Origin of the sequence: Streptomyces sp. G45 (assembly GCF_049542095.1) — a bacterium.
Classification (GTDB): domain Bacteria; phylum Actinomycetota; class Actinomycetes; order Streptomycetales; family Streptomycetaceae; genus Streptomyces.
Genome location: NZ_JBMUZU010000001.1, coordinates 8,638,473 through 8,869,158, shown reverse-complemented (window position 1 = coordinate 8,869,158; position 230,686 = coordinate 8,638,473). Strand labels below are relative to the sequence as shown.

The window sequence follows — 230,686 nt, the reverse complement described above, 5'->3', positions numbered from 1 at the left end:
CGGGGTATGTGCCGTTCGAGTTCTCGGTGGTTCCACGGGCGTGAGGGGCGCGGTCGGGCCTCGGGCGGGCCGCCGGGCGCGGATGAGCGGTCCGGGCCTGCCCCTGGCCGGACCGCTCACCCGTCTACTCCTTAGGAGGCTCGGACCGCCGGGTGGTAGTTGATGCGTTCACGGACGACGGGGAAGCCCGCCTTGGCGAACTGCGCGGCCATGGGGACGTTGCCCTGGTCGGTGGCCCCCGTGATGAACTCCGCGCCCCGCTCGACCAGGAAGTGGGCGCACTCCACGAGGAGGTCGTAGGCGTAGCCGTGCCCGCGCTGCTCCGGGACGACTCCGATGAAGCCGACGATCGGGCCGGAGTGGTTGCGGGCCGGGATGTGGATGCCGACCAGCTCGCCCTCCGGGGTGTGCGCGGTCTGCCACCACTCCCGTGGGGAGGGGCACCAGTGGAAGAAGTCGAGTTCCTCCTGGGCGGCCTGGTCGAGGCCGCCCTCCTCGATGGCCTTGAGCGCGTGGGCGTCCAGGGTGGCGGAGTGGATGCGGCGCAGCGCGTCGAAGAACACCGCGTCGTCGGGTTCGGCGGTGAAGCGCAGGCGCCCGGGCCGCTCGGGCAGGCCCCGCTCCGGGGTCCAGCGGTACAGGAAGCGCTCCACCAGGAGTGCGTACCCGGCGGCTCGCGCGGCGGCGAAGCGCGCCTCGGCGGCCGCGCGCAGGGCGGGGTCCTCCCGCCAGCCGCCGGGCAGGTTGATCTCCAGTTCGACCTGCTGGGGGGCAGAGCGCAAGAGCGCGGCCCCGGCCTCCTCCTCGCCCTCGGCCACGTCGAACCAGTTGATGTTGATGGGCTCCGCGTCGTCGGGACCGCCCCACCAGGCGCCGCGTGCGACGACCTCGCCGTCGCGCAGGGCGACGCGCTTCCAGTCGGGGCGGAACCGGGTGCGCCGGTGAGCCTCACGGGCACCCAGGGGGTCGGGCAGTGCGTCGAACAGCTGGGCGTCGCTCGCGGAGAGCGCGCGGATGACCAGATCGGTCATGGATTCCTCCGGGATACAGGCTGCTTGGAGCGCTCCCGGTCAGAACTGACGAACCACGCCGGGACACCGGATGAGGGAGCGCTGGAAAGGTGTGAACCGCACGGCACTCGCCTCCTTCCATTCGTCTCAGGGCGTGAGGCCACACAGTACGTGATCTTCCATGGCCTCGTCCATGGATTTCCGCGCTCCTTCGCGGAGTGGATCTCCGCGCCCCTTCCCGGAGGGGTGCGTGCCGTCCCGCTCCCGCACCCTCCCCGGCGATTCCCCGCAGCCTCTTGCGCTGCGCTCCCCCCGCTCCCTACTGTTTGACCTCAAACGACACCCGGGGTGAGCCCGCGAACAGGCCCCGCAGGAAGGCTGGACAGGGTGAGCGAAGACAGCCCGGCACACGGTGAGCGAACCCGGCAGGCCGTCGCGGCGCTGCGCACGCGGAACATCGACGTGGTGCGGGTCGTCTACCCCGACCTGCTCGGCGCCGACCGCGCCCGCGACGTCCTCCTGGACCACCTCGCCACCACCGCCGAGCACGGACTGGCGTTCTGCCGCGCCGTCTACCACACCAGCCCGCAGGGCGACACCATTCCCATGCCGGGGGGCCTGGCGGCCGGGATGCCGGACATCTCGGTCCGGCCCGACCTGGACACCGTGCGCGCGCTGCCCTGGGAACCCGGCGTCGCCTGGTGCCTGGGCGACGCGCTGGACCCGGCGACGGGCAACCCGGCCGTCGAGTCCCGCGCGACCTGCTGCGCGCCGTCCTCGACTGGAGCGGCGGCGAGGTTCGCCCGCTGGTCGGCCCCGAGCTGGAGTACTACCTGTGCGAGCGCGACGAGGGCTCGGTCACCGGCTGGTCGCCGTACGGGCGGGGCCCCGGCAATGTGTACAGCGCCGGGCTGCGGGGCGACCCCGATGGTCATCTGCTGCGCACGATACGGCACTTGAGGGAGCTTCAGGTCGGCGCGACCGCCGGGAACCGCGAGTTCGACAGCGGCCAGTTCGAGGTCAACCTCGACTACTCGGAGGCCCTCGACGCCGCCGACCGGGCGTTCCTCTTCAAGTCGGCCATCAAGGAGATCGCGCGTACGGAGGGGCGTCTCGCCACCTTCATGGCCAGGCCCTTCAACGCGGAGGGCGGCTCCGGCTTCCATCTGCACCTGTCGATGGTGGACGCCGACGGCCGCAACGTCTTCGCCGACCCGGGCGGCCCGCACGGACTGTCCGCCGCCGCGCGGCACGCGATCGCCGGAGTCCTCGCCCACGCGCCCGCGCTCACCGCCCTGCTGAACCCGACCGTCAACTCCTACAAGCGCTTCGGCCCCCACACCCTCGCCCCCTGGCTGATCGACTGGGGCCTCGACAACCGCAGCGCGATGCTGCGGGTACCTCCCGAGCGCGGCCCCGGCACACGCCTGGAGCTGCGCCTGGGCGACGCCACGGCCAACCCCTACCTCGCCGTCGCGGGCACCCTCGCCGCGGTGGGCCTCGGCCTGCGGCAGAAGCGGGAGCCGCCCGAGCCGCTGGACGGCTACGGCTACCAGGAGGGCACCGCGGCCAGGCTGCCGGGCACGCTCGTCCAGGCGCTCGACGCGCTGGAGGCCGACACCGACCTCACCGAGGTGCTGGGCGCGCCCTTCGTGCGCTCCTTCCTCGCGTACAAGCGCAACGAGGTCCAGCGGTTCCAGGAGTACGTCACCGACTGGGAGTTCAAGGAGTACGCCTACCTCCTGTGACCGCGGTCGGCCGCCGCCGGACGGGGGCCCGCCGCTCAGGTCGAGGCGGGCAGCAGCACGGAGGAGTCCGGCTCCAGCTGGGTGGCGAAGCCGCCGACTTCGGTCAGCCGGTCCAGGTCGACGACACCGACCCGGTTGGTGCCCAGCTGGGACACGTACGCCAGCGGCTTGTCCGGGTGAAGGGACACGGCGGCGGGGGTGCCGTCGAGCTGGAGGGAGCGCAGCGGGCGCAGGTCGGTGCTCCACAGCGTGAGGGTCTTGTGGGCGATGTCCGTCACCAGCAGCCGCTCGTCGTCGAGGGTGTAGACGCGCAGGGGGTCTCCGCCCGTGGTCCGGCTGTCGCGTACCTTCAGGGTGCGCGCGTCGACGGCGACGAGCGCGGAGCTCTTGCGGGCCCCCACGAACAGGGTCCGCTCGTCCCGGCTCAGGCAGCTACTCTCGGGGAGTTGACCGGGGGTCACCAGGAGCGGCGGGACGGCGGCGTCGTGCGGGCGCACCAGACTGACCGTGTGCGACAACAGGCCGGTGACATAGGCGCGTTCGCCGTCGCGGCTGAGCGTGAACAGATGGGTCTTCACCCCGTGTGCGGGGACCGCGCGCGTCGGTGCCTCGTCGGTGGCCGGACGGTCGAAGCCGAGCAGGACCGCCTTCTCCTCGCTCAGCGCGTACAGGCGGTCCTCGCGGTCGATGCCCATGCCGTGGACGCGGTTGAAGGGCCGGGTGTCGATGGTCCGGGCCAGGGACCGCTCGGCGAGGTCGATGACGAAGACGGCGGCGCCGCCCTCGCCCACGGAGGACGACATCCGCACCCCGTAGTGCCCGACGTAGGCGAAGCGCCTGCGCGAGTCGACGACCATCTCGTGCGGATAGTCGGGCAGCGCCACGCTCCGCAGCCGCCGCCCCGACCCCACGTCGTAGAAGCTCACCGCGTGGCTGCTCTTCTCCACCACCGCCAGGACGTCGCCGTCCGCCGCCCGGGAGGCGCCCCAGGCCGACGTGGACAGCCCGCTCGCCAACGTCCCGGCACCCGCCGCCTTGATCACCGTACGCCGCGTCACCACGAACCCTCACCCCGATCTGCCCGAAGCCCGACACCGACACCGACACTGCGACTGCGACTGCGACTGCGACTGCGACTGCGACTGCGACCATCACGGTCGCTGTCGCTGTCACTGTCACGGGCGAGGGATCACGCCCTCGCCCGCACGCCCGAGCCTGATGGACGACGGGCCGCGGCGTCCAGATCGCCCGGCTGCTCGGGCGAAGTCCGGGTAGCAGCGGCCAGCAGAGGAAGCACCAGGACGGGAGCCATCGGGAGGTACGCGTGAGTGGGCTTGCGGCGCCGTTGTGGGACATGCAGCACGGGCAGGGGCCACGGCAGCTCGTGGAGCTGGGTCTCGCGCTGCTGCTTTCGAGCCTCATCGGCTGGGAGCGGGCGGCGCAGCAGAAGAGCGCGGGCCTGCGCACCCACACCCTGGTCGGCGTCGCCAGCGCCCTGATGATGGAGGTCTCCCAGCACGGCTTCTCCGGCGTCCTCGGCGTGGACGGCGTCTCCTTCGACCCGTCCCGGGTGGCGGCGCAGATCGTCTCGGGCATCGGCTTCATCGGCGGCGGCCTGATCTTCGTGCGCCGGGACGCGGTACGGGGACTGACCACCGCCGCGACCGTCTGGCTGACCTGCGCCGTCGGCATGGCCTGCGGCGGCGGTCTGCCCGTGCTCGCGCTCGCCGCCACCGCTCTGCACTTCCTGGTGGTGCGGGGCTATCCGCGGCTGCTGCCGCGTCTGGTGCCCGGCGGCGCGGCGAGCGCCTTCGAGGTGCGCCTGACCTACCGGACGGGGGCGGCGCTGCTGCCGCGGCTGATGCGGATCTGCACGCGGCGCGGCTTCCGCATCCTGCGGGTCGACGTCGAACGGCTGCCCGGCGGCAGCGACCGCGTCGCGCGGGTGGCGCTGGAGGTCGAGGGCACGGGTGATCCCGCGCGGCTGGCCGCCGAGCTGTTCGAGGACGACGGGGTGGCGCACGTCGACATCACCGGCGCGGCCGACGACGAGTAGCCGCTGTCAGGGGGTGGGCGACGGCTCGGCGGGCGCCGTCACCGCGGCCAGGCGGCGGTAGCGGGCGATGGCCCGGCGCAGCTCGTCCCGCTCCGCCTCGGGCAGGTCGCCGCCCTGGGCGAACGCGAGGACGTGCTCCGAGACGGCACGCAGCTTGACGTTGGCCCGCTGGGACACGTCCCGCAGCACGCGCCAGCACTCCTCGGGCGGGAGCTGCCCGAGCACCGCCAGGGCCCCGATGGCCTGGTCGATCACGGCGTGCGAGGTCACGGCCTGCTGGAGCTGCTCGTTCTGCGCACGCAGCCGCTGGGCCTCGGCCAGCAGGAGGTTCACTCGTGAGGCGGCGGCATGGTCGGGCGTGAGGTCCACAGGAGTCCGTTCCACGGGCGGTGCGGCCCGCTGGCAGGCGTCGGGGCCACCGAGGCCGACGGCTTTCCGCACCGCGGGGCAGCGTCCCGGCACACGGCTACCACCCGGCCCCTGGCGGGGCCGCGCGAAATGGGCCGCTCCTCCACTCTGTCCACGAGTCCGGTCCCGGCACAACCCCAACCCCGGGCAGATCACCGCACGTCCCGGCAGTTCACGCCACGGGTCGCGGTCCGGCTCAGCCCTCGACGCCGGTCGATGTGTGGGCCGCTCCGACCGGCTTGGACTCCGGTGAGCCGCGCTGGCGCAGATAGACCGAGAAGATGGCCATCGACCCCACGGCGAGCAGCTCGGACTGCCAGTTCTGCAGGGTGCGGTCCCAGAAGTCGGCGGCCGTCAGGTAGGCGGACCAGCTGATCGGCGCCTGGAGTTCCCGCAGGTGCTCCTCGTTGTAGGCGGCCGCGCCGGTCACGGACTGGGCCAGCCAGGACAGCAGGAACAGCGTGCACATCACCATGCCGAGGGACCGGGAGTACCAGGCCTGGCGCAGGCCGCCTACGGCCGCCCAGCGCGGCGACCGGGACGTCGCGTACCGGCCGACCTTCTGCTCCTTGTCGGTGCCCGGACCCGCCTTGTCCAGCTCCTTGGACTCGGGCGATCCGTGCTGGAGCAGCCAGACGGTGCCGAAGATGTACAGGAAGAACTGGAGGTACTCCGACTGCCAGTTCTCGGTGACGTCCACCGCGAAGTCGGAGGTCAGCAGGTAGCCGCCGAAGCTCACCGGGTGCAGGTCCTCGGCGACGAGGCGGTTGTTCAGCTCGGCGCGCCCGGCGACGGCCTGGCCCGCCAGGGTCAGCAGGAAGCCGGTCCCGAAGGCCAGCGTCAGACCGTTGTCGCGCAGGAACCGAAGGAACCGCGGGAAACCCGGGACACGCGGAAGACCCGGGAAACGGGGAACCGGCTCACCGCTGCGTCAGCCCCAGCACCATGCAGTAGGCGAGCCCGCCGAGCACCACCACCAGATACAGCGTGAACAGCGTCCGCATGCGTCAACCACCCTTGATCAGACAGCGGTACGGTTTGTCGGCGCGCGGCACGCAGCCCGCGGCCGTGATCTTCCAGCCGCCGGGGAAGGACGACAGGAAGAGCGTGTCGCGCTCGGTGACGACCCGCGCCTGGCCGCCGTACACGTCGACGTGCCGCACGCCACCCGCCGGGGGCAGGCCCGCGTCCGGCAGTGCGCGCACGCACGGTTGCCCGGCGCTCTCCTCCAGCTCCTCGACGGTGCCGGGGGCCAGCGCCGCGCAGGCGCGCCCGGCGTCCGCGGCGCGCAGGCTCCCCGCGAACCGGGCCGCCGCCGCACCGGCGGCGTCCTCGCGCTCGGCGAGCGTGCCGCAGCCCGTCAGCGCGCCGAGCAGCACCCCCGTGAGGACCATCGCGCCGCCGCCACGCACCTGATCGCTCCCCTCCGCTGGTCCACCGGTTCCTCGGCCTCCGCGCGGGGCCCGTGGGGTGCGGGCGGGCGCGGGGCACTGTGACGATGCCGTACGGGGCCGGGGTGGGCGGGCGCCGGGCGCGGCCGACACGCGGGGTACGCCCGATCGGAGCGCGGCCGTTCGGCCGTTCCCTGATTCGTCCCGGCGGCTACGGGCACACGGTGACGGTGATCGGGACGCGGACCCGTGGGGCCGTACGCGCCGCTCCGGTGGTGGCGGCCTCCCTTCCGACGGAGGCTGGCACCCCACGGACACGGCCCCGCGGACACACGCCCCGCGCGACCCACCACACGACCGACCACGCGATCGACCTCGGGAGGACCAGCATGACGCACCACGACGGCCACCGGACCACGCCTGAGCGGCCCGCCGAGACCGCCGCCGATGAGGTCTTCGAGGAGGCCGAGGACGCCGCGACGCGCCGTCCCGGCGACGAGCGGGACCCCGACAAGGACGGCGAGGCCGGGGACGCGCTCACCCCCAACGCCGAAGCCCAGCGCGACGCCCACCGGCACGACCAGGGCAAGCACGGCCAGGGCAAGGGGGCGTAGCGCCGTGGCCCGCGCAGCGCTCTTCGACGTCGACGGGACGCTCGCCGACACCAACCACCTGCACGTGGTCACCTGGTGGGAGGCGTTCCGGCAGGCGGGCGAGCGGGTCGCCACGCACGACATCCACCGGGCCGTCGGGCTCGGCTCGACGGACCTGATCGCCCATCTGCTCGGCCCCGGCCGCGACCGTGACCGCGACGAGGAGCTGAGTTCCGCGCACAGCACCCTGTACGGCACGTACTTCGACCGGCTCGCCCCGCTGGAGGGCGCCCGTGACCTGCTGTACGCGCTCGCGGAGCGCGGGTGGCGCATCGTCCTCGCGACCTCGGCGGGCGGCGGTGAGCTGTCGGCGCTGCGCCGGGCCATCGACGCCGACGAGGTGATCGCCGGTGTCGCGAGCGCGGACGACGTCTCCTCGGGCAAACCGGCTCCCGACCCCGTGCACCAGGCCCTGGACATCGCGGGCTGCGCGCCCGAGGAGGCGGTGTTCGTGGGGGACACGGTGTGGGACATGCGCGCGGCCCGCCGGGCGGGCGTGCGCGGCATCGCGCTGCTGTGCGGCGGCATCCCCCGCCGTGACCTGGAGGAGGCCGGGGCCGCGGCCGTGTACGCCACGCCCGCCGACCTCCTCAAGCACGTGGACAGCGGCGTGCTGACCGGCTCGCGGTGACGCGCCGCGCCGCGCTGGCTACGGGCGGTCGCCGGGGTCGCCGCGGGTCCGCCGGTGGCTGGTGTCGCACCAGGGGTAGCGGCGGCTGCGGCGGCAGGTGCACACGGCGACCTGGAAGCGGTCCGAGGTCACGGTGCTGCCGTCGTCGAGGGTGACCTCGACGGGGCCCTCCACCATCAGGGGGCCGCAGCGGCGGGCCGTGAGGCGGGTGACGCGGGCACCGCTGCGGGGCTCTTCGACCGGTTCAGCCGGTCCGGCGGGTTCGGCCGGTTCGCGGCGGGGCTCCTCAACCGGTTCAGTCGCTTCGTACGGCACGGACGACCACCAGCCCTTCGCAGGTCGCGCTGTCGGAGAGCAGCTTTCTGTCGCGCAGCCACTGCTGGCGCGCGGTCAGCACGGGCCCGAAGGGCACCGAGCTGCGCCGCACGACCTCGGCGTGCAGCCCGTGCTGCCTGAGCAGCCCGAGCGTGCGGCTGGGGCTGCTCAGGACCGAGTGCACCAGGAGCAGCCTGCCGCCCGGGCGCAGCAGTGCCGGGGCGGTGCGGCAGATCCGGTCCAGGACGCACCGCCCGTCGTACCCGGCGTCCCAGGCCCGGGCCGCCCCGCGCCGCGGCGGGTGCGGGGCCAGGGCGGGCACGTACGGCGGGTTGGCGAGGATGAGGTCGAAGGAGTGCCGCGCGACGGGCGCGAACAGGTCGCCGTGCAGCACCCGCAGCGGTGCCCGCCTGCGCCAGGCGTTGAGGCGGGCGACGAACACCGCGAGCCGCGAGATGTCCACGGCGGTCACCCGCGCGCCGCGGGCGGCCGCGGTCAGGGCGAGCGCGCCGGTGCCGGTGCCGACGTCCAGCACTTCTGTGCCCGGTGGCAGAGGCTCGTGGCGCAGGACCTCGGCGAGCAGGCGCGTGTCGTGCTGCGGGGCGTAGACGCCCGGCAGGGTCACCAGCGACGCGCTCATGCCGCACCCCCGGCGCGTGTCGCCGTACGCCCCTCCGTACGGGCCGCCCGCTCGCGCAGTGTGGAGCGGCCCGTGCGCCACGCCGTGAGCAGTTCGTCGGCGAAGCGGTCCTCCAGCCAGACCGTGGCGTGCACGCCGAAGGCGACGTCGGCGTCCAGCTCCGGCTCCTCCTCCAGGAGGCCGTCGACGACCTCGTGCCGTACGACCTGCTCGTGCACGGCGTCGGCCTCGACGTGCTCGTCGTAGAAGAACACGGCCCGCTGGCCCGCGCCGACGCGCCGCAGTGCCTGGGCGAGGCGCCGGGAGCCGGGCGACGACGTGGTCTCGACAGCGGCGAAGTGACCCACGAGCGCGCCCCGCAGCGAGCGGTGCAGGCCGAACAGGGACATCAGGTTGACCAGCGCAAGGGCCGTCGCGGACGCGGCGTCGAGGTAGCGGCCGTAGGCGGGGTCGAGGCCGAGGTCCGCCATGAGGTCGGCGAACAGGCGGGCGTGCACGCGGTCGGCGCGGCCGCCGCCGTACTCGTCGAACTCCACGGCGGCCATCGCGGCCTTGGCCCGGCCGCGCAGGCGGGGCAGCACCCAGGCGTGCGGGTCGGCCTCCTTCAGGTGGTAGACCGAGCGGTGCACGGCGTACTCGCGCAGCTGCCACAGCTCGCCCTGGTCGCGCAGGAAGTGCGTGACGCCACCGCCGTCGGCGGGCTCCACAAGCAGTTCGTCCAGCGCGTCGCGGGCGCCCTGGCGGCGGGTGGCGCGGGCCCGCAGCTCGCCCAGCAGCAGCCTTTCCAGCTCCCCGCGTGCGCGCAGCAGCCCCGGGTCCCACTCGCGGGCGGCCGGAACGTCGGCGAAGCCGCGGTAGTGCAGCTCGTAGCAGGCGTACAGGGCGAGGTTCAGGTCGTCGCCGAGGGGGTCGGCGGCGGCGATCCGCGCCGGGTCGGGCAGGGGGTGCGCGGCGTCGCGGAGGTAGCCGAGCACGGCAGTGGAGACCGGGCCCCTGGGGGACGGGAGTGCCGGTTCCCGCTGTGTGGGGCCTGCGGGGGCGGTGATGAGGGTGTTCATGGCCGCCGAGTACCCGGCCGCCCCCTCGCCATGTGTGGGCCGCGCCGGGGGCATGGCGTCGCCGTCGGCGCGTCCGGTGCGTGAGGTGTGCGTTTCGGGGGACCCGGGAGGCATGAGCGACACCTCACCCCTCGGCAGCTCGTACTGGATCGAGTCGGCGCCCGGCACGCCGTACCCGCCGCTCGAACGGGACGTGACCGTCGACGTGACCGTGATCGGCGGCGGCATCGCGGGCCTGAGCACGGCCTGGGAGGTGTCCCGGGCGGGGCTCGGCGTGGCGGTCCTGGAGGCGGACCGCGTCGCCGGGGGCGTCACGGGGCACACGACGGCGAAGCTGTCGGCGCTGCACACCTTGGTGTACGACCGGCTGCGGCGCACCCGCGGCGCCGAGGCCACCCGCTGGTACGCGCGGTCGCAGTCCGCGGCGGTGGAGCACGCCTTCGAGGTGTCCGACCTGACGGGCGCCGACTGCGAGCAGGAGCGGGCGGACGCCTACACCTACGCGTGTGACGGCCGCCTGGCGCGGACGCTGCGGGCGGAGGCCGCCGCGGCGCGGGAGGCGGGGCTGCCCGCGTCGTTCGTCACCGAGACGGGCCTGCCGTTCGCGGTTGCCGGGGCGGTGCGGGTGACCGGGCAGGCCCAGTTCCACCCGCGCAAGTACCTGCTGGCGCTGGCCGCCGACCTGCGCTCCCGGGGCGCCCTGATCCACGAGCGCACCACCGTGACCGGGTTGAAGGAGGGCACGCCGTGCCGGGTGACCACCCGCAGCGGCGCGCGGGTGACCGCCCGTGACGTGGTCGTCGCCACGCACTACCCCGTGTTCGACCGGGCGCTGCTGTTCACGCGGCTCGCGCCGCGCCGGGAGTTCGTCGTGGCCGCGCCGATCCCCGAGGACCGCGATCCGCACGGCATGTACATCACCCCGGAGGCGAACACCCGGTCCGTGCGCACCGCTCCGTACGAGGACGGGCAGCGCCTGCTGATCGTCACCGGTGCGAAGTTCACTCCCGGCACCGGCGACACGTCACGGCACTTCGACGACCTGCTGGCGTGGACCGCCGAGCACTTCCCCGGCACCCTGCCCCGCTACGGCTGGGCCACCCAGGACACCTTCGCCAGCGACACCGTCCCGCTGGTGGGCCCGCTGCACCCGGCGGCCCGGCACACCTATGTGGCGACGGGCTTCGGCGGCTGGGGCATGAGCGGCGGCATCATGGCGGGCTCGCTGCTGGCCGCGCTGATCACGGGGCGCGCGGTGCCGCCGTGGAAGGACCTGTACGACCCCCGCCGGGTCCGGTCGGTGCTGCGCTCCGCCCCCACTCTCGTACGCAACCAGGCCGACGTCGCCCGCCACTTCGTCGGCGACCGGCTGCGGTCCCCGCAGGTCGACTCCGTGGACCAGCTCGCCCCGGACAGCGGGGCGGTGGTGCGCGTGAACGGTCGGCGCACGGCCGTGTACCGGGACGCCGACGGTGCGCTGCACGCGGTGTCGGCACGCTGTACGCACCTGGGGTGCCTGGTCGCGTTCAACGCTGCCGAGCGCGCCTGGGAGTGCCCGTGCCACGGCTCGCGGTTCGCCACGGACGGGCGGGTCGTGCAGGGCCCCGCCACTCGCCCGCTCGACCAGCGCGAGATGTGACCGTCCCCCGTGCGGCAGGGGCCGCCCGTGCTCGGACGGGTCCGCTCAGCCGCCCGTCGCGCCGTCGGCGCGCTCTCGCAGGAAGTCCGCGTGCCCGTTGTGGCGGGCGTACTCCTGGATCAGGAGCACATGGACCCAGCGCAGGCTCAGGAGCGTGCCGCGCGGACCCATGAACGTCTCGTCGAGGTCGTGGCCGCGCGCCGCGGCGTCGCACGCGGCGACCTCGGCCCGGTAGCGGGCGAAGTCCCGCTCCGCGTACTCCGCCCGCACGCCGTCGATGCCCTCGTCGCCGTCGCCCGGCCCGCTGAAGACGTCCCCGACGGCCTCGCCCGCGACGTTCCGCCGGAACCAGCGGCGCTCCACCTCCGCCATGTGCCGGACCAGGCCCAGCAGCGTGAGGTGCGATGGTGCCACCGTCGTCCGCGCCAGGTCGGCCGGTGCGAGACCGGCGCAGTGGGGTGGCCTCAGGGGGCGGCGGTCGGCCACGCGATGTCGTCGACCGCGAGCCAGGGCGCGGCCGCGGCGGCCGCGGGGGTCACCCCGGCGAAGGCCATGACGTCCCGGTGCAGGTGGGACTGGTCGGCGTAGCCGCTCTCCGCCGCCACGCGGACGGCGGTGTGACCAGCGGCGAGGCGGTGGACGGCGTGGTCGAAGCGGACCAGCCGGGCGGCGCGCTTGGGCGTGAGGCCGAGCTGGCCGCGGAACCGGGACCACAGCCGCTTACGGCTCCAGCCGACCTCGGCGGCCAGCGCCTCGACCCGCACCTGGCCCCGGCCGCGCACCATCCGCCGCCAGGCGTGGGCGACTTCGGGGGCGACCGTCCGGCGCTCCTGACGCCTTCGGGCCAGCGCGGCTTCCGCGATCGCGAACCGCTCCTCCCACGACCCGGCGGCACGCAGTCGCTCCCGGACGCGCGGGGCGTCGCGGCCCCAGAGGTCGTCGAGGGCGACCACCTCCCCGCCCGGGTCCGGCAGGGCGCCCAGCATCGCGTGGGCGACCACTGGTGACAGCCGTATCTGGAGGCATTCGATGCCCCGCCCACGCGCCCGGACGCGGCCGGGGGCGAGGCCGAGGGCGACGCTGCCGCGCCGCTGTCGGCCGCTGGCGTCCTCGATGAGCAGGCCGCCGCCCCGCCCGTCGCCCAGGTCGACGGCCACGGTGACCGCCGGGTACGGCACCACCTGGAGGTCGACGAGGTCCGTGGACCGGTCGCGGAATCCCGCCATGCCGACACCGGGCAGTCTGCCCGGCCCCGCTGGCGTGGCGATCTCCCACCTGGTCGCGGCGTCGCTGACCCCCTCGACTCCCCTGGTGTCGCGCATGGTTCCAGGCTACGGGTCGGCGGCGGCGCGGCCTCGCGACATTTTTCCAAGACCGGTGCCGGGGCGGGCGGTGACACTCACGGCGAGCCCTCGCGCAGGGCTCAGCGAACCGCGCTCAGGGGGCGGCAGCGCCCGCCCCGGAGAGGACAGCCCGTGACCCGCCACGCCGTCGACCCGTCCATGCCCAGCACCGATCCGGCCAAGCCCACCGCCACCCCGGCCAAGCCCACCGCCACCCCGGCCAAGCCCGCCACCGTCCCGGCCGCGTCCGCCCTCGACCCGTTCACGCCCGCCGTCGAACTCGCCGCGGCCGTACGCCGCAAGGAGGTGAGCCCGGTCGAGGTCGCCGACGCCTTCCTGGAGCGGATCGAGTCGCTCGACCCCCGGCTCAACGCGTTCTGCCACCGGGCCGACCACGACGTCCGCAAGGCCGCGGCCGCGGCGGCCGACGCGGTCGTACGGGCCGCCTCACCCGACGAACTCCCGCCGTTCCACGGCGTTCCGCTGCCGGTCAAGGACCTGGTCGACGTGGCCGGATGGCCCACGACGCACGGCTCCGCGGGCGCCAGCCGGGTACCGGCCGCCGCGTCGGAGCCGGTGGTGCGGCGGCTCCTGGACGCCGGGTTCGTGCTGCTCGGGAAGACCACCACGTCCGAGTTCGGCAGCGTGTCCTTCGCCGAGAGCGAGGCCCTCGGCGTCACCCGCAACCCGTGGGACCCGGACCGCACTCCGGGCGGGTCGTCCAGCGGCGCGGGCGCCGCCGTCGCCTCCGGGATGGCTCCCCTGGCCCACGGCGCCGACGGCGGCGGCTCGATCCGCGTCCCGGCGTCGTGCACCGGCCTCGTCGGGCTCAAGCCCACCCGCGGTCTGGTCACCAACGCGACCGTCGACAGCGAGGGCCTGGCCACCCACGGCGCCCTCACCCACACGGTGGCCGACGCCGCGGCCGTCCTCGACGTGCTCGCCCGCCACGACCCCGCCGCCTGGTGGTCGCCCCCGAACCGGCGCCGGTCGTTCGCCGACGCGGCGTTCCAGGCCCCGCCGAGCGGCCTGCGGATCGGCGTGCTGGTCACCCCTCCCGTCGACGGGCTGCACGTCGACCCGGCGTGCCTGGCCGCGGTCGACACGACCCTGCGGGCCCTGGAGTCGGCAGGTCACCACGTCCTCGACACCGCCCTGCCGCTGCCGCCGACCGACGAGCTGGTCAAGGCGTTCACCAGCATCCTCAACCTCGCGGGCGTCGGCGTCGCCCTCGCGGACCCCGACGGCATCGAGCCCCACAACCGGGCCCTGCGCACCGCCGCCCGCGCCACCGACTCCTGGACCTACGCCGAGGGCGTGCGGCGGACCCAGCACCTGTCGCGGCGCGTCGTCGAGGCCTTCCGCGAGAGCTTCGACCTCCTCGTCACCCCCACCATGGCGTGCCTGCCGCCCCCGGTCGGGTTCTGGCGCGCGGAGCCGGGCGACGACCCCCTGACGCCCGTCCTGAAGAGCTATCCGCTGGCGGTCTTCACGTCCCTGTTCAACGTGACCGGCCAACCGGCCGTCTCGCTCCCCGTCCACCACGACCCCGCCACCGGCCTGCCCGTCGGCGTCCAGCTCGTCGCCGCCCCCTGGCGCGAGGACCTCCTCCTCCAGGTCTCCCGCACCCTCGAACTCGCCCTCCCCTGGGCCGACCGCCGCCCACCGGTCAGCTGACGGCCGACCGGGCGGTGACGCCTGGGCACTCGCTCCTGGGACGCCGGGCGCGTCCCCAGCGGCCAGGGGACCGGCCCCACCTGGTCCCGCCTGGTCCCACCTGGTCCCGCCCGGCGCCACACCAGCACCGGACGCCCACACATGAGGTCCAAAAGCACTTGCCGAGCGGGCCGTGGCTCCTGTTACCCTGCCGGTGGCTTTGACCGTTTGACTTGAGGAGTCCCAGACGTGGTGGGTGACGACGACATCTCCGGGTGAGATCCGGATGTGACGGCCACCGGACGGCGCTGTGAGAGCGCTGCCGCAGTGGCCCCGCTGTCGTACCCCTTTTCTCCCACGCTGCCAGGGCAGAGGTCTGCCTGCCCGCGATTCTCCGAGGTCATCTCCATGTCCGATGCCGCCATCGTCTGCTCGAACCTGTCCTTCGCCTGGCCGGACGACACGCCGGTCTTCGACGGCCTGTCCTTCACCGTGCCCGTCGGCCGCACCGGCCTGGTCGCGCCCAACGGCTCCGGCAAGAGCACCCTGCTCAAGCTCGTCGCCGGTCACCTCACGCCCGCCGCCGGATCGGTGGTGGTCAGCGGCACGCTCGGCTATCTGCCGCAGAGCCTCCCCCTGACCAGCGAGCTCACGGTCGCCGAGGTGCTGGGCGTCGCCGAGGTGATCCGCGCCCTTGACGCCGTCGAGTCCGGGGACGTCAGCGAGGAGCACTTCGCCACCATCGGCGACGACTGGGACATCGAGGAGCGCACCCGCGCCCAGCTCGACCGCCTGGGCCTCGGCGGGCTCGCCCTGGACCGGCGGCTCGGCACGCTCAGCGGCGGCCAGGTCGTCTCCCTCGGCCTCGCCGCCCAGCTGCTCAAGCGCCCCGACGTCCTCCTGCTCGACGAGCCGACCAACAACCTCGACCTCGACGCCCGGCACCACCTCTACGACGTCCTTGCGGACTTCACCGGCTGTCTGCTGCTCGTCAGCCACGACCGCGCCCTGCTCGACCGCATGGACCGCATCGCCGAACTCGGCAGCGGCGAACTGCGCCTCTACGGAGGCGACTTCACGGCGTACGAGGAGGCGGTGCGCGCCGAGCAGGAGGTCGCCGAGAAGAACGTCCGCAACGCCGAGCAGGAACTCAAGCGGGAGAAGCGGGAGATGCAGCAGGCCCGCGAACGCGCCGAGCGGCGCGCCAGCAACGCCGCCCGCAACCTGAAGAGCGCCGGTCTGCCCGGATCTTCGCCGGGAACATGAAGCGCGGCGCCCAGGAGTCCGCGGGCCGGGCCGGGCAGATGCACGCGGCGCGGGTCAACGAGGCCAAGGCCCGGCTCGACGAGGCCGGGCGCGCCCTGCGCGACGAGCAGCGCATCACCCTGGACCTGCCCGACACGCGGGTCCCCGCCGGGCGCACCCTCTTCCTCGGCGAGGGGATGCGGGTCCGCCTCGGCGGCCGTGACGTGTTCGCCGACGGCGGCGTCGACCTGTCCGTGCGCGGCCCCGAGCGCATCGCCCTGACCGGGCCCAACGGCGCGGGCAAGACCACCCTGCTGCGCCTGGTCACCGGTGAACTCGCCCCGGACGCCGGGGAGATCAGGCGCGGCGATGGCCGGATCGCCTACCTCTCGCAGCGCCTGGACCTGCTGGACCCGGAGCGCACGGTGGCGGAGAACTTCGCCGCGTTCGCCCCCGAGCGGCCCGAGGCGGAGCGGATGAACCTGCTCGCCCGCTTCCTGTTCCGCGGCGCGCGAGCGCACCTGCCGGTCGCGGTGCTCTCCGGCGGCGAGCGGCTGCGCGCCACCCTGGCCTGCGTCCTGTGCGCCGAACCCGCCCCGCAGCTGCTCCTGCTGGACGAGCCGACCAACAACCTCGACCTGGTCAGCGCGGGCCAGTTGGAGAGCGCCCTCGACTCCTACCAGGGCGCCTTCATGGTGATCAGCCACGACGAGCGGTTCCTCACCGAGATCGGCGTGAACCGGTGGCTGCGCCTGGCCGACGGCGCGCTCAAGGAGACCGGCGCACCCGGGAAGTGACCCGAACGCGCCGTGCGGCGGCGCCCGGACCAGCACCGCGCCCAGCCGCCCCGGGGTCGGACCGGGCGGTCACAGCGGCCGGAGCCGGGTGCGCAGCAGGCAGAACTCGTTGCCCTCGGGGTCGGCCAGGACGTGCCAGGTCTCGGTGCCGGTCTGGCCGACGTCGGCGGGCCTGGCGCCCAGAGCGAGCAGCCGCTCCAGCTCGGCGTCCTGGTCGCGGTCGGTGGGGCTCACGTCGAGGTGCAGGGGGAGCTTCCCCGGGCGCGGGTCGCCGCTGGGGCTGAGGACGAGCGTGGGCCGCGGGCCGCCGGAACCGGCGTCCGGCGGCCCGATCTCGATGCTCCCGTCGCCCTCGCGGCCGAGTTCGACATAGCCGAGGACATCGCTCCAGAACGCGGCGAGCCGCTCGGGGTCGGCACAGTCCAGGACCAGCTCACTGATGCGGCACGCCATGCGCGTGAGTATACGAAGGCACCCAGGAGCCGATCACCGGTCGCGCACCGGAGGGCACCAGGACAGGGGCCGGTCAGGTCAGGCGTCGTCCCCCTCCGTGGCGCGGCGGTGAATCCCCGGGCCCGGCGGGCCTCGCGTCGGCCCGCGTAGCGCTCCCCGCGGTTGCGGCTCCGGTCCTCCCGCTGCCGCTCCTCCTTGCAGCCGCGCACGCTACAGCCCGAGCAGCAGGTGTGCCCGAAGAGCAGCGCTCCGGGGTGCTCCCAGCGGCAGCGGGTGCCGGTCTCCTCGCGCGTGGGGCGCGGCGGCAGGTCGCAGGGGCCGTCGCGGTGGTCATGCACCGGTCGCGGGCGGTGCTCCCGGTGGCGTACCCACAGGGGTTTGGTCTTGTCCGTACGGGACATCGTGTTCCTTCTGGAACCGCCGCCCGGGCTCCCGGACCCTCCGGGCGGGCGGCTGGGTTCGCCGCTTCACGGCGGACACCTCTCTCACGTCCCTCTCGTCCCTCTCGCCGCCGCGCACGCCCGCTTGCGTACGCGCGTACGTCGAACGTGGCAGCCTAGGCCAGCCCGCCCGTGCGTGACCAGTGGTTTCCTGCCCACTGGTTCCCGACTCGCTGGTTCCCGACCCACTGGTTCCCGACCCGCGTCACGGCCGCCAGAACCGGGCGAGGGCGCCCTGTCTGAAGGCGTCCGGGGAGACGCTGATGTCCCCGGAGAAGGGGTGGTCGAGCACGAGGACGAGGAGCAGGCTGAAGCTGACGAGCGCGGCGACCGAGCCGACGAACAGCAGCCGTACCTGTCTGCTCTTGTTGCCGTACAGGAAGGTGAGCGGGATGAACACCACCGCTCCCCCGTACACCAGGACCTTGAACACCGCTGGCAGCGTCTGCCGGGCCTGGGTGATCCGGGCGCGGCGCTCGGCGACCACCCTGTTGATGTCCCGGACGACCTCGCGGTAGAAGGTCTTCTCCCGTTCCGTCGTCGGCTCGAACGAGCGCAGAGCGGCGAACATCCGCTCCACGGCCCGCTCCGTGACCGCGTACCGGGGACGCCCCTCCCGCATCAGGGGCCACTGGACCTCCGCGACGGCGCGGACGTACGCGCCGACGGCCGCCTCCAGGTGCGCGCGCGGGGCGGGCGGGAACGCCCGGGCGTCGCGGACCATCTGCGCCAGGTACGTCGACTCGTTGGCCACCACCGTCTCGGCCTCGTCCGCCTCGGTCCACAGCGTCACGACGACGAAGGCCAGGATGATCCCGTAGATGGCGGCGAACATGCTCAGTCCCGTGCCGACCATGTCGTTGTGCTCGCCCTCGGCGAGCGCGGGGCGCCACCGGTAGGCCAGCACGCTGCCCGCCACGGCGAGCGTGACCATGCCGCCCACGATGACCACGGCGAGGGCCCACGTGGGCAGGTTGTTCAACAGCCAGATCTCCACAGGGATTTGTCCTGCTCAACCACCGCCGCCCGCATCCCCGCCGCGCCGCCAACCTCACCTCAACGGGTGACACCGCGCCCGCGCGGGCGTGCCGTCCCGTGCCGGGCGGCCGGGCCCCGGTGGCCGGGCTAGCCTCCCCTCATGTTCCTGGAACCGCTCACCCCCGCCGAGGACGGCGCGCTGCCCGGCCCCCTGCTCACCGAACTCACCGCCCTGTACGCCTCGAACCACGCGTTCTTCGCGCTCAGCGGCGACTTCCCCGACCCGTACGACATCCGCGCCGAGCAGGTCGCCAGGGCGCTGGCCGACGAACTGGCCGTGCCCGGCGCGCAGGTGCTGCTCGCCCGCTCCGAAGGGCGCCTGGTCGCCGTCGCCGTGACGCTCGACCAGCACCCCGTGCGGGCCGACGACCCCGACCCGTGGATCGGGCTGCTCCTCGTCGACGCGCGGGTCCAGCGCGCCGGGTGGGGGCGCCGGGCGGCACGCGCCGTCGAGGAGCGGTTCCGGGCCGCGGGGCGCACCGGCGTGCGCCTCGCCGTCCTGGCGAACAACCCGAAGGGGGCGGCCTTCTGGGCCGCGCTCGGCTACGAGGTCATCGACCGGCGTGACGACCTCGGCGCGGGCCGCCCCTGCACCGTGCTGCGCAAGCCCCTGTAGGTTGCGGCGGGCGCGGGCGCCTCAGCGCAGCACGGCCGCGAGCAGGTCGCCGCCCAGCGCCGTCACGGCGGGCACCTTGAGGGTGTGGCGCACATAGCGGCCCTGCCGCCGCGCGCTGAGCAGGCCCGCGCGGCGCAGCACGGCGAGGTGCCGGGAGACCTCCGGGAGCGTGAGTTCCCAGGCGTGGGCGAGTTCGCCGGTGGTGTGCGGGCCGCGGGCCAGGGTGCGCAGCAGCCGCAGCCGTACGGGGTGGGCGAGTGCCTCCAGGCGCAGGGTGACCGTGTCCAGCGGTACCGGCTCCTCCTGGCCCGGTTCGGCCACGGGGTACTGCACCACCGGTGGCCAGCCGGGCGCGTAGACCGCGACCAGGTGCGGGCGGCCGTAGACGCTGGGCAGGAAGGTGACTCCGGTGTCGTGCGCGGTGGTCGCGCTGTCCTGCAGCTTGTCCACGACGATGCGGTCGCCGTCCGGCGCCAGGGTCACGGCGCCGGAGACCGACGCGAGTGCCGCCCCGATGCCCTGGCGCCGCAGCAGGTCGTTCTTCAGGCGCAGGTCGGTGGCGAGTTCCACGGCGATGCCCGCCCAGGCGGCGTCGAAGAACGCCTCCGCGCACTGTTCGAGGGTGTCGCGCACCCGTGCCCGCGCCGCGACCGGGTCGGCGAGCAGCCGTTGCGCGAAGGACTCCTGGAGCGCGCCGCGGGCCTGGGCCCGGTCCAGGGCCCGCTCGCGCGCCGTCGCGTCGGCCAGCGGCGACGGCGCGGCGAAGTGGAGCCGGTTGCTGCCGCACGTGGTGATGAGCGCGGCGGTCACATAGCTCTCGTCGTCGATCCGGTCCACGTCGTCCAGCTCCTCGGCGAGCGTGGGCCGCGGCCGGGAGGGGACCAGGAAGTCGGCGCGCGAGGAGCGCCAGAGGAACTCCGCCTCCCGCAGCCGCTCGGTCAGCTCCGGCGCGAGCCCGGCCCGGATGTCCGCGGCCCAGTCGGCGAACCGCGGGTGGTGGCCGGGTTCGGCCAGCACGTGCAGCATCGCGGTCAGTTCGGCCAGCGGGGACGCGGCGAACCGCACGCGCTCGGACGGCGGGCCGCCGATGTCGATCCTCAACGTCATCCCCTCATCATCACGGGCCGGACGCCGGGCGCCGCCGTCGGTTGACGGTCTCCGTCAACCGACGAGGCCCACCGGGGCGCCGTCCGCACCGTTGACGCCATGACCACCACCGCCAAGATCAAGCCCCGGGCCCTCGTCACCGCCTCCGGAGGCCCCCGCTACGCCGTCGCCCTGGTCGTGGACGCGCTCGGCACCGGCCTGCTGCGGCCCTTCCTGCTGCTGTACGGGGTGGCGGTGCTCGGGCTGTCCGCGCCGGTGACCGGCGCCGCCATGACGGCCGGTGTCGTCGCGGGTCTGGTGTGCGTGCCCGCGGTGGGCCGCTGGCTGGACCGGGGCGCGCGCAGCTCGGTCGTGGCGGCGTCGATGCTGGTACGGGTGGGGGGCGTGGCGCTGCTGCTCGCGGCACCGGCGGGGAACGTGGGCCTGTTCGGGGCGGCGGCGCTGTTCCTCGGCGTCGGCAACCAGGCGTGGCCCGCGGCGCTGGTGGCCACGGTCGCCCACGGCCGGGAGCGGGATGCCGCGCTGGCGGCGGGGCGGGCGCTGCGCAACGGCGCCCTGGGCGTGGGCGCGCTCATCGCGACCGTGTGCCTCGCGGGCGGGCCCGCCGCGCTGCGGGCGCTGGCGGCCGTCACCGGGCTCGCCTACCTCGCCGCGGCGTACCTGGCCGGGTCGGTCCGCCTGCGCTCCGACCCGGCCGCGGCCCCGGCCGAGGACACGGACGGCTCCCCCGCCCCGCGGATGCGCGCGCTGCTCGCCGCCAACGTGGTGTACGTGTTCTGCCTGAACGTTCCCGAGATCGCGCTGCCGCTGATCCTGGTGACGCAGTTGGACGCGTCGCCGGTGTGGTCGGCGGCCATCTTCGTCGCCAACACGGTGCTGGTGGTCACCCTTCAGGTCCCGCTGACCGTCCTGCTGTCCCGGTTCCCCCGGCGGACCGTGCTGGCCGTCGCCGGTGTGGTGCTCAGCGTCTCCTACGTTGGCTTCCTCGCGGCCACCTCGCTGGGGCACGGCTGGGGCGCTCCGGCCGTGGCCGCGGTGTCCGTGCTCTGCACGCTCGGCGAGATCATCTACGCGGGCAGTGCCACCGCACTGGTCACCCACCTCGCCCCGGCCCGCGTCCTGGGCCGCGCCCTCGCCCGCTTCCAGGTCTCCACGGGCTTCGGCCTCGCCGTCTCCCCCGCGGCCATCACCGCGCTCGCCGCGCACGGCCCGGCGGCCCTGTGGGGCAGCCTCACCGCCGCCACCCTGCTGTCCGCGACCGCGGTGGCCCGCTGATCGCGACGGGGTGCCGCGCACGACGTCGGCGACCCGGCGCACAGGCCCTCGCACTCTAGCCGAACGCCCGAGAAGAACGAGCTGGTACCCCAGGTGATCCCGGGTGCGGACGCCCCCCGAAAATTCTTTCGTCTCCCGAGAACCGCCGCTGTGCAAGATCGCGTGTTACGGGCGACCACATCCACACATTCAAGGGACAGGCAATTCGGGTGGCAGGTATATCGAGGGCGGGGGCGGCGGCGATCGCCGTCGTGGTGTCCGGGGCGCTGCTGACGGGGGCGGCGGCGGCCGACACCGGGGCACCGCCGGACCGCGCCGCGGGCGCGGGGCAGGGCACGGGCGCCAAGGGCGGTCGGCAGCAGGCCGGGAAGACGGCGACCGTCACGTTGATCACCGGTGACCGGGTGGTCGTGACGGCGAAGAGCGGGCAGGTCGTCCGGCTGATCCGCGGCGAGGGCCGCGAGCGGATGACGATCTCGGTGCGGCGCGAGGGCGGCCATGTGTTCGTCGTGCCGCGCGACGCCGAGGAGCTGATCGCGGCGGGCCGCCTGGACCGGCGGCTCTTCGACGTGACGCAGCTCGTCAGGGACGAGTACGACGACGCGCACCGCGCGTCGCTGCCGCTGATCGTCGCCTACCGGCCCGGCCGGGCCAACGGCCTCAGGGCGGCCGACGCGCTCCGGGGCCGCGCGAGCGACCGCCGCGCCCTGCCCGCCGTCGGCGGCGAGGCGTTCCGCACGCCCAAGTCCGACACGGCGGGCCTCTGGTCGGCGCTCACCGGCGGCACCGGCGGCCGCGTGAACGCCCGCGCCACCGCCGCTCCGGCCATCGCGCACGTGTGGCTGGACGCCAAGGTCCGCGCCACCCTCGACAAGAGCGTGCCGCAGATCGGCGCCCCCGCGATGTGGAACGCCGGCTACACCGGCAAGGGCGTCAAGGTCGCCGTCCTGGACACCGGCGTCGACCAGACGCACCCGGACCTCAAGGGCGTCGAGGTCACCGAGAAGAACTTCACGACGGCGCCCGACGCCAAGGACCGCATGGGCCACGGCACCCATGTCGCCTCGATCCTCGCGGGTTCCGGCGCCAAGTCCGGAGGCAAGTACAAGGGCGTGGCGCCCGATGTGCGGATCCTGGACGGCAAGGTCATCTCCGAGGTGGAGGGCACCGGCACCGACTCCAGCATCGCCGCCGGGATGCAGTGGGCCGTCGACAGCGGCGCCAAGGTCGTCAACATGAGCCTGGGCAGCCTGGACACGCCGGGCACGGAACCCCTGGAGGAGGCCATCGGCCGCCTGTCGGGCAAGGCCCTGTTCGTCGTGGCGGCGGGCAACGACGGCCCGGGGCCGCGCACGCTGAACTCGCCCGGCAGTGCCCCCGACGCCCTCACCGTCGGCTCGGTCGACAAGAAGGACCGCATCGCGGAGACGTCCAGCCGGGGCCCGACGGCCGACGGGGCCGCCAAGCCGGACCTCACCGCGCCCGGCGACGGCATCACCGCCGCCCGCTCCACGCAGATCCCCGGCGGCCCCGAAGGCAACGGCTACACCACCCTGGCGGGCACCTCGATGGCCACCCCGCACGTGGCCGGGGCCGCCGCCATGCTCCTGCAGCAGCACCCCACGTGGACGGGCCCGCAGCTCAAGGGGGTGCTGACCGGTTCCGCCAAGCCCAACCCCCAGCTGAACGCCTACGAGCAGGGGGCGGGCCGCGTGGACCTGACGCGCGCCGTCACCGCGTCGGTGGTCTCCCAGCCCGGCACGCTCGACTTCGGCACGCGGAACTGGCCGCACACCGACGACAAGCCGGTCGGCAAGACCCTCACGTACCGCAACCACGGCACCAAGGCCGTCACCCTGAAGCTGTCCACGACGGCCGTGGGCCCGGAGGGCCGCCCGGGCCCGGCGGGCATGTTCACCGTCAAGGACGCCAAGCTCACCGTCCCGGCGGGCGGCTCCGCGAAGACCACCGTCACCGTCGACACCAAGCTCGGCACCGCCGACGGCCTCTACGGCGGTACGGTCCTCGCCGCCGGTGACGGCCAGTCGGTCCGCACCGGCCTGGTCGTCGAGCGGGAGATCGAGTCGTACGACGTCACGTTCAAGCACCTCGGCGTCGACGGGCGGAGCGCGTCCACCTACACCACGACGCTCACCGACCGCGCCACCCAGGAGAAGATCACCGTCCCGTACGGCGACGGCCTGGTCACCGTGCGGGTGCCGAAGGGCACGTACGCGGTGGAGTCCACCGTCTACGAACCGACGGCGGACTTCGCGGTGTTCGTCCAGCCGAAGCTGAAGGTGGCGGCGGAGCAGTCGCTCACGCTGGACGCCCGCAAGGCCAAGCCGATGGCCGTCACCGCACCGGACCGGGCGGCGCGCCTGGTCGAGGCGAACATCAGCTACGACGACCCGAACGCCCAGATCGCGGGCACCTGGAGCCTCGGCGCCGGGACCGTCGTCCGCACCGCCGGGCTCGGTTCGGCGTCCCCGACGCTGAAGGCCCAGTACAGCGGCCTGTGGCGGCCCTCGGGCGCGGCGGGCAAGAAGGTCGACTACCGGCTCGGCTTCTTCCGCACCGGCAGCTGGTTCACCGGCCTGAAGCACGCCACCACCAAGGCGGAGGTCGCCGAGGTGAAGCTCGGCCTCGGCGCGTCCGCCGCCCGCCGCAAGGGCACGCTGTCCGCCACGCCGACCGGCGCCAACGACTACGGCCCGAACGCCTCCCCCGTGACCACCGTGAGCCTCCCGGCCTCCCACACGACGTACGTCAACACCGCGGACGTGCGCTGGAACTGGTCCATGGCGCAGCTCGACGACGCGGGCGAGCCGCGGATCAACTACGCCACCGACCTGGTCACGTACAAGGCGGGCAAGCGCTACACACTGAACTTCAACACCGGCGTGGTCGGCCCCGACCTGAAGGCGGACGACACCCAGGGCGCGCGCCGCGCGGGCAACTCCATGGACGCCTATGTGCGGCTGTTCAACGACGGCGCGGGCCACGCGGGCGACTCCGCGGGGACCAAGGGCTTCACGCGGCTCGAGTCGGGCGGGCGCACCATCGCCGAGGGCGGACCGGGCGCGCTGTACGGCGACCTGCCGTCCGCGTCGGCGCCGTACCGCCTGACGATGGAGGCGAGCCGTCCGGCCAAGGACACCACGACCAGCACCAAGGTGAACGTGTCCTGGACCTTCACGTCGGCCAGGACGCCTGACCAGCCGCCCACGCAGCTGCCGCTGTCCACCGTCCGCCTCGCGCCGAAGCTGGCGCTGAACGGCACGGCCCGCGCGGGCGCCACCCTGTCGGTGCCGCTGAAGGTGGCGGGCGCCGCCGCGGGCCGCGGCAAGGTCGCCTCGCTGACCGTGAAGGTCTCCTACGACGGCGGCGGCACCTGGAAGTCGGTCCCGGTCACGACCGGCGCCGACGGCGGGCGCGAGGCGAGCGTGCGCCACCCGGCCTCGGCCAAGGCCGCCTCGTTCCAGGTGCGCCTGAAGGACACGTCCGGCAACACCATGACCGAGACGATCACCAACGCCTACCGGCTCGTTCCGTAACACCCGGCGCGGGCGGTCGCGCCCGCAGCGCGACCTGAAGATCAACACAACCGAAGATCCGCACAACCGTTCCCGCTCGGCAGAGGTCTTGGGGATGCGCCACGTCCGCGTGGGGAGGTGTCTCCTCCCCACGCGGACGTGCGTTTCCATCGCATTCCTACTGAGTTCCTACTGAGTCCCACAAGGGGGGAACGGACGTGCGCAGCCACATCCGTCACGCCGTCGTGGTCGCCGCGGCGGCCACGACGTGCACGGCTCTCGCCGGGGGCCTGCTGGTCTCCACCAGCGCCCAGGCAGCCACCAGGGGCCCCGCGCCCACCCGGTACGCCGATGACTTCAACGGCGACGGGTACCACGACCTCGCGATCGGCGCCCCGGACGGCGCGGTGAGCGTCACCGGCCCGGACGGCGCCCCGGCGCAGGCCTACAACGCGGGCTACGTCACCGTGTCGTACGGCTCGAAGAACGGCGCCCAGAAGACCGGCCTGAAGGCGCTCACCCGGAACAGCCCGGGCGTGCCCGGCGACGCGACGCAGGGCCAGCGGTTCGGCCGGACCCTCGCGAACGGCGACTTCAACGCCGACGGCTACGCGGACCTCGCGGTCGCCTCGCGCGGCGCGGGCCGCGACGACGTCACCCTGCTGTGGGGCGGCGCCAGCGGCCTCAAGGGCGGTGTCGCGCTGACCGGCGTCGAGCCGGGGCAGGGCTTCGGCAGCGTCCTGAAGGCCGGTGACTTCACCGGGGACGGCAAGGCCGACCTGGTCGTCGGCTCCTCCACGGCGCTGCGCCTGTTCCGGGGCCCGTTCAAGGCGGACGGCTCGCCCGCCTCCGTCAAGGCGGTGGACGTGGGTGCCGGGTTCGTCTACACCGACGCCCAGAAGCGCCTGGCGGTGGGCCGGATCAACAAGGGCGCCATCGACGACCTCGTGGTGCTCGGCGACGAGCGCAAGCGGGGCCGGGTGCTGCTCGGCGGCGCCTCCGGCCTGCGCAAGACCGAGGCCACCGTCCGCGGCGGCAACAGCGCCGTGATCGCCGACTTCGACAAGGACGGCTACGGCGACATCGCGGTGGGCGACTCCGCGCACCAGATCGACACCGAGCGCTACGCGGGCCGGGTCATGGTCACCTACGGCGGCTCCCAGGGCGTGGACGAGAACCGCGCCACCAAGGTGTTCACCGAGGACAGCAAGGGCGTCCCCGGCGGCGTGGAGGCGGGCGACAGCTTCGGCGTCGACGTGGCCGCGGGCGACCTCGACCGGGACGGCTACACCGACCTGATCACCGGCGCGCCCGGCGAGCGGCACGCCACCTGCGAGCACTGCTACATCAGCGGGGGCGGCCTGTACGTCCTCAAGGGCGCGAAGAAGGGCGTGACCGGCACCGGCGCCGCGTTCTACCCGTACAACGCGCCCGGTCTGCCCCGCCCGGCGGGCACCTACCGCATCCCCCAGGTCCTCAAGGTCACGGACCTGAACGGGGACAGGCAGCCCGAGATCGCCATCCCGGTCCGCACGGGCGAGCCGCGGGTGTGGTCGGTCGGCACCAAGAACGGCAAGGTCGCCGGGACCGCGCCCACCCGCGTGGTGGAGCCCCCGGTCGACCCGGGGATCAACCCGACCACCTTCGAGTTCGGCGTGCTCGCCCGCTGACCGGTCCCGCGCACGGTCAGGCCACGCCCCCGGGGCCGTGCCACCGCTGCGGCGGTGGCACGGCCCCGGGCTCGTCAGCGCGGGCGCTCCCCGGCGGCAGGCGGGCGGTGCAGGCGCCACACGACGTCGGTGCCGCTGGCCGCGGGGGCCGGGGGCGGCGGGGCCTGCTCGCGCCGGACCTCGGTGAAGCCGAGGCGGCGCGGGACGGCGCCGCTGGAGGTGTTGGCGAGGTCGTGCCGGATCTCCACGTACGCCACTCCCGGCAGCGCGAGCATCTCGGCGGCCACGGCGGCCGTCGCACGCGTGGCGATGCCCCGTCCCAGGGCGGCGGGGTGCAGCCAGTACCCCAGCCGCCACCCCTGGGGGTCGGCCGCACGGTGGCTCTGGCACATGCCGACGGGTGTGCCGTCCGGATCGGTGACGGCGTAGTTGTACGCCTCGCCGCTCGCCCACCGCGCCTCGGCCCTGGCGAGGAACTCGCGGGTGTGCTGCTCGCTGTGCCGCTCCACCCACGCCATCCAGGGGCGCAGATGCTCCAGGGACTCCTCGATCAGCGTGAACGCCTCAGCGAGGTCGCGCTGTCCCCGCCAGCGCCGCAGCACGAAGTCCCCGCACTCGATGATCCCACTCGGCCGCTCCACCATGCCCCCCATGATTGTTTCGCCGTACGGGAGACGGCAATGGGGTCCGACGGAAGGCCGCACCCTGACTGGCCGTCAGGGACGCGGCGGGTCCGCGCTGTCGGGGCCCGCGGCGTGGGCGCGGCGGTAGACGCGGGGGGTGGTGCCGGTGAGCGCGCGGAAGTGGTGGCGCAGCGCGGCGGGCGAGGCGAACCCCGTCGCGCCCGCGACGCCCTCGACGGGCAGGTCCGTCTCCCGCAGCAGCCGCATCGCCTCGCGCAGGCGGGCCCGCAGCACGTACTGGAGGGGGCTGAGCCCGGTGTGGGCGCGGAAGCGGCGCGTGACGCCGCTGGTGCTCGTGCGCGCGTGGGCGGCGATCTCGGGGAGCGTGAGCGGCAGGTGGAGGCGCTCCTCGATCCACCGCAGGGTGGGTTCGAGCCCCGTGCTCTCGGCGACCTCCCGGTCGATGACCTCCTGGACGCTGTCCGCGTCCGCGTGCAGCGGCGAGATCAGCTCCCGCGAGGTCTCCCCGGCGACGCGGCGGCCGTGGTCGCGGGCCAGCAGCCGCAGGCAGACGTCCATGCCCCCGAAGACCCCGGCCGCCGTGCTGAACGGACCGTCCTCGACGACCGTGCCGACCGGGTCGACGTCGATACGGGGGTACAGCGCGGCCAGTTCCTCCATGTGCCGCCAGCCCGTCGTGGCCCGCCGCCCGTCGAGCAGCCCGGCCGCGGCGAGCGTGAACGTGCCGGTGCCGACGGCGGCGACGCGGCCGCCCCGGGCCGCCGTCGCACGCAGCGCGGCGGCGACGCCCTCGGGGGGCCGCCCGGCGCGGGGGCCGTCGTGCCCGGGGACCAGGACGACGTCGGCGTCGGCCAGGCCTTCCAGGCCGTGCGGCGGGCGGACCGCGAGCACCGCCCCCGGGCCGCCCGTCGCCCGGAACCCGGGGGCCGCGCACAGCCTGACCTCGTAGTCCACTCCGGGGTGCTCGCGGCAGGCGGTGCCGAAGACGAGGCCGGGCGTGGTGAGGTGATGACCCGGGGCTCCGTCGAGGGCGAGGACGGCGATCACTGACATGCCGGGAATCCAACCATCCGCGCGGGCCGACCCGCGGACCGACTCATGGGCCGTCTGCTCGGCCGTCTGCTACCCCGTCTGCTCGGCCGTCCAGTCGGCTGACTACTTGGCCGACTTATGGGCCGCCTTATGGGCCGACTCGTGGATCGTCTTGTGGATCCAGTCCTTGAAGGCGGGCACATTGGAGTAGAGCCCCGGCCCGGTGCCGCAGCCCTCGCGGAGGCTGCCCGGCCCGGACGTGGCGCCGATCAGCTCCCAGCGGCCGTTCTTCGCGCGCTGGAGCTGCGGGCCGCCGGAGTCGCCGTTGCACGCCATGGCCTTCGGCTTGGGGCTGACGGTGCACAGGCGCGTCTTGCCCGCCCAGCCGGGGGCGCACTCGCTCGCCGCGCCCCGGCGCGTGTCCAGCTGCTGGAGGCGGTCGGGGAACTTCGCGTCCTCCAGTGTCGGCGCCTCGACGACCGTGCCGTAGCCGAGGATGCGGGTGGGCGTGCCGACCGGCCCCGCCTTGGCGGCGATGCGGATGGGCTTCTGGGAGACGGGGCGGTCCAGGCGTATCAGCGCGAGGTCGTTCTTGTTGTGCGTCGTGCCCGTCATGTCCTGCACATAGCCGGGGGCGGTGACGATCCTGTCGATGTTCCGGACGGAGCCGCCGGTGGTGCGGTGGTCGCTCCCGACGCGGATCTTGCCGGTCAGCGTGGCCAGCTCGGGGTTGACGCAGTGCGCGGCCGTGAGGACCCACTGGGGGTCGATGAGCGTCGCGCCGCACTGGGCGCCGTACTCCTTGATCGGCACGGTCGCCATGAACGGGTAGTGCTGGGTGGCGTCCTCGCCGTTGACGATGGCGCTCGCGCTGCCGGTCATCACCGTGGCGCCGAGGAGGGCGGTCGCGCCGAGCGCCGCGGCGCCCCGGCCGAGCAGTCGGCGCGGACCGCGCCGGGAGCGACCACGGGAACGACCGGAGGAGGAGGCTTCGGAGCCGGAAGAGATATCCGTAACGCTCATCAATGGACCTTTCACGAAGAAGAACCGTTTAACACGTGAGTGAGGCGTCTACCCGCCTTGTCCCATCGCTCTGTGATCATCCTTCGGGGGGCGCCCTCGCGAACAGGGGCCGCGATGTCACCTTGGGCTAAATTCTGGACATGTCAGTGATCGCCGTCCTCGCCCTCGACGGAGCCCCGGGGCATCAGCTCACCGCTCCCGGCCTCGCCTTCGCCACGGCGGCCCGGCACCACCACCCGGTCGCGTACAAGGTGCGGGTCTGCGCGGGGCCGGGGTTCCGGAGCACGGGCGGGCCCGCGCCCTTCGGCCTCGACACCGCCTGGGGGCTGGAAGGGCTCGACGACGCGGACACGGTGCTGCTGCCGGGGCACGAGGGCTTCCGGGCCGCGCCGCCGCCCGAGGTCGTGGCGGCGCTGCGGGGCGCGGTGGCGCGCGGGGCCCGCGTCGGCGCCGTCGGGACCGGCACGTTCACGCTCGCGGCCACCGGCCTCCTCGACGGGCGCCGGGCGGCCACCAGTCGGCGGCACACGCGGGAGCTGGCGCGGCTGCACCCCCGCGTCGACGTGGACCCCGAGGGGTCCGCCGTGGCCGACGGCCCCTTCCACAGCGCGGCCGGGGTGCTCGGCGGTGTCGACCTGTGCCTGCACCTGATCACCCTGGACCACGGGGAGCCGGTGGCCATCGAGACGGAACGGCAGCTCTTCCTGCACCTGCACCCGGAGCCGGGGGACGCCGCGGCGCCGCCCGGGGCCCGCCCGGCGGCAGTCCAGGGCGCCGCCGAGGCCGCGTACAACGCCGTCATCCCGCCCGGCAGCAGCCTCGAACCGGTGACGCGGTGGATGGAGGCCAACCTCCACCACCCGCTGACGCTCGACGACATCGCGGGCCGGGCGGGGCTGGGCGTCCGCAGCCTCACCCGCCGCTTCCGCGCCGAGACGGGCCTCACCCCGCTCCAGTACCTCCTCCGTACGCGCGTCCAGCGCGCCCAGCGGCTCCTGGAGCGCACCGACGACCCGGTGGAGCGCATTGCCGCCCGCAGCGGCCTCGGCACCCCCGCCAACCTGCGCCACCAGTTCCAGCGCTCCACCGGCACCACCCCCACCACCTACCGCACGGCGTTCCGCGCGCTGGTCTCCGACCTCACCTGGCCGGAACGCCCCGAGGAGCCGTGACGCGACACGACACCCACCGCGCGCCCGGGGCGTACCACGGCCGCGCGGGCGCCGCAGCGGCGTTCGCGACGATCGCGTGCGCGTCCTGTCACCCCCGCACCGGTGCGGATCCGTACGTCTCCCCTCCGGCTCACACGCGGTACCGGCGGCGCACGGTGGCCCCATCGGATTCCGGACGCGGCGACCAGCGACTCGCCGAGGACCAAGCGGCACCCGGCACACCGCTGGCCCACGCGGTGCGCTCCGACGCCACGGACCGTCCCGGCACCTGATGGGGCCAGCCAACCCCGGACCCATCGGCCGAGTTGGGCACCGGCTTCGCCGATGACGGCTCCGGATAGGCTGGCGCGTATGGACGTGACGGGGTGTCTTGGGTGCGATCTTCTGGCCGGGCGGCGGGAGTTGCCCGGGGGTGTCCTGCACGAGACCACCGCGTGGGTGGTGAATCACGTCGTCGGCCCCATGAATCTCGGCACCTTGATCGTCGGTCCGCGCGAACACGTCGTGGCCATCGCGGAACTCGACGACACGGCGGTGGCGGAACTCGGCCCCCTGCTGCGCGATACCGCCCGTGTCGTGGAGACGCTGTGCCGACCCGAGCAGACCTACGTGTGCGTGTGGTCGCACGGCCGTGACACACGCAAGCACCTGCACATCGCTGTCCAGCCGGTGACCGCCGAGGTGCGGGCCCGCTACGGCGGGCTGCGCTCGGAGCAGCTCCAGGCCAGGATGCTGGCCGACGGTGAGGAGCCGGACAGCACGGAAGTCGAGCACTTCTGCGCGCGGGCTCGCGAGCTGTTCCGGGTGATGACCGACGGCAGTGCCGACGACCGCAGCTGAGCACCCGGCCCGCCGCGGCTGCTGCCGCTCCCCTGCTCCCCCTGCGCGGCGCCGAGTGGCCGCGGCGGCGGTGCCGCGTCGCGCAGGCGCGCGGGCCGCTCGGCGAAGCCCCAGAGACCTTTCGCCGCAGGGGCGCGCGCCTCGGGCCTCGGCGCCGCGGGCGGCGCGGCGCCCGACGTGCTCGCTCAACTCTCGCCACGGCAGCGGCAGTTCGCCAGTCTCCTGGCACGCGGCCCGACCAACCGGGAGATCGGTGAGCGGCTCTCCCCGTCGCCCCGCACGGGCAGCCCAGAGCGGCACCGCGGCTTCCCCGAGCTGGGCAACACCGCCCGCGCCCAGCATCGCGACCTGATCGAGGACGCCCTCACGTCGTGATCGGCCCGAGGCGGGGCGACCGCAGACACTCAGCCAATTCCGGGGTCCGCCCTCCATGACGCGGGCGCGCGGGGGCACGCTGGAGTCCGGGCCCGCCGTGCTCCCCCGTCGCGGCGGGCCCGTCCACGTCCGGGCCGTGCGCCCCCGTGGAGTCCGGACGGTGCTCAGAGGGCCTTGCGGTACCAGCGCTCCGCGTACACGTCGTCGTTGTGCCGCGCCGACCGTTCGTAGCCGCTGCGCTCGTACAGCGACCACGCCTCCGCCAGGTCGCTGCGCGTGTCGAGCAGCATGACGCGGGCGCCGAGCGCGCGGGCCGCGTCCTCGGCGGCGGCGAGGAGGACCGGACCGCCGCCGGTGCCGCGCGCTTCCTTGCGTACGAAGAGCCGCTTCAGCTCGGCGGCGAGCGGCCCCGGCGCCGCGCCACCGCCGCCCCCGCCCTCCCCTTCGAAGAGCCGTACCCCGGCCATGCCCGCGGGCTCCCCCGCGTACCGGCCGAGCAGCAGCGCTCCCGACGGGGGCGCGAGCGTGGCGTGGTCGTTCGCCGCGACGACCTCGCGCTCCAGCTCGTCGGGGGGCGTGTCCCGGCCCTCGTGCAACTGGAACCAGCGGTCGCTCACCTCCGTGTAGTACGCGCGCCACAGATCAAGCGCGAGGGGCGAGTCGGCGGGCTCGGGGGCAATGGTCCAGGCACGGGTCATGGCGGTCATTCTCAGCCGACGCGGGCCGGGTACGGCAAGTCAATTGCCGCCCTGCCGCCCGCTGCCTGGTGCCGGTGCGGGGTGTCGCGGCACCGGGGTGGCGGGTTCGCCGCACAGGCTGGCGGTTCCGTGCGTATCGGGTCCGCCGGATGCGCCCTAGGTTCGCGGCATGACAGCGATCACCTACCGCGCGGACGACGGCTGCCTCCTGCACGCCACCGTCGTGGGGGCGGGCCCGCCCCTGGTCCTGCTGCACGCAGGGGGACCCGACCACCGGAGCATGCTCCCCCTGGCGGAGCGGCTCGCGGACCGGCACACGGTCGTGCTGCCCGATCTGCGCGGCTACGGCCGCTCGGTGTGCACGGACCCGGCGCGCTACTCCTGGGCCCGCTACACCGACGACGTCGTCGCGCTCATGGACCGCCTGGGGCTCGCCGACGCGGCGCTGGGCGGCGCGGGCCTCGGGTCGACGGTCGCGCTCCGCACGGCGGCGGCGCATCCGGGGCGGGTGCGGGCCGCCGTGCTGATCGGCGTCGAGGACATCGAGGACGACGCGGCGAAGGAGGCGGAGATCCGCTTCCTCGACGCGTTCGCCGCCCGCGTCGCCGCCGACGGGATCGAGGCGGGCTGGGCGCCGATCCTCGCCGCGTTCCCGCCCGTCGTCGGGGCGATGGTGCGGGACGCGATCCCCCGGTCGGACCCGGCCAGTATCGTGGCCGCCGCCGCGATCGCCCACGACCGTTCCTTCCGGAGCGTCGGCGACCTCGCCTCGATCACGGCACCCGCCCTGGTGTTCCCCGGCACCGACCCGCGCCATCCGACCGCGCTCGCCCACCAGGCCGCCGAGAACCTCCCGAACGGGCGGCTGGCCACGACCGCCATCGACGGCACCCTGCACACCGCCGAGGACCTGGCCCGCGCCGTGGCCCCCGCGATCCGCGCGTTCCTGTGACGGCCGTCGCCCCGCACGCCGCGCCGGGCGCTTCCGCCCGCCGCCGCGTCAGCTCACCAGGCCCGGCGCGAAGTAGTCACGCAGCCGCGCGATCCTGCCGTCGCGGACGCGGAAGATCCGCACCAGCGAGACCGTCACATCGTCCTCGCCCCGCCCCTCCCCGTCGAAGACCGTGTCGATCTCCGCGATGAACACGTCGGGGACCGCGGTGGTGTGCAGCACGTACGCGGACTTCGCCAGGTTCGGCGCGCGGCCGTCGCCGGGCTGTCGCGCGTAGTGCGCCGCCATGGCGGCGCGGATCGCCTCGCGCCCCTCCAGCCTGCGGGGGAAGGCGGCGTCGGCCGGGACGAGGGGCGCCTCGAAGACCCCGTCCTCGGTGAAGGCCTCGGCCAGCGCGTCGGCGTCGCGGGACACGGCACCCGCGTACACGTAACTCTCGAAGATCTCCCGCGGCGTTCGGGACACGGCGGCCTCCCAGGCTCGGAGTCGGGGTACCAGCACACCACGGCACCGCCGCGCGCGAAGGCGGTGGCGGCCCGCACCCGGGTGGTGCGAGCCGCGTGCGCCCGGCGCTCAGGAGCGGCAGTACTCGGCGTCGAGGATCTTCATCATGGGTGACGCGTCCCAGTCGCCGTTGAAGTTGTACGCGAGCTGGTGGCGGCCGTCGGCGGTGGACACGGCCAGGGAGAGCGTCCCGGCCATCCCTCCGGCGTGGCCCCAGAGCGTCGTGCCGCAGCTCGTCTTGAGGCGTGCGATGCCGAGCCCGTAGGCCTTGTACGACTCGCCGGGCGTGTCCACGGTGGTCGTCATCTCCTTCAGCTGCTTCGGCTTCAGGAGCTTGCCGCGCAGCAGGGCCCGGTAGAACCGGGTGAGGTCGCCCGCGGTGGAGATGATGTCGCCGTCGGCCCAGCCCTGCGAGCCGTTCAGCTCGGTGACGTCGTCGACGCGGTCCGGCCGCGCCGGGAAGAGCTTGGAGTAGGCGCGGCTGCTGGGCTGGGGCAGGTGGATGCTGTTGCCGGGGTTGGAGGTGTTCTTCAGGCCCAGGGGTCTGATGATGCGCGCGCGGACCTCGTCCTCGTATGTGCCCTCGCCGAGCTTCTCGATGATCAGCGCCGCCAGGATGTAGTTGGTGTTGGAGTACGCGTGCCGGGCGCCGGGGGTGAAGTCGGGCCGGTGGGACAGCGCCACCTTGATCTGCTTCTCGGGCGGCAGGGTGTCGTAGCGGTGTCTGAGGAACCCGTCGCCCTCCAGGTAGGTGCGGCGGTACTCGGGGTCGTCCAGGTAGTCGAACAGGCCGCTGGTGTGGTTGAGGAGCTGCCGGACCTTGATCTTCCGGCCGTCGTTGCCGTTGCCCCGGACGACGCCGGGCAGATGGCGCTCCACGGTGTCGTCGAGGTCGAGCCGTCCCTCCGCCTCCATCTGGAGCAGGACGGTCGCCACGAACGTCTTGGTGATGCTGGCGACGCGGAACTTGTCGTCCTTGCCTCGGGGCGTGCCCTTCGTCAGGTCGCCCACGCCGGAGGCGGCCCTCCAGGCGCCGTCGGCGTCCCGTGCGTGCGCCGTGACGCCGGGGACGCCCGCCCGGACGGCGGCGTCCATCGCGCGCTGCGTGGCCCGGTGCCCGGACCGCTCCGACGGCGCCCCGGACACCGCCTGGGCGGGCGCCACGAACGCGGTGGCCGCCACCGCGGCCGCCGCGATCCCCACCACGCCGGTCTTCGTCCCGTTCCGTAGTGCCATGCCGTACTCCTCACGCTCGTCTGCGCTGATCCACCTGTGTACCGAGACCGCCGACAGTGCGCGGGGGTTGAGCGGGTCCTGCGGGGCCGGGGCGAGGTGGTGTGACGGCACCGGCGGAGGGGGGTGCCGCAACAGGGTGCTGTCCCCGGCGCTATCGCCGGGTGCACAGGAAGCACCCCTGCCAGTGCGGCAGCGCGCTCAGCACCCGGTGCCGCACGCAGGAGGCCACCGCGCCTTCGTCGGCCGACGGGAAGCGCCCGGCGGGCGGGGTGTGCGCGGACGGCTCGAAGGACTCGACCATGGCCCGGAACCGGTCCAGGTAGCCGTCGGCGAACGGCGCCTCGTAGCCCAGCTCGGCCCGGCGGTGGCCCGCCCTCGCCAGCGCGGTGGCGCGCAGCACGAAGTCCTTGGCCCGCGCCCGCTCCGGGGGCGTGGCGCCCCAGTCGACGTCCTCCAGGTCGAAGCCGACGAAGCCCCGGCCCAGCACGTCCTGGTTCTGCCAGGTCAGGAGCGCCGCGAAGCGGAAGTCCCACTCGTGGTCGGCGAGTTCGGAGACCGCGAGGGCCAGGGCGTCGACGAACACGTCCGTCGCGCCGTTGGACAGGTCGAGGCTCAGCCCGCCGCCGCCGAACACGTTCCCCACCCCGCCAGCGTACGCGGCCGCGAGCGGCCGACCGCGCCCGTGCGGGAATACACGGCGCTCCACGGGACTTGCCCACAGGCATGGCCACCACCGCGTTCGACCCGCATGCCCTGCTCGCCGAGTCCCGTCTCGGCGTCCTCGCCACCCTCAAGGCCGACGGGCGCCCCCACCTCTCCCCCGTCACGCCCTTCTACGACCGCGACGCCGGTCTGCTGTACGTCTCCACCCGGGAGGGCCTGGTGAAGACGGCCAACCTGCGCCGCGATCCGCGGGCCGCCCTCGAAGTCACCCGGCCCGACGGCTGGGCCTGGGCCACCGCCGAGGGCACCGTCTCCCTGCGCGGTCCCGGCACCGACCCGCACGGCCCGGAGGTGGACGCGCTCGTGGACTACTACCGCGCCGCCGCCGGGGAGCACCCGGACTGGGACGAGTACCGCTCGGTGATGGTCTCCGACCGCCGGGTGCTGCTGACCCTGACCGTCGAGAAGGTGTACGGAGCCAAGATCCGCTGACCGGCCGCCGGGTGACCGGGGAGAGGAGGACCGTGAACGGGACCGTCGATCTGGCCAGTCTGGCCAAGAGGTTCTGGGCCTGGCGGGAGGAGACCCAGCCCGACTCCGGGGACGACCTGCCGAGGGTGGAGCGGCCCCCGGGGTGGGTGGCCGACTGGTCACCGGCCGCCGTCGCCGAACGGGGCCGCGTCCTCGGCGAGTTCGAGCGGGAGCTGGCGCGGCTCCCGGACGGCGTGGACGCCCGGCTGCTCGGCTCGGCCGTGGCGCGGGCCCGCTGGGAGCTGGACCAGCAGCGCGGCTGGCAGCGCAACCCGTGCTTCTACGTCGACCAGACGCTGGGCCCGCTGTACTGCGTGCTGCTCGACCAGCGGCCGTTCACCGGGGAGCGCGCCGACGCGGTGCTGCGGCATCTGCGCCGGGTGCCCGAGACGCTGCGCCACGCGCGGCAGCACCTCACGGGGCACGCGGAGCGGCCGTTCGCCCGCTCGGCCGTGCGCAAACTCGACCGCGTACCGGAGCGGTTGACGGCGAGCATGCGGGCGCTGGCGCCGCTGCTGCCCGCCCCGGAGGCGGGCGCGCTGCCCGAGGCCACCGAGACGGCCGTGCGGGCGCTCGTCGGCTACCGGGAGTGGCTGGCCGAGGCCGACGGCGGCTTCGCGGACCGCGTGACCACCGGCGACGGCCTGGACGTGCTGCTGCACCGGGTGGCGCTGCTCCCCCACCGGCCGGAGCGCATCCGGGAGCTGGCCCGGCAGGAGTGGGACCGGGCCACGGTCCTGGAGCGGGTGCTGCGGGCCCGCCACCGCGACCTGCCGCCCGCCGCGCTGCCCCGGACGGCGGCCGAGCAGATCGCCCGCCAGGAGGCCGCCGAGCGGGAGATGCGCGCCTTCCTCGCCGAGCGCGGCCTCTTCGACGCCCCCGAGGACCTGCGGCCCTACCGGTTCGTGCCGATGCCCGCCCAGCTGGCGCCGCTGACCTGGCTCGGCGTGTGCGACGACCTCACCTCGATCACCCGGCCCCGCGCGCAGGCCGTGCGGTACGTCCCCGAGCCGGGACCCGGTCTGCCGTACTTCCCGTACGCGGACGCGCTCGACCCGCGGCTCGGCATCTGCCACGAGGGGGTGCACGCCCAGCAGCTCGCCCTGGCGTGGGAGCACCCCAACCCCGTACGGCGGAGGTTCTACGACTCCACGCCCAACGAGGGCGTCGCCTTCCACCAGGAGGAGCTGCTGCTGTCGGCGGGCCTGTTCGACGACGCCCCGCACAGCGCGCTGATGATCGCCGGGTTCCTGCGGCTGCGGGCGCGGCGCGCGGAGGTCGACGTGGGCCTCGCGGCGGGCGAGCTGACCATCGAGGAGGCCGCGGACCGGCTGGATGCGGTCCTCGGCGACCGGGCGACGGCCTGGGAGGAGGCGGTGTTCTTCGCCGGGAACCCGGGCCAGGCGCTGAGCTACCAGGTGGGCAAGGCCCAGATCAACGAGCTGCTCGCGCAGCTGCCCGGCGATCTGGACCTGGCCGCCTTCCACCGCCGTCTGTGGCAGGAGGGCAATGTGCCGCTCGCGCTCCAGCGGTGGGAGCTGCTCGGTCTGCGCGACCACCTCGACCGGGCGGACACGCTCGCCGGTCACTCCACCACGACGTCGTAGGCCCGCATCCAGCGGTCCACCTCGATCAGCGGAAGCAGCAGGTGCAGCGTGTCGGCGACGGCCATCATCGGCCCGCTGCGCCCGCCGAGGCGCCGTACCGCGTCCGCGTCGAGCAGCGGGGCCAGCGGCGAGGCGGGGTCGGCGAGGAGCGCGTCCAGCTCGCCGCGGACCCGCTCGCCGTGGGCGGGTGAGAACGTCGCCGGGTAGGCGCTCTTGCGCCGCTGGAGGATGCCCTCGGGCAGCAGGTCGGCGACGGCGGCGCGCAGCACGCTCTTCTCGCGGCCGTCGCCGGTCTTCATCTTCCAGGGCACGTTCCAGACGTACTCGAGGAGCCGGTGGTCGCAGAACGGCACCCGCACCTCAAGGCCCACGGCCATGCTCATGCGGTCCTTGCGGTCCAGGAGGTAGCAGAGCGGGCCCTGGAGGCTCAGGTGGAGCACCTCGCGCATGCGTGCCTCAAGGCCCGACTCGCCGTCCAGGCGGGGCACGCGGGCCAGGAGCGTGGTGTAGCGGTCGTGCTCGTCGTCCTCGGGCCTTACCCGGGCGCGCACGTCGGGGGCGAGGCAGTCGGTGAGCCGGGGGCCGTTGCCCAGCCAGGGGAAGGTGTCGGCGCGGACGGTCGCCGGGTCGAAGAACCAGGGGTAGCCGCCGAACACCTCGTCCGCGGCCTCCCCGGACAGGGCCACGGTGAAGCGCTCCCGGATCCGCGCGAACAGCAGGTACATGGAGGTGTCGAACTGGCCGAGCGTGGGCAGGTCGCGCGCGGCGAGCGCGTCCGGCACGGCGTCCGCGAGGCGGGCCGGGTCCAGGAGGACCTCGGTGTGGTCGGTGCCCAGGTGCGCGGCGGCGGCGTGCGCGAACGGCGCGTCGCGCTCCGGGCGCAGCGGGGTGGACCGGAAGTCCGCCGCGGCGTCCTGGAAGTCCATCGAGTACGTGGCCAGGTCGGGCCGTTCGGCGGCGGCGAGCGCGGTGACCGCGCTGGAGTCGAGTCCGCCGGACAGCAGGGTGCAGGTGGGCACGTCGGCGACGAGTTGCTCGGAGACGATGCCGGTGAGCAGGTCGCGGACGTGGCTCGCGGTGGTGGCCTCGTCGTCGGTGTGCTCGCGGCTGACGAGCCGCCAGTACGGGGTGGAGTGCGTGCCGGAGCGGTCGACGCGGACCAGGTGTCCGGGCGGGACCTGGTACAGGTCGGTCAGGGCGGTCTCGCCCGGCATCAGCAGCCGGGGGTTGAACAGGACGGGGAGCGACTCCAGGCGGGTGCGGGCCCGGAACTCCGGGTGGGCGAGGAGCGCCTTCGGCTCGGAGGCGAACAGGACGCCGTCGGGGCGCGGGTGGTAGTAGAGGGGCTTCACGCCGAGCCGGTCGCGGACCAGGAGCAGTTCTTCGCGCTCGGCGTCCCAGATGCCGAAGGCGTACATGCCGACGAGGTGGTCGACGAAGCCCGCGCCCCACTCCAGGTAGGCGCGCAGCACCACCTCGGTGTCGGACGCGGTGGTGAAGCGGTGCCCTCGGGAGCGCAACTGGGCGCGCAGGGCACGGTAGTTGTAGACCTCGCCGCTGTAGGTGAGGACGACGGGCGGCCCGCCCGGGGTGCGTTCGGCCCGCATGGGCTGCCGTCCGCCCTCCAGGTCGACGACGGAGAGCCTGCGGTGGCCGAGCGCCGCGTGCGGGGCGGTCCAGACGTCACCGGCGTCGGGGCCGCGCCTGCTGAGCGTCGCCGTCATGGCCTCGATGGTGGGCCGCTCCGTCCTCAGGTTCCGGGCGAAGCCGACCCAGCCCGCGATTCCGCACATGGCAGTCCTTTCAGGAACACGTCGAGATCGACCTCGGTGGCGCCCAGGACACCGCCCGTGCGCCACTGCAGGGCCGTGCGCGGCGGCCGCTCGCGGTCGTGGAAGTACGTGGCGCGCAGCCCGTCCCGCTCCAGGGCGAGGACGGGGTTGGCGACCAGGAAGTCCCGCACGGCCGGGGTGTCCCGGCGGACGCACAGCCACAGCCGTTTGCCCGTGAAGTGGTTGGCGGGCGGCGCGATGTGCGGGTGGAGCTTGCGTTTGAACTGGACGATGCCCTTGCTGAGGAAGGGCTCGGCGCCGGACAGGTCGACGCGGGCGAGGCCCGCGCGCTGGGCCCACTCCAGGATCGCCACGTAGAGGGCGACGTAGGTGCCGGAGCGGTAGCGGTCCTCGGAGCCGTCGAGGACGCCCGCGAGCCGCAGGACGAGCGTGTCGGGCTCCAGGCGGCAGAGCATGCCCGCGACGCGCTCGCCGTGCTCGCGCAGGAAGAACAGCACGCCGTGCCGGAACAGGCTGTGCCAGGCGGCCGCGCGGGGCACGGAGCGGGTGGCGGCGCCGTGCCTGCGGCTCATGGTGGGCCGGTGCATCCGGTCGTAGAAGTAGGTGAAGTCGGCGTGTGCGGTGGCCACTTCGAGGTCGCGGTCCAGGGCCCGCTGTTCGCGCTGGTACTGCTGGCGGGCCTTGCGGGACAGGCGGGAGGTGACCGGTGCGGTGTCCAGGGGCACGACCAGGCCGACGCGGAAGGGCGCCACGACGGTGGGCTGTGCCGCGGGCGGGCGGAACGTCCGGCCCGCGGGGCAGCCCACGGCGAGCAGGTCCGCCTCGGGCACTCCGCGCGCGGCGAGGTCCGCCCAGGTGGTGCGGCGGCTCTCGCGGCGCGCGGTGGGGCCGCGCCGCTCCTCCAGGAAGGGCAGCACGTGGTCGAGTCCGGCGCCGATCCCGGCGTAGGCGAGGGTGAGCGCACCGGCGTCGGCACCCTCGGGGTGGGAGACCGTGACCTCGGGGCGCAGGGCGGCGCAGGTGTCGACGGCGTGGTGCAGGCGCACGAGCCGGGGGTCGGTGCTGTTGTGCCAGCGGTAGCGCCACTCCTCGGCCCGGCGGCGGGCGGGCCCGCCGCCGGTGTGGTCGCCGGTCCGGCTCGGGCGCCGGTCCTCGGTCGCCGTCATGCACTCGCCGCTGCGGTGAGGAGCTTGGCCAGCTCCGGTGCGGTGCGCACCGGTTCGGTGTGCTCGACGGGCAGCGGGGGGATGGTGTCGTCGGTGTAGTAGCCGGAGGCGTGCAGGACGACGTCGGTGCCCGGGGGGATCAGGCCGCGCTCGCGGCCGACCAGGATGCCGGTGAGCGCCTTGACCAGGGACCACTCGCGGATCCGCGCGGGGTCCTCGACGATGGTGAGGCCCGCGCGGGCGGCGAGGTCGCGGACCCGGTCGAAGCGGTCGAGGCACTCGCGCCGCGACACCACGATCCCGCCGCCGCCGTGCTGGTGGATCAGCGGGTCCATCTCGCGTGAGGTGACGGGGTTCTTGGTGTAGAACGTCGGGTCGATGACCTCGGCGGGGTCGTCGGTGACGGCGGGGAACGCCGCGTCGTCGCCGGACTGCCGCCAGGGGCCGGTCTCGCCGTCGCGGGTGTAGTGCGGCACGGCGCGGCCGAGGGCGCTGACCACCATGTCGGGCGTGGCGAGCTGCTGCACGAGGAAGAAGCCGGGGTGGCGGGCGGGTGCGGGCAGGTCCGGGTAGTGGCCGTCGGTGAGTATCCGGTGGCCGAGGTGGTAGCCGAGCAGTCCGTAGGCGCTGGAGACGGCGTGCGCGTGCCAGCGGGGCGCGGAGTCCTCGGTGAGGGGCAGGAGTTCGGCCTCGGCGTAGGCGCGCACGGAGTCCGCGACGCGGTAGTTGTCGAGGTCGAGGGTGTACCAGCAGCGGAATCCGGTGCCCGCGAGGGCGTCATCGGCGTAGTGGTCGACGACGTCCTTGGCGAGGTCCTTCACTCCGGCGGGCGTGTCGACGTCGGCCAGGGCCAGCGGGTTGGCGGCGCGCAGGGCGGGGTCGTCGGAGAGGGGGCCGCCACGCAGCTTGGCGGTGGACGCGGCGGGCGCGACCATGACGACGCGCAGTTCGTCGGGGGTCGCGAAGCCGGTGGCGTAGGCGCGGGCGACGGCGTCGCGCAGGGCGCTGCCCTTGTTGCCGGAGGTCGGCGTGAGGAAGATGACGCGCTCGCCGGTGCGGCGGATGTGCGCCACCGCGCGCGCCACCATGGTCAGGGACGCGAACGCCTTGGTGGTGCGGGTGCCGGGGCTGCGCATCAGGTCGAGCAGGTACAGCTCCTCGTCGAGCCGGGACAGGACGAGGTCGGTGACGTCGGTGAAGCGGGTGTACGCCGCGTCGGGCTCCGGCGGGGCCAGCGGCACCGGGGGCGGGGCGGCGGGGTCGCGCAGTTCGGTGAGGCGGCGGGCGGCGGCCAGCACACCGGCGTGGTAGTGGGTGAGCGCGTTGCGGACGGTGCCGAGGTGTTCCGGGTGGGCGTCGGACATGGGACTTACCCTTCTGTTCGGTGCCGCGCCCGCAGCGCGGGCAGGACGTCGGTGGCGATCCGTTCGAGGACGGCGGGGTCGGCCTGGTGCGGCGGGGCGGTGCGCGGGAACGGCACGACGAGGTCGGTGACGCCGAGTTCGGCGTAGCGCCCGGCGAGTTCGGCGAACGCGTCGGCGGACGTCAGCGCGGAGTGCGTGCGGTCGCCGTGGTAGACGAGCCGGTCGACCTCCGCCGGGTCGCGGCCCTCGCGCGCGCACGCCTCGTCGAACCGTTCCAGCTGCTCGCGCACGATGGCGGTGTCCACTACGGCGGCGCGCAGGCCCGGCTTCGGGGAGGTGCCGTTGGTGATCCAGATGTCGGCGTGGCGTGCGGCGGTGCGCATGACGCGGGGCCCGGTGGCGGCGACCGCGAGCGGCAGGCGGGGCCGCTGGCGGCAGCCGGGGATCATCCGGGCGGCTTCGGCGCGGTAGTGCCGCCCGGTGAAGTCCGTGACGTCCTGGCGCAGCAGACGGTCCGTCAGTTCGGTGAACTCGGCGAACCTGGCCGTCCGGGTGCGGGCGTCCAGCGGGGGCTCGCCGAGCACCCGGGCGTCGGGGCCGTCGACGCCCGCCCCGATGCCGAGGATCATGCGCCCTTCGGAGATGTCGTCCAGGGCGACGGCCTCTTTGGCGAGCGTGACGGGGTGCCGGTAGTTGGGCGTGCACACCAGGGTGCCGAGGCGCACGCGGCTGGTGACGGCGGCCGCCGCGGTGAGCGTGGGCAGGGCCGCGTACCAGGTCTGGTCGAGCAGGTCGCGCCACCCGATGTGGTCGTGCGTCCAGGCGTGGTCGAAGCCCATGGCGTCGACGGCCCGCCAGTGCGCGGCGGACTCGCTCCAGGACTGCGCGGGCAGGATCAGCACTCCGACGCGCATGGGCGCCTCCCCGTGGTGACGTGAGCGGTGACGTGGGCCCGGGTGCGGGCCGCGGCCGTGCGGTGGCCGGATCCTCCGGCGGCCCCGGGTCTTCGGGCGGCGGTGCTCATGTGTCGCGCTCCGGTGCGATCAGGGCGTCGACCTCCGCCGGGTCGAGCCCTTCGATCTCCGCGAGGATGGCGTCCTCGACGGCCCGGGCGAGCGCGCGCACCGTCGCCTCCCGGAACACCAGGCTGACCGGCAGGCGCACACCGAACTCGGTGAAGACGCGGGTGACGACGCGGGCCGCGAGCAGCGAGTTGCCGCCCAGCTCCATGAAGTCGTCGTCGACGCCGACCCGTTTGACGTCCAGGACGTCGGCGAACACGTCGCACAGGATGCGTTCCTGGTCGTTGTCGGGCGCGGTGTACGGCGTCTGGGGGCGCAGGTCGTCCGGAGCGGGCAGGGCGGTCCGGTCGACCTTGCCGTTCTGGTTGAGGGGCAGTTTCTCCAGGGCCTGGAGCGTGGCGGGGACCATGTGCTCGGGCAGCCGCTCGCTGAGGTAGGCGCGCAGCGCGGCGGGGCTCTCCGTGGCGACCGCGTAGCCGTCGAGGCGCCAGGCGCCCTCGGGGGTGCGGCGCGCGAGCACCGCGGCCTCGCGCACCCGGGGGTGTCCGGCGAGGGCCGCCTCGACCTCGGCGGGCTCGACGCGGAAGCCGCGCACCTTGACCTGGTCGTCGACGCGCCCGACGAACGCCAGGCCCCGCGGGGTGCGCTGGGCGCGGTCGCCGGTGCGGTACATGCGCGCGCCGGGCGCGGCGGCGAACGGGTCGGGCACGAACCGCTCGGCGGTCAGGCCGGGCTGACCGACGTAGCCGCGGGCGACGCCGCGCCCGCCGATGTACACCTCGCCCTCGTCGACGGGGCGCAGCCGGTCGTCGAGGAGGTGGACGGTGACGTCGGTGATGGGGGCGCCGAGGGCGGGGTCGGCGGGCCAGTCGGAGGCGGGGCCGGGCAGGGGGTTGGCGGTGGCCTGGTGGGTCTCCGAGGGCCCGTACTGGTTCTCCAGGGTGGCGCCGGTCTCGGCGAGGAAGCGGCGCACCTCCTCGGTGACCCGCAGGGGTTCGCCCGCCGCGATGATCTCGCGCAGGGCGAGCCGGGGCCGGTCGGGCGCGCTCAGGTGGGCGCCCGCGAGCTGGCGCAGGAAGCTCGGCGAGAGGTAGAGCCGCTCGACCTGCTCGCGGGCGAGCAGGTCGAGCAGCAGGAAGGGGTCCTTGCGCCGCTCCTCGGTCACCGTGACGAGGCTGCCGCCCGCGAGCAGCGCGCCGAAGACCTCCTGGAGGGACATGTCGAAGCCGAGGGAGCAGAACTGGGCGCAGACGCGGGGGTTGGGGACGCGCAGGGCCCAGTCCGCGACGTTGGCGAGCGTCCGGGCGGGCAGGCCGATGCCTTTGGGCCGCCCGGTGGAGCCGGAGGTGAAGATCACGCACAGCAGCCGGTCCGGCGACGCGTGCCGCTCGGGCGGGGTGGCGGACTCGGCGTCGGTCCCGGGTCCGGGCGGGCCGGAGAGGTCGGGCAGCAGCGAGGGCGCGCCGAAGCCTTCCGGTCCGAGGACGAGGCGCGCCCCGGACACGGCGACCAGGCGGGCGAGCCGGTCGTGCGGATAGGTTCCGTCGAGCGGCAGGTAGACACCACCGGCCTTCATGATCGCCAGGAGTCCGGTGATCGCCTCCACGCCGCGCGGCAGGCAGCAGCCGACGACGTCCTCCGCGCCGATTCCGCGGGCGCGCAGCTGGTGGGCGAGGCGGTTGGCGCGGGCGTCCAGGGCGCGGTAGGTGGTGCGGTGGCCGTCGTCGCCGACGACGGCCACGGCGTCGGGGGTGAGTTCCACCTGCCGGTGGAACCGGTCAACGACGTCCATCGGGGGCCTCCTGGGCGGTGGGGGTGGCGGAGGGGGTCGCCTGGGGGGCCGTCGCGGGGGCGGCGGTGGCGGCGGTCGTGGTGGTCGCCTCGCGGGCCGCCCGCACCTCGTCCGCGAGCGCCCGCGCGGTCTGCGAGCGGAACAGCGTGCGCAGCGACAGCGAGACGCCGAACGCGCGGTTGACGCGCAGCACGACCTGCGGGATGAGCAGCGAGTGGCCGCCCAGGTCGAAGAAGTTGTCGTGGAGGCGGATGCCGGTGCGCCCCAGGACCTCCTCCCACATGGCGATGATCCGGCGGTCCGTCTCGTCCCGGGGCGGCGCGGGCTCGTGCCGCTCGTCGCGGGGCTCCGGCAGGGCCTTGCGGTCGACCTTGCCGGTCGCGGTGGACGGCAGCCGCTCCAGGACGACGCAGGCGTGCGGCACCATGTGGTGCGGCAGCCGGGCGCGCAGGAAGTCCAGGAGCGCGTCGGCGGTGGGCAGTTCCTCGCCCGCCGGGGGCGCGGCGTACGCGGTGAGGCGGGCCCCGGCGTCCGTGGTGCGGGCGGTGACGGCGGCCCGGGCCACGGCCGGGTGGTCGCGCAGCACGCCCTCGATCTCGCCCGGCTCCACGCGGTAGCCGTGGATCTTCAGCTGGAAGTCGGCGCGCCCCAGGAACTCCAGGGTCCCGTCGGGCCGCCACCGCCCCCGGTCGCCCGTGCGGTACATGCGCCCGCCCGGGGTGTCCGTGAACGGGTCGGGCAGGAACGCGGCGGCCGTCAGGTCCGGGCGGCCCAGGTAGCCGCGCGCGAGCTGGCCGCCGCCGACGTACAGGTCCCCGGGCACGTTGACCGGCACCCTGCGCAGCCGCTCGTCGAGTACGTGGATCTTGCCGCCGGACACGGGTGAGCCGATGGACGGCGTGGTGGGCCAGTCGTCGGGCGGGGCCTGGAGGCGCAGCGCCGTGACGACGTTGACCTCGGTGGAGCCCCACTGGTTGTCGAGGACGAGTCCGTCGCCGAGGTCCGCGCACATCGCCCGCAGGTGCTCGCCGACGGTCAGCCGGTCGCCGGTCGTCACGATCTGGCGGACGCTCGCCACGCTCGCGGGGTGGCGCCGGGCGTGCCGGGCCAGTTCCTCCAGGACGGCGCCGGGCAGCAGCACGGTGTCCACCTGGTGGCGCCGGATCAGTTCGGCGAGGGCGGTGACGTCGAAGCGGTCGGTCTCCTCGGCGAGGACCACGCAGCCGCCGGACCACCAGGCGGACAGGAGTTCGTAGCCGCACACGTCGGACGTGACGGGGAAGTACTGGAGCACCACGCCGTCGAGGCGGTAGCGGCGGCTGGTCCACTCCATCAGGCGGGCGGTGGGTCCGTGCTCCATCACCACCGCTTTGGGGCGCCCGGTGGAGCCGGAGGTGAACACGGCGTACAGGGCGTTGCCGGGACCGGCGGCGAGCGGCGGGTCCGTGTCCAGGGCGCCGGGCGCGCCGGAGAGTTCCTTGACGGTCACCGCCGGGACCGGCCAGTCGGCGGTCGCGTCGGGCTCGGTGACGACGCAGGCGGCACCGGAGCTGTCGGCGAGCAGGGCCAGGCGCTCGCGCGGGTGCTGCGGGTCGAGCGCGACGTACGCGGCGCCCGACTTGGCGATGCCGAGCAGGGTCACCGGCAGGTCGGCGGTGCGCTCCAGGCAGAGTCCGACGCGGGACTCGGCGCGCACGCCCCGGGCCCGCAGGCCCGCGGCGACGCGGTTGGCGCGCGCGTTCAGCTCCGCGTACGACAGTCGTTCGGCGCCGCTGATCAGGGCGGGGGCGTCGGGGTGGCGGCGTACGCGGTCCTCGAACCGGGCGACGACGGTGGGGCGGTCCGCGAAGGATACGACGGGGGTCGTGCCGTTCATGCGCGCTCCTTCGGCGTGAAGGTCGCCGGGATGGCCGCCGGGCCGCGCAGCAGGGGGCCGAAGCTCCACACGACCTCCTCCAGGGGGATGTCGGACCGTATGTCCCCCAGTTCCTCGAACAGTGTCCGCAGGGCGATCTCCGCCTCGGCCCGGCCGAGGTGCGCCCCCAGGCAGAAGTGGGTGCCGTGCCCGAAGGCGAGGTGGCCGCCGCGGGGCCGGTCCATGTCGAAGACGTCGGGGTCGGCGAAGCGCGCCGGGTCGCGGTTGGCGGCGGCGAACGACAGCAGGACCGTGCCGCCCTTGGGCACGGGCACGTCGCCGACGGCCATGTCCTCCAGGGCGTAGCGGTTGTTGGCGACCTGGATGACCGAGTCGTACCGCAGCAGTTCCTCCACGACGTCCGGCCAGCGCTCCGGGTCCGCCGTCGCCCGCGCCAGCTGCTCGGGGTGCTGGAGCATCCGCACGATGCCCGCGGACACCAGCGGGACCGTGGTGATGTGCCCGGCTCCCAGGACGGCGGTGACCATGCCGCGCAGCTCGGACTCGTCGCGCAGCTCCCCGGTGTCGAGGGCGCGGAGCAGCGCGGTGGTCACGTCGTTGCCGGGGTGGGCGCGCTTGTGGTCGATGATGCCGGTGACGTACTCCTCCACGAACGCGGCGGCCTCCGGGTCCGGTTCGCGGGCCGCGGCCGCCCACCAGAAGCGGTGCAGGAACTCCGCCGGGTCCGCGCGCTCCTCGGGGGGCACGCCGAGGATGTCGTGGATCACGGCCACGGGGACGACCAGTCCGTACTCGGCCATCAGATCGGCCCGGCCGCGCCCGGCGAACGCGGCGATCGCCTCCCGGCAGGCGCGGGCGATCCCGGGGCGCAGGGCGTCGACGGCGCTGAGGCTGAACGCGGGGTTGACGACCCGGCGCAGCCGCCCGTGGTCCGGCGGGTCGGTGTCCAGGACGCTGCGGTCGGCGGGGGCGAGGGGGTCGGCGCCCGCGGCGTTGCGCGGGTCGGCGCTGAGCCGGGAGTCGAGCAGTCCCGCGCGCACCAGGTCGTAGGAGGTGACGAAGCAGGTGGAGTCCGCGTCGGTGTCGCCGCCCATGGGGCAGGCGGGGGCGTTCTCCCGCAGCCAGCGGTAGTTCGGATAGGGATCCGGGTCAGCGGGATAGCCCTTCATGGCGGGACACCCTCCTCGTCGGTTCGGGTTCTGTGCGCGGCCTTGACGTTCTCTGCTGCCCTTCGCGTGCGTGTCGCCCTTCGCGTCGCCCTTCGCGACGGCGTCTTCCGGCGACCGGTGCGGAGGAGCGACGTGGAGTGACGAGGAGCGACGAGGAGGGGGAACAGGGAGGTGGAGCGAGGTGCGTAGCGAACTCGCCGCGACCGGGGGCCGAATGTGCCGCGCCCGGCCCGGCGTGGGTCCTGCGTGATAAGGGGGGCGAGCCGTACCAGCGGGTGGTGATGTGGGGCTTCCGACTCCGAAACCTCGCCGCGGAAGTCGGTGTTGATCACGGGACCACGAAAGCTTGGACCAGTCCGTGAAAGGCTGTCAAGCGTGGCGCTTTCCCTGAGGGCGCCGTCTTCGTCGGGCCGGGGGCGACAGGGTGAACTTGGTCTCATCCAAGGGCGACAGCAAGGTGCGCTCTCGCACGAAGAGGTCCGGTCTGCCATGACTTGAACACTTAATCTGGAGGGTTAACCTCCGTTTACTGGTGTCCTGTTGACAGTGTTGCTGGCAACTGCACAGAATGGCCGAGCTGTCACGCCAACTGTAAGCAAGTAGTCCTTCTCAGCAAGCGATCCTCGTGGAAACCGGCGCAAACACGCCGGATGTATCGACAACTTGATGATTCTTGCCCGGACTTCTCACCGTCACCGGCCCGAACCGAGCGACGTGCCGGTTTTTTGATCCCATGACAGTGATGCCATGAAAGTGATCTCACGACAGTGATCCGATGACAGGCGCTCATGGCCCCGATGATCTGCCGGGGCACCCTAAACAGTGCTTTCCCTAGGGGTTCGTGACCATCTTCCTGGGAGTTTTCTACGTTGCGAGGAAAACACCGCCCGGGCGGCCTCTTCCCTGACGCGCCGCGCGCAGAGGAGGGGACGTGAAGGGCGACCGAGAGGAGCTGCTGCGCCGCCGCCTGGCCGGGCGGGCGCGCAGGACCGGCTCCCTGGCCAAGGCCCGCCGCGCCGAGCGCCCCGAACTCTCCTTCGGGCAGCGCCGCATCTGGTTCATCGACCGCCTCCAGCCCGGCAGCGCCGCCTACACGATCCCGCTGGCCCACCGTCTGCGCGGCGAGGTGCACCACGCCACCCTGGACGCCGCCCTCGCCGCCGTCGTCCGCCGCCACGAGGCGCTGCGCACCCGCTACCCCGCCGACAAGGGCGAGCCCTACCAGCTCGTCGAGGACACCTGTCCCCCGCTCGCCTTCGAGGACCTGAGCGCGGCGGACGACCCCGAGGCGCGGGCCCGCGCGATCCTCGACGAGGAGACGCACGGCGCCTTCGACCTCGCCGGGGGCTCCCCGCTGCGGGCCCGGCTGCTGCGCCTCGCGCCGGACGACCACGTCCTGCTCGTGACCGTGCACCACATCGCCTTCGACGGCTGGTCCCTCGGCGTCTTCCTGCGGGAGCTGTCCGAGTGCTACGCCGCGCTGCGCGCGGGCCGCGCCCCCGACCTGCCGGAACCCCCGCTCCAGTACGCCGACTTCGCCGCCTGGCAGCACGCCCACCTCACCGCCGAGCGGCTGCGGGGCCACCTGGAGCACTGGCGCGCCGAGTTGGACGGCGCCCCGCACGTGCTGGAGCTGCCCGGCGACCACCCGCGCCCCGAGGTGCCCTCGCACCGCGCCGGCGCGGTGGCCTTCGAGGTGCCCGCCGCCACGGCGGACCGGCTGCGGGACCTCGCCCGCGCCCACAGCGCCAGCCTGTTCGTGGTGGTGCTCGCCGCCTACCAGGCCGTGCTCGGCCGCCACGCGGCGATGGACGACCTGCTCGTCGGGGTGCCCGTGGCCGGGCGCGACCGCCGTGAGCTGGAGAACGTGATCGGCTTCTTCGCGCACACCCTGCCGCTGCGGGCCCGCCTGGACGACGACCCGCCGTTCGTGGACCTCGTCGCCCGCGTCCGCGAGACCGTCCTTGAGGGGATGAACCACCAGGAGCTGCCCTTCGACCAGCTGGTCGAGCACGTGGCGCCGACCAGGGAACTCGGCCGCTCCCCGCTGGTGCAGGTGCTGTTCAACCTGCTGACCGGCGAGACGGGCACGGAGCCCGGCGCGCTGCGCCTGACGGGCCTGGAGGTCGAGGGGTTCGCGGGCGAGGCCGCCAGCACCCGCTTCGACCTGGAGTGTCACGTCCAGGACCACGGGGCGGGGCTCACGGGCCGGGTCGTCTACGCCGTGGACCTCTTCGACCGTACGACGATGGAGTGGTTCACCGAGCACCTGCTGAATTTCGTCACGGCGGTGGCGGACGACCCCACGGCGCGTGTGTCAGACATATCCCTCGTCACGGACGAGGAACTGGAACTGATGGCGCGGTGGAACGCGGCGAGCGACGTGATGTGAGCGCGTTTCGAGCGGCCCGGGAAAACGGGCCGCGGCACGGGCAGGACAAAAGGTCCGAGGAGGCAGGCTGGAAAAGCGGGCGGCCCACGCCGTCACGGCGTGACGCTCCCCCACCGCATTCGCCTCGGCCTCTCGCATTCCCTTCGACCGCGCCCACGGGTGCCCGCCGTCAACGGGACCGGGCACATCCGGCGCACAAGATTGCCCGCTCCGCACTCCGCGTCGGTACGGCTTCCGCGTACGCACCCCGCCCGATCTTCGGAAGTCCGGCCCCCGGCCGTGCCACGCGTGGCGCCCCAAGCGACCACTGAGCGACTGCCAAACACCCCCTGAGCGACATCGTCTGAGAAATTCCCGCAGCGGATTCCCGAAAGAACACTCCTTTCCCCACAGCGGACCACAGCGAACCTCAGCGGACCCAGCGGACCCCAGCGAAAAGGGAGGACGGCCCATGCGTCACCGTGTCGTGGTGAACCACGAAGAGCAGTACTCGATCTGGCCCGTGGACCAGGAATTGCCGCCCGGCTGGACCGACACCGGATTCACGGGCCCGCGGGAGGACTGCCTCGCCCACATCAGCGAGGTGTGGACCGACATCACCCCGCTCAGCGTGCGCCAGTCCCTCGGCGGCTGAACCACCGCCCCACCCCCGCAGCCCCCCTCGCCGTGCACACGAACCTGGAGGACGCATGACCGCCGAACGCCCCCGGCTCACTCCGGGACAGGCCGCGCTGCTCGCCCAGCGCCTCAAGGGCGGGCGACGCGCCACCAGTGCCGGACCCGAACTCGCCCCCCGGCCCCCGGGCGCCCCCGCCGAGCCGTCGTTCGCCCAGATGCGCCTGTGGTTCCTGGACCAGCTCCAGCCCGGCGCCATCGCCTACGTCATGCCCGACGCCACCTACCGGCTGCGCGGCCCCGTCGACGCCGACGCGCTGCGCACGGCCCTGCGCGCCGTCACCGCCCGGCACGCGGCGCTGCGCAGCCGCTTCGAGAACGGCGACGCCGGGCCCCGCCTGGTGTTCGACGACCCCGAGGAGACCCGGCTCGACGTGGTGGACGTCTCCACCGAGCCCGACCCGCACGCCGCCGTGCGGGCCTTCGTGCGCCAGGCCGCCCGCACCCCCATCGACCTGGACACCGGCCCCCTGCTGCGCACCACCCTGCTGCGGCTCGCCCCCGACGACCACGTCCTTCAGGTGACGGTGCACCACAGCGTCTTCGACGGCCTGTCCATCGGCGTCTTCGAGGCCGACCTGAGCACCGCCTACCGCGCCGTGCTCACCGGCACCGCCCCCGACTGGCCCGAGCTGACCGTGGACTACGCGGACTTCGCGGCGTGGCAGCGCGAGGCCCTGTCCGCCGAGGCCACCGCCGACGACGTCGCCTACTGGCGCGAGCGGCTCGCCGGGGCGCCGCCCGTGCTCGAACTGCCCACCGACCGGCCCCGGCCGCCCGTGCCGTCCTACCGGGGCGGCACCGCCTCCTTCACCGTGCCCGCGCCCGTCGTGGACGCGCTGCGCGAGATCTCCCGCAGCCGCCGCGCCACTCTGTTCATGACGACGCTCGCCGCCTACCAGGAGGTCCTCGGCCGCTACGCCCGCACCGACGACGTCGTGGTGGGCTGCCCCACCGCCGGGCGCGAGCGGCCCGAACTCCAGGACCTGATCGGCTTCTTCGTCAACTCCCTGCCGCTGCGCCCCCGCCTGGACCCGGGGCGGTCCTTCGAGGACCTCGTCGAGGCCGTGCGGGACACCACCCTGGACGCCTTCACCCACCAGGAGCTGCCCTTCGACCGGATCGTCGAGGAGCTGGCGCCGCCCCGCGAGACCGGCCGCAACCCCATCACGCAGACCTGGTTCGACCTGTTCACGCCGCGGGTGCGCCTGGAGCTGGAGGGGACGGTCGCCGAGAAGTTCCCCGCGCACTGGTACACCACCCGCTTCGACCTGGAGCTGCACCTGGTCGAGCACGCCGACGGCAGCCTGCGCGGCCATCTGGTGTACGCGGTCGACCTGTTCGACCGGGCCACGGCCGAGCGCCTGGCCGAGCACTACGTCACCCTGCTCACCGCCGTCGCGCAGGACCCGAGGCGCCCGCTGGGCGAGCTGACCATGGCGCCGCCCGCCGAGCTGGACCGCCTCCTGCACGGCTGGAACGACACCGCCACGCCCGAGCGGGACCCCGACGACGCCACGGTCATCGGCGCGTTCGAGCAGCAGGTCACCCGGACCCCCGACGCGACGGCCCTGGTCTTCGGCGACGAGCGCCTCACCTACTGGGAGCTGAACTCCCGCGCCAACCAGATCGCCTGGCAGCTCAAGGACACCGGCGTCGGCCCCGAAACCGTGGTCGGCCTGCTGCTGCCGCGCGGCCCGGAACTCGTCGCCGCGCTCCTCGGCGTCCTGAAGGCGGGCGGCGCCTATCTGCCCCTGGACCCCCAGCACCCGCAGGACCGCGTCGCCTTCATGCTCGACGACGCCGGGGCCCGGCAGGTCATCGCCGCCCCCGGGCTCGTGGACCGCCTCCCCGCGGGCGTCGCCGCCATCGAGCCGCCCGCCCCCGACGGGCGCCCCCGCACCGACCCGCCGCGCGCCACCACCGCCGACCACCTGATCTACATCATCTACACCTCGGGGTCCACGGGCCGCCCCAAGGGCGTGGCGATGACGCACCGTCCGCTGCTGAATCTGCTGCGCTGGCAGCTCGGCCGGGCCCGCACGGCGGGCCCCACACTGCAGTTCTCCGCCATCAACTTCGACATCTCGTTCCAGGAGATGTTCTCCACCTGGCTGGACGGCGGCGCCATCGTCCTGGTCACCGAGGACCAGCGGCGCGACCCCGACCAGCTGCTCGACACCATGATCGGCGCGGGTGCCCGGCGGCTGTTCTGCCCGCCGATGGTCCTGGAGCAGATCGCGCAGGCCGCGAGCGTCCGCCCGGCGCTGCCGCCGCTGCTCGACATCCACACGGCGGGCGAGCAGCTGCACCTCACGCGGGAGATCACCGACCTCGTCGAGCGGCTGCCCGGCGCCCGCGTCGACAACCAGTACGGGCCCACGGAGGCCCACGTCATCACCGCGCACCTGCTGGAGGGCGACCCGCTGGACTGGCCGGTGGACCCGCCGGTGGGCAGCCCCATCGACAACACCCGCGTGTACCTGCTCGACGAGCGGATGCGCCCGGTGCCGGTCGGCATCCCCGGCGAGGTGTACGTCGGCGGCGCCTGCCTCGCCCGGGGCTACCTCAACCGGCCGGACCTGACCGCCGACCGGTTCCTGCCGGACCCCTTCGCGACCGAGCCGGGCGCGCGCCTGTACCGCACCGGCGACCTCGCCCGCCGCCTCGACGACGGCACGCTGCAGTTCCTGGGCCGCGCCGACGACCAGGTCAAGATCCGCGGCTACCGCATCGAGCCCGGCGAGATCGCCGCCCTGCTCGGCGAGCACCCCGACGTCACCGACGCCGCCGTCGTGCCCATCGAACTCGTCCGCGGCGACCTGCGGCTCGCCGCCTACGTCGTCCCGGCGGCGGGCACCGCGCCGGACACCGCGGCGCTGCGCGCCTACCTGGAGGGTCTGCTTCCCGACTACATGGTGCCCAGCTATGTGCTGACGCTGCCCAAGCTGCCCCTGACCGGCCCCGGCAAGCTCGACCGCAAGGCGCTGCCGCTGCCGGACCGGGAGTCCGGTGTCTCGGACGACTACGCGGCGCCCCGTGACGAGCGGGAGGCCGCCATGGCGCGGATCTGGGCGGAGGCGACCGGCCTGGAACGCGTCGGCGTCCACGACGACTTCTTCGACCTCGGCGGCCACTCGCTGCTCGCCACCCGCGTCACCGCGCGCGTCAGCAAGGTCTTCGGCGTCGACCTGCCGCTGCGCGCGATCTTCAGCCACCGCACGGTGGCGCGGCTCACCGCCGCGCTCGGCGGCGCGGTGCCCTTCGCCCGCACCGCCCCCACCCGCCGCCCCGACGGCGAGGAGCCCCAGCTGTCCTTCGCGCAGCGGCGACTGTGGTTCCTGGACCGGCTCCAGCCGGGCCTGATCGCGTACGTCATGCCGGACACCACCTACCGCATCCGGGGCCCCCTGGACGTACCCGCCCTCGAAGCGGCGCTGCGGGCGGTCCTGGACCGGCACGCGGTGCTGCGCAGCCACTACGAGCAGGGCGCCGACGGCACGCCCCGGATCGCGTACACCGACAGCGCGGACATCGCCGTGGAGCACCGCGATCTGAGCGGCGAGCCCGATCCGCTGCGCGCCGCCCTGGAGTCCACCGAGCGCAGCGGGCAGACGCCGTTCGACCTGGCCCGGGGCCCGCTGGTGCGCCCCACCGTGCTGCGGCTCGGCGAGGACGACCACGTCCTTCAGGTGACCGTGCACCACTCGGTGTTCGACGGCGTGTCCATCCCGGTCTTCGAGGAGGAGTTGACCCTCGCCTACCGGGCCCGCACCGTGCCCGGGGCGCCGCAGCCCGCGCCGCTGCCGGTGGACTACGCCGACTTCGCGGCCTGGCAGCGGCGGGCCCTGACCGACGAGGTCGCGGGCGCGCACGCGGCGTACTGGCGCGCGAAGCTCGGCGGCGCCCCGCCGACCCTGGAGCTGCCCACCGACCGGCCGCGCCCGCTCCAGCCGTCGTTCCGGGCGGACATCATCCGCTTCGACCTGCCCGCGGACGTGGTGCGCGCCCTGCGCGAGCTGGCCGGGGCCCGCGAGGCCACGCTGTTCATGGCCACGGCGGCCGCCTACCAGGCGCTGCTGGGGCGCTGGGCGGGCACCGACGACGTGGTGATCGGCTGCCCGGCCGCCGGGCGCGACCGGCCCGAACTCGAAGGCCTGATCGGCCTGTTCGTCAACTCGCTGCCGCTGCGCACCGACCTGTCCGGCGCGCCCGCCTTCGGCGAGCTGCTCGACCGGGTCCGCGAGACCACCCTGGACGCGTTCGCCCACCAGGAGCTGCCCTTCGAGCGGCTCGTGGAGGAGCTGGCCCCGCCGCGCGACATGGGGCGCAACCCGATCGTGCAGGCGTGGTTCGACCTGTTCACACCGCACTGCCGCCTGGTCGTGGAGGGCGCCGAGGCCGAGCGGATCGTGCCGGAGGGCGGCACCACCCGCTTCGACGTCGAGCTGCGCCTGGCCGAGCAGGAGGACGGCGGCCTCGCGGGCGAACTGGTCTACGCGACCGACCTGTTCGAGCGCGCCACCATGGACGTGTTCGTCGAGCACTACGCGGCCCTGCTCGCCCGCGTCGCGAAGGACCCCGGCCGCCCCGTGGACGAGCTGGTCGACGTCGCGCCCGGCGAACGGGCCCGCCTGCTGACCGGCTTCAACGACAGCGCGCTCACCGGCGTCGACCCCGAGGCCACCGTGATCGGCCGGTTCGAGGAGCAGGCCCGCGCCACCCCCGACGCCACCGCGCTCGTCGCGGGCGCCACGCGGTGGACCTACCGCGAGGCCGACGAGCGGGCCGAGCGGATGGCCGCCGCGCTCACCGGCCGCGGCATCGGCGTGGAGACCCGGGTGGCGGTGTGCCTGCCGCGCACGGCGGAGCTGCCGCTGACGCTGCTGGCCATCGCCAAGGCGGGCGCCGTCGCCGTCGGCCTGGACCCCGACCACCCGGCGGAGCGGCTGCGGCTGCTCGCCGCCGACTCCGGGGCCGCGCTGGTCGTCACCGCGGGCCCGGACGCCGCCGACGGCGACTGGCCCGTGCCGGTCGCGACGGTGGCCGACCTCGACGCGCCGACCAACGCGCCGCCGGGCGGGCGGCACCGCGCGGGCCCCCGCAACGCGCTGTACGTCGTCTACACCTCCGGCTCGACGGGCCGCCCCAAGGGCGTGGTGATGGACCACGGCCCCACGGCCCGCCTGATGCACTGGGCGGCGCAGCGCTACGCCCCCGCCCCCGTCGCCCTCCAGTACTTCCCGGTGACGTCCGACGTGTGCGCCTACGAGATGTGGTCGACCTGGTGGACGGGCGGCACGCTGGTCCTCGCCGACGAGCGCGACCGGTACGACACCGACCGGCTGGCCGCGCTCGTGGAGACCCACCGGATCACCACGGTGCTGCTGCCCGGCGCCGTCCTCGGCGAGCTTGCCGCGCGCCACCCGGAGCGCCTGGGCTCGCTCACCGAGGTGATCACCACCGGCGACCGCCTGGTGATCACGGACGCGATCCGCGCCCTGGGCGTCCGCGTGGACAACCAGTGGGGCTCCACCGAGGTCAACGTCGTCACCGCGGGCAGGCTGAGCCCACCGGCGGCGCACTGGCCGACCCTGCCCGGCATCGGCGCGCCCGTCTCCGAGGCGCGGATCTACGTCCTCGACGAGCGGCTGCGCCCCATGCCCACGCGGGTGCCGGGAGACCTGTACGTCGCCGGGCCGCCGCTGGCGCGCGGCTATCTGGGGCGCCCGGACCTGACCGCGGCGTCGTTCCTGCCCGACCCGTTCGCGGGCGAGCCGGGGGCCCGCATGTACCGGACGGGCGACCGGGGCCGGTGGCGCACCGACGGCACCCTGGAGTTCCTGGGCCGCGCCGACTTCCAGCTGAAGGTGCACGGCTACCGCGTGGAGCCCGGCGAGATCGAGACCGTCCTGGAGGCGCACCCGGCGGTGTCCCGCGCCGCCGTCACGGCGCTCGCCGACGGCACCGGCGGCGGCGACGGTGTCCGGCTGGTGGCCCATCTGGAGACGCCGGGCCTCGACACGGACGCGCTCCTGGACTGGCTCGGCGACCGGCTGCCCGCGCACATGACGCCGCGGGACTTCGTCACGCTGCCGGTGCTGCCCACCACCGCCACCGGCAAGATCGACCGGGGCGCGCTGCCCGCGCCCGAGCGGAGTTCGGCGGACGGCTCGCCGCGCCACGCCGTCGACGCGCGGATCGCCGAGGTGTGGGCGGAGGTTCTCGGCCACCGGGACTTCGGTGTCCGGGACGACTTCTTCGCCCTGGGCGGCCACTCGCTGCTGTGCGTGGAGGTGCTGCACCGCGTCGCCCGGGACTTGGGCGTGGAGCTGCCGCTGCGCGTGATGTTCACGCACCGCACCGTGGCGCGGCTCGCCGACGCGGTCGCGGCGGCACGGGAGGCGGAGGCGCGGGAGGCGGCGACACGGGAGGCGACGGCCAAGACGCCCGCCGTGGCTTCCGCCGGGAGCGGCGAGGGTCCGCGCAGGCCGTCGTTCGCGCAGCGGCGGCTGTGGTTCCTCGAACGCCTCCAGCCGGGCCTGCCCGCCTACTTGGTGCCGTTCGCGCACCGGCTGCGCGGGCCGCTGGACGCCGACGCGCTGGGCCGGGCCTTCACCGGCGTCCAGGACCGGCACGAGGTGCTGCGCTGCCGCTTCGACGAGCGCGACGGCGAGCCCGTCCTGCTGCCGGGGCCCGCCGTGCCCCTCACGGTGGTCGACCTGGGCGGCGCCGCCGATCCGCTGCGGGCCGCCGAGGAGCACGTCGCGCGCGACGCGGTCGCCCCGTTCGACCTGGCGGGCGGGGCGCTGGTGCGCGGCACGCTGCTGCGGCTCGCCGACGACGACCACGTCCTCGCCGTCGTCGTCCACCACGCCGTGTTCGACGGCCTGTCCCGGCAGCTCTTCGGCCGTGAGCTGGCGGCCGCCTACGAGGGCCAGGAGGTCGCCGAACCTCCGTTGCGCTACGCCGACTTCGCCGCCTGGCAGCACGACGCGCTCACCGCCGACGCCGCCGCCGAGCACCTCGCGCACTGGCGCGAGGCGCTGGCCGGTGCGCCCGCGGCGCTTGAGCTGCCCACCGCCCGGCCGCGCCCGCCCGTGCCGTCGTACCGGGGCGCGGTGGTCTCCTTCGACGTGGACCGGGAGACGGCCAAGGGCCTGCGCGAACTCGCCAGGTCCCGGGGGGCCACGCCGTTCATGACGGCCCTTGCCGCCTTCCAGGTGCTGCTCGCACGGACGGCGGGCGTCGACGACGTGGTGGTGGGCAGCCCCGTGTCCGGCCGCCACCGGCCGGGCCTCGACCGGCTCATCGGGTTCTTCGTGAACCTGCTGCCGCTGCGCGCCGACCTGTCGGACGATCCGCGCTTCGACCAGCTCCTGGACCGGGTCCGCGAGGACACCCTCGCGGCGTTCGTCCACCAGGACCTGCCGTTCGAGCAGCTCGTGGAGGAGCTGGCGCCGCCCCGCGACCTCGGGCGCAACCCGGTCGTCCAGGTGTGCTTCCAGCTCTTCGACGCGGACGCCCTGGACGCGTTCACGCCCGCGGGCCTGGAGGTGTCGCCGTTCGACAGCGCGGGCGCGGTCACCCGCTTCGACCTGGAGATGCACCTGACGGCGCGCTCGGACGGCACGCTCGCCGGTGAACTCGTCTACGCCACCGACCTGTTCGACGAGGCCGTGGCGCGGCGCGTCACCGAGCACTACGCGACGCTGCTCGCCGCGGTCGTCCGCACCCCCGAGGCGCCGGTCCGCTCCCTGACGATGACCGGCCCCGCCGAGCTCGACCTGGTCGCGCGCCCCCAGGAACGGCACGCCGCGGGCGCGGGCGCCGCCGTGACCGTCGCGGAGGCGTTCGCCCGGCAGGCCCGCGAGACCCCCGACGCGCCCGCCCTCGCCCACGGCGCCGAGCGGTGGACGTACGCGCGGCTCGACGCCCGCGCGAACCGCGTCGCCGCCGCGCTCGCCGCCCACGGCCCCGAAGCGGTGGTGGCGGTCCTGCTGCCCCGCGGCGCCGACCTCGTCACGGCGCTCCTCGGCACCCTCAAGGCGGGCGCGGCCTATCTGCCGGTCGACCCGCACCTGCCGCCGGAGCGGATCGCCTTCCTCCTCGCGGACTCCGGGGCGGCGACGGTCCTGACCGTGCCCGAACTGGCGCACCTGGTGCCGAAGGAGCACTCCACGACGCTGCTCGGAGCCGTCGAGGCCGCCGAGGACCGCGCCGCCCCGGCGCCGCCGCACCCGAGGAGCGGGGCCCGCGCGGCGTACGTCGTCTACACCTCCGGCTCCACGGGGCAGCCCAAGGGCGTCGCGGTCCCGCACGCCGCGCTGCTCAGCCTCGTGCGCTGGCACGTCGCCACCTACGCGCTGCGGCCGGGTGACGTGGTCAGCCAGGTGGCGAGCCCGTCCTTCGACGCGGCGGGCTGGGAGATCTGGCCGACGCTGCTGTCCGGGGCCTGCCTGGACGTGCCGGACGACGACACGGTCGCCTCCCCTCAGGCGCTCGCGGAGCACTTCGCGGCGGCGGGCACCACGCTCGCCTTCGCGCCGACGCCGCTCGCGGAGGCCCTGCTCGACCTGCCGCTCGCGGACACCACCGCGCTGCGGGCCCTGCTGACCGGCGGCGACGTGCTGCGCCCGCGGGCGGCCGCCGGTGCGGGCCTGCCCGTGGTCAACCACTACGGGCCCACGGAGAACGCGGTGGTGGCGACGGCCACCGGTGAGCTGACCGCCCCCTGGGAGCTGCCGCCCATCGGGGCACCGCTCCCGCACGTCACGGCGTACGTCCTGGACGAGGCGCTGCGCCCGGTGGGCTTCGGCGTGCCCGGTGAGCTGTATCTGGGCGGTGCGGGCGTGGCGCGCGGCTATGTGGGCCAACCGGCCCTGACCGCGAGCCGGTTCGTGCCGGACCCGTTCGGCGGGGAGCCGGGCGCCCGCCTGTACCGGACGGGTGACCTGGCGCTGTGGCTGGAGGAGGGCGGGCTGCGCTTCCTCGGCCGCGCGGACGACCAGCTCGCGATCCGCGGCTACCGCGTGGAGCCCGGCGAGGTCGAGGCCGCGCTGCTCACCCACCCGGGCGTCGCGGCGGCGGCCGTGACGGCGGCGGACTCGCCGGGCGGCCCGCAGCTCGTGGGGTACGTCGTGCCGCGCGGGGCGGAGCCCGCCCCCGCCGAGCTGCGCGCGCACCTCGCGGCCACGCTGCCGCGGCACATGGTCCCGGCGGCGTTCGTGTTCCTCGCCCGGCTGCCGCTCACCGCGAGCGACAAGGTCGACCGGCGGGCCCTGCCCGCGCCCGAGTGGTCGGGAACGGAGGCGGTGGCGCCGCGCACGGCGACCGAGGAGGCCGTCGCCGAGATCTGGGACGAGGTCCTGGGCCTCGCGGAAGGCGCGGGCGTGGGTGTCCACGACGACTTCTTCGACCGGGGCGGGCACTCCCTGCTCGCCACCCGGGTGGTCACGCGCGTCGACGAGGCGTTCGCCGTGCGGCTGCCGCTGCGGGCGCTGTTCGAGCACCGCACGGTCGCCGAGCTGGCGGGCGTGATCGAGGCGGCCGTGCGCGCCGAGGTCGACGCCATGGCGGAGGAGGAGGTCGCCGAGGAACTGCGGTGAGCACCGCTCGGCCACACGCCCGCTGTCGGGAACTGGGGAATGATGGAGACGAATCTGGCGGCCGCGCCGCCGCGCTACACAGTGCCGTACTCACGTGTCGGAAGCCGACTGGACGAGAGCGACGTCGCGGCCGTGCGCGAGGTGATGCTCTCCGGCGCCACGCTGTCCGCGGGCGAGGTCAGGGAGCGCTTCGAGGAGCGGTTCGCCGCGCACGTCGGGGTGCGCCACGCGCTGTCGGTGACCAGCGGCACGGTCGCCCTGGAGCTGGCCATCCACCTGCTCGACCTGGAGCCGGGCGACGAGGTGATCACCACCCCGCAGACCTACCAGGCCACGATCCAGCCGCTGCTCGACCGGGACGTGCGGGTGCGGTTCGCCGACGTCGACCCGGCCACGGCGAACATCGACCCTCAGCGGGTCGCCGCGCTCGTCACGCCGCGCACCAAGGCGATCCTGCTGGTGCACTACGGCGGTCTGCCCGCCGACATGGACGCGGTCATGCGGGTGGCCCGCGAGCACGGCCTGACCGTGGTGGAGGACGCCGCGCACGCCCTCGGCAGCTCCCTGAACGGCCGCAGGCCCGGCGCGCTCGGGCACATCGGCTGCTTCAGCTTCCACTCCAGCAAGAACATCACCACCCTCGGCGAGGGCGGGATGGTCACCACGGACCGCGACGACTGGGCGGAGCGGCTGCGGCGGGTGCGCGGCAACCAGGCCGACATGGTCCTCACGCCCCGTGAGGGCGGCATCGCCGGGTCGAGCGAGCCGCCGTTCGGCGCGCTGTATCCGGGCGAGGCGTACACGCACGACTGCCTGCGGGTGCGACGCGCGGGCACCAACGCGGCGCTCAGCGAGGCCGCCGCGGCGATGGGCCTGGTGCAGCTGGGCAGGCTGCCCGAGCTGGTGGCGCGGCGGCGGGCGGTGGCCGCGCGGCTGACGGCGGAGCTGGCCGCGTACGACACCGTGCGCGTGCAGTCCGTGCCGCCGGGAGTCGAGCACGCCTACCACCTGTTCACCTTCTCCGTGGACTCCCGGCGCGTGGACCGCGACGAGCTGGTGCGCGTCCTGGCCGCCGAGGGCGTGGAGACGTACCTGCGCTACTTCCCGCTGCACCTGCTGCCGGAGTGGCGGGCGCGGGGAAGCGCCCTCGGCGACTGCCCGCGCGCCGAGAAGGCCTGGTTCCACGAGCACATGAACCTGCCCTGCCACCCCGAACTCACCGACGGCCAGGTGGAGTTCCTCGCGGCCGCCGTGAGCCGCGCCCTCGCCAAGGCCACCCGCGCGTGACCCGCGCCCGGACACCGCGCGGGCCCGCCGGGCCCCGCTGACCTGGAGCCGACCAGCAGCCGACCAGCAGCCGACGACCAGCCGACGACCAGCGACGAAGGGACATCGCATGACCGCTTCCGTGAGCACGCGGCCCACCCACTACGACATCGTCGTCATCGGCGGCGGCCCGGTCGGCCTCGCCGCGGCCTGCGCCGGGGCCCGCCGGGGCCACTCGGTGCTGGTCCTGGAGCAGTACGAGATCCTGCACGAGCACGGCAGTTCGGGCGGCGCCGAGCGGCAGTGGCGGCTGCAGTACGCCCAGGAGGACCTGGCGAGGCTCACCGTGGAGGCCCTGCCGCTGTGGGCGGAGCTGGAGCAGGCGGGCGGCCGCCGCCTGGTGCACCGCACCGGCAGCCTCTGGTTCGGCGACACCGCGACCTCCACCAACGAGGGGCAGGTCAACGCCGCCGTCGCCGTCCTGGACCGGCTCGGCCTGCCGTACGAGTGGCTGGCCGCCAAGGACATCGAGGAGCGCTACCGGTTCGCCCGGCTGCCCGGGCACTACGAGGGCTTCTTCCAGCCCGACGGCGGCATGGTGGACGTGCGGGCCACGCTGTGGCTGCTGTACGAGCAGGCCCGCGCCGCCGGTGCGCGGGTCCGCGACCGCGAGCCGGTGCGCGCCATCGAGCCGGACGACAACGGCGTCACCGTGCGCACCGAGCACGGCCACTACCGCGCCGACCACGTGATCGTCGCCGCCGGTGCGTTCTCCGCGCCGCTGCTGCGCCCCCTGGGCATCGACTTCGACGTCGAGCTGTACGAGATGGCCACGGCGTACTTCCGGTGCGTGGACCCGGACTTCGACTACCCGACGTGGTTCGCCTTCCAGCGGCCCACCGAGGAGGACACCAACCTGTTCTACGGGTTCGGGCGGCTGCCGTGGGCGACGGGCGACCTGGTGCGGGTGGCGCCGGACTTCGAGGTCGACGTGTTCGACGACGCGTACGGCGCGAGCCGGACGCCCGCGCCCCGCCATGTGAAGCGCACCGCCGACTGGGTCGCCGAGCACATGCCCGCGCTCGACCCGAACCCGCTGCACCCGGGCACCTGTCTGATCGCCCTGCCGAAGGACCACGAGCGGCAGTTCTACTTCGGCCACGCCCCCGACTCCGTCCCCGGCGCCCGCCGCCTGGTCGTGCACGGCGCGGGCTGGGGCTTCAAGTACATACCGCTGCTCGGCCGGGCCTGCGTGGAGCTGGCGCTCGACGGGCGGACCGGCTACGACCTGTCCCGCTTCGCGTTCTGACCCCGGCACCCGCCGGTTCACCCGCTCCTGCTGCCCCTCCGTTCCACTGGCCCCCTGTTGACCCCTTGTTGACCCTTGCTGAAAGGACCCACGGACATGTTGCGAGTCATCAACGGCGAGACCGTCCGGTCGCTGTACTCGGGCGCCGACGCGCTGCCCGCCATGAAGCGCGCGCTGACCTCGTTCAGCGACGGCTCGGCCTACCAGCACCCGCGGATCACGGTGGAGCCGCCCGGCGAGGGCGGCATGGTGCTGCTGATGCCCGCCGCGTCCGAGGACACCCTCGGCCTGAAGCTGCTCAGCATGTTCCCGCGGGCGGCCGAGAAGGGCCTCGCCAACGTGCAGGGCCTGGTCATCCTGGTGGACGCCGTGCACGGCGAGCCGCTCGCCCTGATCGACGGCATCTCCGTCACCGAGATCCGCACCGCCGCCGTCTCCGCCCTGGCCACCCAGAGCCTGGCCCGCCCCGACGCGACGACGCTCGGCGTGATCGGCGCGGGCGTGCAGGCCAGGGGGCACCTGGAGGCGCTGGCCGGGGTGCGGCCGTGGGAGCGGATCCGGCTGTACAGCAGGACCGCCGAGCGCGCCCGTGAGCTGGTGGAGTGGGCGCGCGGCCGGGGCCTGCCCGCCGAGGTGGCCGACTCCGCGTCCGGTGCCGTCGCGGACGCGGACGTCATCTGCACGGTCACCTCCGCCTGTTCCCCGGTCCTCGCCGACGCCGACGTGACCGGTGGCGGGGTGCACATCAACGCGGTGGGCGCGTTCGGGCCGACCTGCCGGGAGCTGCCCTCGGAGCTGATCGCCCGGTCCCGGATCTTCGTGGACAGCCGGGAGGCGGCGCTCTCCGAGGCCGGTGACCTGATGATCCCGATCCAGGAGGGCGTCCTGGACGAGAAGGCCGTGCGGGGCGAGATCGGCGAGGTGCTGGCCGGTGCCGAGGGGCGCGTCGGTGACGAGCTGACGGTGTTCAAGTCGCTCGGCCTGCCCATCCAGGACGTCGTGGCCTGCGCGGAGATCTACCGGCGCGCGGTGGAGCGCGACGCAGGGGACGTGCTCAGCTTCCCCTGAGCGCGCCGCCGCCCCTCCCCCGCGGCCGTCCCGCGGGACGGCCGCGGTGCCTTGAGACCCGCCGTGCCCTCCCGCGCACGCCGCCGCGACCTGGCCGCCGGGCCCGTGACGCCCGCCCTTGACGCCCCCGCCCCTGACGGCTCGCCCGTTGCTGTCCTGCCCCTGCCGCCGTGACCCGAAAGGACTGCCGTGGCCCCACCAGAAGCCCTGTCCCTGCTCCCGCGCCCGCCCCGGTCCGGCGCCCGCCGCCGTCCGCTGCTGTGCCTGCCGTACGCGGGCGGCGGGAGCCGGTCGTACGACAGCTGGCAGCCGCTGCTGCCGGGGGCCGTGGACGCGCAGACGCTGCGCCTGCCCGGGCGCGAGGGCCGGGCCGCCGACCCGGTGCCCGACGACCCGCGGGTCCTCGCCTCGGACATCGCCGACGAGCTGGGCCCGCACCTCAACGGCCCCTTCGCGCTGTTCGGGCACAGCCTGGGCGCCTCGGTCGCCTATGAGCTGGCCCTGGTCCTGCGGGACCGCTTCGCCGTCGTCCCCAGCTGCGTGGTCGTCTCCGGCAGCCGTCCGCCGCACCTGCTGGTCACCGGCAGGCAGTACTCGGCGATGGACGACGCCACGCTGCGCTCGGCCCTGGAGCACATGGGCGGCACCGACCCCGAGGTGCTCACCGACGGCGACCTGTGGCAGCTGGTCGAGCCCACCATCCGCGCCGATCTGATCATGAGCGACAACTACCGCCGCCTCGAGGCCGACCCGCTGTCCTGCCCGCTGGTCGCGTACGGCTCGAAGGAGGACATCGACCTCGACCAGGAGTCCCTGGACGCCTGGCGGGCCTACACCGCGGGCCCGTTCACCTCCCGGATCTTCCCCGGTGACCACTTCTACTTCCGCCGCTGGCCCGAAGGGTTCGTCATGGATCTCATCAACCGCCTCTACGAGCATCTGCTGGAGGTCGACCAGTGACCGCCACGGCCGTTCGGGCGCCGCTCGCCGAGCGCCTCGCGGACGACCTGACCGCGTCCTTCGGGCCGTTCTTCGGCACGCCGTGCGGCATCCTCGCGCCCCTCTACCGCACCCTGGAGGAGCGCGCGGGCCTGCTGACCGTGGCCCGCGAGGACAACGCCGTCGGCCTCGCCGCGGGCGCCGCCCTCGCCGGGCGCGCCCCGGCGGTGCTCATGCAGAACTCCGGCCTGGCGCAGTCGGTCAACGCCCTGGCCTCCCTCGTCGTGCCGTACCGGATCCCGCTGCTGCTCGTGGTGAGCCTGCGCGGTGTGGACCCCGACCCGACCCCGGAGAACACCGTGATGGGACGCCTGACCGCACCGCTCCTGGACTCCCTCGGCATCCCGGCGGTGACGCTCGCCGACCCGGTCGACCTGGAGCGGCTGCGGCACGTGGTGCACGTGGAGCGCGGGCCCGCCGCGCTGCTGGTGGAACCGACCGCGTTCGGGTGGCGGGCATGAACAAGACCGAGGCCGTGGCCGCCGTCCTCGCGGCCACCACCATCGAGCCGATCGTCTACACCACCGGCTACGCCTGCCGCATCGCGCGCCACCTGGACGACCGGCCGAGCCACTTCTACATGACCGGTTCGATGGGCCTCGCCTCGTCCATCGGCATCGGCGTCGCCCGCGAGACGGGCCGCCCCACCGTCGTGGTCGACGGCGACGGCAGCCTCCTGATGAACCCGGTCGGCCTGGTCACGGCGGGTGCCCTGCCCGAACTGCCGCTGGCGCACGTGGTCCTCGACGACGGCGCGTACGCCTCCACGGGCGGCCAGACCGTGCCCTCGCGCCGCGCCGACCTGACCGCCTGGGCCCTGGCCTGCGGCTACACCCGCGCCGTCGAGACCGACGACGCGGCGCGGTTCGCCGCCATTGTCCGCGACGAGGTGGCGCGGTGCGCGGCGCCGGTGCTGATCGTGGCCCGGCTCACCGAGCCGGACCCGCCGGTCCCCGGCCGGATCGAGCAGGACCTGACGGAGCACGCCCAGCGCTTCGCCCACCACCTGGCGAAGCACGGCTGACCGGCGGGCCGCGCCGCGCTTCGCGGAAGATCGCGCGCCGCGGCTCGCGGACCGGTACGTTCCCTACGCTAGGCAACGCAACAGGCAGGAGAAGAGCATGAGTTGGGGCGTGGGTCGCGTCCTGCGCGAGCGCAACGCCGCGTTCTACCTCAGTGGCGTGGTGGTCTCGGGCTTCGGCAGTTCGGCGATGGCCCTGGCGGCCGGTGTGTGGGCCAAGTCCCTGACGGGCTCGGACAGTCTGGCCGCCCTGACCACGTTCTGCGTGTGGGCCCCGACGCTGTTCGGCCCGCTGCTCGGCACGGTCGCGGACCGGGTGCGCCGCAAGCCGCTGCTGATCTGGTCGAACGTGGCGATGGCCGCCCTGCTGCCCACCCTCGTGTTCGTGGACTCCGAGGACGGGATGTGGCTGCTGTTCTCCGTCCTGATCGTGTACGGCGTCACCATCGTCCTGATGGACGCGGCCGAGGCGGCGCTGGTCGCCGCGGCCGTGTCCGAGGATCTGCGCGGCGACTTCAACGGCCTGCGCACCACCGCAAACGAGGGCATGAAGCTGCTCGCCCCACTGCTCGGCGCGGGCCTGTTCATCCAGTTCGGCGGGGAGAGCGTCGCCCTCCTCGACGCCGCCACGTTCGCCGTCGCGGCCCTCGCGTTCACCCTCGTACGGGTCGACGAGCCCCGCCCGGAGCGCGCCGGTCGACAGCCGTGGACCGCCCAGGCCGCCGAGGGCGTGCGCTTCCTGCGGACCCACCCCGTGCTGTGGCGCCTGGTCCTCGCGGGCGCGATCACCATGGCGATGGCGGGCGTCAACGGCGCGGCCATCTACGCCGTCGTGGACTCCGGCCTGGACCGGGCGCCCGCGTTCGCCGGTGTGCTGTACACGGTGCAGGGCGCGGGCTCGGTCGTCAGCGGCCTGTTCGCCGGGGCGCTGCTGCGGCGGGTGCCGGAGCGGGTGTTCACCGCGGCCGGGATCCTGCTGTTCGCGCTCGGCGTGGCCCTGCGCGCGGTGCCGTCGACGCCCGTGGCGCTGGCGGCGAGCGTGCTGATCGGGGCGGGCCTGCCGTGCGTGCTCATCGCCGCCCTGACCGCCGTGCAGCGCGAGACCCCCGGGGAGCTGCTGGGGCGGGTGGCGGGCACTGCCAACACCCTGCTGCTCGCGCCCAACTCCGTGTTCCTCGCCCTGGGGGCGGGCCTGCTGCCGGTCGTCGACTTCCGGGTGCTGGTGGTCGCCGCGGGCGTGGTGGCGGCCGTCGCCGCGGTCGCGCTGCTCGGGCGCGGGGCGGGGCGCGGGCCGGAGGCGGCGGCCGGGGCGGACGGGGCGCCGGAGCCGTCGGCGGTGGAGACGGCCACGGCGTCGCAGGACGGAAGCTGACACACGGGCGGGGGCGCACGCATCGGGCGCCCCCAGGTCACGTGGTCGCGCTTCGTCGCCGTACTCGTTCCGAGGCGTGGCGGGTCGGGCGATGGGTTCGCCCGGCGGGCGGTTACAGCGCGATGAGTCCGGCGTCCGTCGGCTGGAATCCGCAGGCGTCCACATAGAACGTGCGGTGTTCGTCGTCGAAGTCCACGTGCAGCCATTCGCATCCGGCCGCCCGGGCGCCTCGTACGGCCTCCTCGACGAGTTTCGTGCCGATGCCCCGGCGCTGGAACTCCCTGTCGACGAGGGTGTCCAGGACGAAGGCGTGGACGCCGCCGTCCCAGGCGACGTTCACGAATCCGACGAGTCGGCCACCGCCCTCGGCTTTTCCGGCTCCCCCGTTTTCTGCGGCTGCCCCGGTTTCTCCCGCTGCCCCGTTTTCTCCGGCTGCCCCCGTTTCTCCGGGCCCCCCGGTTTCCTCGGTCTCCCGGGCGACGACCCAGCCGAGGCTGTGCCGCCGCACCTGCTCCCACCAGCCGATGGACAGTGGCGCGTGGTCGAAGCCCTGGCCGTGCAGGGCGTTGAGGGCGTCGTCGTCGAAGGCGCCGCGCCATGCGTAGGTGATCCCCATGCGCCGATCCTAGACGTCGCGGCAGGCCGTGGGCATGGGTGGTGACACTCATGCGCCCGGGACCTTGGTCCCGTATTTCGCCGGGATCGGCGGTATTTCTTCCGGTCCTCTCGTCACGTGTGGCAGGGTGCTCGATGGCTCGACGGCGCCGATCATGGTGTGCCCATGGTGCGTGGTCCCGTCGCGGCTTTCTGGCTTTTTCGGGGAGAGGGATATTCATGACTCGACGTGGAGAACACGTCCGTCGTTTCCCCTGTCCCGCCCCGGGGACGGTCACGCTGACGGGCGGCGCGAAGCCGCCCCCGTACCGCGGTTTCCGTCGGGCCACCAAGGACCCCTGTTTCTGAGAAATCCCCTCTGTTTCCGAGGACATCACCTCACCCCCGCGTCAGGCGCGCGGGCCGCTGACGGCCCTGCCCGCCCTGGGGTCGGCGGTGAGTCGAGCGACGGCGTCCGAATCCGTTGTCCTGCCTTGTTTTTAGGCCTTTTAGGTTTTTTGGGAGTTATGAAGTGAAGTACGACTGGCGTGCCCGAACAGCAGGCGTGGCCATGGTGACGGTGGGCGCCGTCCTAATCTCCACGCCGCACGCGATCTCCAAGTCGGCGCCGGAGGGCAGCACGTCCGCCGCCGGGAGCGATCAGGCGCGAGCGGAGTCGGAACTCAAGGACGTCCTGGAGACCTTCAAGGCCCATCCCATCAAGGAGGCCGAGAGCGTGGAGGCCGGTCTCACCGCGGCGGCCGTCCAGGACCGCAGGGTCGAGGTGCTCCAGCTGCGCACCGAGACCGACACCGTGTACGCCAACCCCGACGGCACCCTCACCCGGGAGATGGCGTCCGGCCCGATCCGCATGATCCGCGACGGGCAGTGGGTGGACGTCGACGTCGACCTGAAGACCACCGGCGACGGCGAGGTGGCGGCGAAGGCCCACCCCAAGCAGCTGGAGCTGGCCGGACGCGGCGGCACCCCGGCGCGCTCCCTGGCGGCGGCGGCCGAGGCCCCCGCGTCCAAGGCGCGCGACCTGGTCACCCTCGGCACCGGCGACGACCGGCTGGCCGTGCGCTGGAAGGGCGGCCTGCCCGCGCCGACCCTGAAGGGGAACGTCGCCACCTACCGGGGCGCCGTCCCCGGCGGCGACCTGATCGTGGAGTCCACCCGCACCGGGTTCGAGCAGTTCCTGCGCCTCAACAAGGCACCCGAGGACGGGGCGCCGATCGTGCTGCCCATGACGGTCCCGGACGGGGTGACGGCGAAGCAGAACGCCGACGGATCGGTGACGTTCGCCGACGCCGACGGCACGGAGCGGATGCTGATGCCCGCGCCCGTGATGTGGGACTCGACCGTCGACAAGAAGTCCCTGGAGCGCGCCAACAGCCACCCCGTCGACATGAAGGTCACCCAGCGCGGCACCACCGTGGAGCTGACCCTCACCCCCGACGCCGCGTGGCTGAGCGACCCCAAGACCCAGTACCCGGTCACCATCGACCCGGCGACCGACGCCCTCGACACGCTCTTCGACACCTTCGTGCAGGGCGGCGACACCACCGACCAGTCCGCCAGCACCGACCTCAAGATCGGCTGGCCCGGCGACCACGCGGGCTCCACCAAGCGCACCGCCCGGTCCTTCCTGACGTTCCGCACCTCGAACTTCGCCGACTCCCTGGTGTCCAAGGCGACGCTGAAGATGTGGAACTACCACTCCTGGTCGTGCGAGAAGCGCGGCTGGGAGGTGTGGGCGGCCGACCCGGCGGACAAGAACACCCGCTGGACGAAGCAGCCGGTGCTGCGGGAGAAGGTCGCCAGCTCCACCGACACCAAGTCGGCCACGTGCTCGAACGCGGGCTGGGTGAGCGCCGACGTCACCAAGCTCGCGCAGACCTGGTCCTCCGCCAAGGCCGAGCAGGGCTCCATAGCCCTGAAGGCGGCGGACGAGAACGACACGTACGCCTGGAAGCGCTTCTACTCCTCCGAGGCCCCCAACCAGGACCAGGTCCCGACCCTGGAAGTCACCTACAACTACCGGCCCTACAACGGCGCCAACCTCCAGGCCGGTACGCCGTTCGTCTCCCAGGGCGGCATCTTCAAGGTGAACTCGACCACGCCGACGCTGCGGTTCTCCACGGTCGACACCAACGGCGAGGACAAGATCACCGGCACGTACGAGATCACCGACACCGCCACGGGCGAGGTCGTCGCCACGCTCAACGCCGCCCCGGTGCCCGCCAACAGCACCTCCAGCCTGCGGGTCCCGGCGGGCAAGCTCGTCTCGGGCCGCACCTACAGCTTCCGCACCACCACCTTCGACGGCACGCACTACGCCAACGGCTGGTCGGACCCGGTCCGCTTCACCGTCGACACCTCCTGGAAGCCCACCGCCGCCGAGAACGCCCTTGGCCTGGCGAACCTGTACTCCGACGCCGCGGACATCACGGCGGCCACGGCCTCCGACGACACGTACGCCTCGATCGCCGCGACCGGCGAGAACACCGTCTCCGTGCCCTGGGACGGTAAAAACAACGGCATCGACATCAAGAACGAGCTGATGCCGAACAGGCTCACCATCCCCGGGGGCAGCACCAAGGGAACGCGGGTGGGCGGCAACGTCGTCTACACCTCGTCCGGTCCCGTCGACACCGTCGTGCAGCCCACGGCGGACGGCGGCTCGCGCACGCTGAACATCATCAAGAACGCCTCCGCGCCGCGTGACTACGAGACCGGCTTCGTGCTCCCCGCGGGCATGAAGGCCGTCACCCACGACGACGGCTCGGTGTCCCTGTACTCCGCGGGCGACGACGACGGCGACAAGGCGCCCACGAAGGAGGCGGCGGGCTTCTTCGACGCCCCGTGGGCCAAGGACGCCAACGGCAAGGACGTGCCCACCAGCTACAAGGTGGTCGGCAACAAGCTCGTCCAGCACGTCGAGTTCGGCGCCGACAGCGCCTTCCCCATCGTGATCGACCCGTCCTGGTGGTCCACCACCAAGAAGATCGTCAAGTGCAGCGTGTACGGCGTGGCGCCCTTCGTTCTCGGCTTCACCCCGGCCGGGTCGACCAAGCGCGTGATCACCGCCGTGCGCCTGGCCAAGAGGATCGGCTTCAAGAAGACGGCGAAGCTCATCTACAACTACTCCAAGCGCCGCAAGATGGAGCCGTCGTTCCGCAAGATGGTCGGAGCGCTGCTCGGCATCGAGGGCATCAAGAAGAACTGCAAGTTCTGAGGTCACGAAGGAGTCGCGAGGAACCACCATGCTCGTCGAAGCCATCGCGACGGCCGTCCTGCTGGCGGAGCTGGCCCTGCTGATCCGCTACCGGATCGTCCGCCGCCGCCAGGAGCGCCCCGGTGACTGGCCCCGGCTCACCGACGTCGGTTACGGCCATCTGGCGGCGGCGCTCGCCGCGGCCGCCGCCGGGTGGGCCGCCGCCGGAGCGCCCCTGGATCTGGGCACCGTGGCCGCGGTGCTCTTCCTCGGCGGGGTCGTCCCCGCCCAGGCGGCCCTCGCGGCGACGGCCCTCCGGCGCCCGCTCACCGGCTGGTTCGTGTGCGGGGCGGGAGGGTTCACCGCGGGCCTGGCCCTGCTGTAGCCGCCCGTACCCCTACGGGCCGCCCACCGGAACCCCTGTCCCCTCGATCCGGTGGGCGGCCGCCCTCTTGGCGCAGTATCGGCCAACTCAACCGCCTACACCCTCTTTGACCATATTGGCGGCGCTACGCTGACCCGGCGCGCGGGCGCATCCGGACCGCGCCCCGCGTGGTGACCTCGACGTTCGATCGTCGTGACCCCAGGGGGTGCAGAGGTGCGTAGGAGAAGTGTGCTGGCCGGTGCCGTCGGATCCGCGGCCGTCGCCGCGTGGGGAGGCCGGACCGCGGAGGCGGTCACGGACGCCGGTGCGAGACGGCTGCTCGGGGCGGACGGGCGGCCGGACTGGGGCGCGGTGCGGGCGCAGTTCCGCCTCGACCCCGGCTGGGTCCACCTGGCCGCGTTCTACCTGGCCTCGCAGCCGCGTGCGGTGCGCGAGGCCGTGGCGCACCTGGCCCGGCAGCTCGACGCCGACCCCATGCTGCTGCCGTCGAAGCTGACGCTGCCCGACGGCCCCACGGGCTGGGACCGGGTACGGCGGTCCCTGGCCGGGTACCTGGGGGCGAGCCCGGGCAGCTCGCCCTCGTGGCCAGCACCACCGTCGGCCTCGGCGTGGTCTACAACGGGGTGGTCACCCGCCCCGGCCAGGAGTTCCTGCTCAGCGAGGACGACCACGACGTGCACCGGGGTGCCGCCCGGCTGTCGGCGGAGAAGCACGGGGCGGTCCTGCGGATCGTGCCCTCGTGGTTCGCCGACTCGGCGCGGGCCACGGCCGACGAGGTGGTGAGCGCGATCCGCGCCCAGCTCCGCCCGACGACCCGCGTGCTCGGCGTGACCTGGGTGCAGTCGAGGACAGGGGTGCGGATGCCGGTGGAGCGCATCGCCGAGGTGGTGCGAGAGGCCAACCGGGGCCGCGGGGACTCCGACCGATGTCTGCTGGTGGTCGACGGGGTGCACGGCCTGGCCGCGGTCGACGCCGACGCCGCGCGCCTCGGCGCCGACGCGGTGGTCGCGGGCACTCACAAGTGGCTGCTCGGCCCGCGCGGCACCGGCCTGGTGTGGCTGGCGCCGTGGGCGGTGGAGCAGGTGCGGCCGACGTTCGCGAGCTTCATCGCCCGCGAGGGCACCGCCGCGCTGTCCCCCGGCGGGTTCCTCGCCTTCGAGCACGCCTTCGCCCTTCCGGTGTCCGTGGCGTTCCACGAGACCCTGGGCCGCGCCCGGGTCGCCGCGCGGATCACGGAGCTGTCCACGCACGCCAAGCGGGGGCTCGCCCGCATCCCCGGCGTGCGGGTGCACACGCCCGCCGATCCCGGCATGTCCGCGGGCATCACCTGCTTCAGCGTCCGCGACCACCCCGGCGCCGCCGTGGTCACCATGGCCGCCGAACGCAAGGTCCGCCTGTCGTCCCTGTACAACGACAGCCTGGGGTACGCCCGCATCGGCACCGGGATCATGAACTCGCCGCGGGACGTGGATGCCGCGCTGCGTGTCGTACGGGACATCGCGCGCGGATAGCGCCGGGGCGGCGCGAGCGGCTTCGGTGGGCGCGGACAGCGTCACACACGCCCCCAGCTCACCACCAGCCAACCATCCGTTCGGCGAGCGGGTAGGCACCGGCCAGCGGGCTCAGCCCACCGGCCCCCCAGGCACCGGGCCTCACTCACCGAGCCCCAGTCACCAGGCGGCGGTCCTCAGCGCGTCCCGGCGGACGCCCGCCTGGTCGTTCGGCTCGTCGACGGCGACCGCGCGGGCCACGGCGGTGTCGGGCAGGTCGACGCTGTGTACGCCGCGAGGGCCGCTCCTTCACCCCCGGTGACCGCCCGGGCGCACGCCCCGGCGTCAGGCGGTGTGGCGATCAAGCGGTGGTCACGCGCAGACTCACAGGACGAGTGGTGTCGAGGAGGGGGCCATGACACACCGTCAGCAGAGCAATGGCCAGGTCGGCGGCGAGTACTCCGCACCGGGCGACCCCGGCAACCCCATGCCGCAGGAGGCGGGCCTGCCCGGGGAGCTGGAGGAGCTGGAGGACCCACCGGAGGCGGACCCCCCGCCGGGCGAGCCGGGGACGTAGTGGCCGACACGGCGGCCAGGGCGATCGCGGAGCGGCTGCGGGCCGAGTGCGCCGAGGAGATCGACCGGCTCGGCACCGGCTTCCGCGAACGGCCCTGGCTGCGGGAGGCCTTCCTCGCCGTACCGCGCGAGGTGTTCGTGCCCGACCGGGTGTGGTGGCCCCACCGGAGCGCCGAGGACGGCCTGTTCCCGCTCCTCGACCGCGGCCTGCGGCCACGGCAGTGGCTGCGGTCGGTCTACCGGGCCCGGGTCCCCCTGATCACGCAGATCGCCGACGGCGCCGTACTCCCCGACGGGCCGACCGACCGCACCGACTTCACCGGGTCCATATCCTGCCCCGCGGTCGTGGTGTCGATGCTGCGCCACCTGGACCCGCAGCCGGGCGAGCGGATCCTGGAGATCGGAACCGGCACGGGGTACGGCACGGCCCTGCTGGCGCGGCGCGTCGGGGCGGGCGCCGTCACGTCGGTCGAGATCGACAAGGCCCTCGCCACACATGCCGGGGTCGCCCTGCGCGCCGTCGGCTGCGCGCCCCGGCTCGTGGTCGGCGACGGTGAGGGCGGCCACCCGCCGGGCGCGCCGTACGACCGGGTCATCGCCACCGCGGCCTTCCGCCGCCTCCCGCAGGCCCTGCTCGACCAACTCCGGCCCGGCGGCGTGCTCCTGGCCCCGCTCGACACGCCCTTCGGCTGCGACGGCCTCGCCCGCCTGACCGCCGACGGGCACGGGCGCGCCCACGGCCGCTTCGTGGGCGCCGTCGACTTCATGAAGGTACGCGGCCAACGCGATCGCCCCACCAGCTACGCCGAACTGGGCTGGCCCACCTGGGGCGACTACCGCGTCACCGTCGAACACGGCCACCAGCACATCCGCACCACGCTCTGACCGCCCGGGGTCACGTCGTCGCCGTCCCGTCCCGGCGTGATCGAGGATGGCCGATACCCGCTCCACCCCAAAGCCCTTGTTCCGCATCTCCCTGTCAGGGCCCACGCGCACCCGGCGAACCGGGCCGCGAGGCATGTCGGCGTACCGGGGAGTAGCGCCCCGAAGATGATCACCGAGCCTTCCGCGCGGCCTGACCCGGACGTTATGGTCCGTGGCGTCGCCACCTACCTCAGTGGCCGCAGAGGCCTCACCGGCCACAGTAAGGAGCGTGCCCGCATGGCTGTCCCGACGTACCCGTCCGCCTCCCCGGCCGCCGCAGAGCTGACCGTCGCGGGGCGGTTCGAGCAGTGGGCGGACGCGGCCCCGGACGCGCCCGCCGTGGTCGGCGGGGGCGACGCGCCGCTGACGTACGGGGAGTTGGACGCGGCGGCGAACCGGCTGGCCCGGGTGCTGCGCGCGCGGGGGGTCGGGCAGGAGTCCGTCGTCGCCGTGGCGCTCCCCCGGTCGGCCGCGTACGTGGTGGCGGTCCTGGCCGTCCTCAAGGCCGGGGGGCTCTACCTGCCCCTGGACACCGAACACCCCGCCGAGCGGCTGCGGTTCCTGCTCGACGACGCCGCGCCCGCGCTGCTCGTCACCGACGCCCGCACCACCGGTGACCTGCCCGAGCACGGCACGGCCCGCCTCGTCCTGGACGCGCCCGGCACCGCGGCCGACCTCGCCGCGGCCGCCGCTGACCGGCTGGCGGCGCGGCCGCCGACGCACCCGGACCAGATCGCGTACGTGATGTACACGTCCGGCTCCACGGGGCGGCCCAAGGGCGTCGCCGTCACCCAGCGCGGCGTGGTCGGCCTCGCCGCGGACCCCGCCTTCGCCGTCGGGCACCACGAGCGGCTCCTGATGCACAACACCCTGGCCTTCGACGCCTCCACCTACGACCTGTGGATCCCGCTGCTCGGCGGCGGCACGGTCGTGCTCGCCCCGCCCGGGCGGCTCGACGCGGCCGTGCTCGCCGCGGCGGTCGCCGAGCACGGCGTGACCCAGGTGACCCTGACGGCGGCCCTGTTCGCGCTGATCGCCGACGACGACCCGAGGGCCTTCGCCGGGCTGCGCGAGGTCTGCCCGGCCGGGGAGGCGCCGTCCCCGGCGGCGGTGGCACGCGTCCTCGACGCCTGCCCGGGCCTGACGGTCGTCAACGGGTACGGGCCCACCGAGGCGACCGTGGCCGCCGTGCTGCACCCCGTGACCGCGGCGGACGAGGTCGGTGACGTGGTGCCGATCGGGCAGCCGATGGCCGCCGTGCGGGCGCACGTCCTGGACGCGGCGCTCGCCCCGGTGCCGGACGGCGAGCCCGGCGAGCTGTACCTGGAGGGCCCGGGCCTGGCCCGCGGCTACCCGGGCCGCCACGCCCTGACCGCCGAGCGCTTCGTGGCCTGCCCCTTCGCGGACCGCCCCGGCGCCCGCATGTACCGCACGGGCGACGTGGTGTCCCGCGCGGCGGACGGCTGTCTCACCTTCCGTGGCCGCACCGACGACCAGGTGAAGGTCCGCGGCTTCCGGATCGAGCCCGGCGAGGTCGAGGCCGCCCTCGCCGAGCACCCCGGCGTCGCCCGCGCCGCCGTGGTCCTGCGCCAGGACCGCGCGGGAGAGCGGCACTTGGTGGCGTACGTGGTGCCCGAGGCGGAGGCCGGACCCGCGGCCGATGAGTCCGGCCCGGCCGCCAGGGACGGCGGGCCCGGGGGCGGCGGCGAGCCCGGGCACGGCGGCGAGCCCGAGCGGCGGCTCGTCGAGGAGTGGCGGCAGGTCTACGACCAGGTTCACGGGCACGACCACGTCCCTGCCACGTCCGGCGCGGCCTGGGGCGAGGACTTCACCGGCTGGAACTCCCGCTACACCGGCGCCCCCATCGACCCCGAGGAGATGCGGGAGTGGCGCGACGCCGCCGTCCGGCAGATCGCCGCCTGGCGGCCGCGGCGGATCCTCGACATCGGCGCCGGGTCCGGCCTGCTGGCCTCGCGCCTGCTGCCGGACGTCGAGGAGTACTGGGCGACGGACCTCTCCGCGACGGCCGTCGCCCGTCTCTCCCGCGAGGCCGAGCGGGCCGGGTACGGCGACCGGCTCAGGCCTCGCCACCAGGCGGCCGACGACATGAGCGGCCTGCCGGAGGGGCACTTCGACACGGTGGTCCTCAACTCGGTGGTCCAGTACTTCCCGGGCGCCGCCTACCTGGACCGGGTCCTGGCCCGGGCCTTCGCGCTGCTCGCGCCGGGCGGGCGGATCGTGGTGGGCGACGTGCGCAACGCGGACACGCTGCCGCTGTTCCACGCCGGAGTGCGGCACGCCCAGGCGCCGGACGGGCCGGGCGCCGAGCCGTCGGCGCTGCGGGCGGCGGTGGCGCGCGCCGTCCTGACCGACCCCGAACTCGCCCTGCACCCCGACTGGTTCGCGCGCTGGGCCGAGCGCCACGGGGCCGCCGGGGTGGACGTCCGCCTCAAGGACGGCGCGGCCCACAACGAGCTGACCCGGCACCGCTACGAGGTCGTGCTGCACAAGCCGGGCGTCACGGCCGAGGACGTGAGCGGCGCCCCGGCGGTCGAGTGGGGCCGTGACGTCACGGACCTGGGCGAGCTGGCGGAGCGGGTGCGCGGCGCCGACGGCGGGCGGGTGCTGCGCGTGACCGGCGTCCCCAACGCCCGCGTGGCGGACGAGTTCGCGCTGGCCGCCGGTGCCCGCCTCGTGGACCGGCCCGCGACGGCACCCTCCCCCGCCGCCGCGGACCCCCTCCTACCGGGCCCGCTCATAGCGGACCCGCCCATACCGGCCCCGCCCGCACCCCACGCCCCCGCCCTCGACCCCCACCAGCTCACCGCCTGGGCCGCCGCCCACGGCTGGAGCGCCCTGCTGACCTGGTCCCGCACCGGCGACCGCTTCGACGCGCTGGTCTTCACCGACGCCGCCGTCACGGGCCGCGCCCTCACCGGCACGCATCGGCCGTCGCGACGCCCCGGCGCGGTGCTCGCCACCGACCCGGGCGCCGCCGCCCGGATCGACGCCCTGGTCGGCTCGCTGCGCGGGCACCTCCAGGAGCGGCTGCCCGCCCACCTCGTCCCGGCCGCCGTCCTGGCGGTCGCCGAGCTGCCCCTGACCGTCAACGGCAAGCTGGACCGGCACGCCCTGCCCGCGCCGGACTTCGCCGCGCAGACCACCGACCGCGCCCCGCGCACCCCCCGGGAGGCGCTGCTGTGCGGCCTGTTCGCGGAGGTGCTCGGCCTGGAGCGGGTCGGCGCCGACGACGACTTCTTCGCCCTCGGCGGGCACTCGCTGCTCGCGACGAAGCTGATCAGCCGTCTGCGTGCGGCCGTCGGCGCCGAGGTCGACCTGCGGACGGTGTTCGCGCACCCCACGGCGGCCGCGCTCGCCCCGCACCTGGACGGCTCCGCCCGCGCCCGGGCGCCGCTCACGCGCCGTGCCGGGCGCCCCGAGCGGCTGCCGCTCTCGCCCGCCCAGCGGCGCCTGTGGTTCCTGCACCAGTACGAGGCCTCGCCCACGTACAACATGCCGTTCACCCTGCGCCTGGACGGTGACCTGGACGTGGCCGCGCTGGAGTCGGCCCTCCACGACGTGATCGCCCGGCACGAGACGCTGCGGACGGTGTTCCCGCAGGCCGACGGCGAGCCGTACCAGCGCGTCCTGGGTGTCGACGAGGTCCAGGACGGCCACCGGATCGCGCTGGCGCCGTGCCCGGTGGACGGCGAGGCCGAGCTGGCCGGGCGCCTCACCGCGGCGGCCCGGCACCCCTTCGACCTGGCGGCCGCCCTCCCCCTGCGCGCGCACCTGTTCCGCACCGGCGACGGCGCGCACGTCCTCTCCCTGGTGATCCACCACATAGCCGGGGACGGCTGGTCCCTGGCCCCGCTCGCCCGCGACCTGACCTCCGCGTACCGCGCCCGCGCGGCCCGGCGGGCACCGGAGTGGGAGCCGTTGCCGGTGAGCTACGCGGACTACACGCTGTGGCAGCGGGACCTGCTCGGCGAACCCGACGACCCGGAGAGCCTGTTCCACGAGCAGTACGCCTACTGGGCACGGCAGTTGACCGGTCTCCCCGAGACGACCACCCTGCCCGGGGACCGGCCGCGACCGGCCGCCCTCGACTACAGCGGCGACAGGATCCGGCGCTCGCTCGCGCCCGAGGTGCACCGGGGCGTCGTGGAGTGGGCCCACGCTTCCGGCGCCACGCCGTTCATGGTGCTCCAGGCCACCATGGCCGCGCTGCTGACCCGGCTCGGCGCGGGCGACGACATCGCGATCGGCAGCGGCGTCGCGGGCCGCACCGACGACAACCTCAAGGACCTCGTCGGCCTGTTCGTGAACACCCTCGTCCTGCGCACGGACACCTCCGGCGACCCCACGTTCGCCGAGCTGCTCGCCCAGGTCCGCGAGACCAGCCTCGCCGCCTACACCCACCAGGACGTGCCCTTCGACGCCCTGGTGGAGAAGCTCAACCCGCGGCGCTCCACGTCCCACCACCCGCTGTTCCAGATCGCGCTGGTCCTCCAGAACAACGAGGACGCCGTCTACGAGCTGCCCGGACTGCGCGCCCGCGTCGACGACCGCGGCACCGGAACGGCCCGCTACGACCTGATGCTCAGCCTCACGGAGACCTTCGAGGACCGCACCCGGCCCGCGGGCATCGCCCTGACGGCCGAGTACTCCACGGAGCTGTACGACGCCGCCACGGTCGAGACCCTGCTCGGCCGCTGGGAGCGCCTCCTCGCCGCCGCCGTCGCCGACCCCGCCCAGCGCGTCAGCCGGGCCGACCTGCTCACCGCCGAGGAGCGCGCCGCCCTGACCGTGCCCCCGGCCCATCCCGCCGTCGAGCAGGCCACGTTCCCCGAGCTGTTCGCCGCCCAGGTGCACAGGGCGCCGGACGCCCTCGCCGTGGAGTCCGCCGACGCGGCCTGGTCGTACGCCGAGCTGGACGCCCGGGCCAACCGGATCGCGCACTGGCTGGCCGGGCGGGGCGTCGGGCCCGAGAGCCTGGTGGCCATGGCGATGCCGCGCTGTGCGGAGCAGGTCGCGCTGGCGCTCGGCGTGCTGAAGGCGGGCGCCGCCCAGCTGCCCCTGGACCTGGAGTATCCGGCGGACCGGATCGCGTACATGGTCAAGGACGCCGCTCCGGCAGTGGTCCTGACGACGGCGGACTCCGTCGGCGAACTGCCGCCGGGGCTCGGCGTGGACGTGGTCGCCGTCGACACGGAGGAGGTCCGCGCCGCGTGGTGGCAGGCCCCGCACACCGAACCGGACAGCGCCCTCGACCCGGCGCACCCGGCGTACGTGATCTACACGTCCGGCTCGACGGGCCGCCCCAAGGGTGTGACCGTCACCCACGCCGGGCTCGCCGCGCTGAGCGCCACCCTCCGCGCACGCCTGCGCGTCGGGCCCGACTCGCGCGTCCTCCAGGTGGCCTCGCCCAGCTTCGACGCGGCGTTCTGGGAGCTGGTGCAGGCCCTGACCAGCGGGGCGGCGCTGGTGGTGCCCCGGCGGCGGCGCGTGGTCGGCGACGACCTGCGCCGGGCCCTCGCGGAGCGGGCCATCACCCATGTGACGCTGCCGCCGAGCGTGGTCGCCACCCTCCCCGACGAGGCCGCTGACGCGCTGGACGCGCTACGGGTGCTGACCGTCGCGGGCGAGGCCTGCCCACCGGGCCTGGCCGCGCGGTGGGGGGCGGGGCGGCACCTCGTCAACGCCTACGGCCCGACCGAGACCACCGTGTGCGCCACCCTCAGCGACGCGCTGACGACGGCCGACGCGCCCATCGGCACGCCCGTCGCCGACAGTGTGGTCCGCGTCCTCGACGACCGGCTCGCCCCGGTGCCGCCCGGCGCCGTCGGCGAGGCGTACATCTCGGGCCCCTCCCTGGCCCGCGGCTACCACGACCGGCGGGCACTGACCGCACAGCGGTTCGTCGCCGACCCCTACGGCCCGCCGGGCGCCCGTGTGTACCGCACCGGGGACCTGGTACGCCTGCGCTCCGACGGCCAGTTGGCGTACGTGGGCCGCGCCGACGAGCAGGTCAAGATCCGGGGCCTGCGCGTGGAGCCCGGCGAGGTCGAGGCGGTGCTCGCCGACCACCCGTCCGTGGCGCGGGCGGTCGTCGCGGTCCACGAGACCGACGGCGACCGGCGCCTGGTGGCGTACGTGGTGCCGGACCTGGACGGCACGCGGCAAGTGGCGCGGGCCGAGCAGCAGGTCGACGAGTGGGAGCAGATCTACGACGACGTCTACGGCGCCCCCGCCGAGGGGCGGTGGGGCGAGGACTTCACCGGCTGGAACTCCAGCTACACCGGAGAGCCGATCGACCTGGACGAGATGCGGGACTGGCGCGACGCCGCGGTGCGGCAGATCACCCGCTGGCGGCCGGAGCGCGTCATCGAACTCGGCGCGGGCTCGGGCCTGTTGATGGCGCGCGCCCTGCCCCATGTCCAGGAGTACTGGGCGACGGACCTGTCCTCGCAGGTCATCAAGCGCCTGGCGCGGGACGTCACCGAGGCCGGGTACGCCGACAGGGTCACGCTGCGCCATCAGCACGCGGACGATGTGAGCGGGCTCCCGGTGGGCCACTTCGACATGGTCGTCCTGAACTCGGTGGTCCAGTACTTCCCGCACGCCGCCTATCTGGACCGGGTGCTCGCCCAGGCGTTCACGCTGCTCAGGCCGGGCGGGCGGGTCCTGGTGGGGGACGTGCGCAACGCGGGCTCGCTGCACCTGTTCGCCTCCGGGGTGCACCACGCGCAGCACCCGGCGGACGGGCCGTCGGCGGCGCGGGCCGCGATCGAGCGGGCCATGCTCACCGAGCCCGAACTGGTCCTCGACCCCGAGTGGTTCCACCGCTGGGCCGAGCGCCACGGCGCGGCGGGCGTCGACATCCGCCTGAAGCCCGGCGCGGCGCACAACGAACTCACCCGGCACCGCTACGAGATCGTCCTGCACGCGCCCGGCACCCCCGTCGAGGACGTCAGCGCCGCCCCGGCCGTGGCCTGGGGCGGCCAGGTGGCCGACCTGCGGGACCTGGAGGGCCTGGTGCGCGCCCGGCGGGAGCCGGTGCTGCGCGTGACCGGCATCCCCAACGCCCGCGTCGGCGGCGAGGTCGCCCTGGCCGTCGACGCCCAGCAGATGGCGGCCCCGGCCGGGCACCCGGCGCTCGACCCGCGGGACGTCGCGGACTGGGCGCGGGCACGGGGCTGGGACGCCGTGCTGACCTGGGCGAGCACGGGCCACTGCTTCGACGCGCTGGTCTTCGCCGACGCCGCCGTCACCCCCCGCGCCCTGACGGGTGTGTACGTGCCGTCGGGGCGCGGCGACAAGCGGCTGGCCAGCGACCCGGCCGCGGCGACGCAGATCGGGGTGCTCGTCGGCTCGCTGCGCGGCTACCTCCAGGAGCGGCTGCCCGCGCATTTGGTGCCCGCGTCGGTGGTGGCGATCGCCTCGGTGCCGCTGACCGCCAACGGCAAGCTGGACCGGCGGGCGCTGCCCGCGCCGGACTTCTCCGCGCGGACGGGCGGCCGGGGGCCGCGCACGCTGCGCGAGGAGCTGCTGTGCGATCTGTTCGCCGAGGTCCTGGACGTGGCGCGGGTCGGCATCGACGACGACTTCTTCGCCCTGGGCGGGCACTCGCTGCTCGCGACGAAGCTGATCAGCCGCGTCCGCGCCGCCCTGGGCGCGGAGGTCGAGCTGCGGGTGTTCTTCGCCCACCCCACCGTCGCGGCGCTGGCCCCGCACCTGGACGGCGGTGCCCGGCCCCGGCCCGCGCTGACCCGCGCCGAGCGGCGGCCCGAGCGGCTGCCGCTGTCCTTCGCCCAGCGGCGCCTGTGGTTCCTGCACCAGTACGAGGGCCCGTCGCCGACGTACAACATGGCGTTCGTGCTCCGCCTGGACGGCTCCCTGGACGTCGCCGCGCTCGAGGCGGCGCTGCACGACGTGGTCGCCCGGCACGAGACGCTGCGCACGGTGTTCCGCGAGGGCGACGACGGCAGGCCCCACCAGCACGTCCTCGCGCCGGAGCGGGCCCGGCCGCCGCTGGCGGTGCGCCGGGTGGGCGGCGCGGACGAGCTGGCCCGGGCCGTCGCCGCCAGCGCCCGCCACTCCTTCGACCTGGCGGCCGAGGCGCCCGTACGGGCGAGCCTGTTCCGCACCGGCGAGAGGGCGCACGTCCTGGCTCTGGTGATCCACCACATAGCCGGGGACGGCTGGTCGGCGGCCCCGCTCGCCCGGGACCTGGCCACCGCCTACACGGCCCGCGCGGGCGGCGCCGCCCCGCGGTGGGAGCCGCTGCCGGTGAGCTACGCGGACTACGCGCTGTGGCAGCGGGACCTGCTCGGTGATCCCGACGACCCGGAGAGCCTGTTCCACGAGCAGTACGCCTACTGGGCACGGCAGTTGGCCGGTCTTCCGGAGACGACGACGCTGCCCGGGGACCGGCCGCGACCGGCCGCCCTGGACTACAGCGGTGCCGTCCTGACCGCGTCGTTCGGGCCGGAACTCCACCGGGGCGTGGTCGAGTTGGCGCGGTCCGCGGACGCGACGCCGTTCATGGTGCTCCAGGCCACCATGGCCGCGCTGCTGACCCGGCTGGGCGCGGGCGACGACATCGCGATCGGCAGCGGCGTCGCGGGCCGCACCGACGAGAACCTGAAGGACCTCGTCGGCCTGTTCGTGAACACGCTCGTCCTGCGCACGGACACCTCGGGCGATCCGACGTTCGGCGAGCTGCTCGCGCGGGTCCGGGCGGCGAGCCTGGCCGCCTACACCCACCAGGACGTGCCCTTCGACGCGCTGGTGGAGAGGCTCAACCCGCGGCGCTCCACGTCCCACCACCCGTTCTTCCAGATCGCGCTGGTGCTCCAGAACAACGAGGAGGGCCGCTTCGAGCTGCCCGGCCTGGAGGTGGGCGTCGAGTTCGCGGGCACCGGCACGGCCCGCTACGACCTGCTGTTCAGCCTCAGTGAGACCTTCGACGCGGACCGCTCGCGCCCCGCGGGCATCCAGATCGGCGTGGAGTACTCCACCGAGCTGTACGACGCGGCGACGGTCGAGACGCTGATCGCCCGCTGGGAGCGGCTGCTCACCACGGCCGTCACCCACCCGTCGCACCGCATCAGCTACGCCGACCTGCTCACCGGGCAGGAGCGCGGCGCCCTCCTGGCCGCCGAGCGGGCACCGGCCCCGCCGCGGGTCGAACCGGCCACGTTCCCGGAGCTGTTCGCCGACCGAGTGCGGCGGGCCCCGGACGCGCCAGCCGTGGAGGCCGACGGCGCGGTGTGGTCGTACGCGGAGCTGCGGGCGCGCGCCCACCGGGTCGCGCACTGGCTGATCGGCAGGGGGGTCGGGCCCGAGGACCTGGTGGGCGTGGCGATGCCGCGCTGCGCGGACCAGGTGGCCGTGGCGCTCGGCGTGCTGGCGGCCGGGGCCGCGTATCTGCCGGTCGACCTGGAGTATCCGGCCGACCGGATCGCGTACATGGTGCGGGACGCGGCACCGGCGGCGATCCTCACGACCGAGGACTGTCTGAACGAGCTGCCGGGCGGGCTGCCCGTGGACGTGGTCGCCGTCGACGGCGAGCAGGCGCGGGCCGCCCTGCGGCGGGCCCCGGACCACGATCCGCGCGTCCCGCTGTCGCTCGCCCACCCGGCGTACGTGATCTACACGTCCGGTTCGACGGGCCGCCCCAAGGGCGTGACCGTCACCCACGCGGGGCTCGCCGCGTTCAGCGCCACCAAGCGCGAACGCCTGGCGATCGCTCCCGGCTCGCGGGTCCTGCAGGTGGCCTCGCCCAGCTTCGACGCCGCGTTCGGCGAGCTGGTGCAGGCCTTCACCAGCGGGGCCGCGCTGATCGTGCCGCGGCAGCGGCGCCTGGTGGGCGACGACCTGTACCAGGTGCTCGCCGAGCGGAACGTGTCGCATGTGACGCTGCCGCCGAGCGTCGTGGCGACCCTGCCGGAGGAGGCCGCGCGGACGCTGACGTCGCTGCGGGCGCTGACGGTGGCGGGTGAGGCCTGCCCACCGGGACTGGTCTCCGTCTGGGCGCCGGGGCGGTGCTTCGTCAACGCCTACGGCCCGACCGAGACCACCGTGTGCGCCACGCTCAGCGCCCCGCTGACGTCCGGCCCGGCGCCCATCGGCACGGCCGCCGCCGACGTCCGCCTGCGGGTCCTCGACGAGCGCCTCGCGCCCGTCCCGCCGGGCACTCCGGGCGAGCTGTACGTGGCGGGGCCGTCGCTGGCGCGGGGCTACCGCAACCGGCCGGGGCTGACCGCGGAGCGGTTCGTCGCCGACCCGTACGGCCCGGCGGGCGCCCGCATGTACCGCACCGGGGACCTGGTACGGCGGTGCTCCGACGGCCAGTTGGAGTATCTGGGCCGCGGTGACGACCAGGTCAAGGTGCGCGGCCTGCGCATCGAGCCCGCCGAGATCGAGGCCGCCCTCGCCCGGCACCCGGGGGTGTCCCGCGCGGTCGTCGCGGTGCGGGACAACCGGGGCAGCGCGCAGCTCGTCGGCTATGTGGTGCCGACCGAGGGCGGGGTGCGGGTCACCGAGCTGCGCCGGTTCGCCGCCGCGCGGCTGCCCGAGTTCATGGTGCCCGCCGCGTTCGTGCTGCTCGACGCGCTGCCGCTGACGCCCAACGGCAAGCTCGACAAGGCGGCCCTGCCGGGCCCGGACAGCGCGGACGGCACCGCGTACCGCGCGCCCGCCACGGCGGCGGAGGAGCTGCTCGCCACCGTGGTCGCCGAGGTCCTGGGCCTGGAGCGGGTGGGCGTGGACGACGACTTCTTCGCCGTCGGCGGCGACAGCATCCGCTCCGTGCAGGTCGTGTCGCGGGCCCGCGCGCACGGCGTCACGCTCACGCCCCGCCTCATCTTCGAGCACCGCACGGTCGCCCGCCTCGCCGCGCTCGCGACCGGCCCGGACACCGGCCCGCCCGCACCGGCAGGCACCGAGGGCCGCGAGGGCCCGCTGGTCGTGGTGGACCCGGCGGACGAGGAGTGCTGGCGGCGGGCGTATCCGGGCCTCGTCGACGTGTGGCCGGTGACGGCGGCCCAATCCGGGCTGCTCTTCGAGAGCAGCCTGGCGAACGTCTCCTACGACGCCTACCACGTGCACTTCGTGCTGCGGATCGGCGGCGCCGTCGACGCCGAGCGGATGCGCAAGGCGGCCCAGGCGCTGCTCGACCGGCACGCCGCGCTGCGCACCGCGTTCACCACGGGCGCGGCGGGCGAGCAGGTGCAGCTCGTCGTCGACGGCGTGGCCCTGCCGTGGCGGGTCGTCGACCTCGCTGACCTCCATGACTCCGGCGGCCCCGGTGACCTCAGGGGCCTCGGCGACCCCGGTGACCTCGGTGACCCCGGTGACTTTGACGCCGCCGGGTGGGACGCGGCCGTGGAGCGGCTGATCGCCGAGGACCGCGCGGTGCCGTTCGATCCGGCACGGCCGCCGCTGCTGCGGATGACGCTGGCCCGGATGGGCGCCGACCGCGCCGCGTTGCTGCTGTCCGCCCACCACGTGCTGTTCGACGGCTGGTCCATGCCGCTGCTGGTGACGGACCTGCTGCGGCTGTACGCGGCCGACGGCGACGCCTCGGAGCTGGCGCCGGTGCGCTCCTACCGGGCCTTCCTCGACTGGCTCGCGGGCCAGGACCGGCAGGCGGCGGCGCGCGCCTGGGCGCGGGAGCTGGCGGGACTCACCGGTCCGACGCTCCTGGCCGGGCCCGCCCCCGCCACCGTGGAGCGCGCCGAGCCCGGCCATGTCGAGCTGCGCGTGCCGCCCCGCACGCTCCGCGAACTCCAGGACCGGGCAGCCGAGTTGGGCCTCACCCTGAACACGCTGCTCCAGGGCGCGTGGGGCCTGCTCGTCGGGCATCTGACCGGGCGTCAGGACGTGGTGTTCGGCACCACGGTGTCGGGGCGGCCGCCGCAAGTGCCGGGCGTCGACGAGATGGTGGGCCTGTTCGTCAACGGCCTTCCCGTGCGGGTGCGGTACGCGGCCGACGACACCCTCGCCGATGTCCTCACCGCGCTCCAGGACCGCCAGGCCGTCCTGTTGGACCACCATCACCAGGGCCTCAGCGAGATCCAGCGGGCCGCCGGGCTCGGCACGCTCTTCGACACGATGCTCGTCTTCGAGTCCATCCCGGTCGACCGACCCCGGCTCGCCGCGGCGCTCGCCGCCGCCGGGATCACCGTCACCGGTACGCGGGCGGTCTCCGGAACCCACTATCCGCTGACCATCATCGCGGAGCCGGACCTGCGGATGGACTTCCAGTACCGGCCGGGGGCGTTCGACCGGGCCGCCGTGGAGGCGCTCGCCGCCCGGCTGGCCCGGATCCTGGAGCAGGTCGCCGCCGATCCGCACGCCCCGCTGGCCCGCCTCGACCTGCTCCTCGACGCCGAACGCAGGCCGCTGGAGCGGGTGAACGCCACCGGCGTCGACGTGCCGCCGTGGACCGTCACCCGCCTGGTGGCCGAGCGGGCCGCCCTGTGCCCGGACGCCACCGCCGTGACCGGGGACGGCGCGACGCTGACGTACGCGGAACTGGGCGCGCGCACCACGCGGCTCGCGCGCGAGCTGGTCGCCCGGGGCGCGGGGCCCGAGACCGTGGTGGGCCTGGCGCTGCCCCGCACCACCGACCTCGTCGTGGGCATGCTCGCCGTCCTGGCGGCGGGCGCGGCGTATCTGCCCGTCGACCCGGCCTACCCCAGCGCGCGCCTCGGCCACATCCTGGCCGACGCCCGCCCCGCCCTCGTCCTGTCCAGCACCGCCACCGCCCACGTGCTGCCCGAGGCCCTGGCGGTGCCCGTCCTGTGCGTGGAGGACGTCGACTTCGCGGCCGCCGGGCCCGAGGCGGAGCTGCCGGTGGTACGGCCGGGGAACGCCGCGTACGTGATGTACACGTCCGGCTCCACCGGCACCCCCAAGGGCGTGACCGTCACGCACGGCACGCTGGTCAACGGCGTGCTGCGCCTGGCCGAGGCCACCGGTGTCACCGCGGCGACGCGCACGCTGGCGGCGACGTCGGTCAACTTCGACGTGTCCGCCTTCGAGGTGCTCACCACGCTCGCCGCGGGCGGCACCGTGGAGGTGGTCCGCGACGTCCTGACGGTCGGTGAGCGCGGCGGCTGGAGCGGCGGCCTGATCAGCACCGTGCCGTCGGTCCTGCGGGAACTCCTCGACCAGCTCGGCGACGGCGCGCTCCGCGCGGACTCGGTCGTCCTCGCCGGTGAGGCGCTGCCCGCCGCCCTCGTCCAGCGCGTCCGGCAGGCCGTCCCGGGCGCCCGGGTGGTCAACGCCTACGGCCAGACCGAGTCGTTCTACGCCACCGCGTTCACCGCCGACGAGCACCTCGCGGACACCGCCGCCACGCCCATCGGCTCCCCGCTGGGCAACATGCGCGCCCGGGTCCTCGGGCCCGCGCTCACGGTGCTGCCGCCGGGCGCGGTCGGCGAGCTGTACGTGGCGGGCCGCGTCGCGCGGGGCTACCACGGCCGCCCGGCCCTGACCGCCGAGCGGTTCGTCGCCGACCCGTACGGGCCGCCCGGCGCCCGCATGTACCGCACGGGCGACCTCGCCCGCTGGGGTGCCGACGGGCAGCTGGTGTACGTGGGCCGCGCCGACGACCAGGCGAAGGTCCGCGGCGTACGCGTCGAGCCCGCGGAGATCGAGGCCGTGCTCGTCGAGCACCCGGGCGTCGCCCAGGCCGCCGTCGTGGTCAGCGAGGAGCACGGCGCCCCGCGGCTGCTGGCCTGCCTGGTGCCCGCCGACCCGGCCGCGGGCGGCCCCGGTGACCGGCAGCTGCGCGCCTTCCTCGGCGAGCGCCTGCCGACGTACCTGGTGCCGTCGCTGTTCCTGACGCTGGACCGGCTGCCGCTCGCCCCGAACGGCAAGCTCGACCGGGCCGCCCTGGTGGCGCAGGCGCGGCTCGCCCCGGCCGGTCAGGTCAACCAGACCACGCCGCGCGACCACGTCGAGTGGTCCCTCTACCAGCTGTGGCGGCGGGTGCTGCTCACCGCCGACTTCGGCATCCGGGACAGCTTCTTCGACGTCGGCGGCACCTCCATCTCGGCCATCAAGCTCGCGCACGCCGTCCGCGAGGAACTCGGCGAGGACCTGCCGGTGCGCGACGTGCTGCTGCATCCCACCATCGAGGACCTGGCCGAGCGGCTGCGCCGCGGCACGTCCGGGGCGCCGCCCAGCGACCTGATCGCCTTCCGTCCGGGCGACGGCGGCGCGCGGGTGCTCTGCGTCCACCCGGCGGGCGGCACCGCGTTCTGCTATCTGTCGCTGGCCAAGGAACTGCCCGACTCCGTCGGCGTGTACGGCGTCCAGGCGCCGGGGCTGCACGCGGGCGGCTCGTTCCTGCCGACGGTGGAGGCGATGGCCGAGGCGTACGAGAAGCTGGCCGAGCCGCTGCTCGACGGTTCCCCGCTGGTGGTCGTCGGCCTGTCGTTCGGCGGTCTGGTCGCCCACGAGCTGGGCCGCCGCCTCGCCGCCGCGGGCCACTCCCGCCTCAGCGTGGTGCTGCTGGACGCGCCCGGCTCGGAGGACACCGAGGCGCGCGCGGCCGTCGCGCCGGTCGGCATGGCGGAGTTCCGCGACAAGCTCGTCCGGTTCAACGGCATGTACCCCGGCATCGAGGACGAGCAGATCGAGCGCTACTTCCAGGTCTACAACAACAACCGGGCCGCGATCGCCGCGTACGCGCCGCCGCCGTCCCCGGCCAGGACGGTCTTCGTGCAGGCCATGGAGGAGGAGGTGCCCGAGGCCTACCGCACCGAGGTGCGGGAGTTCTGGGGGCGGCGCGCCGGGGGCGGCTACCGCGTGGAGCCGCTGCCGTGCGACCACTGGGAGATGCTGGAGAGCGACGAGGTGCGGAAGGTGGCCGCGCTCGTCCGCGCCGAACTGGCCGCGGTCACCGAACTCCCGCCGCGCGCGCGATGACCCGTGCCGTCAGCGTCCCCGCGTCCAGGGCGTGGCCGCCCGTCGCGGGGACGCAGCGGCCCGCTTGAGGGTCGTACGTGGTCATGACCGCGCCCGCGTGGTCGGTCGGCGGCTCCGCCAGGGCGACCGACCACCCCCGCGCCCCGAGCGCGGCGGCGAAGGTCCGGGTGTGCTCGACGGCGAGGACGGTGTCGTCCGTGCCGTGGACCAGGGCCACGGGGACCGGCGCGGCCGCGTCGGGGGCGGCGAGGTCGTCCGTGGGGCTCGTCCCGGTCGTGCGCGCGGGGATGTCGTAGCGCGAGGCGATGCCGACGACCGCGGCGGTCCGCCAGCCGTCCACGGCTTCGGGGCGCAGCGCGATGCCCATGGCCGCGGGGGCGCTCGCGGACCAGCCCGCGAGCACGATCCGGTCGGGGTCGCCGCCGTGGGAGGCGGCCTGCCCGCGGGTGAACGTGAGGGAGTCCAGGAGGTGCGCCCGGCCCCGGTCCGGCGCGTCGGAGCGCCAGTCGGGGACGAACACCGGCAGGCCGTGGGCGGCGACCGCCCGTGCGAGCGGGCGCAGGACGTCCCGCTCGTCGGGGCCGCTGCCGTGCCAGAGCAGCACGGTCGGCGCCGACGGTGAGGCCTCCGGCGGCCGGTGGACGTCGATGAGCTTGCCGTGCGGTCCACGGACGACGTGAGACTCCACGCGGGGGTCGTCAGGCATGGCTTTCCCTTCCGGGGTTCTTCGCGGAGCGCGGCGGGCGGCGGGTTCCGCAGGCGTCTGGGCTTGGTCAGGGCTGCGCGCTGTCCGGTGCGAGGAGGCGCAGGAGTCCGGCGTGCGGAGCGGGGGTGGCGTCGGCGGCGGGGCGCTGTCCTCCGCCGTGCCGTGGCTGAGGGCGATGATGGCCGCCACCTGCCAGGACAGCGCCGGGCGCGGCTCAAACTGCCTTGCGTCGCGGCCGCGTTGGAGTACGCGGGCGACGCGGGTCGGCGATCGGCTGGTGCCGGGCCCAGTCGCCCTCGGCGGTCACCGGGGGTGCGGTGAGGCGGGTCAGGGCTGGGTACGCGACGGAGACGCGCCAGGCCGCGTCGAGCCTGAGACCTTCTGGACGGCGGTGTCGTCGGGGTCGAGCCGCCGCCCGTCCGCGGCGAGCACTTCCAGGGGGCGCAGGCGCCGCCCCTGTCGGCGGTCGACGAGTTCCGAGTGCGGCTCCCCGGGGGCGAAGAAGTTCTGCTCGCCCCACTGCCGCAGTGCCACGATGACGGGGAACAGGGCCCTGCCCTTCGGGGTGAGCACATACTCCCGGTAGGCGCTGCCGTCCGACGCGGGGACGGATTCGAGGACGCCACCGGCGACCAGGGCGCGCAGGCGCGCGCTGAGGATGTTCTTCGCCACGCCCAGGCTGCGCTGAAACTCTCCGAAGCGGCGGCTCCCGTCGAAGGCGTCCCGCACGATCAGCAGGGACCACCAGTCACCGATCGCGTCCACCGACCGGGCGACCGGACACGCACTGTCGTCGAAGCGGGTCCTGCTCACCATCGCGCTCCTCGCTCTCCACTCTCCACACACTCCACCAACGGGACACCCCGCCCAGGGCACCCTTATCCGGGCACCCCATCCAGTTGCAACATGCTACCAAGGGGTCTACCGTCGCGCTGGTGGCAAGTTGCAACCAGACCTGTGGAGGGGCGCTGATGACCAGCGACTGCGTGGCCCGAATCCCCAACAGAGAGGAGGATTCCGCCTTCGTCCTGTCCCGTGGTGTCGTCCTTCTGTTCGCCGTCGCCTGTGGCGCCGCGGTGGCCAACGTCTACTTCTCCCAGCCGCTCCTGGTGACCATGGGCCAGGACCTCGCGATGAGCCCGGCGCTCGTGGGCAGCGTGGTCACCCTCACGCAGGTCGGGTACGGGATCGGGCTGTTCTTCCTCGTGCCGCTGGGCGACGTGACCGACCGCAGACGGCTCGTCGTCACGCAGCTGCTGCTCCTGGTGGCGGCGCTGACCGTGGTGGCCGCCGCCCCCACGGCGGCGGTCCTGCTCGTGGGCATGGCCGCGACGGGGCTGCTCGCGGTCGTCACGCAGACCCTGGTGGCCTTCGCCGCGTCGCTGGCGCCGCCCGCCGGGCGCGGCCGGGTCGTCGGCCTGGTCACCAGCGGCGTGGTCGTCGGCATCCTGCTGGCCCGCACCGTGTCCGGCGTACTGGCCGACCTCGCGGGCTGGCGCTCGGTGTACGTCGCCTCGGCGTCGCTCACCGCGCTGCTCGCCCTGGTCCTGTCCCGGGTGCTGCCGCACCACGGCGCCACCCCGCCGACCGCCCTGCGCTACGGCCAGTTGCTGCGCTCGACGGTCACCTTGTTCGCGCGGGAGCGGCTCCTGCGGCTCAGGGCCCTGTTCGGTCTGCTGGTCTTCGCCTCGTTCAGCACCCTGTGGAGCAGCGTCGCGCTGCCGCTGAGCGAGGCCCCGTACTCCATGTCGCACAGCGAGATCGGGGCGCTCGGCCTGATCGGCGTCGCCGGTGCGCTGGCCGCGGGCGTGGCGGGCCGCCTCAACGACCGCGGGCTGTCCCGGCGGACCACCGGCGTCGCCCTGGCCCTGCTCGCCGCCTCGTGGCTGCCCCTGGCATGCGCCCGCAGCTCCCTGTGGGCCCTGTTCCTCGGCGTGATCCTGCTCGACCTCGCCGTCCAGGCGGTCCACGTCACCAACCAGACCCTGATCTACGCCCTGCACCCGGAGGCGGGCAGTCGCCTGATCGGCGGGTACATGGTCTTCTACTCCGTCGGCAGCGCCACCGGCGCCATCGCCGCGACCTCCCTCTACACGGCGGCCGGTTGGGGCGCGGTCTGCGCGCTGGGCGCGGCGTTCAGCGTCGTCGGGCTCGCGCTGTGGGCGGTCACGGCCTTCCGTACGGGGCCGTCGGATCGTACGGATACGGGGCCGTCAGGTCCCACGGCTACGAGGCCGTCGGGACTTACGGAACGGTGACGCGCGGGCGCCGCGTGCAGGGATGCTGGGTGCGGCGCCGAGCGGGCTGGGGTGAGCGGTCCGGTCAGGAGCGGCCGGTGGGTGTCGTGGGTTCGCTGGGTGCGTTGTTGAGGGACTCCAGGTGCTGCTGCGCGGCGGGGAGCTGGCGGGGGTCGAGTCCGGGGAGCTGGCGCAGCAGGTCGATCAGCTCTGGTCCCGTGGCGCGGGCCTGGGAGGGGTCGGTGATCTGTGTCCAGCAGTAGTGGGCGCTGCGGGCCGCGTTGAGGGCTTCGGGGGCGTGGGGGGACTGGTGGGCGAGGCGGTCGCGGGCTGCCGCGATCCACAGCTGTGCGGCGAGCGCGAGGTCGCCGGACATCTTGGCGAGGTCCGCGCGGATCTCGGTCCACTGGGTGGCCTGCGGGGAGTGGGGTCCGTGTGTCCGCTGGGCGTGCTGTTCCCACGCGAGGGCCGTCTGGGCGGCCTCTTCGTGGCGTCCGGCCTGGGCCGCGGCGGCGATGTAGGGGCGCGGGTCGTGCTGCTGCGCGGCGGTCGGCGACGCCTGGACCGGGGCGGGGAGCTGCGCCGCTGGCGCTGGCGGTGCCTGGACGGCGGCGGGTTGCTGGGGGACGTACGGAACAGGGGCCGACCGCGGCTGCGGCGCCGGGTCCGGCGAGGTCTGCGGGCGGTAGGTGGACCGCACGGGGTGGTGCGCCTCCTGGACCCGCTGGTGGGTGGCGTGGGGCGGGAGGTGGGTGGTGGCCGCGTCCTGAACCCCCGGTCCGTCGCCGGTGCGTGCGGGGGCGGCGGGCTCGGGCCTGCGCCGACGGGGGAGGAAGCCGGTGTCCCGGGCGATGAGGCGCCGCGGGTTGGGCTTCGTACGCTGCGCCTCGGCCGGGGGCGCGCCGAGCTGAGGGGTGAGGGGCAGTATCACGGTGCCCGGTGGGAGCGAGGCGGTGGCGATGGTCAGAGCGTGGACGGTGGAGTTGGCGGGCCTCCTGGGATCGCTCCGCAGCTGTTCGATCCAGGCCTGGGTGTAGGGGCTGACGCCGCCGTGGCCGGAGAAGGCGGGCGGGGTGATCACGCCGTACGCCTCGGCGGAGGGAAGGGCGGGCAGGGTGCCGCCCTCCCCCACCAGTTCCCAGGCCCCTTTGTCCGCGGCGACGTCGAACACGACGGTGGTCCAGCCCGCGGGCCGGTTGCGCAGCTCGGTGCCGAGCCACTCCCAGGGCAGGGCCGTGTAGCGGGTGGTGGCGGCTGTCGTGCCCGGCAGGGCGAGATAGGGCCGCTGGCTGCGGCGGTCCACGGTCAGGCGGCCGGAGAGGTAGACGAGCAGGGGGCCCGGGGTGGCCGCGGCGGTGCGCAGCTTCATCAGCAGGGCGTTCTGGTCGCGGGGGCCGTCGAGGTACGTGGTGTCGGCCGGGGCGTCGGTCGCGAGCAGGACCGGCACGGGCACCAGTGAGAGGGCGGCCAGGTTGGCGCTGGGTTCGACCTGGACGGTGCGTCGGCGCGCTGCGATGTCTCCGGCGATGAGCAGGAGGTGTCCTCGCTGCTGGTCCGCCCCGTTGAAGTGCATGTCAGCACCGTACTCATAGGCGAAGAACTCCGGCAGCCCGCTAGGATTCTTCGCCTTGATGACGACCCGTCACACCTTGACGCGATTCGTTCTCCACGGCGGGGACCCGCCCGGTGCGTCTCCGCCGCACGGTCCTCAGCCGAGCCCGCCCGACTCCCCCGGCTCGCCCGCATCGCCCGACTCCCCCGGCTCACCCGCATCGCCCGACTCCCCGGGATCGCCCGACTCGTGCGGCGCCCGCGGCTCCCCCGGCTCGAAGGCCCGTGCGACGGCCAGGCTGTCCTCGTACACGTGGTGCCTGGTGACGAGGCCGTTCTCGACCGTCACGTGCAGCGCGAACCGGGCACGGTAGGCGCGGCCCGTGGGGCGGGCGGTCTGGCGGATCTCGCCGAGCACGACGGCGTCGATCCCGTCGACGAGGATCCGCTCGACCTCGGTGGCCACGCCTTCGGGCAGGTGGTACTCGGCGAGGAGGCGGTAGTGGTCGACGGCGTCGGCGCGGGTGGCGCGGTGCCGGATCCACGGGGTGGCCGTCCGGCCGTGCTCGGACGGCGGCCAGTTCAGCTTCCAGTCGCCGTGCTCGGCGTACAGCTCCGCGACGTGCTCGGGGTCGCCCTCGGCGATCCGGCGCAGCAGTTCCTCCACCACGGCACGGGTGGTCGGGGCGGTGTCCGTCGACATGTCGGCTCTCCGTATCTCTCCTCGCGCGTCCGACGGCCGGAGCGGCGGGGCCGTCATCCTCGCCGGGGTGCGCGGTCCTGCGCGATGACCCCTCAGGTAAGTGCGCGGGGCGCCGGGAGAGGCTAGGCGTCCGGTTCCTCCTGCCGCCGCAGCTCCTTCTCCAGCAGCGTGAAGGACTTCGGGGGCCCGCCCGGCTGCGGTTTGCCCTCCTTGTGGCCCACGACGCGGTAACCGGCGTCCTGGTAGTAGGCGCTGAGCCGCGCGTTGCCCGCCAGGCAGTCCAGGCGGACCCGCGTGCGGCCCGCGGTGGCCACCCGGCGTTCCGCGGCCGTCAGGAGCAGCCGTCCCGTGCCGGGCGCGGCGGCGGCGCGGTCCACCATGAGCCGGTGCACATATCCGGCCACGGGCGGCTGCGGGCCCCAGGCGGCCTCGTCCCGCCACCACAGCTCCCAGGCTCCGGCGACGCGCCCGCCGCTCTCCGCGAGCCAGACCTCACCGTGCGCCATGACCTGCCGGAAGTGGTCCTCGTCCAGTTCCCCCGGGCGCCACTGCCCGGTGATGCCGCTGGCCAGCATCCAGCGGGCCGCGTCGTCGCGGAGGCGGACGAGGGTGGGCAGGTCGGCCTCGGCGGCCGGGCGCACGCGGAGATCGTTCATCGGGCGATCTTCGCACAGCGGTTCGGTGGCGCTGGTTCCGCTGCGGGCCGGTAGCCGTGTCCGGGCGCTTGTCAGGCCGTGCGCCCGAGGGGTTCGCTGGGCGGAGGACACCTGTAGGGCGACGCAACGGAAGGAGCCAGCGATGCGCCACGGCGACATCGCCTCCGGCCCGGACACTGTCGGGGTCGCGGTCGTGAACTACAAGATGCCCCGGCTGCACACCAGGGCCGAGGTGCTGGAGAACGCCCGGAACATCGCCGAGATGGTCAAGGGCGTCAAGGTCGGCCTGCCGGGCATGGACCTCATCGTGTTCCCCGAGTACTCCACCCACGGCATCATGTACGACCCGGGCGAGATGCTGGACACCGCGTCCAGCGTGCCCGGCGAGGAGACCGAGGTCTTCGCCGCCGCCTGCCGGGAAGCGGGCGTCTGGGGCGTGTTCTCGCTGACCGGCGAGCGGCACGAGGACCATCCGCACAAGCCCCCGTACAACACGCTGGTGCTCATCGACGACCAGGGCCGGATCGCGCAGAAGTACCGCAAGATCCTCCCCTGGTGTCCCATCGAGGGCTGGTATCCCGGGGACACCACGCACGTGACCGAGGGCCCCAAGGGCCTGAAGGTGTCGCTGATCGTCTGCGACGACGGCAACTACCCGGAGATCTGGCGCGACTGCGCCATGAAGGGCGCCGAGCTGATCGTGCGCTGCCAGGGTTATATGTACCCGGCCAAGGACCAGCAGGTCCTCATGGCCAGGGCGATGGCCTGGGCGAACAACTGCTATGTCGCGGTCGCCAACGCCTCGGGGTTCGACGGCGTGTACTCCTTCTTCGGGCACTCCGCGCTCATCGGCTTCGACGGGCGCACGCTCGGCGAGACCGGCGAGGAGGACTACGGGGTGCAGTACGCGCAGTTGTCGGTGTCCGCGATCCGTGACGCGCGCGCCCACGACCAGTCGCAGAACCACCTGTTCAAGCTGCTGCACCGCGGCTACTCCGGGGTGCACGCGGCGGACGAGGGCGAACGGGGCGTCGCGGACTGCCCGTTCGACTTCTACCGGCTGTGGGTCACCGACCCGGCGAAGGCCGCGGAGAACGTCGAGTCGTTCACCCGCGACACGGTGGGCGTCGCCCAATGCCCGGTGGGCTCCCTGCCGGTGCGGCGGCCGGAGCAGGCGTAGGTCCGGGGCGCCGGGCCCGGGCCGTGGCGGTCAGCCGCGCCGCACGTCGGCCGCGACGGCCGCCGCGGTCTGGGCGGGCGTGAGGTGCGTGGTGTCGATGACGTCGGCTGCGCGGCGCAGCCAGGGCAGGGCTTCCTGGTAGCGGGCGATGTGGTCCAGGCGCCACTGGCGGGCGCCGGTCTCGACGGTGTCGCCCTCGATGCGCCGGGCGAGCGTGTCCGGGTCGGTGTGCAGTACGAAGTGCCGTACGGGAACGCCCGCCTTGGTCAGGCCGTCGTGGATCTCCCGCCAGTATCGCTCGACCAGGACCGTCTGGGGGATGACCAGCACGCCCTGGACGTAGGTGAGGATCTGCGCGGCGGTCTCCACGACCAGGGCCCGCCAGGGCGGCCACTCCTGGAAGTCGTCGACGGGGGCGGCGTCGCGCAGGACCGGGCGCAGCAGGTATCCGACGGTCTCCGTGTCGAAGATCCGCGCGTCCGGAAGCAGCGCCGCGAGCGCTTTCGAGGTCGTCGTCTTGCCCGCGCCGAAGGTTCCGTTGAGCCACACGATCATGCCGGTGACCCTATCCGGCGCCGGGTGCGGGCCGGGCAGACCGGGGTGCGGCTCGGGCGAGCCAGGTGCGGTCCGGGTGGACGAGGGTGTGGCCCGCGTGAGCCGGGTGCGGCCCGGCCCGAGTAGGCCAGGTGGGGCGGCCCCGGTGGGCCTGGCGAGCCCGGGTAGGCCAGGTGGGGCGGCCCGGTTTGGCGGCCGGGGCCGACAGGGCCCCGGCCGCTCCCCGCTCCCCCTCCTCCTGCGTTCGACACCGTCAGCTCGTGACGACGTTGTGCGCCGGGATGACCTGGGGTTCGGCGTCGCCGAGGCCCAGGTCCGCGAGGATCGGCTGGAGGATCTTGGCGAAGTTCTCCAGCGCGTCCTCGGACTCCCACACGTCGACGACCCTCCACCCGCCGTCGACCGGCCCGGCCGCGTGGGAGATGAGGCCGTGCGCGGGAATGTCGTCGACGGCGGTGAACTCGCCGCCGCCGGTGAGGCGTTGCACGCAGGCGTCGTACGCCTCCTGGCCGACGCCGGGCATGTCGATGGTGACGATGATGGCCATGTGGTCCCCCCACGGTGCTGTTTCCCGCGTGCCGCGAGCACGCTGCTCGGCGCGGTTCCCCTCATGCGTACCCGGCCGTCGGTCACGCGTCGACGGGTGGCGCGGGCCGCGCCCGGGGAACTGAGGCGCACCGGCGCGCCGGGCGCCTGGCTCGCGCCGGATGCCAACGGGCGCACACCACGCGGTGGTTGACGGGGGCTCTGTGTGCCCGACGGGGTCCGGGCGTGGCGCCGCACCGGCTGGGTGCCGCGTGGACGCCGGGGTCCCGGTGGTGCGTATGGGGGCCCTTTGGCGGTCGCGGGGGGGCGGAGCGGGCGCCGTCGCCGGTCAAACGCGTCAGGGCCGCCGAGCGCGGACGGCCGCCCGGCCCACCGTGCCCTCGGCCCACGCCACGCCTGAGCGGGAACGGGCGGCTGATCGCCTTCCACTCCGCCGCGGACAACCTCGTACCGGGGGACGTAAACCGCGCGGCGACGTCTTCGTCCGCGACCTGCGGAGCAGGGACCGTGGAGGGGGCTCGGTCAGGGCGCCTGAGCTGCGTAAATGTGTTGGGTGGTCCTCCAGGACGCACATCTGGGACACACATCGCGTGCGCATCCGTGATGACGGTCCACGGCGACGTCCCCGTACGACTCCCGGCCCGTCGCCTCACCGTTCGCGCTCGGCGCGCGGATGAGGTATTTGCAGGTGTCCAGGGCCTCGGCCAGGCGTGTGTGTCTCGCGGCGCTGTTCCGCTACCACCCGCTGTTCGCCCCGCTTCACCTCGCTCACCGGCCGGGGCCCCAGTACGGGAAACCGCGTGGCGACGCAGGCGGTGCCCGTACGTCTCCACGGTGCGGCGCGTCCTCGGCCTCCGTCTCCTGGTCGGCCTCCGCTGCCCTGGCACTCCTCCTTCGCCGGGCAGGATGCGGCAGGGGATCCCGGCCCTCGGCGGCCGCCGCGCGCTGGCCGCGTTGCGGGGCAAAAGCGGCCAGCTTCCCGTCCTTCGGATAGTTCTTGGAACGCTGTTCGCCGTCCCCATCTCGTCAGCGCGCCTGCCACCGTGTGTCGGTGCCGTGGATGGAGGTCGGTACGAGACCTGGGTGCTCGGGGCGTTCGGGTTCGCCCGGCTTCGGGCGCGCCTTGTGCCAGCGGCCGCAGGGCTCCTCGTTCGCACTCCCGGTAGTGGAGCGCGGTCGCCATCCCGCTCTGCGGCCGCCACCGTGGGGGCGGGCGGATGAACAGCGGCACGGAGACGTGCCGCTGCGCCGTTGTCTGGGGCAATGGGGGTTCGTCGAGCGGCAGCAGACCCGCGAGCCGAGCAACGGCTCGACGCGTTCGCTGTCAGCGACGCAGGCGAGCAGACCGGTAGGGCCGAGAAGCACGCTCCAGGGGACGTCTCGGCCCAGCCGAACGACCGGGCATCCACGCACGCGACCACGGTATCGACGGGAGCGACCGTGCCCCTGGGCTCCGCCTCGTGCTGTGGGGTCCGGCAGCGGCGGGCCGACCGCCGGTGAGGGGGGGTTGAGGCTCCGGCCCGGGGCCGGGCTCGGCCGCCGTTCCTTCGGTCCCGCCGGGCGGTGCGATCCCGTCGGCAGGGCGGAGGACTCTTACGGCGAGTGTCCGCACGAGTCGTGGCATGGACCATGGACTCGGCTGCTGGCCATCAGGGCGTTGCCCGCAGCGGGGCGAGCCTCGTCCTCGTCGGCCGCGCACGCGAGGCTGGCAGTAGTTCGCGACGGCAGTGAGGACCGCGTCGGGCCACCAGCTGGCGTCACGCTGGCCGTTCTCATCTTCGTGGGGGTGTGGCGTCTCCGGTTCCTCTTGTCGCTTCAAGAGGCCGGGGATCGTTGAGACCTTCGATCTCGACCGGTGAGAGCGCTCCGCGCGACTTGGCACGGGCGCTGGACAGCGGCGGATGGTGCAGGTGACTTGACGCTCACCGGAAGCCCTCCATGCGGCCTACCTGAACTGCTAGAACTGGGGCGTGCCGTTCATGAACGGTCGCGTTGATCCAAGGCGAGGGATCTGGGTTGGCCTTCCGGACGGCTCCCTACGACTCCCTGTAGATGGCGGGCTGTCGGCTCGTGCAGCGCGATCCGAGACCGCAGGGAAGGAAATGTCCGTTTCTCTGAAAGTGAGTGAAAACCGGGGTCCCCGCCGCTAACGTGCCTGGTCAGTTCGTGTGGTCCCCGCGCGTGCGGGGGTGGTCCCTTGTCGAGGGTCGCTCAGCTCCTGCCGCCGGTGTGGTCCCCGCGCGTGCGGGGGTGGTCCCAGATCGTCCTGACGATCCGCGCCGCGCTCACCGTGGTCCCCGCTCGTGCGGGGTTGGCCCCATCAATCCGTGCAGGAATCCTGCACCAGTCTCGTGGTCCCCGCGTGCGGGGTTGGCCCCGCGCCGTCACGCTCGTCCTCGGGGAGGCTGCGGTGGTCCGCGTGCGGGGAGGGACCGCTCACGATGCCCGTTTCCTTGCCGCACGACGACGGCGGCGGCTTATCCCGCGTGGATGCTAAAGGCACGCGGCCACGCAACGCGTTGCGCGTCGCGCACGGCCGGGCCTGGTCACCACACCCTTTAGGTGACGCAGCGGACCGTTAGCTCGTTTTCTGGCGGCGATCATGGCTCCCGGAGGCCTCGTGACGAGTCACCCACCTCAAAGGAGGCGTCCCCAACCCGACGCACTCCGGGCGAGGGGCCGCTGCCCCGGGCGTCGCCCAGCACAGTTTCGATCTCCTGGTGACCGGGACCGATCCCCTGCCCCTCGGCTGCCGTGAGCCGAACGGTCTGCCTCCGCGCCACGTCCCCCTGACGAACCGCGCGGCCGCTGCTCACCGCGTACGAAGGGCGCCGTCTGGGCCACGCTGGTGAAGCGCTCGCGGACCGTAGGGGCCACCTGGACCCTGGCCTGCGCCGGGATGGCCCTGCCTGCCCTCGCTGGCGTCGCGAAGCGGTTGACGGCGCGGCACACAGATGATCCGTACGACGTGCACGCCAAGGTGCCCTCGGGGACAGCCTGGACCGGTCTGGCCGGGTCAGTGGGCAGCTTGCGGACGGGGAATCAGAGCCCTGACGCAGGAGTTCGACGCGCCGACTCCAGTGGGGGCCGGTGAGTTCGAGTCCATCCGGCCGAAGGCACCCTCGGGCCACCCGGACCTCGTCCTGGCGAACGCGGTCCATGTGGGAGTCCTGAACCGAACCAAGGCGCACCTGATCGGCAGTACCCGCTTACACGAGCAGTCCGTCAGCGACTGATCGACTTTCCCTGGACGAGCTCCGGACCACCAACCCGGAGCGCCCCGCAGGGGGACAGCCACGCCCGGTGCCGGATTGGCCGACGATCTCCCCCGATCGTCACCCTCCGTGCCGTCTTCGGCCAGTTGTCCCAAGGCGTAGCCCGTGCCGGTCTCTTCGGGTGCAAGGGGTACTTGATCGGCCGCCGTGCTTCCCTGCCTCATGGGAAATGCTTCAGACGCGCGAGAAGTCTTTCAGCGGTCAGCCCGCGTCCGGGGGTGCCCGGCTCGATCAGCAGGGACAGCGGACGGCGTCTGCCGTCGCCAGTGAGGTGAGGTTTCGCAGGTCAGGACGCCCCGGGAGCAGCCGAGTTGCTGGCCGGGGCGTGGAGTCCACGCTCGCCATCGGCCAGTCCCGCGTACTATCCGCTCACCAGGTCGGTACCGCTCGTACGTGATGATCCTGCGATGGCTTGCCCACCTTCCCTCGTAGTAGCGGGACTTCGACAGATGGCGCTTCGGCCGTGCGATCCGCCGGGCATGCCGAGCCCGCGCATGCCCCTGGTGCGGGAGGGGTGAGCAGAGACCGGGCGGGGCGGATCAGAGCCCCGGCCCCCCCGTCGCCCTCCACCAGGCGTGCCACGGACGGCCGCATATGCGCCCCCAGTGAACCTGGGTTGACGTATCGCAGCCGTTGTCCGGCGATCAGCCGTTGGGGTACGCCTCGGAGATCACCTTCTGCCGCAGCACCGACCACTGCGCCATCATGTCGCTCACCAGGTACACGTCACGGCGCCGTGTCCACGCCTGGCCCGACTGCGGATCGTACGTCTTCGGCATCGTGAACCCGCGCGGCGCGAACGCGGGTATCCCGCGGTCCTTCGTCGTCTGCACACAGCGCTTGAGGTGGTCGCGGAAGCCGACGACGCCCGCGGTGCCGAGGCCGCCGGGCAGTTTCCTGCGGGCCTCGGCGACCTGCTGGGCCACGCCGTCGGTGCTCAGATAGGTGATGGTGCCGTCGGGAGCGATCACGGGCTCGATCGAGGTGACGTTCTTCATCGCGTACTTGGAGTCCAGGAACCGGGCGATCTCCCACTGCGCGTACACCGGCAGGTCCCGCTGTCGGCGGATCCGCGCGACTGTCTCGGCCAGTTCCTCGTTCACCGGGCCCGGCTCGAACAGCACCTTGGTCGGGTCGCCGCCGCCTGCCGGGGGACGGTTGCCGAAACCGTAGGCGACGATGAAGTCCACCTTGTCCAGGCGCGCGGTCGGTGGCTCCCAGTCGAAGCCGACGTCCTGGAGCAGCGGCACCAGTGTTCTCGCGGTCTCCCGGTCGCCGCCGAGCGCCTCGGTCAGCGCGGCCAGCATCGCCCGGGTCAGGCGCTCCTCGCTGTGGCCGCTGCCGCCGTGCCCGCTGGCGGCGTGCGCGGTACCGGCCGCCGCGGGGACGGCGAGGGCCGCAGTAAGGGCGGTGGCGAAGCGACGTCGTTGCATCAGCGGCTCTTCCGGTCTGGGGTGGTGTTCCGCAACGCACGATCAACGTCCCAGGTGATCGGTGCGGGAACCGCAGATGTACGGGGCTCGACCAGGTGGAGCCAAGCGCCACCTGGCCGTAGAGCGAGGCCAGAAGCCCCTACCGATCGTGGTGACGGCTGGACAGCGCGGGGACTCGCCGCGGTTCGAAACCGTTTCGAAACCGTACGGAAGAACGTCCGTGTGCTCCAGAGGGTCCGTGCGCCCCGCATCGGACCGGGTCGGCCACGCGTCCGCCCCGATCGGGTGCGCGCCGACTCGGGCGGAGGACGGCCATGCGCGGCCCCGGGTGAGGCCCCGGACGAGGGGTGGTCGGGCCAGGCGGTGTTCCTGGTGACGAAGTCCGCGATGGCGTCTTCCATCTGCTGGAGGCCGGGGTCTTCGAGTCGGTAGTGGCCCGCGCCTTCGAGCGTGACGGTGTCCACGGGGACCTTGGGGACGCGGGAGAGGGCGGGCACGCTGAGGTGGTGGGGCGTCCAGCGGTCATCAGCTGGCTGGGTCAGCAGCACGGGGCAGAGCATCGAAGTCCTGGGGCTCGACGGCGGGGGTGTAGTACCCGTAGGTGTCGAGGAAGCGGACGCTGACCCAGTTGGCGGCCGAGGTGCGGTCCTGCGACGTCATCGAGGCCGACGCCACCTCGGCAGCCGCACTCAGGTGAACCCGGTGCCAGGCGACAGCGAACCCGGCGCCAGGCGACACCGACGACAACCTCGACGTGGCCGTACGCCCTCCGCGCTGAGCCCCAACCCGCCGACTCCTGACAGGCGTTGGCCCGCCCGAGGGCCCGTGCCCGCGCCGCGCCGGGCGCCCGGCGCGGCGCGGTGCTCCTCGCTGGACGCGACGGCGGCGCTCTAGGGTGAGCGGCATGATCGCGCCGTGTCCCCTCCTCGTGTCCCGCGTCCCGTTCCGCCTCGCGGGCCTCGAATCCGCGTCCGCGCGGCGCCTCGTGAGGGGGCTCCGCCACGGCCCGGACGGGACGGTGATCCCGGGTGGGGCGCGGCGCGTTCGGGGGCGCTCGGCGAGCGGGCGCTTTCAGACACGTCCCGGCGCGGAACGCGCCGCGGCGCCCGCTCGGCACGACGCCACGGAGCGGGCGGCGATATAAAACTCACACCAGCGAGCCCGTCCGGCACGACAAGCCCGCGCGGGCGGGAAGCGTGACCAGCAAGCCATGACCAGGCCATCTGCGAAGAGCCGGGGAACTCTGATGCGCACAGCGGAACGCCACCACCAACTGCTCGGGCTCGTCCGCCGACAAGGCAAGGTCGACGTCACCACCGTGGCGGCGGAGTTCGGGGTGGCCCCGGAGACCATCCGCCGCGACCTGAGCGAGCTGGAGCGCCGAGGCCTGGTCCGGCGCACCCACGGGGGCGCCTACCCGGTGGAGAGCGCGGGCTTCGAGACCAACCTGGCGCAGCGCGTCACGATGCACGTCGAGGACAAGCGGCGCATCGCCACCGAGGCCGCCAAGATGCTCGACGGCGCCGAGACCGTCTTCATCGACGAGGGGTACACGCCGCAGCTGCTGGCCTCCCGGCTGCCCACCGACCAGCCGCTGACCGTGGTGACCGCCTCGCTGTCCACGGCCGCCGCGGTCGTGGAGTCCCCGAACGTGACGGTGCTGCTCCTGGGCGGGCGGGTGCGGGCGCGCACGGTGGCGACGGTCGGCTCGTGGGCCTGCAACATGCTGGGGAGCCTCGTCATCGACCTCGCCTACATCGGGGCCAACGGCATCTCCCTCAAGTACGGGCTCACCACCCCGGACCCGGTCGTCGCCGATGTGAAGGCCAAGGCGATCGAGGTGTCCCGCAGGCGGATCTTCTTCGGCCACCACGGGAAGTTCGGTGCGGCCAGCTTCTGCCGGTTCGGCGAGGTGGAGCACTTCGAGGCGATCGTCACCGACACCGGCCTGTCCAGTGCGGAGGCGCAGCGCTACACGCTGTTGGGACCCCAGGTCATCCGCGTCTGACCGGTACCGGCCCGCGTGGGCTCCCCGGCCAACCTCGTATCAGACATGACGTCCACGGCAGGGGTGGCCGTGCCCGCTTCCGCGTCGGCCGCGCCCGATCTCGTGGAATCCGGACGCGGCCAGCGCGCAGGTGGCGGCGCTGCCTTGTCCGTATTCCCGGTGCGTCTGTTTGTTTCCCGCCCCTTTCGGTGTGCGGGCGCGCGGTCCGGAATTGTCTCCGTCACATTTTCCGGCCGGGTCGCCTTGCTAGGGTCGACCGGGTTCGGTGAAAAGCCGGGGGGCACCGCACCCTTCTGTCTGTCCGTCGCGGTGTGCCGACCGGCACGGACGAATGGACAGCCCTATGTGCCGCATCACAGGCCGGATGGACATCGCACCGGAATCGGGGGAGGAGCGCGGGGCTCCTCACGTAGGTGACCTGTGGTGCGCGGGCCCGCCCGCCCCCTGCGCACGCTTCGCTTCCGCACCGCCCCGGCCCACGGACGGCTCCGTCCACGCGGCCCCCTGACACCTCACCTTGGGAAGCGCCGCCGCTCCCCCGCTCGGGGCGGTGACGCGTCGACGCCACGCGCGCCGCCGGGCGGCGGTCAGCCGCTCCACCCGGGGCGGCCCGCGCGGGAACGCAGCCTTCTACCAGCACCACGAGGAGACACCTCCATGCCGGACCCGCACTCGCGGAAGCACGAGCAGCACCGCTTCCCGCCACCGACCACCCCGGCCGCGCCACCGCGGCCACGCGCCGCGCGGCGGCCCGCCCGGGCCCGCCGCACAGCGGAAGGCGCGCCTTGGTGACGCGCGACGAAGGCGCCGTCGTCACCCTCCTCGGCGGCCTCGAGGTCAGGACCACGAGCCAGGTCGTGCTGAGCCCCCAGGTGGAGACGGTGCTCGCGTTCCTGGTCGCCCACAACAACACGTACGTGACCGTCGCGGACCTCGTCGACGAGGTGTGGGGCGACGTGGCGCCGAAGACCGCCGTCAACACCATCCAGGTCTACGTCTCCCGCATCCGCCGCGCCCTGCGCTACCCGGCCGGTCTCGCCAGCACCGAGATACGGCACCTGCACGGCAAGTACGTGCTGCGGCTCCAGCCGCACCTCATCGACGCGGAGCGGTTCATCGCGCATGTCGCCGAGGCCCGCCGCGTCCTGAACGACGGCGCGATCGACGACGCGGTCGGCCACTTCGAGGCGGCCCGCCGCCTGTGGCACTCCGAGCCACTCAGCGGCGTCCAGTGCGGCCCGCGCCTGACGGCCTACCGGAACCGCCTGGTGAAGCTGCACGAGGAGGCCACACAGGAGTACGCGTCCACGCTGATCGGCATGGGGCGGCACAGCGAGGCGATCCCCCCGCTGGAGGAACTCGTCACCAGGAACCCGTACCGCGAGACCGCCTACGCCCACCTGATGATCGCCCTGATGATGGTCGGCAGACGGCTCGACGCCCTGCGGACCTTCACCACCGCCCGGCAGGTCCTGCGCGACCGGCTCGGACTCGACCCCAGCCCCGAGTTGGTGGCGCTGCACCAGCGGGTCCTCAACGGCGAGGGGCCCAACCACTACCCGGAGTCGGTCACCAACAGCTACGGCACGAGCCCGCGCGGGCCCCGGCCCGCGGCCGCCGGTGCGGTCCTGCGCGGACCCCGTGCCCGCGAGACGACCGCCGGACACCGCCACGCCACGCCCGAGACCTGTCCCTGACACGAGGGACACGAGGGACACAAGGGACCCGAGGGACACCAGGGCCCCGGCTCGCGAAGCACGCCAGTGCGCCTTGACGACGCGGATCGTCAAGGCGCACTGGCGTGCCGCCGAGCGCTCGCTGGGCGGCTACCGGGGGCGGGCGGCGGCGACCGGGGCAGCCGCCGCGGCGGGCCCGGTCGGCTCCGGGGCGGCGAACAGCGCCGCGTGCAGCGGCGAGCGCCGGAACTCCGGCCCCGCGTACAGCGACTCGGCCGTGACGTCGACGCGCTGGCCGCCGGTGCGGCGGACCTCCCCGGCGAAGCGGTAGTCGGGGTGGACGCCATCGGCGCTGAGGTCGCAGGTGACACGCAGGTCGATGACGTCGCCGACGCCCAGGGCCACCGGCTCGGCCCACAGGAACGGCACATAGACGGGCAGCCAGCTGGTGCGCACGGCGAGGGTGTCCAGGCGCGCGCCGTCGGCGCGGCCCTGGAGGTCGAGCCACAGCAGCAGCCCGTCCACCCGGCCGGGCCGCTTCACGGTCAGGCGCAGCGGCCCGCCCTGGCGGCAGTCGCCGTCGTTGAACCGCAGGTCCTCCACGGCGTCGACCGTGGACCGCAGCGCTTCGTGCCCCACTCCCCCGACGCACATCCGCAGGTCGAAGAAGCCGCCCACCGCGTCGAACACCGACTCCACGTACGGCACCAGGGCCTCCGGCACACCAGGGCCCCGCGGCATCAGGTCGGCCAGGCAGACGGCCGCGGCGAGCGTGCGGACGCGGTGCGGCACCACCCGCGCGCCCGGCCGCAGCAGGCGGCGCCGGGCGTCCTCGATCACACGCGCCATGCCCTCGGATCCGCCGATGCAGCCGACGAGTTCGGCGACGCACAGGTCGGCCCGGTCGGTGAGCGTGACGTCCGTCGACAGGCCCGCGACGACGCGGACGCGGCCCGGCGCCCGCTCAAGGGCCAGCTCCTCGGCCTCCCGGACGCTGTCGGGCAGGCTCTCCACGGCGACCACCCGGTCCGCGCCCGCGTCGGCCGCGCACAGCGACCACAGCAGGTCGGGGCCGCAGCCGATCTCCAGGACGGCGGCGCCGGGCGCCTGCCGCGTGACGGCGTCGCGGAACAGCTCGTTGCGGTGCCGGTCGGCGAGCATCGCGTGGTACAGGAAGGCGTCGTAGACCGGGTACTCGCCGACCGACGGCCACAGGTGGACCCGTTCCGGCCGCGGCACCAGGCCCGCGGTCCTGACCCGCACGCTGCTCCCACCGGTCTGAAGGGTTTCCCACATGCCGTCCATCCGGTGCCCTTTCCTCGGCCCGTTTTCCGCCCGGCGGGCGGCGGAAGTCCTCGCCATAATGGCAGCCGGGAATTGCCGGACAAGGGTTCCGAGCGAATTCTGAGCAAGGGCTGAGTGGGCGCTGAACGACGCCTGAACGCCGCCTGATCAAAGCGGCCGAGCCCCTATCCGGCGCGGGCCCGGCCCCTTGATGATGAGGCGCGGAATTCCCTCACCGCCCCCGTGGAAAGGCAATGGGCCCATGCCGAACGAGGTCCTCGCGCTCGATCTTCCCGGCACCGGCGGCACCACGGACTTCGGGTTCCTGGCCGGACCGGCCGCGTCGCCCGGCGCCGCACGGCTGTCCCGGGTCGACCCGCTGGTCGGGCACGTCGCCGGGGCCCTCACCGTCGAGCGGCAGGCGCGGGCGCTGCTCGCCGAGCGGCCCCGGGCGCCCGCCGTGGTGGTCGCGTACTGCGCGGGCGCCACGCTCGCCGCCCACCTCGCCGAGCGCGCGGGAGCCCGTGCCGTGCTCGTCGACCCGTATCCGATCACCACGGGAGTCATCCACTACGAACTGACCAAGCTCTGCCGCACCTTGGGGTGCGAGGCGCCCGCGTACGACGAGTTCGCCGCGGGCGACATCCGGCAGTGGGAGACGGTCCTCAACAAGACCCGCGACGGCCTGGTGCGCCAGTACGGGGGCGACGAGACGGCGTACGAGATGGTGGACGGCCTCCTTGACCGCTACCGGGCCTGGCTGCGCTTCCTCGACGCGAGCGCGTCGGCCCCGACGGCCGCCCCGGCCGGGGCCCTGGTGATCGCCGTGGGACCGCCGCCGGACCTGGGCGCCCTGCTCACCGAGCCCGCCGACGCGGCGGTGCGCCCCGTCGACGCCGCGGCCGACCCGCTCGGCTCGCCCCAGGTCCGGGCCCTGCTGTCGGACGCGATCGACGCCGCTGCCACGTGACGGAAGGACAGATGATGGACGATCAGGTGCTGGTACTCACTCTCGCGCGGGAACTGCTCGAACGACCCGACGTGACACTGGACGACGACTTCTTCACGGTGGGCGGCGACAGCATCTCCGCCATGCACCTGGTCGGCCGGATCTCCCGGCAGACGGGGCTCAGGCTGCGCGTGTCCTGGGTGTACGCCACACCGGTGCTGCGCGACCTCGCGGCGGCGGTGGAGCAGGCGCGGGCGAACGGCCGGGTCGGCCATGCGTCCTGAGCTGGACGCGGAGCAGGCCCGGCTCGCCGACGAGGTGGACCGGGTCCTCGACTCCGCGCCCCCGGGCACGGCCCCCCTCGACCTGTTCGCGCTGCTCGGCGCCGAGCGGCTGCTCGCCGTGCACTACCCGGTGGAGTTCGGCGGGCGCGGCCTGAGCCTCGCGCACCACGTGGCCGCCGCCGAGCGGATGGGCGCGCGGGGCCTGCCGGACGTCGTCCACATCGTGACGGTGCAGGCGCTCGGCGGGGCCCTGCTCGCCTTCGGCAGCGCCGAGCAGCAGGCCCGCTGGCTGCCGCCCATCGCGGCCGGGCGGCTGTTCGGCAGCCTCCTGCTGTCCGAGCCGGAGGCCGGGAGCGACGCCGCCGCCATCCGCGCCACGGCCAACCCGGACGGCGAGGGCTGGCGGATCACCGGCGTCAAGACGTGGAGCGTGGCCACCGACCGGTCCGGTGTCGCCCTGTGCTCGGCGCGGACCCGGGCCGGGCTGAACCGGTACGACGGGATCAGCCTGTTCCTGCTGGACCTGGCCGACCCGGCGATCCGCATGACGCCGCTGCCCCGGGCGCTCGGCGACCCGTACTTCGAGGTGACGGTGGACGGCGCGTACGTCGGCCCCGAGTCCCTGGTGGGGCCGCTGCACCGGGGCTGGTCGCTGCTGCCGTCCACGATCAGCTTCGAGCGGGCCGGGTTCGAGTGCCTGTCGCGGGCGGCGTCCTGGCTGGCGGCGGCCGAGGAGGAGTTCCGGCGTCTGCCGTCCGAGGAGCGGGCGGCCGGGGCGGGCGACCTGGTCCGGCTGCGGGCGCGGCTGGCGGGGGCGCGCGCGCTCGCGTTCCACACCATGCACACCGCCGACGACCTGGACGTCGACGAGGTCCTGATCGCGTTCTCCAAGCTGGCCTGCGCGCGGGCCGGGCAGGCGGTGGCGCGCTGGGCGGGCGAGGAGCTGCCGCCGACGCCCGCGCTCCGGGCGGCCGTGGCCGAGGCCCCCGAGCTGACGGTCTCCGGCGGCCCGCAGGAGCAGCAACTCGACCTCATCGCCCATGACTTCCCGATCGGAGGGGCCGTACGGTGAATCTGGACCTGGACCTGGACCAGCGGCGCCTCGTGGACGCCGTGCGCGACGGGCGCACGGAGACGGCCGGGTGCGGCTGGGCGGTGCTGCGCGCGGCCGGTGTCGTCGACGCCCTGGACCGCGGCGGGCTCGTCGGGTGGTGCCTCGCGCTGGAGGAGCTGGGCGCGGGCTGCCACGACATCGCGGCCGTGCGGGCGGCGTACGCCTACCGCGAGGCGCACCCCGGCACGCCGCCCGAGGACACCGTGACGGCCCCCGCGCCGCCGGTCGCCACCGCCGACCACGACGTGCTGCTGTGCGCGGCGTACGCGGTCGGAGTCGGCCGCCAGTGTCTGGAGGTGGCGCAGGGCCGGGCCGCCGACCGGGTCATCGCGGGCCGACGGCAGATCGAGTTCCAGGGTTCCGCGCACCGCCTCGCCGAGGCCGCCCTCGACCTGGTCCTGGCCCGGATCGCGGTCTGGCACGCCGCCTGGTACGAGGACCGGGGCCGCCCCGAGCACCATGCCGCGGCCGCCGCGGCGGCCGCGAGCGTGGCGGCGGCGCTGGACTGCGCGCACACGCTGGTGCAGGCCTTCGGCGCGGCGGGCACGAGCGACCCGGACGTGGTCCGGCTCTATCGCGCCGCCTACGCGCTGCCGCGGCTGTGCGGCTCCCCGCGGAGCCTGTGGCGGACGGCCGGGGAGCGGTGGCTGGCCGCCGCGGCGGTGTCGTGAGGGACGCGGGGGCGTACGGCCCCGGGCGGTGACGACCGGACCGGCCCGCGCGGGCCGGTCCGGTCCTTCTCCGTACTACGCGGAGCGCGGTACGGAGGTCGGCCGGGGTCAGGCCGGGAGTTCCTCGCCCACGGTGAGGGCGGAGTCGCGCAGCAGGGCCCGGTCGACCTTGCCGTTGCCGGTGCGCGGCAGTTCGGGCACCCGGCGCCAGCGGCTCGGCACCATGTAGGCGGGCAGCCGGTCGGCCAGGAAGACGGACAGGGCCCGGCCTCCGGCCGACCGGCCCGGGGCGAACGCGACCACCGCGACCAGGCGCAGGCCGGTCGGGGAAGGGTGCGGTACGACGGCCGCGTCCGCCAGGTCGGGGTGTTGCAGCAGGTGCGCCTCCAGTTCGCCGAGTTCGACGCGGAAGCCGCGCACCTTGACCAGGTTGTCGTCGCGCCCCTGGAAGACCAGCTCGCCGTCGGGTGTGAGGTGCCCCAAGTCGCCGGTGCGGTACATGCGCTGGCCGGGGAAGCGCGGGTCGGGGTCGGCGACGAAGCGCTCCGCGGTCTGCGCGGGCCGCCCCAGGTAGTGCCAGGCGAGCCCGGCACCGGCGAGGTAGATCTCGCCGAGGGCGCCGGGTTCGGCGGGGGCCAGGTCGGCGCCGCGGACGGTCGCCCGCACACCGCTGATGGGCCGTCCGATGGGCACGAGCGGGCCGGTGTCGGCGGCGCCGCAGCGGTGCGCGGTGGCCCACACGGTGCTCTCGGTGGGCCCGTACTCGTTGAACAGCGCGGTCTCGGGCAGGGTCGCCAGGTGGTCGCGGACCACGGCGTGGTGCAGGCTCTCGCCACCGGTGATGACGCACCGCAGGCCGGTCAGCGCCTCGGGGTGGAAGCGCAGCAGCGCCGCGTACTGCGAGGGCAGCCCGTCCAGGTGGCTGGCCCGCTGGTCGTGGACCAGGTCGGCGAGGAGCTGGAGGTCGAGCACCTCGTCCGGGGTGGGCAGCACCAGGCGGCCACCGGCGGCGAGCGTGAAGAACAGGCCCGCGACGGCGGCGTCGATGGTGAGCGGCGCGAGCATGACGTAGCGGACGTCGTCGTACGGGTAGACCGCGAACCGGGCCCGGGTCGAGGCGACGACCGCCCGGTGCGGCACCACCACGCCCTTGGGCCGCCCGGTCGAGCCGGACGTGAAGATCGCGTACGCGGGCCGGTCGGGGTCGGAGTCCGGCAGGTGCCCGTCGGCGGGTCCGGTGCCGTCGGCGGGGATCCAGCGGGCGCGGATCGCCCCGGCGACGGAGGCGCCCGATCCGGTGACGACGCCGATGCGCGCGTCGGCGGCGACGGCCCGGATCCGCTCGGCGGGGAGTTCCGCGGCGAGCGGCACGTACGCGGCGCCGGACATGAGGACGCCGAGGAGCCCGGTCACGGCGTCGAGGGAGCGGTCCACGGCGACGCCGACGAAGTCCCCGGGCCGCACCCCGGCGTCGCGCAAGCGCCGGGCGAGCCGTTCGGCGCGGTCGACCAGGTCGCCGTACCCGAGCGACGCGGAGCCGACCGTGACCGCCACGGCGCCGGGCGTGGACCGGGCCCGCGCGGTCACCAGGTCGTGCAGGCCGCCGGTGCGGGCCGACAGTTCGATGGATGCCACTGCTCTCCCTCTCCTTCCCCGTTTCCGCGCGGGCCGTCAGCGCCCGGCGGACTCCCGGACGAGGCTCGCCGGGCGCATGTCGGTCCAGTTGTTCTCGATGTGGTCGAGGCAGTTCTGCCGGGTGTCGGGGCCGTGGACGACGGTCCAGCCGCCGGGCACGTCGAGGGCGGTGGGCCACAGCGCGTGCTGGTTCTCCGCGTTCACCACGGCGACGAACTCGCCGTCCGGGTCGTCGAATACGTTGATCACGGGTCGGGTCCTTTCGGAAGCGCGGTTCCGGGCCTTCCGGAACGCGGGGGGCGGCGGTGTCCGCAGGCCCATCATGGGCCGCGGGCGGGTCCGCGGACATGCCCGGCGTGCTTTCGCTCAGCGGCCGGTCAGCGGCTGCTCAGCGACGCGACCGGGGGCGTCCGGGGCCCGGGGGGTCCGGGGGTCGGGGGGTCGTCCGGGTGCTCTCGGGGTGTCATCGGGGCGTCGGCGCCGGGCCGTCGTCGGGGCGCTGCCGCAGGAGCGCGGCGAGGGCGTCGACGTGGGGCGGGTCGAGGGCCGTCATGTGGTTGCCGGGGGCGGTGGACACCCGCAGGTCGGCGATCCAGGCGGACCAGCCGCGCCGCCGCTCGGCGAACTCCCGGTCGTTCTCCGCCCGGCTCAGCCGGGGGTCGTCGGCGAACACCATGCGTACGGGGCCCGGGTAGGCCCGCTGGGGCGTGTACATGGTCCGCACGGCGGCCGCGAACGTGGTCAGGGGGCCGTGCAAGTAGGCGGGCGATGTGCGCGCGGAGGCGAGGCCGCAGGCGACGAGTCGGCCGTGGACGGCGGCGAGTTGCGCGGTCGGCGGCTGGTCCGCGAGCCGTTCGGCGTCCAGTTCCAGCGGCCGTCCGGCCATCAGCTCGAAGATCTCCAGCCAGCGGGACAGGACCTGGCGGTGGCTGCGGTGGCGGCGCGGCGCGTCCGCCGCGTCGGGCACGTCGCTGTCGACGACGGTCAGGGCGACGTCCCGGCCCTGGTCGCGCAGCGCGGCGGCCATCTCGTACGCCACCCAGCCGCCGAACGAGTGGCCGACCAGGTGCAGCGGCCCCCTGACTCCGGCGCGGGCGAGCCCGTCGAGGTAGGCGCGGGCCGCCGCGGGCACGCCGCTGTGCGGCAGGCCCGTGCCGTCCAGGCCGCGCGGCTGGAGGCCGTACACGGTCCAGTCCCGGCCGAGCGCGGCCGCCAGGTCTCCGAAGGCGACGGCGCCCGCGCCCGCCCCGGGCACGCACACCACCGTCGGGTGCGCGCCGGACCGGCCGCGCTGGAGGGGCACCACCGGCTGGTGGGGGGCGGTGCGCGGAGGCGTGCGCGGCGGTGTTCCCGCGGCGCGCGGCTGTGCTCGCGTGGTGTGCGGCGGCGTTTCCGTGGCGCGCAGCGCGGCGGCGAAGTCCGCGCCGAAGCGGTCCAGGTGGGGTGCCGTCAGCATCGTCTGGTGGTCGCCGGGGACGGTGGTCACGGTGACCGCGTCCCGGGTCAGGACCCGCCCCCAGCCGAGCAGTTCGTCGGGTGTGGCCCCGGTGGGTTCCGCGGCCCGGAACAGGTGCACGGGGGCGGGGCTCGGCCGCACCACGTACTGCGTCTCGGCGCGCAGCATGGCCCGCATGGCGGACACCGCGGCCCGGAACTCCGCAGCGGTGACGCCCAGCGGCGCGACCTCCTGGGCGGCTTCGACCAGCGTGGTGAAGTCGTGCGGCCCGGACGCGACGAGTTCGCGCACCTTCGCCTCCCGGTCCGCGTCGCCCCGCGCCATCCGCTCGAACATGCGCTGGGCGAAGTCGGTGTCGCTGTCCAGGACGTCGGCGAAGGCACCGGCGTCGCCGGGGAAGTGCGTGTCGATCAGGCCGACGAACGTCACCGCCTGGTCCTGGCCGAGGAGTTGGGCCGCGATCTCGTACGCGAGCGTTCCGCCGCTGGAGTATCCGGCCACCCGGTACGGGCCGTCGGCCTGGACCTCCTGGATCAGCTGGACCATCCGGGCGGCGGCGCCCTCGACGGTCCGCAGGCCGTCGGGCCCGGCGGGGTCGACGGGAAGGCCGTAGACCGGCTGGTCGTCGTCGAGGTACGGCAGCAGGGCCCGCCCGTACAGCAGGTATCCGTCGCCGTCGTGGACGAGGAACAGCGGGGGGCGGTCGGGGTTTCCGGCGCGCAGCAGCAGGGCGCGGTCCTCCGGTACGTCGGCGGGAGGCGCGACGGCCTCAAGGGTGCCCGGCTCGGGGGAGCCCAGCCCGGGTGTGGCCACCTCGGGGGTTCCCGACTCGGGGCTGCCCGTTTCGGCCGCGTCCGCCGGGGCCGTGTCCGTTGAGGCACCGGCGGCCGTCTGTGCCGTCGCCGCGCGCCCCGCCAGGGCCGTCGCCAGGTCGGCGAGCCTGGGGTGCGCGAACAGGTCGGCGATCGTCACGTCGAGCCCCGCCCGCTTGCACTCAAGCCCGACCTGGACGGCCAGCAGGGACTGGCCGCCGCGGTCGAAGAAGCTGTCGTGCCGCCCGACGCGGTCCACGCCGAGCACCCGCTCCCAGATCTCCGCGATCCGCTCCTCGACCGCGCCGCGCGGAGCCTCGTACTCCGTGTACGCGCCCTCGGCGTGGGCCTGGCCGCCCGTCTCTCCCTGGGTCACCAGGTCGAGGGTGCCGTCGGCGCGCCAGCGGCCGTGCTCGCCGGTGCGCCGCGGCCCGGCGCCCGTCTCGTCGGTGGTCAGTTCGCCGACCACGCCGATCGGCACCGGGCGGCCCTGCGGGTCGAGGAGGCGCACCCGGCGGTCGGCCGCCTCGGGGAAGGTGGTCAGGAGGAGGGCGCGCTCGTCGGCGGGCAGCACGTCGAGGTCCCGCACGGGGGTGTCGGGCGCCTCCGCCAGGGCCTCGGCCAGGGTGGTGAGGGCGGTGTCGAACAGCGCGCACACCCGCCGCGGGTCGACGGGTTCGGCCACCTTCACGGTCAGCACGAAGCCTGCCCCGAGGTCGTCGACCGTGACGTCGACGGGGTAGGTGGTGCGCTCGTCGGCCTGGAGCATCCGCACGCCCGACCACGGGGCCGCCTCGGAGGCCGCCTCGGGGTCCGCCGCTTCCGTTCCGGCGTCGGTGTCGGTCACCGGGCTGTACCGGTAGACGAGCAGGCTGGTGAACAGCGGTGCCGGTGCGGCGACGCCGCTGCACCGCTGGGCCAGCATCAGCGGGGCGTGTTCGTGCGCGAGCAGGTCGGCGAGCAGCCGGTGGGTGCGCCGCACGCCGTCCGCCACGGTCTCCGCGCCGATGCCGAGCCGTACCGGCAGGGTGTTGATGAACAGGCCGATGCCCCGGTCGGCTCCGGCGCCGCCGCTCATCCGCCCGAACAGGCCGGTGCCGAACACCACGTCCGTGCGGCCGGTCAGCCGCGACAGCGCGAGCCCCCAGGCGAGGTGGCACAGGCTCGCCGGGGACACGCCCCGCCGGTGTGCCTGTTCCCGCAGCGTCCGCGCGACCGCCGCGTCCACCTCGACGGACACGGCACCCATCCGGGTCCCGTCGCCGCGCACGTCGAGGAGGCCGTACGGGGCGGTCGGCTCGTCGACGTCGCCGAGCAGGCCGGTGAAGAACTCCTCGTGCTCGTGCCGGGCGGCGCCCAGGACGGCCTGCGCGACGACGTTCCGGTAGGGCACGGGCTCGGGCAGCCGGTCGGCGCGGCCCGCGAGGATCGCCCCGATCTCCTCCTGCACGACGTCCATGGTGGTGTGGTCGCCGACGAGGTGGTGCATGAGCACCAGCAGCAGCCACCGCCCGTTGGGCTTGTCGTACGCCCTGACCACGCGCAGCAGGGGCGCGGTGCTCAGGTCGAGCCGGTAGTGCCGGGGCTCGTAGCGGGTCTGGAGCGCGGCGGCGGCGTCGCCGCCCGCGTCGAGTGACACTTCCTCGACGGGCAGCGCGGCCCGCCGCCACACCACCTGGACGGGCCGGGGAAGTCCCTCCCAGACGACCGCCGTACGCAGGATGTCGTGCCGGTCGAGTACGGCCTGCACGGCGGCCGTGAACTGCTCCACGGCGGCCCGGGTGTCCATGGTGAGCAGGAAGGACAGCAGATACGGGTCGCCCTCGTCGTGCATCGCGTGGTGGAAGAGGAAGCCTTCCTGGAGCGGGGCGAGCGGGTAGACGTCCTGGATGTTCGCGGGCCCGCCCGGCACCGTGGCGGCGACCTTGGCGATCTGCTCCTCGGTCAGCTCCACCAGCGGGAGCATGTCCGGGGTGATGGCCTCGGCGTCCGCCGGGATCGCGTTCGGCGGGATCGGTACCTCGGTGCCGTCTCCGTCCTCGACGGCGGCGGCGAGTCCGGCGACCGTCGGTGCCGTGAACACCGCGCGGACGTCGCAGGCCAGCCCGGCCTGCCGCATGCGCTCCACCAGGGAGACGGCGAGGAGGGAGTGCCCGCCGAGTTCGAAGAAGTCGTCGTCGCGGCCGACGCGTTCGACGCCCAGGAGGTCCGCCCAGATCTCCGCCAGTGCCTCTTCGACGGGCCCGGTCGGTGCCTGGTGGCCACGGGTCGCCATCGCGTCGTCGTCCGGAGCGGGCAGCTTGTCCCGGTCGACCTTGCCGTTCGCGGTCAGCGGCAGCGCGTCCAGCGCGACGAAGGCCGACGGCACCATGTAGGACGGCAGGCTGTCGCTGAGCGCGTGGCGCAGGGCTCCGACGGCCGCGCCATCGCGCCCGTCGGTGGCGTCGGGGACGTAGTAGGCGTGCAGACGGTCGCCTCGGGCGAGGAGCACGGCTTCCCGTACGGAGTCCTGGTCGAGCAACCGGGCTTCGATTTCCCCGAGTTCGATGCGATAGCCCCGAATCTTGACCTGATGGTCGTTACGGCCGACAAACTCGATCGTGCCGTCCGGCAGCCAACGCCCCAGGTCACCCGTCCGATAGAGCCGCGAACCGTCCCCGGTGAACCAGTCCGGCACGAACCGCTCACCCGTCAGCCCAGGACGACCCAAATAGCCACGGGCCACACCCAATCCGCCGATGAACAGCTCCCCCACCGCACCCACCGGCACCGGACGACCCTGACCATCCACCAGATAGATCCGCGTATTGCCGATCGGGCGACCGATCGGCAGGGTCTCCTGACCGTCGGCGACTTCAGTCACCTCGAAGGTGCTGGCGAAGGTCGTCGTCTCCGTCGGCCCATAGCAGTGCACCAGATGCTCAGGGGCACTGCCGCTGCCGAGTACGCGGGCGAAGGCGGCCGGATCACAACGCTCACCACCGGTCAGCAGATACCGCAGCCCGCCGAAGCCCCCGGGGACGAGTGTGGCGGCCTGGTTGAACAGCGCGGTCGTGGTGAACCACGCCGACACCTCCTGCTCCACCAGCGAAGCCGACAACCGCCGGGGGTCCAGCACCACGTCCTGGTCCATCACCACCACTGCGCCGCCGTTGACCAGCGGCCCCCAGATCTCCCACGTCGCCGCGTCGAAGGACGGATTCGCCGCGAACGCCGCCCGGTCCCCCGCACCGAACACCACGAACGGGTTGCCCACCACCAGCCGCACGATGTTGCGGTGCTCCACCGCGACACCCTTCGGCACCCCCGTCGACCCCGACGTATAGATCACATACGCCACATCCCCAGCCGACGCGACACCCGGCACATCCGTATCCGGCTCGTCGGTGAAGTCAGCGGCCAGGTCCAGGACCGGTATGCCGTCCGTGTCGAGGCTGGTGCCGTCGGTCAGGACCACCGCGGGCCGGGAGTCCCCGAGCATGAACGCCAGCCGCTCGGCCGGGTAGGACGGGTCGATCGGCACATACGCGCCCCCCGCCTTCAGCACCCCCAGCATCGCCGCCAGCAGAGGAACCCCGCGCCGGGCGCAGATCCCCACCCGTACGTCGGGCCCGACGTTCGCCGACCGCAGCCGGTGGGCGATCTGATTGGCTCGCGCGTTCAGCTCCGCGTACGACAGCCGAACGTCGCCGTGTGTGACGGCGAGGGCGTCCGGCTCGGCCCGCACCTGGGCCTCGAACAGCTCGTGTACCCGCGCGGACGCGTCGACGGGCACATCGGTGGCGTTGAACTCGCCCACCACTAGCTCCCGTTCGCGCTCCGGCAGCACGTCCAGGCCCGCCACCGGCGCCGACGCGTCGGATGCCAGGGCCCGCGTCAGCTCCCGCAGCGCCACCGCCAGCAGAGCGCAGAGCCGGTCGCCGTCCAAGCGGTCGTCCACCTGGGCGGTGACCACGAACCCCGCCCCGTCGACGTCGTCCACGGACATGGCGACCGGGTAGTTGGTGCGCTCCTGGCTGTGCAGCACCTCGATGCCGGACAGGTCCGTCTCGGCGGTGGCCGGGTCCGTCGGGGAGCCGTGCCGGTAGTTGAGGAGGCTGGTGAACAGCGGCTGCCCGGCGGGGACTTGGCTGCACCCCTGCGCGAGCACGAGGGGCGCGTGCTCGTGCCGCAGCAGCTGGGCCAGCAGGCGCTGCGTGTCGCGGACCCCGTCCAGAGCGCTCCGGGCGCCGACGTCGACCCGTACCGGCAGGGTGTTGATGAACAGGCCCACCGCCCGTTCCGCGCCGGTCCCGGCCCGGGTGCGGCCCAGGAGGACCGTGCCGAACACCACGTCCGTGCGGCCGGTCAGCCGGGACAGCGCCATGCCCCACGCCAGGTGGCACAGGCTGGCCGGTGACACACCTGCCCGGCGCGCCTGCTCCCTGACCTGCCGGGACAGGGTCGCGTCCAGGTCGAGGCGGGCCTCGGCGATGCCGGTGCCGTCGCCTCGTACGTCGAGGATGCCGTACGGCGCGGTCGGCTCGTCCACGTCGCCGAGGAGGTCCGTGAAGAACGCGTCGTGCGCGTCCTTGGCCGTGCCGAGCACGGCCTGGGCCACGGCGTCGCGGTACGGGACCGGGTCGGGCAGCGCGTCGGCGCGGTCGGCCAGGACGGCGCCGATCTCCTTCTGGAGGACGTTCCAGGTCGCGTTGTCACCGGCCAGGTGGTGCATCAGGACCAGGAGCAGCCAGCGGTCGTTCGGCTCGTCGTACGTGATGACCGCTCGCAGCAGCGGCGCCCGGTTGAGGTCGAGGCGGAACCGGCGGGGGTCGTAGCGGTCCTGGAGCCATGCCACCGCGTCCGGGGGGCCGCCGTGCGTCGCGGGCGCGGCCTCCTTCGCGTGCGCCTGGCCGGTCGTGGCCGTCGTGGCCGTCGTGACCGTCACCTCGTCCACCGGCAGCTGGGCCCGCCGGTGGACCACCTGGACGGGCTGGGGCAGACCCTCCCACACGATCGACGTCCGCAGGATGTCGTGCCGGTCCACGACGGTTTGCAGCGCGGTCGTCAGGGCGACGAGGGCTTCCCTGCTGCGGGCCGCGTACAGGCTCTGGCCGAGGTAGGGGTCTCCGTCGCCGCCCATGAGGTGGTGGAAGAAGATGCCTTCCTGGAGCGGGGCGAGGGGGTAGACGTCCTGGACGTTCGCGGCGCCGCCGGGCACCGAGGCGACCACGTCCGCGATCTGCTCCTCGGTCAGCTCCACCAGCGGCAGCATGTCCGGCGTGATCGCCTCGGCGCCCGCGGGGATCGCGTTCGGCGGGACCGGCACCTCGCCCTCGCCCCCGTCCGCCACCGCGGCGGCGAGCCCGGCGACCGTGGGCGCGGCGAAGACGGCCCGCACGTCGCAGGGGAGCCCGGCCTGCCGCATCCGTCCGACCAGGGTGACCGCGAGGAGGGAGTGGCCGCCGAGTGCGAAGAAGTCGTCGTCGCGGCCGACGCGCTCCACGCCAAGCAGCTCCGACCAGAGGGCGGCGAGCACTTCCTCCACCACGCCCGCCGGTGCCCGATAGCCGCGCGTCACCACCGCGCCGACGCCGGGTGCGGGCAACCTGCCCCGGTCGACCTTGCCGTTCGGGGTCAGCGGCAGCGCGTCCAACGCGACGAAGGCCGACGGCACCATGTACGAGGGCAGGCTCGCCGCCAGCGCGGCACGCAGCGCGTCGACCTCGACGCGCACGTCATCGGCAGGGACGTAGTAGGCGTCGATCCGGTCCCCGCGGGCGACCACCACGGCTTCCCGCACGGCTTCCTGGTCGAGGAGCCGCGCCTCGATCTCCCCCAGCTCGATCCGATAGCCACGGACCTTCACCTGGTGGTCATTGCGGCCGACGTACTCCAATGTGCCGTCCGGCAGCCAACGCCCCAGGTCACCGGTGCGGTAGAGCCGCGAGCCGTCACCGGTGAACCAGTCGGGCACGAACCGCCCCGCCGTCAGACCGGGCCGCCCGAGGTAGCCACGGGCCACACCCAGACCGCCGATGAACAGCTCCCCCACCACACCCACCGGCACCGGGCGCCCGGAACCGTCCACTACGTGGATCCGGGTGTTGTCGATGGGCCGCCCGATCGGGACGACCGCCGGGTCGGCGTCGCGGCACGCGTGGTGCGTCACGTCGACGGTGGCCTCGGTCGGCCCGTACAGGTTGATCAGGCTCGGCCGCTCGGGGCCGTGGAAGGTCCGGTGGAACCGCCGTACGAGATGCGGCGGAAGGGCCTCGCCGCTCGCGAACACCTGGCGCAGCGTGGCGAGTTGGGGCCTGCGAGCGGCCTCACCCGCGCCGTCGGCTGCCGTCTTGGCCGCGTCAGCTGTCTTGAATGTGTCAGTCGGCTTGGCCGCGTCAGCCAGCTCGACGGCGTCGACCGCGTCGACCGCGTCGAGGAACGCGCCGAGCATGGCCGGGACGAAGTGCACCGTGGTCACTCCGGCGCGCTCCACGGCGGCGATGACGGCGTCCGGGTCCTTCTCGCCGCCCGGCTCCAGCAGGCACAGCGAGGCCCCTTCCGTCGCCCACCAGAAGAACTCCCAGACGGAGACGTCGAACGACATGGGGGTCTTCTGGAGGATCACGTCGTCCGCGCCGATCGGGTAGGCGCGCTGCATCCAGCGGACGCGGTTCACGACCGAGCGGTGCTCGACGACCACGCCCTTGGGCGTGCCGGTGGAGCCGGAGGTGTAGATGACGTACGCGGCGTCCGTCGCGGAGGCGGCGTTCGGCAGGTCGGTCTCGGGGCCGTCGGTGAAGTCGCCGGTCAGGTCCAGGACCGGGAGGGGTGCCGGGACGGCGTCCGCGTCCAGCGCGGTGCCGTCGGTCAGGACCACCGCGGGCCGGGAGTCGGCCAGCATGAACGCCAGGCGCTCGGCCGGGTACGACGGGTCCAGGGGCACATACGCGCCACCGGACTTGAGCACCCCCAGGATCGCGGCGACCAGTGGCACTCCGCGGTGCGCGTACAGCCCCACGCGCGCATCGGGGCCGACCCCTTCGGCGCGCAGCCGGTGCGCGATCCGGTTCGCGGCGCGGTTCAGCTCCGCGTACGACATCTGGCCCGCGCCGTGGACCAGCGCCACCGCGTCGGGGGTCGTCCGCGCTCGCGCCTCGAACAGCTCATGCACACACACCTGCGTGTCAACGGGGGTGCGGGTGTCGTTGAAGTCCTCGATCAGGGTGGCGAGTTCGGCATCGGGCAGGACGTCGAAGCCCGCGACCGGGGCCGTGGGGCGATCGCCCAGGGCGTGGGTGAGTTCGCGTACGGCCGCCACCATCAGGTCGGCGACGCGGTGGGCGTCGAGGCGGTCGTCCGCCTGTGCCGAGATGCCGAGTCCGGCGACGCCGAGGTCGTTGACCGAGAGCACGATCGGATAGTTGGTGCGCTCCTGGCTGTGCAGCACCTGGAACGCGGCCCCGTCGCCGGTGGAGGCCGCGGGCGCGGCGGCGCGGGTCGCCACCGGGCGGGCCGTGGAGCTGTGCCGGTAGTTCAGCAGTGTCGTGAACAGCGGCTGTCCGGCGGGGACTTGGCTGCACCCCTGCGCGAGCACGAGGGGCGCGTGCTCGTGCCGCAGCAGCTCGGACAGCAGCCGCTGGGTGTCGCGGACGGCGTCGAGAACGCCCTGCCACGCCACGTCGACGCGTACGGGAAGGGTGTTGATGAAGAGCCCGAGCCCGCGTTCAGCGCCCGCACCGGCCTGTGTCCGCCCGAACAGCACCGTGCCGAACACCACGTCGGAACGGCCCGTCAGGCGTGACAGGACCACGCTCCACGCCAGGTGGCACACGCTCGCCGGGGAGACACCGGCGCGCCGCGCCTGCCGCCGCAGTTCGTGGACCAGTTCGGTCGGGACCTCGACGTGTGCTTCGGTGATGCCGGTGCCGTCGCCGCGTACGTCGAGGATGCCGTACGGCGCGGTCGGCTCGTCGATGTCGCCGAGCAGCTGGGTGAAGAACTCCTCGTGCTCCGCGCGGCCGGTTCCCAGGGTCGCCCGGGCGACGGCGTCGCGGTACGGCACCGGCTCCGGCAGCGCGTCGGCGCGGCCTGCCAGGACCGCCGCGATCTCCTCCTGCATCACCTCAAGCGTCGTGTGGTCGCCGATGAGGTGGTGCATGAGGACGAGCAGCAGCCAGCGGTCGTGGGGCTCGTCGTACGCCCTGACGACGCGCAGCAGCGGCGCCCGGTCCAGGCCGAGGCGGTAGCGGAGCGGGTCGAACCGTGCCAGGAGTTCCGCGTCCGCGTCCGCGGCGCCATCCAGGGCCACTTCTTCGACGGGCAGCGCGGCCCGGCGCCACACGATCTGCACCGGCCGCGCGAGGCCGTCCCACGCCACGGACGTGCGCAGGATGTCGTGCCGGTCCACCACGGCCTGGAGCGCGGCGGTGAACCGGTCCGCCTCGTCCCGCGTGCCGACCGGCAGCAGGTACGACACCAGGTACGGGTCCGTGTCGCCGCCCATGAGGTGGTGGAAGAGGATGCCCTCTTGGAGCGGCGCGAGGGGGTAGATGTCCTGCACGTTCGCGGCCCCACCCGGCACCGAGGCGACGATCTTCGTGATCTGCTCCTGGGTCAGCTCCACGAGCGGCAGCATGTCCGGGGTGATCGCCTCGGCGCCCGCCGGGATGGCGTTCGGCGGCACCGGCGTCTCGCCACTGCCGCCTTGTGCGGTCGCCGCCGCCAGGGCGGTGACGGTGGGGCTCGCGAAGACCGCCCGGACGTCACAGGACAGCCCGGCCTGCCGCATCCGCTCCACCAGGGACACCGCGAGCAGCGAATGACCGCCCAGTTCGAAGAAATCGTCGTAACGCCCCACCCGCTCCACACCCAGCAGCTCCGCCCAGATCCCGGCCAGAGCCTCTTCCACCACACCACTGGGCGCCTCATAGCCACGCACCACGACCGCGCCACCGTCCGGCACGGGTAACCTGCCCCGGTCGACCTTGCCGTTCGCGGTCAGCGGCAGCGCGTCCAGCGCCACGAACGCCGACGGCACCATGTACGAGGGCAGGCTCGCCGCCAGCACGCCACGCAGCGCGTCGACCTCGACGCGCACACCGTCGGCAGGGACGTAGTAGGCGTCAAGCCGATCACCACGGGCCACCACGACGGCCTGCCGTACACCCTCGCTGTCGAGGAGCCGTGTCTCGATCTCCCCCAGCTCGATCCGGTAGCCACGGACCTTCACCTGGTGGTCATGACGACCCACGTACTCCAACGTGCCGTCCGGCAGCCAGCGGCCGAGGTCACCGGTCCGGTACAGCCGTGTGCCGTCACCAGTGAACCAGTCCGGCACGAAACGCTCAGCCGTCAGCCCAGGCCGCCCCAGATAGCCCCGGGCCACACCCAGGCCACCGATGAACAGCTCGCCGACCGCACCCACCGGCACCGGGCGGCCCTCTGGGTCGACGAGGTAGACCCGCAGGTCCGGGATGGGCCGCCCGATCAGCGAACCCCCGAGGCCGCCGGTGGTGTCCGGTGTGACCACCTGCCCGGTCACGTGCACGGTCGTCTCGGTGATGCCGTACATGTTCACCAGCACGGGACCGTCATCGCCCACGGTGTCGCACCACGGCCGCAGCGAAGCGACCTCCAACGCCTCCCCACCGAAGATCACATACCGCAACTGGTCCTGGCTGACGCCGGTGCGTACGCGTACGTCCGCCAGCCGCGCGAAGGCCCCGGGCGTTTGACACAGCACCGTCACCCCGGCCGCGCACACCAGCCCCCACAACTCCTCCGGAGCGCGGACGACGTCACTGGGTACGACGACGAGCCTGCCGCCGTGCAGCAGCGCGCCCCAGATCTCCCACACCGAGAAGTCGAACGCGTACGAATGGCACAGCGCCCACACATCCGCAGGACCGAACCCGAATCGGTCCTGAGTCGCCGAGAACAGCCGGACCACCTGCCGGTGCTCCACCACGACACCCTTCGGCACGCCCGTCGACCCGGACGTGTAGATCACGTACGCCGCGTCCGAAGGCGAGGACAGCGGCGGCAGGTCGGTCGCAGGGCCGTCAGCGAAGTCCGTCGTCAGGTCCAGGACCAGGGCGGCGGTGTCACCTGCCGCGGTCTCGATCAGCGCCGTCGACGCGGGGCCGTCGGTCAGGACCAGCGCGGGCCGGGCGTCGGCGAGCATGAAGGCGAGGCGCTCGGCCGGGTACGACGGGTCCAGGGGCACATACGCGCCACCGGCCTTGAGCACCCCCAGGATCGCGGCGACGAGTTCCGTGCCCCGCTCGGCGCAGATGCCGACGCGGACGTCAGGCCCCACGCCTGCGGCCCGGCACCGGTGGGCAACGCGATTCGCCCGCTCGTTCAGCCCCTGGTACGTGACATGGGTGTGCCCGTAGGTCACGGCGACCGCGTCGGGCGTCGCGTGGGCCCTGACCTGGAACAGCTCGTGCAGGGTGGAGCGCGGCGCCGGTGTCTCGTCGGCCGGGTTGAACTCCCGTACCACCAGCTCATGTTCGCTCACGGGCAGGACGTCGAGGTCGGAGAGGGGCGTCGTCACGTCGTCGGCGAGGTTCCGCGAGAGCGTGTCCAGGGCGGCGACCAGCAGGGCGCACATCCGTTCCGGGTCCAGCCGGTCGTCGACCTGGGCCGTGACGGCGAAGCCCGCGCCACCGGTGCCGCCGTCGTCGACGGACATCACGACGGGGTAGTTGGTGCGCTGGTGGCCGCCGAGTACGTCCACGCCGGTGTCGGGGGCGGTCGTGTCGGGGGTGGGTGTTTCCGGGGTGTGCCGGTAGTTGAGCAGGCTGGTGAACAGGGGGAGCCCGGTCGGGACCTGGGCGCACCCTTGGGCGAGGACCAGCGGGGCGTGCTCGTGCCGCAGCAGATCGGCCAGCAGCCCGTGGGTGTCCCGCGTGGCCTCCAGCACACCACGGGTGTCGACGCCGACCCGTACCGGCAGGGTGTTGATGAAGAGCCCGAGCCCGCGCTCGGCACCGCGGCCAGCCTGCATCCGCCCGAACAGGACCGTGCCGAACACCACGTCCGCACGGCCCGTAAGCCGGGACAGGACGAGGCTCCACGCCACGTGACACAGGCTCGCCGGGGTCACACCGGCCCGGCGCGCCTGCTCGCGGACGCGCCGCGCCAAGGCGCCGTCCACATCGAGGCGCGCCTCGGCGACACCTGTGCCGTCGCCGTGGACGTCGAGGATGCCGTACGGCGCGGTCGGCTCGTCGACGTCGCCGAGCAGGCCGGTGAAGAACTCCTCGTGCTCGTGCCGGGGCGTGCCGAGCACGGCCTGGGCGACGACGTTGCGGTACGGGACCGGCTCGGGCAGTGTCTCGGCGCGTCCGGCGAGGTGCGCTTCCACTTCGGCGACCAGGGCGCCGACGGATGTGTTGTCGTCGATGATGTGATGCCGCAGGAGGGTCATGAGCCACCGCTGTCGGGCGGTGTCGTACCCGACGAGGATGCGGAGCAGCGGCGCCACGCCCAGCTCCATGCTGTGCCGCTGGGGGGCGAGCGCGTCCGGCACCGGCCTGGTCGGGCCCTGCGCGGCCTCGGTGGACACATCTTCGACCGGCACCTCTTCGACCACCAGGTCCGCGTGCCGCCAGACCACCTGGACGGGCTGCGGCAGCCCTTCCCACACGATGGACGTCCGCAGGATGTCGTGCCGGTCCACCACCGCCTGCAGGGCCCTGGTGAACCGGTCGACCGCCGACCGGGACTCCGCAGCCAGCGACACGGAGATCAGGTACGGGTCCGACTCCTCCCGTACCAGGTGGTGGAAGAAGATGCCTTCCTGGAGCGGGGCGAGGGGGTAGATGTCCTGCACGTTCGTGGCCCCGCCCGGCACCGAGGCGACGATCTTCGTGATCTGTTCCTGGGTCAGCTCCACGAGCGGCAGCATGTCGGGGGTGATCGCCTCGGCACCCGCCGGTATCGCGTTGGGCGGTACGGGCACCTCCGCGCCGGGCCCTTCCGCCACCGCCGCCGCCAGGGCGGTGACGGTGGGGCTCGCGAAGACCGCCCGGACGTCACAGGACAGCCCGGCCTGCCGCATCCGCTCCACCAGGGAGATCGCGAGCAGAGAATGACCGCCGAGTTCGAAGAAGTCGTCGTGGCGGCCGACCTGTTCGACGCCCAGCAGCTCCGCCCAGATCCCGGCCAGAGCCTCTTCCACCACACCACTGGGCGCCTCATAGCCGCGCACCACGACCGCGCCGACGTCCGGCGCGGGCAGCTTGTCCCGGTCGACCTTGCCGTTCGCGGTCAGCGGCAGCGCGTCCAGCGCGACGAAGGCCGACGGCACCATGTACGAGGGCAGGCTCGCCGCCAGTGCCTCGCGCAACCGCGCGGCCTCGGTGCACTTCTCGTCCTGGGGGACGTAGTACGCGTCGAGGCGATCGTCACGGGCGACCACGACGGCTTCCTTGACGCCCTCGGCCTCCAGGAGACGCGCCTCGATCTCGCCGAGTTCGACCCGGTAGCCACGGACCTTCACCTGATGGTCGTCACGGCCGACGAACTCAATGGTCCCGTCCGGCAGCCAACGCCCCAGGTCACCCGTCCGATAGAGCCGCGAGCCGTCAGCGGTCAGCCAGTCCGGCACGAACCGCTCAGCCGTCAGCCCCGGACGCCCCAAGTACCCGCGCGCCACGCCCAAGCCACCGATGAACAGCTCCCCCACCGCACCCACCGGCACCGGGTGGCCCTCTGGGTCGACGAGGTAGATGCGGGTGTTACCGATCGGACGCCCGATGGGCACACTCCGACCGACTGGCAGCGACTCGATCCGGTGCATGGCCGCGAACGTCGTCGACTCCGTCGGCCCGTACCCATTCAGCACATGCTCCGGACCGCCCACTATCGCGGCCATGATGGTCGGGTCGAGAACGTCCCCACCCACCACCAAGTACCGCAACTGGCCCAGCACTTCACCGAGCGCGGAGTGGTACTGGTTGAACAAGCCCACCGTCATCCACAACACCGACACCGACCGCCCGCGCAACACCTCCGCGAACCGCCCAGCATCCAGCACCACGTCCTGCTCCACGACCACCACGGCACCGCCATTGAGGAGCGGTCCCCACACCTCCCACGTCGCCGCGTCAAACGAAGGATTGGCCGCGAACGCCACCCGATCCCCCGGCTCGAACACCACCGCCGGGTTGTCCACCACCAGCCGCACAATGTTGCGGTGCTCCACCGCCACACCCTTCGGCACCCCCGTCGACCCCGACGTATACATCACATACGCCACACCCAACGACGAAGACGCCCCCACCCACGGCACCTCCACGTCCGGCTCGTCGGTGACATCGGCCAGGTCGACGACCGGCACATCGCCCGTCGCCCACTCCACCCCGTCGGTCAGCACCAGCGCGGGCCGCGCGTCGGCGAGCATGAACGCCAACCGCTCCGCCGGATAGGACGGGTCAAGCGGCACATACGCGCCGCCCACCTTCAACACCCCCAACATCGCCGCCACCAGGCCCGCACCGCGATAGGCGCAGATCCCCACCCGCGTCTCGGGGCCGACGCCCGCTGACCGCAGCCGGTGGGCGATCTGGTTCGCCGTGCGGTTCAGCTCCGCGTACGAGACCGACACATCACCGTGGACCACCGCGACCGCGTCCGGGGTCGCCGTGGCCCGTGCCTCGAACAGCTCATGCACGCACACCCGAGTGTCCACGGACGTACCGGTGTCATTGAACCCCTCAACGACCAGCGCGCGTTCCGCCTCCGGCAACACCTCCACCGCACCCACCGACACACCCGAACCGGCCTCCAACGCCCGACCGACCCCCCGCACCGCGTTCACCAACAACGCACACACACGCCCCGCATCCACCCGCTCATCCACCTGAGCCGTCACCACGAACCCCGAACCACCGACGTCATCGACCGACACCACGACCGGATAGTTCGTCCGCTCCTGACTGTGCAGCACCTCGAAACCGCCGTCGGCAGCGTCGGGAGTGGGTGACTCGGGCTCAGGGCTGTGCCGGTAGTTGAGCAGGCTGGTGAACAGGGGGAGCCCGGTCGGGACCTGGCTGCACCCCTGGGCTAGGACCAGCGGGGTGTGCTCGTGCCGCAGCACCTCCGCCAGTAGCCGGTGCGTGTCCCGGACGGCGTCGAGGACGTTCTGCTCGGCGACGTCGAACCGCACCGGCAGGGTGTTGATGAACAGGCCGAGCCCGCGCTCCGCGCCCGCACCGACCTGCATCCGCCCGAACAGCACGGTCCCGAACACCACATCCGACCGGCCCGTCAACCGCGACAGGACCAGACTCCACGCCAGATGGCACACACTCGCCGGGGACACCCCGGCCTGGCGTGCCTGTTCCCGCACGGTCGCGGCGACCTCGGCCTCAATGGCTGCCCGTGCCTCGACGATGCCGGTGCCGTCGCCACGGACGTCCAGGATTCCGTACGGGGCCGTCGGCTCGTCGACGTCGCCGAGCAGGCCGGTGAAGAACTCCTCCTGCTCGTCGCGGCTCGTGCCGAGCACCGCCTGGGCGACCACGTTGCGGTACGGCACCGGTTCCGGCAGCGCCTCTGTCCGCCCGGCCAGCAGGGCGCCGATCTCCTCGTGCAGGACGTCCATGGTGGTGTGGTCGCCCATGAGGTGGTGCATCAGGACCAGGAGCAGCCAGCGGTCGTTCGGCTCGTCGTACGCCGTCACCACGCGCAGCAGTGGCGCTCGCTGGAGGTCGAGGCGGAACCGACGGGGGTCGAAGCGCGCCAGCAGCTGTGCGGCGGCGGCGCCGTGACCGCCTCCGCCGTCCGTGTCCCCGGCGTCGGGGCCTCCGCCGTCGAGCGTGACCTCTTCCACCGGGGCCTCGGCGTGCCGCCACACCACCTGGACGGGCTGCGGCAGCCCCTCCCACACGATCGACGTCCGCAGGATGTCGTGCCGGTCCACCACGGCCTGCAAGGCCCCGGCGAACTCGTCCACCCACTCCCGCGACGGCACCGCCAACACGCTCGACAGCAGATACGCGTCGCCCTCCCCACCGACCAAGTGGTGGAAGAAGATGCCCTCCTGAAGCGGGGCCAGCGGATAGACGTCCTGGACGTTCGCGGCGCCGCCGGGCACTGAGGCGACCACTTTCGCGATCTCCTCCTCGGTCAGCGACACCAGCGGCAGCATCTCCGACGTGATCCGGAACGGTGGGCTCCACCAGTCGGAGTCGCCCGGTCCGATCTGGGCCAGGAGTTGCTCCTTGTGCGTCCGCAACTCCTGGACCAGCGGGCCGTCCAGGGCGTCTTCGGGTCCGCGTACCTTCAGGTCGTCACCGATGCGCCGGAGTTCGACGGACCGTGCCCGGATCTCCACCAGCAGCTCGTCGATGCTCATAGGTCGATCTCCATCTTCCGGCCACCGTCAGCATCGCTCCGGTGAACGTCGGGAATCAGATTCGGTGGCACCTGTATCTCCGTGCCGCCCCCGGCCTCGACTGCGGCGGCGAGTCCGGCGACGGTCGGGGTGGTGAAGACGGCGCGGATGTCACACTCCAGGCCGGACTGTCGCATCCGCTCCACGAGGGAGACCGCGAGGAGGGAGTGGCCGCCGAGTTCGAAGAAGTCGTCGTGGCGGCCGACCTGTTCGACGCCCAGCAGGTCCGTCCAGATCCCGGCCAGGACTTCCTCGACCGCGCCCACGGGTTCCTGGTAGCCGCGCTGCACCAGCGCGTCGGCACCCGGTGTCGGCAGCTTCTCCCGGTCGACCTTGCCGTTCGTGGTCAGCGGGAGCGCGTCCAGCGCCACGAAGGCGGAGGGCAGCATGTAGGACGGCAGCACGTCGCTCAGAGCGCCCCGCAGCGCCTCCGCGTCGGCGCTGCCGTCGCCGTCGGGGACGTAGTACGCGTCGAGGCGATCGTCACGGGCGACCACGACGGCTTCCTTGACGCCCTCGGCCTCCAGGAGACGCGCCTCGATCTCGCCGAGTTCGACCCGGTAGCCACGGACCTTCACCTGATGGTCGTCACGGCCGACGAACTCAATGGTCCCGTCCGGCAGCCAACGCCCCAGGTCACCCGTCCGATAGAGCCGCGAGCCGTCACCGGTTAGCCAGTCCGGCACGAACCGCTCAGCCGTCAGACCAGGACGACCCAAATAGCCACGCGCCACACCCAAGCCGCCGATGAACAGCTCCCCCACCGCACCCACCGGCACCGGTCGACCCCGACCATCCACCAGATAGATCCGCGTATTGCCGATCGGACGACCAATCGGCACACTCCGACCGACTGGCAGCGACTCGATCCGGTGCATGGCCGCGAACGTCGTCGACTCCGTCGGCCCATACCCGTTCAGCACCTGCTCCGGACCGCCCACTATCGCGGCCATGACGCTCGGGTCGAGCACATCCCCGCCGACCACCAAGTACCGCAACTGGCCCAGCACTTCGCGCAACACCATGTGGTACTGGTTGAACAAGCCCACCGTCATCCACAACACCGACACCGACCGCGCCCGCAACACCTCCGCGAACCGCCCAGCATCCAGCACATCCTCCTGGTCCACGACCACCACGGCACCGCCATTGAGAAGCGGCCCCCACACCTCCCACGTCGCCGCGTCAAACGACGGGTTCGCCGCGAACGCCACCCGATCCCCCGGCTCGAACACCACCGCCGGGTTGTCCACCACCAGCCGCACGATGTTGCGGTGCTCCACCGCCACACCCTTCGGCACCCCCGTCGACCCCGACGTATACATCACATACGCCACATCCGCAGAGCGGGCCAACGGCACTAGATCCGTCACCAGCTCATCGACGAAGTCGGCGGCGAGGTCCAAGGCAGGCACGCCCTCCAAGGCGAGATCAACGCTGTCGGTCAGGACCAGCGCGGGCCGGGCGTCGGCGAGCATGAACGCCAACCGCTCCGCCGGATATGAAGGGTCAAGCGGCACATACGCACCGCCCGCCTTCAACACCCCCAACATCGCCGTCACCAACGGCACGCCACGCCGAGCACACACCCCCACCCGCACATCCGGCCCCACACCCTCGGCCCGCAACCTGCGCGCCACCCGATTCGCCGCACGGTCCAACTCCCCGTACGACACCGACACATCACCGTGCACCACGGCCACCGCATCCGGAGACACACGCGCCCGCGCCTCGAACAGCTCATGCACGCGCGCGTCCGCGTCGATCGAGGTCTCCGTAGCGTTGAACTCGCCCACAACCAGGGCACGTTCCGCATCCGGCAGCACATCGAGCCCCGAAACCGCCGCGTCCGGATCGGTCGCCAGCGCGTCCGTGAGCTCGCGCAGTGCCGCCGTCAGCAGACCGCACAGTCGCTCCGGGTCCAGCCGGTCGTCCACCTGGGTCGTGATCGTGAGGCCCGCCTCGCCCCAGTCGTCGATCGACACCAGGACCGGATAGTTGGTGCGTTCCTCGCTGTACAGCGCCTGGAAGCCGGGGATCGCCTCGTCGCCCTCGAACGCCACGGAAGCGACGGAAGCCGTGGGAGCCGTGGAAGCCGTGGAAGCCGTAGGCGAGTTCGCCGGGGCGCTGTGCCGGTAGTTGAAGAGGCTGGTGAACAGCGGCAGCCCCGCCGGGACCTGGCTGCACCCCTGGGCGAGCACCAGCGGCGCGTACTCGTGACGCAGGACCTCCGCCAGCAGCCCGTGTGTGTCCCGGACCGCGTCCAGGACCCCCTGGTCACCTGCCTCGATCCGGACAGGCAGAGTGTTGATGAACAGGCCGAGCCCGCGCTCAGCGCCCGCACCGGCCTGCATCCGCCCGAACAGCACGGTGCCGAACACCACGTCCGACCGGCCCGTCAGCCGTGACAGCACGAGACTCCACGCCAGGTGGCACACGCTCGCCGAGGACACCCCGGCTCGGCGCGCCTGCTCCCTGATGCCCTGAGCCAGGTCGGCGCCCACCGCGGCCTGTGCTTCCACGATGCTGGTGCCGTCGCCTCGTACGTCGAGGATGCCGTACGGCGCGGTCGGCTCGTCGATGTCGCCGAGCAGCTCGCTGAAGAACTCCTCGTGCTGCTGCCGGGGCATGCCGAGCACGGCCTGGGCGACGACGTTGCGGTACGGCACCGGCTCGGGCAGGGCCTCGGCGCGTCCGGCCAGGACGGCCCCGACCTCCTCCTGCATGGCCTCCAGCGTGGTGTGGTCGCCGATCAGGTGGTGCATCAGGACCAGGAGCAGCCAGCGGTCGTTCAGCTCGTCGTACGCCGTCACCACGCGCAGGAGTGGCGCCTGGGCCAGATCCAGCCGGAGCCGCCGCGGGTCGTAGCGCGACAGGAGTTCGGCGGTCGCGTCCGCCGCGCCGTCCAGGCGTATTTCCTCGACCGGGAGCGGGGACTCACGCCAGACCACCTGGACCGGTTGCGGCAACCCTTCCCACACGAGCGAGGTCCGCAGGATGTCGTGCCGGTCCACCACGGCCTGCAAGGCCCCGGCGAACTCGTCCACCCACTCCCGCGACGGCACCACCGACACACTCGACAGCAGATACGCGTCGCCCTCCCCACCGACCAAGTGGTGGAAGAAGATGCCCTCCTGAAGCGGAGCCAGCGGATAGACGTCCTGCACGTTCGCGGCGCCGCCCGGAACCGAGGCGACCACCGTAGCGATCTCCTCCTCGGTCAGCGACACCAGCGGCAGCATCCCCGGCGTGATCACCTCAGCGCCCACCGGGATCGCGTTCGGCGGCACCGGCACTTCCGCGCCGTCCCCCTCCGCGACCGCCGCCGCGAGCCCGGCCACGGTCGGCGTGGCGAACACCGCCCGCACGTCACACGTCAGCCCGGCCTGCCGCATCCGCTCCACCAGGGAGACCGCGAGGAGGGAGTGGCCGCCGAGTTCGAAGAAGTCGTCGTGGCGGCCGACCCGTTCGACGCCCAGCAGGTCCGCCCAGATGCCCGCCAGGACCTCCTCCACGACACCGGCCGGTGCCTGGTATCCGCGTGCCACGACCGCTCCGCCGTCCGGCGCGGGCAGCTTGTCCCGATCGACTTTGCCGTTCGCGGTCAGCGGCAGCACGTCCAGCGCCACGAACGCCGACGGCACCATGTACGACGGCAACACCGCACCCAGCGCCCCGCGCAGCGCCTCCACCTCGACACCGCCGCCACCATCGGGAACGACGTAGGCGTCGAGGCGCTCGCCATGGGCCACCACCACGGCCTCCCGCACACCGTCCAGCTCCACCAGCCGGGTCTCGATCTCCCCCAGCTCCACGCGGAACCCACGGACCTTGACCTGGTGGTCGTTGCGGCCGACGTACTCCAGCGTGCCGTCCGGCAGCCAACGCCCCAGGTCACCGGTGCGGTAGAGCCGCGAACCGTCACCGGCCAGCCAGTCCGGCACGAACCGCTCAGCCGTCAGCCCCGGACGCCCCAGATACCCCGGGCCACTCCCCGACCGCCGACCAGCAACTCACCCACCACCCCCACCGGCACCGGACGCCCCACCGCATCCACCACATACACCCGCAGGTCCGGGATCGGACGCCCGATCAGCGATCCACCGAGGCCACCAGTGGCGTCCGGTGTGACCACCTGTCCGGTCACGTGCACGGTCGTCTCGGTGATGCCGTACATGTTCACCAGCACCGGACCGCCACCGGCCGTAGCGTCGCACCACGGCCGCAGCGAAGCGACCTCCAACGCCTCCCCACCGAAGATCACATACCGCAACTGGTCCTGGCCGTCCCCCGCACGCACCCGCACATCCGCCAGCCGCGCGAAGGCCCCCGGCGTCTGACACAACACCGTCACCCCAGCCGCGCACACCAGCCCCCACAACTCCTCCGGAGCCCGTACCACATCACTGGGTACGACGACGAGTCGCCCGCCATGCAGCAACGCGCCCCAGATCTCCCACACCGAGAAGTCAAACGCGTACGAATGGCACAACGCCCACACATCCGCAGGACCGAACCCGAACCAATCCCTCGTCGCCGAGAACAACCGGACCACCTGCCGGTGCTCCACCAGCACACCCTTCGGCACCCCCGTCGACCCCGACGTATAGATCACATACGCCACATCCGAAGCAGACCCCTCACACAGCAGGTCCGTGTCCGGCTCATCGGCGAGGTCCGCCAGCTCCAGCACCGGCACCTCCCCACCGCTCAGGGCATGCGTGGCCACGCCGTCGGTGAGCACCACCGCGGGCTGGGCGTCGGCGAGGATGAACGCCAACCGCTCCGCCGGGTACGACGGGTCCAGCGGCACATAAGCACCCCCGCCTTCAACACACCCAGAATCGCGGCAACCAACCCCACACCCCGCTCCGCACAGACCCCCACCCGCACATCCGGCCCCACCCCCACCGACCGCAACCGATGCGCAACCCGATTGGCTGCACGATTCAACTCGGCATACGACCACCGCTCCGCACCACACACCACCGCGACCGCCCCCGGAGCCACCCGCACCCGCTCCTCGAACAGCTCATGCAGACAGGCCAGCGGCGCCGCCGACGCCTCGGCGGGGTTGAACTCCCGTACCACCAGCTCGTGTTCGTCCTCCGGAAGCACCTCAAGTCCCGACAGCGGAGTCGCCATGCCGTCCGCGAGGTCCTGCGCCAGCTCGTCCAGGGCGGCGACCAGCAGGGCGCACACCCGCTCCGGGTCCAGCCGGTCGTCGACCTGGGCGGTGACGGCGAAACCGGCGTCCGCGGCCGCGAGGTCGTCGACCGAGACCACCACCGGGTAGTTGGTGCGCTCGTAGCTGCGGAGTACGTCCACTCCGGCCGCGCCAGCGGGCCCGTCCGGGGCGGAGTTGAGGGACTCGGGGCTGTGCCGGTAGTTGAGCAGGCTGGTGAACAGGGGCATCCCCGCCGGGACCTGGCTGCACCCCTGGGCGAGGACCAGCGGGGCGTGCTCGTGCCGCAGCAGCTCGGCCAGCAGCTCGTGCGTGTCCCGGACGGCGTCGTACACGCCCCGTCCATCGACGTCGACGCGCACGGGAAGGGTGTTGATGAAGAGACCGAGCCCGCGCTCCGCGCCCGCACCGGCCTGCATCCGCCCGAACAGGACCGTGCCGAACACCACGTCCGATCGGCCCGTCAGCCGGGACAGGACGAGGCTCCACGCCAGGTGGCACATGCTCGCCGGGGACACACCGGCCCGGCGTGCCTGGTCGCGGACCCGGTCGGCCAGGGCCGCGTCCACCTCGGTACGGGCCTCGGCGACGCTCGTGCCGTCGCCTCGTACGTCGAGGATGCCGTACGGCGCGGTCACCTCGTCCACGTCTCCCAGCAGCTCGCTGAAGAACTCCTCGTGCTGCTGTCGGGGCATGCCGAGCACGGCCTGGGCGACGACGTTGCGGTACGGCACCGGCTCGGGCAGCGTCCCGGCGTGCCCGGCGAGGTGGGCCTCCACCTCGGCGACCAGCGCGCCGACGGACGTGTTGTCGTCGATGATGTGGTGCATCAGGACCAGCGAGAGCCACCGGTCGTTCGGCTCGTCGTACGCCGTGACGATCCGCAGCAGCGGAGCCCGCCGCAGGTCCAGCGCGGTCCGGTGGGCCTCAAGGCACGCGACCGCGTCTTCGTGGCCGTCCGCGCTGACCTCCTCCACGGACAGTCGGGCGTGCCGCCAGACCACCTGGACGGGCTGCGGCAGCCCTTCCCACACGATCGACGTCCGCAGGATGTCGTGCCGGTCCACCACCGCCTGCAGGGCACCCGCGAACCGGTCCACCGCCGCCCGCGACTCCGCGGCCAGCAGCACCGAGATCAGATACGGGTCCGACTCCTCCCGCACCAGGTGGTGGAAGAAGATGCCCTCCTGCAACGGTCCGAGCGGGTAGACGTCCTGCACGTTCTCCGCCCCGCCGGGCACCGAGGCGACGACCTTCGCGATCTCCTCCTCGGTCAGCGACACCAGCGGCAGCATGGCGGGGGTGATGACCTGGGCGCCCGCCGGTATGGCGTTCGGCGGCACCGGCACCTCCGTGCCGCCGCCCTCCGCGACCGCTGCCGCGAGCCCGGCGACCGTCGGCGTGGCGAACACCGCCCGCACGTCACACGTCAGCCCGGCCTGCCGCATCCGCTCCACCAGGGACACCGCGAGGAGGGAGTGGCCGCCGAGTTCGAAGAAGTCGTCGTGGCGGCCTACCCGTTCGACGCCCAGCAGGTCCGCCCAGATGCCCGCCAGGGCCTCTTCCACAGCACCGACCGGCGCTTGATAGCCGCGTGCCACGACCGCGCCGCCGTCCGGCACCGGCAACGCGCGACGGTCGACCTTGCCGTTCGCGGTCAGCGGCAGCGCGTCCAGCGCCACGAACGCCGACGGCACCATGTACGAGGGCAGCACCGCGGCCAGCGCCCCGCGCAGCGCCTCCACCTCGACACCGCCGCCACCATCGGGAACGACGTAGGCATCCAGGCGGTCCTCGCGAGCGACTACCACCGCTTCCCGCACGGCTTCCTGGTCGAGGAGCCGTGCCTCGATCTCCCCCAGCTCGATCCGGTAGCCACGGACCTTGACCTGGTGGTCGTTGCGGCCGACGTACTCCAGCGTGCCGTCCGGCAGCCAACGCCCCAGGTCACCGGTGCGGTAAAGCCGCGAACCGTCACCGGCCAGCCAGTCCGGTACGAAGCGCTCCGCGGTCAGCCCCGGCAGCCGAGATACCCCCGGGCCACGCCCCGGCCGCCGACCAGCAGTTCGCCCACCACACCCACCGGCACCGGACGCCCCACCGCATCCACCACATACACCCGCAGGTCCGGGATCGGCCGCCCGATCAGCGAGCCCCGAGGCCACCAGTGGCGTCCGGTGTGACCACTTGTCCGGTCACGTGCACGGTCGTCTCGGTGATGCCGTACATGTTCACCAGCACCGGACCGCCACCGGCCGTAGCGTCGAACCACGGCCGCAGCGAAGCGACCTCCAACGCCTCCCCACCGAAGATCACATACCGCAACGCGTCGCCGCCCTGCCCGGCACGCACCCGCACATCCGCCAGCCGCGCGAAGGCCCCCGGCGTCTGGCACAACACCGTCACCCCAGCCGCGCACACCAGCCCCCACAACTCCTCCGGAGCGCGGACGACGTCACTGGGTACGACGACGAGCCTGCCGCCGTGCAGCAACGCGCCCCAGATCTCCCACACCGAGAAGTCGAACGCGTACGAATGGCACAGCGCCCACACATCCGCAGGACCGAACCCGAACCAATCCCTCGTCGCCGAGAACAGCCGGACCACCTGCCGGTGCTCCACCAGTACACCCTTCGGCACCCCCGTCGACCCCGACGTATAGATCACATACGCCACATCCGAAGGCGAAGCCAGCGGCGACAGGTCCGTGTCCGGCTCATCGGCGAAGTCGGCGGCCAGGTCCCAGACCGTCGCGGCGGTCTCACCGGCCGCCTCGCGGACCAGGGCGGCCGGTCCGGCGCCGTCGGCCAGCACCACCGCGGGCCGGGCGTCAGCGAGGACGAACGCCACCCGCTCCGCCGGGTACGACGGGTCCAGCGGCACATCAGCACCCCCGCCTTCAGCACACCGAGAATCGCAGCGACCAACCCCACACCCCGCTCCGCACAGACCCCCACCCGCACATCCGGCCCCACCCCCACCGACCGCAGCCGATGCGCGACCCGATTGGCGGCACGATTCAGCTCGGCATACGACCACCGCTCCGCACCGCACACCACCGCGACCGCCCCCGGAGCCACCCGCACCCGCTCCTCGAACAGCTCATGCAGGCGGACCGCTGGAGCGGCCGACTGGTCGGCGGGGTTGAATCCCCGGACCACCTGCGCGCGTTCCGCATCCGGCAGCACCTCCAGGCCGGACAGCGGTGCCGCAGGGGCGGTCGCCAGGGCGCGGGTCAGTTCCCGCAGGGCCGTGGCCAGCAGGGCGCAGATGCCCTCGGGGTCCAGCCGGTCGTCGACCTGGGCCGTGATGGTGAGGCCCGCGGCGCCCAGGTCGTCGACGGACACCACGATCGGGTAGTTGGTGCGCTCCTGGCTCCGCAACACCTCGACACCGGACATGGCCGCCCCGTCCGCCGCGGGGACCGCCGGGGCGCTGTGCCGGTAGTTGAGCAGGCTGGTGAACAGCGGGAGGCCGATCGGCACGGCGCTGCGCCCCTGCGCGAAGACCAGCGGGGCGTGCTCGTGGCGCAGCAGTTCGGACAGCAGGCGCTGGGTCGCGCGGACGGAGTCGCGTACGCCGCGCCCGGTCACGCCCATGCGCACGGGAAGGGTGTTGATGAACAGGCCGAGGCCCCGGTCCGCGCCTAGTCCGGCCTGCATGCGGCCGAACAGGACCGTGCCGAACACCACGTCCGACCGGCCCGTCAGCCGGGACAGGACGAGGCTCCACGCCAGGTGGCACACGCTCGCCGACGAGACACCGGCCCGGCGCGCCTGCTCCCGGACCTCCTCGGCCAGTTCGGTCTCCACGGCGACCCGCGCCTCGGCGATGCCGGTGCCGTCACCGCGTACGTCGAGGATGCCGTACGGCGCGGTCGGCTCGTCGATGTCGCCGAGCAGGCCGGTGAAGAACTCCTCCTGCTGCGTCTGGTTGTTGTTCCGCAGGACGGCCTGGGCGACGGCGTTGCGGTACGGCACCGGCTCCGGCAGTTCGTCGGCGCGGCCCGCCAGGACGGCCGCGACTTCCTCCTGCAGCACGTCCATCGTGGTGTGGTCGCCGATGAGGTGGTGCATGAGGACGAGCAGCAGCCAGCGGTCGTGGGGTTGGTCGTACGCGGTGACCACCCGCAGCAGTGGCGCCTGTGTGAGGTCGAGGCGGTGGCGTGTCGGGTCGAAGCGGGTCTGCAGCTCGGTGACCGCGTCGCCGTCTCCGTCGAGCGTCACCTCTTCCACAGGCGCGGTGACCTGCCGTGACACGACCTGCACGGGTTGCGGGAGCCCTTCCCACACGAGTGATGTCCGCAGGATGTCGTGCCGGTCGACCACCGTCTGGAGTGCCGTGGTGAACTCGTCCACCCATGGCCGTGACGGTACGGCCGACACGCTCGACAGCAGGTAGGCGTCTCCGTCGCCGCCCATGAGGTGGTGGAAGAAGATGCCTTCCTGGAGCGGCGCGAGGGGGTAGACGTCCTGGACGTTCGCGGCGCCGCCCGGCACCGCGGCGGTGACTCGGGCGATCTGCTCCTCGGTCAGTGACACCAGCGGCAGCATGTCCGGCGTGATCGTCTCGGCGCCCGCCGGGATGGCGTTCGGCGGGACCGTGAGGCCGGTGTCGTCGTCGCCGACGGCCACGGCGGCCGCGAGCGCGGCGACGGTCGGGGTGGTGAAGACCGCGCGGACGTCGCAGGTCAGTCCGGCTTCCCGCATCCGCTCCACCAGCGAGACCACCAGCAGGGAATGCCCGCCGAGTGCGAAGAAGTCATCGTCGCGGCCGACGCGTTCCACGCCCAGCAGGTCCGCCCAGATTCCGGCGAGCACCTCCTCGACGACACCCACCGGCGGCCGGTAGCCCTGGACCACCAGGGCGCCGCCGTCCGGTGTCGGCAGCGCGCCGCGGTCGACCTTGCCGTTCGGCGTCAGCGGCAGCGCGTCCAGCTCGACGTACGCCGACGGCACCATGTACGGCGGCAGCACCGCGCCCAGCGCCTCGCGCAGTGCCGCCGCCCGCACGCCGTCCTCGGTGTGGGGGACGTAGTAGGCGTCGAGGCGGTCGCCGCGGGCCACTACGACGGCTTCCCGTACGCCGTCGACGTCAAGGAGCCGGGTCTCGATCTCGCCGAGTTCGACGCGGTGGCCCCGGACCTTCACCTGGTGGTCGCCGCGCCCGGCGAACTCGATGGTCCCGTCGGGCAGCCAGCGGCCCAGGTCTCCGGTGCGGTACAGGCGGGAGCCGTCGCCCGTCAGCCAGTCCGGTACGAACCGCTCGGCCGTCAGCGCCGGACGGCCCAGGTATCCCCGGGTCACGCCCTGGCCGCCGATGAACAGCTCGCCCACCACTCCGACCGGTGCCGGGCGGCCCGCCGGGTCGACGACGTACACCCGGGTGTTGTCGATCGGGTGGCCGACGTGGGGCACGAATCCCGTCGCGCGGCGCATGACGGCGGCGGTGGAGTAGGTGGTGGTCTCCGAGGGGCCGTACAGGTTGCGGATCTCCTCGATGCCCGGCGCCGAGGCGAACGCCCGCTCCACCACGTCTCGTTGGAGGGCCTCCCCGGCCAGGTTGACCGTGCGTACCGACTCGGGTATCTCCCGTGCGTCGGTCAGGGCGGTGAGCGCCGAGGGGACGGTGTTGACCAGGGTGACGTCGGTCGTGGCGGCGCGGACCGCGAGCGCGTCACGGACCGCCACCACGGTCCGGCCGGTGACCAGCGGCAGGAACAGTTCGAACACGGCGAGGTCGAAGTTGACGGACGTCGACCACAGCGTCCGGTCCAGGGCCTCGGCGGGGAAGGCCGAGCGCGCCCAGCGCAGGAAGTTCACGGTGTTCCGGTGTTCTACGGCGACGCCCTTGGGCACGCCGGTGGAGCCGGATGTGTAGAGGACGTAGGCCAGGTTCGACGGGGACACCGCGCTTGGTGCGCCGAGACCCGTGCCGGGGCCGGTACCGGGGCCGGTGCCTGGGCAGGTGCTGGAATCGGCGTCGGGATCGGTGCCGGGACCGGTGCCGGGACCGGTGCCGGTGTCCAGGCCCGGGCCTGCGCCAAGGTCGCCGTCGGCGTCCTCCGGCAGGTCAAGGACCGGTACGTCCCCGCCGGTCACCGCGGCCGCCGTGGTGCCGTCGGCCAGGATCACCGCGGGCTGGGCGTCGGCCCGCATGAACGCGAGCCGTTCCGCCGGGTACGACGGGTCGAGGGGCACATACGCGCCACCGGCCTTGAGCACGCCCAGCAGCGCGGCGATCAGCCGGGCGCCCCGCTCGGCGCACACGCCCACCCTCGCGTCGGGGCCCACGCCCGCCGACCGCAGCCGGTGCGCGATCCGGTCGGCCTGCTCGTTCAGCTCCGCGTACGACACCTGTGTGCCGCCGTCGACCACCGCCACCGCGTCGGGGGTCGCCGCCACCTGCGCCTCGAACATCTCGTGCACGCAGACGTCGGCGTCGGCCGGACGCGCCGTGGCGTTGAACTCCCTGACGACCAGCCTCCGTTGCGCGGCCGGTAGCACCTCCACGGTGGACGTCCGCGCCGCCGGGTCAGCCGCCAGTGCCTCGGTCAGCTCCCGCAGCGCGGTCACCAGCAGGGCGCACACCTGCTCCGGGTCGAGCAGGTCGTCCGCCTGCGCGGTGATCGTCAGGCCCGCCGCGCCCAGGTCGTCGACGGACACGAGGATCGGGTAGTTGGTGCGCTCCTCGCTGTGCAGTACCTCCACGCCCGCCATCACGCCGTCGGCCACGGCCGGATCGGGGGCGCTGTGCCGGTAGTTGAGGAGGGTGGTGAACAGGGGGAGCCCGGCCGGGACCTGGCTGCGCCCCTGGGCGAGCACCAGGGGGGCGTGCTCGTGCCGCAGCACCTCGGCCAGCAGCCCGTGCGTGTCCCGCACCGCGTCCCGCACGCCCGTGGCGCCCACACGGACCCGTACCGGCAGGGTGTTGATGAACAGGCCGAGTCCGCGCTCCGCCCCGGCACCGGCCCGCATCCGTCCGAACAGCACGGTGCCGAACACCACGTCCGACCGGCCCGTCAGCCGCGACAACACCATGCCCCACGCGAGATGGCACACGCTCGCCGACGACACCCCGGCCCGCCGCGCCTGCTCCCGGATGCCCTCGACCAGCTCGCCGTCCACCGCGACCCGCGCCTCGGCGATGCCGGTGCCGTCGCCTCGTACGTCGAGGACTCCGTACGGCGCGGTCGGCTCGTCGATGTCGCCGAGCAGGCCGTCGAAGAACTCCTCGTGCTCCTGCCGGGACGCGCCCAGCACCGCCTGGGCGACCACATTGCGGTACGGCACCGGCTCCGGAAGCTCATCCGCGCGGCCCGCCAGGATCGCCGCGATCTCCTCCTGCACCACGTCCATCGTGGTGTGATCACCGATCAGATGATGCATCAGGACGAGCAACAGCCAGCGGTCGTTCGGCTCGTCGTACGCCGTCACCACACGCAGCAGCGGCGCGGTGCTCAGGTCCAGCCGGTGGTGCCGGGCGTCGAACCGGGCCCGCAGCTGTTCGGCGGCGTCGACGCCGTTCCGGTCGAGGGTCACTTCCTCCACGGGCGCGGTGACCTGGCGCCGGACCACCTGGACCGGCTGCGGCAGCCCTTCCCAGGCGACGGCGGTCCGCAGGATGTCGTGTCGGTCCACCACGGCCTGCAAGGCCCCGGCGAACTCGTCCAGCCACTGCCGTGACGGTACCACCGACACACTCGACAGCAGGTACGCGTCGCCTTCGTCGCCCATGAGGTGGTGGAAGAAGATGCCCTCCTGAAGCGGGGCCAGCGGGTAGATGTCCTGGATGTTCGCGGGCCCGCCCGGCACCGTGGCGGCGGCTCGCGCGATGTGCTCCTCGGTCAGCTCGACCAACGGCAGCATGTCCGGCGTGATCGCCTCGGCGCCCGCCGGGATCGCGTTGGGCGGCACGGGCACCTCCGCGCCGTCCCCCTCCGCGACCGCCGCCGCGAGCCCGGCCACGGTCGGCGTGGCGAACACCGCCCGCACGTCGCAGGTCAGCCCGGCCTCCCGCATGCGCTCCACCAGGGAGACCACCAGCAGGGAATGCCCGCCGAGTTCGAAGAAGTCGTCGTCGCGGCCGACGCGTTCGACGCCCAGGAGGTCCGCCCACATCTCCGCCAGTGCCTCTTCGACGGGCCCGGTCGGTGCCTGGTGGCCACGGGTCGCCATCGCGTCGTCGTCCGGAGCGGGCAGCTTGTCCCGGTCGACCTTGCCGTTCGCGGTCAGCGGCAGCGCGTCCAGCGCCACGAACGCCGACGGCACCATGTACGAGGGAAGCACCGCGCCCAGCGCCTCACGCAACGCCGCCGCCGACCCGTCGCCCCCGGCAGGCACGTAGTAGGCGTGGAGGCGGTCGTCGCGAGCCATGACGACGGCTTCCCGTACGCCTTCGGTCTCCAGGAGGCGGGCCTCGATCTCGCCGAGTTCGATGCGATAGCCACGAATCTTGACCTGATGGTCGTTACGGCCGGCGAACTCGATCGTGCCGTCCGGCAGCCAACGCCCCAGGTCACCCGTCCGATAGAGCCGCGAGCCGTCCCCGGTGAACCAGTCCGGCACGAACCGCTCACCCGTCAGCCCAGGACGACCCAAATAGCCACGCGCCACACCCAATCCGCCGATGAACAGCTCCCCCACCGCACCCACCGGCACCGGACGACCCCGACCATCCACCAGATAGATCCGCGTGTTACCGATCGGGCGACCGATCGGCAGGGTCTCCTGACCGTCTACGACCTCGGCCACCTCAAAGGTGCTGGCGAAGGTCGTCGTCTCCGTCGGCCCATAGCAGTGCACCAGATGCTCAGGGGCACTGCCGCTATCGAGTACGCGGGCGAAGGCGGCCGGATCACAACGCTCACCACCGGTCAGCAGGTAGCGCAGCCCGCCGAAGCCTCCAGGGACAAGCGTGGCGGCCTGGTTGAACAGCGCGGTCGTGGTGAACCACGCCGTGACTCTTTGCTCCGCCAGCACATCAGCGAGACGTCGCGGATCCAGCACCACGTCCTGGTCCATCACCACCACAGCGCCGCCGTTGACCAGCGGCCCCCAGATCTCCCACGTCGCCGCGTCGAAGGACGGATTCGCCGCGAACGCCACCCGGTCCCTCGCACCGAACACCACGAACGGGTTGTCCACCACCAGCCGCACGATGTTGCGGTGCTCCACCGCGACGCCCTTCGGCACCCCCGTCGACCCCGACGTATAGATCACATACGCCACATCCGCAGCCGACGCGACACCCGGCACATCCGTATCCGGCTCGTCCGTGAAGTCACTGGCCAGGTCCAGGACCGGTACCTCACCGGCGCCGACGACCACGCCATCGGTCAGCACCACGGCGGGCCGGGCGTCGGCCAGCATGAACGCCAGCCGCTCCGCCGGATACGACGGGTCGATCGGCACATAGGCGCCCCCCGCCTTCAGCACCCCCAGCATCGCCGCCAGCAGAGGAACCCCGCGCCGCGCACAGATCCCCACGCGCACATCCGGCCCCACCCCCACCGACCGCAGCCGGTGGGCGATCCGGTTCGCCGCACGGTTCAGCTCCGCGTACGACAGCTGAACGTCACCGTGGATCACCGCGACCGCGTCCGGAGCCGCCTTGGCGCGCGCCTCGAACAGTCGGTGCACCCGCGCGGACGCGTCGACGGGCACATCGGTGGCGTTGAACTCCCCTACCACCAGGGCGCGTTCCACCGGCGGCAGCACGTCCAGTTGGGCCACCGGTGTCGGGGCGTCGGATGCCAGCGCCCCTGTCAACTCCCTTACGGCAGCGGTCAGCAGGCCGCAGACACGGTCCGCGTCCAGCCGCGCGTCCACCTGCGCGGTGACCACGAAGCCCGCTCCGTCGACGTCGTCCACCGCCAGCGCGATCGGGTAGTTGGTGCGCTCCTGGCTATGCAGCACCTCGATGTGCTCGCCGAGGCCGCCCGTCGCGCGGTCGACGGCTTCCGGGGTGTGCCGGTAGTTGAGGAGGGTGGTGAACAGGGGCAGGCCGGTCGGGACCCGGCTGCGCCCCTGGGCGAGGACCAGCGGGGCGTGCTCGTGCCGCAGCAGTTCGGACAGCAGCCGCTGGGCCTCGCGAACGGCGTGGGCCGCACCGTGCCCTGTGACGTCCATCCGTACGGGCAGGGTGTTGATGAAGAGGCCGAGCCCGCGCTCGGCACCGAGACCTGCGTGCATGCGTCCGAACAGCACGGTGCCGAACACCACGTCCGACCGGCCCGTCAGCCGTGACAAGACCATGCCCCACGCCACATGCCACAGGCTCGCCGACGACACGCCCGCCTGACGTGCCTGTTCCCGCACAGCCTCCGCCAGTCCGGCCTCCACCGCCTTGCGCGCCTCGACCACGGCGGTGCCGTCGCCTCGTACGTCGAGGACTCCGTACGGCGCGGTCGGCTCGTCGATGTCGCCGAGCAGGCCGTCGAAGAACTCCTCGTGCTCCTGCCGAGACGCGCCCAGCACCGCCTGGGCGACCACATTGCGGTACGGCACCGGCTCAGGCAGCTCATCGGCCCGGCCCGCCAGAATCGCCGCGATCTCCTCCTGCACCACGTCCATCGTGGTGTGATCACCGATCAGATGGTGCATCAGGACCAGGAGCAGCCAGCGGTCGTTCGGCTCGTCGTACGCCGTCACCACACGCAGCAGGGGTGCCCGTGTCAGGTCCACCCGATAGCGCCGAGGGTCGAACCGGTTCTGCAACTCCGTGACCGCGTCGCCGTCTCCGTCGAGCGTCACCTCTTCCACGGGCGCGGTGACCTGCCGCGACACGACCTGCACCGGCTGCGGCAGCCCCTCCCACACGAGCGACGTCCGCAGGATGTCGTGCCGGTCCACCACGGCCTGCAAGGCCCCGGCGAACTCGTCCAGCCACTGCCGCGACGGCACCACCGACACACTCGACAGCAGGTACGCGTCGCCTTCGTCCCCCATGAGGTGGTGGAAGAAGATGCCCTCCTGAAGCGGGGCGAGGGGGTAGATGTCCTGTACGTTTCCCGGCCCGCCGGGTACGGAGGCGGCCACCTTTGTGATCTGCTCCTCGGTCAGCTCCACCAGCGGCAGCATGTCCGGGGTGATCGCCTCGGCGCCCGCCGGTATCGCGTTGGGCGGTACGGGCACCTCCGCGCCGCCGCCTTCCGCGACCGCCGCCGCGAGCCCGGCCACGGTCGGCGTGGCGAACACCGCCCGCACATCACACGTCAGCCCGGCCTCCCGCATCCGCTCCACCAGGGAGACCACCAGCAGCGAATGCCCACCCAGGTGGAAGAAGTCGTCGTGGCGACCGACCCGCTCCACGCCCAGGAGGTCCGCCCAGATTCCCGCCAGCACCTCTTCGACCGCACCGACGGGCGGCACATACCCCCGGCCACCACCGCACCCCTGTCCGGCACCGGCAGCGCGCGACGGTCGACCTTGCCGTTCGGGGTCAGCGGCAGCGCGTCCAGCGCCACGAACGCCGACGGCACCATGTACGACGGCAACACCGCCCCCAGCGCCTCACGCAACGCCGCCGCCGACCCGTCGCTCCCGGCAGGCACGTAGTAGGCGTCCAGGCGATCGCCCCGGCCCACAACCACGGCTTCCCGCACCCCGTCAAGCTCCAGCAGCCGGGCCTCCACCTCCCCCAGCTCCACACGGAACCCACGGACCTTCACCTGATGGTCGTTACGGCCGACGAACTCGATGGTCCCGTCCGGCAGCCAACGCCCCAGGTCACCCGTCCGATAGAGCCGCGAGCCGTCACCGGTCAGCCAGTCCGGCACGAACCGCTCAGCCGTCAGCCCCGGACGCCCCAAGTACCCGCGCGCCACACCCAAGCCGCCGATGAACAACTCGCCGACCGCACCCACCGGCACCGGTCGGCCCCGACCATCCACGAGGTAGATGCGCGTATTGCCGATCGGACGACCGATCGGCACACTCCGACCAGCCTCCACCGACTCGATCCGGTGCATGGCCGCGAACGTCGTCGACTCCGTCGGCCCGTACCCATTCAGCACATGCTCCGGACCGCCCACTATCGCTGCCATGACGGTCGGGTCGAGCACATCCCCGCCGACCACCAAGTACCGCAACTGGCCCAGCACTTCGCGCAACACCGAGTGGTACTGGTTGAACAAGCCCACCGTCATCCACAACACCGACACCGACCGCGCCCGCAACACCTCCGCGAACCGCCCAGCATCCAGCACCACGTCCTGCTCCACGACCACCACGGCACCGCCATTGAGGAGCGGACCCCACACCTCCCACGTCGCCGCATCAAACGAAGGATTGGCCGCGAACGCCACCCGATCCCCCGGCTCAAACACCACCGCCGGGTTGTCCACCACCAGCCGCACGATGTTGCGGTGCTCCACCGCCACACCCTTCGGCACCCCCGTCGACCCCGACGTATACATCACATACGCCACACCCAACGACGAAGACGCCCCCACCCACGGCACCTCCACGTCAGGCTCGTCATCGAAGTCAGTCGTCAGGTCCAGGACCGGAATGCCCTCCGCGTCCAGCCGGGTGCCGTCGACCAAGACCACTGCGGGCCGCGCGTCGGCGAGCATGAACGCCAACCGCTCCGCCGGGTAGGACGGGTCAAGCGGCACATACGCACCGCCCGCCTTCAACACCCCCAGCATCGCCGCCAGCAGTGGAATCCCGCGCCGCGCGCAGATCCCCACCCGCACATCCGGCCCCACACCCTCGGCCCGCAACCTGCGCGCCACCCGATTCGCCGCACGGTCCAACTCCCCGTACGACACCGACACATCACCGTGCACCACGGCCACCGCATCCGGAGACACACGCGCCCGCGCCTCGAACAGCTCATGCACGCACACCCGAGCGTCCACGGACGTACCAGTGTCATTGAACCCCTCGACGACCAGCGCGCGTTCCGCCTCCGGCAACACCTCCACCGCACCCACCGACACACCCGAACCGGCCTCCAACGCCCGACCGACCCCCCGCACCGCGTTCACCAACAACGCACACACACGCCCCGCATCCACCCGCTCATCCACCTGAGCCGTCACCACGAACCCCGACCCACCGACGTCATCGACCGACACCACAACCGGATAGTTCGTGCGCTCCTGACTGTGCAGCACCTCGAAACCGCCATCGGCAGCGTCGGAAGTGGCAGGTGTGGGCGTCGGAACGCTCTGCCGGTAGTTGAAGAGGCTGGTGAACAGGGGTGTCCCCGCCGGGACCTGGCTGCACCCCTGGGCGAGGACCAGCGGGGTGTGCTCGTGCCGCAGTACGTCGGCCAGGAGGTGCTGGGCGTCCTGGACGGCGTCGCGTACGGGGCGCTCGGCCACGTCGAGCCGTAGCGGCAGCGTGTTGATGAACAGGCCGAGCCCGCGCTCCGCGCCCGCACCGGCCTGCGTCCGCCCGAACAGCACCGTGCCGAACACCACGTCCGACCGGCCCGTCAACCGCGACAGGACCAGCCCCCACGCCACGTGGAAGACGCTCGCGGGAGACACCCCGGCCCGGCGCGCCTGTTCCCGTACCGTCGCCGCGAGGTCCGGGTCGGCGGTGACCTGTGCTTCCGTGATGCCGCTGCCGTCGCCGCGCACGTCGAGGATGCCGTACGGCGCGGTCGGCTCGTCGATGTCGCCGAGCAGGCCGGTGAAGAACTCCTCCTGCTCGTCGCGGCTTGCGCCGAGCACCGCCTGGGCGACCGCATTGCGGTACGGCACCGGGTCGGGGAGCCCGTCGGCGCGGCCCGCCAGGACCGCCGCGACCTCCGTCCGCATCGCCGCCAGCGCGGTGTGGTCGCCCACCAGGTGGTGCATCAGGACCAGGAGCAGCCAGCGGTCGTTCGGCTCGTCGTACGCGGTGACGACGCGCAGCAGTGGCGCCTGCTGGAGATCGAGTGGGGCCCGGTGCGTCTGGAGGTGTCGGACCGCGTCGTCGGGGCCGTCGAGGGTCACCTCGTCGACGGGGAGCGCGGCGTGGCGCCGGACCACCTGTACGGGGTGCGGAAGCCCCTCCCACACGATCGACGTCCGCAGGATGTCGTGCCGGTCCACCACGGTCTGGAGTGCGGCGGTGAAGCGGTCGGCGTCGTCGCGCGTGCGGACGGGCAGGGTGTAGGACAGCAGGTAGGGGTCGGTTTCGCCGCCCATGAGGTGGTGGAAGAAGATGCCCTCCTGGAGCGGGGCCAGGGGGTAGATGTCCTGGACGTTCGCGGCGCCTCCCGGTACCGAAGCAACCGCCTTCGCGATCTGCTCCTCGGTCAGCGACACCAGCGGCAGCATGTCCGGCGTGATCGCCTCGGCGCCCGCCGGGATGGCGTTCGGCGGCACCGGAACCTCCGTGCCGCCGCCCTCCGCGACCGCCGCCGCGAGACCGGCGACCGTCGGCGTGGCGAACACCGCCCGCACATCACACGTCAGCCCGGCCTGCCGCATCCGCTCCACCAGGGACACCGCGAGCAGGGAGTGGCCGCCCAGCTGGAAGAAGTCGTCGTCGCGGCCGACGCCCGGCACGCCGAGCAGGTCCGCCCAGATCCCCGCCAGGACCTCCTCCACGACGCCGACGGGCGGCCGGTAGCCGCTGGCCGCGACCGCACCGGCGCCGGGTGCGGGCAGCGCGGACCGGTCGACCTTCTTGTTCGGGGTGAGCGGCAGGGCATCCAGTGCGACGAACGCCGACGGCACCATGTACGACGGCAGTGCCGCGCCCAGTGCCTCGCGCAGCGCCGCCGGGGTCACCCCGGGCGCGGCCGGTACGTAGTAGGCGTCGAGGCGGTCCTCGCGGGCGACGACCACGGCCTCGCTGACGCCGTCCACTTCGGTGAGGCGGGCCTCGACCTCGCCGAGTTCGATGCGGTAGCCGCGGACCTTCACCTGGAAGTCGTCACGGCCGACGAACTCCAGCGTGCCGTCCGGCAGCCGGCGGACCAGGTCGCCCGTGCGGTACAGGCGTGAGCCGCCACCGGTCAGCCAGTCGGGCACGAAGCGTTCGCCCGTGAGGGCCGGGCGGCCCAGATAGCCCCGCGCCACGCCCCGGCCGCCGATGAACAGCTCGCCCACCACGCCCACCGGCGCGGGGCGGCCGCGGCCGTCGACGACGTACACGGCGGTGTTGCGGAGGGGGCGGCCGATGGGGGTGTCGTCGCGGTCGGTCAGCGGCGCCGCGGTGGACCAGATCGTCGTCTCCGTCGGCCCGTACACGTTGAGGAGTTCACGGCCGAGGTCCCGCAGCTGGTCGGCGAGCGGGGCCGGGAGCGCCTCGCCGCCGACGAGCATCCGAAGGCCGCGGAGGCCGTCCGGGTCGTGGGCGGTGAGCATCCGCCACAGGGACGGGGTCGCCTGGAGCACCGTCACGTCCGCGCAGTGCGCCAGGCCGATGAGGGCGGCGGGCGCGGCCGTCGTGCCCTCGTCGGCGATGACCACGCGCGCCCCGCTGGTCAGCGGCAGGTACAGCTCCAGGGCGGCGATGTCGAACGCGACCGTCGTGACCGCGAGCAGCGCGTCCCCGGCATCCAGCGGGACGAGGTCGCGCATGCCGAGCAGGAAGTTCGTCAGGGAGCCGTGCTGGACCACGACGCCCTTGGGTACGCCGGTGGAGCCCGAGGTGTAGATCACGTACGCGGCGTCGGCGGGCGTCACCGTGTGCGGCGGGTCGTCGGTGGGCCCGGTGGTGAAGTCGGTGGCCAGGTCCAGGACAGGGACGCCGTCGGTGTCCGGGGCGGTGCCGTCGACGAGGACCACGGCGGGCCGGGCGTCAGCCAGGGTGAACGCCAGGCGCTCCGCCGGGTACGACGGGTCAAGGGGGACGTACGCGGCGCCCGCCTTCAGCACGCCGAGGAGCGCCGCGAGCAGCCGGACGCCGCGCCGCGCGCAGAGGGCGACCCGGGCGTCCGGGCCCACGCCCGCCGACCGGAGGCGGTGTGCGACGCGGTTGGCCATCGCGTTCAGGTCCCGGTAGGTGACCTGGGTGTGCCCGTCGGTCGCGGCCACGGCGTGCGGGTGTGCCGCGGCCCGCGCTTCGAAGGCCCGGTGCACGGGTGCGTCCGTGGCGTCAGGGCGGGCGGTGGCGTTGAACTCGCCTGTGATCAGGGCGCGTTCGGCTGCCGGGAGGACATCGATGTCGGCCATCGGGGCCGCCGGGTCCGTGGCCAGGGTGTGGCACAGCTCTTCGAGAGCGGTGACGAGGTGCGCGCACACCCGGTCGGGGTCGAGGTGGTGGTCGACCTGCGCGGTGACGGTGAGGCCCGCGCTGCCCGCGTCGTCGACGGACACCGTGAGGGGGTAGTTGGTGCGCTCCTCGCTGTGCAGCACCTCCACGCCGACGCCGAGTCCGCCCAGGGTCGCCGCGGGGTCCGACGGGGTGTGCCGGTAGTTGAGGAGGCTGGTGAACAGCGGCAGGCCCGCCGGGACCCGGCTGCACCCCTGGGCGAGCACCAGCGGGGCGTGCTCGTGCCGCAGCAGTTCGGCCAGCAGCTCATGGGTGTGCCGGAGGGCGTCCAGGGTGCCCGTGGCGTCCACGGGGACGCGTATCGGCAGGGTGTTGATGAACAGGCCGACGCCGCTTCCGGCGCTGCCCTGGGTCCGGCCCAGGAGGACCGTGCCGAACACCACGTCCGACCGGCCCGTGAGGCGGGCCAGGACCGTGCCCCACGCCAGGTGGAACAGGCTCGCCGTGGACACCCCGGCCCGTCGCGCCCGCTCGCGGACCGCGCGGGTCAGGGACGGGGCGAGCGGCAGGCGCCGCTCGGCGGTCGCGGTGCTGTGGTGCACGTCGGTCAGGCCGTACGGCGCGGTCGGCTCGTCGACATCGCCGAGGAGGCCGGTGAAGAACTCCTCGTGGTCGGCGCGCGAGGTGCCGAGGACGGCACGGGCGACCACGTCGCGGTAGGGCACAGGCCGCGGCAGCGCGTCCGCGCGCCCGGCGAGGACGGCCGCGATCTCGCCCTGGAGGACGCCCCAGGTGGCGTTGTCGCCGATCAGGTGGTGCATGAGGACCAGCAGCAGCCAGCGGTCGGCCCGCTCGTCGTACGCCGTCACGACGCGCAGCAGGGGCGCCGTGCGCAGGTCCATGCGGAAGCCCGCCGGGTCGAAGCGGTCCCGGAGCTGCTCGACGGGGTCGCGCCCGGTGTCGAGGGTGACCTCGTCGACGGTCGGCTCGGCGTGGCGCAGGACGACCTGCACCGGCTGCGGCAGGCCCTCCCAGGCGAGGGCGGTGCGCAGGATGTCGTGCCGGTCCACCACGGCCCGCAGCGCGGTGACGAACCGGTCGACGTCGGCGCGGGAGTCCGCCGCGAGCATGCCCCAGCCCAGGTAGGGGTCGCCGTCGCCGCCCATGAGGTGGTGGAAGAAGATGCCTTCCTGGAGCGGCCCGAGCGGGTAGACGTCCTGGACGTTCGCGGCCCCGCCGGGCACCGAGGCGACCACCCGGTCGAGCTGCTCCTGCGTCAGGTCGACCAGCGGCAGCAGCCGCGGGGTGAGGCGCGGCGGCGGGCTCCACCATCCGGTGTCGCCGCGGGCGAGCCGGTCGAGGAGGGCGGCCTTGTGGGCGCGCAGTTCGCGCAGCAGCTCGGCGTCGAGTGTGCCCTCCGGTGCCCGCACCACGAGGTCGTCGCCGTCGCGGCGGATCCTGACGGGCAGGCCGGTGAGCCGGGACAGCAGCTCGTCGAGGGTCATAGCGTGAACTCCAGCTCGGTCTCGGGGTCTTCGCCGGGCACGTCGGGGATCAGGTTCGGGGGCGCGGCGGGCGTGCCGTGCGCGTCGGGGCCCAGGCCTGCGATCGCGGTGGCCAGCCGCGCCACGGTGGGGGCGCTGAACACCGACCGGACGTCGCCGGGCAGGTCGGCGGCGCGCATCCGCTCCACCAGGGACACGGCGAGCAGGGAGTTGCCGCCGAGTTCGAAGAAGTTGTCGTGCCGTCCGATCCGGTCCAGGCGCAGCAGGTCCGCCCAGATCCCGGCGAGGGTGGTCTCCACCGTGCCGTCGGGGGCCTCGTAGCGCTGCCCGGTGGGGGCGTCGCCGCCGGGCGCGGGCAGGGCGGCGCGGTCCACCTTGCCGTGCGCGGTCAGCGGCAGCCGGTCGAGGAAGACGTACGCCGACGGCAGCATGTAGCTGGGCAGCCGCTCGCCGAGCCGGGTGCGCAGGGCCGTCACGAGGCGTCGAGTGGTGCGGCGCAGGGAGCTGTTGACGTACGTCGACCAGGTCGGCTCGGCGGTCGGTGCGGTGGTCGCGGGGAGGCCGACGAGGGGCTGGCCCGCCGGGTCGCGGCGCCGTGCCACGAGCCGCAGGTCGCCGTGTTCGCCGTGCTCGGCGAAGTCCAGGTCGACGCGGTATCCGGTGTCGGCGCCGAGCTGGAGCAGGTCCTCCGGGTGGACGCCCGGTGCGGTGTGCGGCGGCTCCAGGAGGGGGGTGTACGGGGTGAGGCGGGCGTTCGGGACGGAGTGGACGGCGAGCAGGTCGGGCCGTGCGGAGGTCAGCTCGTCCCGGAGGGAGTCGAGGGTCATCCGCTCGTCCTGCCAGTCGCGCCAGCGGACCGTTGCGGGCGGCCGTGGCTGGGGGTGCTCGCCTCCGGCCTTGGTGAGCTGGACGTCGTACCGGAAGGCGGTCATCTCGTTGTCGTGCCGCCCGCGCCTCGGTGTGACCCGGACCGTGGCGATGTCCGGGATGCGGGTGGGCAGCGCGGTGAACAGGCGGGGGTCGATGACGAGTTCCTCGTCGTCGGCCACGGCCCGGTCGACGCGGGCGCGGAGCTGGTCCGCCGGGGTGTCGGGCCCGGCTGTGGCGGCCTGGACGGTGGTGTGGAAGGTGCGCAGCATCGGCAGGCTGCGGACGTCGCCGACGGTGAGGGTGCCGCCGGGGGCGAGGCGGCGCACGGCCGCTTCGATGGCCGCGAGGAGGTACTGCTCGTCGGGGAAGTACTGCACGACGGAGTTGAGGATCGCGGCGTCGAAGGTCCGCGCGGGCAGCCGGTCGAGTCCGTCGGCGGGGCTCGTGAACAGCTCGACCCTGCCGGGCGGCAGCCCCGAGTCGGCGACGGCCCGCCGGAGGTTGCGGACAGCCACCGCGGACAGGTCGGTGCCCCAGTACGTCCGCACGTGCGGCCCGGCGGCGAACACGGTCAGGCCGGTGCCGCAGCCGATGTCCAGCACGGAGTCCGGCCGGGTGGCGAGGACCAGTTCGGCGGTGTGGTCGACCCACTCGCGCATGTGCGCGGCGGGCAGCGGTTCGCGGGTGTAGCTGCTGTTCCAGCCCCGGATGTCGAAGGCGGGGTCGACGGGTGCGGGGTCCGGCCGCTGCCCGTCGGCGGCGGGCTCGTCGGCGGTGGGCGTGTCGCCGGTGGGCTGGGCGTCGTCGTAGGTGACGTCGAAGACCTGGCGCCAGTGGGCGAGTTGCTCGGCCGACTCCTGGTCGTCCTGGTAGGCGCCGTCGTGCTGTCGCACGCCGACGTAGGCGACGAGCCGCTTGTCGCCGGGCGCGTCCTCGCGGGCCACCACGACGGCTTCGCGGACGGCCTCGTGCTGGAGGAGGCGGGCCTCGATCTCCCCGGGTTCGACGCGGTGGCCGCGGACCTTGACCTGGTGGTCGTTGCGGCCGACGTACTCCAGCGTGCCGTCCGGCAGCCAGCGGCCGAGGTCACCGGTGCGGTAGAGGCGCGAGCCGTCGCCGGTGAGCCAGTCCGGTACGAAGCGCTCCGCGGTCAGCCCCGGGCGGCCGAGGTACCCCCGGGCCACGCCCCGGCCGCCGACCAGCAGTTCGCCCACCACCCCCACCGGCACCGGGCGCCCCGCCGGGTCCACCACGTACACCCGCAGGTCCGGGATGGGGCAGCCGATCAACGAGCCGCCGAGCGCACCGCCCGCCTCCGGGGAGACGGTCTGCCCGGTCACGTGCACGGTGGTCTCGGTGATGCCGTACATGTTCACCAGCGCCGGACCGCCCTCGCCCACGGCGTCGCACCACGGCCGCAGCGAGGCGACTTCCAGCGCCTCACCGCCGAAGATCACATACCGCAGCGCGTCGTCGCCGCGCCCCGCGCGCACGCGTGCGTCGGCCAGCCGCGCGAAGGCCCCCGGCGTCTGGCACAACACCGTCACCCCGGCCGCGCACACCAGCTCCCACAGCTCCTCCGGGGCCCGCACCACATCACTGGGTACGACGACGAGCCTGCCGCCGTGCAGCAACGCGCCCCAGATCTCCCACACGGAGAAGTCGAACGCGTACGAATGGCACAACGCCCACACGTCGGCGGGCCCGAAGCCGAACCAGTCCTGAGTCACCGAGAACAGCCGGACCACCTGCCGGTGCTCCACCAGCACACCCTTCGGCACCCCCGTCGACCCCGACGTGTAGATCACATACGCCACGTCCGAAGGCGAAGCCAGCGGCGGCAGGTCCGTGTCCGGCTGATCGGCGAGTTCTGTGGGGTCCGTGAGATCCGTGAGGTCCACCACTGGCACATCTCCGGTACTCACCTCCACGCCGTCGGTGAGCACCACCGCGGGCCGGGCGTCGGCGAGGATGAACGCCAACCGCTCCGCCGGGTACGACGGGTCCAGCGGCACATAGGCGGCGCCCGCCTTCAGCACACCGAGAATCGCGGCGACCAGCCCCACACCCCGCTCCGCGCAGATCCCCACCCGCACATCCGGCCCCACCCCCACCGACCGCAGCCGATGCGCGACCCGATTGGCGGCACGGTTCAGCTCGGCGTACGACCACCGCTCCGCACCGCACACCACCGCGACCGCCTCCGGAGCCACCCGCGCCCGCTCCTCGAAGAGGTGGTGCAGGCAGGTGTCCGCGTCGTGGGCGGTGGTCGGCGGGTTGAAGGCGTGGACGACGGTGTCGTACTCGTCGGCGGGCAGCAGCGGCAGCCGTGCCACCGGGGTGGCGGCGTGGTCCACCAGGGACCGCAGGAGCGCGACGTAGCAGCGGCCCATCCGCTCGGCGGTGGCACGGTCGAACAGCGCGGCGGCGTACTCGAGGGAGCCGTCGAGCGCGTCGCCGCTCTCGCGCAGCGACAGCATCAGGTCGACGCGGGAGGTGCCGTACGAGGCGGTCGGCGCGAGGGTGGTGGTGACCCCGCTGAGCTGGGGGATCTCGCCGAGGTCCGGGAGCCAGGCGAACAGCACCTGGGTGAGGGGGTCGTGGGCCGCGCTGCGCACGGGGTTGGCCAGGTCGACGATCTCCTCGAAGTGGACGTCCTGGTTGGCCATGGCGTCGAGGACCCGCCCCGTCACCCGGCGCAGCAGGGCGTCGACGTCGGGCAGGCCGGTCAGGTCGACGCGGATGGGGAGGGTGTTGACGAAGAAGCCGATCAGGTCCTCGGCCTCCGGACGGCGCCGGGAGGCGGAGGGGATGCCGATGACGAGGTCGTCGTCGCCGCCGAGCCGGGACAGCAGCGCCGCCCAGCTCGCCAGGAGCGTCATGAAGAGGGTGGTGTCGTGCCGGTGGGCGAGGTCCCGCAGACCGCGCACGAGGTCGGTGGGGATGTCGACGGGGACGATGTCACCGGCGCGGTCCTGGTGGGCGGGGCGGGGGCGGTCCAGGGGCAGCCGGAGCGCGGTCGGCGCCCCGGTGAGGGTGTCGCGCCAGTAGGCGCGCTGCCGGTCGCGCTGTTCGGCGGTGACCAGGCCCGCCTGCCAGGCGGCGTAGTCCCGGTACTGGAGGGCGAGTTCGGGCAGGTCCGGGTGCCGGTCGTGGGTGTGGGCGTCGTAGAGCGCGGCGAGTTCGCGGAGGAAGACGTGCAGGGACCAGCCGTCGGAGACGATGTGGTGCATCGTGATCAGCAGGGTGTGCCGGTCGTCGGCCTCCGCGATCAGTCGGCCGCGCACCAGGGGGCCGGTCGCGAGGTCGAAGGGCCGCCGGGCCTCCTCCTGGGCGAGGCGGTTCGCGTCGTCGGCGTCGGCGGCGCGCTGTTCGAGCAGGTCGAAGCGGATCCGGTCGGCGGGCACGACGCGCTGGACGGGCTCCCCGTCGACCAGGGTGAACACGGCGCGCAGCGCGTCGTGGCGGGCGACGATGGCGTCCAGCGCCGCCCTGAGGGCGGTCCGGTCGAGGGGTCCGTGGAGCCTCAGGCCGACGGGCATGTGGTAGGCCTCGCTGCCGCCGGGGAGCTGGGCGACGAACCACATGCGGGCCTGCGTCAGCGGCACTTCGGTGCCGTGGTCGGGGGCCGGGGCCTCGTCGGGGCCGACGGCCGCCGCCGCGGTCACCTCGGTGGCGAAGTCGGCGAGGACGGGCCGGTTGAACAGGGCGGCGACCGACACGTCCACGCCGAGCGCCTGGCGCAGCCGGGACATGACCTGGGTGGCCAGCAGGGAGTGCCCGCCGAGGGCGAAGAAGTTGTCGTGCCGTCCGACGCGCTCGACGCCGAGCAGCGCCGACCAGAGGGCGGCGAGGCGCTGCTCCACGTCTCCGCGCGGCGCCTCGTAGGCGCGGCTGGCGACGGCGTCGGCGTCCGGGGCGGGGAGCGCCCTGCGGTCGATCTTGCCGGTGCGGGTGAGGGGGACCTGGTCGAGGCCCACGTAGGCGGTCGGCACCATGTACGGCGGGAGGGTGCGGGCCAGGTGTGCGCGCAGTTCCTCGGCGGCGGGCAGGGGGCCGGTCGTGGCGGGCGTGCAGTAGGCGACGAGGCGGGTGGTGCCGGGGGTGTCGCGGCGGGCGAGGACGACGGCCTGGCCGACGGCGGGGTGCTGGCGCAGCCGGGCCTCGATCTCGCCGGGTTCCACGCGGAAGCCGCGGACCTTCACCTGGAGGTCGGCGCGCCCGAGGTACTCGATGGTGCCGTCGGGCAGCCACCGGCCGAGGTCGCCGGTGCGGTACATGCGGGCGCCGGGCCGGTCGGCGTGCGGGTCGGGCAGGAAGCGGGCGGCGGTGAGGCCCGGCTGGTTGAGGTAGCCGTGGGCCAGGCCGTCGCCCGCGAGGTACAGCTCGCCGGTGACGCCGACGGGCACGGGGTGGCCGCGGCCGTCCAGGAGGTAGCCGCGGGTGTTGGGCAGGGGGCGGCCGATGGGGACGCCGCGGTGGCCGTCGGGCGGTTCCTCGACCGCGTACGACGTGGCGAAGGTGCCCTCGGTGGGGCCGTAGCCGTTGACGAGGTGCCGGGGCGGGCTCTGCCGCAGCACGCGGGCGACGACCTCCGGGGTGAGGGCGTCGCCGCCGACGAGCAGGTGCCGCAGCGCGGCGAACTGGTCGGCGAGGTGGTCGGCGTACTCGTCGAACAGGCCGGACGTCAGCCACAGCAGGGTGACGCCGTGCCGGGTGAGGGCCGCGGCGAGGCGGTGCGGGTCGAGGACCTCGGCGGGGCTGATCACGGCGGTCCGCCCGCCGCACAGCAGGGGTGCCCACATTTCCAGGGTGGCGACGTCGAAGCTGGGGTTCGCGGCGAACGCCGAGCAGGTGTCGGCGTTCACGGGCACCAGGCCCCCGCTGACCGCGAACCGGACGAGGGCGCGGTGCGGCAGCAGGACGCCCTTGGGGGTGCCGGTGGACCCGGAGGTGTAGAGCACGTAGGCGGTGGACTCGGGGCTGACGGTCGGCCGGGGGCCGTCGTGGGTGACCGGGTGGCTGTCCGTGGCGGTGTCGGTGGTGACGCGGGTGACGCCGGTGTGCGGGGGCAGGCTCGTGGCGCTGTCGGTGAGGACGACGCGGCAGCCGCTGTCGGCGAGCAGGAACGCGAGGCGTTCGGCGGGCAGGTCCGGGTCGAGCGGGACGCACGCTCCCCGGCCTTCAGGGCGGCGATCTGGGCGGCGATCAGGTCGAGGGAGCGGTGCAGTGCCACGCCGACGTGCTCGCCCGCCCGCAGGCCCGCGGCGGTCAGCTGCCCGGCCAGGCGGTCCGCCCAGGCGTTCAGCTCCGCGTAGGTGACGGAGCGGTCGCCCTGCACGGCCGCCACCCGGTGCGGCGCCCGGCGGGCCTGGGCCTCGAACAGCTCGTGCAGGGTGCGGTCGCGGGGGTAGTCGAGGGCCGGGCCGCTCGCGTGGGCGGTGAGTTCGCGGCGTTCGGCCTCGCCGGTCAGGCGCAGGTCCGCGACGGGGGTGCCGGGCCGTGCGGTCAGGTCGCGCAGCAGCGTCAGGAAGTGACCGCTGAGCCGCTGGACGTCGGCCGGGTCGAAGGCGCTGGTGGCGTACTCGAACAGGCCGGTCAGGCCGGTGCCGGAGTCGGAGACGACCAGCGACAGGTCGAACTTGGCGGTGCCCTCGACGCCCGCGTCGATGCGCCCTTCCAGGCCGACCCGGGCGTCGAGTCCGGTCAGCAGGTCGGCGCCGTCGGGGGTGAGCTGGGCGTTCTCGAAGAGGAAGGCGGCCCGCACCAGCGGGTTCAGGTCGGTGCCGCCGGAGGCGCCGGTCGCGGCGACGACGTCGGCGAAGGGCACCTCGTGGCGGAACGCGGTCGCCGTCTCGGTGGCGATCCGGTCGATCAGCTCGGTGGCGTCCGGGTCGCCGGACAGGTCGCAGCGCAGCACGACGGTGTTGGAGAAGAAGCCGAGCATCCGCTGGAGTTCGGGCCGGTCGCGGCCGCTGGTGACCGTGCCGACGGCGAAGTCGTCCTGGCCGGTGCGGCGGTGCAGCACGGCGGCCCAGGCGGCGAGCAGGACGGTGTAGAGGGTGCAGCCGCGACTCTTCGCCAACTCCCTTATTGAGTTGGTGAGTTCGGGTTCCAGGTCGAAGGCGGCGGTGGCGCCGCGGTGGTTCGGCGCGGCGAGCGGGCGCGGGCCGCCGCGCAGCGGCAGCGGTTCGAGCCGGTCGAGGTGCGCGGCCCACCAGTCCAGGTTCCGCCGGTGGGCGGGGGTGTCGCGGCGGGACTGCTGCCAGCGCGCGAAGTCTGCGTACTGGAGGGCCGGGGCCGGGCGGTCGCGGCGCTCGCCGCGCACGGTCGCCCGGTAGTCCTCCAGGAGTTCGGTGACGAGCAGGCCGACGGACCAGCCGTCGGTGACGATGTGGTGCTGGGTCACCGAGATGAGGTGGTCGTCGTCGGCGCGTGTGATCACGGCCGCGCGCAGCAGCGGGCCGGTGTCGAGGGCGAACGCGGTGCGCTGCTGGTCGGCGATGACGGCGTCGGCGGCGTCGGTGGCGGCCGGGCGGCCGCGCAGGTCGATGTGGTCGAGGTCGATGTGCGCGGTCGGCGAGACATGGGCGCGCGGCACCCCGTCGTGTTCGGTGAAGCGGGTGCGCAGGGCGGCGTGGCGGGCGACGACGCCGCGCAGGCAGGACGCCAGCACGCGCTGGTCGAGGGGGCCGGTCCAGCGGAGCCGGAAGTGCACGTGGTAGAGGGGGCTCGGGCCGTGGGCGCGCTCGATGAGCCACAGCCCGGCCTGTCCGGCGGACAGCGGGGCGCCGTCGGTCCCGGTGCCGCCGGTCGGGCGGATCGGGGCCTCCGTCGTGCCGCTGGCCAGGGCTTCGGCGAGTTCGGCCGCGTGGCGTTCGAGGTCCGAGCGCAGGGCGTCGGAGAGCGCGCCGGGCGGCGCGTCGACCACGAGGCGGTGGTCGCCGTCGAGGCGGAGCGCCGCGCCCGCCGCCGTCGCCGCGGTGAGCAGTTCGTTGACGCGCAGCACGGTGTCGAGGTGTGCGGCGATCGCGGCGGGCGTCGGGTGGTCGTACAGCAGGGCGGGCGGCAGGGCCAGTCCGGTGGCCGCGGCCAGCCGGTGGTGGAGGCGGGCCGCCTGGAGGGAGTCGAGCCCGAGCTCGCGCAGCGGACGGTCGGGCGGCACGCCGTCGGTGGGGGTGCGGCCGAGTACGGCGGCGGCCTCACCGGCGACGACATAGGTCAGCAGCGGCCCGCGGGCCTCGGCGGGCACCGCGTCGAGGCGGAGCTGGAGGGAGGGGGCGGGGGTGTGGGGCGCGGGTGCTTCGGGTGGTGTGGGCGCCGCATGTGTCGCGGGTGCCTCGTGAGGGGAGGGTGCCGCATGTGTGGCGGGCGCTGCCTGTGTCACAGGCGTCGCCTCGGTCGCGGGCGGGGCCGCCGACCACCGCAGCACCGTCTTCAGTGCGCCGCCCCGCAGCAGCTCCCGCGTGTGCCGTCGGCGCAGCTTGCCGCTGGTCGTCTTCGGCAGGGCGCCCGGCGCGAGGAGGGCGACCTCGCCCACGGTCAGTTCGTGGGCGTCCCAGATGGCCGAGGCCAGGTCCTCGGCCACCTGGGTGATGTCGTCGCGCAGCAGGCTGCCCCTGACCTCGGCGGCGACGCCGAGCCGTTCGCCGTCGTCGCCGGTGAGGGCGAAGGCGACGCTGTTGCCGTCGCGGATCGCCGGGTGCCGCTCGACGGTCGCCTCGATGTCCTGCGGGTAGTGGCTGCGGCCCGCGACGATGACGAGGTCCTTCAGACGGCCGGTCACATACAGGTCGCCGTCGTGCAGGAAGCCGAGGTCACCGGTGCGCAGGAAGGCGTGGCCGGGGCGGGTCGGGAGCGGTCGGCCGAAGTCCGCCGCGGTCGCCTCCGGGTTGTCCCAGTAGCCCTGGGCGATGGTCTCGCCCGCCACCCAGATCTCGCCGACCTCGTCGGGGGCGCGTTCGCGCAGCGTCGCCGGGTCGACGATGGCCACGGTCAGTCCGTACGAGGGGCGGCCGCAGTTCACCACGGTGCGCCCCGGCGCGCCGCTCGCCGCGGGGACCAGGCGGTCCCCCTCCAGCGCCGCCGGGTCGACCACGATGCCCGGCTCCGCGCCCAGGTTGCCGCTGGACACGACGAGGGTCGCCTCGGCGAGGCCGTAGGAGGGGCAGGACGCGGAGCGGGCGAACCCGGCCGGGGCGAAGCGGCGGCTGAACCGCTCCAGGGTGGCGGGCCGGATCGGCTCGGCGGCGTTGACGGCCTTCTCCAGGCAGGACAGGTCGAGCGCGGCCAGGTCCGCCTCGCTGACCCGGTCACAGCACAGCTCGTACGCGAAGTTCGGCCCGTGGACGAGCGTGGCCCGGTAGCGGGTGATCGCGCGCAGCCAGCGGGCGGGGTCGCGGATGAACGCCACCGGGGGCATCACGGCCACGAACAGCCCCTGCCAGACGGGCAGGAGCAGCGCCCCGATGAGGCCCATGTCATGGTGGACGGGCAGCCAGCTGACGATCCTGGTGCCCGCGTGGATGCCCTGGGAGAGGGCCATCTCGGCGATGTTCACGGCCAGGTTGTGGTGGCTGACGACGACGCCCTTGGGGGTGCTCGTCGAGCCGGAGGTGTACTGGAGGAAGGCCACGCCGTCGGGGTCGGGCGGGGCGGGGGTCCACTCGGCGTCGGTCCGGAGCGCGGGCACGGTGGTCCAGGGCACGCCCATGAGCGGCTCGCCGACGCGCACGCCGAGCCGGTCGGCGGTGTCGGTGTCGGCGAGGACGACGGCCGCGCCGCAGTCGGCGACGATCCCGGCGAGGCGGTCGGCGTGCCGGGGCGACGCGGGCGCGGGGACGGGCACCGCGATGATCCCGGCGTACAGGCAGCCCAGGAACGACACCACGAAGTCCGCGCTCGACGCGCTGCACAGCAGCACGCGGTCGCCGGGCCCGGCGAGGTGGCGCAGCCCCGCCGCGACACGTGCGGCGGCGCGGTCGAGTTCGGCGTACGTCAGCCGCGCCCGCTCCTGCTCGCCGTCCGGCAGGAACGCGAGGACCACGTGGTCGGGCCGGTGTTCCGCCCACCACCGCACCGCGTCGACGAGGCTCGGGAAGTCCGGATAGAACAGCTCACGAGTCGGCCTCACAGTGGAGCTCCCCCTCAGTACGTGCATGAGTACGTGCATGGCCTCTGACGTGCATGACGGATACGCATCTGGGGTCACGGGTCAGGTCGAGGCGCCCCGTGACGTGTTCGGCTCCCCGCGAGGCACGCCGGTCCGCGTGCCGGGGACCCGGCGTCGCACGCGGTCGGAGGGTGTGTTCCGGTCGTGCCGTCCCGCCGGTGAAGTTGCCGTCATCCTGGGTGACGCTCCGGGTGGGTGTATAGCGATCACGGCCTCTTACTCAGCACGCGTTCAGCGGGCATTCAGAGGCGCGCCCGCCGAGGGGGACGGCGGGCGCGGGGCGGCCGGGCGGCCCTATGGGCGCAGCACGTACGGCGCGAGTGCGGCGGGCAGGGCCGCGATCAGGGTGTCCACCGCGGTGAAGTGGTGCTCCATGCGGGTCAGCAGCAGCACCCGCCACACGCGGGGGTGGCCGCGGACCAGGCACAGGGGCCGCCCTCCGGCGTCGGTGATCCGCTTGATGTGGCACAGCAGGCGCAGGCCGCTGGCGTCGAGGAAGGTCACCGGGCGCAGGTCCACGACGACGCGGGCGGCGGGGAGGTCGAGGAGTGCGGTCAGGGGCGTGGCGAGTTCCTGCGTGGCCCAGGCGTCGATCTCACCGTGCAGGGTCAGGACGAGGGCGTCGCCGATCAGGTCGTGGTGCAGGCCGAAGGCGAGTTCAGAGGTAAGCATGGCCCACTCGGATGAGTCAGCTCCCTAACAGGGAGTAACCGAAAGAGGAGGTCGACAGGGACGGAACCCGCGCCCCTGACTATGGGGGCCCGGGGTGAGGAAGTAGTTTCAACGGGCATCCTGCCCGCTCAGCAGCGGTCTAAGCCTCTGACGCTCGCTCAGACCGCAGGCTTTAACCAAAGACCGCCCCTCAACAGGCCTGCTACTCTGCGTAGTTGATTGCACGGTGGTCGAGCGCGTCGCTTCGGCCGCGCGGCGACGGCGAGTGCGTCAGCGAGTGCGCGGGCGGCTGGCGTTTCTCCTGGGGCCCGGCGGCGCGCCTGTGGCGCGGCGACACTCCTGGGGTCCGGCGGCATTCCTCGTGCTCTACGGGACGTTCTCGTGGCCCCGTGAGGCACTCCTACTGCCGCGCGAGGCGGCCTCCCGTTGTCCTGCGACAGGACGCGGCAAGGGAGGCGACGCGGGACGGCGCGGGGAGCAGCGGAGGGGTGGTGCGGGGACGGTGTCGCGGAGGCAGTGGTGCGGGGACGGTGTCGCGGGGGCGGTGGTGCGAGGACGGTGTCGCGGGGGCGGTGGTGCGGGGATCGGCACATGTGTCGCTGTCACCGGTGGCCACTCGGGCATCGGCGTATCCGGCGGCACACATGTGGTGCCCGGGGCGCTAGGCGCGGGTGAGGCCGCTGATGGCGACGAGGTAGCCGTTGGGGTCGCGGAAGGTGAGCGTGCGGAAGACCCCGTCGGTGGTCTGCTCGTCCAGCACCTCGGCGTGGTCGCGGACGCGTTCAGCCGTGGCGTCGTAGTCGGGGACGGGGATGGTGAACACGCAGCTCGCGCCCAGCGGCTGGCCGGTCATGCCCGGCGTCTGACGGCGCAGGTCGCGCTCCTCGTGGAGCACGAACAGGGTCCGCTGGTCCAGCGTCACCATGGCCGCCTCGCCCAGCAGGGCGGCGACCTCGGCGCTCGGCGGACGGAACCCGATCTTCTCGTAGAAGGCGGCGGTGGCGGCGACATCACGGACCGCGAGGACAGTGAACGGGGCAGACTGCATGGGTTGAATCACTCCAAGCCGGGTCTAGTGGGCGGCCTGCCGCCACCACAGGGCCTTGAAGATATCCATGACACACACCATGTGTGGCACCTCTTGGCACCAAAACAGCGCCATTCTTGGCCGAGACCCACACATCGCTCGGTGATATGCCCCCGGGATGATGCCCCTCCGGCACGGCGGAGCGCGCCGCCCCCACCTCTGAGCGAGGGCCCGCACGGGCCCTCGCTCCCGGTGGTCGACCACCCTGCTCAGCTGCCGCGGCGCGCTTCCGCGTCGACGCGCGGCGCATTGGCGTGGCGGGTGTCCTCACGGGCGAGCAGCGCGAGCAGGGAGGCCACGGTGAGTCCGGCTTCGGCGGGGTGGCGCAGGATCTTCCCCGGCTCGATCCGGTACGTGTTGCTCCGGCCCGCGCGGGTGTGGGACAGGTACCCGCTGTGCTCCAGGTCGGAAATGATCTTCTGGACGGCGCGTTCCGTGAGCCTGCAGTGTGCCGCGATGTCCCGGACCCGTACCTGCGGATCGTCGGCGATGACGGCGAGTACGCGCGCGTGGTTGGTGATGAACGTCCATCCCGTGTGGGGTTCCGGTGCTGCACCCATGCAGGGATCGTACGCCACTGAGTTCCGGCACGAGAATACGTGAACTCAATTTCATGTATCTGTTGACGTGTGTCGGTGAGTTGGGGACCCTGGGACTGAGGCAAGAACAGGCGCTTCCAGCCCAGGGGAGAAGACCAATGCCGCAGGCGGCACAGTCAGGGACCGGGCGGGTCAACGGCCATAGCAGGCCTGTCGACCCCCCGGGCACGACGAGACTGCCGAGGCTGGTGGTGCGCGCGTGTGCCACCGATGACCGCGACCGCCTGAGGGTCATGGTGTCGGGCGACCTCGACCTGGACACGGACCAGCAGTTGCGGCGTGAGCTGCGCTCGGCGCTCGCGCGCGCGAACCGCGGCATCGACCTGGACCTCAGCGGTGTCGCGTTCTGCGACTGCTCCGGTCTCAACACCCTGCTGCACATCCGCCAGCGCGCCCTGCGCGCGTCGAAGACAGCCACGATCAGCGCCATCAGCCCGGCCGCCGAACGGGTCTTCGTGCACGCCGACGCCCTGCCCCTGTTCGCGGCGGACGGGGACGCGCGCCCTGCGGACGCGCACAAGGACGAGGAAGAACTGCGCGTCGAGGTCGCGCAGTTGCGGCGCGCGCTCCAGACCCGAGGGCCCATCGACACCGCCCGCGGGATCCTGATGGCCGTCTTCGCCCTCAGCCAGGAAGAGGCCTGGAACGTGCTGGTGATGACCTCTCAGAACACCAACACCAAACTGCATCTGACGGCCCAGCAGCTCGTGGATTCCGTCAAGGGCGAACCGCTGCCCGAGGCGTCCCAGGAGCAGTTGTCGGCCGCCGTCGCCCACGTCACGGCCGCACAGAACTGACCGTACCGACCCGACTGACCGGGCCGATACGACCGATACGACTGCCTGACTGACCGGCCGGGCCGGGCCGCCCGCTCCGCCCGGACACCGGTCGTCGGTCGTCGGTCGTCGGTCGTCACACAACCTTCACCTCCCGCGGTTCATCGCCCGCGCCCAGCCGGGCACACGGCCGACGAACCGCACGGAGGGGTGATCGAGTGTGATCGTCACCGTGGCCCTGCTCCTGCTGCCGCTCCTGAGCGCGCTGCTGGCGGGGATGTCCTGGTGGGAGGAGCACGTGCTGCGCACCTCTGACGCACCGCGGCACGCCCGGGGCCACCGGCGTCCGCGGCTCGTCCGAGGAGGACGCCGGGAACGAGAACGAGGGCGTTCGGCAGGAGGAGGCCGAGGGGACCGGCGCGCCCCGCGGCGGCGGGCGCCCACCAGGAGGCGCCCCGGCAAGCACCAGCGTCACGCCGCGTGAAACGCGCACCCGCGGACGCGGCGCGGCGCCCGGCCGCCAGCGTGGTCCCCAGCACTCCTATGGCGGCGACCGGTAGCCCGTGGCCCCTCGGGTCGGGCTGCCGGGCTACGCCGCCGCGGGGTGCAGGAGCACCTTCGTCCAGCCGTCGGCGCGCCGGTCGAACTGGTCGTAGGCATGGGCCGCCTCGTCGAGCGACAGTTCGTGGGACACGATCAGGCCCGGCCGCGCCCGGCCCCGGACGATGAGGTCGCGCAGCTTGCGGTTGTAGCGCTTCACCGGGCACTGGCCGTGTCCCAGGGTGATGTTCTTGTCGAAGACGCTGCCGTAGTCGAAGGCGATCCGCCCCTGCTGGGCGCCCTCGGTCACGGCCCCCGGGTCCTGGGGGAGGTAGACGCCCACCACGCCGATCCGGCCGGTGCTGCGTACCACCTCGACGAGCCGGTCGAGCACCATCTCCGGGTGTTCGTGACCGCTCGCGTCATGCGCCTGGTACCCGACCGCTTCGATGCCGCAGTCGACACCCGTGCCGTCCGTCGCCATAGCGATCACCTCCGTCGGGTCGGCCTCCGAGAAGTCGACGGCGGTCGCGCCGAACCGCGTGGCCAGGGCCAGCCGGTCCGGCTCCTTGTCGACGACGAACACCTGCGCCGCGCCGCGCAGGGCGGCGCTGTGCGCGGCCATCAGGCCGACCGGACCGGCCCCGAAGACCGCCACGGTGTCCCCGGGCCCACACCGGCGAGTTCGGCGCCGTGGTACCCGGTCGGGAAGACGTCCGACAGCATGGCGAAGTCCTTCTCGTGCTCCGTGCCGTCGGGGAGCTTGAGCAGGTTGAAGTCGGCCCACGGGACCCGCAGGTAGTCGGCCTGGCCGCCCCAGTAGGGCCCCATCATCGGGTAGCCGTACCCGGCCGTCGGCCGCCCGGAGGGGTTCGCGCGCAGGCAGGCGTTCGTCCAGCCCTCCGCGCAGTTGCGGCACGTACCGCAGGCGATGTTGAACGGTACGGAGACCCGGTCGCCGACCGCGATCCGGTCCACGGCGGCGCCGGTCTCCACGACGACGCCCATGTTCTCGTGCCCGAGCACCATGCCCTCGTCCAACGGCGCCCGGCCCTCGTACGGATGCAGGTCCGAGCCGCAGATGTTGGACGTCGTGATCCGCACGACCGCGTCCAGCGGATGCTCGATCCGCGGATCCGCCACGTCCTCGGTGGCGACGTCGAACGGGCCGTGGAAGACGACAGCTTTCATGACGGCGGTCACTCTCCTGGGTTGTGGGCTGTGACAGTGGGCTGTGCGGTGTCACCGCGGGCGGTGAGGTGCGACGCGGGCGCTCCGGCGCGGTCCTCCGCCGGGGCGTCCCGCGTTCGCGGGGCGGGCGCGCGGCCGCGGTGGCGCGCCTCATCCGCCGGGTTCCGCCCAGCGCAGCAGCGCCCCCAGGCCGCCGACGGGCCCGGACTCCGGGGCGGTGGCCGCGACGGACAGGGCCGCGCCGCCACTCGCCGCGACGCAGCGCATCAGCGCGTCGTCGGCGCGGGCCGGGACCGGTGCGTCCGCGCCGAGGGCGGCGGCGTCCGTGCGCCGCACGCCCAGCTGGTCGGGCTCCTCCCCCACCCACACCTCGCGGTGCGCGTCCGGCCCCTCGGGCCGCACCAGGAGCTGTGCGACACGGTGTTCGCGCGCCGCGTCCACCAGCGCGGGCACCCCCGCCACCGCACCCTCCTCGCGGCCGCTCGCCGCCGCGAAGCGCTCCATGGTGCGGGCCGCCTGGTAGGCGACGTGCTCCGCACGGGCGCGTTCCACCTCCACGTCGAGGAGTCGGCTTCCGGCGCCGTGCCGCGCCCTCATGGTGCGGTCCTGGAGCTCCTTGGGCAGCTTGTCCCGCACCGCGGCGCACTCGCGGTCGTCGCCGACGAGCATCACCAGGTCCGCCCGCGTCTCGGCCTGGCTGGTCGTCAGCGCCCGGGCGATCTCACCGGCGTTGTGCTCCCAGGTGTTCTCGACGCGGAGCTGGAAGTGCCGCTCCGACCAGTCCGCGGTCGCCGTGCGGTGCACGGGCCACTGCCGCCCGGACACCGAACCGGCCTCCGACTCCCCGCGCGCGGAGCGCAGTTCGAGGTCGGCGCCCTTGCGGTCGACGTACGCCACCAGGCACAGCGGGTCCTCCCCCACCAGGTCGAGCAGCGGGGTGGTGCGGGGCAGCGGCGCCCAGTCGCCGGACGCGGCGGGCGCCTTGCTCAGCGGCAGGTCGAGCGCCACCTCGCCGTGCGCGGCGAACAGGGCCCGGCCCACCGGTTCACGCGCCCGGTGCAGGTCGTCGACCGCCTCACGGACGGCTTCGCAGGTCGCCTCGTCGGCACCGGCCGAGGCGAGCGCCCGCGCCACCCCGGCCGCCGCCACCGGCTGCTCCCCGGCCGTGGCCTCGGACTGCCGGGGCGCCTCGACGTAGACGCTGGCCCAGGGGCCGGGGCGCTCGTACAGCGGGGTGAGGAACGCGAGGTCCATGACTGCCTCCCATGGTCGTGGGGGTACGGCGGGCGGCCGGGCGATACGACGGCGCGGGCGCCCCATACCGGGGCTCGCCCTCAGCAGGCGCGGACGCGCGCGGGAGTCCGCTGTCCGCCCTCTCGACGCGACGTGTGCCCACCTTCCCGAGGGGTACACAGACATCCCTCCACGAGCCAGCCGCCCGAGGAGCCACTGCCGCCGGGCCGCGAAGGGCACCGGCGCCTCAGGAGAGTCGGCGCACATCACCACGGCACGCCTGGGAACCCGCGCGCCATGAACACTCCCGATCCAGACCCGCGCCACACCACCGGACTCGAACCGGGCGGCGGCGTACCACCCGGCGAGACTCCCCCCGCGGAGGACTCGACCGGGGGCGCCGGGCCCCAGGAGACGCACAACCCGCCACGCGGCTGGGCCAAGGGCCCGCTGATCGTCATCGGCGCGGTCGTCGTCCTGTTCGCCGCGTTCTTCCTCGCGTTCGCCCTGTCGCTGTGAACCAGCACGGTCGCGAGCCGCGGAACCCGAAGGACCGTAGGGCCCGATGGACGGCACGACCCGATGGACGGCAGAACGCGATGGACGGCAGAACGCGAAGGAAGCAGGAGCGGCGAAGCCACGTCCGGGCTCACCGCTCCCGCAGACGCGCCTGTGGTCTCAAGCGCCACCGCCCGGGTTGCCCGTCTCCCCGTACCGCAAACACCTGGTTCCCCGCACCGCGGACGACGTCCTCTCCGCACCGCGGACGACGCCCTTCCCGTACCCCGGACGACGCCTTTCCCGTACTGCTCGCCCGTACCGCGGACGACCCCTTTCCCGTACCGCGAGCAGCGCGTTCTCCGCTCAGCGGGCGGCGGCGAAGACCAGGGACGCGACGGCCAGCGCCAAGTAGGTGCCGGGGAAGGCGATGTTGTGGAAGACGCGGGCCCGTACGTGCGCGGCCAGGGCGCCCACGTAGAACAGCACGAGGCCCGTCGCGGCGGCCACGCCGACGAGCGGGACGCCCACGAGCCCGAGCAGGAGACCGGCCGCCCCCGCCGCCTTGAGCGCGGCGAGCCCGGGGATCCAGGACGGTGGGACGCCCACCTCGGCCGAGTTGGCCAGGACGAACCCGGCCCTCGCGACGTCCGCGGCGGCGATCGCGGCGTTGGCCCCGATCGTGATGACGGTGACGACCACAGCGGCGACGAGCATGTCTCTCCCCTTCCGGCGGAGTTGCCAGTGGAGTTCCAGTGGAGCGGGCGGGCGGAACGGGGGGCTCACGTCGGGCGGGCAGCCGCCGCGCACCCTGTCCGCCGTGCTCGTCAAGCCTCCCGGGGGCTCCCGGCTCGCGTCCAATACCAGCTTCTATAACCTGGTGGAATGGATGTGGACACCAGGCTGCTGCGCTCCTTCACCGCCGTGGCGGAGGACGGGAGCCTGACGCGCGCCGCCCAGCGGCTGTTCGTCTCCCAGCCCGCGCTGACCAAGCAGATCAAGCAGTTGGAGACCCTCCTCGGAGTGCCGCTGTTCGTGCGGTCCCGGTCCGGCATGGCGCTGACCGCGGCGGGGCGGGCGCTGGCCGAGCGGGCGCCCAGCCTGCTCGCCGAGTGGGACGCGGTGCTGCACGCGACCCGCGGCGCGGCGAGCCGGGCCGCGCGGGTCCTGCGCGTCGGCTTCCTGGCCAGCGCCGCCAACGAGGCGACGCCCCGGATCGTTGCCGCGTTCTCCCGGCGCCGCCCGGGCTGGCGGGCCGAGATGCGGCAGGCCACGTGGGCCGACCCGACGGCGGGTCTCGCCACCGGGAGCGTCGACGTCGCCCTGGTGCGGCTCCCCTCGCCCGGGCAGGAGTTCCCCGGGCAGGAGCGGCTGCGGGTGGAGGTGCTGGCGACCGAGCCCCGCTGGGTCGCGCTGCCCTCGGCGCACCCGCTCGCCGGGCGCGAGGTCATCGCCTTCCGGGAGCTGTGGGACGAGCCGTTCGTGACGGCCCCGGCCGAGACCGGCCCCTGGCGCGACTACTGGCTGGCCGCCGACGAGCGCGCCGGGCACCCGGTCCGCGTCGGCGCCGTCACCGAGCAGCCCGACGACTGGCTCAGCGCGATCGCCAACGGCCACGGCATCGCCCTCGCCCCCGAGTCCGCCGCCCGCTTCTACGCCCGCCCCGGCATCACCTACCGGCCCGTCACCGGCGTCAGCCCCAGCAGGATCGGAGTCGCCTGGGCGCCCGGCGACGACGCCAACCCCGTTGTCCAGGAGTTCGTCCGCTGCTGCCGGGAGGGCGGGGCCGGTGCCGGGGACGGCGCCTGAGCAGGCGCCTCAGTGGGCCGAGCCGGGCGCGCGGCCCTGCCCCGGCGGCGGGGCCGCGGGGGCTGCCGGTGCTTCTCCGACGGCCGCCGTGCCCTTGACGGCCGGTGCCTTCCCGGTGGCCCCCTCGTCCCTGGCAGCCGGTGCCTCCCCCAGGGCCGCCGCCAGGCGCAGGCTCCGCTCCACCGCGTCCGGGATGTCCACGACCGGGAACAGCGCGTGCCGGACGGTCCGTTCGCCGTCGACGACGAGGACCAGGCGCTTGTGCCGCAGCCGCCCGGCGCCGCGGAACGTCGGCAGTCGCAGAGCGGCGGCGAACCGGTGGGCGGCGTCGGACAGGAGCGGGTAGGGCACGCCCTCGGCGCGGGCGAACTCCTCCTGTTCGGGTACGAGTTGGGTGCTGATGCCGCGCACATCCACGCCCGCCTGGCGGAACGCGGGCCAGGAGTCCCTGAAGAGGCGGTTCTCCAGCGTGCAGCCGACCGCCCCCGGGATCGGCGGATCGCCCCAGGCGACGCCCGTGCCGGGGTAGGTGAACAGGACGGTCGCGGGGGCGTCCGGTGCGACGAGGGGCAGCGGGTCGGGGCCGTGCGTGCCGGGCAGGCGGAGGTCTCCGGGCAGGCGGGTGCCCACCAGGGCGTGCACGCGGGCGTGCTCGGCGCCGTCCTCGGCAGCCGTCGCGGTCACACTGCCGTCGCCGAGCACCCACCGGTCGCCCCAGTCCTGCATCGCGACCAGCAGCGGCAGCAGCGCGGCGCCGGAGTCGGTGAGCAGGTACTCGTAGCGCACCGGGCGCCGCTGGTAGAGGCTGCGCCGCAGCACCCCGCTCGCCACCAGGCGGCCCAGGCGTTCGGTGAGGACCTTGCGGGACAGGCCGATCTCGGCGGCCAGCGCGTCGAAGCGGACGTGCCCGCGGGCCACTTCGCGGAGCACCAGTACGTTCCACCAGTCCCCCAGGACCAGGGCGGCCTGGGCGATGCCGCAGGTCTCGTCGGCGTTGTGCATCCTCATGCGTCCATAGTAGGTTCCCATTCGGGACCCACTTGATTACTTGTCCGAACTAATGGCCTGCCAGCGCCCGCCCCCCGCCGATCACTCACCCCCACTCATCGCTCACCCCCGCCCCCACCACCACCAATCCGCCCCACCCCGAACCACCCGCCCGCCGCCGCGCGGGCCGAACACGAGGAGTTGCGCGTGACCGCCATCAGCCGCGTCGTCGCACGGGAGATCATCGACAGCCGGGGCAACCCCACCGTCGAGGTCGACGTGGAGCTCAGGGACGGTTCGCTCGGCCGGGCCGCCGTCCCCTCCGGCGCCTCCACCGGCGCCCGCGAGGCCGTCGAGCTGCGCGACGGCGACCCGAGCCGCTTCCACGGCAAGGGCGTACGGAGGGCCGTGGACGGCGTGAACGAGACCATCGCGGACGCCGTGACCGGGCTCGACGCCGAGGACCAGGCGACCGTCGACGGCGTCATGATCGAGCTGGACGGCACGGACACCAAGTCCCGGCTCGGCGCCAACGCCCTGCTCGGCGTCTCCCTGGCCACCGCCAAGGCCGCCGCGGCCGCCCACCGCCTGCCCCTGTACCGCTACGTCGGCGGAGTCGACGCCCGCCTGCTCCCCGTACCGATGATGAACATCGTCAACGGCGGCGCCCACGCCGACAACCCGCTGGACTTCCAGGAGTTCATGATCGCCCCGGTCGGCGCGGCCTCGTTCGCCGAGGCCGTGCGGATGGGCTCGGAGGTCTTCCACACGCTGCGCCGCTCCCTGAGGGACGCCGGACACAGCGTGAACGTCGGCGACGAAGGCGGCTTCGCCCCCGACCTGCGCACCGCCGACGAGGCCCTGGACTTCGTCGTACGCGCCATCGAGGACACCGGCTACAAGCCCGGCACCGACATCACGCTCGTCATGGACCCGGCCACCTCGGAGTTCTTCCGCGACGGCGGCTACGACTACGCGGGCGAGGGCGTGCGCCGCACCCCCGCCGAGCACGCCGACTACCTCGCCGCGCTCGTCGAGCGCTACCCCGTCGCCTCCATCGAGGACCCCATGGCCGAGGACGACCACGACGGCTGGCGCGCCCTCACCGCCCGGCTCGGCGACCGCTGCCAGCTCACCGGCGACGACGTCTTCTGCACCAACGAGGCACTGCTGCGCGCCGGGATCCGCGACGGCGTCGCCAACTCCATCCTGGTGAAGGTCAACCAGATCGGCACCCTCACCGAGACCCTGGCCACGGTCGCCACCGCCCAGCGGGCGGGCTACACCGTCGTCATGTCCCACCGCTCCGGCGAGACCGAGGACACCACCATCGCCGACCTCGCCGTCGCCACCGGCTGCGGCCAGATCAAGACCGGCTCGCTCTCCCGCGCCGACCGCACCGCCAAGTACAACCAACTCCTGCGCATCGAGCAGGAGTTGGGCACCCAGGCCCGGTACGCGGGCCGGGCGGCACTGGGACTCCGTCACCGACGTCACCCCCTTGACCAGTGACGCGCTCGGCGGCGAGAATCATCACCTGCCCAACCACTGACGCCGATGGAAAGCGACGCCCATGGAAAGCGACGCCCATGGAACAGGAGAGCGGAGACCGCATGGCCGACGTCCACGACATCGAGGTCATCGTCTTCGACGTCCTCGGCACGCTGGTCGACGAGGCGACCGGACTCCGGGCAGCCCTCCGCGACGCGGCGCTCCGGCCCGGCGAGGCGTCGGGCGGCACGGCTGACGCCGCCTCGGTCGACGCGCTGCTCGCGCTGTGGCAGCGGCACCGCGCCACCGAGGAGCGGCGCATCGCCGAGGGGCGCCGCGCGTACGCCAACTCCGAGGCCATCGACGCCGAGGCCGCGCAGCGAGTGGCCGACCGCGCCGGGCTCACCGACCCGGCGGCCGTCGCCCGCCTCGCCACGGCGGGACAGCGCCTGCCCGCCTGGGGCGACTCCGCCACCGGTCTCGACCGGCTCGCGCGGCGCTTCGCCGTGATCGGCCTCTCCAACGCCAGCCGGACCGCGCTGCTGCGCCTCAGCGCCCACGCCGGGCTGCGCTGGCACCAGGCCCTGTCCGGCGAGGCCGTCCGGGCCTACAAGCCGACGCCGGAGATCTACCGGTTCGCCATCGACACCGCCGGACGCCCACCGGAGCGCATGCTCATGGTGGCCGCCCACGCCTGGGACCTCCGCGCGGCACAGCAGCGGGGCATGCGGACCGCCTACGTCCAGCGACCGGGCGGGGATCCCCCGACGGGCGCCGACGCCTTCGACTGGCAGTGCGACGGGCTGGACGAACTGGCGGCCCTGCTGACGGCCGCGGGCTAGCCGGACCGGACCGGCCGCCCCGCGGCACATAGCGCGGACGCCCCGCCCAAGTGCCGCGCGCCCCGCGCTACTCGCCGCCCCGGCGCCGCACCATCTCGGCGATCCACGTCGGCGCGTACGGAGACGTGCAGCCGGGGGACGTCGGGTAGTCCTTGAGGACCCCCAGGCGCTCGCCGATGGCGATGGCGCGGGCGCGGTGCCCGGCGTGTTCGATGCCGATCTGCGCCAGGCAGTGGTTCATCGCCCACTGGAGCCGGTCCGGGGCGTCCTTCAGGCGGGCCTCGATGATGTCGAGCAGCCCGGCGAGGTCAAGGCCCTCGGGCTTGCGCGCCACGCGTTCGGTGGTCAGCGCCCACCCGGCGCTCGCGACCACCGGGTCGGCATCGGCCAGCCAGGCCACGCGCAGCTCCTCACGGTGCGGGCTCTTCTTCACCACGTAGTTCACGAGCCAGTCGTGGACCTTGGGGGTGCGCGCCCGGCGCAGCATGGCGTCCAGTTCGCCGTGCGTGAACTCCTTCGGACGGCAGACGAGGGTGGCGAGCAGCTTGGCGGCCGTGTCGTCGCTCTCCCAGAGCCGCCGCGCGAGGTCCTGCCGCGTGCCCAGGCGCTTCGCGAGCGCGCGCAGCTGGCCGAGGTTCACGCCGTGGTCGTCGCCGTGCCGCTCGTTGACCGCGCGCGCCTTCGGGTCGTCGAGCGCGGCCAGTTCGGCCAGCAGCTCGGCCACACCGGTCTCGGCCACCTCAGCCTCCCCTGGGTCGTGTGCGCGTCCCAGCCTACGGCGGGCGCCGGTCCCGCGTACGCGGTCAGCGGCCCGGGGCCCGCCATTCGCGGGCGAGGACCGCCCAGAGCTGCTTGTCGTGGCGCACGCCCTCGTACGGCCAGGCCTCGCGCCGTACGCCTTCCAGGGTCATGCCGAGCCGCTTGGCCACGGCGGCGCTGCGGTCGTTGTCGGCCCGGCAGTGCCACTCGGCCCGGTGCAGGCCGCGGACGTGGAACGCCCAGTCGAGGAGCGCCTCGCACGCCTGGGTGACCAGGCCGTGGCCCTCGGCGGCGGGTTCGAGCCAGCAGCCGACCTCGCAGGAGCCGAGCGCGGCCTGGAAGTCGGTGAACATCACGCCGCCGACCAGCGTGCCCTCCCGCCAGATGCCGAAGAGGCGGGCGCCGTCGGCCGCCTGGCGCCGGGCGTACCGCTCCAGGGTGCCCCGCGCCCCGGCCAGGTCGCCGGTGACGAACGCGGCCCCGACCCACGGCCGGATGTGCTCGCGCGCCCGGTCCAGGTGCTCGGCGAACTCCTCGGCGTGCCGGACCTCCAGCGGACCGAGCCGGGCACCGTCGCGCAGCGGCATCGAGAACATCAGGGCCACCCCATTCACATAACAAGCGTTCTGGCAATGTACGGTGACAGCATGCCACGCACTAAGGGAGATCACGAAGCCCGCCGCCGGGACGTCTCCGCGGCGGTCTGGCAGGTGATGGCCACGCGCGGCTTCGCCGGGCTGACCCTGCGCGCCGTCGCCGCCGAGATGGGCGCGACCACGGGGCTGCTCACGCACTACTTCCCCACCAAGCGCGCGCTCGTGGCGTACGCGCTCGACCTGCTCGAACAGCGGACGCTCGCCCGTCCCCGCCGCCACACCGGCGAGGGCCTGGCCGCCCTGCGGGACGCGCTGCTCGACATCCTGCCGCTGACCCCCGAGGCCACCGACACCAACCGGATCTGGGTCTCCTCCTGGGACACCGCCCTCTGCGACCCCGGGCTCAGCGCCGACTACGCCGGGAAGTACGCCCGCAGCCGCGACAAGCTGCGCGAGCGGGTGGCGGCGGCCCAGGCGCTCGGCGAACTGCCCCCCGGCGACGCCACGGCCGTCGCGGAGGGCGCCCAGTCCTTCGTCCTCGGCCTGGTCGTGCAGGCCCTGTTCGCCCCCGGCACGTTCACGCCGGAGCGCCAGGTCGAGCTGCTGGACGACTACCTGGCCGCCCTCGCCGTCCCGCGCCCACCCGACGGCGGCCAAGCGCACCGCGCCTGACGACCTCCGCGCCGGGCTCGGCCCCCTGGCCGCAGCGTGGGGCCGCCGCCCCCTGGCCCTCGCGCGTGCCGGGGCACAGCGTTCCGTTGTGACCGGCCCCGAAAACGTTGTTGCCGAAAGCGCCTTCTCACGTCGCCATGACGGCACGTTCGCACCAGAATGAATCGCGGAGTCACCCCGTCGGCGATATCCGCCGGTCCACGGGGCGTCGTGAGGAGAATTCCCATGGGCCTGCACGAAAGGACGGCTCCCGCCACCGGACCCTCCAAGGGAATCGCTCAAGCAGTCGCGAGGGGATTCACCTAGGGAACCGGAAGGGCGATCGCACTGAGATTGCCCGCTCCGGGATGCGCGGAAAGGGCGCGGAGGCCGTCGTCCCTCGCGGACGGGGCGAGAGCACCGCTGACGACCTGCGGAAAGCGGCCGAGGAACACCGCGTCCAGGCCGTCGCGGCGCGGGTCGAGGACATTCGTGCCGCGGGGTCACGAGGCTTTTCCGAATTCACTCACCCGCGTCAGGCGGAATCGACGGCGCCGTCGCCGTCGCCAGAACCGGGAGCCTCGGCAGGCCCGTGGACGTGGCCCACGTCGCGGAATTCCGCGCCGGTGACGCCTCCTCGTTCCCACCGGCGAGGAGATCCTCACGAACGGCGGCTCCGGCAGCTGAACCCCTGTCTCACGAAGACCGAGCAAGGAGTCATTCATGACCACCGCCCTGCCCACCACCCTGGAGAACAAGGCCGTCTTCGTCGGCGGCGCGTCCCGCAACCTCGGCGCCCTCATCAGCCGCACCCTCGCCGACGCGGGCGCGCGGGTCGCCGTGCACTATAACAGCGACTCCTCCGCCGCGAAGGCCCAGGCCGTCGCCGACGACATCGTGGCCCGGGGCGGCGAGGCGTTCACGCTCCAGGCCGACCTGACCGAGCCGGAGCAGGCCGCGCGCGCCTTCGACGAGGTCGTCGACCGCTTCGGCTCCCTGTACGCGAGCGTCAACACCGCCGGGATGGTCATCAAGAAGCCCCTGGTGGAGGTGGCCCCGGAGGAATACGACCGGATGTTCGCGGTCAACTCCAAGGCCGCGTTCTTCGTGATGAAGGAGGCCGCCCGGCGCGTCGAGGACGGCGGCAAGATCCTCACCATCGTCACGTCGCTGCTCGCCGGGTACACCGGCCAGTACTCCGTGTACGCGGGCAGCAAGGCCCCGGTGGAGGACTTCACCCGCGCCCTGTCGAAGGAGTTGTTCGGCCGCAACATCTCCGTGAACACCATCGCGCCCGGACCGATGGACACCGCCTTCTTCTACCCGGCCGAGACCGACGACTCCGTGGCCTACCTCAAGGACCAGGCGATGAACGGCGACCTCACCAAGATCGAGTACATCGCCCCGTGGGTGAGGTTCCTGCTCACCGACGGCTGGTGGGCCAACGGCCAGGTCTTCTTCGTCAACGGCGGCTTCACCACCCGCTGAGCGGCGGGCCCTGACCGGCCGTGCCTGAACGGCGGCCCCCGAGCTGCCGGGGGGCGCGGCGGGTCTCACCCCTCCCGCGCCCACCGGCGGCAGTGGTCCACCAGCCGGTCAAGCAGCGCCGGCGGCGCCTGCCGGGCCCAGGCGACGGCCAGCCGGAACGGCTCCGCGTCCACGACCGGCACCCAGGCCAGCCGGGGGTGGACGAAGTACTGGGCGCTGGACGCCGGGGCCAGCCAGACGCCGCGCCCGGCTGCCACGAGCTGGAGGCACTCCTCCGGGGTGTGCGCTTCCGGCCCGTACACGGCGGGCGAGCCGTCCGGGCGCGGGTCGACGAACCAGAACTTCACCACCTCGGTCGGCATGACCGTGTGCGGCCCCACGACCGGCTCCGCCGCCAGGTCGGCCAGGGTGACCTCCGCGCGCCCCGCCAGCGGGTGGTCGGGCGGCAGCGCCACGACCCGCCGCTCGGTCAGCACCTCGGCGGCGGCGACCCGGTCGTCCCCGGTCGGCAGCCACAGGAACGCCGCGTCGGCCCTGCCGCCCGCCAGCGCCTCCAACTCCTCCGACAGGGACGACACGGACAGCACGTCCACCTCGACGTCGGGCGCCTCCCGCTCCAGGGCGGCCACGACCTGCGGCATGAAGTGCGCCGTGCTCTGCGCCTTGAACGCGATCCGCAACCGGCCGACCCGACCCGAGCCGACCCTGCGGACCTCGTCGAGCATCTCCTCCGCCCGGTCGAGCAGCGCCGAGCCCTGCTTGACCAGTTCCTGACCCGCGGGTGAGAGCACCACCCCCTGGGCGGTGCGCACCAGCAGGGCGGTGCCCACCAGCTTCTCCAGTTGCTGGATGTGTCCGCTGACCGCCTGCTGCGTCAGATGCAGGCGCGCCGCGGCACGGGTGATGCTGCCTTCGTCCGCCACCCTCACGAGGGCGTGGACGAGCTTCAGGTTCAGGTCCACCACGCCATTCTCCCGCCCAGGACCCCCTCGGTTACGATCAGGCGCGTCGAGTGACCCGGCAGGACGGCTGATGAGCGACCGGCAGGACGGCTTCCGAGGCGCGGCGGGGCATGCCGCGCGGGTCTTCGTGCTGCGCTGCGCCGCCCTGCTCGCCGTGGTGCTGTGGGCGCTTCCGGTGTGCGCCCACGCCGCGAACGAACCGCCCGCCACGGCCCCTTCCGCAACCGCTGTGAGCGCCGACGCGCCGCACCCGGCCACCGCCGACGCGTTCGGGACGTCCGCCCACCTGTGCGTGGGCGCCGGGCACGACTCCGGTGACACCCACTGCCGCGCCTCGGCCGAGGAGCTGACGACCGGCACCGGCCCCAACCCTTCGCCGCCCTCCCCCGAGGCGCTGGCGCTCGTGCCCGCGGTCTGCGGGGCGGCCGTACCCGCCCCGCAGGGGCCGCCGCCCGCGCCCGTCCGGGCCCCCGGCATCCACCAGCTCCAGGTCCAGCGGACGTAGGCCGGGCCCCGCGCGGCCGCACCGCCGCCGCGCGCCGCTCGTCACGCCCGCCCGGCAGCGCGGGCGCACCGGCCCGACCCCTTCATTCGCACCGCCGTGCCCATCGGGGCGGCGGGGACAAGGACTTGCCATGGGTTCCGCCCCCACCACAGCACAGCGCGCCGCCCGGCGCGCCAGGACCGAGGAGCCGCGCCGCGCCCAGGCGGCGCGAGGCCGCCGCGACGCCGTGCGCTCCCTGGAGCACGGCACGACGTGGGCCGCGTACGACGACGAGGCGGCGGGCGCCGCGTGCACCGGGGGTGTGGCGCTGTGAGGGCAGCCATGTCCAGGGTCAGGAAGCAGCTCGTCGTCGCCGCCGTGGTGCTGGCCTCGCTCGCCGCCGCCTACGGCTCCGTCCTGCTGTTCGCACCGGAGAGCCGCGGCCGCGGCGCGGACGCGCGGCCCGCCGCCGACGCCGAGCCCGTGCGGGAGAGCAGCCACCGCCTCAGCGACCCGAAGCGCGGCGAACTGACCATCGTGGAGTTCCTCGACTTCGAGTGCGAGGCGTGCGGCGCGATGTACCCGGTCGTGGAGCGGCTGCGCGAGGAGTACGGCGACCGGGTCACCTTCGTCGCGCGCTACTTCCCGCTGCCCGGGCACCGCAACGGCGAACTCGCCGCGCGCACCGCCGAAGCAGCCGCCCGGCAGGGCAAGTTCAAGGAGATGTACGCCAAGCTCTTCACCACGCAGCGGGACTGGGGCGAGGCGCGGGAGTCCAAGCGGGACACCTTCCGGGGCTACGCGAAGGACCTCGGCCTGGACCTGCGCGCGTTCGACGCCGCCCTCGACGACCGGGCCACCGCGCGGCGCGTCGCGACCGACCTGAGCGACGGCCTCGGCCTCGACGTGCGGGGCACCCCGACGTTCTTCGTGGACGGCGAGAAGGTCGCCACTCCCGGGTCGTACGCCGCCTTCAAGGCGCTCATCGAGGACCGGCTCGCCGACTGACAGCCGCGGACCGGCTCGCCGAGCGGCACCGGACGCCGAGCGGCCCCCGTCCTCTCGTGGACGGGGGCCACCCCGGTCCTGCCGGTCACCCGGTCTCCGCGGGCGCCACGGCCTTCGCGGTCACTCGGGCTTCGCGGCCGTCCCGGCGTCTTCCGGCCGCCGTGGGCCGTCAGCGCCGCAGCGGCTGCCTGTCGTGCGGCCACCCGTCACCCGCGTACGGGCTGTGGGGTTCGTACGCGGGCTGCCGCGTCCGGCGCCTGCCGCCCTTGCCGCGGCCCGACTTCGACGGCCACCACGTGGCCCGGCCGAGCAGCGCCACCGCCGCGGGCACCAGGACCACCGACAGGACCAGCGAGGACAGGCCGATGCCGAGGGCGGTGACCAGGCCGATCTCCTGGGTGGCCGGGGCCGGGTTGACGGCGAGGCTGGCGAAGGAGCCCGCGAGGACGACCCCGGCGGTGACGATGGCGGGCGCGGTGTGGCGCACGGCGGCGGCCGCCGCCTGGCGGGCCGTGCCGGGCCGCCCCATCTCCTCGCGGACGCGGTCGCTGATGAGGATGTTGTAGTCGGTGCCGAGGGCGACGACGAACAGGAACAGCACCAGCGGCAGTGTGAACGACACCCCGGGCCGGTCGAGTACGTGCTGGAAGACGAGCACGCCGGAGCCGAGGGTGGCGGTGAAGCCGAGGCCGATGGCGAGCATCAGGACCAGCGGCGCGAGCAGGCTGCGCAGCAGCAGCACCAGGATCAGGGCGATGAGCGCGGCGGCCACCGGGAAGACGACCTTCAGGTCCTTCGACACCGCCTCGGACACGTCGGAGAAGAGGGCGGCCTCGCCGGACACATGGGCTTCGGTGCCGGGCGGTGCCTTCTTGGTGACGACGGGCCGCACCGTGTCGGCGATCAGGTCGCGGGCGCCCTGCGACTGGGTGTCGACGGTCAGGTAGAAGTCGACCTTGGCGGCCGTGCGGCGTTCGTTGAGCACGGGCGCGGCCACCCGGCCCACGCCCTTGACGGCCTTCAGCTCCTTGGTGAGCCCCAGGAGCGCGGACCGGTCGAGGCGGGTGCCCTCGGCGTGCCGGTCGTCGGCGGTGACGTACACGGTGTGCGGGCTCTCCACGCCGCCGGGCAGGGCGCGGGCGATCTCCCGGGCGGTCGCGGCGGCCGGGGTGTCGTCGGGGCCCGCGCCGGTGCCGTAGTCCATGCGCATGCCCAGGGCACCGGCGCTCAGCGCGACGAGCAGTCCGACGCTGGCCGTGAGGAACAGGAACGGGCGGCGTGCGACGCGCTCCCCGAGCCGCCCGCTCAGGCCGGGGCGCGGGGCGCGCCGCAGTGCCCGCGACGGCCAGAACATGCGGCGCCCGGACACGGCGAGCAGCGCGGGCATGAAGGTGAGGCTGGCCAGGAGCATCACCAGGACGCATACCGCGATGGCCGGGCCGAGCACCCTGAACTGGCCGAAGCTGGCGATGCCGAGGGTGGCGAAGGCCGCGACGATCGTCAGCGCGGCCGAGGCGATGGCCGCCCCGACGCGGCCCGCGCACTCGGCCGCGAGGGCCCGCGGGCGCGTCGTCGGGTCGCCCCGCAGCACCTCGCGGAACCGGAACAGCAGGAACAGGAAGTAGTCGATGCCGATGCCCAGCAGCACCACGTTGATGAGGGACGGCGTCGACGGGTCCAGCTTGAAGTCGAACAGCAGGGCCGTGCCGACGACCGCGCCGGTCGCGGCGCCGCCGACGAGGACGACCGCGAGCAGCGGCAGCAGCGCGGCGAGGACGCTGCGGAACGCGAGGACGTTCAGGAGGAGGATGAGCCCGAAGGTGAGCAGGCCCACCAGCTTCTCGGTGTCCTCCTGCTCCTCGGCCGTGTCGGCGGTGTCGGCGATGCCGCCGGTGAAGCCGGTGCGCAGGTCGGCGCGGGCGAAGGCCTTCTTGGCGTGGTCGCGGAAGTCGCGGTAGAGCTCCTGGAGCTCGGGGTCGTTCTGGTTGCCCTTGAGGGAGGCCGACAGCAGCCGGAACGTGCCGTCGGGCGCGTTGGACAGCGGCTTCACCACCGGCTTCTGGGAGTGGTCGGTGAACAGCAGCGGCGGCAGGTCGTCCGGATTGGGGCTCTTCAGGCGCCGCTGGCCGAGGTCGGCGGCGATCCGGTCGATGCGGCGCCGGTCGGCGGCGGTGATCCGGCGCCCGTCGTCGCGGGCGACGAGCACGGTCACGGCGTTGGCGTCGGGCTTGGCGCCGAACTCGTCCTCGGCGACGCGCAGCGCGGCCGCCGAGTCGTAGGACTTCGGCAGGAAGCTGCCCACGTCGGGTTCGGTGACGCTGTGCAGCTTGGACTGCCCGACGACGGACAGGGCGACGCCGAGCACCGTCCACAGCAGGATGAACTTCCAGGCGTGGCGGGTGGTCAGGGCGGTCAGGGGTCTGATCAAGGGGTCCTCCGGCGGGGGTCGTGCCCGGTCCCACCGGGCCCTTCCAGAAGATCACCGGCGTTCCGGCCGCCTCCTCGCCCGCGGCGACGAAACCGCCCCGGGACCTGGGCCGTGCTCCGCGCCCCGACCAGGACCCTGCTCCCAGGTGCGGCTCCCCCTTGAGGACGACGTCCGGGCCCCCGGCGGCGACTGGAATGGACCGTGTCCCGGTGACAATGGATCCCGTCCCCGGACCACGTCCCCCGGGCACGGCCCCTTCGCCCTGCGACAGCGGGCCCCGTCCCCACCGCGAAGGAGATTCACGGCATGCTCACGCGCGCCCGCCTGCGGCGCCTGTCCGGTGCCCGTCCGAGCCGCCAGGAGGTGCTGGTGGCCCTCGGCACCCTGGTGATCGACCTCACCGGGTACGCCGTGGCCCTGCCGCCCGGCGGGCGGTGGAGCGCGGGCGTCGTCGCGCTGTACGTCCTCTCGGTCGTTCCGCTGGCGTGGCACCGGCGCTTCCCGGTCGCCGCGCTCGTCGCCGTCCTCGCCGCCCTCGCGGTGCTCACCCTGGTCGTGCCCATCGCGTACCGGATGCCGATCTGCCTGATCGTCGCCCTGTTCTCGGTGGCGCGGCTGCGTGCGGCCCGCGTCACGGCGGGCGCGACGGCGCTGTCCCTGGCGGTGCTGCAGATTCCCGGCCCCGTCCCCGAGGAGGAGTGGTGGCACGCCCTGCTCGGGGACGTGGTGGGGCTGAGCGTGGCGGTGGTCGTCGGCTGCGCGGTGCGGCAGTGGCAGCGCCAGCTGGCCCTGCACCGCGAGCTGCTCGCCGCGAACGCCGTCGCCGACGAGCGCCGCCGCATCGCCCGTGAGCTGCACGACGTGGTCGCCCACCACATCACGGCCATGCAGCTGATGGCGGGCGGCGCCCGCAAGGTGCTGCACCACGACGTGCACCTCGCGCAGGACGCCCTGAAGTCCCTGGAGGACTCCGGGCGCCTCGCGCTCAGCGAGATGCGCCAGCTCCTGGACGTGCTGCGCGCCGACGACACCGACCACGACGGCCGCCCGTCACCGCCGCAGCCGGGCATCGCGGACCTGCCGCGCGTGGTCGCCGACTCCCGGCAGGCGGGCGTGCCCACCGAGCTGCGCGTCGAGGGCGAGCGGCGGGAGCTGGCCCCCACGCTTGGCCTGACGGTGTTCCGGATCGTCCAGGAGTCCCTGACCAACGTCCGCAAGCACGCGGGGCGCGCGCGGGCGACGGTCCTGCTCGATTACGGGCCCGAGCTGCTCACCGTGCAGGTGTACGACGACGGCGCGGGCGGCGGCGCCACCTCGCGCAAGGGGCGTGCCGGGCACGGTCTGGTCGGCATGCGGGAGCGCGTCGCCCTGCACGACGGCACGCTCGAAGCCGGGGCGCGGCCCGAAGGCGGCTTCCGGGTGGCGGCCACGCTGCCGCTGCCCGCCCCCGCGCCGGAATCCGCCCGTGACGAGGAGGTCGTGCTCCGGTGACCCGCCCCCTGACCGTCCTGATCGCCGACGACCAGCCCCTGGTGCGGCGCGGACTCGCGCTCATCTTCCACACCGACCCCGGCGTCACGGTCGTCGGCGAGGCGGGCGACGGCCGCGAGGCCGTGGACCTGGCCCGGCGGCTGCGCCCCGACGTCGTCCTGATGGACATCCGCATGCCGCACCTGGACGGCGTCGGGGCCACGGCCGAACTGACCGCCGAGCTGCCCCAGTGCCGTGTGCTGGCCCTGAGCACCTTCGACATGGACGAGTACGTCGTGGGCGCGCTGCGCGCGGGCGCGGCGGGCTTCCTGCCCAAGGACGTGTCCCCGGAGGAGCTGGTCGCGGCCGTCCACACCGTTCACGCGGGCGAGGCCGCGGTGGCGCCCCGGCTGCTGACCCGCCTCATCTCCGCGTACATCACCACGCCCCCGGCCCGCCCGGCGCCCCGGGCCCACCCGGACCTCACGGCGCGCGAGACCGACGTGTGGACGCTGATCGCCCGGGGCCACGACAACAACGACATAGCGGAGACGCTGTGCATCAGCCCGTCCACGGTGAAGAACCACGTCACCGCGGTGTTCGCGAAGCTCGGCGTCCGCGACCGCGCCCAGGCGGTGATCGCGGCCTACGAGTCGGGTCTGGTCACCCCCGGCAAGTGACCGGACCCGCACGGGCCGTCGGGCCCGGACCGGCTCAGGCGGCGGCGCGGGCGCCGGGCGTGCGCCGCCGCAGCGCCGGGTCCGTCAGCGCGGGCGGGGCCCAGACGCCGTCCGGCGGGTAGACGTCGGTGCCGGGGGCCACGATCTCGTCGATGCGGTCGAGGACGGCGTCCTCAAGGACCAGGGACGCGCCCTTGAGGGTGGCGCGCAGCTGCTCCATCGTGCGCGGGCCGATGATGACCGACGTGACGGCGGGGTGGGCCAGCGGGAAGGCGATCGCCAGCTCCGGCAGGGTGCAGCCGACGTCGTCGGCCAGGGCCACGAGCTGCTCGACGATGTCCAGCTTGGTGGCGGTCAGCGGAGCCTGCGGGTCGAAGCGGGCGGGGCTGAGGGTGGGGCGTACGCCGCTCAGGTCGAGCGGCTGCCCCTTGCGGTAGCGGCCGGTGAGGAACCCCGAGGCCAGCGGGCTCCAGGTGAGCACGCCCATTCCCAGGCGCTGGGCGACGGGCAGCACGTGCCGCTCCACGCCCCGGGCCAGCAGGGAGTAGGGCGGCTGTTCGGTGCGGAACCGGTGGAGGCCGCGCCGCTCGGCGACATGGTGGGCCTCGACGATGTGGTCCGCGGGGAACGTGGAGCAGCCGAACGCCCTGATCTTGCCCTGGTGGACCAGGTCGGTGAGGGCGGACAGCGTCTCCTCGACGTCGGTCGTGTGGTCGGGCCGGTGCACCTGGTAGAGGTCGATCCAGTCGGTGCCGAGGCGGCGCAGGCTGTCCTCCACCGCCCGTACGATCCAACGCCGTGAGTTCCCGCCCCTGTTGGGGCCCTCGCCCATGGGGAAGTGCACCTTCGTGGCGAGCACCACGTCGTCGCGCCGGTCCTTCAGGGCCTTGCCGACGACCGTCTCCGACTCGCCGCTGGAGTACATGTCGGCGGTGTCGACGAAGTTGATGCCCTCGTCGAGCGCCGCGTGGATGATGCGGACGCAGTCGTCGTGATCGCCGTTGCCGACGAAGCCGAACATCATGGTGCCGAGGCAGTAGGCGCTGACCTCGATGCCGGTCCCGCCCAGAACGTGGTGACGCATGCAACTCTCCTTGCCCGTGGCCGCGTTGGGTGCCGTGACTGTACGAGTTGGAGTCCGCTCCAGGGCAAGCCCGTTGGGCGCCAGCGGCAGGACGGCGGCGGGCGGCGGGGGTCCGTCGTGCGTTGTCGTGCGCCGACAGTAGGCACGGGGCGAGCGGGTCAGTAGCTTCGATGAGTGACGGGCGGTGCGGCGCCCCACCGGGCCGCGCCTCCCCTCCCTCCCCCACAACTGCTTCGAGACGAGGTCCTCGTGAGCCGTAGACTTCTCCCCCGGCTGCTGACCGCATCGCTCGTCCTGGCGCTCGGCACGGGAACCGTGGCCGCGTCCGGTCCGGCGGCGGCCGCCCCTGCCGACAGCACCGAGCGCGCCCGCGCCGCCGAGCCCTACTGCTACGACGAACCGTCGCAGCCCACCGCCGACATCAGCGACCTCAAGGCGTCGTTCAACTCCTCGAACTGGATGCGCACCCTCCAGGCCATGTACAAGCGGCGCTGGCCCAGCGGTGAGGCGCTGGCGATCGCCCAGGCCAAGGACAAGTACTGGGACCAGTTCGTGAACAAGCGGAGCTTCGAGGGGTTCGCCGAGTCGATGATGGTGGCGATCCACGAGGAGACCCACATGTGGGACCTCGACCCGTCCCGCACCCGGTGGGACGTGCACATCGCCGCGTGGATCAACGGCGGCCAGCAGGCCCTGACCGTGCCCCTGCACGGCGGCTTCCCCCGCAAGGAGATACTGCCGCTGATCAAGGACAGCCTCAGCTCCTCCATGGACGACATCTACCTGCGGGACCGCACACAGGGCGAGTACCGCCTCCAGGGAGTGCTCGCCGAGCAGAACGCCGGGCTCACCGGGCTGCCCGCGGTCACGGTGCTCCAGGAGTACATCAGGGGCGTCGGCGCCAGCAACGCACGCGACATCGCCGCCACCAACCTGCGCTACCTGCTGCTGTACCTGCGCGTCGCCAAGGACAAGCACCCCGACTACTGGGCGCGGATCAAGGCCGAGCCGAAGCTGCGCGACCTGGTCCTGACCCAGTTCCTGCGCACGGCGTACTGGCTGGAGAAGTCCGCGCCGTACACCGGCAAACTGGGCAGCCGCGACGCCGACAAGATCACGGCGGCGAACTACGCCCCGGAGAACATCGCCGTCCTGGAGGAGTTCACCGGCCGGAAGGTGCGCGTGGACGCGCAGAAGCACTGCACCACCTGACCCACGGCCGCCCTGTCGGCGATCCGTCGGCGTGCGCCGCCGGGCTGTCGGCGGGCTGTCGGTGGGGCGCGGGACGCTCGGTGTGACGGATCAACGGCACGTCGAACAGGAGCACCGAGTGTCCCCTCTGCCCCTTCGTCAGGAAGACCGCCGGGCGCGGCGGCGGCCCGCCGCCGCGCGCGTCCTGATCTGCGGCGCCAGCATCGGCGGGCCCACCCTCGCCTACTGGTTGCGCCGCCACGGCTTCGAGGTCACCGTGGTGGAGCGCGCCCCCGCACTGCGCCCCGGCGGCCAGGCCATCGACGTGCGCGGTGCGGCGCTCGACGTGGCCGAGCGCATGGGCGTCCTCGACGGCATCCGCCGCCGCAGCACCGCGCTGCGCGGGATGTCGGTCGTCGACGAGGACGGCACGGAGCTGTCCCGCACCACCGAACGCACCGCGAGCGGCGGCGAGATCGCGAGCCCGGACGTCGAGATCCTCCGGGACGACCTCTGCCGGATCCTGTACGAGGCCAGCGGCGACGGCGTCGAGTACCTCTTCGGGGACAGCGTGGCCACCCTCGTGCAGGACGAGGACGAGGTGCGGGTGCTCTTCGAGAGCGGCACCTCGCGCGGCTTCGACCTGGTGGTCGGCGCCGACGGGGTGCACTCCGACACGCGCCGCCTCGTCTTCGGCCCCGAGGAGCGCTATCTGCGCCATCTGGGCGCCTACTTGAGCGTGTGGTCCGTGCCGAACCTCCTGGACCTCGACCACTGGGAGGTCGTCTACCGCATGTCCCGCCCCGACGTCTGGGGCGCCCTGGTGATGAGCGTCCGCGGCAACGCGGAGGCCCGCGTCTTCGTCGGCATCGAGTCGGACGAGGCGCCCGCGGACTTCCTGCCGCGCGACCCCGCGGCGCAGAAGCGCCTGATCGCCGACACCTACAAGGACGCCCGCTGGGAACTGCCGCGCTTCCTCGACCACATGTGGACCGCCCCGGACTTCCACTGCGACGCCCTGGCGCAGATCCACATGGACACTTGGTCGCGCGGCCGCGTCGCGCTCCTCGGAGACGCGGGCTACTGCGGCTCACCCGCTTCGGGACAGGGCACGACCGTCGCGATGGTCGGCGCGTACGTCCTGGCCGGGGAGCTCAAGGCGGCCGGGGGCGACCACCGCGAGGCGTTCGCCGCGTACGAGGAGCAGCTGCGCCCCTTCGTGGCCATGAACCAGCACGTCGCCGTCGCCAACCGCGAGCGCATGCGCAGACAACTGGCCGAGGACGTCGGCGAGTTGAGTGCGATTCCGGAGGACGGGAGCGAGCTGGCCGAGGTCTACCGGCGGATCAGCGCGTTCGAGCTGAAGGACTACTGAGCCGACCGCGAGGGGCGCCGGGGCGCGTGCGGGGTCACCGCGTCCGCAGCCAGTCCCGGAAGGTCAGCAGCCCCGGGTACCGTCCGCGCAGCGCGGCGACGTCGACTCCGTACCCCTCCTTCTCCAGCCAGGTGAACATGGCCGCCATGTCCCCGCCCGCGAACGGCCCCCGCGCGGTCGGCCGGTGCTCGAAGCGGGTGGGGATGCCGTCGGCCTCGGTAAGGGCCTCGGCGATCTGACGTATGGTCAGCTCGTCCCCGGCGATCGCGACGGTCTGCCCGACGGTGTCGTCCGGTCGCGCGAAGGCGTCCGCTGCGATCCGGCCGATGTCGGCCAGGGCGATCATCTGGAGCGGGGTGTCCGGGCCGAGCGCGAGCGTGCCGACGCGCTCGCCGTCGCGCGGCTCCGGCACCATGAACCGCCAGTTCTCCATGAAGAACACCGGCCGCAGCACCGTCGCGGGCAGCGCGAGGGCGGCGACGCGCGCCTCGATCGCCGCCTTGCTGGCGAAGTGCGCGACGCCGGTCGCGCGGCCGACGGCGGCGACGGAGCTGTACACCAGGTGCGCGACGCCCGCGGCGGCCGCCGCCTCGGCCACGTTCACGCCCTGGCGCACCTCGGCCTCGGGGTGCGGGGCGGTCAGGTCGGCCGCCTGCACGCTGAACACGCCGTGGGCGTCGCGCATCGCCGCGCGCAGCGACCGCGGGTCGTCGAGGTCGCCGGTCACCAGCTCCGCGCCGAGCGCGCCCAGGTCCCGGGCCGCCGGGGTGTGCGGGTCGCGCACGAGGGCGCGCACCCGCCAGCCGTCGTCGAGCAGGCGGCGGGCGACCGCGCCGCCTTGGCCGCCGGTCGCTCCGGTGACCAGAACGGTGTTGTCGTACGGCATGGACCGTCCTTTCATCGATGAGTCGTTGAGTTGTTGAGTTGTTGAGTCGATGTGTGGATGCATGGATGCGTGGATGAGTGGATGCGTCGATGGGGTCGGAGAAGGAGGGGGCGCAGGGTCAGGTGCGGGTTCGGGTTCGGGCGGTCGGGGCCGGTAGCTGGCCCGCGACGATCGACGCGAGGGCGAGGGCGAATCCCACGAGTTGGACCGCGCCGAGCGTCTGGTCGAGGACGACCGCCCCGAGTACGGCGGCGACCAGCGGGGAAAGCAGCAGGAGCACCGCCACGGACGTCACGGGCAGCGTCGTGATGCCGCGGAACCACAGGGCGTACGAGATCAGTCCGCCGACCAGCCCCATCCAGAGGTAGCCGACCGCGCCCTTCGCGTCGATCGCGGGCGGCGCCCCCTCGGCCAGGAACGTGAGGGGCAGCAGGAAGAGGCCTCCGGCGGTCAGCTGCCAGGCGGCGAAGGTGACGGGCCCGGCCTGCGGGGCCGCCCCCAGCGCTTGGTGAGGGTGACCCCGAGCGCCATGGACGCCGCGCTGCCGAGGGCCGCGGCGATGCCGACGCCGTCGAACGCCGCGTTGGGGCCGGTCACCACCAGGCCGACGCCGAGCACGCCGACCAGGCCCCAGCCGAGCCGCCAGGCGGACAGCGCCTCGCGCAGCACCACCACGGCCAGCAGAGCGACGACGAGCGGCTGGGCCGCGGCCAGGGTGGCGGCCACGCCGCCGGGGAGCCGCTCGGCCGCGAGGAACAGCAGCGGGAAGGGCAGCCCGATGTTGAGCACGCCGAGCGCCGCCGCCTTCCCCCACCACGCTCCGCGCGGCAGCGCCCGGGTGAGCGCCAGCGCGATCAGACCCGCGGGCAGCGCCCGCAGGAGACCGGCGAACAGCGGGTGGTCCGGCGGCAGCAGTTCGGTGGTGACGAGGTAGGTCGTGCCCCACGCCATGGGCGTGAGCGCCGTGAGGAGGGTGCGCGGCAGCTGCCCTTGGGGCACGCCGCTGGTGGCGGCCCCGGCGGGGCCGCTCCGCAGTGCTGGACTGGTCATGACGGCAGTCTCGTCCGGCGCCGATCAATGAGTCCAACACATGCTTGTCACCCCATCGATCGTGATTCACGATGGATGGATGGAGCTTCAGCAGATGCGGTACGTCGTCGCCGTCGCCGAGACGAACAGCTTCACCCGGGCCGCCGAGCGCTGCCTGGTCGTCCAGTCCGCGCTCAGCCACCAGATCGCGCGCCTGGAGAAGGAGTTGGGGGCGCGGCTCTTCGAGCGCACCAGCCGCAGGGTGCGCCTGACCTCGGCGGGTGCGGCGTTCCTGCCGCTGGCCCGGCAGTGCCTGGACGCCGCCGAGCGCGCGGCGGCCGAGGTCGCCGCGGCCGTGGGCGAGGTGCGCGGGCGGCTGGCCGTGGGGCTGATCCCCAGCGTCGCGGCGGTCGACGTCCCGGGGGCGCTGCGGGACTTCCACCAGCGGTATCCGGACGTGCGCATCAGCCTGCGCGTGGGCGCCAGCGAGGAGCTGGCCGAGCAGGTCGGGGAGGGCGTGCTCGACGTGGCGTTCCTGGGCCTGCCGACGACGGCGCGGCCCGAGGGGGTCGAGGCGCGCGAGCTGGCCCGTGACCGGCTCGTCGCGGTCGTGGCGCCGGACCATCCGCTCGCCGGTGCGGGCGCCGTCGACCTGCGCGCGCTGGCGTCGGAGGTGTTCGTGGACCTGCCCGCGAGGACGGCTGGCCGCGTCCAGTCCGACCAGGCCTTCACGGCCGCCGGGCTCAGCCGTGACGTCGCCTTCGAGGTGACCAACGCGGACTTCCTGGCCCGCCTCGTCGGGCAGGGCCTGGGCGTGGCCATGCTCCCCTCCGCGTACGCCGCCCGGCTGCCCGGGGTGACCACCGTCGAGGTCGCGGACGCCCCGGCCCGGGTCGAGTACGCCGCCTGGAGCCGCGGCGGTCGCACGCCCGCGGCGACGGCGTTCCTGGACCTGCTCGGACTCCCCGGCGGGACCGGCTCCCCGGGCGGGGTCCGCGGGGCCTGAGGACCGGCCGGGAGGCGCCCGCCCCGGCGCGGGCCGGGCCGACAACGACCACGGGCCGAGCGCGCCCCGGACGGGTGGGTCCGGGGCGCTCGGCCCGTGGTGGCCCGCCGCTGCGGGCTCAGACCAGTTCGGCCTGCGGTTCCGCTCTCGGCACCGGCGCGGCCTTCGGCTCCCACTGCCGGGTGGTCCGTACGTAGCCGTAGATCACCGAGCCCATCGCCAGCAGGAGCAGGGGGCCGAACAGCCACGGATAAGTGGCCATCTGCACCGGCAGGAAGCGGTACGACACCAGGAGCGCAGCGAAGACCGTCGCGCCGTAGGCGACGAACCGCGCTCCCGAGCTGTCCCAGCCGCGCGTGTGCGAGCGCAGCGCCGCCTCGATCGTCAGCGTGAACACCACACCGGCGACGAGGTCCACGCCGTAGTGGTAGCCGAAGCCCAGCGTGGCGGTGAGCGTGGCGATCAGCCAGAACGTGCCCGCGTAGCGCAGCACCTGCGGGGCCCTGCGGGTGTGGATGAAGATCGCGGTGGCCCAGGCGGTGTGCAGGCTCGGCATGCAGTTGCGCGGGGTGATCTCGTCGTACAGGACCGGGTGCGGGCTGCCGATGGTCGGCGGGGTGTCCGGCCACACGTTGGCGATCGCCCAGTGCTCGCCGCCGGTGCCGAAGGCGCCGGTGCCGTAGGCGAAGATGGGCCCGACCACCGGGAAGATCATGTAGATGCCGGGGCCGAGCAGGCCGATCACCAAGAACGTGCGCACCAGGTGGTGGCGGGGGAAGGCCCGCTCGGCCGCCACGTTGCGCAGCTGGTAGAGCGCGACGACGACCGCGGCCACCGCGAGCTGGACGTACACGAAGTCCAGCAGGTTGGAGCCGATCGGTCCGGTGGCCCTGATGACGCGGCCCATCAGCCACGACGGGTTGCCGAGCGCGTGGTCGGCGGTGGCCAGGTACGGGTCGAGCACCTTCGGGCGGGTCTTCGACGTGATGAGCAGCCAGGCGTCGCCGGTCTTGCGCCCGGCGACCAGGAGCACGGCGAGGCCGATGCCCTTCAGGAGCACGGCCCGCTCCCGGCCGGTGCGGCGCGTGAGAGCCATGACCGCGCAGCCGAGGACCACCCAGAGGGCGCCGTTGCCGAAGGTCAGCTTGCCGCCGTCCGCCCACCGCACGAGGAAGAACGGAATGTCGATGGCGACCGCGACACCCAGGGCGATGAAGCGCTCACGCCAGGTGAGCACCACCATCATCAACGCCATGCTGGCGTAGAGCAGCGGGCCCGACGCGGGGGCGAATATCAGCTCTCGCGCCTGGTTGGTGATCGGCCCCGGCACGTCGTAGCGGCGTGCGGCGACCTCCAGCGCGATGAGGAACCCGAGGACCACCACGCCTGCCGTGGTCCACAGGATCGCCCGCGGTTGACGCCACGCGGCAAACGCAGCTCTGTAGTTTATTCGCGAAAACACCCGCGTTGCCCTAGATATCAATTGCCTGGCCGATTTACTAGATTCGATTAATTAGGTCACTTTTCATGCCGGATAGCACGGTTTTTCCGGTATAAGGCGAACGACGGGAAGGACCGCCGTGCGACCGATCATGCTATCGGAGCGGCACCGGTGGTCTCGCTGGTGACGGACGCCACGGACAGGCGGCGACTGTGCGTCAGCGCCCCGTTACGGCACCGTGGTCACTTCGGCCTCACCCCCTCCCGGACGACGGCGGCAGATCGCGCCGTTCACCGACTCACGGTCAACGACTAAGACGAGCCCCGCGGTGAAAAAGTCACAGCCTCCCGCCCGACGGGGGCGCACACGCGAAGCGCCCGCGGCCGGGAGAACCGGGCCGCGGGCGCTTCGCGCTGTCGGTGAGCGGGCGTCAGACGCGGTAGATGTACAGCTCGTACTGGTGGGAGGCGGTGCGGGAACAGGTGTAGTTGGACGCGCCCGCGTTCTGGACCGCCCACTGGCCCGCGTGGACACAGCTCGACAGGTCCGCGTACGTGCCCCAGGGGATCCAGGCCGTCGGACCGGCCACGGAGGCAGCGGGGGCCGCGGGGGCCGCCTCGGCGGCCTGGACCGCCGGAGCGGCCAGCAGGCCGCCCGCGGCGACGGCGGCGCCCACGGCCGCGGTGGCGAACATCTTGCGCAGGGACATGACGTTGAGCCCTCCCTCGTGTCAGGGGGCCACCGGGGTCCGCGCCCCGCTGGCTGAAGAAAGACTGTCCGGACCCGCGCGGGAGGACAACGAGAAGGACGTATTCCGTGACGAGTTGGCTGATACATGGATGAACCGGCCGATAATGTGCGCATCTCGTGAAGGCGTGCGGGCCACCTCGGGGTGACGCGGCGCCTCGGCCGACAGGGCGGGCAGCGGCGGGCGTTCGGTTCCGGTCAGGTCTGGACCATCCCACAGGGCGGCGGCGTCCGGGAAGGGGCGGTGCGCCAGCGCGCCCCTGCGGGTGGCGGGCGGAGTACTCAGCGCGGCGGGCCGACGACGACCTGGCCGTAGCGGTCGGCGGCCTCGGCGAGGAGGTCCGGGTCGATCGCGAAGCCGACCGGGCGGGGCTCGGAGCGGTCGCGGCCCGCGTGCCGGAACATGCCCTCGATTCCGGCGGGGGTGCAGATCATCAGCAGGTCGGCGCGGTCGGACGTGATGCGGTACGCGTGCGGGACGCCGCGCGGCAGATAGACCACGCCGCCCTCCCCCAGTTCGTACTCCTCGTCTCCGTACCAGACCAGGGCCGAGCCGCCGAGCAGCAGGAACACCTCGTCCTCGCGGGTGTGCAGGTGGAACGGCGGGGCCTCGCCCTTCTCGACGGCGAAGCGGCCCACGGTCAACTGGCCGTCGGTGGCGGCGCCGTCGAGCAGCAGGGACAGGGTGCCGCCGGACAGCCACTCCAACCGCTGGTGCTGGTCGGCCTGGGCCAGGTAGGCCATGCTCATGGGGGTCTCCTGATCACGCGGGGTGCGCCTGTGCGTGCTGGAGCGGGGGCTCCTGATCACGCGGGGATGAGTTCGCCGACGATCGGGATGAGCGCTTGCCCGGCCGGGCTCGTCCAGTTCCGGGCGAGGCCGGTGAGGATCATGTTCGTCGAGGTGATCACCGCGCCCGCCCGCTCCATGAGGCGCAGCGCCACGTCGTCGGCGGTCCTGGTGGTGGAGCCGCCCGCGTCCGCGACGACGTACACCGCATGGCCCTCGTCGAGCGCGGAGAGCGTGGGGTACACGGTGCACACGTCGTTGGTCACGCCCGCGACGATCAGGTTCCGTCGCCCCGTCGCGGCGACGGCGGCGGCGAAGGCGGGGTCGTCCATGGCGTTGACGACGCCGGTGCGGCGGACGCGCGCGGCGTACTCCTCCGGGGCGACCTCGCCGAACTCGTCGGCCAGCGGGCCCTGCGCCTGGTCCTCCAGGGACGAGGTCAGGACCAGCGGCATGCCGAGGGCCCTGGCCGCCTTGGCGAGGGCGAGCGCGTTGGCCTTCATCACGGCGCGGTCGATCGAACCGACCCAGCTCATGGTGCCGTCCTGATGGTCGATCAGCAGGACGGCGGTCTCGGCGGGCGGGAGCATCCGTAAGGGCATGGTCGTCCTTCCTCGGACGGTCGGGGCGGGCGAGGCGGTCAGGGCGGGCGGGTCGGCTCCGCGCGAGGGCGCACGGCCAGGGGGCTGGGCAGCTGGGCGACTGGGCAGTTCGGCGGCTGGACGGTCGGGCGGTCCGCCGTGAACATCTCAGGCAACGTATCAGGTGCCTTATAAGGTAAGGAAGATGTGACCCGGTAGCCTGTGGTGATCTCGGCGGCTCGGAGAGAGGGTGCGGCACGGATGGTCAGGGACTACGGGCAGCGACTGCCGTACATGATGCGCATGGTCAGCAACGCGCTGTCCCAGGACCTGGAGCGGACGCTGCGTCAGTTCTCCCTGACCCACGCGCAGTTCGCGGCCCTCGCCCAGCTCGGCCTGGAGGACCCCGGCGGACTCTCGGGGGCCGAGCTGGGGCACCGGGCGGGTGTCACCGCGCAGTCCATGTCGGCCGCGGTCTCGTCGCTGCTCGCGCGCGGCCTGGTGACCCGTGCCCCGCACCCCACCCACGGCCGGATCCTGGAGGTCCGCATCACTCCGGAGGGGCTGGACCTGGTCGAGCGGGCACAGGAGGCGGCCAGGCACGTCGAGGACCGCGCCCTCGCCGGGCTCACCTCGGCGCAGCAGGACGAGCTGCGCGCCCTGCTGCGCCAGATCACGCGCACGCTCGGCCTCTATGTGCCGGAGGCGCCGGAGGTCCGCTCGCCGTCGACGTAGGCGGGGGCCGCGTGAACGCGGACGGGCCCGCCGGGTACGGCGCCTCGACCGGGCCCGCTGGCGGGGCGCAGGCGGCAGCGGCGGCGCCCCGGCGGCGGAGGGGACGCGCCCCCGCTCGCCCGGGTCGAGCGCGGCTCAGCGGACGACGTCGAACACGTTCTTCTGGATGCCGTTGGCGTAGACCTCGTGCTCGACCAGCTTCAGCTTCTGCGCGTCCTTGTCCGTGGTGCTGAAGAGCCGCTTGCCCGCGCCGAGCAGCAGCGGGAAGACGAGCAGGTGGTAGCGGTCGATCAGACCGGCGTCCGACAGGGCCCGGTTCAGCGAGGCGCTGCCGTGGACGATCACGGGGCCGCCCTCGGTCCGCTTGAGCGCGGCGACGTCGTCGAGGGAGCGCAGGATCGTCGTCTCGCCCCAGTTCGTCACCAGGTCGTCCTCGGTGAGGGTGGTGGAGACGACGTACTTCGGCATGTCCTTGTAGTCGGCGAAGTCCTCCATGTCGGGCCACACCGGGCTGAACGACTCGTAGCTGACGCGGCCCAGGAGCATCGCCGTGGCCTCCTGCTGCTCGCGGCCCTTGATCTCGAACGCCTCGGGAAGGAACTCGATGTCCTTGAAGGTCCACCCGGCGTTCCGGTAGCCGGGCTCGCCGCCCGGGGCCTCCACGACGCCGTCGAGCGAGACGAAGGCGGTGCTGATGAGAGTGCGCATCCTGGTTCCTCGGTGTCTGTCTGGTGTTCGGCTCTCGGCGGGGGCGGTCGGCGCGGATCGCGACCACACACGGCCGCTCGCGCACCCACCACCACCTCTGACCGGTGATCATGCAGGAACTCATCGGCCGCCGCTCACTCCGCGCGGCCCGGGTCCGGCGAACCGGGGCGGAACGGCCTAGGACCGAGGCGGAACGGCCCAGGACCGGGACGGAACGGCCTAGGAGTCGCGGGGCGCCGACGACCGGCCCGGTGGCTGCCAGCCGTGTGCGAGCAGGTCGAAGACCGCCTCGACGGCGGCCCGGACGTCGTCTCGGCCGCGAGTGAGGGAGGGGACTTCGAGGACGAAGCGGGCGAGCGCCACGCAGCACAGGTCGTCGTGGGCGGCGCCGAACTCGTCGGCGATGGCGGCGCCGAGGCTTTCGGTGTGCCGGGTCCACATGCGTTCGGCGTAGGCGCGCAGCGCGGGGGTGGATTCCACGAGGTCGACGAACCCGGCGCGCCGCGGGTGCGCCGCGATCGACGGCAAGGTGTCCAGGGCGTGCTGCCGCAGGGCGTCGAGGACGCTCTGCCCGGCGGCCCGCTCCCGCACGGCGGCGACCAGCGCCGCCTCCCGGTCCGCGTCCTGGTCGAAGACCAGCGCCTCCTTGCCGCTGAAGTGCTTGAACACCGTGGTGGTCGACACGTCGGCGGCGTCCGCGACCTCCCGGATGCTCACCTGGTCGTAGCCGCGCGCCAGGAACAGTTCGAGGGCGGCGTCGGCGGCTCTCCCGCACCCGCCCGCGCCCGGATCAGCGTCGTCGGCGCCGGACCCGGCGGGCTGACCTGCGCCCGCGTGCTCCAGCGACACGGCCTGGCGGTGACCGTCCACGAGCGCGACGCGGGCCCCGACGCCCGCGACCAGGGCGGCACCCTCGACCTGCACGCCGACAGCGGGCAGCTGGCCCTGCGCGCCGCCGGGCTGCTCGACGGGTTCCTGCGCCGGGCCCGGCCCGAGGGCCAGGAGATGCGCCAGTGGGACCCGTCCGGCAGCCTCGCCTTCCGGCACGTTCCGGACGCCGACGCGCTGTTCAAGCCGGAGATCAACCGCGGCCACCTGCGCGACCTGCTGCTCGACTCGCTCCTGCCGGGAACGGTGCGCTGGGGCCGCGCCCTCGACCGGGTCGACGGCGCCCCCGGCGGCCCGCGGCGGCTGCACTTCACCGACGGCACCAGCGTCGAGGCCGACCTGGTCATCGGCGCCGACGGCGCCTTCTCGCGGGTGCGCCCGGCCCTGTCCCCGGCCCGGCCCGCGTACACCGGAGTGAGCTTCCTGGAGGCGTGGTTCTCCGACGTCGACCGGCGCCACCCCGAGATAGCCGCGCTGGTCGGCCCGGGCAGCGCCGCCGCGGCCGACGGCGACCGGGGCATGTTCGCCCAGCGCGACAGCGGCGACCGCATCCGCGTCTACCTCGTCCGGCGCGTCCCGGCCGACTGGCTCGGCGCGAGCGGCCTGACCGCCGACGACACCGGCGCCGTCCGCGCCCGGCTCCTCGACGAGTACGCCCACTGGTCGCCCCGCCTGCGCCGGATGATCACCGACAACGAGGGCCCCTACGTCGACCGCCCGATCCACGCCCTGCCGGTCCCGCACACCTGGGAGCACGACCCGACGGTCACCCTGCTCGGCGACGCCGCCCACCTCATGCCGCCGCTCGGCGTCGGGGTCAACCTCGCCCTGCTCGACGCCAGTGAACTCGCCCTCGCCCTCACCAGCGCCGCCACCGTCGAAGACGCCGTACGCGCCTACGAGAAGACCATGCTGCCGCGCTCCGTCGAGATGGCCAGGGCCCTGGACGGCGCCGCCGCGCACCTGCTGTCCGCCGACGGGCCCGGCTTCGGACCCGACGACGCCGCTGGGGCCTGAGCACGCGACCGTCCCGAACCCTCCCACGGCGCGGGGGCCAACGCCGTGCGCCCCTGCCCGCCGAGCGCTACGGGCCGAGGACGCCGGGCACGTCGACCCTGGCGCCGGTGAGCCAGTGGGCGGCGTCGGAGGCGAGGTAGGCCACCGCGTCGGAGGCCGTCTGGGCGCCGGGGGCGAGGCCCGTGCCGGGGGCGAGCCACGTGTGAAGGCCGGGGCGGCCCACCACGAGGGAGTTGACGGTGATGCCGCGGGGGCCCAGGTGTCGGCGCAGCGCGTGGCTGAACGCGTCGAGCGCGGCTTTGGTCAACGCCTGGGCGATGCCCTCGGCTTCGGACGCCGTTCCGGCTCTGGCTCCGGCTCCTGACGAGACGTGGATGATCCGGCCGCCGTCGCGCAGTCGCGGCAGCAGCCGCTGGGTGAGGAGGAGCGGCAGCCCGATGTGGGCGGCCACCGTCTCGTCGAACTCCTCCGCGGTGACCGCCTCGACGGGCCGCCCCACGACGGGGAGCGCCGCGTGGTGCACCAGGACGTCGAGCGCGGACTCCCCGTAGGCGCGCAGGCCCGCGACCAGTGCGGCGGTGAGCGCGTCCACGCCGCCGGGAGAGCCCAGTTCGGCACCCACGAGGAACGCGCAGCCACCGGCTTCGGCGATGGCCGCGGCGGTCTCCTTGGCCGCGGCCTCGTCACCCCCGTAGTGCACGGCGACCAGGGCGCCGTCCCGTGCCAGGCGTTCGGCGATGACCCGCCCGATGCCCCTGCTGCCGTCGGTGACCAGCGCGATCCTGCCGCTGAGGCTCCCCATGCGCCCTCCTTGGCCGTGGCCCGTGGAACCCTCCCTCACGCCAACTTAGGTTAGCCTGCCCTGAGTTCACGCATCAGGTTCGGCCGCGGCGACCTCCCGCGCCATCTCCGGCTCCGTCACCGCTCCTCGCGGCGCCGCCACGCGGAACGGCCTGCCGTGGTCGCGGAAGGTCTCGTCGAGGTCCTTCGCCGGGTTCGTGACCTTCAGGAGGTACGGGGTGCCCTCGGCGGCGATGTGGAACGTCACCGTCTCCCCGCCCAGTTCGTACGTGATCCGGGTGGCGGCCCTCCCGTGCAGCACCGCCGGGCGCCGTACCGGCTTCGCACCGGCGAGTTCGCCGGGGACGGCATGCGCTCCTCCAGCCACGTCCGCTGGGTCTTCGCCTGGCACATGGCGCGCATGACCTCGTAGGTGGCGGAGTTCCGCCGCACCCACCGGTCGGCCATCACCGCGACGCGCGTCGGCTCCTGGGCGGCCCGGGGCGACAGGCTCAGGGCCTCCTTGCTGCCCCGCGAGTAGAGCGCGGACGCGGTGACGACGAAGTCGAGCGTGCCCTCGCCCTTGCGGGCGCGGACGTCGCACTCCGCCCTGCCGTCGTGCACGGCGTTACGCAGGACGGTCGTCCCGTCGGACTCGGTTACCCGGATCGCGGTGAAGTACTTCTGGGCGAACGTGGCGTCGAGGGCCCGGCCCACGAGGCGGGCCGTCCCGGCGCTCCCCGGCCCTGCGCCCTCGGCCGTGCCGTGGGGTCCTTCGCCCGTGGCCTCGGCGCGCGGCCCTTCGCCCTTGGCCGTGGAGGCTCCGCCGGTGGGACGCTTCGCCGCAGCCGGTGCGCGCCCCTTGTCGGCGCCTTCGGTGGCGGTGCCGCAACCCGCCGCGGCGAGGAGCGCGGCAGCCGCGACCGCGGTGGTCACGATCGGTCCGCGGGCACGCTGACGCGGCGCACCAGTGGTGCTGGGCATGGAGTTCCCCCTGGGAGTACACAAGGACGTTCGGCGGCCGACCCGGCTCGCGCCCCGAAGCCTACGCGTGTTTCCGGCCATGCTCCGCAACCGCCCTCACCGTACGTTCCGGCAGGCCACAGGCCCAGTAGGCCCTTCTGCGCTTCCTCTCCCCGTCGCCATCCGGCCAGAAATCCAGTCGGTGCGCCCGGGGGCCGCGGGCTGTGATGCGGTGAACCCGTCGGCCCCGTCCCGGACGCCCGCCTCTCGGAAGGACGTGCACCATGACCGACCCCGTGACCGACCCCGTCCACGGAACCTCCCCCTCCCGTCGAACGGTCCTGCGCTCCGGTGCCGCCCTCGGCGCGCTCACCGGGCTCACCGGGCTCACCGGGCTCACCGCGCTCGGCCCGCTGGCGAGCACGGCGCACGCCGGGCCCGCACGCCGCCCATGGCCCACGGAATTCCCGCTGCCGGACGGCTTCCGGCCCGAGGGGATCGCCATCGGCCCCGGGCCCATCGCCTGGTTCGGCTCGCTCGGCGGCGGTTCCCTGTACCGCGCGAGCCTCGTCACCGGGCGCGGCGAGACCATCGACACCGGGACGGACGCGATCAGCGTCGGCCTCAAGAGCGATGCCCGCGGGCGGCTGTTCATCGCCGGTGGCGGCTACCGCCAGCTCCGCGTCGTCGACGGCCGCGGCGGCCGCGTCCTGGCCACGTACGAGGTCGGCGGGCCCGCCACCGTGGTGAACGACGTGGTCCTCACGCCCCGGGCCGCCTGGTTCACCGACTCCACCCAGCAGCAGCTGTACGGCCTGCCCCTGGGCCCGCGCGGCGAACTGCCCGCCGCCCGCGAGGTGGTCACGCTGCCGCTGACGGGCGAGTGGGTGCAGGCCCCCGCCGACGGCTTCACCACCAACGGTCTGGCGCGCACGCCCGACGGCCGGGCGCTGCTCGTGGTCAACGTCCACGCCCACGGCGGCAGCCTCTACCGCGTCGACCCGCGCACCGGCGACGCCCGGCGCGTCGACCTCGGCACCAGCAGGTTCCCCGACGGCGACGGCGCCCTCACCCTCGGCCGCACGCTGTACGTGGTCCAGCAGGTGCAGAACGCCGTCGACGTGTTCCACCTGGACCGTACGGGCCTGCGCGGCACGGCGGTCGCGCGCATCACCGACCCCCGCTTCCGCGTCCCCACCACCGTCGCGGCGTACGGCGACCGGCTCTACCTGCCCAACTCCCGGTTCACGGACGTGCCCACGCCCACGACCCCGTACAACGCCGTCGCAGTCCGGCAGGTGCGCTAGAGCCGGTGCGGCGGGTGCGCTAGACCTCGGTCGCCGGGGCCGGATGGCGGGCCCGGGGGCCTGGGCCGTGGGCGAGGTCGCTGCCGAGCCGGGTCAGGGTGTGCCGCATGGTGCCGCCGTGGCGGCTGCTGGTGATCAGCCCGGCGTCGCGGAGCTTGGTGGCGTGCTTGCTGGCGCTTCCGATGGACACCCCCGCGCGCAAGGCGAGTTCACTGGTCGAGCACGGCGGGTCGAGCGCGCACAGGATGACGGCGCGGGTCCGCCCGAGCACATCGGTCAGGGCCGCGCGCGGCGCGGCGGGCCGGGCCTCGTGAGTCGCGGGGTACACCAGGAGGGGCGGGAGGCCCGGGTCGATGAACGTGACGGGGTACCGCGTGCAGAAGTACGAGGGGATCAGCGTGATGCCCCGCCCTTCCAGGCACAGATCGCGGTCGCGGGGGTAGCCGCAGGTCAGCGTCGGCGGGTCCCAGCGGCCGCACAACCCCCGCTGCCTCAGCAGCTGTTCGACGCCGCCGTCGAGGATGTCCCGGCCCCGCCGGGAGCGTTCGCCGTGCACGCACTCGTCGACCCGCGGCCAGTACGGCGCGAGGAACTCCCGGTGGTACGCCGTCAGCGCGTACCCCAGCTCCTGGCGCACCTGCCGCTCGCCCCCGGCGAGCCTGCGCACCCACGGCGGCGCGGCGCGCCGCCGGAACACCGCGGCGAGGTCCCGTTCGAGCCGGGCCGCCGGAACGGCCCGGATCAGGGCGAGGGAGGTGTCGAAGCAGTCCGTGTCCGCCGGGGTGAGGAAGTCGGGGAAGCCGCCGCGCGGCGGCACCAGCGTCGTCAGGAGCCGCAGCGCGCGCCGGAAGTCCCCCGCCGCGAGGCGCCCTCGGGCGTGCCGCAGCCAGGGCCGGTACACGGCGGCCGGACGGCGTGACTGAAGAACGTGCAGGCTGTTCACCAACTCCCACATGCTGTCCGGTGACGCGCGCACGACGGTGCGCGCGAGGTCGTCCGCGGTGAAGTGAATGCGCAGTGCCATGGAACTGTTTCCCCTGATAGCGCCCGGCCTGTGGGATTTCACGTGTGGGTCTTCAGGTGTGGGTTCTCGCGTGCGGTTTTTCACGTGCGGCTTGTCCCGTGCGGCTTTTCACGTGCGGGTTTTCACCTGAGGGCAAACTGCTGGCCCCACGACCGGCGGTCCTCCCAGGATATGAAGTGCGCATAAACGAGCGCTGAACACCAGGTTCACCAGCACAGTTCACGTACGGGGAGAAAGCATGCGCACATACGCGAAGACACAGGTGACGGCCGTTGCCGTGATCGTCACGGGGGCACTGGGCCTCGGCGCGCTCACCGCGTCGGCCAACGCCCAGGAGGCGCGGCCGGACAGGGCGCCGCGCGGTGCCGTGGCGACGCTCGACGGCAGGTCCGTCGACCTGGGCACGTCCTGGGAGGGCGCCGACGTCTGCGAGGTCGGCGCCGCCGGGAAGGTCACCTGCTGGGACGCCGGGACGGCGGCCACCGCCACGCAGAAGGCCGAGGCCGCCGCCCGCAAGAAGTGCAAGCCGGGCTGGTTCTGCATCTGGGACGGCACGAACTTCAGGGGCCGCATGCTCAAGTTCAACGAAGAGCGATGGCACAACCTGGCTCCCTACGGGTTCAGCAACAGGGCCTCGTCGGCGCAGAACCGGCAGGACGACCCCTGGCCGCTCAAGGACCGCGCCTATCTGGCCGACGGCCGCAACGGCGACGGCAAGCAGCGCCGCTTCGAAGAGGGCGACCGCTACGCCTCCCTCGGCCGGTTCAACAACAAGGCGAGCAGCGTGCACGGCTGACGCGGGCCCGGCGCCTGAACCGCGCAGGGCGCGCCGCACGGAATTCCCTTCCGGGCGGCGCGCCTTCACGGGTGCACTCCGTCCTTCACGGGCGCACTCCGTGGTGCACTCCGGACGCACCATGCTGCCCGTACCACCGCGCTCACTTGCGCAGCGAAGCGGAATGTGCGAGGAGTTCAGGAATTCTCAGGGGCACCGGGAAGGGCTTCTCGTTGAACACGGTGCGCACATTCCCGCACTCCGAGGCCCGGCAGACCAGGAACTCCACAATGCTGTCCCGCCCCAGACACCTCAGGAGGAAGTCCCCTTCCGGGGATGTCGGCGGCTCGTGCACGGTGTCGGCATCACAGCCAGGGCAGTACACGATGGTCCTGATGAGCTCCACCCTTCTCACACGGCGCCGCCGGGACGACCGCGACGGACTGCGCCGACGACGGGCCGTGGACCGTACGCCGAGGCCCACCGCGACGGCCGCGAAAGCGACCGCGACCGCGAGCAGCAGCGCGGGTACCGCCACCGCGCCCACCACGCCCCCGGTTCCGTTGCCCGCCGGTGCCGTGCCCCCGTCCGCCGCCGTCCCGCGGACCAGCGCGTCGCGGATCAGCGCGGCCAGGCCGATGACGGCGGCGACGAGCGCCGCGGTGAGCCAGGTCTGCAGCGCCGCCACCGCGCGCGCCACGTGGGTGGCGACGGTCCCCGGCCTCTTCCGCATGGCCTGCGCGGTCTCCGCCTGGGTGTAGTCCAGGGCCTTGGTCGCCCACACCGCCGTGCGCTGCTGCGCGGGCAGTTCGCGCAGGGCCCGGTGCACCGCCTCCCGGTCGACGACCAGGCGCTCCAGGTCCGCCGGAGGCGGCGCGTCGCAGCGCAGCGGGTCGGCCAGACGCCGCTGTTCGAGCCGGTGGTGGGCGGCGCGGCGCCGGGCCAGATGGGCGACCTCGGTGCGCAGCAGCCGGAAGAGGTAGGCGCGCGGCTCGCGTACGCGCCCCGGGTCGCGCAGGGCTCTGGCGAAGGCGGTGTTGACGACGTCGTCGGCGTCGGCGGCGCTCCGCGGCACGCCCTCCTCGGCGAGCAGGCGGCGCGCCAGGCCGGTCATCTCCCCGCGGTGCCGCTCGTACAGCAGCCCCAGCGTGTGCGCCGTCACGGGCGCCGCGGTGCTCACGGGCGTCACGGGCCCCGCGGCCAGCACCGGCGCCGCCCGCTTCGCCGGTGTCCCGCCCGGCACCGCCGTGTCGGCATCCGCCTCCGGCTCACCCATGGCCCCTCCCCCGTGTCCGGCCGCCCCTCGCCCGGATGATGACGGCCCTGCCCCGGGCGCGGTTGCGATAGGCCACGCTGTCGAGCAGCTTGGTGACGCCGGGGATCAGGGCCCCGGCCACCAGGAGCGCGATGCCTGCCAGCTCCACGGTCAACCTCCTCCTGTCGTACGGCCGTCGAGCGCGCCAGGAGTGGCGCGGGGCCGTTCACCGCAGCAGAGGCGCGAGCGCGCCGTTTTCTTGACATGCCATCACGGGCTGTTCCCACGGGGTTGGTTGATCCGGGTCCGTGGGCTTGCTACGCGGGTGTTTCCCGGCATAGCTTCACGCTGTCGCCGTGCTGACGCGCGCCCGCGTGCGCGCCGCTCACGGGCCCCCACAGGCCGGAGTCACCCCCATGACTGCCTCCCTCCTGCGCACCTCGGAAACACCCGTTCTGGTCGGCCGGACCGCGGAACTGCGCTCCCTGGCGCAGGCGATGGCGCACCCGCCGTCGGTGGCGCTGGTCGAGGGCGAGGCCGGGATCGGCAAGACCCGCCTGATCCACGAGGCGCTGCGGCACCCCTCGGTGCGCGGTCGGCGCGTCCTGGTGGGCAGTTGCCGTCCGCTGCGCGAGCCCTTTCCGTACGGGCCCGTGTTCGACTTCCTGCGCCATCTGGCCGACGGCCCGCCCGCCGGGCTCAATCCGGTCTGCGGCGCGCTGCGCCCGTACCTGCCGGAGCTGGCCGACGCCCTGCCGCCCGCGCCCGAGCCGCTGCTCGACCCCCGGGCCGGGCGGCACCGCCTGTTCCGTGCCGTGCGGGCGCTGCTCGACGCGCTGGGCCCGGCCGTGATCGTGGTGGAGGACCTGCACTGGGCCGACGACGGCACCCGGGACCTGCTGCGGTTCCTGGCGGACGACCCGCCGGGCGCCCTGGCGGTCGTCGTCAGCTTCCGCCGCGAGGAACTGCCGGGCACCGGGCTGCCGTTGGGGCGGGCCTACCGCCAGCCGCCCGGCACCGCGTCGGTGCGCCTCCCGCTGCGCCCCCTGGACGTGTCGGACGTGCACGCCATGTGCGCCGCCCTCACCGGGGCGCCGGAGACCGCCACGGCCCTGGCCGCCGAGCTGCACCGGCGCACGGCGGGCATCCCGTTCGTGGTGGAGGAGGTCGTCCGCGCGCTGCCCGAGCACGTGCGGGGCGGACCCGGCGCCGGGCACGAGGCGCTGGAGGCGATGACCGTGCCCACGCTGCTCCAGGAGGCGATCGCCGACCGGATGAGCGTGCTCTCGCCCGACGCCAGGGCCGCCGTGCACGCGGCCTGCGTGCTGCGTGTGCCCGTCGGCGAGGCGCTGATCGGCGACGTCGTGCACGGCACGGCCGGGCACCCGGTGACCGCGCGGGACGCGGCGGCCGTACGGGAGGCGCTGCTCGCCGGTGTGCTGCACGAGTGGGGTGAGGGCCAGTACGGGCCGCGGCACGCCCTGGCCCAGCAGGCGGTGTACGCGAGCCTGCCGGGGCCCGACCGGCATCAGTGGCACCGGCGGGCGATGCACGCGCTCGCGGCTCAGGAGCCGCAGCCCCTGGTGCAGCTCGCCTACCACGCCCGTCAGGCCGGGGAGCTGTCCCACTGGCAGCGCTACGGCGAGGAGGCGGCGGCCTCCGCACGCGAGATGGGCGACCTGGCGCTCGCCGTGGACCTGCTGGAGGAGCTGCTGTCCGACGGCCGCCTGGGCCGGATGGCCTGTGCCCGCATCGCCGTCGACCTCAGCCGGGACGCGGTGGTCGGGCTCACCCACCGCCGGGCCACCGCGCTGCTGCGCCGCATCGTGCGGGACCCGCAGCTGCCGGAGGAGCTGCGCGGCGAGATCCGCCTCCACCTGGGGCTGCTGCTGTACAACCAGGCGGGGCGGCACGAGGAGGGCCGGATCAACACCGAGCGGGCGATCAGGGAGCTGCGCGATCGCCCCGCCCTCGCGGCGCGCGGCATGGCGGCCCTGGCCATGCCCGCCTGGGGCGACCACCCGTACGCCGTGTACGAGCGCTGGATCGAGCGGGCCGAGCGCCTGGCGGCCGAGGAGCCGGGCCCCTCGGTGTGCACCGCGGTCAGGGCCAACCGCCTGGCCCTGACGATGTACGGGGGCGACCCGGCCGTCTGGGAGCAGGCCGACCGGCTCATCGGCACCGCGGGGGCCGACGGCGACCGCCGCCAGGTCGCCCGGGCCTGCGGGAACTTCGCCGACGCCGCCGCCTGCCTCGGCCACTACCGGGCCGCGCACCGCTTCCGCAGGCTGGGGCGGCGCCTGGCCGCCGAGTGCGGCGCCGCGTTCCTCTCGGGCATCGTGGAGGGCACCGCGCTGCGCCTGGACTGGTACGAGGGCCAGTGGCAGGGCCTCGGGGAGCGGGCCCGGCACGTCCTGGACCTGGCGCAGGGCGTCTCGGGCATCGCGGCCGACGCCCATCTGGTCCTGGGGCTGCTCGCGTCCGCGCGCGGCGAGTGGGACGAGGCGGCGGCGGAGCTGACGGCCGCCGGTCTCGGCGCCCCGCACAACGCCCCGGCACCGGTCCTCGCGACGGCGTCCGGCGCCATGGTCCGCCTGCTGCGGGCCCGTGGCGAGTTCGCCGAGGCGCGGGCGGAGGCCGAGCGGGCCCTGGCCAGGATCCGCCGCAAGGGCATCTGGTGCTGGGCCGGTGACCTGGCGCCGATGGCGGTGGCCACGCTGGTGCGCGACGGCGGCCTGGCGGACGCGGAGCGGGTCACCGCCGAGCTGGCCGACGGCATCGACGGCCGGGACGCGCCCCTGGCGGCGGCCGCCCTGCTGTCGTGCCGCGGCATCCTGGCCTCCGGGCAGGCCCGCACCGAGGAGGCCGCCGCGGCCTTCGACGCCGCCCGGGCCGCGTACATGGCGCTGCCGCAGCCCTACTCCGCCACCCGCGCCGGTGAGGCGGCGGCCCGCTGCCGTCTCGCCCTGGGGGACGCCGGTGCCGCTCGTGAACTCGCGGCGATGGCGGAGCGGTTCGCGGAGCTGGGCGCCACCCGGGACGCGGCGCGCTGCCGCCGGGTGCTGCGCGGGCACAACGTGCCGCTGCCGTCCCGGCGCGGCCGCCGCGGCTACGGCGACCAGCTCTCGCCGCGGGAGCGGGAGGTCGCCCGCCTGGTCGCGCTCGGGCACACCAACCGGCAGATCGCCGACGTGCTGTTCCTGTCCCCGCGCACGGTGGAGCAGCACGTGGCCAAGGTGCTGCGCAAGCTGCGGGTCAGCTCGCGGACCGAGATCGGCCGCGGCGGGCTCGTGATCGCGCCGTGACGGGGTGACGGCGCTCCCGGAGGGGTCCGGGAGCGCCGTCGTTGGGGGGCGGGGCCTGTGGGTCAGCCGGTGAACCCGGCGGTGATGGACGTGAACTGCCAGGACGGGCGGTCGCGGTTGACCGCCCAGAAGGCGAGTCGGCTGATGTGGTGGGCGTTGGCCCAGTCACGGATCTGGGTCCAGATCTGGGGCGTGGTCACCTCGCCCGTGTCGCTGTTGCCGTTCATGCCGGAGATGCCGATGTGCGCGTAGGCGTCGGCGTCGGACCAGCCGTAGACGGACTGGAGCTTGGCCTTCAGACCCTCGGTCGCCTTGATCGTGTTGCCGTACATATCGGCCTGGCCGCCGAAGTTGAACGGCATGATCGTGAAGATGTCGATGTTCGCGTCGAGGGCCTTGGACCGCTCGATGAGGCGGTTGCCCCAGGAGTTGGGGCCGGTGTTGAGCGTGGGGAAGGTCACGATCGTCTTGATGCCCGGGTTGTTCTGCTTGACGATCTTCAGGGCGCTGAGGACGCGGTCCTGGACCGCGGGGGTCTCGAACTCGTCCCGGTTCTCGATGTCGACGTCGATCGCCTTGAGCCGGTAGGCGTCGATGACCTTCTGGTAGGCGCCCGCCAGGGCCTGCGGCGTCGAGCAGTTGGGGCCGAGCTTGTTGCCGCTCCAGCCGCCGATGGAGGGGACGACGTCGCCTCCGGCCGCGCGGATCGCCTTGATGGCGTTCTCGTCGGAGCCGCCGGTGAGGGGGCGCTGGCTGTCCCAGGCGGGGTTGCAGCCGCCGCGGGCGAGGATGAACGCCATCGTGAACCACTTGATGCCGGTGGCCCGCATGACGTCGGTGGGGTTCGGCGGGTTGCCCCAGCCCAGGTACAGGTAGGGGGCGGCCTGGGCGAAGCCTGGTGCGCGGCCGTCCGCGGCGGGGGCGTCGGCCGCCTGTGCCGGGACGGTCAGGGCGGTGAGCGGCAGGGCCAGGCAGGCGAGCGCTGTCACGGCGCGCTTCGGAAGTCTTCTGACAGTGGGGGATCTCAAGGGGGGCTCCCCTTCGAGTGTCGATTCCGGATGGGTGGTCGGACGGCGCGTCCGCGCGTACCGCCGTCCGTCGCGCATGCGTCTGTCGTCGCGCAGATGACCGCGTGCGTCCGCACGTACCCGTGCGCCTCGCACGTCCCTGCGCGTGTCCGCGTGTGTCTGTCGACCGTGATCACAGTCGGCCTGTCGCCAGTCACTCGGAGGCTATTGGCATGTACCAATCAGGTCAATAGGTCTGGACCATCTGGCGCGTCCTGGCCGCCCTGGAGGGCGGGCGGAAGCGGCGGCCCCGCTCCGTTTTTTCTGCGTACCCCTACCTACCGATACCCGGATTGTTCTCCGCCGCCCGGCTGCGAACTCTGGGACCAGGCAGCGTCGTTGGCCCGAACCGCGCGGCGCCGCCATCGGCGGACCGACGTCGATCACCCCCACACCAGGGCCGCCCCCACAACCCGATCGGCGCCCCCACACACGGTCCGCCACGCCCCCCACATCAGGTTCGACACACCCCCACACCAGGAGGAGAAGCATGCGACCGCACCTGCTCCTCAGATTCCTCGTCGCGACCGCGGCGGCCACGGCCATCGGCCTGGTCGGCCCCGGCGCCCAGGCCGCCCCCTCCCCCGACGACCGCACGGCCGTGTCCGAGGTCACGGCGGCAGACGCGGCGTCCGAGGCGGCCTCGTCCAAGGCGGTCCCGTCCAAGGCGGTCTCGTCCAAGGCCGCGGAGAAGGGCCACGGCCACGGCATCACGGCGGAGCAGCTGAAGGCGCTCACGACCGGGCGCCCGGGGGCCAAGGAGCCCCCGCCGGGCGGCTGGCCCGTCCCCTCCGACCGCGCCTACTACCTCACGGCATCCTGTCGGCAGTACGCCGCGGTCATCGCCCGGGGCGCGGCCGCCTGGGCCAACCTCAACGAGACCTCGAACAGCGACACCCCGGTGGAGTGCCGCAACACCTACATCACGGACTGCGGCGGCGGTGGCCGGATCGTCGGCTGCAACTGGGGCCGGGGCCAGCGCATCGCGCTGTACATGGGCGGCGTAGGCGACCAGGCCCTGCTCGCGGCCCACGAGTTCGGTCACGACTGGTACGGCCACTCCGGCTACCAGTGCGCAGGCTGGACCAACCCGCAGCACGTCATGGCGCCTTCCATCTGCGGCTACGGACCCTCGGGCGAGCGCAAGCCGGTCCGCGTCGACTGAGGCGCCCCGGTCCGTGGGCCCCGCCACGGACCGTCCCGCGGACCCCGCCACCGCTCGGCGGGCCCTCCGCGGCCCCCCAAGCAAGGGGACGTGCTCACAGCCCCCACACGGGGTTCTTCCCCTTGATCGGGCCGGTGGCGGGAGACCGCCACCGGCCCCTTCGACGTGCCCCGGCCGCCGGGGGTGGAACCGGCGGCCACTTCCGGTCGCGGAACCGGCGGCCACTTCCGGTCGCGGAACCGGCGGCCACTTCCGGTCGCGGAACCGGCGGCTACGTCCGGCCGCTACTTCTGGTCGCGGAACCGGCCGAACACCCGCGTGAGGGCCTTCAGAGGTGAGCCGTCCGACGCGCCGCCCGCGCGGGGCGCCACCTCGCCGCCGGTCAGCTCCGCCAGCGCGGCCTGCGCCGCCTCGGCCGCCTCCCGGTAGCGGTCACGGGAGGTCGTCATCGCTTCCAGCGCCTCGGCGTACTTGGCGACCATGCCCTGGGCGTGCACCAGCTCCTCGTCCGGGGTGAGCAGGTGCCAGCCCTGGCGCAGCCGTGCCAGGGCCCGCTCGGCGTCGGCGGACAGCGGCCGCGGCAGCGCGGCGAACTCCCGGATCCGGTCGAGGAGTTCGGTCGGCTCCGAGCCGTCGAGGAAGACGCTGCGCACCGTGAACCGCTCCGCGTCGTACCCGGCGGCCCCCGGCGTCGTCGGCAGCACGACGGCGCCGCCGCGCGGCATCCGCACGTTCAGCTCCCGCTTCATCGCGAAGTCCGCGATCTGCGCCTGCTCCGGCGTGGCGCGGTGCTCGACCACCCGGTGCCTGAGGCCCGGCGGCAGGAAGTCCGACACCGGCCGCTGCCCCTGGGCGTCCGGCGTCATCGCCTCGTGCACCACGACGTGCACGAACCAGCTCTGCTGGACGCACTCGCGCAGTCGGCGGCGCAGCTCGTCGTCGTCCTTCGGCAGGTGGTTCGCCGCCCTCAGGCTCACCTCCGGCACCGTGTCGCGGTCCCAGGCGACGCGCTCGCTGTCGGGCCAGAACATGGTGGCGGGCGACGGCCAGCGCACGTCCCACGCCCGCTCCGCCTCGGCGGCGAGCACCCACACGACGCCCTCGCCGTCCCTGCGGCGGCCCTCGGGGTCGTACGTGGTGAGCTGGGCGCGCACCGTGACGTCGTCGGCCACCCGCCAGCGGGCCTCGAAGAGGCGGCGGGCCGACGGGCCGGGGTCGGCGGACTCGTCCCGCGGGTGCAGGGTGGTGGAGCGGGCCGCCTCGGCGGGTTCGAGGTCGAGGAAGTCGTCGAGCACCCCGGCCGCCTTGAGGGCGATCAGGTTGCGCCGGACGTCCTGCTCGGGCTCGGGCCCGAGGTGGCGCCCGCGCCCCAGCCAGACGGTGTCGGGGGCGGTGTTCGTTTGGGTGCTGTTGTTGGCCATGGCTCGTTCTGTGGGTGATCGGGGCTCGACCAGTATGGTCCGTGGGCGTGTCTGGGGAAGCAGTACCACGTCCACAAGCCCGCCACGCCCTGTTTACTTCCCGTCGGCCTGTCGCCGCCCCGCTCCCCGGCCACATGAGCTGCCGCCGCTCCCCTGTTCCCCGCTTCCCCGTTCTCCCGTTCCCCCATGGGTCCCGGAACGCGCCCCCGCCGCCCCCATTGTCCTGTTGATTCCAGAACGTTCCCTTTCGTGGTGGGGCGCGACCTCGTCGGGCGGGTCGCCGGGGCCGGGGCGGCGGTCACGGGGTTCACCGCCGGGGAGCGGGTGTGGTGCAACAGCCTGGGCCACGGCGGGCGCCAGGGCGCGGCGGCCGAGCGGGTGGTGGTGCCCGCCGAGCGCCTGTACCGGCTGCCGGACGGCGTCGACCCCGTCACGGCGGTGACCGTGCTGCACCCGGCGGCCACCGCGACCCTCGGGCTCGTCACGCACGGCGGTCTGCGCGCTGGGGCGACCGTCGTGGTGATCGGGGCGGCGGGCAACGTCGGTGCCGCCGCCGTCGTCGTCGCGGCCCGGGCGGGCGCCCGCGTGGTGGCCGTCGCCCACCCGCGCCACGCGGCGTACTGCCGCGGTCTCGGCGCCGACGCCGTGGTGGACCGCACGGCCGCGGACCTCACGGCCCGGCTGGCCCGCGCCTGCCCCGGCGGGGTCGACCTCTATCTCGACGCGGCCGGGGTCAACGACCTGGCGGGCGCGGTCGGGCTGCTCGCCTGGCGCGGCCGCATCGTACTGCTCGCGGGGCTGCGCACCACGCCGACGCTGCCCGCCGGGGAGCTGTACGTGCGGGACGGGTCCGTCGTGGGCTTCGCCCTCACCCGCGCCACAGTGGCCGAACTCGCCTCGGCCGCCCGGCGCGTCAACGGCCTGCTCGCCGACGGCGCGCTGCGCCCGCGCGAGGTCCGGACGCTGCCGCTGAGCGCCACCGCCGAGGCGCACCGCATGCTGGAGGCCGGTGAACTGCACGGCAGGCGGGTGGCGTTGACGGTGCCGTGAGCCGTGCCGGGCTCGCGTCCGCCGACAAGTCGCGTACGCGGCGCGGCGGGCCGCATACGCTGTGCGCGTGTGGATTTACGCACCGGCTGCCCTGCTCTTCCTCGTCCTGTGCTGGCGCGTGCTGCGCGAGCGCCGCAAGTTCGGCAACGCGGTACTCCTCGGCCTGACCGCGCTGTGCGCGCTCGCCGCCTGGTTGTACTCGCTGGTCAGGTCCGACGCCGTGGCGGGCACCGCCGTCGCGGTGTCGCTGCTGGCGGTGGGCGCGGCGGGCCTGCCGCTGCTCACCTGTCTGCTGCTGGTGAACGGCCTGCGCCTGGTGCGCAAGGAGGGCCGCAGCCCCACGAACCTGTTCTCCCTGATGGCCGCGGTGTGCGTCGTCGCGGTCGTCGCGCTGGTAGTCGCCGCCGCGGTGGTGCGCACGCCCGCGCTGTTCGGGGCGGGCGCCACGGCTCTGGCCCTGACCTGCTACGTCTCGTTCCTCTTCCTGTGCTTCGTCACGTACTCCTTCCTCTACGCACGGCTCCAGGTGCGCCGCAGGGCCGACTACGTGGTCGTCCTCGGCTCGGGCCTGATCGGCGGCTCGACCGTGCCGCCGCTGCTGGCCGGTCGCCTCGACCGGGCCCGCGAGGTGCACGCGCAGCTGGCCCGGCGCGGCCCCGCTCCCGTCCTGATCGCCTCGGGCGGGCAGGGCCCCGACGAGAAGCTGCCGGAGTCCCACGCGATGGCCGACTACCTGATCGGCCGGGGGTTCCCCGAGGACCTGATCCTGCGGGAGGACAAGTCGACGTCGACGGAGGAGAACCTGCGGTTCAGCAAGGCCCTCATGCGGCAGGAGAAGCCCGGCTTCCGGTGCGTCATCGTCACCAGCAACTACCACGCCTTCCGCGCCGCGCTGACCGCGCGGCGGCTCGGCATCAGGGGCCAGGTGGTGGGCTCGCGCACCGCCCGCTACTTCTGGCCCAACGCGGTGATCCGCGAGTTCGCGGCCGTCCTCGTCGCCTACCGGCGCGTCAACATCGCGATGTGCCTGCTGTTCGTGGCGGGCGGCGTCGCCGTCTGGGCCCTGAGCTGACGCCGTACGGCGGCGCGGGGCTCAGGCCCGGGCGCCGACCGGGGCCCGTACGGACGACAGGGGGGCCGCGATGTCCTCCAGGGAGCGCCGCTCGGCGCGTACGGCGAGGACGGCCGCCACCAGCCCGGCCAGCGTCATCAGAGCGGCGCCGACCTGGAAGGCGAGCACGGTGTCGGCGACGACGCCGGACTCGGTGAGCTTCGCGAAGAGCAGCGGCCCGCTGATCCCGCCCGCCGCCGTGCCGATGGCGTAGAAGAACGCGATGGACATGGCGCGCGTCTCCATCGGGAAGATCTCACTCACCGTCAGGTAGGCCGAACTGGCCCCGGCGGACGCGAAGAAGAGCACCACGCACCAGCAGGCCGTGAGCGTCCGCGCGCCGAGGTGGCCGCCGTCGAAGAGCCAGGCCGTACCGAACAGCAGCAGCCCGGAGGCGAGGTACGTACCGGAGATCATGATCCGTCGGCCGAGCGTGTCGAAGAGCGGGCCGAGGACGAGGGGGCCGAGGAAGTTGCCCGCCGCCATGACGGCGAAGTAGTAGCCCGTCGAGCCGCTCGGCACGTCGAAGAACGTGGTGAGGATGGTGCCGAAGCCGAAGGTCACCGCGTTGTAGAGGAAGGCCTGGCCGATGAAGAGCGAGAAGCCGAGGACGGCGCGCCCACGGTAGGTGGACAGCACGGTGCGGGCGATGGCGCCGAAGCCGATGCTCGCCCGCGGACGCACCGTGACCTGCCCCTCGGGCTCCGGGAGCGGACCGCCCCGCTCGGCCGCGACCCGCTCCTCCACATCCGCGACCAGGCGCTCCGCCTCGGCGGCGCGCCCGTGCAGGAACAGCCAGCGCGGGCTCTCCGGCACGTTCCGCCGCACCAGCAGGATGACCAGGCCGAGGACCACCCCCAGGGCGAAGGTCAGCCGCCAGCCGACGTCGGCCGCGAAGACGTCGGTGTCGAGCGCGAGCACCGACAGCAGGGCGCCGCCGACCGCGCCCAGCCAGAAGCTGCCGTTGATGACGAGGTCGACGCGGCCCCGGTAGCGGGACGGGATCAGCTCGTCGACGGCCGAGTTGATGGCCGCGTACTCGCCCCCGATGCCGAAGCCGGTGAGGAAGCGGAAGGCGAAGAACCACCAGCTGGAGAAGGACACCGCGGTCAGCGCGGTCGCCGCCAGGTAGACGGCCAGGGTGATCAGGAAGAGCTTCTTGCGGCCGTGACGGTCGGTGAGCCAGCCGAAGAAGAGCGCACCCGCGCAGGCCCCGGCCACGTACAGGGCCGCCGCGATGCCCGTGACCTGGGCCGCGCTGACGGGCAGGCCGCTGCCCTCCTCCGAGAGGCGGCTGGCGATGCTGCCGACGACCGTGACCTCCAGGCCGTCCAGGATCCACACGGTGCCGAGCCCGATGACGACCGTCCAGTGCCAGCGCGACCACGGGAGCCGGTCGAGGCGGGCGGGCACGGAGGTGGTGAGGGTGCCGGTCGCCGCGTCCGGCCCAGGGGCCTCGCCGTCCGGGCCGCGCCGGTCGGCCCGGCCCCCCTGCCCGGACCGACCGCTCCCGTCAGCGCGCTCGCTCCCGTCGGCCCGACCGCTTCCGTCGGGCCGTTCGTGCTCGTCGGCCCGTTCGGGCTCCTCGGCCTGTTCGTGCTGGTCCTGTGTCGCCATCGCGGCCTCCTTGACCCGCGCGGCCGGGGCCCGTGCGTCCGGCGGCCCCGGCCGCGATCGTCCGTCGCGTGGCACCGCGTTCCCCGTGCCGGGCGGCGCACACGTCGCCGCGCGCCGCCCGCCGGGCGCTACCGGGTCAGCACCGCGGCGCGGCAGCCGCCGGGGCGGCGCCGTCCGCGGCGGCGCGGAAGCTGTCGCGGTAGGCCCGGGCCGTGTCCATGAGGCTCTCCAGCGCGTCCCGGGTGCGCACGAGTTCTTCGATGTGCGCGGAGAGCCGCTCGTGCTCCTGCGCCATGCGCTTCAGCGCGGCGTCGGAGCTGCCCGCGCTGGGCGCGTCCACGCACGGCAGCAGCTCGGCGATGGTGCGGCTGGACAGGCCCGCCGCGTACAGGCGCTGGAGGAACCGCACCCGTTCGACCTCGGCCTCCGTGTAGTGCCGCTGCCCACTGGGGCTGCGGCGGCTGTGCAGCAGCCCCTGCTCCTCGTAGTAGCGCAGCGACCGCACGCTGGCGTCGGTGCGCGCCGCTAGCTCACCGATCCGCATGACCACCCCCTGTGGTGAAGCACGTCACATCACTTGCCTCTCACATCAATGTGAGGTTTTAGCGTAGCGCCGTGCCCACCGCTGCGGGCACGCACCCACAGCGCACGCGACGACGGAGGAGCCCGCCGTGACCACATTGTTCAGCAGCTATCGACTCGGTGAACTGGCGCTGCCCAACCGGGTGGTGATGGCCCCGATGACCCGTGTCAGGGCCGCGGCGGGCGGCCTCGCCACCGCTTCCATGGCCACGTACTACGCGCAGCGCGCCACGGCGGGGCTGATCGTCTCCGAAGGGGTGCAGCCGAGCCTCGTCGGGCAGTCCAACCCGGGCACGCCGGGCCTGTACACGGACGAGCAGGTCGCCTCCTGGCGGCCCGTGACGGACGCGGTGCACAGCAACGGCGGGCGGATCTTCGCCCAGATCATGCACGGCGGCCGGGTCTCGCACCCGGACACCACCGGCCACCGGCCCGTCGGCCCCTCGGCGGTCGCGGCGGAGGGCGAGGTCTTCACGCCGAGCGGTCGGCAGCCCGCGCCGGTGCCCCGTGCCCTCGCCACCGAGGAGGTGCCCGAGCACGCCCGGTCGTACGCCGACGCGGCGCGCCGCGCGCTCGACGCGGGCTTCGACGGGGTCGAACTCCACGGCGCCAACGGCTACTTGATCTCGCAGTTCCTGTCCTCCAACGCCAACCTGCGCACGGACCGCTACGGCGGTTCGATCGCGGGCCGGATCCGGTTCGCCGTGGAGGCCGTGACGGCGACCGTGGAGGCGGTCGGCGCGGACCGGACGGGCATCCGGCTCTCCCCCGGGACCAGCTTCTGGGGCGCCGAGGAGGACGACGCGCTCGCCCTCAACACCGCGTTGCTGACGGAGCTTTCCCGGCTCGGCCTCGCGTACGTCCATCTGGAGCTGACCGCGGACGACGAGGTGATCCTCGCCCTGCGCCGCACCTGGCCCGGCACGTTGATGGTCAATCCGGTCCGCCCGATGGGCCCCAAGCAGACCGGTCGCGCGGAGGCCGACCGCTGGCTCGGCCTCGGCGCCGAACTGATCAGCTTCGGCCGGGCCTTCATCTCCAACCCCGACCTCGTGGAGCGGCTGCGCACCGGCCTGCCGCTGGCTCCCGTCGACGAGGCCACGTACTACGAGGGCGGCGACGCGGGGTACCTCACCTACCCGGCGTACCAGCACACGGCCTGAGGCCCGTGGCGGCCGCTCCGGCGGCGGGGCGGGTCAGGCGGGTCAGGCGGGTCAGTCATCGCCGCGGACGATGTTCCCCTCGGGGCTCACGCGGGCCGGGGGCGGGCAGCCTCCGGTCCGCACGACCGCGGCGACGCAGGTGCGGACGCCGGTGCCCTTGCCGCGGCGGGCCTTCGCCCAGCCGGTCTCGGGCGGGGTCGGGGCTTTCCTCTGGCCGGTTCGCGCGGTCACGGCTCTTCGACCTCTCTCCGCTGTCGCATGTCCAGGGTGCTTCTCGAAGCCACGCCCCGAAGGCACTCGGGCCTGGGGGGCGTTCCGCGCGCCGCAGAGGCTCGGCGTCCTCGACGGCGGCCGACCTCTTCCGGCGCGCCCGCCGGGTACCCCCGGCATCCGCCGCGAAACGTGATGGTGTCCGCCGTGCGCGGACGCCTTGGCGCCGTCTTCGCGGGTACTCGGGTTCGCGTACCCGTACCTCAGGAGACACGGAGGAGGACGACGACGTGAGCACGATCAAGGACGCGGTGGACGTGGAGGTCCCGCTCAGCACGGCGTACGACCACTGGACCCGGTTCGAGGAGTTCCCCGCGTTCATGGAGGGCGTCGAGGAGGTCCGTCAGGTCGACGACCTGCACAACCACTGGACCACGAAGATCGGCGGGGTGCGGCGTGAGTTCGACACGGAGATCGTCGACCAGCTGCCGGACGACCGGATCACCTGGCGGTCCATCGGCGGGGACACCCGCCAGCAGGGGTCCGTGCGGTTCCGGCGCCTCGACGACACGCGCACCCGGGTGGAGCTGACGATGGACGTCGAGCCCACGGGCATGGCGGAGAAGGGCGCCGACGCGCTGGGAGTGATCGAGCGGCGCGTGAAGGGGGACCTGCGGCGCTTCAAGGAGCACGCCGAACGCAGCGGCCCGCGCGAGGGCTGGCGCGGTCGGATCCGGCCCACGGACCCCGGCTCCCCTCTGTGACGGGCGCCGGGCCGCTCGCGGGGCCGTCGGGACCGCTCGCGGGGCCGTCGTGGCGGAGCGGGCCCGCGGGCAGGTCCGGGCGCCGCGAACCCGGCCCGGCCCGATGTGCGGCCGGGCCGGGCCCGTGACACCACCGTGCCATCGAACGTGACACCGAACCGTGACACCGAACGTGGCACCGAAGGGGTACGCCGCCCCGCTCGCCGAACCGGGCCCGGGAACGGGGCCGCTGGACCCGCCGGACCCCCGGCGGAACCGAGGCCCCGGCCGGGCTCGGTCAGCGCTTGGCGGGCGGCGCGCGGTGCGGGGCGGCTGGGTCGTTCGGCGAGCGCCCGAGTGTGTTCCCGCTCGCCTGCCGCCCGCACCGCGCGCCGCCCGCCGCACGGGGCGGCGGTGTCGCGTCAGCCCCTGATGTTGATGTCGACGCAGGCGTAGAACGCGTTCGCGGTGTCGTAGATGTTCCACACCGCGAGCATCTTGTGCCGCCCGGTGATGCCGCCGAAGTCGACGGTGTGCGTCACGGACGTGGGCGGCTGGCGGCCGTTGTCGTTGATCTCCTTGACCTTCTGTCCGTCGACGAAGTACTGCCAGGTGCTGGTGCGGTGCGGGGCCGTCAGTCGCCAGGTGAACTGCTGCGAGCGGTTGACGTCCGAGACCTTCCAGCCCTTGCTGTCGTCGTCCAGATCACGGAACCGCGCGTTGCCTCCGCTGCAGCTGCGCAGGCCCTTGGGGCCCTCGACGCTCTGCGGCTCCCACTTGATGTCGCCACACTGGACGGTGCCCGCCGCGCACTGTGCCTGACGGCTCGGCGGGGAGTTGATGTAGCCGTGCGCGCTGACCGGCGTGACCGACGCGAGGACGAGGAGGGGCGCGCACGCCGCTCCCAGGCCCACCGCCAGCTTCCGCTTGGTGATCATCTCTGCTCCCTCTGAGGTGGGGGATGAGGGGCGAGTCGGCCCGGCGCCAAGGCCGACCCATTGGCCTAGACCATACTCATTGACAGGACCCCGTCAAGGTGTGTGGCAGGGGAATGGTTGTCCGCTGGACGAGGTGGGGCCTCCGCCCAGCCCTTCACGCGTCGGCCCCCTGGGCACTTCAGGCGCCCGTCCGGCCCCTCGGACGTCAGTCCGTCCGGCCCTTCAGATACGTGTCGATCAGCTGCCGCGGCACGTTCGACCCGCCGCGCATGTAGAGCCAGTGCCCCACGGTGTCCTCCGTGTGCAGGCTCGCCTCCGGGAAGGAGCGCGCCATGCGCCGGGCCCCCGGCAGCGGTGTCGCCACGTCGTACCGGGCGTTGACCACGAGCACCGGCGGCAGTTCGCCCTCCGCCCGCGCGGGCCGGGGCTTCGGCGGCACCGTCCAGCCCTGGCAGCCGAGTACGGTGTCCAGGGCCTGCGCGTTGTAGCGGACGTGCGGGGCGGCCTTGGCGACCCGCTCGCGGATCGCCCGGTACTCGGCGTGGTCCTTGATCCGCAGGTCGAAGTCCCGGCAGAGGACCAGCCGGGCGACCGGGTCCGCGGCGCCTTCGAGCCAGCGGACCTCGCCCCTGCCGGTGTGCAGCGCCTTCAGCTGCCGCGCGGTGTCCTTCGGCGTCCAGCCGCTGAGGTGGCCGGTGAGGAAGCCCGAGAGCCGGTCGGCGTCGACCTTGCGCCGCGTCGGCCCCTGCGGGCCGGGTTCGCGGAGGGTGCCCGCGTCGGCGCGGGCGAACAGCTCGTCGGTGACGGCCGTCAGGTCCTTCCCGTTGAGGGCGCAGGACGTGGTCCTCGCGCACCATCGCGCGAGCTTCTTCAGGGTGTTGTCGAGGGTGACGCTGCCATCCTTGAGGTAGCGCTCGGCGCCCGGCCGGTCCGGGTCCATCGCGCTGTCGAGGGCCAGGGCCCGGAGCCGTTCGGGGAAGAGCCGGGCGTAGCGCTCGCCGAGGAAGGTGCCGTAGGAGTGGCCCAGGAAGCTGATGCGGCGCTCGCCGACGGCGGCGCGGATCGCGTCCATGTCGCGGGCGACGCTCTCGCCGTCCATGTGGGCGGCGAGCGGCCCCGACCGCTCCAGGCAGCTCCGCGCCAGCTTGGCGTTCCGGGTGCGCAGCCGCCTGAACTCGGCGGCGTCGCGGGGGCGGTCCGGGATCGCGTCGAGGAGCGACTCGTCGCACTCGGCGCCCCGGCTCCTGGCGACGCCGCGCGGGTCGAAGCCGACCATGTCGAAGCGCTGGAGCAGGTCCGGTTCGTAGCCGCTCACGGGGTCGTCCGCGTACAGCACGTCGTCGACTCCCGAGTCGCCGGGGCCGCCCGGGTTCGCCATCAGGACCCCGATGCGCCGCGCGGGGTCGGTGGCCCGGTGGCGGGCCACGTGGACGACGGTCTTCGGGCCCTCGGGCTCCGACCAGTCGACCGGCACCTCGACGGTCCCGCACTGGGCTCTCGGGCTGGGCTCGGGCAGCGGCGGAATGGCCTCGCAGGCGCCCCAGCGGATCGGCGCCGGAACGTACGCCGACGTGGTGGCGGACGGCCGTTCGGCGGCCACCGCCGCGGGGGCGGCGACGGTTGAGAGCGCCGCGAGGGCTGCGAGGGCGGGGAGCGCGGAGCGGGCTCGCCGCCTGGTGCCTGTGGTGTCTGGGTTCACGCGAGGCGTGGACGTGTTCATGGGCGCCACTGTCGCGGTGCCGTGTGATGGCGCCTCTATGGGGGTGCGATGGGGAGGTAATGGTCGGAGCGGCGGCCCCCGCGCAACGGCCCGCGCGCCGACGGCCGTCGGCGCCCTGGCGGAAAACCCCTGGTGCGGTGGCCCGAGGGGACGCAGACTCCTCCCATGGCTGATATGGAGGCGTTCCGGGAAGCGGTCACCGGCTGGGCGGCCGGTGGCCCCGGCGATCCCGCCAGGGAGCTGGCCGAGCGGCTGCCCGTGCGCGCCGTGGTGCTGCTGGAGGGGCCGAGCGACGTCGCCGCCGTCAACGCGCTGGCCGCCGCCCGCGGCCGGGACCTGGCGGGCGACGGGGTCTGCGTCCTGGCGATGGGCGGCGCGATGAGCGTCGGGCGCTTCGCCCGCCTCCTGGGGCCGCCCGGCCTGGGCCTGCGCCTCACCGGCCTGTGCGACGAGCGGGAGCGCGGCTACTACGCCCGCGGCTTCGAGCAGGCCGGTGCCGGGCACGACGCGTTCTTCGTCTGCGCGGCGGACCTGGAGGACGAACTCATCCGCGCGCTGGGCGAGGAGCGCGTACGGGACCTCATCCGGGCGCAGGGCGACCTGCGCCCCCTGACGGCGTTCCTGCGCCAGCCCGCACAGCGCGAGCGCACCGCGCGACAGCAGTTGCGGCGCTTCCTCGGGACGAAGAAGGGGCGGAAGATCCAGTACGGCCGGGTCCTCGTGGAGGCCCTGGACCCCGGCCGCGTACCCGCCCCGCTCGACGACCTCCTCAACGGCCTGTGAGCGGGGCGGACTTACGCGGTCGGGGCGGGCGCCGACCTCAGTCCTGGCTCGATCCCGTGCCGGACGGCACGGGCTTGCCGAGCATGGCGCACATCGAGGCCGTCATCAGCGCCTGCGAGGCCCCGTCCAGCTTCGGGAAGGCCTCCGAGAACTCGGCGAACGCCTCCGTCGTCACCAGGACGGACGCCGTACGACGGCCCGTGGAATCGGTGAAGTTGGTGCTGAAGTAGCCGGGGATGCCGCCGTCGTGGGCCCACAGGGTGCCGCACTCGGTGGTGATGTTGCTGATGCCGAGCCCGGCGCGGGGCCCGTCCGGCTGGTCCGGGGAGGTCGGCACGGTGGTGCGCATCTGCGCCAACTGCGCGGCGGGCAGCAGCTTCCCGGACATCAGCGCGCGGTAGAACCGGTCCCAGTCGCGGGCGGTGGACACGATGGCCCCGGCCGCCCCGCCCCAGGACGGGTTGTTGTCGGAGACGTCGACGCGGCCTTCGCGGGACGGCACGCCGCCGTACTCCCGGAACTCGGCGGGCACCCCCGGCGGCATGTGCGCCGCGTCGGGTTCCGTACCGAGGGCGTGGCGCCCCCTCCAGGTACCGTCCGTGGCGTAGTACGTGTGCGTGAGGCCGAGCGGGCGGGCGATCCGGTCGCGGACCAGGTCGGCCAGGCTGTCGCCCGTGACCTTCTCCAGGACGGCGCCGATCGCGGCGTAGTTGGTGTTGCTGTACGACCAGCGCGTGCCCGGCGTGAACAGCGGTTTGTGGCGCACGCCGAGCGCGAGGAGTTGCGCGGAGGTCCAGTGCCGCTGGTCCTTGCCGAGGAGCGAGGGCAGGATCGCGGGCTGCTGGGTGTAGTCGTACAGGCCGCTGGTGTGGTTGAGCAGCATGCGCAGGGTGATCGCCCCGCCGTCGGGCACCTGGCCGGGCAGCCAGGTCTCGATCGAGTCGGTCAGGGCGAGCTTGCCCTCGGCGACCAGTTGGAGCACGAGGGTGGCCATGACCGTCTTGGTGTTGGACCCCATGCGGAACTCGTCGTCCGCCCTCAGCCGGTGGTCCTTCCTGGCCCAGGGGGCCTGTTCGATGATCTCGACGGGTCGGCCGCTTCCGTCGTTCACCCGTACGATCACACCGGGCGCGCCCTCGGCCACCAACTTCTCTGCCAGCTGCTCCAGTTGGGCGCGCTGCCGGGCGTCCGCGCCGCCCCGCGCGGCGGACACCCCGGCGCCGTCCGGACGCTCCAGGGCCTGCCCCGGCTGCCCCAGGGCGACGACCAGACCGGCCGCGGCCGCCAGGGACGCCGCTGCCAGGAGGCGCGTGCGGCGGTGGGCACCGCGGGAAGTGCCTCGGCGCGGGCGCTCGGGGCGCCAAGACAGCTGTGTTGCAGGGGTGTTGCGGGATCTTGAGCTTGTTCTCATGCCGCTCAGCGTGGCGCACCGGCGGCCCGGGGGTCACTGTGGCATGCCACAGCCTTGGGGGTGGGGTCCGCCCTACCCTGCGCCCCCGCGGACGGCCGTTCGCGATAGGCGGTGACCGCGGCCCGTACGAACGCGCTCAGCGCGGGACTCGTCTCCTTCCAGGCCGCCACCACACGGCTCGGCGGCATGTCGGCCACGGGTACCACGGTGAGCCCCGGCGCCGGGGGGTGGCCCAGGAGGGTCATGCCGACCGTGCCGCCCCACAGCACGGCCTGTCGGCACTCGTGGACGGAGCGCACCACCGGGCCCTGACGGGGCTCCCCACCGCTCCAGTAGGACCGCCAGTGGGGATCGGTGCCTTCCGGGAAGGCGAACCAGCGCCGGTCGGCCAGATCGGCGAGGCGCAGGCGCTCGCGCCGGGCCAGCGGATCGTCGGCGCGCAGCAGCGCGCCGACCGGGTCGGCACGCAACTCCCGCACGGTCAGGCCGGTTTCGTCGAACGGCGCGCGGGTCAGGGCGACGTCGACGAGACCGGCGTGCAGCCCGCAGGTGGGGTCGGTCAGGTCGGTGTCGCGCACGCGGACCTCGACGCCCGGGTACCGCCGCCGGTAGGCGTCGGCCAGCCGGGTCGCGCCCGGGTCCGCGCCGTCCCCCAGGATGCCGACGGTGAGCGTCGCGGCACCGGCCGCCGCCGCGACGCGTCCGCGCACCCGGTCCGCCTGGTCCAGCAGGGACCGCGCCTCGTCGAGCAGGACCGCCCCCGCCGCGGTGAGCGCGACACCGGCGGAGGAGCGGTCGAACAGCGCGCACCCGAGATCGGCCTCAAGCCGCTTGACCGCGCGGCTCAGCGGCGGCTGGCTCATGTGCAGCCGGGCGGCGGCCCGGCCGAAGTGGAGTTCCTCGGCGACCACGACGAAGTAGCGCAGCACGCGTAGCTCCATGCCGCGACGATACCCACACCCTCGGCACCCGCCGATATCCACACCCTCCCTACCCGACACCCCCATACCCGATACCCGCGCGGTATCGAGGCGACGGAACGGGTCTTGGACAGCCACGGCCGCTGAGTCGTGCAATCGAGGCATGACCCACGAGGAAGCGCCCCGCGCCTACCTGCCGTACGACGCCACCGCTCACGACAGCAGTGCCCCCGCCGACCAGGCCGGGCGCCGCACGGCCGACGACCCCCCAGCCCAGCCGCCCCACACCAGCGAGCCCACCCCCACACCCCCGGCGGTCTCGGTGGTGCGCCCGGGCGAAGGCGAGGTGCTCGCCCTGGGCAGCACCCGCATGCGCGTCCTGGAGGACGGCAGCCACACCGCGCACCGCCTCGGCGTCACCGAGTCCGTCCTCGCGCCCCACACGCCCGGCCCGCCGCAGCACCGCCACACCCAGCACGACGAGGGCTTCTACGTGGTCTCCGGCACCGTGCGCTTCACCATCGGAGACGAGGAGCACGACGCCACCCCGGGCACCCTCGTCGTCATACCGCCCGGAGCGCCGCACACCTTCGCCAACGTGACCGGCCAACCGGCCGTCCTGCTCAGCATGTTCACACCGGACCTCTATGTGCAGTACTTCCGGGACCTCCAGGCCCTGGCCGCCGAGGGCCGGGCGATGACCCCGCAAGCACACCTGCGGACGATGCGCCGCTACGCCACCGAGCCCGCCGCCGACGGCGACTGAGCGCGGCTGAGCACACCGCGTCGCCGGGCCCCGGGAAAATCGCTGGCGGGGGCGGCGCGGGCGTGGTTAGCCTGGGCGCCGTCCATCTGAACGCATACCGGGGCGTGCTCCCGGTGACTGGGCCCCGTGCCCTTGGAGAGGGTGTCTTGATGTCCCGGCCCGCGCCGAGTGCGCCTCGACGAACCGCGTGAGCGACCGTCCGCTTCCGCCGCCGCTGCCGTGCGGCGACCTCCGCCGCCACCGCCGCGCGGCGACCGGACGACCTCTTCCGGTGCCCCGACCCACGCCTGTGGGCCGGTCCTCCTCGTAGCCGAGGCCGCTCGGCCTGCTCTTGCTGTCCCGTACGACCTTTCAGCAAGGAGCACCCGGGTGTCCACCCACAACACCTTCAACACCCTCACCATCGACACCTTCACCTGCGCGTGGTGCGGCCTGACCGTGTCCGCCGCCACCGCCGACGGCACGCGGCGCAACCACTGCCCGTCGTGCCTGCACTCGCGGCACGTCACCGACCACGTCGAGGGCGGCCCGAGCGACTGCCACGGCCGGATGACGCCGATATCCATCGCCGTGCTGCGCACCGGCGACTGGACGGTCATCCACCGCTGCGTCCGCTGCGACGAGCTGACCTCCCACCCGATCTGCGCCGACGACAACCAGCTCATCCTGATGCGCATGGCCGTCCGCCCGCTCGCCCAACCCCCCTTCCCGCTCGAAGCGTTCGGGACGCTGTGACCCGTACCGGACAGGAGGAGACGAGGAAGCGGGAGAACAACCGTGCCACGACGCAACAACGCACACGACCGGGCCCCGGCCCGACGCCGCCCGCAGCGCCACAAGGACGCCCCGCACCGCCACGGCGGCGGACACCGCGCCGACGCCTTCAAGTGCGTCGGCTGCCGCCTCGACGTGCCGCTGGCCGCCCCGGGCACCGCGCACCGCAACCACTGCCCGAACTGCCTGGTCAGCCTGCACGTCGACCAGCGGATCCCCGGTGACCGCGCCGCCACCTGCCGGGGCCGGATGGAGGCCCTGAGCATGTCCGCGCGCGGGGACGGCGAATGGCTGCTCATCCACCGGTGCCTGAGCTGCGGGGAGCTGAGCGCCAACCGCATCGCGGGCGACGACAACCCGCTCGCCCTGGTGCGCCTGGCCCTCAGGCCGCTCCAGGGCGCGGGCATCGGCATCGCCCACCGGACGCTGCTCACCCTGTGACGGCACCCCGGGCCACGGGAAGACCGGCGACCGCGCCGCTTCCCGTGGCCCGCACGCACATTCCGCGGGCCCGCCCGCACGTGACGCCGGGCCTACTCCGCCGCCCCCTGGCCGCCGTACACTGCCCCCGGCAAATGATCTTGCTTGGCCACCCACTCGCCCAGCAGCCCGACCAGCCACTTGACCGACAACTCGACCAACAGTCTCGATCAACACTCGACCAACTCCTTGACCACGTGGGGGAACACACATATGTCCCAGCGCCCGACTCGACGCGGCCGGACCCTCCTCAGGAGCGCCGCCGTCGCACTCAGCGCCGCGGTGACCCTGACCTGCGCCGCCGGAACCGGCACCGCCGCCGAAGCACCCGCGCCCCGCGGCCACGACGCCACCCAGCGCGCCCTCGACGCCCTTGAGCGGGCCGGAATGCCGGGCGTGGCCGCCGAGGTGCGGACGCCGCGGGGGAAGTGGTTCGGCTCCGCCGGGTACGCCGACACCACGACGCAGCGCAAGCGCACCCCCGCCGACCACCTGCGCGCGGGCAGCAACACCAAGTCCTTCGTCTCCGTCGTGCTGCTCCAGCTGGAGGCCGAGGGCAAGCTGGACCTGGACGACTCCGTCGAGCGCTGGCTGCCGGGCGTGCTCCGCGGCAACGGCTACGACGGCACCAAGGTGACGGTCCGTCAACTCCTGAACCACACCAGCGGCGTACACGACATGGTGTCCACCCCGGAGTGGCGCGCGTACATGAACGGCCCGGGCTTCCTCGTCCACCGCTACGAGACCTGGACCCCCCGGCAGATCGTCGACTTGGCCCTGAAGTACAAGCCCGACTTCGAGCCCGGTACAAGCTGGAACTACTCCAACACCAACTTCGTCCTCGCGGGCATGATCATCGAGAGGGTCACGGGCCACGGCTACGCGCACGAGGCCGAGCAGCGCATCATCAAGCCGCTGAAGCTGCGCGAGACCACGTTCCCCGGCACCGACCCCACGATGCCCGCGCCGCACCCCGTGGGCTACTCCAAGCTGTACGCGCCCGACCCGGGCCCCGAGGTCTACGACGCCACGGAGTACAACCCGGCGTGGTCGGGCGCCACCGGCGAGATCATCAGCACCACGGGCGACCTGAACCGCTACTACAGCGCCCTCATCAAGGGCGAGCTGCTGCCGCCCGCGCAGCAGAAGGAACTCCTCGACACCGTCAGGACGGGCACGTTCTTCGACTACGGCCTGGGCCTGATCGTGCGCACCCTGTCGTGCGGGGTGAAGGTGTACGGCCACGACGGCATCGTCTGGGGCTCGCTGACCAGCTCGGCAACCACGGCCGACGGCAGGCACACCCTGACCTTCCACCTCAACGGCGACTGGCTGGAGGACGGCAAGCCCTACGAGGACGTCTTCGAGGCCGAGTTCTGCGCCAAGGACACCAAGGGCGGCAAGGACGCCAAGGGCTAGGAACCGGCCGGGCGGCCGGGGTCGGACTCAAGGAGCGCCTTGAGGCGGTCGAGGTCGGCGGCGACGGTGGCGGCGTCACGCGCGAAGTCGGCGTCGCTCATCTCCGGCTGGCGGCGCAGGGTGAACACCACCTCGCTGCCCGTGCCGTCGGCGATGACGCGGACCGGGTTGTGCAGGGTCCGGCCGGAGGGCAGCGTGACGTCGTGGTCGAGGACGCCCAGGCCGTTGGGCGGGGTGAACGCGACCACGACCCGCCCCAAGAGGGACGACTCCGCGACCCATCGGCCCCCGGTCCTCGCGATGTTGTCGCTGAGGCCGTGTGCCCACGCGGGCATGTTCTCGGGCTGCGAGGCGTAGGCGTAGACGGCGTCGGCGCTCCGGTCGACGCGGACGCTGAGGTGACGTGACTCTTTGGAGGCGCTGTTCATGGTGGCGACGGTAGTCGGCCGTCGCCACCGTCCTCTTGAACGAATCGGACGTCCCCGGCCCCGCCCGGGGGGGCCGCGGCCCGGTCAGGCGTACCGCTCGACCCGCACCTGCGCGGGCGGGTACGGGTCGAAGGAGGTCGTGCCCACCGACCAGTACTCCCCCGGCGCCCCCGGGATGGGCGTCAGCGCCGTGGGCAGATACGTGCGGGGGGTCTCGGGGCCGCGTTCGCTGACCCACGCGGCGCCGTCCCAGCGCAGGTAGTGGGCGCGCTTCTGGTCCCAGAAGTCCCAGCCCGTGATGCGGTCGGGGCGGCCGTCGGCGTCCCCGACGATGCCGCTGAGCAGGCCCACGCCGAAGGGCGCCTTGACGCCGCTCCACCGCGTGCCGTCCCAGTGCTCCAGCTTGACCGAGGGCGGCTTGCCGGGCGGTCCGCCCACGCCGTACGCGTGCCCGGTGATCCACACGTCGTCGTGGGCGACGGCCAGCAGCCCCGAGACCGTGGCGCGAAGACCGGGCAGGAACGGCACCACCGTCCATGTGCCGTCCCAGCGCGCGATGACGTCGCCGTACACCCAGACGTCACCGCTCGCGGCGACCGTCACCCCGTACGGCGTCGGCCGGGGCGCGTCGGGCAGCGGCGGGCACCAGCGCCACGTGCGGCCGTGCAGGCCCAACAGCGCGGCTCTGCCGCCGTGTTCGCCCACCGCCCAGACCTGGCCGTCGCGTCCGGCGGCGATGTCGAGGAGCCGGGTTCCGCTCTCGCCGCGGCCGGGGAACGCCGTCTCGCGCCAGTTCGCGCCGTCCCAGCCGAGGAGCTGGTCGCGGCCCTTGCTGTCCGTGCCGACGGCCCAGGCCCGGGAGGCGTCGACGGCGGCGACGTTGCGCAGCGCCCCGGTGTACGCCAGGTGGGACAGGTCGGTGCGGGTCCAGGCCGTGCCGTCCCAGACGAGGGCGATCGGCGTGCCGACCGTCGCGCCGTTGATGCCCTGCTCCCCCACGGCCCAGGCCCGCCGGGGCCCGGCGGCGGCCACTCCGTACAGGCGGGCGGCCTCCTGTCCCGCGGGCGCGGGCACCTCCTGCCACCCGGCCGCGGACGGCCGCCATAAACCGGCTCCCGACGGCCCCCGGGCCCCGGCCGTGCCGGTCAGGGGCGGCGCCGCGGACGCGGACACCGTCGGCAGGCTCAGCCCCGCCGCCGCGGCGGCGACCAAGCCGCCGACGAACCTTCGTCTTCGCATCGAGAGGCTCCCTTCCCGTGGGAGGTAGGAGAGACGAGAGGGTCCTCACCCTCAACTGGCCGCGCGTGGGCGTCAATACGCGCGCGTGCGTGATGCACGCGTTTCGGCCCGCGAAGCGCGCGCCTCACCCTCCCGGGGAAGGGCCCGTCGCCCTCCCGGGGAAGGGCCCCTAAGGGGCGAAGCCGTCGGTCGGTGCCGGGGGCTGGTACAGGAACGCGGGGTGGCGCTGCTCGGTGTCGTAGTAGCGGTGGAAGACGGGGGTGGCGGCGCCGGACAGCGGCGGCACGATCCACGACCAGTCGGCGCCCACGGCCCGCCCGGCGCGCTCCTCGCGGGCGAGGTGCGCCAGGAACCGCCGGGACTCGGTGTGGTGGTCGGTGATGGTGACGCCCGCCTTGTCGTACGAGTGGAGCACGGCGACGTTCAGCTCGACCAGGGCGCGGTCCTTCCACAGCGAGCGGTCGCTGGACGTGTCGAGGCCCAGGCGGCGGGCGAGGTCCGGCAGCAGGTCGTAGCGGTCGGTGTCGGCGAGGTTGCGGGCGCCGATCTCGGTGCCCATGTACCAGCCGTTGAAGGGCACCAGCGGGTAGCGGACGCCGCCCGCGGCCAGGCACATGGCGCAGACGGCGGGGACCGCGTACCAGCGCAGGCCGAGCCGGGCGAACCACGGGTGGTCGGGGTGTTCGAGCGGCACCTGGAGCACGGCGGAGTCCGGCAGCTCGAACCAGCGGGGCTTCTCGCCGCGCCCGTGCACGATCAGCGGCAGGACGTCGAAGGGGGTGCCGGGGCCGCCCGGCCAGCCCAGGTGCCGGGCGGCGGCGGTGAGTTCGGCGCTCACCGGGTCGCCGAGGACCGTGCCGTCGGGGCGCGGGTAGCCCGCGTACCGCACCAGCTGGTCGTTCCAGACGCGCGGGGCGGGCCGTCCGGGACGGTCCGGGGCGAAGACGGTGACGCAGGGCCGTACGCGTCCGCCGTTGGTGGCCAGCTCCAGGTGGCGGACGCACTCCGCGGCTATCCCGTCGGCGCTGTCCACCCCGCGCCGGTCCCGCACGGTGAGCGAGCGCCAGTACAGGCGGCCGATGCAGCGCACGCTGTTGCGCCAGGCGACCTTGGCGGCGAAGTCCAGCTCCCGCGCGGTGTGGGTGTAGGTGCCGGTGCGGGAGATCTCCGCGGTGACTTCCGCGAGGCGCCGCCCGGGCGGCCCGGCGTCGGGGTTCTCGCGGTGGTACAGGGCCAGGAACTCCGCCGCGAGCGCGCGGACGGCCTCCGGCGCCGGGTCGGCGGCGTCGGCTGGCGGGCGGTGCTCGCCCGCGGTCACGGGACCCGCCCGTGCCGTGCGCCCCGCGGTGTCGACAGCGCCCACAGCGCGGTGGTCGCCGCTCCGAAGGCCGCGCCGAGCAGCGCGACCCCGGTCCACTCGAACCGGGCGTACGCCAGGGAGGCGAGCGCCGAGCCCGCGGCTCCCGCCAGGAAGTACGTCGTCATGTAGGCGGCGGTGAGCC

Annotated in this window: 148 protein-coding genes and 13 pseudogenes (2 of these 161 only partly in view); 72 read left to right on the top strand and 89 right to left on the bottom strand. The window is 73.8% G+C overall.

Translation table 11 applies throughout. The annotated features are described in order from the left end of the window. Nucleotides 1-44, top strand: the 3' portion of a protein-coding gene (locus ACOBQU_RS37720) for an SDR family NAD(P)-dependent oxidoreductase (RefSeq protein ID WP_423633789.1). It extends 766 nt beyond the left edge of the window; only the last 44 of its 810 coding nucleotides appear in the window; its start codon lies off the left edge, out of view; it ends in the stop codon at nt 42-44. An 87-nt stretch (nt 45-131) separates the two neighbouring features. Here ACOBQU_RS37720 and ACOBQU_RS37715 read toward each other — a convergent pair whose 3' ends face one another. Next, complete coding sequence (locus ACOBQU_RS37715) at nt 132-1,031, bottom strand: GNAT family N-acetyltransferase (RefSeq protein ID WP_423633787.1); 900 nt, start codon at nt 1,029-1,031, stop codon at nt 132-134. A 420-nt stretch (nt 1,032-1,451) separates the two neighbouring features. On the opposite strand from ACOBQU_RS37715, the pseudogene ACOBQU_RS37710 reads away from it, so the two are divergent. Next, a pseudogene (locus tag ACOBQU_RS37710) lies at nt 1,452-2,758 on the top strand (glutamine synthetase family protein). Nucleotides 2,759-2,793: 35 nt separating this feature from the next. On the opposite strand, the gene ACOBQU_RS37705 reads toward ACOBQU_RS37710, so the two are convergent. After that, nucleotides 2,794-3,819 carry a YncE family protein gene (locus ACOBQU_RS37705; protein ID WP_423633786.1) on the bottom strand — a complete coding sequence of 342 codons (1,026 nt, stop codon included), beginning with the start codon at nt 3,817-3,819 and terminating at the stop codon, nt 2,794-2,796. Between the two features lie 263 nt (nt 3,820-4,082). Here ACOBQU_RS37705 and ACOBQU_RS37700 point away from each other — a divergent pair, with 263 nt between their 5' ends. Next, nucleotides 4,083-4,814 (top strand): MgtC/SapB family protein, encoded by a 732-nt coding sequence (locus ACOBQU_RS37700; RefSeq protein ID WP_423633784.1) that lies wholly within the window; start codon nt 4,083-4,085, stop codon nt 4,812-4,814. Between the two features lie 6 nt (nt 4,815-4,820). Here ACOBQU_RS37700 and ACOBQU_RS37695 read toward each other — a convergent pair whose 3' ends face one another. From ACOBQU_RS37695 to ACOBQU_RS37685, 3 genes are all read right to left on the bottom strand, one after another. Beyond that, nucleotides 4,821-5,183, bottom strand: coding sequence for an ANTAR domain-containing protein (locus ACOBQU_RS37695; RefSeq protein WP_423633782.1), 363 nt, complete (start codon nt 5,181-5,183; stop codon nt 4,821-4,823). A gap of 235 nt (nt 5,184-5,418) precedes the next feature. Beyond that, nucleotides 5,419-6,081, bottom strand: a complete 663-nt coding sequence (locus tag ACOBQU_RS37690) for a DUF6766 family protein (RefSeq protein WP_423634980.1) — start codon at nt 6,079-6,081, stop codon at nt 5,419-5,421. Between the two features lie 148 nt (nt 6,082-6,229). After that, entirely contained in the window at nt 6,230-6,634 is a 405-nt protein-coding gene (locus ACOBQU_RS37685) for a hypothetical protein (RefSeq protein WP_423633780.1), read from the bottom strand. 368 nt (nt 6,635-7,002) lie between these two features. Between ACOBQU_RS37685 and ACOBQU_RS37680 the strand changes: the two genes are divergently transcribed. Both ACOBQU_RS37680 and ACOBQU_RS37675 read left to right on the top strand, forming a co-directional pair. Continuing rightward, nucleotides 7,003-7,227, top strand: a complete 225-nt coding sequence (locus ACOBQU_RS37680; protein WP_423633778.1) for a hypothetical protein — start codon at nt 7,003-7,005, stop codon at nt 7,225-7,227. Nucleotides 7,228-7,231: 4 nt separating this feature from the next. Next, nucleotides 7,232-7,897 (top strand): HAD family hydrolase, encoded by a 666-nt coding sequence (locus ACOBQU_RS37675; RefSeq protein WP_423633776.1) that lies wholly within the window; start codon nt 7,232-7,234, stop codon nt 7,895-7,897. Nucleotides 7,898-7,915: 18 nt separating this feature from the next. Here ACOBQU_RS37675 and ACOBQU_RS37670 read toward each other — a convergent pair whose 3' ends face one another. The 3 genes from ACOBQU_RS37670 to ACOBQU_RS37660 are packed head-to-tail and all read right to left on the bottom strand — an operon-like array spanning nt 7,916 to nt 9,910. Beyond that, the gene (locus tag ACOBQU_RS37670; protein ID WP_423633774.1) at nt 7,916-8,212 is read right to left on the bottom strand and encodes a CDGSH iron-sulfur domain-containing protein; all 297 of its coding nucleotides are present in this window, start codon (nt 8,210-8,212) and stop codon (nt 7,916-7,918) included. After that, nucleotides 8,193-8,852 carry a HemK2/MTQ2 family protein methyltransferase gene (locus ACOBQU_RS37665; protein WP_423633773.1) on the bottom strand — a complete coding sequence of 220 codons (660 nt, stop codon included), beginning with the start codon at nt 8,850-8,852 and terminating at the stop codon, nt 8,193-8,195. The genes ACOBQU_RS37670 and ACOBQU_RS37665 overlap by 20 nt, the downstream gene beginning before the upstream one ends. Then, complete coding sequence (locus ACOBQU_RS37660) at nt 8,849-9,910, bottom strand: iron-containing redox enzyme family protein (protein ID WP_423634978.1); 1,062 nt, start codon at nt 9,908-9,910, stop codon at nt 8,849-8,851. The genes ACOBQU_RS37665 and ACOBQU_RS37660 overlap by 4 nt, the downstream gene beginning before the upstream one ends. Nucleotides 9,911-10,022: 112 nt before the next feature. On the opposite strand from ACOBQU_RS37660, the gene ACOBQU_RS37655 reads away from it, so the two are divergent. Further along, on the top strand, nt 10,023-11,549 hold the full coding sequence (locus tag ACOBQU_RS37655) for an FAD-dependent oxidoreductase (RefSeq protein ID WP_423633771.1): 1,527 nt from the start codon (nt 10,023-10,025) through the stop codon (nt 11,547-11,549). 45 nt (nt 11,550-11,594) lie between these two features. On the opposite strand, the gene ACOBQU_RS37650 is transcribed toward ACOBQU_RS37655, so the two are convergent. Both ACOBQU_RS37650 and ACOBQU_RS37645 read right to left on the bottom strand, forming a co-directional pair. Continuing rightward, nucleotides 11,595-11,963, bottom strand: coding sequence for a DUF664 domain-containing protein (locus tag ACOBQU_RS37650; protein WP_423633769.1), 369 nt, complete (start codon nt 11,961-11,963; stop codon nt 11,595-11,597). Between the two features lie 50 nt (nt 11,964-12,013). Next, on the bottom strand, nt 12,014-12,871 hold the full coding sequence (locus ACOBQU_RS37645; RefSeq protein ID WP_423633767.1) for a helix-turn-helix domain-containing protein: 858 nt from the start codon (nt 12,869-12,871) through the stop codon (nt 12,014-12,016). A 153-nt stretch (nt 12,872-13,024) separates the two neighbouring features. Here ACOBQU_RS37645 and ACOBQU_RS37640 point away from each other — a divergent pair, with 153 nt between their 5' ends. Together ACOBQU_RS37640 and ACOBQU_RS37635 are read left to right on the top strand one after the other, a co-directional pair. Beyond that, on the top strand, nt 13,025-14,569 hold the full coding sequence (locus tag ACOBQU_RS37640) for an amidase (RefSeq protein ID WP_423633765.1): 1,545 nt from the start codon (nt 13,025-13,027) through the stop codon (nt 14,567-14,569). Between the two features lie 387 nt (nt 14,570-14,956). Beyond that, nucleotides 14,957-16,590, top strand: a pseudogene (locus tag ACOBQU_RS37635) (ABC-F family ATP-binding cassette domain-containing protein). Nucleotides 16,591-16,659: 69 nt separating this feature from the next. Here ACOBQU_RS37635 and ACOBQU_RS37630 read toward each other — a convergent pair. Both ACOBQU_RS37630 and ACOBQU_RS37625 read right to left on the bottom strand, forming a co-directional pair. Beyond that, on the bottom strand, nt 16,660-17,043 hold the full coding sequence (locus ACOBQU_RS37630; RefSeq protein ID WP_423633763.1) for a VOC family protein: 384 nt from the start codon (nt 17,041-17,043) through the stop codon (nt 16,660-16,662). A gap of 645 nt (nt 17,044-17,688) precedes the next feature. Further along, entirely contained in the window at nt 17,689-18,480 is a 792-nt protein-coding gene (locus ACOBQU_RS37625) for a hypothetical protein (RefSeq protein WP_423633761.1), read from the bottom strand. Nucleotides 18,481-18,621: 141 nt separating this feature from the next. Here ACOBQU_RS37625 and ACOBQU_RS37620 point away from each other — a divergent pair, with 141 nt between their 5' ends. Further along, a complete protein-coding gene (locus ACOBQU_RS37620; protein ID WP_423633759.1) occupies nt 18,622-19,137 on the top strand; it encodes a GNAT family N-acetyltransferase in 516 nt (171 codons plus the stop codon). 21 nt (nt 19,138-19,158) lie between these two features. Here the strand turns inward: ACOBQU_RS37620 and ACOBQU_RS37615 are convergent, their stop codons facing one another. Continuing rightward, nucleotides 19,159-20,244, bottom strand: coding sequence for a DUF5937 family protein (locus ACOBQU_RS37615; protein ID WP_423633757.1), 1,086 nt, complete (start codon nt 20,242-20,244; stop codon nt 19,159-19,161). Between the two features lie 99 nt (nt 20,245-20,343). Here ACOBQU_RS37615 and ACOBQU_RS37610 point away from each other — a divergent pair, with 99 nt between their 5' ends. From ACOBQU_RS37610 to ACOBQU_RS37600, 3 genes are all read left to right on the top strand, one after another. After that, on the top strand, nt 20,344-21,519 hold the full coding sequence (locus tag ACOBQU_RS37610; RefSeq protein WP_423633755.1) for an MFS transporter: 1,176 nt from the start codon (nt 20,344-20,346) through the stop codon (nt 21,517-21,519). Between the two features lie 209 nt (nt 21,520-21,728). Next, nucleotides 21,729-25,076: a S8 family peptidase gene (locus ACOBQU_RS37605; RefSeq protein WP_423633753.1), complete on the top strand. Its 3,348-nt coding sequence runs from the start codon at nt 21,729-21,731 to the stop codon at nt 25,074-25,076. 197 nt (nt 25,077-25,273) lie between these two features. Further along, entirely contained in the window at nt 25,274-26,725 is a 1,452-nt protein-coding gene (locus ACOBQU_RS37600; protein ID WP_423633751.1) for an FG-GAP-like repeat-containing protein, read from the top strand. A 74-nt stretch (nt 26,726-26,799) separates the two neighbouring features. On the opposite strand, the gene ACOBQU_RS37595 is transcribed toward ACOBQU_RS37600, so the two are convergent. The 3 genes from ACOBQU_RS37595 to ACOBQU_RS37585 form a co-directional block, all read right to left on the bottom strand. Continuing rightward, nucleotides 26,800-27,369, bottom strand: a complete 570-nt coding sequence (locus ACOBQU_RS37595; protein ID WP_423633749.1) for a GNAT family N-acetyltransferase — start codon at nt 27,367-27,369, stop codon at nt 26,800-26,802. A 72-nt stretch (nt 27,370-27,441) separates the two neighbouring features. Beyond that, the gene (locus ACOBQU_RS37590; RefSeq protein WP_423633747.1) at nt 27,442-28,422 is read right to left on the bottom strand and encodes a GlxA family transcriptional regulator; all 981 of its coding nucleotides are present in this window, start codon (nt 28,420-28,422) and stop codon (nt 27,442-27,444) included. 102 nt (nt 28,423-28,524) lie between these two features. Then, complete coding sequence (locus tag ACOBQU_RS37585; protein ID WP_423633745.1) at nt 28,525-29,424, bottom strand: S1 family peptidase; 900 nt, start codon at nt 29,422-29,424, stop codon at nt 28,525-28,527. Nucleotides 29,425-29,564: 140 nt separating this feature from the next. On the opposite strand from ACOBQU_RS37585, the gene ACOBQU_RS37580 reads away from it, so the two are divergent. The 3 genes from ACOBQU_RS37580 (at nt 29,565) to ACOBQU_RS37570 (ending at nt 31,811) form a co-directional block, all read left to right on the top strand. Further along, on the top strand, nt 29,565-30,596 hold the full coding sequence (locus ACOBQU_RS37580) for a GlxA family transcriptional regulator (protein ID WP_423633743.1): 1,032 nt from the start codon (nt 29,565-29,567) through the stop codon (nt 30,594-30,596). Between the two features lie 462 nt (nt 30,597-31,058). Beyond that, nucleotides 31,059-31,436: a hypothetical protein gene (locus ACOBQU_RS37575; RefSeq protein WP_423633741.1), complete on the top strand. Its 378-nt coding sequence runs from the start codon at nt 31,059-31,061 to the stop codon at nt 31,434-31,436. A gap of 177 nt (nt 31,437-31,613) precedes the next feature. Then, nucleotides 31,614-31,811, top strand: coding sequence for a hypothetical protein (locus tag ACOBQU_RS37570; protein WP_423633739.1), 198 nt, complete (start codon nt 31,614-31,616; stop codon nt 31,809-31,811). A gap of 164 nt (nt 31,812-31,975) precedes the next feature. Here ACOBQU_RS37570 and ACOBQU_RS37565 read toward each other — a convergent pair whose 3' ends face one another. Then, the gene (locus ACOBQU_RS37565) at nt 31,976-32,518 is read right to left on the bottom strand and encodes a GNAT family N-acetyltransferase (RefSeq protein WP_423633737.1); all 543 of its coding nucleotides are present in this window, start codon (nt 32,516-32,518) and stop codon (nt 31,976-31,978) included. Nucleotides 32,519-32,678: 160 nt separating this feature from the next. Here ACOBQU_RS37565 and ACOBQU_RS37560 point away from each other — a divergent pair, with 160 nt between their 5' ends. Next, nucleotides 32,679-33,461: an alpha/beta fold hydrolase gene (locus ACOBQU_RS37560; protein WP_423633735.1), complete on the top strand. Its 783-nt coding sequence runs from the start codon at nt 32,679-32,681 to the stop codon at nt 33,459-33,461. Between the two features lie 48 nt (nt 33,462-33,509). Here the strand turns inward: ACOBQU_RS37560 and ACOBQU_RS37555 are convergent, their stop codons facing one another. The 3 genes from ACOBQU_RS37555 to ACOBQU_RS37545 all read right to left on the bottom strand — a co-directional run bounded on the left by ACOBQU_RS37555 (nt 33,510) and on the right by ACOBQU_RS37545 (nt 35,844). Continuing rightward, nucleotides 33,510-33,926, bottom strand: a complete 417-nt coding sequence (locus ACOBQU_RS37555) for a nuclear transport factor 2 family protein (protein WP_423633733.1) — start codon at nt 33,924-33,926, stop codon at nt 33,510-33,512. A 108-nt stretch (nt 33,927-34,034) separates the two neighbouring features. Then, nucleotides 34,035-35,201 carry a serine hydrolase domain-containing protein gene (locus ACOBQU_RS37550; RefSeq protein ID WP_423633731.1) on the bottom strand — a complete coding sequence of 389 codons (1,167 nt, stop codon included), beginning with the start codon at nt 35,199-35,201 and terminating at the stop codon, nt 34,035-34,037. 151 nt (nt 35,202-35,352) lie between these two features. Next, nucleotides 35,353-35,844: a hypothetical protein gene (locus ACOBQU_RS37545; RefSeq protein WP_423633729.1), complete on the bottom strand. Its 492-nt coding sequence runs from the start codon at nt 35,842-35,844 to the stop codon at nt 35,353-35,355. A gap of 80 nt (nt 35,845-35,924) precedes the next feature. Here ACOBQU_RS37545 and ACOBQU_RS37540 point away from each other — a divergent pair, with 80 nt between their 5' ends. Together ACOBQU_RS37540 and ACOBQU_RS37535 are read left to right on the top strand one after the other, a co-directional pair. Then, a complete protein-coding gene (locus ACOBQU_RS37540; protein ID WP_423633727.1) occupies nt 35,925-36,356 on the top strand; it encodes a PPOX class F420-dependent oxidoreductase in 432 nt (143 codons plus the stop codon). Between the two features lie 32 nt (nt 36,357-36,388). Beyond that, nucleotides 36,389-38,002: a DUF885 family protein gene (locus ACOBQU_RS37535; protein WP_423633725.1), complete on the top strand. Its 1,614-nt coding sequence runs from the start codon at nt 36,389-36,391 to the stop codon at nt 38,000-38,002. Here the strand turns inward: ACOBQU_RS37535 and asnB are convergent. From asnB to ACOBQU_RS37500, 7 genes are all read right to left on the bottom strand, one after another. Beyond that, nucleotides 37,981-39,795, bottom strand: coding sequence for an asparagine synthase (glutamine-hydrolyzing) (gene asnB / locus ACOBQU_RS37530; RefSeq protein ID WP_423633723.1), 1,815 nt, complete (start codon nt 39,793-39,795; stop codon nt 37,981-37,983). The genes ACOBQU_RS37535 and asnB overlap by 22 nt on opposite strands. Continuing rightward, nucleotides 39,753-40,961, bottom strand: a complete 1,209-nt coding sequence (locus tag ACOBQU_RS37525) for a GNAT family N-acetyltransferase (RefSeq protein ID WP_423633721.1) — start codon at nt 40,959-40,961, stop codon at nt 39,753-39,755. The genes asnB and ACOBQU_RS37525 overlap by 43 nt, the downstream gene beginning before the upstream one ends. After that, nucleotides 40,958-42,325: a DUF6002 family protein gene (locus ACOBQU_RS37520; RefSeq protein WP_423633719.1), complete on the bottom strand. Its 1,368-nt coding sequence runs from the start codon at nt 42,323-42,325 to the stop codon at nt 40,958-40,960. Before ACOBQU_RS37520 ends, ACOBQU_RS37525 begins: the two co-directional genes overlap by 4 nt. Before the next feature lie 5 nt (nt 42,326-42,330). Continuing rightward, nucleotides 42,331-43,239 (bottom strand): LLM class flavin-dependent oxidoreductase, encoded by a 909-nt coding sequence (locus ACOBQU_RS37515; RefSeq protein WP_423633717.1) that lies wholly within the window; start codon nt 43,237-43,239, stop codon nt 42,331-42,333. A gap of 106 nt (nt 43,240-43,345) precedes the next feature. Further along, nucleotides 43,346-45,139, bottom strand: a complete 1,794-nt coding sequence (locus ACOBQU_RS37510) for a non-ribosomal peptide synthetase (protein WP_423633716.1) — start codon at nt 45,137-45,139, stop codon at nt 43,346-43,348. Continuing rightward, on the bottom strand, nt 45,126-47,015 hold the full coding sequence (locus tag ACOBQU_RS37505; RefSeq protein ID WP_423633714.1) for a non-ribosomal peptide synthetase: 1,890 nt from the start codon (nt 47,013-47,015) through the stop codon (nt 45,126-45,128). Before ACOBQU_RS37505 ends, ACOBQU_RS37510 begins: the two co-directional genes overlap by 14 nt. Beyond that, nucleotides 47,012-48,184 (bottom strand): cytochrome P450 family protein, encoded by a 1,173-nt coding sequence (locus tag ACOBQU_RS37500; protein ID WP_423633712.1) that lies wholly within the window; start codon nt 48,182-48,184, stop codon nt 47,012-47,014. Before ACOBQU_RS37500 ends, ACOBQU_RS37505 begins: the two co-directional genes overlap by 4 nt. A 931-nt stretch (nt 48,185-49,115) precedes the next feature. On the opposite strand from ACOBQU_RS37500, the gene ACOBQU_RS37495 reads away from it, so the two are divergent. The 10 genes from ACOBQU_RS37495 to ACOBQU_RS37450 all read left to right on the top strand — a co-directional run bounded on the left by ACOBQU_RS37495 (nt 49,116) and on the right by ACOBQU_RS37450 (nt 67,894). Then, nucleotides 49,116-50,576 (top strand): condensation domain-containing protein, encoded by a 1,461-nt coding sequence (locus ACOBQU_RS37495; RefSeq protein WP_423633710.1) that lies wholly within the window; start codon nt 49,116-49,118, stop codon nt 50,574-50,576. Between the two features lie 451 nt (nt 50,577-51,027). Then, nucleotides 51,028-51,210: an MbtH family protein gene (locus ACOBQU_RS37490; RefSeq protein ID WP_423633708.1), complete on the top strand. Its 183-nt coding sequence runs from the start codon at nt 51,028-51,030 to the stop codon at nt 51,208-51,210. A gap of 55 nt (nt 51,211-51,265) precedes the next feature. Beyond that, nucleotides 51,266-60,859: an amino acid adenylation domain-containing protein gene (locus ACOBQU_RS37485; protein WP_423633706.1), complete on the top strand. Its 9,594-nt coding sequence runs from the start codon at nt 51,266-51,268 to the stop codon at nt 60,857-60,859. A gap of 39 nt (nt 60,860-60,898) precedes the next feature. Next, nucleotides 60,899-62,146 (top strand): DegT/DnrJ/EryC1/StrS family aminotransferase, encoded by a 1,248-nt coding sequence (locus tag ACOBQU_RS37480; RefSeq protein ID WP_423633704.1) that lies wholly within the window; start codon nt 60,899-60,901, stop codon nt 62,144-62,146. Between the two features lie 109 nt (nt 62,147-62,255). Beyond that, complete coding sequence (locus tag ACOBQU_RS37475; RefSeq protein WP_423633702.1) at nt 62,256-63,434, top strand: NAD(P)/FAD-dependent oxidoreductase; 1,179 nt, start codon at nt 62,256-62,258, stop codon at nt 63,432-63,434. A 96-nt stretch (nt 63,435-63,530) separates the two neighbouring features. Further along, the gene (locus tag ACOBQU_RS37470; protein WP_423633700.1) at nt 63,531-64,502 is read left to right on the top strand and encodes an ornithine cyclodeaminase family protein; all 972 of its coding nucleotides are present in this window, start codon (nt 63,531-63,533) and stop codon (nt 64,500-64,502) included. Between the two features lie 189 nt (nt 64,503-64,691). Then, nucleotides 64,692-65,462 (top strand): thioesterase II family protein, encoded by a 771-nt coding sequence (locus tag ACOBQU_RS37465; protein ID WP_423633698.1) that lies wholly within the window; start codon nt 64,692-64,694, stop codon nt 65,460-65,462. Next, nucleotides 65,459-65,962, top strand: a complete 504-nt coding sequence (locus ACOBQU_RS37460; protein WP_423633696.1) for a thiamine pyrophosphate-binding protein — start codon at nt 65,459-65,461, stop codon at nt 65,960-65,962. The genes ACOBQU_RS37465 and ACOBQU_RS37460 overlap by 4 nt, the downstream gene beginning before the upstream one ends. After that, a complete protein-coding gene (locus ACOBQU_RS37455) occupies nt 65,959-66,525 on the top strand; it encodes a thiamine pyrophosphate-dependent enzyme (RefSeq protein ID WP_423633694.1) in 567 nt (188 codons plus the stop codon). Before ACOBQU_RS37460 ends, ACOBQU_RS37455 begins: the two co-directional genes overlap by 4 nt. A gap of 97 nt (nt 66,526-66,622) precedes the next feature. Further along, nucleotides 66,623-67,894, top strand: a complete 1,272-nt coding sequence (locus ACOBQU_RS37450; protein ID WP_423633692.1) for an MFS transporter — start codon at nt 66,623-66,625, stop codon at nt 67,892-67,894. Nucleotides 67,895-68,006: 112 nt separating this feature from the next. Here the strand turns inward: ACOBQU_RS37450 and ACOBQU_RS37445 are convergent, their stop codons facing one another. Then, entirely contained in the window at nt 68,007-68,510 is a 504-nt protein-coding gene (locus tag ACOBQU_RS37445; protein WP_423633690.1) for a GNAT family N-acetyltransferase, read from the bottom strand. Nucleotides 68,511-69,020: 510 nt separating this feature from the next. Between ACOBQU_RS37445 and ACOBQU_RS37440 the strand changes: the two genes are divergently transcribed. The 6 genes from ACOBQU_RS37440 to ACOBQU_RS37415 all read left to right on the top strand — a co-directional run bounded on the left by ACOBQU_RS37440 (nt 69,021) and on the right by ACOBQU_RS37415 (nt 90,026). Beyond that, nucleotides 69,021-71,726, top strand: coding sequence for a DNRLRE domain-containing protein (locus ACOBQU_RS37440; protein ID WP_423633688.1), 2,706 nt, complete (start codon nt 69,021-69,023; stop codon nt 71,724-71,726). Between the two features lie 28 nt (nt 71,727-71,754). Continuing rightward, entirely contained in the window at nt 71,755-72,090 is a 336-nt protein-coding gene (locus ACOBQU_RS37435) for a hypothetical protein (RefSeq protein ID WP_423633686.1), read from the top strand. Nucleotides 72,091-72,671: 581 nt separating this feature from the next. Next, nucleotides 72,672-73,601, top strand: coding sequence for an aminotransferase class V-fold PLP-dependent enzyme (locus ACOBQU_RS37430; RefSeq protein WP_423633684.1), 930 nt, complete (start codon nt 72,672-72,674; stop codon nt 73,599-73,601). 394 nt (nt 73,602-73,995) lie between these two features. Beyond that, on the top strand, nt 73,996-74,157 hold the full coding sequence (locus tag ACOBQU_RS37425; protein WP_423633682.1) for a hypothetical protein: 162 nt from the start codon (nt 73,996-73,998) through the stop codon (nt 74,155-74,157). Further along, entirely contained in the window at nt 74,157-75,041 is an 885-nt protein-coding gene (locus ACOBQU_RS37420) for a methyltransferase domain-containing protein (RefSeq protein ID WP_423633680.1), read from the top strand. The genes ACOBQU_RS37425 and ACOBQU_RS37420 overlap by 1 nt, the downstream gene beginning before the upstream one ends. 276 nt (nt 75,042-75,317) lie before the next feature. Beyond that, nucleotides 75,318-90,026 (top strand): amino acid adenylation domain-containing protein, encoded by a 14,709-nt coding sequence (locus tag ACOBQU_RS37415; RefSeq protein ID WP_423633678.1) that lies wholly within the window; start codon nt 75,318-75,320, stop codon nt 90,024-90,026. Here ACOBQU_RS37415 and ACOBQU_RS37410 read toward each other — a convergent pair. Both ACOBQU_RS37410 and ACOBQU_RS37405 read right to left on the bottom strand, forming a co-directional pair. Beyond that, nucleotides 89,998-90,732: an alpha/beta hydrolase gene (locus ACOBQU_RS37410; protein ID WP_423633676.1), complete on the bottom strand. Its 735-nt coding sequence runs from the start codon at nt 90,730-90,732 to the stop codon at nt 89,998-90,000. The genes ACOBQU_RS37415 and ACOBQU_RS37410 overlap by 29 nt on opposite strands. Nucleotides 90,733-91,059: 327 nt before the next feature. After that, entirely contained in the window at nt 91,060-91,548 is a 489-nt protein-coding gene (locus tag ACOBQU_RS37405; RefSeq protein ID WP_423633674.1) for a winged helix-turn-helix transcriptional regulator, read from the bottom strand. Between the two features lie 155 nt (nt 91,549-91,703). Here ACOBQU_RS37405 and ACOBQU_RS37400 point away from each other — a divergent pair, with 155 nt between their 5' ends. After that, nucleotides 91,704-92,990 (top strand): MFS transporter, encoded by a 1,287-nt coding sequence (locus tag ACOBQU_RS37400; protein ID WP_423633672.1) that lies wholly within the window; start codon nt 91,704-91,706, stop codon nt 92,988-92,990. A 64-nt stretch (nt 92,991-93,054) separates the two neighbouring features. On the opposite strand, the gene ACOBQU_RS37395 is transcribed toward ACOBQU_RS37400, so the two are convergent. The 3 genes and pseudogenes from ACOBQU_RS37395 to ACOBQU_RS37385 form a co-directional block, all read right to left on the bottom strand. Then, entirely contained in the window at nt 93,055-94,542 is a 1,488-nt protein-coding gene (locus ACOBQU_RS37395) for a hypothetical protein (RefSeq protein WP_423633670.1), read from the bottom strand. A gap of 252 nt (nt 94,543-94,794) precedes the next feature. Next, nucleotides 94,795-95,223, bottom strand: a pseudogene (locus tag ACOBQU_RS37390) (nuclear transport factor 2 family protein); the annotation flags it as partial. A 122-nt stretch (nt 95,224-95,345) separates the two neighbouring features. After that, complete coding sequence (locus ACOBQU_RS37385) at nt 95,346-95,879, bottom strand: GNAT family N-acetyltransferase (RefSeq protein ID WP_423633668.1); 534 nt, start codon at nt 95,877-95,879, stop codon at nt 95,346-95,348. A 142-nt stretch (nt 95,880-96,021) separates the two neighbouring features. Between ACOBQU_RS37385 and ACOBQU_RS37380 the strand changes: the two genes are divergently transcribed. Next, nucleotides 96,022-97,059: an aliphatic amidase gene (locus tag ACOBQU_RS37380; RefSeq protein WP_423633667.1), complete on the top strand. Its 1,038-nt coding sequence runs from the start codon at nt 96,022-96,024 to the stop codon at nt 97,057-97,059. A 30-nt stretch (nt 97,060-97,089) separates the two neighbouring features. On the opposite strand, the gene ACOBQU_RS37375 is transcribed toward ACOBQU_RS37380, so the two are convergent. The 4 genes from ACOBQU_RS37375 to ACOBQU_RS37360 form a co-directional block, all read right to left on the bottom strand. Further along, nucleotides 97,090-97,614, bottom strand: coding sequence for an AAA family ATPase (locus tag ACOBQU_RS37375; RefSeq protein ID WP_423633665.1), 525 nt, complete (start codon nt 97,612-97,614; stop codon nt 97,090-97,092). A gap of 253 nt (nt 97,615-97,867) precedes the next feature. After that, complete coding sequence (locus tag ACOBQU_RS37370) at nt 97,868-98,161, bottom strand: hypothetical protein (RefSeq protein WP_423633663.1); 294 nt, start codon at nt 98,159-98,161, stop codon at nt 97,868-97,870. 3,918 nt (nt 98,162-102,079) lie between these two features. Then, a complete protein-coding gene (locus ACOBQU_RS37365; protein ID WP_423633661.1) occupies nt 102,080-102,868 on the bottom strand; it encodes a hypothetical protein in 789 nt (262 codons plus the stop codon). Nucleotides 102,869-103,393: 525 nt separating this feature from the next. Continuing rightward, on the bottom strand, nt 103,394-103,528 hold the full coding sequence (locus ACOBQU_RS37360; RefSeq protein ID WP_423633660.1) for a hypothetical protein: 135 nt from the start codon (nt 103,526-103,528) through the stop codon (nt 103,394-103,396). A 586-nt stretch (nt 103,529-104,114) separates the two neighbouring features. On the opposite strand from ACOBQU_RS37360, the gene ACOBQU_RS37355 reads away from it, so the two are divergent. Together ACOBQU_RS37355 and ACOBQU_RS37350 are read left to right on the top strand one after the other, a co-directional pair. Next, nucleotides 104,115-104,876 (top strand): DeoR/GlpR family DNA-binding transcription regulator, encoded by a 762-nt coding sequence (locus ACOBQU_RS37355; RefSeq protein ID WP_423633658.1) that lies wholly within the window; start codon nt 104,115-104,117, stop codon nt 104,874-104,876. Between the two features lie 788 nt (nt 104,877-105,664). After that, nucleotides 105,665-106,573 carry an AfsR/SARP family transcriptional regulator gene (locus tag ACOBQU_RS37350; protein WP_423633656.1) on the top strand — a complete coding sequence of 303 codons (909 nt, stop codon included), beginning with the start codon at nt 105,665-105,667 and terminating at the stop codon, nt 106,571-106,573. A 129-nt stretch (nt 106,574-106,702) separates the two neighbouring features. Here ACOBQU_RS37350 and ACOBQU_RS37345 read toward each other — a convergent pair whose 3' ends face one another. After that, a complete protein-coding gene (locus ACOBQU_RS37345; RefSeq protein WP_423633655.1) occupies nt 106,703-107,857 on the bottom strand; it encodes a class I SAM-dependent methyltransferase in 1,155 nt (384 codons plus the stop codon). A 241-nt stretch (nt 107,858-108,098) separates the two neighbouring features. Between ACOBQU_RS37345 and ACOBQU_RS37340 the strand changes: the two genes are divergently transcribed. From ACOBQU_RS37340 to ACOBQU_RS37325, 4 genes are read left to right on the top strand one after another with little or no spacing between them, the layout of a single operon-like run. Beyond that, nucleotides 108,099-108,806, top strand: coding sequence for a hypothetical protein (locus ACOBQU_RS37340; protein WP_423633654.1), 708 nt, complete (start codon nt 108,099-108,101; stop codon nt 108,804-108,806). Between the two features lie 26 nt (nt 108,807-108,832). Continuing rightward, on the top strand, nt 108,833-109,069 hold the full coding sequence (locus ACOBQU_RS37335; protein ID WP_423633652.1) for a phosphopantetheine-binding protein: 237 nt from the start codon (nt 108,833-108,835) through the stop codon (nt 109,067-109,069). Continuing rightward, a complete protein-coding gene (locus ACOBQU_RS37330) occupies nt 109,059-110,141 on the top strand; it encodes an acyl-CoA dehydrogenase family protein (protein WP_423633650.1) in 1,083 nt (360 codons plus the stop codon). The genes ACOBQU_RS37335 and ACOBQU_RS37330 overlap by 11 nt, the downstream gene beginning before the upstream one ends. After that, nucleotides 110,138-110,854 carry an acyl-CoA dehydrogenase family protein gene (locus tag ACOBQU_RS37325; RefSeq protein WP_423633648.1) on the top strand — a complete coding sequence of 239 codons (717 nt, stop codon included), beginning with the start codon at nt 110,138-110,140 and terminating at the stop codon, nt 110,852-110,854. The genes ACOBQU_RS37330 and ACOBQU_RS37325 overlap by 4 nt, the downstream gene beginning before the upstream one ends. Nucleotides 110,855-110,962: 108 nt before the next feature. Here the strand turns inward: ACOBQU_RS37325 and ACOBQU_RS37320 are convergent, their stop codons facing one another. The 15 genes and pseudogenes from ACOBQU_RS37320 to ACOBQU_RS37250 all read right to left on the bottom strand — a co-directional run bounded on the left by ACOBQU_RS37320 (nt 110,963) and on the right by ACOBQU_RS37250 (nt 165,359). Further along, nucleotides 110,963-112,489: an amino acid adenylation domain-containing protein gene (locus ACOBQU_RS37320; RefSeq protein WP_423633646.1), complete on the bottom strand. Its 1,527-nt coding sequence runs from the start codon at nt 112,487-112,489 to the stop codon at nt 110,963-110,965. Between the two features lie 36 nt (nt 112,490-112,525). Beyond that, the gene (locus tag ACOBQU_RS37315) at nt 112,526-112,738 is read right to left on the bottom strand and encodes an MbtH family protein (RefSeq protein ID WP_423633644.1); all 213 of its coding nucleotides are present in this window, start codon (nt 112,736-112,738) and stop codon (nt 112,526-112,528) included. 214 nt (nt 112,739-112,952) lie between these two features. Then, nucleotides 112,953-120,263 (bottom strand): annotated as a pseudogene (locus tag ACOBQU_RS37310) (amino acid adenylation domain-containing protein); the annotation flags it as partial. A 90-nt stretch (nt 120,264-120,353) separates the two neighbouring features. After that, nucleotides 120,354-121,838 (bottom strand): annotated as a pseudogene (locus tag ACOBQU_RS37305) (non-ribosomal peptide synthetase); the annotation flags it as partial. A gap of 132 nt (nt 121,839-121,970) precedes the next feature. Beyond that, nucleotides 121,971-129,899: pseudogene (locus ACOBQU_RS37300) on the bottom strand (amino acid adenylation domain-containing protein); the annotation flags it as partial. A 203-nt stretch (nt 129,900-130,102) separates the two neighbouring features. Then, nucleotides 130,103-134,089, bottom strand: coding sequence for an amino acid adenylation domain-containing protein (locus tag ACOBQU_RS37295; RefSeq protein ID WP_423633642.1), 3,987 nt, complete (start codon nt 134,087-134,089; stop codon nt 130,103-130,105). Nucleotides 134,090-134,103: 14 nt separating this feature from the next. Next, nucleotides 134,104-137,183 (bottom strand): annotated as a pseudogene (locus tag ACOBQU_RS37290) (AMP-binding protein). 158 nt (nt 137,184-137,341) lie between these two features. Then, entirely contained in the window at nt 137,342-137,431 is a 90-nt protein-coding gene (locus ACOBQU_RS37285) for a hypothetical protein (protein WP_423634976.1), read from the bottom strand. 44 nt (nt 137,432-137,475) lie between these two features. Beyond that, nucleotides 137,476-146,642, bottom strand: a pseudogene (locus ACOBQU_RS37280) (amino acid adenylation domain-containing protein). Then, the gene (locus ACOBQU_RS37275) at nt 146,546-152,998 is read right to left on the bottom strand and encodes an amino acid adenylation domain-containing protein (RefSeq protein WP_423633640.1); all 6,453 of its coding nucleotides are present in this window, start codon (nt 152,996-152,998) and stop codon (nt 146,546-146,548) included. Before ACOBQU_RS37275 ends, ACOBQU_RS37280 begins: the two are co-directional and overlap by 97 nt. Then, nucleotides 152,995-157,734, bottom strand: coding sequence for an amino acid adenylation domain-containing protein (locus tag ACOBQU_RS37270; RefSeq protein WP_423634975.1), 4,740 nt, complete (start codon nt 157,732-157,734; stop codon nt 152,995-152,997). The genes ACOBQU_RS37275 and ACOBQU_RS37270 overlap by 4 nt, the downstream gene beginning before the upstream one ends. Nucleotides 157,735-157,821: 87 nt before the next feature. Further along, a pseudogene (locus ACOBQU_RS37265) lies at nt 157,822-163,028 on the bottom strand (amino acid adenylation domain-containing protein); the annotation flags it as partial. A 306-nt stretch (nt 163,029-163,334) separates the two neighbouring features. After that, complete coding sequence (locus ACOBQU_RS37260) at nt 163,335-163,712, bottom strand: STAS domain-containing protein (protein ID WP_423633638.1); 378 nt, start codon at nt 163,710-163,712, stop codon at nt 163,335-163,337. Nucleotides 163,713-164,373: 661 nt separating this feature from the next. Next, the gene (locus ACOBQU_RS37255) at nt 164,374-164,760 is read right to left on the bottom strand and encodes a VOC family protein (protein WP_423633636.1); all 387 of its coding nucleotides are present in this window, start codon (nt 164,758-164,760) and stop codon (nt 164,374-164,376) included. Nucleotides 164,761-165,008: 248 nt separating this feature from the next. Then, entirely contained in the window at nt 165,009-165,359 is a 351-nt protein-coding gene (locus ACOBQU_RS37250; RefSeq protein WP_423633635.1) for a MarR family transcriptional regulator, read from the bottom strand. Between the two features lie 272 nt (nt 165,360-165,631). On the opposite strand from ACOBQU_RS37250, the gene ACOBQU_RS37245 reads away from it, so the two are divergent. Further along, entirely contained in the window at nt 165,632-166,195 is a 564-nt protein-coding gene (locus tag ACOBQU_RS37245; protein WP_423633633.1) for an ANTAR domain-containing protein, read from the top strand. A gap of 568 nt (nt 166,196-166,763) precedes the next feature. On the opposite strand, the pseudogene ACOBQU_RS37240 reads toward ACOBQU_RS37245, so the two are convergent. Together ACOBQU_RS37240 and ACOBQU_RS37235 are read right to left on the bottom strand one after the other, a co-directional pair. After that, nucleotides 166,764-167,905 (bottom strand): annotated as a pseudogene (locus ACOBQU_RS37240) (glutathione-independent formaldehyde dehydrogenase). 150 nt (nt 167,906-168,055) lie between these two features. Beyond that, the gene (locus ACOBQU_RS37235; RefSeq protein ID WP_423633631.1) at nt 168,056-169,159 is read right to left on the bottom strand and encodes a Vms1/Ankzf1 family peptidyl-tRNA hydrolase; all 1,104 of its coding nucleotides are present in this window, start codon (nt 169,157-169,159) and stop codon (nt 168,056-168,058) included. Between the two features lie 276 nt (nt 169,160-169,435). Between ACOBQU_RS37235 and ACOBQU_RS37230 the strand changes: the two genes are divergently transcribed. Continuing rightward, complete coding sequence (locus ACOBQU_RS37230) at nt 169,436-169,657, top strand: DUF6480 family protein (RefSeq protein ID WP_423633629.1); 222 nt, start codon at nt 169,436-169,438, stop codon at nt 169,655-169,657. Nucleotides 169,658-170,002: 345 nt separating this feature from the next. On the opposite strand, the gene ACOBQU_RS37225 is transcribed toward ACOBQU_RS37230, so the two are convergent. Then, nucleotides 170,003-170,353: a DoxX family protein gene (locus ACOBQU_RS37225; RefSeq protein ID WP_423633628.1), complete on the bottom strand. Its 351-nt coding sequence runs from the start codon at nt 170,351-170,353 to the stop codon at nt 170,003-170,005. Nucleotides 170,354-170,521: 168 nt separating this feature from the next. On the opposite strand from ACOBQU_RS37225, the gene ACOBQU_RS37220 reads away from it, so the two are divergent. After that, nucleotides 170,522-171,445, top strand: a complete 924-nt coding sequence (locus ACOBQU_RS37220) for a LysR family transcriptional regulator (protein ID WP_423633626.1) — start codon at nt 170,522-170,524, stop codon at nt 171,443-171,445. A 9-nt stretch (nt 171,446-171,454) separates the two neighbouring features. On the opposite strand, the gene ACOBQU_RS37215 is transcribed toward ACOBQU_RS37220, so the two are convergent. Beyond that, the gene (locus tag ACOBQU_RS37215) at nt 171,455-172,453 is read right to left on the bottom strand and encodes a winged helix-turn-helix transcriptional regulator (RefSeq protein WP_423633625.1); all 999 of its coding nucleotides are present in this window, start codon (nt 172,451-172,453) and stop codon (nt 171,455-171,457) included. Nucleotides 172,454-172,639: 186 nt separating this feature from the next. On the opposite strand from ACOBQU_RS37215, the gene eno reads away from it, so the two are divergent. Together eno and ACOBQU_RS37205 are read left to right on the top strand one after the other, a co-directional pair. After that, on the top strand, nt 172,640-173,944 hold the full coding sequence (gene eno, locus ACOBQU_RS37210; protein ID WP_423633623.1) for a phosphopyruvate hydratase: 1,305 nt from the start codon (nt 172,640-172,642) through the stop codon (nt 173,942-173,944). 101 nt (nt 173,945-174,045) lie between these two features. Next, entirely contained in the window at nt 174,046-174,765 is a 720-nt protein-coding gene (locus tag ACOBQU_RS37205; RefSeq protein ID WP_423634973.1) for a haloacid dehalogenase type II, read from the top strand. Nucleotides 174,766-174,832: 67 nt separating this feature from the next. Here the strand turns inward: ACOBQU_RS37205 and ACOBQU_RS37200 are convergent, their stop codons facing one another. After that, complete coding sequence (locus ACOBQU_RS37200) at nt 174,833-175,504, bottom strand: DNA alkylation repair protein (RefSeq protein WP_423633621.1); 672 nt, start codon at nt 175,502-175,504, stop codon at nt 174,833-174,835. Nucleotides 175,505-175,568: 64 nt separating this feature from the next. After that, entirely contained in the window at nt 175,569-176,120 is a 552-nt protein-coding gene (locus ACOBQU_RS37195; RefSeq protein ID WP_423634971.1) for a GNAT family N-acetyltransferase, read from the bottom strand. Nucleotides 176,121-176,171: 51 nt separating this feature from the next. Here ACOBQU_RS37195 and ACOBQU_RS37190 point away from each other — a divergent pair, with 51 nt between their 5' ends. Both ACOBQU_RS37190 and ACOBQU_RS37185 read left to right on the top strand, forming a co-directional pair. Next, nucleotides 176,172-176,792, top strand: coding sequence for a TetR/AcrR family transcriptional regulator (locus tag ACOBQU_RS37190; protein WP_423633619.1), 621 nt, complete (start codon nt 176,172-176,174; stop codon nt 176,790-176,792). A gap of 702 nt (nt 176,793-177,494) precedes the next feature. Next, complete coding sequence (locus tag ACOBQU_RS37185) at nt 177,495-178,259, top strand: SDR family oxidoreductase (protein WP_423633617.1); 765 nt, start codon at nt 177,495-177,497, stop codon at nt 178,257-178,259. A 65-nt stretch (nt 178,260-178,324) separates the two neighbouring features. Here ACOBQU_RS37185 and ACOBQU_RS37180 read toward each other — a convergent pair whose 3' ends face one another. Next, nucleotides 178,325-179,224, bottom strand: coding sequence for a LysR family transcriptional regulator (locus tag ACOBQU_RS37180; RefSeq protein ID WP_423633615.1), 900 nt, complete (start codon nt 179,222-179,224; stop codon nt 178,325-178,327). 67 nt (nt 179,225-179,291) lie between these two features. On the opposite strand from ACOBQU_RS37180, the gene ACOBQU_RS37175 reads away from it, so the two are divergent. The 3 genes from ACOBQU_RS37175 to ACOBQU_RS37165 all read left to right on the top strand — a co-directional run bounded on the left by ACOBQU_RS37175 (nt 179,292) and on the right by ACOBQU_RS37165 (nt 180,713). Next, complete coding sequence (locus ACOBQU_RS37175) at nt 179,292-179,726, top strand: hypothetical protein (RefSeq protein ID WP_423633613.1); 435 nt, start codon at nt 179,292-179,294, stop codon at nt 179,724-179,726. Nucleotides 179,727-179,856: 130 nt separating this feature from the next. Beyond that, entirely contained in the window at nt 179,857-180,039 is a 183-nt protein-coding gene (locus ACOBQU_RS37170) for a hypothetical protein (RefSeq protein WP_423633611.1), read from the top strand. Nucleotides 180,040-180,047: 8 nt separating this feature from the next. Next, the gene (locus ACOBQU_RS37165) at nt 180,048-180,713 is read left to right on the top strand and encodes a DsbA family protein (protein WP_423633609.1); all 666 of its coding nucleotides are present in this window, start codon (nt 180,048-180,050) and stop codon (nt 180,711-180,713) included. Between the two features lie 169 nt (nt 180,714-180,882). Here the strand turns inward: ACOBQU_RS37165 and ACOBQU_RS37160 are convergent, their stop codons facing one another. Next, complete coding sequence (locus tag ACOBQU_RS37160) at nt 180,883-183,141, bottom strand: MMPL family transporter (RefSeq protein WP_423633608.1); 2,259 nt, start codon at nt 183,139-183,141, stop codon at nt 180,883-180,885. Nucleotides 183,142-183,447: 306 nt separating this feature from the next. On the opposite strand from ACOBQU_RS37160, the gene ACOBQU_RS37155 reads away from it, so the two are divergent. After that, complete coding sequence (locus ACOBQU_RS37155) at nt 183,448-184,632, top strand: sensor histidine kinase (protein ID WP_423633606.1); 1,185 nt, start codon at nt 183,448-183,450, stop codon at nt 184,630-184,632. Then, nucleotides 184,629-185,291 carry a response regulator gene (locus tag ACOBQU_RS37150; protein WP_423633604.1) on the top strand — a complete coding sequence of 221 codons (663 nt, stop codon included), beginning with the start codon at nt 184,629-184,631 and terminating at the stop codon, nt 185,289-185,291. The genes ACOBQU_RS37155 and ACOBQU_RS37150 overlap by 4 nt, the downstream gene beginning before the upstream one ends. A gap of 34 nt (nt 185,292-185,325) precedes the next feature. Here ACOBQU_RS37150 and ACOBQU_RS37145 read toward each other — a convergent pair whose 3' ends face one another. Then, complete coding sequence (locus ACOBQU_RS37145; protein ID WP_423633602.1) at nt 185,326-186,375, bottom strand: aldo/keto reductase; 1,050 nt, start codon at nt 186,373-186,375, stop codon at nt 185,326-185,328. A 249-nt stretch (nt 186,376-186,624) separates the two neighbouring features. Between ACOBQU_RS37145 and ACOBQU_RS37140 the strand changes: the two genes are divergently transcribed. Continuing rightward, complete coding sequence (locus ACOBQU_RS37140) at nt 186,625-187,587, top strand: hypothetical protein (RefSeq protein ID WP_423633600.1); 963 nt, start codon at nt 186,625-186,627, stop codon at nt 187,585-187,587. 118 nt (nt 187,588-187,705) lie between these two features. Beyond that, the gene (locus ACOBQU_RS37135) at nt 187,706-188,941 is read left to right on the top strand and encodes an FAD-dependent monooxygenase (protein WP_423633598.1); all 1,236 of its coding nucleotides are present in this window, start codon (nt 187,706-187,708) and stop codon (nt 188,939-188,941) included. 34 nt (nt 188,942-188,975) lie between these two features. Here the strand turns inward: ACOBQU_RS37135 and ACOBQU_RS37130 are convergent, their stop codons facing one another. After that, the gene (locus ACOBQU_RS37130) at nt 188,976-189,827 is read right to left on the bottom strand and encodes an NmrA/HSCARG family protein (RefSeq protein ID WP_423634969.1); all 852 of its coding nucleotides are present in this window, start codon (nt 189,825-189,827) and stop codon (nt 188,976-188,978) included. A gap of 133 nt (nt 189,828-189,960) precedes the next feature. Continuing rightward, nucleotides 189,961-190,778, bottom strand: a pseudogene (locus ACOBQU_RS37125) (EamA family transporter); the annotation flags it as partial. 178 nt (nt 190,779-190,956) lie between these two features. Between ACOBQU_RS37125 and ACOBQU_RS37120 the strand changes: the two are divergent. After that, a complete protein-coding gene (locus tag ACOBQU_RS37120; RefSeq protein WP_423633596.1) occupies nt 190,957-191,862 on the top strand; it encodes a LysR family transcriptional regulator in 906 nt (301 codons plus the stop codon). 118 nt (nt 191,863-191,980) lie between these two features. On the opposite strand, the gene ACOBQU_RS37115 is transcribed toward ACOBQU_RS37120, so the two are convergent. From ACOBQU_RS37115 to ACOBQU_RS37100, 4 genes are all read right to left on the bottom strand, one after another. After that, nucleotides 191,981-193,345: a phosphatase PAP2 family protein gene (locus ACOBQU_RS37115; protein WP_423633594.1), complete on the bottom strand. Its 1,365-nt coding sequence runs from the start codon at nt 193,343-193,345 to the stop codon at nt 191,981-191,983. A gap of 388 nt (nt 193,346-193,733) precedes the next feature. Further along, nucleotides 193,734-194,012 (bottom strand): hypothetical protein, encoded by a 279-nt coding sequence (locus ACOBQU_RS37110; protein WP_423633592.1) that lies wholly within the window; start codon nt 194,010-194,012, stop codon nt 193,734-193,736. Between the two features lie 320 nt (nt 194,013-194,332). Next, nucleotides 194,333-194,800, bottom strand: a complete 468-nt coding sequence (locus tag ACOBQU_RS37105) for a cupin domain-containing protein (protein WP_423633590.1) — start codon at nt 194,798-194,800, stop codon at nt 194,333-194,335. Nucleotides 194,801-194,856: 56 nt separating this feature from the next. Next, nucleotides 194,857-195,441, bottom strand: a complete 585-nt coding sequence (locus tag ACOBQU_RS37100) for an isochorismatase family protein (protein WP_423633588.1) — start codon at nt 195,439-195,441, stop codon at nt 194,857-194,859. A gap of 240 nt (nt 195,442-195,681) precedes the next feature. Here ACOBQU_RS37100 and ACOBQU_RS37095 point away from each other — a divergent pair, with 240 nt between their 5' ends. Continuing rightward, complete coding sequence (locus ACOBQU_RS37095; protein ID WP_423633587.1) at nt 195,682-196,155, top strand: MarR family winged helix-turn-helix transcriptional regulator; 474 nt, start codon at nt 195,682-195,684, stop codon at nt 196,153-196,155. A gap of 135 nt (nt 196,156-196,290) precedes the next feature. On the opposite strand, the gene ACOBQU_RS37090 is transcribed toward ACOBQU_RS37095, so the two are convergent. Beyond that, nucleotides 196,291-196,863 (bottom strand): dihydrofolate reductase family protein, encoded by a 573-nt coding sequence (locus tag ACOBQU_RS37090; RefSeq protein WP_423633586.1) that lies wholly within the window; start codon nt 196,861-196,863, stop codon nt 196,291-196,293. 219 nt (nt 196,864-197,082) lie between these two features. Then, nucleotides 197,083-197,712: a TetR/AcrR family transcriptional regulator gene (locus ACOBQU_RS37085; RefSeq protein ID WP_423633584.1), complete on the bottom strand. Its 630-nt coding sequence runs from the start codon at nt 197,710-197,712 to the stop codon at nt 197,083-197,085. Here ACOBQU_RS37085 and ACOBQU_RS37080 point away from each other — a divergent pair. Continuing rightward, a complete protein-coding gene (locus ACOBQU_RS37080) occupies nt 197,653-198,768 on the top strand; it encodes an FAD-dependent oxidoreductase (RefSeq protein WP_423634967.1) in 1,116 nt (371 codons plus the stop codon). The two genes, ACOBQU_RS37085 and ACOBQU_RS37080, sit on opposite strands and share 60 nt — an antisense overlap. A gap of 67 nt (nt 198,769-198,835) precedes the next feature. On the opposite strand, the gene ACOBQU_RS37075 is transcribed toward ACOBQU_RS37080, so the two are convergent. The 3 genes from ACOBQU_RS37075 to ACOBQU_RS37065 all read right to left on the bottom strand — a co-directional run bounded on the left by ACOBQU_RS37075 (nt 198,836) and on the right by ACOBQU_RS37065 (nt 200,484). Next, on the bottom strand, nt 198,836-199,570 hold the full coding sequence (locus tag ACOBQU_RS37075; RefSeq protein WP_423633582.1) for an SDR family oxidoreductase: 735 nt from the start codon (nt 199,568-199,570) through the stop codon (nt 198,836-198,838). A gap of 66 nt (nt 199,571-199,636) precedes the next feature. Further along, nucleotides 199,637-199,816 (bottom strand): hypothetical protein, encoded by a 180-nt coding sequence (locus tag ACOBQU_RS37070; RefSeq protein ID WP_423633580.1) that lies wholly within the window; start codon nt 199,814-199,816, stop codon nt 199,637-199,639. Beyond that, nucleotides 199,813-200,484 (bottom strand): hypothetical protein, encoded by a 672-nt coding sequence (locus ACOBQU_RS37065; RefSeq protein ID WP_423633579.1) that lies wholly within the window; start codon nt 200,482-200,484, stop codon nt 199,813-199,815. Before ACOBQU_RS37065 ends, ACOBQU_RS37070 begins: the two co-directional genes overlap by 4 nt. Before the next feature lie 311 nt (nt 200,485-200,795). On the opposite strand from ACOBQU_RS37065, the gene ACOBQU_RS37060 reads away from it, so the two are divergent. Next, nucleotides 200,796-201,818 carry a superoxide dismutase gene (locus ACOBQU_RS37060; RefSeq protein ID WP_423633577.1) on the top strand — a complete coding sequence of 341 codons (1,023 nt, stop codon included), beginning with the start codon at nt 200,796-200,798 and terminating at the stop codon, nt 201,816-201,818. Nucleotides 201,819-201,837: 19 nt separating this feature from the next. Here ACOBQU_RS37060 and ACOBQU_RS37055 read toward each other — a convergent pair whose 3' ends face one another. Next, nucleotides 201,838-202,842, bottom strand: coding sequence for an ArsR/SmtB family transcription factor (locus ACOBQU_RS37055; RefSeq protein WP_423633575.1), 1,005 nt, complete (start codon nt 202,840-202,842; stop codon nt 201,838-201,840). 238 nt (nt 202,843-203,080) lie between these two features. On the opposite strand from ACOBQU_RS37055, the gene ACOBQU_RS37050 reads away from it, so the two are divergent. Continuing rightward, nucleotides 203,081-203,638 (top strand): peptidase inhibitor family I36 protein, encoded by a 558-nt coding sequence (locus tag ACOBQU_RS37050; protein ID WP_423633573.1) that lies wholly within the window; start codon nt 203,081-203,083, stop codon nt 203,636-203,638. A 142-nt stretch (nt 203,639-203,780) separates the two neighbouring features. On the opposite strand, the gene ACOBQU_RS37045 is transcribed toward ACOBQU_RS37050, so the two are convergent. Further along, nucleotides 203,781-204,893, bottom strand: coding sequence for a sigma-70 family RNA polymerase sigma factor (locus tag ACOBQU_RS37045; protein ID WP_423633571.1), 1,113 nt, complete (start codon nt 204,891-204,893; stop codon nt 203,781-203,783). Continuing rightward, the gene (locus tag ACOBQU_RS37040; protein ID WP_423633569.1) at nt 204,886-205,041 is read right to left on the bottom strand and encodes a hypothetical protein; all 156 of its coding nucleotides are present in this window, start codon (nt 205,039-205,041) and stop codon (nt 204,886-204,888) included. Before ACOBQU_RS37040 ends, ACOBQU_RS37045 begins: the two co-directional genes overlap by 8 nt. 247 nt (nt 205,042-205,288) lie before the next feature. On the opposite strand from ACOBQU_RS37040, the gene ACOBQU_RS37035 reads away from it, so the two are divergent. Beyond that, on the top strand, nt 205,289-208,177 hold the full coding sequence (locus ACOBQU_RS37035; protein WP_423633567.1) for an ATP-binding protein: 2,889 nt from the start codon (nt 205,289-205,291) through the stop codon (nt 208,175-208,177). Nucleotides 208,178-208,239: 62 nt separating this feature from the next. Here ACOBQU_RS37035 and ACOBQU_RS37030 read toward each other — a convergent pair. Continuing rightward, a pseudogene (locus ACOBQU_RS37030) lies at nt 208,240-209,085 on the bottom strand (chitinase); the annotation flags it as partial. A 649-nt stretch (nt 209,086-209,734) separates the two neighbouring features. Here ACOBQU_RS37030 and ACOBQU_RS37025 point away from each other — a divergent pair. Then, entirely contained in the window at nt 209,735-210,409 is a 675-nt protein-coding gene (locus ACOBQU_RS37025; protein WP_423633565.1) for a hypothetical protein, read from the top strand. A 284-nt stretch (nt 210,410-210,693) separates the two neighbouring features. On the opposite strand, the gene ACOBQU_RS37020 is transcribed toward ACOBQU_RS37025, so the two are convergent. Next, entirely contained in the window at nt 210,694-211,830 is a 1,137-nt protein-coding gene (locus tag ACOBQU_RS37020; RefSeq protein ID WP_423633563.1) for a hypothetical protein, read from the bottom strand. Nucleotides 211,831-212,070: 240 nt separating this feature from the next. On the opposite strand from ACOBQU_RS37020, the pseudogene ACOBQU_RS37015 reads away from it, so the two are divergent. Next, nucleotides 212,071-212,880 (top strand): annotated as a pseudogene (locus ACOBQU_RS37015) (zinc-binding dehydrogenase); the annotation flags it as partial. Nucleotides 212,881-212,947: 67 nt separating this feature from the next. After that, on the top strand, nt 212,948-213,952 hold the full coding sequence (locus ACOBQU_RS37010; RefSeq protein WP_423633561.1) for a YdcF family protein: 1,005 nt from the start codon (nt 212,948-212,950) through the stop codon (nt 213,950-213,952). Between the two features lie 21 nt (nt 213,953-213,973). Here the strand turns inward: ACOBQU_RS37010 and ACOBQU_RS37005 are convergent, their stop codons facing one another. Both ACOBQU_RS37005 and ACOBQU_RS37000 read right to left on the bottom strand, forming a co-directional pair. Next, complete coding sequence (locus tag ACOBQU_RS37005) at nt 213,974-215,608, bottom strand: MFS transporter (protein WP_423633559.1); 1,635 nt, start codon at nt 215,606-215,608, stop codon at nt 213,974-213,976. Between the two features lie 136 nt (nt 215,609-215,744). Beyond that, entirely contained in the window at nt 215,745-216,152 is a 408-nt protein-coding gene (locus ACOBQU_RS37000) for a MerR family transcriptional regulator (protein ID WP_423633557.1), read from the bottom strand. A 127-nt stretch (nt 216,153-216,279) separates the two neighbouring features. Here ACOBQU_RS37000 and ACOBQU_RS36995 point away from each other — a divergent pair, with 127 nt between their 5' ends. Further along, nucleotides 216,280-217,353, top strand: a complete 1,074-nt coding sequence (locus ACOBQU_RS36995; protein ID WP_423633555.1) for an alkene reductase — start codon at nt 216,280-216,282, stop codon at nt 217,351-217,353. Nucleotides 217,354-217,404: 51 nt separating this feature from the next. Here the strand turns inward: ACOBQU_RS36995 and ACOBQU_RS36990 are convergent, their stop codons facing one another. Next, nucleotides 217,405-217,584, bottom strand: a complete 180-nt coding sequence (locus ACOBQU_RS36990; protein WP_423633553.1) for a hypothetical protein — start codon at nt 217,582-217,584, stop codon at nt 217,405-217,407. Between the two features lie 269 nt (nt 217,585-217,853). On the opposite strand from ACOBQU_RS36990, the gene ACOBQU_RS36985 reads away from it, so the two are divergent. Continuing rightward, entirely contained in the window at nt 217,854-218,327 is a 474-nt protein-coding gene (locus ACOBQU_RS36985) for an SRPBCC family protein (RefSeq protein WP_423633551.1), read from the top strand. A 401-nt stretch (nt 218,328-218,728) separates the two neighbouring features. Here the strand turns inward: ACOBQU_RS36985 and ACOBQU_RS36980 are convergent, their stop codons facing one another. Continuing rightward, a complete protein-coding gene (locus ACOBQU_RS36980; RefSeq protein ID WP_423633549.1) occupies nt 218,729-219,244 on the bottom strand; it encodes a lytic polysaccharide monooxygenase auxiliary activity family 9 protein in 516 nt (171 codons plus the stop codon). A gap of 205 nt (nt 219,245-219,449) precedes the next feature. Further along, the gene (locus tag ACOBQU_RS36975) at nt 219,450-220,964 is read right to left on the bottom strand and encodes an alpha/beta hydrolase (protein ID WP_423633548.1); all 1,515 of its coding nucleotides are present in this window, start codon (nt 220,962-220,964) and stop codon (nt 219,450-219,452) included. 165 nt (nt 220,965-221,129) lie between these two features. Here ACOBQU_RS36975 and ACOBQU_RS36970 point away from each other — a divergent pair, with 165 nt between their 5' ends. Then, nucleotides 221,130-221,747, top strand: a complete 618-nt coding sequence (locus tag ACOBQU_RS36970) for a TOPRIM nucleotidyl transferase/hydrolase domain-containing protein (protein WP_423633546.1) — start codon at nt 221,130-221,132, stop codon at nt 221,745-221,747. Between the two features lie 37 nt (nt 221,748-221,784). Here the strand turns inward: ACOBQU_RS36970 and ACOBQU_RS36965 are convergent, their stop codons facing one another. Both ACOBQU_RS36965 and ACOBQU_RS36960 read right to left on the bottom strand, forming a co-directional pair. Then, nucleotides 221,785-223,158, bottom strand: a complete 1,374-nt coding sequence (locus tag ACOBQU_RS36965; RefSeq protein ID WP_423633544.1) for a serine hydrolase domain-containing protein — start codon at nt 223,156-223,158, stop codon at nt 221,785-221,787. A gap of 5 nt (nt 223,159-223,163) precedes the next feature. Further along, nucleotides 223,164-224,099 carry a LysR family transcriptional regulator gene (locus ACOBQU_RS36960; protein WP_423633543.1) on the bottom strand — a complete coding sequence of 312 codons (936 nt, stop codon included), beginning with the start codon at nt 224,097-224,099 and terminating at the stop codon, nt 223,164-223,166. Between the two features lie 301 nt (nt 224,100-224,400). On the opposite strand from ACOBQU_RS36960, the gene ACOBQU_RS36955 reads away from it, so the two are divergent. The 4 genes from ACOBQU_RS36955 to ACOBQU_RS36940 all read left to right on the top strand — a co-directional run bounded on the left by ACOBQU_RS36955 (nt 224,401) and on the right by ACOBQU_RS36940 (nt 227,517). Continuing rightward, on the top strand, nt 224,401-224,844 hold the full coding sequence (locus tag ACOBQU_RS36955) for a cupin domain-containing protein (protein ID WP_423634966.1): 444 nt from the start codon (nt 224,401-224,403) through the stop codon (nt 224,842-224,844). A gap of 369 nt (nt 224,845-225,213) precedes the next feature. After that, nucleotides 225,214-225,579 carry an RNHCP domain-containing protein gene (locus tag ACOBQU_RS36950; protein WP_423633541.1) on the top strand — a complete coding sequence of 122 codons (366 nt, stop codon included), beginning with the start codon at nt 225,214-225,216 and terminating at the stop codon, nt 225,577-225,579. 42 nt (nt 225,580-225,621) lie between these two features. Further along, entirely contained in the window at nt 225,622-226,059 is a 438-nt protein-coding gene (locus tag ACOBQU_RS36945; RefSeq protein WP_423633539.1) for an RNHCP domain-containing protein, read from the top strand. Nucleotides 226,060-226,311: 252 nt separating this feature from the next. Continuing rightward, the gene (locus tag ACOBQU_RS36940; protein ID WP_423633537.1) at nt 226,312-227,517 is read left to right on the top strand and encodes a serine hydrolase domain-containing protein; all 1,206 of its coding nucleotides are present in this window, start codon (nt 226,312-226,314) and stop codon (nt 227,515-227,517) included. Here the strand turns inward: ACOBQU_RS36940 and ACOBQU_RS36935 are convergent. From ACOBQU_RS36935 to ACOBQU_RS36920, 4 genes are all read right to left on the bottom strand, one after another. Beyond that, entirely contained in the window at nt 227,514-227,945 is a 432-nt protein-coding gene (locus ACOBQU_RS36935; RefSeq protein ID WP_423633535.1) for an SRPBCC family protein, read from the bottom strand. The two genes, ACOBQU_RS36940 and ACOBQU_RS36935, sit on opposite strands and share 4 nt — an antisense overlap. A gap of 84 nt (nt 227,946-228,029) precedes the next feature. Then, complete coding sequence (locus tag ACOBQU_RS36930) at nt 228,030-229,019, bottom strand: hypothetical protein (protein ID WP_423633533.1); 990 nt, start codon at nt 229,017-229,019, stop codon at nt 228,030-228,032. A gap of 334 nt (nt 229,020-229,353) precedes the next feature. Next, on the bottom strand, nt 229,354-230,502 hold the full coding sequence (locus ACOBQU_RS36925) for a nitric oxide synthase oxygenase (RefSeq protein WP_423633531.1): 1,149 nt from the start codon (nt 230,500-230,502) through the stop codon (nt 229,354-229,356). Continuing rightward, nucleotides 230,499-230,686 carry the 3' portion of an MFS transporter gene (locus ACOBQU_RS36920; RefSeq protein WP_423633529.1) on the bottom strand. 1,036 nt of this gene lie beyond the right edge of the window, so the window shows 188 of its 1,224 coding nt (coding positions 1,037-1,224); its start codon lies beyond the right edge, outside the window — the gene reads right to left on this strand; it ends in the stop codon at nt 230,499-230,501. Before ACOBQU_RS36920 ends, ACOBQU_RS36925 begins: the two co-directional genes overlap by 4 nt.

What these genes read in the sequence shown, in the direction of transcription:
- ACOBQU_RS37715 (WP_423633787.1), bottom strand. Translation starts at nt 1,031, where the DNA reads ATGACCGATCTGGTCATCCGCGCGCTCTCCGCGAGCGACGCCCAGCTG.
- ACOBQU_RS37680 (WP_423633778.1), top strand. Translation starts at nt 7,003, where the DNA reads ATGACGCACCACGACGGCCACCGGACCACGCCTGAGCGGCCCGCCGAG.
- ACOBQU_RS37665 (WP_423633773.1), bottom strand. Translation starts at nt 8,852, where the DNA reads ATGAGCGCGTCGCTGGTGACCCTGCCGGGCGTCTACGCCCCGCAGCAC.
- ACOBQU_RS37660 (WP_423634978.1), bottom strand. Translation starts at nt 9,910, where the DNA reads ATGAACACCCTCATCACCGCCCCCGCAGGCCCCACACAGCGGGAACCG.
- ACOBQU_RS37655 (WP_423633771.1), top strand. Translation starts at nt 10,023, where the DNA reads ATGAGCGACACCTCACCCCTCGGCAGCTCGTACTGGATCGAGTCGGCG.
- ACOBQU_RS37645 (WP_423633767.1), bottom strand. Translation starts at nt 12,871, where the DNA reads ATGCGCGACACCAGGGGAGTCGAGGGGGTCAGCGACGCCGCGACCAGG.
- ACOBQU_RS37630 (WP_423633763.1), bottom strand. Translation starts at nt 17,043, where the DNA reads ATGGCGTGCCGCATCAGTGAGCTGGTCCTGGACTGTGCCGACCCCGAG.
- ACOBQU_RS37620 (WP_423633759.1), top strand. Translation starts at nt 18,622, where the DNA reads ATGTTCCTGGAACCGCTCACCCCCGCCGAGGACGGCGCGCTGCCCGGC.
- ACOBQU_RS37615 (WP_423633757.1), bottom strand. Translation starts at nt 20,244, where the DNA reads ATGACGTTGAGGATCGACATCGGCGGCCCGCCGTCCGAGCGCGTGCGG.
- ACOBQU_RS37610 (WP_423633755.1), top strand. Translation starts at nt 20,344, where the DNA reads ATGACCACCACCGCCAAGATCAAGCCCCGGGCCCTCGTCACCGCCTCC.
- ACOBQU_RS37595 (WP_423633749.1), bottom strand. Translation starts at nt 27,369, where the DNA reads ATGGTGGAGCGGCCGAGTGGGATCATCGAGTGCGGGGACTTCGTGCTG.
- ACOBQU_RS37590 (WP_423633747.1), bottom strand. Translation starts at nt 28,422, where the DNA reads ATGTCAGTGATCGCCGTCCTCGCCCTCGACGGAGCCCCGGGTCATCAC.
- ACOBQU_RS37585 (WP_423633745.1), bottom strand. Translation starts at nt 29,424, where the DNA reads ATGAGCGTTACGGATATCTCTTCCGGCTCCGAAGCCTCCTCCTCCGGT.
- ACOBQU_RS37580 (WP_423633743.1), top strand. Translation starts at nt 29,565, where the DNA reads ATGTCAGTGATCGCCGTCCTCGCCCTCGACGGAGCCCCGGGGCATCAG.
- ACOBQU_RS37575 (WP_423633741.1), top strand. Translation starts at nt 31,059, where the DNA reads ATGAATCTCGGCACCTTGATCGTCGGTCCGCGCGAACACGTCGTGGCC.
- ACOBQU_RS37565 (WP_423633737.1), bottom strand. Translation starts at nt 32,518, where the DNA reads ATGACCGCCATGACCCGTGCCTGGACCATTGCCCCCGAGCCCGCCGAC.
- ACOBQU_RS37560 (WP_423633735.1), top strand. Translation starts at nt 32,679, where the DNA reads ATGACAGCGATCACCTACCGCGCGGACGACGGCTGCCTCCTGCACGCC.
- ACOBQU_RS37550 (WP_423633731.1), bottom strand. Translation starts at nt 35,201, where the DNA reads ATGGCACTACGGAACGGGACGAAGACCGGCGTGGTGGGGATCGCGGCG.
- ACOBQU_RS37540 (WP_423633727.1), top strand. Translation starts at nt 35,925, where the DNA reads ATGGCCACCACCGCGTTCGACCCGCATGCCCTGCTCGCCGAGTCCCGT.
- asnB (WP_423633723.1), bottom strand. Translation starts at nt 39,795, where the DNA reads ATGTGCGGAATCGCGGGCTGGGTCGGCTTCGCCCGGAACCTGAGGACG.
- ACOBQU_RS37525 (WP_423633721.1), bottom strand. Translation starts at nt 40,961, where the DNA reads ATGACGGCGACCGAGGACCGGCGCCCGAGCCGGACCGGCGACCACACC.
- ACOBQU_RS37520 (WP_423633719.1), bottom strand. Translation starts at nt 42,325, where the DNA reads ATGTCCGACGCCCACCCGGAACACCTCGGCACCGTCCGCAACGCGCTC.
- ACOBQU_RS37515 (WP_423633717.1), bottom strand. Translation starts at nt 43,239, where the DNA reads ATGCGCGTCGGAGTGCTGATCCTGCCCGCGCAGTCCTGGAGCGAGTCC.
- ACOBQU_RS37510 (WP_423633716.1), bottom strand. Translation starts at nt 45,139, where the DNA reads ATGGACGTCGTTGACCGGTTCCACCGGCAGGTGGAACTCACCCCCGAC.
- ACOBQU_RS37505 (WP_423633714.1), bottom strand. Translation starts at nt 47,015, where the DNA reads ATGAACGGCACGACCCCCGTCGTATCCTTCGCGGACCGCCCCACCGTC.
- ACOBQU_RS37500 (WP_423633712.1), bottom strand. Translation starts at nt 48,184, where the DNA reads ATGAAGGGCTATCCCGCTGACCCGGATCCCTATCCGAACTACCGCTGG.
- ACOBQU_RS37490 (WP_423633708.1), top strand. Translation starts at nt 51,028, where the DNA reads ATGCGTCACCGTGTCGTGGTGAACCACGAAGAGCAGTACTCGATCTGG.
- ACOBQU_RS37485 (WP_423633706.1), top strand. Translation starts at nt 51,266, where the DNA reads ATGACCGCCGAACGCCCCCGGCTCACTCCGGGACAGGCCGCGCTGCTC.
- ACOBQU_RS37480 (WP_423633704.1), top strand. Translation starts at nt 60,899, where the DNA reads ATGATGGAGACGAATCTGGCGGCCGCGCCGCCGCGCTACACAGTGCCG.
- ACOBQU_RS37475 (WP_423633702.1), top strand. Translation starts at nt 62,256, where the DNA reads ATGACCGCTTCCGTGAGCACGCGGCCCACCCACTACGACATCGTCGTC.
- ACOBQU_RS37470 (WP_423633700.1), top strand. Translation starts at nt 63,531, where the DNA reads ATGTTGCGAGTCATCAACGGCGAGACCGTCCGGTCGCTGTACTCGGGC.
- ACOBQU_RS37455 (WP_423633694.1), top strand. Translation starts at nt 65,959, where the DNA reads ATGAACAAGACCGAGGCCGTGGCCGCCGTCCTCGCGGCCACCACCATC.
- ACOBQU_RS37450 (WP_423633692.1), top strand. Translation starts at nt 66,623, where the DNA reads ATGAGTTGGGGCGTGGGTCGCGTCCTGCGCGAGCGCAACGCCGCGTTC.
- ACOBQU_RS37445 (WP_423633690.1), bottom strand. Translation starts at nt 68,510, where the DNA reads ATGGGGATCACCTACGCATGGCGCGGCGCCTTCGACGACGACGCCCTC.
- ACOBQU_RS37435 (WP_423633686.1), top strand. Translation starts at nt 71,755, where the DNA reads ATGCTCGTCGAAGCCATCGCGACGGCCGTCCTGCTGGCGGAGCTGGCC.
- ACOBQU_RS37425 (WP_423633682.1), top strand. Translation starts at nt 73,996, where the DNA reads ATGACACACCGTCAGCAGAGCAATGGCCAGGTCGGCGGCGAGTACTCC.
- ACOBQU_RS37415 (WP_423633678.1), top strand. Translation starts at nt 75,318, where the DNA reads ATGGCTGTCCCGACGTACCCGTCCGCCTCCCCGGCCGCCGCAGAGCTG.
- ACOBQU_RS37410 (WP_423633676.1), bottom strand. Translation starts at nt 90,732, where the DNA reads ATGCCTGACGACCCCCGCGTGGAGTCTCACGTCGTCCGTGGACCGCAC.
- ACOBQU_RS37405 (WP_423633674.1), bottom strand. Translation starts at nt 91,548, where the DNA reads ATGGTGAGCAGGACCCGCTTCGACGACAGTGCGTGTCCGGTCGCCCGG.
- ACOBQU_RS37400 (WP_423633672.1), top strand. Translation starts at nt 91,704, where the DNA reads ATGACCAGCGACTGCGTGGCCCGAATCCCCAACAGAGAGGAGGATTCC.
- ACOBQU_RS37395 (WP_423633670.1), bottom strand. Translation starts at nt 94,542, where the DNA reads ATGCACTTCAACGGGGCGGACCAGCAGCGAGGACACCTCCTGCTCATC.
- ACOBQU_RS37385 (WP_423633668.1), bottom strand. Translation starts at nt 95,879, where the DNA reads ATGAACGATCTCCGCGTGCGCCCGGCCGCCGAGGCCGACCTGCCCACC.
- ACOBQU_RS37380 (WP_423633667.1), top strand. Translation starts at nt 96,022, where the DNA reads ATGCGCCACGGCGACATCGCCTCCGGCCCGGACACTGTCGGGGTCGCG.
- ACOBQU_RS37375 (WP_423633665.1), bottom strand. Translation starts at nt 97,614, where the DNA reads ATGATCGTGTGGCTCAACGGAACCTTCGGCGCGGGCAAGACGACGACC.
- ACOBQU_RS37370 (WP_423633663.1), bottom strand. Translation starts at nt 98,161, where the DNA reads ATGGCCATCATCGTCACCATCGACATGCCCGGCGTCGGCCAGGAGGCG.
- ACOBQU_RS37365 (WP_423633661.1), bottom strand. Translation starts at nt 102,868, where the DNA reads ATGCAACGACGTCGCTTCGCCACCGCCCTTACTGCGGCCCTCGCCGTC.
- ACOBQU_RS37360 (WP_423633660.1), bottom strand. Translation starts at nt 103,528, where the DNA reads ATGACGTCGCAGGACCGCACCTCGGCCGCCAACTGGGTCAGCGTCCGC.
- ACOBQU_RS37355 (WP_423633658.1), top strand. Translation starts at nt 104,115, where the DNA reads ATGCGCACAGCGGAACGCCACCACCAACTGCTCGGGCTCGTCCGCCGA.
- ACOBQU_RS37345 (WP_423633655.1), bottom strand. Translation starts at nt 107,857, where the DNA reads ATGGACGGCATGTGGGAAACCCTTCAGACCGGTGGGAGCAGCGTGCGG.
- ACOBQU_RS37340 (WP_423633654.1), top strand. Translation starts at nt 108,099, where the DNA reads ATGCCGAACGAGGTCCTCGCGCTCGATCTTCCCGGCACCGGCGGCACC.
- ACOBQU_RS37330 (WP_423633650.1), top strand. Translation starts at nt 109,059, where the DNA reads ATGCGTCCTGAGCTGGACGCGGAGCAGGCCCGGCTCGCCGACGAGGTG.
- ACOBQU_RS37275 (WP_423633640.1), bottom strand. Translation starts at nt 152,998, where the DNA reads ATGACCCTCGACGAGCTGCTGTCCCGGCTCACCGGCCTGCCCGTCAGG.
- ACOBQU_RS37260 (WP_423633638.1), bottom strand. Translation starts at nt 163,712, where the DNA reads ATGCTTACCTCTGAACTCGCCTTCGGCCTGCACCACGACCTGATCGGC.
- ACOBQU_RS37255 (WP_423633636.1), bottom strand. Translation starts at nt 164,760, where the DNA reads ATGCAGTCTGCCCCGTTCACTGTCCTCGCGGTCCGTGATGTCGCCGCC.
- ACOBQU_RS37250 (WP_423633635.1), bottom strand. Translation starts at nt 165,359, where the DNA reads ATGGGTGCAGCACCGGAACCCCACACGGGATGGACGTTCATCACCAAC.
- ACOBQU_RS37245 (WP_423633633.1), top strand. Translation starts at nt 165,632, where the DNA reads ATGGTGTCGGGCGACCTCGACCTGGACACGGACCAGCAGTTGCGGCGT.
- ACOBQU_RS37235 (WP_423633631.1), bottom strand. Translation starts at nt 169,159, where the DNA reads ATGGACCTCGCGTTCCTCACCCCGCTGTACGAGCGCCCCGGCCCCTGG.
- ACOBQU_RS37230 (WP_423633629.1), top strand. Translation starts at nt 169,436, where the DNA reads ATGAACACTCCCGATCCAGACCCGCGCCACACCACCGGACTCGAACCG.
- ACOBQU_RS37225 (WP_423633628.1), bottom strand. Translation starts at nt 170,353, where the DNA reads ATGCTCGTCGCCGCTGTGGTCGTCACCGTCATCACGATCGGGGCCAAC.
- ACOBQU_RS37220 (WP_423633626.1), top strand. Translation starts at nt 170,522, where the DNA reads ATGGATGTGGACACCAGGCTGCTGCGCTCCTTCACCGCCGTGGCGGAG.
- ACOBQU_RS37215 (WP_423633625.1), bottom strand. Translation starts at nt 172,453, where the DNA reads ATGAGGATGCACAACGCCGACGAGACCTGCGGCATCGCCCAGGCCGCC.
- ACOBQU_RS37205 (WP_423634973.1), top strand. Translation starts at nt 174,046, where the DNA reads ATGGCCGACGTCCACGACATCGAGGTCATCGTCTTCGACGTCCTCGGC.
- ACOBQU_RS37195 (WP_423634971.1), bottom strand. Translation starts at nt 176,120, where the DNA reads ATGTTCTCGATGCCGCTGCGCGACGGTGCCCGGCTCGGTCCGCTGGAG.
- ACOBQU_RS37190 (WP_423633619.1), top strand. Translation starts at nt 176,172, where the DNA reads ATGCCACGCACTAAGGGAGATCACGAAGCCCGCCGCCGGGACGTCTCC.
- ACOBQU_RS37185 (WP_423633617.1), top strand. Translation starts at nt 177,495, where the DNA reads ATGACCACCGCCCTGCCCACCACCCTGGAGAACAAGGCCGTCTTCGTC.
- ACOBQU_RS37175 (WP_423633613.1), top strand. Translation starts at nt 179,292, where the DNA reads ATGAGCGACCGGCAGGACGGCTTCCGAGGCGCGGCGGGGCATGCCGCG.
- ACOBQU_RS37170 (WP_423633611.1), top strand. Translation starts at nt 179,857, where the DNA reads ATGGGTTCCGCCCCCACCACAGCACAGCGCGCCGCCCGGCGCGCCAGG.
- ACOBQU_RS37165 (WP_423633609.1), top strand. Translation starts at nt 180,048, where the DNA reads ATGTCCAGGGTCAGGAAGCAGCTCGTCGTCGCCGCCGTGGTGCTGGCC.
- ACOBQU_RS37155 (WP_423633606.1), top strand. Translation starts at nt 183,448, where the DNA reads ATGCTCACGCGCGCCCGCCTGCGGCGCCTGTCCGGTGCCCGTCCGAGC.
- ACOBQU_RS37145 (WP_423633602.1), bottom strand. Translation starts at nt 186,375, where the DNA reads ATGCGTCACCACGTTCTGGGCGGGACCGGCATCGAGGTCAGCGCCTAC.
- ACOBQU_RS37130 (WP_423634969.1), bottom strand. Translation starts at nt 189,827, where the DNA reads ATGCCGTACGACAACACCGTTCTGGTCACCGGAGCGACCGGCGGCCAA.
- ACOBQU_RS37120 (WP_423633596.1), top strand. Translation starts at nt 190,957, where the DNA reads ATGGAGCTTCAGCAGATGCGGTACGTCGTCGCCGTCGCCGAGACGAAC.
- ACOBQU_RS37110 (WP_423633592.1), bottom strand. Translation starts at nt 194,012, where the DNA reads ATGTCCCTGCGCAAGATGTTCGCCACCGCGGCCGTGGGCGCCGCCGTC.
- ACOBQU_RS37105 (WP_423633590.1), bottom strand. Translation starts at nt 194,800, where the DNA reads ATGAGCATGGCCTACCTGGCCCAGGCCGACCAGCACCAGCGGTTGGAG.
- ACOBQU_RS37100 (WP_423633588.1), bottom strand. Translation starts at nt 195,441, where the DNA reads ATGCCCTTACGGATGCTCCCGCCCGCCGAGACCGCCGTCCTGCTGATC.
- ACOBQU_RS37095 (WP_423633587.1), top strand. Translation starts at nt 195,682, where the DNA reads ATGGTCAGGGACTACGGGCAGCGACTGCCGTACATGATGCGCATGGTC.
- ACOBQU_RS37090 (WP_423633586.1), bottom strand. Translation starts at nt 196,863, where the DNA reads ATGCGCACTCTCATCAGCACCGCCTTCGTCTCGCTCGACGGCGTCGTG.
- ACOBQU_RS37075 (WP_423633582.1), bottom strand. Translation starts at nt 199,570, where the DNA reads ATGGGGAGCCTCAGCGGCAGGATCGCGCTGGTCACCGACGGCAGCAGG.
- ACOBQU_RS37060 (WP_423633577.1), top strand. Translation starts at nt 200,796, where the DNA reads ATGACCGACCCCGTGACCGACCCCGTCCACGGAACCTCCCCCTCCCGT.
- ACOBQU_RS37055 (WP_423633575.1), bottom strand. Translation starts at nt 202,842, where the DNA reads ATGGCACTGCGCATTCACTTCACCGCGGACGACCTCGCGCGCACCGTC.
- ACOBQU_RS37050 (WP_423633573.1), top strand. Translation starts at nt 203,081, where the DNA reads ATGCGCACATACGCGAAGACACAGGTGACGGCCGTTGCCGTGATCGTC.
- ACOBQU_RS37045 (WP_423633571.1), bottom strand. Translation starts at nt 204,893, where the DNA reads ATGGGTGAGCCGGAGGCGGATGCCGACACGGCGGTGCCGGGCGGGACA.
- ACOBQU_RS37035 (WP_423633567.1), top strand. Translation starts at nt 205,289, where the DNA reads ATGACTGCCTCCCTCCTGCGCACCTCGGAAACACCCGTTCTGGTCGGC.
- ACOBQU_RS37025 (WP_423633565.1), top strand. Translation starts at nt 209,735, where the DNA reads ATGCGACCGCACCTGCTCCTCAGATTCCTCGTCGCGACCGCGGCGGCC.
- ACOBQU_RS37020 (WP_423633563.1), bottom strand. Translation starts at nt 211,830, where the DNA reads ATGGCCAACAACAGCACCCAAACGAACACCGCCCCCGACACCGTCTGG.
- ACOBQU_RS37005 (WP_423633559.1), bottom strand. Translation starts at nt 215,608, where the DNA reads ATGGCGACACAGGACCAGCACGAACAGGCCGAGGAGCCCGAACGGGCC.
- ACOBQU_RS37000 (WP_423633557.1), bottom strand. Translation starts at nt 216,152, where the DNA reads ATGCGGATCGGTGAGCTAGCGGCGCGCACCGACGCCAGCGTGCGGTCG.
- ACOBQU_RS36980 (WP_423633549.1), bottom strand. Translation starts at nt 219,244, where the DNA reads ATGATCACCAAGCGGAAGCTGGCGGTGGGCCTGGGAGCGGCGTGCGCG.
- ACOBQU_RS36975 (WP_423633548.1), bottom strand. Translation starts at nt 220,964, where the DNA reads ATGAACACGTCCACGCCTCGCGTGAACCCAGACACCACAGGCACCAGG.
- ACOBQU_RS36970 (WP_423633546.1), top strand. Translation starts at nt 221,130, where the DNA reads ATGGCTGATATGGAGGCGTTCCGGGAAGCGGTCACCGGCTGGGCGGCC.
- ACOBQU_RS36965 (WP_423633544.1), bottom strand. Translation starts at nt 223,158, where the DNA reads ATGAGAACAAGCTCAAGATCCCGCAACACCCCTGCAACACAGCTGTCT.
- ACOBQU_RS36960 (WP_423633543.1), bottom strand. Translation starts at nt 224,099, where the DNA reads ATGGAGCTACGCGTGCTGCGCTACTTCGTCGTGGTCGCCGAGGAACTC.
- ACOBQU_RS36940 (WP_423633537.1), top strand. Translation starts at nt 226,312, where the DNA reads ATGTCCCAGCGCCCGACTCGACGCGGCCGGACCCTCCTCAGGAGCGCC.
- ACOBQU_RS36935 (WP_423633535.1), bottom strand. Translation starts at nt 227,945, where the DNA reads ATGAACAGCGCCTCCAAAGAGTCACGTCACCTCAGCGTCCGCGTCGAC.